The sequence below is a fragment of the Cupriavidus consociatus genome (assembly GCF_017814975.1).
GTDB classification, from domain to species: domain Bacteria; phylum Pseudomonadota; class Gammaproteobacteria; order Burkholderiales; family Burkholderiaceae; genus Cupriavidus; species Cupriavidus consociatus.
In genome coordinates this window covers 171,350-358,672 of the sequence record NZ_JAGIQA010000003.1, presented here as the reverse complement: position 1 = coordinate 358,672, position 187,323 = coordinate 171,350, and the positions used below count along the sequence as shown (strand labels likewise).

General features: G+C 67.2%; 158 protein-coding genes, 2 tRNA genes and 5 pseudogenes (1 of these 165 running past the window's edge). 80 read left to right on the top strand and 85 right to left on the bottom strand.

What is annotated here, in order from left to right; translation table 11 throughout:
* Positions 1-85: 85 nt before the first annotated feature.
* From J8I82_RS06720 to J8I82_RS06695, 6 genes are all read right to left on the bottom strand, one after another.
* Positions 86-1,015, bottom strand: coding sequence for a formyltransferase (locus J8I82_RS06720; protein WP_209755595.1), 930 nt, complete (start codon positions 1,013-1,015; stop codon positions 86-88).
* Complete coding sequence (locus tag J8I82_RS06715; RefSeq protein WP_209755558.1) at positions 1,015-2,004, bottom strand: glycosyltransferase; 990 nt, start codon at positions 2,002-2,004, stop codon at positions 1,015-1,017. Before J8I82_RS06715 ends, J8I82_RS06720 begins: the two co-directional genes overlap by 1 nt.
* Positions 1,983-3,155 (bottom strand): DegT/DnrJ/EryC1/StrS family aminotransferase, encoded by a 1,173-nt coding sequence (locus tag J8I82_RS06710; RefSeq protein ID WP_209755556.1) that lies wholly within the window; start codon positions 3,153-3,155, stop codon positions 1,983-1,985. The genes J8I82_RS06715 and J8I82_RS06710 overlap by 22 nt, the downstream gene beginning before the upstream one ends.
* A gap of 95 nt (positions 3,156-3,250) precedes the next feature.
* Positions 3,251-3,622: an EamA family transporter gene (locus J8I82_RS06705; RefSeq protein WP_029049238.1), complete on the bottom strand. Its 372-nt coding sequence runs from the start codon at positions 3,620-3,622 to the stop codon at positions 3,251-3,253.
* Positions 3,623-3,641: 19 nt separating this feature from the next.
* Entirely contained in the window at positions 3,642-5,381 is a 1,740-nt protein-coding gene (locus J8I82_RS06700; RefSeq protein WP_209755554.1) for a glycosyltransferase family 39 protein, read from the bottom strand.
* Between the two features lie 300 nt (positions 5,382-5,681).
* Positions 5,682-6,245, bottom strand: a complete 564-nt coding sequence (locus tag J8I82_RS06695; protein ID WP_209755552.1) for an HdeD family acid-resistance protein — start codon at positions 6,243-6,245, stop codon at positions 5,682-5,684.
* Positions 6,246-6,438: 193 nt separating this feature from the next.
* Between J8I82_RS06695 and J8I82_RS06690 the strand changes: the two genes are divergently transcribed.
* Positions 6,439-7,341, top strand: coding sequence for a hypothetical protein (locus tag J8I82_RS06690; protein WP_209755550.1), 903 nt, complete (start codon positions 6,439-6,441; stop codon positions 7,339-7,341).
* A 90-nt stretch (positions 7,342-7,431) separates the two neighbouring features.
* Here the strand turns inward: J8I82_RS06690 and J8I82_RS06685 are convergent, their stop codons facing one another.
* Both J8I82_RS06685 and J8I82_RS06680 read right to left on the bottom strand, forming a co-directional pair.
* Complete coding sequence (locus J8I82_RS06685; protein WP_209755548.1) at positions 7,432-7,740, bottom strand: amino acid ABC transporter permease; 309 nt, start codon at positions 7,738-7,740, stop codon at positions 7,432-7,434.
* Between the two features lie 192 nt (positions 7,741-7,932).
* On the bottom strand, positions 7,933-8,874 hold the full coding sequence (locus tag J8I82_RS06680) for an amino acid ABC transporter substrate-binding protein (RefSeq protein WP_209755546.1): 942 nt from the start codon (positions 8,872-8,874) through the stop codon (positions 7,933-7,935).
* A 251-nt stretch (positions 8,875-9,125) separates the two neighbouring features.
* Between J8I82_RS06680 and J8I82_RS06675 the strand changes: the two genes are divergently transcribed.
* The 7 genes from J8I82_RS06675 to J8I82_RS06645 all read left to right on the top strand — a co-directional run bounded on the left by J8I82_RS06675 (position 9,126) and on the right by J8I82_RS06645 (position 16,180).
* Positions 9,126-10,235 carry an acyltransferase family protein gene (locus tag J8I82_RS06675; RefSeq protein WP_209755544.1) on the top strand — a complete coding sequence of 370 codons (1,110 nt, stop codon included), beginning with the start codon at positions 9,126-9,128 and terminating at the stop codon, positions 10,233-10,235.
* A 233-nt stretch (positions 10,236-10,468) separates the two neighbouring features.
* The gene (locus J8I82_RS06670; RefSeq protein WP_209755542.1) at positions 10,469-11,707 is read left to right on the top strand and encodes a GTP cyclohydrolase II; all 1,239 of its coding nucleotides are present in this window, start codon (positions 10,469-10,471) and stop codon (positions 11,705-11,707) included.
* Positions 11,704-13,026: a URC4/urg3 family protein gene (locus tag J8I82_RS06665; RefSeq protein ID WP_209755540.1), complete on the top strand. Its 1,323-nt coding sequence runs from the start codon at positions 11,704-11,706 to the stop codon at positions 13,024-13,026. The genes J8I82_RS06670 and J8I82_RS06665 overlap by 4 nt, the downstream gene beginning before the upstream one ends.
* Positions 13,027-13,124: 98 nt before the next feature.
* The gene (gene upp / locus J8I82_RS06660; RefSeq protein WP_431831530.1) at positions 13,125-13,847 is read left to right on the top strand and encodes a uracil phosphoribosyltransferase; all 723 of its coding nucleotides are present in this window, start codon (positions 13,125-13,127) and stop codon (positions 13,845-13,847) included.
* Entirely contained in the window at positions 13,847-14,569 is a 723-nt protein-coding gene (locus J8I82_RS06655; protein ID WP_209755537.1) for a TetR/AcrR family transcriptional regulator, read from the top strand. The genes upp and J8I82_RS06655 overlap by 1 nt, the downstream gene beginning before the upstream one ends.
* 104 nt (positions 14,570-14,673) lie before the next feature.
* Positions 14,674-15,960 carry an amidohydrolase family protein gene (locus J8I82_RS06650; RefSeq protein ID WP_209755535.1) on the top strand — a complete coding sequence of 429 codons (1,287 nt, stop codon included), beginning with the start codon at positions 14,674-14,676 and terminating at the stop codon, positions 15,958-15,960.
* A 133-nt stretch (positions 15,961-16,093) separates the two neighbouring features.
* Positions 16,094-16,180: transfer RNA gene (locus J8I82_RS06645), tRNA-Leu, on the top strand.
* A 95-nt stretch (positions 16,181-16,275) separates the two neighbouring features.
* On the opposite strand, the gene J8I82_RS06640 is transcribed toward J8I82_RS06645, so the two are convergent.
* The gene (locus tag J8I82_RS06640; protein ID WP_245179475.1) at positions 16,276-16,455 is read right to left on the bottom strand and encodes a diguanylate cyclase domain-containing protein; all 180 of its coding nucleotides are present in this window, start codon (positions 16,453-16,455) and stop codon (positions 16,276-16,278) included.
* A 338-nt stretch (positions 16,456-16,793) separates the two neighbouring features.
* On the opposite strand from J8I82_RS06640, the gene J8I82_RS06635 reads away from it, so the two are divergent.
* Together J8I82_RS06635 and J8I82_RS06630 are read left to right on the top strand one after the other, a co-directional pair.
* Complete coding sequence (locus J8I82_RS06635; RefSeq protein WP_209755530.1) at positions 16,794-16,940, top strand: hypothetical protein; 147 nt, start codon at positions 16,794-16,796, stop codon at positions 16,938-16,940.
* A 170-nt stretch (positions 16,941-17,110) separates the two neighbouring features.
* Positions 17,111-18,034 (top strand): hydrolase, encoded by a 924-nt coding sequence (locus J8I82_RS06630; protein WP_209755528.1) that lies wholly within the window; start codon positions 17,111-17,113, stop codon positions 18,032-18,034.
* A 108-nt stretch (positions 18,035-18,142) separates the two neighbouring features.
* Here J8I82_RS06630 and J8I82_RS06625 read toward each other — a convergent pair.
* Both J8I82_RS06625 and J8I82_RS06620 read right to left on the bottom strand, forming a co-directional pair.
* Positions 18,143-18,219, bottom strand: a tRNA-Arg gene (locus tag J8I82_RS06625).
* Between the two features lie 73 nt (positions 18,220-18,292).
* Positions 18,293-20,002 carry an MBL fold metallo-hydrolase gene (locus J8I82_RS06620; protein ID WP_209755526.1) on the bottom strand — a complete coding sequence of 570 codons (1,710 nt, stop codon included), beginning with the start codon at positions 20,000-20,002 and terminating at the stop codon, positions 18,293-18,295.
* Positions 20,003-20,228: 226 nt separating this feature from the next.
* Here J8I82_RS06620 and J8I82_RS06615 point away from each other — a divergent pair, with 226 nt between their 5' ends.
* On the top strand, positions 20,229-20,606 hold the full coding sequence (locus J8I82_RS06615) for a short-chain fatty acid transporter (RefSeq protein WP_209755523.1): 378 nt from the start codon (positions 20,229-20,231) through the stop codon (positions 20,604-20,606).
* Between the two features lie 265 nt (positions 20,607-20,871).
* Positions 20,872-22,290 (top strand): DUF1254 domain-containing protein, encoded by a 1,419-nt coding sequence (locus J8I82_RS06610; protein WP_209755521.1) that lies wholly within the window; start codon positions 20,872-20,874, stop codon positions 22,288-22,290.
* Between the two features lie 89 nt (positions 22,291-22,379).
* On the opposite strand, the gene metE is transcribed toward J8I82_RS06610, so the two are convergent.
* Positions 22,380-24,755, bottom strand: a complete 2,376-nt coding sequence (gene metE / locus J8I82_RS06605; protein ID WP_209755519.1) for a 5-methyltetrahydropteroyltriglutamate--homocysteine S-methyltransferase — start codon at positions 24,753-24,755, stop codon at positions 22,380-22,382.
* Positions 24,756-24,890: 135 nt separating this feature from the next.
* Between metE and J8I82_RS06600 the strand changes: the two genes are divergently transcribed.
* A complete protein-coding gene (locus tag J8I82_RS06600; RefSeq protein ID WP_209755517.1) occupies positions 24,891-25,808 on the top strand; it encodes a LysR family transcriptional regulator in 918 nt (305 codons plus the stop codon).
* 9 nt (positions 25,809-25,817) lie between these two features.
* On the opposite strand, the gene J8I82_RS06595 is transcribed toward J8I82_RS06600, so the two are convergent.
* Positions 25,818-26,180 carry an AsnC family transcriptional regulator gene (locus tag J8I82_RS06595; protein WP_209755515.1) on the bottom strand — a complete coding sequence of 121 codons (363 nt, stop codon included), beginning with the start codon at positions 26,178-26,180 and terminating at the stop codon, positions 25,818-25,820.
* 149 nt (positions 26,181-26,329) lie between these two features.
* Here J8I82_RS06595 and J8I82_RS06590 point away from each other — a divergent pair, with 149 nt between their 5' ends.
* A complete protein-coding gene (locus J8I82_RS06590) occupies positions 26,330-26,800 on the top strand; it encodes an Lrp/AsnC family transcriptional regulator (RefSeq protein WP_133094482.1) in 471 nt (156 codons plus the stop codon).
* A 24-nt stretch (positions 26,801-26,824) separates the two neighbouring features.
* Here the strand turns inward: J8I82_RS06590 and J8I82_RS06585 are convergent, their stop codons facing one another.
* Entirely contained in the window at positions 26,825-27,355 is a 531-nt protein-coding gene (locus tag J8I82_RS06585) for a riboflavin biosynthesis protein RibA (protein WP_209755513.1), read from the bottom strand.
* Positions 27,356-27,602: 247 nt separating this feature from the next.
* Between J8I82_RS06585 and ribA the strand changes: the two genes are divergently transcribed.
* The 3 genes from ribA (at position 27,603) to J8I82_RS06570 (ending at position 30,285) form a co-directional block, all read left to right on the top strand.
* A complete protein-coding gene (gene ribA, locus J8I82_RS06580) occupies positions 27,603-28,199 on the top strand; it encodes a GTP cyclohydrolase II (RefSeq protein ID WP_116321501.1) in 597 nt (198 codons plus the stop codon).
* A 203-nt stretch (positions 28,200-28,402) separates the two neighbouring features.
* Positions 28,403-28,885, top strand: a complete 483-nt coding sequence (locus tag J8I82_RS06575; protein WP_209755592.1) for a MarR family winged helix-turn-helix transcriptional regulator — start codon at positions 28,403-28,405, stop codon at positions 28,883-28,885.
* Positions 28,886-28,935: 50 nt separating this feature from the next.
* Complete coding sequence (locus J8I82_RS06570) at positions 28,936-30,285, top strand: serine hydrolase domain-containing protein (RefSeq protein ID WP_209755512.1); 1,350 nt, start codon at positions 28,936-28,938, stop codon at positions 30,283-30,285.
* On the opposite strand, the gene J8I82_RS39580 is transcribed toward J8I82_RS06570, so the two are convergent.
* Both J8I82_RS39580 and J8I82_RS06565 read right to left on the bottom strand, forming a co-directional pair.
* Positions 30,239-30,493 carry a DUF7706 family protein gene (locus J8I82_RS39580; RefSeq protein ID WP_431831529.1) on the bottom strand — a complete coding sequence of 85 codons (255 nt, stop codon included), beginning with the start codon at positions 30,491-30,493 and terminating at the stop codon, positions 30,239-30,241. The two genes, J8I82_RS06570 and J8I82_RS39580, sit on opposite strands and share 47 nt — an antisense overlap.
* Positions 30,494-30,545: 52 nt before the next feature.
* Entirely contained in the window at positions 30,546-31,319 is a 774-nt protein-coding gene (locus J8I82_RS06565) for an SDR family NAD(P)-dependent oxidoreductase (protein ID WP_209755510.1), read from the bottom strand.
* Between the two features lie 176 nt (positions 31,320-31,495).
* On the opposite strand from J8I82_RS06565, the gene gcvA reads away from it, so the two are divergent.
* The 5 genes and pseudogenes from gcvA (at position 31,496) to J8I82_RS06540 (ending at position 37,799) form a co-directional block, all read left to right on the top strand.
* Positions 31,496-32,431, top strand: a complete 936-nt coding sequence (gcvA, locus tag J8I82_RS06560; protein ID WP_209755591.1) for a transcriptional regulator GcvA — start codon at positions 31,496-31,498, stop codon at positions 32,429-32,431.
* 556 nt (positions 32,432-32,987) lie between these two features.
* Positions 32,988-33,351, top strand: a pseudogene (locus tag J8I82_RS06555) (cysteine dioxygenase family protein); the annotation flags it as partial.
* A 231-nt stretch (positions 33,352-33,582) separates the two neighbouring features.
* On the top strand, positions 33,583-34,854 hold the full coding sequence (locus J8I82_RS06550; RefSeq protein WP_209755508.1) for a Zn-dependent hydrolase: 1,272 nt from the start codon (positions 33,583-33,585) through the stop codon (positions 34,852-34,854).
* 24 nt (positions 34,855-34,878) lie between these two features.
* Entirely contained in the window at positions 34,879-36,102 is a 1,224-nt protein-coding gene (locus J8I82_RS06545; RefSeq protein ID WP_209755506.1) for a diaminopropionate ammonia-lyase, read from the top strand.
* Positions 36,103-36,209: 107 nt separating this feature from the next.
* A complete protein-coding gene (locus J8I82_RS06540) occupies positions 36,210-37,799 on the top strand; it encodes an APC family permease (protein ID WP_209755504.1) in 1,590 nt (529 codons plus the stop codon).
* Between the two features lie 25 nt (positions 37,800-37,824).
* Here the strand turns inward: J8I82_RS06540 and J8I82_RS06535 are convergent, their stop codons facing one another.
* The gene (locus J8I82_RS06535; RefSeq protein ID WP_209755503.1) at positions 37,825-38,295 is read right to left on the bottom strand and encodes an Lrp/AsnC family transcriptional regulator; all 471 of its coding nucleotides are present in this window, start codon (positions 38,293-38,295) and stop codon (positions 37,825-37,827) included.
* A 178-nt stretch (positions 38,296-38,473) separates the two neighbouring features.
* On the opposite strand from J8I82_RS06535, the gene J8I82_RS06530 reads away from it, so the two are divergent.
* Together J8I82_RS06530 and J8I82_RS06525 are read left to right on the top strand one after the other, a co-directional pair.
* Complete coding sequence (locus tag J8I82_RS06530; protein ID WP_209755501.1) at positions 38,474-39,640, top strand: M20 aminoacylase family protein; 1,167 nt, start codon at positions 38,474-38,476, stop codon at positions 39,638-39,640.
* Positions 39,641-39,782: 142 nt separating this feature from the next.
* Positions 39,783-40,634, top strand: coding sequence for a helix-turn-helix transcriptional regulator (locus tag J8I82_RS06525; protein ID WP_209755499.1), 852 nt, complete (start codon positions 39,783-39,785; stop codon positions 40,632-40,634).
* 21 nt (positions 40,635-40,655) lie between these two features.
* On the opposite strand, the gene J8I82_RS06520 is transcribed toward J8I82_RS06525, so the two are convergent.
* Positions 40,656-41,879: a LamG-like jellyroll fold domain-containing protein gene (locus J8I82_RS06520; RefSeq protein WP_209755497.1), complete on the bottom strand. Its 1,224-nt coding sequence runs from the start codon at positions 41,877-41,879 to the stop codon at positions 40,656-40,658.
* 1,185 nt (positions 41,880-43,064) lie between these two features.
* Here J8I82_RS06520 and J8I82_RS06515 point away from each other — a divergent pair.
* The 8 genes from J8I82_RS06515 (at position 43,065) to J8I82_RS06480 (ending at position 55,461) form a co-directional block, all read left to right on the top strand.
* A complete protein-coding gene (locus J8I82_RS06515; RefSeq protein ID WP_209755494.1) occupies positions 43,065-43,760 on the top strand; it encodes a haloacid dehalogenase type II in 696 nt (231 codons plus the stop codon).
* Positions 43,730-44,824: a phosphotransferase gene (locus tag J8I82_RS06510; RefSeq protein WP_231942403.1), complete on the top strand. Its 1,095-nt coding sequence runs from the start codon at positions 43,730-43,732 to the stop codon at positions 44,822-44,824. Before J8I82_RS06515 ends, J8I82_RS06510 begins: the two co-directional genes overlap by 31 nt.
* 4 nt (positions 44,825-44,828) lie before the next feature.
* Positions 44,829-46,181, top strand: coding sequence for an aspartate aminotransferase family protein (locus J8I82_RS06505; protein ID WP_209755492.1), 1,353 nt, complete (start codon positions 44,829-44,831; stop codon positions 46,179-46,181).
* Between the two features lie 31 nt (positions 46,182-46,212).
* Complete coding sequence (locus tag J8I82_RS06500) at positions 46,213-46,716, top strand: Lrp/AsnC family transcriptional regulator (protein WP_209755490.1); 504 nt, start codon at positions 46,213-46,215, stop codon at positions 46,714-46,716.
* 588 nt (positions 46,717-47,304) lie between these two features.
* On the top strand, positions 47,305-53,202 hold the full coding sequence (gene uvrA / locus J8I82_RS06495) for an excinuclease ABC subunit UvrA (RefSeq protein ID WP_209755488.1): 5,898 nt from the start codon (positions 47,305-47,307) through the stop codon (positions 53,200-53,202).
* A 107-nt stretch (positions 53,203-53,309) separates the two neighbouring features.
* Positions 53,310-53,663, top strand: coding sequence for an endonuclease (locus J8I82_RS06490; protein ID WP_209755486.1), 354 nt, complete (start codon positions 53,310-53,312; stop codon positions 53,661-53,663).
* Positions 53,664-53,786: 123 nt separating this feature from the next.
* The gene (locus J8I82_RS06485; protein WP_209755484.1) at positions 53,787-54,701 is read left to right on the top strand and encodes an endonuclease/exonuclease/phosphatase family protein; all 915 of its coding nucleotides are present in this window, start codon (positions 53,787-53,789) and stop codon (positions 54,699-54,701) included.
* A gap of 7 nt (positions 54,702-54,708) precedes the next feature.
* Complete coding sequence (locus tag J8I82_RS06480; RefSeq protein WP_245179473.1) at positions 54,709-55,461, top strand: BON domain-containing protein; 753 nt, start codon at positions 54,709-54,711, stop codon at positions 55,459-55,461.
* A 101-nt stretch (positions 55,462-55,562) separates the two neighbouring features.
* Here the strand turns inward: J8I82_RS06480 and J8I82_RS06475 are convergent, their stop codons facing one another.
* The 3 genes from J8I82_RS06475 to J8I82_RS06465 are packed head-to-tail and all read right to left on the bottom strand — an operon-like array spanning position 55,563 to position 56,644.
* A complete protein-coding gene (locus tag J8I82_RS06475; protein WP_209755483.1) occupies positions 55,563-55,952 on the bottom strand; it encodes a hypothetical protein in 390 nt (129 codons plus the stop codon).
* Between the two features lie 52 nt (positions 55,953-56,004).
* Positions 56,005-56,238 carry a hypothetical protein gene (locus tag J8I82_RS06470; RefSeq protein ID WP_029049949.1) on the bottom strand — a complete coding sequence of 78 codons (234 nt, stop codon included), beginning with the start codon at positions 56,236-56,238 and terminating at the stop codon, positions 56,005-56,007.
* 34 nt (positions 56,239-56,272) lie between these two features.
* Entirely contained in the window at positions 56,273-56,644 is a 372-nt protein-coding gene (locus J8I82_RS06465) for a BON domain-containing protein (protein WP_209755481.1), read from the bottom strand.
* 490 nt (positions 56,645-57,134) lie between these two features.
* Between J8I82_RS06465 and J8I82_RS06460 the strand changes: the two genes are divergently transcribed.
* Positions 57,135-57,833 carry a malto-oligosyltrehalose synthase gene (locus tag J8I82_RS06460; RefSeq protein WP_431831528.1) on the top strand — a complete coding sequence of 233 codons (699 nt, stop codon included), beginning with the start codon at positions 57,135-57,137 and terminating at the stop codon, positions 57,831-57,833.
* 8 nt (positions 57,834-57,841) lie between these two features.
* Here the strand turns inward: J8I82_RS06460 and treY are convergent, their stop codons facing one another.
* The 8 genes from treY to J8I82_RS06420 form a co-directional block, all read right to left on the bottom strand.
* Positions 57,842-60,529 carry a malto-oligosyltrehalose synthase gene (gene treY, locus J8I82_RS06455; RefSeq protein ID WP_209755478.1) on the bottom strand — a complete coding sequence of 896 codons (2,688 nt, stop codon included), beginning with the start codon at positions 60,527-60,529 and terminating at the stop codon, positions 57,842-57,844.
* Positions 60,529-62,532, bottom strand: coding sequence for a malto-oligosyltrehalose trehalohydrolase (gene treZ / locus J8I82_RS06450; protein WP_209755476.1), 2,004 nt, complete (start codon positions 62,530-62,532; stop codon positions 60,529-60,531). The genes treY and treZ overlap by 1 nt, the downstream gene beginning before the upstream one ends.
* 250 nt (positions 62,533-62,782) lie before the next feature.
* Positions 62,783-65,326, bottom strand: coding sequence for a glycogen/starch/alpha-glucan phosphorylase (locus tag J8I82_RS06445; protein WP_209755474.1), 2,544 nt, complete (start codon positions 65,324-65,326; stop codon positions 62,783-62,785).
* 103 nt (positions 65,327-65,429) lie between these two features.
* Positions 65,430-67,685: a 4-alpha-glucanotransferase gene (malQ, locus tag J8I82_RS06440; RefSeq protein WP_209755472.1), complete on the bottom strand. Its 2,256-nt coding sequence runs from the start codon at positions 67,683-67,685 to the stop codon at positions 65,430-65,432.
* The gene (glgX, locus tag J8I82_RS06435) at positions 67,682-69,922 is read right to left on the bottom strand and encodes a glycogen debranching protein GlgX (RefSeq protein WP_209755470.1); all 2,241 of its coding nucleotides are present in this window, start codon (positions 69,920-69,922) and stop codon (positions 67,682-67,684) included. Before glgX ends, malQ begins: the two co-directional genes overlap by 4 nt.
* A gap of 11 nt (positions 69,923-69,933) precedes the next feature.
* Positions 69,934-72,210, bottom strand: a complete 2,277-nt coding sequence (gene glgB / locus J8I82_RS06430) for a 1,4-alpha-glucan branching protein GlgB (protein ID WP_209755468.1) — start codon at positions 72,208-72,210, stop codon at positions 69,934-69,936.
* Positions 72,207-75,569, bottom strand: coding sequence for a maltose alpha-D-glucosyltransferase (treS, locus tag J8I82_RS06425; RefSeq protein WP_209755466.1), 3,363 nt, complete (start codon positions 75,567-75,569; stop codon positions 72,207-72,209). The genes glgB and treS overlap by 4 nt, the downstream gene beginning before the upstream one ends.
* Before the next feature lie 20 nt (positions 75,570-75,589).
* Positions 75,590-78,997, bottom strand: a complete 3,408-nt coding sequence (locus tag J8I82_RS06420) for a maltotransferase domain-containing protein (RefSeq protein ID WP_209755464.1) — start codon at positions 78,995-78,997, stop codon at positions 75,590-75,592.
* Between the two features lie 315 nt (positions 78,998-79,312).
* Between J8I82_RS06420 and J8I82_RS06415 the strand changes: the two genes are divergently transcribed.
* The 3 genes from J8I82_RS06415 to J8I82_RS06405 are packed head-to-tail and all read left to right on the top strand — an operon-like array spanning position 79,313 to position 80,841.
* A complete protein-coding gene (locus J8I82_RS06415; protein WP_209755462.1) occupies positions 79,313-79,696 on the top strand; it encodes a hypothetical protein in 384 nt (127 codons plus the stop codon).
* Positions 79,697-79,732: 36 nt separating this feature from the next.
* On the top strand, positions 79,733-80,170 hold the full coding sequence (locus tag J8I82_RS06410; RefSeq protein ID WP_209755460.1) for a PA2169 family four-helix-bundle protein: 438 nt from the start codon (positions 79,733-79,735) through the stop codon (positions 80,168-80,170).
* Positions 80,171-80,211: 41 nt separating this feature from the next.
* On the top strand, positions 80,212-80,841 hold the full coding sequence (locus J8I82_RS06405) for a diguanylate cyclase (protein ID WP_209755458.1): 630 nt from the start codon (positions 80,212-80,214) through the stop codon (positions 80,839-80,841).
* Between the two features lie 83 nt (positions 80,842-80,924).
* Here the strand turns inward: J8I82_RS06405 and J8I82_RS06400 are convergent, their stop codons facing one another.
* From J8I82_RS06400 to J8I82_RS06390, 3 genes are all read right to left on the bottom strand, one after another.
* A complete protein-coding gene (locus J8I82_RS06400; RefSeq protein ID WP_209755456.1) occupies positions 80,925-81,266 on the bottom strand; it encodes a hypothetical protein in 342 nt (113 codons plus the stop codon).
* 81 nt (positions 81,267-81,347) lie between these two features.
* Positions 81,348-81,926 (bottom strand): CinA family protein, encoded by a 579-nt coding sequence (locus J8I82_RS06395; RefSeq protein ID WP_209755453.1) that lies wholly within the window; start codon positions 81,924-81,926, stop codon positions 81,348-81,350.
* Positions 81,923-82,540, bottom strand: a complete 618-nt coding sequence (locus J8I82_RS06390; RefSeq protein ID WP_209755451.1) for a DUF421 domain-containing protein — start codon at positions 82,538-82,540, stop codon at positions 81,923-81,925. The genes J8I82_RS06395 and J8I82_RS06390 overlap by 4 nt, the downstream gene beginning before the upstream one ends.
* Positions 82,541-82,801: 261 nt before the next feature.
* Here J8I82_RS06390 and J8I82_RS06385 point away from each other — a divergent pair, with 261 nt between their 5' ends.
* The 4 genes from J8I82_RS06385 to J8I82_RS06370 all read left to right on the top strand — a co-directional run bounded on the left by J8I82_RS06385 (position 82,802) and on the right by J8I82_RS06370 (position 85,293).
* Positions 82,802-83,944: a flavodoxin family protein gene (locus tag J8I82_RS06385; protein ID WP_209755449.1), complete on the top strand. Its 1,143-nt coding sequence runs from the start codon at positions 82,802-82,804 to the stop codon at positions 83,942-83,944.
* A gap of 56 nt (positions 83,945-84,000) precedes the next feature.
* On the top strand, positions 84,001-84,564 hold the full coding sequence (locus tag J8I82_RS06380; RefSeq protein WP_209755447.1) for a BON domain-containing protein: 564 nt from the start codon (positions 84,001-84,003) through the stop codon (positions 84,562-84,564).
* 15 nt (positions 84,565-84,579) lie between these two features.
* Entirely contained in the window at positions 84,580-84,855 is a 276-nt protein-coding gene (locus J8I82_RS06375) for a BON domain-containing protein (protein ID WP_209755445.1), read from the top strand.
* A gap of 111 nt (positions 84,856-84,966) precedes the next feature.
* The gene (locus J8I82_RS06370) at positions 84,967-85,293 is read left to right on the top strand and encodes a hypothetical protein (RefSeq protein ID WP_209755443.1); all 327 of its coding nucleotides are present in this window, start codon (positions 84,967-84,969) and stop codon (positions 85,291-85,293) included.
* Here J8I82_RS06370 and J8I82_RS06365 read toward each other — a convergent pair.
* Positions 85,288-86,655 (bottom strand): erythromycin esterase family protein, encoded by a 1,368-nt coding sequence (locus tag J8I82_RS06365; RefSeq protein ID WP_209755441.1) that lies wholly within the window; start codon positions 86,653-86,655, stop codon positions 85,288-85,290. The two genes, J8I82_RS06370 and J8I82_RS06365, sit on opposite strands and share 6 nt — an antisense overlap.
* 53 nt (positions 86,656-86,708) lie before the next feature.
* Positions 86,709-86,930, bottom strand: a complete 222-nt coding sequence (locus tag J8I82_RS06360; RefSeq protein WP_209755439.1) for a DUF2188 domain-containing protein — start codon at positions 86,928-86,930, stop codon at positions 86,709-86,711.
* A gap of 184 nt (positions 86,931-87,114) precedes the next feature.
* On the opposite strand from J8I82_RS06360, the gene J8I82_RS06355 reads away from it, so the two are divergent.
* Positions 87,115-87,423 (top strand): hypothetical protein, encoded by a 309-nt coding sequence (locus J8I82_RS06355; protein ID WP_209755437.1) that lies wholly within the window; start codon positions 87,115-87,117, stop codon positions 87,421-87,423.
* A gap of 66 nt (positions 87,424-87,489) precedes the next feature.
* On the opposite strand, the gene J8I82_RS06350 is transcribed toward J8I82_RS06355, so the two are convergent.
* The 4 genes from J8I82_RS06350 to J8I82_RS06335 form a co-directional block, all read right to left on the bottom strand.
* Positions 87,490-88,884, bottom strand: coding sequence for an MFS transporter (locus J8I82_RS06350; RefSeq protein WP_209755435.1), 1,395 nt, complete (start codon positions 88,882-88,884; stop codon positions 87,490-87,492).
* A gap of 173 nt (positions 88,885-89,057) precedes the next feature.
* Complete coding sequence (locus tag J8I82_RS06345; protein WP_209755434.1) at positions 89,058-89,288, bottom strand: DUF2783 domain-containing protein; 231 nt, start codon at positions 89,286-89,288, stop codon at positions 89,058-89,060.
* Between the two features lie 48 nt (positions 89,289-89,336).
* Positions 89,337-91,055: an FAD-dependent oxidoreductase gene (locus J8I82_RS06340; RefSeq protein ID WP_209755432.1), complete on the bottom strand. Its 1,719-nt coding sequence runs from the start codon at positions 91,053-91,055 to the stop codon at positions 89,337-89,339.
* A gap of 78 nt (positions 91,056-91,133) precedes the next feature.
* Positions 91,134-92,093, bottom strand: coding sequence for an MBL fold metallo-hydrolase (locus J8I82_RS06335; RefSeq protein WP_209755429.1), 960 nt, complete (start codon positions 92,091-92,093; stop codon positions 91,134-91,136).
* Between the two features lie 324 nt (positions 92,094-92,417).
* Here J8I82_RS06335 and J8I82_RS06330 point away from each other — a divergent pair, with 324 nt between their 5' ends.
* Positions 92,418-93,269 carry an IclR family transcriptional regulator gene (locus tag J8I82_RS06330; RefSeq protein WP_209755426.1) on the top strand — a complete coding sequence of 284 codons (852 nt, stop codon included), beginning with the start codon at positions 92,418-92,420 and terminating at the stop codon, positions 93,267-93,269.
* On the top strand, positions 93,266-94,126 hold the full coding sequence (locus J8I82_RS06325; protein ID WP_209755424.1) for an IclR family transcriptional regulator: 861 nt from the start codon (positions 93,266-93,268) through the stop codon (positions 94,124-94,126). Before J8I82_RS06330 ends, J8I82_RS06325 begins: the two co-directional genes overlap by 4 nt.
* Positions 94,127-94,135: 9 nt before the next feature.
* On the opposite strand, the gene J8I82_RS06320 is transcribed toward J8I82_RS06325, so the two are convergent.
* Together J8I82_RS06320 and J8I82_RS06315 are read right to left on the bottom strand one after the other, a co-directional pair.
* On the bottom strand, positions 94,136-95,116 hold the full coding sequence (locus J8I82_RS06320) for a Bug family tripartite tricarboxylate transporter substrate binding protein (RefSeq protein ID WP_209755423.1): 981 nt from the start codon (positions 95,114-95,116) through the stop codon (positions 94,136-94,138).
* 134 nt (positions 95,117-95,250) lie between these two features.
* Positions 95,251-97,230: a PAS domain-containing hybrid sensor histidine kinase/response regulator gene (locus tag J8I82_RS06315; RefSeq protein ID WP_209755420.1), complete on the bottom strand. Its 1,980-nt coding sequence runs from the start codon at positions 97,228-97,230 to the stop codon at positions 95,251-95,253.
* 241 nt (positions 97,231-97,471) lie between these two features.
* Between J8I82_RS06315 and J8I82_RS06310 the strand changes: the two genes are divergently transcribed.
* The 3 genes from J8I82_RS06310 to J8I82_RS06300 all read left to right on the top strand — a co-directional run bounded on the left by J8I82_RS06310 (position 97,472) and on the right by J8I82_RS06300 (position 99,527).
* Positions 97,472-98,278 (top strand): Crp/Fnr family transcriptional regulator, encoded by an 807-nt coding sequence (locus J8I82_RS06310; protein WP_245179472.1) that lies wholly within the window; start codon positions 97,472-97,474, stop codon positions 98,276-98,278.
* Complete coding sequence (flhD, locus tag J8I82_RS06305; RefSeq protein WP_209755416.1) at positions 98,275-98,667, top strand: flagellar transcriptional regulator FlhD; 393 nt, start codon at positions 98,275-98,277, stop codon at positions 98,665-98,667. The genes J8I82_RS06310 and flhD overlap by 4 nt, the downstream gene beginning before the upstream one ends.
* Positions 98,668-98,735: 68 nt before the next feature.
* The gene (locus J8I82_RS06300) at positions 98,736-99,527 is read left to right on the top strand and encodes a hypothetical protein (protein WP_209755414.1); all 792 of its coding nucleotides are present in this window, start codon (positions 98,736-98,738) and stop codon (positions 99,525-99,527) included.
* A 129-nt stretch (positions 99,528-99,656) separates the two neighbouring features.
* Here the strand turns inward: J8I82_RS06300 and gabD are convergent, their stop codons facing one another.
* Positions 99,657-101,105, bottom strand: a complete 1,449-nt coding sequence (gabD, locus tag J8I82_RS06295) for an NADP-dependent succinate-semialdehyde dehydrogenase (protein WP_209755412.1) — start codon at positions 101,103-101,105, stop codon at positions 99,657-99,659.
* Between the two features lie 251 nt (positions 101,106-101,356).
* On the opposite strand from gabD, the pseudogene J8I82_RS39575 reads away from it, so the two are divergent.
* Together J8I82_RS39575 and J8I82_RS06285 are read left to right on the top strand one after the other, a co-directional pair.
* Positions 101,357-101,484, top strand: a pseudogene (locus J8I82_RS39575) (glutathione-dependent formaldehyde dehydrogenase); the annotation flags it as partial.
* Positions 101,479-101,709: pseudogene (locus tag J8I82_RS06285) on the top strand (glutathione-dependent formaldehyde dehydrogenase); the annotation flags it as partial. The pseudogenes J8I82_RS39575 and J8I82_RS06285, both read left to right, overlap by 6 nt.
* Here the strand turns inward: J8I82_RS06285 and J8I82_RS06280 are convergent.
* The 5 genes from J8I82_RS06280 to J8I82_RS06260 form a co-directional block, all read right to left on the bottom strand.
* On the bottom strand, positions 101,706-101,915 hold the full coding sequence (locus J8I82_RS06280; protein WP_209755410.1) for a DUF3079 domain-containing protein: 210 nt from the start codon (positions 101,913-101,915) through the stop codon (positions 101,706-101,708). The pseudogene J8I82_RS06285 and the gene J8I82_RS06280 overlap by 4 nt on opposite strands.
* 132 nt (positions 101,916-102,047) lie before the next feature.
* Entirely contained in the window at positions 102,048-102,263 is a 216-nt protein-coding gene (locus J8I82_RS06275; protein ID WP_209755408.1) for a hypothetical protein, read from the bottom strand.
* A 119-nt stretch (positions 102,264-102,382) separates the two neighbouring features.
* Positions 102,383-103,582: an AI-2E family transporter gene (locus tag J8I82_RS06270; protein WP_209755406.1), complete on the bottom strand. Its 1,200-nt coding sequence runs from the start codon at positions 103,580-103,582 to the stop codon at positions 102,383-102,385.
* 328 nt (positions 103,583-103,910) lie between these two features.
* The gene (locus tag J8I82_RS06265) at positions 103,911-105,332 is read right to left on the bottom strand and encodes an aldehyde dehydrogenase family protein (RefSeq protein WP_209755404.1); all 1,422 of its coding nucleotides are present in this window, start codon (positions 105,330-105,332) and stop codon (positions 103,911-103,913) included.
* A 46-nt stretch (positions 105,333-105,378) separates the two neighbouring features.
* Positions 105,379-106,287, bottom strand: a complete 909-nt coding sequence (locus J8I82_RS06260; RefSeq protein WP_209755402.1) for a TauD/TfdA dioxygenase family protein — start codon at positions 106,285-106,287, stop codon at positions 105,379-105,381.
* 191 nt (positions 106,288-106,478) lie between these two features.
* Between J8I82_RS06260 and J8I82_RS06255 the strand changes: the two genes are divergently transcribed.
* Both J8I82_RS06255 and J8I82_RS06250 read left to right on the top strand, forming a co-directional pair.
* Positions 106,479-107,189 carry a GntR family transcriptional regulator gene (locus J8I82_RS06255; RefSeq protein ID WP_209755399.1) on the top strand — a complete coding sequence of 237 codons (711 nt, stop codon included), beginning with the start codon at positions 106,479-106,481 and terminating at the stop codon, positions 107,187-107,189.
* Between the two features lie 268 nt (positions 107,190-107,457).
* Entirely contained in the window at positions 107,458-107,721 is a 264-nt protein-coding gene (locus tag J8I82_RS06250; RefSeq protein ID WP_209755397.1) for a hypothetical protein, read from the top strand.
* 81 nt (positions 107,722-107,802) lie between these two features.
* Here J8I82_RS06250 and J8I82_RS39035 read toward each other — a convergent pair whose 3' ends face one another.
* The 5 genes from J8I82_RS39035 to J8I82_RS06230 form a co-directional block, all read right to left on the bottom strand.
* Entirely contained in the window at positions 107,803-107,997 is a 195-nt protein-coding gene (locus J8I82_RS39035; RefSeq protein WP_284182998.1) for a host attachment protein, read from the bottom strand.
* The gene (locus tag J8I82_RS39030) at positions 107,991-108,326 is read right to left on the bottom strand and encodes a host attachment protein (RefSeq protein ID WP_280906066.1); all 336 of its coding nucleotides are present in this window, start codon (positions 108,324-108,326) and stop codon (positions 107,991-107,993) included. The genes J8I82_RS39035 and J8I82_RS39030 overlap by 7 nt, the downstream gene beginning before the upstream one ends.
* Before the next feature lie 166 nt (positions 108,327-108,492).
* Positions 108,493-109,413, bottom strand: coding sequence for an arginase (rocF, locus tag J8I82_RS06240; protein ID WP_209755395.1), 921 nt, complete (start codon positions 109,411-109,413; stop codon positions 108,493-108,495).
* A gap of 58 nt (positions 109,414-109,471) precedes the next feature.
* Entirely contained in the window at positions 109,472-111,031 is a 1,560-nt protein-coding gene (locus J8I82_RS06235; RefSeq protein ID WP_209755393.1) for a sulfatase-like hydrolase/transferase, read from the bottom strand.
* Positions 111,032-111,050: 19 nt separating this feature from the next.
* Complete coding sequence (locus tag J8I82_RS06230; RefSeq protein WP_209755392.1) at positions 111,051-112,037, bottom strand: Bug family tripartite tricarboxylate transporter substrate binding protein; 987 nt, start codon at positions 112,035-112,037, stop codon at positions 111,051-111,053.
* Positions 112,038-112,131: 94 nt separating this feature from the next.
* Here J8I82_RS06230 and J8I82_RS06225 point away from each other — a divergent pair, with 94 nt between their 5' ends.
* Together J8I82_RS06225 and J8I82_RS06220 are read left to right on the top strand one after the other, a co-directional pair.
* Positions 112,132-112,683: a MarR family winged helix-turn-helix transcriptional regulator gene (locus tag J8I82_RS06225; protein WP_209755390.1), complete on the top strand. Its 552-nt coding sequence runs from the start codon at positions 112,132-112,134 to the stop codon at positions 112,681-112,683.
* Between the two features lie 72 nt (positions 112,684-112,755).
* A complete protein-coding gene (locus J8I82_RS06220; protein ID WP_209755388.1) occupies positions 112,756-114,243 on the top strand; it encodes a PQQ-dependent sugar dehydrogenase in 1,488 nt (495 codons plus the stop codon).
* 145 nt (positions 114,244-114,388) lie between these two features.
* Here J8I82_RS06220 and J8I82_RS06215 read toward each other — a convergent pair.
* Positions 114,389-115,081, bottom strand: a pseudogene (locus J8I82_RS06215) (LysR substrate-binding domain-containing protein); the annotation flags it as partial.
* A gap of 175 nt (positions 115,082-115,256) precedes the next feature.
* Between J8I82_RS06215 and argH the strand changes: the two are divergent.
* Together argH and J8I82_RS06205 are read left to right on the top strand one after the other, a co-directional pair.
* Positions 115,257-116,756: an argininosuccinate lyase gene (argH, locus tag J8I82_RS06210; protein ID WP_209755386.1), complete on the top strand. Its 1,500-nt coding sequence runs from the start codon at positions 115,257-115,259 to the stop codon at positions 116,754-116,756.
* A gap of 30 nt (positions 116,757-116,786) precedes the next feature.
* The gene (locus tag J8I82_RS06205; protein WP_209755384.1) at positions 116,787-117,764 is read left to right on the top strand and encodes a Bug family tripartite tricarboxylate transporter substrate binding protein; all 978 of its coding nucleotides are present in this window, start codon (positions 116,787-116,789) and stop codon (positions 117,762-117,764) included.
* A gap of 78 nt (positions 117,765-117,842) precedes the next feature.
* Here J8I82_RS06205 and J8I82_RS06200 read toward each other — a convergent pair whose 3' ends face one another.
* Both J8I82_RS06200 and J8I82_RS06195 read right to left on the bottom strand, forming a co-directional pair.
* Positions 117,843-119,186 (bottom strand): nucleobase:cation symporter-2 family protein, encoded by a 1,344-nt coding sequence (locus tag J8I82_RS06200; protein ID WP_209755382.1) that lies wholly within the window; start codon positions 119,184-119,186, stop codon positions 117,843-117,845.
* Positions 119,187-119,767: 581 nt separating this feature from the next.
* Positions 119,768-121,771, bottom strand: a complete 2,004-nt coding sequence (locus tag J8I82_RS06195; protein ID WP_209755380.1) for a cytochrome-c peroxidase — start codon at positions 121,769-121,771, stop codon at positions 119,768-119,770.
* A gap of 560 nt (positions 121,772-122,331) precedes the next feature.
* Between J8I82_RS06195 and J8I82_RS06190 the strand changes: the two genes are divergently transcribed.
* Together J8I82_RS06190 and J8I82_RS06185 are read left to right on the top strand one after the other, a co-directional pair.
* Positions 122,332-123,303: a Bug family tripartite tricarboxylate transporter substrate binding protein gene (locus tag J8I82_RS06190; RefSeq protein WP_209755378.1), complete on the top strand. Its 972-nt coding sequence runs from the start codon at positions 122,332-122,334 to the stop codon at positions 123,301-123,303.
* A gap of 347 nt (positions 123,304-123,650) precedes the next feature.
* Positions 123,651-124,364 carry a PA4824 family protein gene (locus tag J8I82_RS06185; protein WP_209755376.1) on the top strand — a complete coding sequence of 238 codons (714 nt, stop codon included), beginning with the start codon at positions 123,651-123,653 and terminating at the stop codon, positions 124,362-124,364.
* On the opposite strand, the gene J8I82_RS06180 is transcribed toward J8I82_RS06185, so the two are convergent.
* From J8I82_RS06180 to J8I82_RS06150, 7 genes are all read right to left on the bottom strand, one after another.
* Positions 124,321-125,277 carry a carbohydrate kinase family protein gene (locus tag J8I82_RS06180; protein WP_209755375.1) on the bottom strand — a complete coding sequence of 319 codons (957 nt, stop codon included), beginning with the start codon at positions 125,275-125,277 and terminating at the stop codon, positions 124,321-124,323. The two genes, J8I82_RS06185 and J8I82_RS06180, sit on opposite strands and share 44 nt — an antisense overlap.
* Positions 125,278-125,298: 21 nt before the next feature.
* Positions 125,299-126,948 (bottom strand): glucose-6-phosphate isomerase, encoded by a 1,650-nt coding sequence (gene pgi, locus J8I82_RS06175; protein ID WP_209755373.1) that lies wholly within the window; start codon positions 126,946-126,948, stop codon positions 125,299-125,301.
* 11 nt (positions 126,949-126,959) lie between these two features.
* Positions 126,960-128,450 carry a glucose-6-phosphate dehydrogenase gene (gene zwf / locus J8I82_RS06170; RefSeq protein ID WP_431831527.1) on the bottom strand — a complete coding sequence of 497 codons (1,491 nt, stop codon included), beginning with the start codon at positions 128,448-128,450 and terminating at the stop codon, positions 126,960-126,962.
* Between the two features lie 56 nt (positions 128,451-128,506).
* Positions 128,507-129,487 (bottom strand): ABC transporter substrate-binding protein, encoded by a 981-nt coding sequence (locus J8I82_RS06165; RefSeq protein WP_209755371.1) that lies wholly within the window; start codon positions 129,485-129,487, stop codon positions 128,507-128,509.
* A 26-nt stretch (positions 129,488-129,513) separates the two neighbouring features.
* Positions 129,514-130,545 (bottom strand): ABC transporter permease subunit, encoded by a 1,032-nt coding sequence (locus J8I82_RS06160; RefSeq protein ID WP_209755370.1) that lies wholly within the window; start codon positions 130,543-130,545, stop codon positions 129,514-129,516.
* Between the two features lie 150 nt (positions 130,546-130,695).
* Positions 130,696-132,291: a sugar ABC transporter ATP-binding protein gene (locus J8I82_RS06155; RefSeq protein ID WP_245179470.1), complete on the bottom strand. Its 1,596-nt coding sequence runs from the start codon at positions 132,289-132,291 to the stop codon at positions 130,696-130,698.
* Entirely contained in the window at positions 132,278-133,540 is a 1,263-nt protein-coding gene (locus tag J8I82_RS06150) for an ROK family protein (protein WP_209755369.1), read from the bottom strand. The genes J8I82_RS06155 and J8I82_RS06150 overlap by 14 nt, the downstream gene beginning before the upstream one ends.
* A 214-nt stretch (positions 133,541-133,754) precedes the next feature.
* Here J8I82_RS06150 and J8I82_RS06145 point away from each other — a divergent pair, with 214 nt between their 5' ends.
* Positions 133,755-134,096, top strand: coding sequence for a hypothetical protein (locus tag J8I82_RS06145; protein ID WP_209755368.1), 342 nt, complete (start codon positions 133,755-133,757; stop codon positions 134,094-134,096).
* Between the two features lie 15 nt (positions 134,097-134,111).
* Here J8I82_RS06145 and blaOXA read toward each other — a convergent pair whose 3' ends face one another.
* A complete protein-coding gene (blaOXA, locus tag J8I82_RS06140) occupies positions 134,112-134,951 on the bottom strand; it encodes an OXA-1206 family carbapenem-hydrolyzing class D beta-lactamase (RefSeq protein ID WP_209755367.1) in 840 nt (279 codons plus the stop codon).
* Positions 134,952-135,121: 170 nt separating this feature from the next.
* Between blaOXA and J8I82_RS06135 the strand changes: the two genes are divergently transcribed.
* A complete protein-coding gene (locus tag J8I82_RS06135; RefSeq protein ID WP_209755366.1) occupies positions 135,122-136,756 on the top strand; it encodes a hypothetical protein in 1,635 nt (544 codons plus the stop codon).
* A 71-nt stretch (positions 136,757-136,827) separates the two neighbouring features.
* Here J8I82_RS06135 and J8I82_RS06130 read toward each other — a convergent pair whose 3' ends face one another.
* Positions 136,828-137,151, bottom strand: coding sequence for a TFIIB-type zinc ribbon-containing protein (locus J8I82_RS06130; RefSeq protein ID WP_209755365.1), 324 nt, complete (start codon positions 137,149-137,151; stop codon positions 136,828-136,830).
* Between the two features lie 301 nt (positions 137,152-137,452).
* Between J8I82_RS06130 and J8I82_RS06125 the strand changes: the two genes are divergently transcribed.
* Positions 137,453-137,959 (top strand): M23 family metallopeptidase, encoded by a 507-nt coding sequence (locus tag J8I82_RS06125; RefSeq protein WP_284183024.1) that lies wholly within the window; start codon positions 137,453-137,455, stop codon positions 137,957-137,959.
* A gap of 88 nt (positions 137,960-138,047) precedes the next feature.
* Here J8I82_RS06125 and J8I82_RS06120 read toward each other — a convergent pair whose 3' ends face one another.
* Together J8I82_RS06120 and J8I82_RS06115 are read right to left on the bottom strand one after the other, a co-directional pair.
* Entirely contained in the window at positions 138,048-138,578 is a 531-nt protein-coding gene (locus J8I82_RS06120; protein WP_209755361.1) for a thioredoxin family protein, read from the bottom strand.
* Positions 138,579-138,638: 60 nt separating this feature from the next.
* Positions 138,639-139,331, bottom strand: coding sequence for a cytochrome c biogenesis CcdA family protein (locus tag J8I82_RS06115; RefSeq protein ID WP_209755360.1), 693 nt, complete (start codon positions 139,329-139,331; stop codon positions 138,639-138,641).
* A 277-nt stretch (positions 139,332-139,608) separates the two neighbouring features.
* Between J8I82_RS06115 and J8I82_RS39570 the strand changes: the two genes are divergently transcribed.
* From J8I82_RS39570 to J8I82_RS06090, 6 genes and pseudogenes are all read left to right on the top strand, one after another.
* Complete coding sequence (locus tag J8I82_RS39570) at positions 139,609-139,926, top strand: hypothetical protein (RefSeq protein WP_431831526.1); 318 nt, start codon at positions 139,609-139,611, stop codon at positions 139,924-139,926.
* Positions 139,826-140,107 (top strand): hypothetical protein, encoded by a 282-nt coding sequence (locus J8I82_RS39565; RefSeq protein ID WP_431831532.1) that lies wholly within the window; start codon positions 139,826-139,828, stop codon positions 140,105-140,107. Before J8I82_RS39570 ends, J8I82_RS39565 begins: the two co-directional genes overlap by 101 nt.
* Positions 139,995-140,455, top strand: a pseudogene (locus tag J8I82_RS39560) (hypothetical protein). The gene J8I82_RS39565 and the pseudogene J8I82_RS39560 overlap by 113 nt, the downstream one beginning before the upstream one ends.
* A gap of 78 nt (positions 140,456-140,533) precedes the next feature.
* Positions 140,534-140,968: a hypothetical protein gene (locus tag J8I82_RS06100; RefSeq protein ID WP_336620892.1), complete on the top strand. Its 435-nt coding sequence runs from the start codon at positions 140,534-140,536 to the stop codon at positions 140,966-140,968.
* An 824-nt stretch (positions 140,969-141,792) separates the two neighbouring features.
* Positions 141,793-143,112 (top strand): oxalate/formate MFS antiporter, encoded by a 1,320-nt coding sequence (gene oxlT, locus J8I82_RS06095; RefSeq protein WP_209755354.1) that lies wholly within the window; start codon positions 141,793-141,795, stop codon positions 143,110-143,112.
* 120 nt (positions 143,113-143,232) lie between these two features.
* Complete coding sequence (locus J8I82_RS06090) at positions 143,233-144,876, top strand: c-type cytochrome (RefSeq protein ID WP_209755352.1); 1,644 nt, start codon at positions 143,233-143,235, stop codon at positions 144,874-144,876.
* Here the strand turns inward: J8I82_RS06090 and J8I82_RS06085 are convergent.
* From J8I82_RS06085 to J8I82_RS06065, 5 genes are read right to left on the bottom strand one after another with little or no spacing between them, the layout of a single operon-like run.
* A complete protein-coding gene (locus J8I82_RS06085) occupies positions 144,873-145,898 on the bottom strand; it encodes a hypothetical protein (RefSeq protein WP_209755350.1) in 1,026 nt (341 codons plus the stop codon). The genes J8I82_RS06090 and J8I82_RS06085 overlap by 4 nt on opposite strands.
* A 2-nt stretch (positions 145,899-145,900) precedes the next feature.
* Positions 145,901-147,052 (bottom strand): GNAT family N-acetyltransferase, encoded by a 1,152-nt coding sequence (locus J8I82_RS06080; protein WP_245179469.1) that lies wholly within the window; start codon positions 147,050-147,052, stop codon positions 145,901-145,903.
* The gene (locus J8I82_RS06075; RefSeq protein WP_209755348.1) at positions 147,049-148,326 is read right to left on the bottom strand and encodes a hypothetical protein; all 1,278 of its coding nucleotides are present in this window, start codon (positions 148,324-148,326) and stop codon (positions 147,049-147,051) included. The genes J8I82_RS06080 and J8I82_RS06075 overlap by 4 nt, the downstream gene beginning before the upstream one ends.
* Positions 148,319-149,203: a HesA/MoeB/ThiF family protein gene (locus J8I82_RS06070; RefSeq protein ID WP_209755346.1), complete on the bottom strand. Its 885-nt coding sequence runs from the start codon at positions 149,201-149,203 to the stop codon at positions 148,319-148,321. The genes J8I82_RS06075 and J8I82_RS06070 overlap by 8 nt, the downstream gene beginning before the upstream one ends.
* Positions 149,200-150,174 carry a hypothetical protein gene (locus J8I82_RS06065; protein WP_209755344.1) on the bottom strand — a complete coding sequence of 325 codons (975 nt, stop codon included), beginning with the start codon at positions 150,172-150,174 and terminating at the stop codon, positions 149,200-149,202. The genes J8I82_RS06070 and J8I82_RS06065 overlap by 4 nt, the downstream gene beginning before the upstream one ends.
* 253 nt (positions 150,175-150,427) lie before the next feature.
* Between J8I82_RS06065 and J8I82_RS06060 the strand changes: the two genes are divergently transcribed.
* Positions 150,428-152,341, top strand: a complete 1,914-nt coding sequence (locus tag J8I82_RS06060; RefSeq protein WP_209755342.1) for a feruloyl-CoA synthase — start codon at positions 150,428-150,430, stop codon at positions 152,339-152,341.
* A 121-nt stretch (positions 152,342-152,462) separates the two neighbouring features.
* Here J8I82_RS06060 and J8I82_RS06055 read toward each other — a convergent pair whose 3' ends face one another.
* Together J8I82_RS06055 and J8I82_RS06050 are read right to left on the bottom strand one after the other, a co-directional pair.
* Entirely contained in the window at positions 152,463-152,804 is a 342-nt protein-coding gene (locus tag J8I82_RS06055) for a YciI family protein (RefSeq protein WP_026201369.1), read from the bottom strand.
* Positions 152,801-155,572 carry a UPF0182 family membrane protein gene (locus J8I82_RS06050; RefSeq protein ID WP_209755340.1) on the bottom strand — a complete coding sequence of 924 codons (2,772 nt, stop codon included), beginning with the start codon at positions 155,570-155,572 and terminating at the stop codon, positions 152,801-152,803. The genes J8I82_RS06055 and J8I82_RS06050 overlap by 4 nt, the downstream gene beginning before the upstream one ends.
* 354 nt (positions 155,573-155,926) lie before the next feature.
* Here J8I82_RS06050 and J8I82_RS06045 point away from each other — a divergent pair, with 354 nt between their 5' ends.
* The gene (locus tag J8I82_RS06045; RefSeq protein WP_209755338.1) at positions 155,927-156,949 is read left to right on the top strand and encodes a class I fructose-bisphosphate aldolase; all 1,023 of its coding nucleotides are present in this window, start codon (positions 155,927-155,929) and stop codon (positions 156,947-156,949) included.
* A 320-nt stretch (positions 156,950-157,269) separates the two neighbouring features.
* Positions 157,270-158,997, top strand: coding sequence for a tannase/feruloyl esterase family alpha/beta hydrolase (locus tag J8I82_RS06040; RefSeq protein WP_431831525.1), 1,728 nt, complete (start codon positions 157,270-157,272; stop codon positions 158,995-158,997).
* A 60-nt stretch (positions 158,998-159,057) separates the two neighbouring features.
* Here the strand turns inward: J8I82_RS06040 and J8I82_RS06035 are convergent, their stop codons facing one another.
* Positions 159,058-159,681, bottom strand: a complete 624-nt coding sequence (locus J8I82_RS06035) for an FMN-binding negative transcriptional regulator (RefSeq protein WP_209755334.1) — start codon at positions 159,679-159,681, stop codon at positions 159,058-159,060.
* 86 nt (positions 159,682-159,767) lie between these two features.
* Between J8I82_RS06035 and pdxR the strand changes: the two genes are divergently transcribed.
* Entirely contained in the window at positions 159,768-161,252 is a 1,485-nt protein-coding gene (gene pdxR, locus J8I82_RS06030) for a MocR-like pyridoxine biosynthesis transcription factor PdxR (protein WP_209755332.1), read from the top strand.
* A gap of 108 nt (positions 161,253-161,360) precedes the next feature.
* The gene (locus J8I82_RS06025) at positions 161,361-162,077 is read left to right on the top strand and encodes a DUF899 family protein (protein ID WP_209755329.1); all 717 of its coding nucleotides are present in this window, start codon (positions 161,361-161,363) and stop codon (positions 162,075-162,077) included.
* Between the two features lie 73 nt (positions 162,078-162,150).
* Here the strand turns inward: J8I82_RS06025 and J8I82_RS06020 are convergent, their stop codons facing one another.
* Positions 162,151-163,101, bottom strand: coding sequence for a Bug family tripartite tricarboxylate transporter substrate binding protein (locus J8I82_RS06020; RefSeq protein WP_245179494.1), 951 nt, complete (start codon positions 163,099-163,101; stop codon positions 162,151-162,153).
* 181 nt (positions 163,102-163,282) lie between these two features.
* The gene (locus tag J8I82_RS06015) at positions 163,283-163,915 is read right to left on the bottom strand and encodes a TVP38/TMEM64 family protein (RefSeq protein WP_284182968.1); all 633 of its coding nucleotides are present in this window, start codon (positions 163,913-163,915) and stop codon (positions 163,283-163,285) included.
* A gap of 396 nt (positions 163,916-164,311) precedes the next feature.
* Here J8I82_RS06015 and J8I82_RS06010 point away from each other — a divergent pair, with 396 nt between their 5' ends.
* Positions 164,312-164,776 carry a RidA family protein gene (locus J8I82_RS06010; RefSeq protein ID WP_209755586.1) on the top strand — a complete coding sequence of 155 codons (465 nt, stop codon included), beginning with the start codon at positions 164,312-164,314 and terminating at the stop codon, positions 164,774-164,776.
* Between the two features lie 15 nt (positions 164,777-164,791).
* Here the strand turns inward: J8I82_RS06010 and J8I82_RS06005 are convergent, their stop codons facing one another.
* Positions 164,792-165,703 (bottom strand): LysR family transcriptional regulator, encoded by a 912-nt coding sequence (locus tag J8I82_RS06005; protein ID WP_209755323.1) that lies wholly within the window; start codon positions 165,701-165,703, stop codon positions 164,792-164,794.
* Positions 165,704-165,988: 285 nt separating this feature from the next.
* On the opposite strand from J8I82_RS06005, the gene J8I82_RS06000 reads away from it, so the two are divergent.
* Positions 165,989-166,699 (top strand): SDR family NAD(P)-dependent oxidoreductase, encoded by a 711-nt coding sequence (locus J8I82_RS06000; RefSeq protein ID WP_209755321.1) that lies wholly within the window; start codon positions 165,989-165,991, stop codon positions 166,697-166,699.
* Between the two features lie 75 nt (positions 166,700-166,774).
* On the opposite strand, the gene J8I82_RS05995 is transcribed toward J8I82_RS06000, so the two are convergent.
* The 5 genes from J8I82_RS05995 to J8I82_RS05975 all read right to left on the bottom strand — a co-directional run bounded on the left by J8I82_RS05995 (position 166,775) and on the right by J8I82_RS05975 (position 174,830).
* Entirely contained in the window at positions 166,775-168,013 is a 1,239-nt protein-coding gene (locus tag J8I82_RS05995) for a polysaccharide pyruvyl transferase family protein (protein WP_209755319.1), read from the bottom strand.
* A gap of 4 nt (positions 168,014-168,017) precedes the next feature.
* Positions 168,018-171,446, bottom strand: a complete 3,429-nt coding sequence (locus J8I82_RS05990) for an adenylate/guanylate cyclase domain-containing protein (RefSeq protein WP_209755317.1) — start codon at positions 171,444-171,446, stop codon at positions 168,018-168,020.
* Positions 171,447-171,551: 105 nt separating this feature from the next.
* A complete protein-coding gene (locus J8I82_RS05985; RefSeq protein WP_209755583.1) occupies positions 171,552-172,136 on the bottom strand; it encodes a hydrolase in 585 nt (194 codons plus the stop codon).
* Between the two features lie 32 nt (positions 172,137-172,168).
* Positions 172,169-173,566 carry a hypothetical protein gene (locus tag J8I82_RS05980; protein ID WP_209755314.1) on the bottom strand — a complete coding sequence of 466 codons (1,398 nt, stop codon included), beginning with the start codon at positions 173,564-173,566 and terminating at the stop codon, positions 172,169-172,171.
* Positions 173,567-173,864: 298 nt separating this feature from the next.
* On the bottom strand, positions 173,865-174,830 hold the full coding sequence (locus J8I82_RS05975) for a LysR family transcriptional regulator (RefSeq protein ID WP_209755312.1): 966 nt from the start codon (positions 174,828-174,830) through the stop codon (positions 173,865-173,867).
* A gap of 145 nt (positions 174,831-174,975) precedes the next feature.
* Between J8I82_RS05975 and J8I82_RS05970 the strand changes: the two genes are divergently transcribed.
* Genes J8I82_RS05970 through J8I82_RS05960 form a run of 3 tightly spaced genes read left to right on the top strand, consistent with a single transcriptional unit; the run spans position 174,976 to position 177,979 of the window.
* Positions 174,976-175,950 carry a Bug family tripartite tricarboxylate transporter substrate binding protein gene (locus tag J8I82_RS05970; RefSeq protein ID WP_209755310.1) on the top strand — a complete coding sequence of 325 codons (975 nt, stop codon included), beginning with the start codon at positions 174,976-174,978 and terminating at the stop codon, positions 175,948-175,950.
* A 17-nt stretch (positions 175,951-175,967) separates the two neighbouring features.
* Positions 175,968-177,179, top strand: coding sequence for a CaiB/BaiF CoA transferase family protein (locus J8I82_RS05965; protein ID WP_209755307.1), 1,212 nt, complete (start codon positions 175,968-175,970; stop codon positions 177,177-177,179).
* Between the two features lie 29 nt (positions 177,180-177,208).
* The gene (locus J8I82_RS05960; protein ID WP_209755305.1) at positions 177,209-177,979 is read left to right on the top strand and encodes an enoyl-CoA hydratase/isomerase family protein; all 771 of its coding nucleotides are present in this window, start codon (positions 177,209-177,211) and stop codon (positions 177,977-177,979) included.
* A 40-nt stretch (positions 177,980-178,019) separates the two neighbouring features.
* Here J8I82_RS05960 and J8I82_RS05955 read toward each other — a convergent pair whose 3' ends face one another.
* Positions 178,020-178,919, bottom strand: a complete 900-nt coding sequence (locus J8I82_RS05955; protein WP_245179468.1) for a LysR substrate-binding domain-containing protein — start codon at positions 178,917-178,919, stop codon at positions 178,020-178,022.
* Positions 178,920-179,096: 177 nt separating this feature from the next.
* Here J8I82_RS05955 and J8I82_RS05950 point away from each other — a divergent pair, with 177 nt between their 5' ends.
* Genes J8I82_RS05950 through J8I82_RS05940 form a run of 3 tightly spaced genes read left to right on the top strand, consistent with a single transcriptional unit; the run spans position 179,097 to position 182,667 of the window.
* A complete protein-coding gene (locus tag J8I82_RS05950) occupies positions 179,097-180,080 on the top strand; it encodes a Bug family tripartite tricarboxylate transporter substrate binding protein (RefSeq protein ID WP_336620891.1) in 984 nt (327 codons plus the stop codon).
* A gap of 29 nt (positions 180,081-180,109) precedes the next feature.
* The gene (locus J8I82_RS05945) at positions 180,110-181,192 is read left to right on the top strand and encodes an asparaginase (protein WP_209755301.1); all 1,083 of its coding nucleotides are present in this window, start codon (positions 180,110-180,112) and stop codon (positions 181,190-181,192) included.
* 26 nt (positions 181,193-181,218) lie between these two features.
* Positions 181,219-182,667, top strand: a complete 1,449-nt coding sequence (locus J8I82_RS05940; RefSeq protein WP_209755299.1) for an N-acyl-D-amino-acid deacylase family protein — start codon at positions 181,219-181,221, stop codon at positions 182,665-182,667.
* Between the two features lie 12 nt (positions 182,668-182,679).
* Here the strand turns inward: J8I82_RS05940 and J8I82_RS05935 are convergent, their stop codons facing one another.
* Positions 182,680-183,537 carry a LysR family transcriptional regulator gene (locus tag J8I82_RS05935; RefSeq protein WP_209755297.1) on the bottom strand — a complete coding sequence of 286 codons (858 nt, stop codon included), beginning with the start codon at positions 183,535-183,537 and terminating at the stop codon, positions 182,680-182,682.
* A 129-nt stretch (positions 183,538-183,666) separates the two neighbouring features.
* Here J8I82_RS05935 and mdtD point away from each other — a divergent pair, with 129 nt between their 5' ends.
* On the top strand, positions 183,667-185,079 hold the full coding sequence (mdtD, locus tag J8I82_RS05930) for a multidrug transporter subunit MdtD (RefSeq protein ID WP_209755294.1): 1,413 nt from the start codon (positions 183,667-183,669) through the stop codon (positions 185,077-185,079).
* 155 nt (positions 185,080-185,234) lie between these two features.
* A complete protein-coding gene (locus tag J8I82_RS05925) occupies positions 185,235-185,717 on the top strand; it encodes a VOC family protein (protein WP_209755292.1) in 483 nt (160 codons plus the stop codon).
* Between the two features lie 20 nt (positions 185,718-185,737).
* Here J8I82_RS05925 and J8I82_RS05920 read toward each other — a convergent pair whose 3' ends face one another.
* On the bottom strand, positions 185,738-186,745 hold the full coding sequence (locus J8I82_RS05920; protein ID WP_209755290.1) for an AraC family transcriptional regulator: 1,008 nt from the start codon (positions 186,743-186,745) through the stop codon (positions 185,738-185,740).
* Between the two features lie 60 nt (positions 186,746-186,805).
* A protein-coding gene (locus J8I82_RS05915) for an AraC family transcriptional regulator (RefSeq protein WP_209755289.1) crosses the window boundary here: on the bottom strand, positions 186,806-187,323 show its 3' portion. Its footprint extends 517 nt past the window's final position; only the last 518 of its 1,035 coding nucleotides appear in the window; its start codon lies beyond the right edge, outside the window; it ends in the stop codon at positions 186,806-186,808.

Below are 187,323 nucleotides of genomic sequence, written 5' to 3'. Positions count from 1 at the left end.
TAGACCTCCCACGGCGTGGTTTCCAGGATGCGGCGCGTCAGGTGATGGCCGATGAAGCCGTTGACGCCGAGAATCAGGACCTTTTTCATCGGTGTTCCTCGTTGCTTTGTTTTATGAGAATCTGGGAAAAGGTATCGGGCGTGACCGGCGCCCCGTCATGCGCCAGCAATTCGGTCACGAGCACCGCGCCGCCATCTCCGCATACGCCAACAAGCCTGCCGTCATGCACATGCAGGCCGGGCGGCAACCCGTCTGCGGCGCTGCCGGCCTGGAGGCGGCGCGCGCGCGCCACGATAAAGCGCTGGCCGGCGACCTCGGTGAACGCGCCGGGGTAGGGCGGCGCGACCGCGCGGATCAGATTGTAGACGCTGGCAGCCGGCTGGCTCCAGTCGATGCGGCCATCTTCCGGCTTGCGCCCCGAGAAATAGCTGCCTTCCGCAAGCCGGTTGGGCCGCCGCGGCGTCTGTCCGGCGATCATCGCCGGCAACACACGCCACAGGGTCTGCTCGGCGGCCACTGTGACCTTTTCAAAGACTTCGCCGGCGGTGTCGTCCGGCAGGATCGGCACGGCGCTCTGGTCGACGATATAGCCGGCGTCGGGCCTGGCCTCCATCGCATGCAGCGTGGCGCCGGTTTCGGTCTCTCCGTGCAGCACGGCCCAGTTCACCGGCACGCGGCCACGGTACTTCGGCAGCAGCGAGCCGTGCATGTTGAAGGCGCCGCCAGGGGCCAGCGCCAGCACTGCCGCCGGAATCATCGCGCGGTAGTAAAAGGAAAAGATCACGTCCGGGCGCGCATCGCGCACTGCCTGCGCGATCGCGGGATCGGCAGGATCCTCGCCGTAGACAAAGGGAAGGCCCAGTTCCGCGGCGGTATCCGCGACCCGGCGGAACCAGATGTTCTCGTCGGGACGGTCGCGGTGCGTGATGACCAGCGCCACTTCCACGCCGCGCGCATGCAGCACGCGCAGGCAGCGGTCGCCGACATTGTGGTACCCGAAGACGACGGCGCGCATCATGGCTCCAGGTTCGTGCGGATGGCGTGCGCCGGGTCAGCCTTTTCCAGCACCGCCTGGATGCGGTAGCGCGGGCGGCCGCGCACTTCCTGGTAGATGCGGCCGACGTACTCGCCCAGCAGGCCCACGCCGAACAGCAGGATGCCGATCAGGAAGAAGTTCATGGCGAACAGCGTGAACACACCCTGCACTTCCGAGCCCAGCACAAAGCGGCGCAGCACCAGCATCACGAACAGCACCCCGGAGAACAGCGACAGGATCGTGCCGATTGCCGAGAACCACTGCAGCGGGACGATCGAGAAGCCGGTCACCAGGTCGAAATTCAGGCGGATCAGCTGGTACAGCGAATACTTCGATTCACCCGCATGGCGCTGCTCGTGGCCGACCTCGATCTCGATGGGATTCGACGCGAAGGTGTAAGCCAGCGCGGGGATAAAGGTGTTGACCTCGCGGCAGGCGTTGATGGTGTCGATCACGTTGCGGTCGTAGGCGCGCAGCATGCAGCCCTGGTCCGTCATGCGGATCTTGGTGATGCGCTCGCGCAGCCGGTTCATCGCGCGCGACGCGTAGCGGCGGAACGCGGTGTCGTTGCGCTGGCGGCGGATGGTGCCGACGTAGTCGTGGCCGGCGCGCATCGCTTCGACCAGGCGCGGGATTTCTTCCGGCGGGTTCTGCAGGTCGGCGTCGAGGGTGATCACGATCTTGCCGCGGGTATGCTCGAAGCCCGCCAGGATCGCCATATGCTGGCCGAAGTTGCCGTTGAACAGCACCACCCGGGTCACGTCCGGGCGCTTGTGGAACTGCGCGGCCAGCAGGGCCGCCGAGCGGTCGGTGCTGCCGTCGTTGATGAAGATGACCTCGTAAGAGTCGCCGAGACCATCCAGCGCCGGATAGAGGCGGTCGAACAGGGCTTGCAGCCCGTCTTCTTCGTTGTAGACCGGAATGACTACCGAAACTTCGACCGGGCTTATTTGGAGAGACGTTTGCATGTTTCGCTGAGGGTTTCGCAGACCCGCTCGACGTCGGCGGCTTGCATCGCGGGGAACAGCGGCAGCGTGACGATGCCGCGCCCGATGCGTTCGGCATGCGGCAGCATGCCTTCGCGCCAGCCGAGCGAGCGGTAGTAGGAAAAAAGGTGGATGGGCGGGTAGTGCACGCCGGTGCCGATGCCACGCTCGCGCAGGGCTTCCATGACCCGCTGGCGCGCCTGCGCCGGACCGCCCTGCAGGCGCCCGGTCGGCAGCACCACCTGGAACATGTGCCAGTTGGTGGTGGCGGCCTGGGCATCGAGCGGCTGCGGCAACTCGATGCCCAGGCCGGCGAGGCCGTGATCGGCGGCGCAGCGGAAGTAGGCCTCGGCCAGTTCGGCGCGGCGCGCGGTAATGGTGTCGAGGCTGCCGAGCTGGGCCAGGCCGACGGCGGCATTGACGTCGGTGAGGTTGAACTTGCCGCCGGGTTCTTCCACGTCCATGCCGTCCATGCCGGTGCGGATCACGCCCTGCAAGCGCAGGCGTTCGGCGCGCACCGCTTCTTCCGGCGTGTTCATCACCAGGCAGCCGCCCTCGATGGTGGTGATGTTCTTGTTGGCCTGGAAGCTGAAGCTGACCAGGTCGCCGAAGGCGCCGATGCGCCGGCCCTGCCAGCGCGAGTCGATCGCCTGCGCGGCGTCTTCGATCACGCGCAGGCCATGTTTCGAAGCCATGGCGTAGAGCCGGTCCATGTCGACCGGCAGGCCCGACAGGTACACCGGCATGATCGCGCGCGTGCGCGGGGTGATCGCCGCCTCGACCGCGTCCAGGTCCAGGTTGCGCGTGCGCGGGTCGATGTCGACGAACACCGGGCGCGCGCCGACCGCGATCACCACGTTGGCGGTGGCGACCCAGGTGATCGGCGTGGTGATGACTTCATCGCCGGGGCCGATATCCGCAATGCGCAGCGCGATTTCCATCGTCGCCGAGCCGTTGGCGAAGGTGCGCACCGGGCGTCCGCCGAACAGGTCCGACAGCGCGGCTTCGAAGGCATGCATTTTCGGCCCGGAGGTGATCCACCCGGACGCCAGCACCTTGCCCACGTCGGCAATGGCGGCAGCATCGATTTCAGGCCGGACAAAGGGCAGGAAGTCGGAGGCAGGAGTGGTCATGGGCTAAAAAACGAAAATCGACGAAGAATCGGCGAAAAATCCACGAAGTATCGGTCCCGGTCGGCAAGGTAGGGCAGGCAGCCAGGGCGGTGCGCTCAGGAACGTGCGATCAGGAAGACGCCAGCCAGTATCAGCAGGATGCCGGCTACGCGCAAGGGCCCGATCATCTCGCCGAACAGCCACCAGGCGGCGAGCGCGTTGACCACGTAGCCGAGCGACAGCATCGGGTAGGCGACCGACACGTCCACGCGCGACAGTCCCACGATCCACACGCCGACGCTGACCACGTACAGCGTCAGGCCGGCCAGCACCGGCCATTGCGTCAGCACGCGCAGTGCCGTGACGAGCAGCGTGCCGCGATCCAGCGTGATCGCGCCGATGGCGTTGACGCCGGCCTTGAGCAGCAATTGGGCGGCTGCATTGAGCAGCACGCCGGTAACGATAAACAGGAAAGTCGAAAGCGTCATGGCGCCGGGTCGTGCAGGGTTACTGTCCTTGGGATGGCGCGTGCGGGCCCTCGCCCGGCAGTGCAAAGTTGGCGACCACCACGCGCCGGCGATCGCCGGCGATCCGGTGCATCGGCACGCCGCGCGCCGCCAGCATCTTGTAGGTTTCGGGCATCATGATCGCCACGGCGCGCTGGCCGTCCTGCCAGCGCGAGACAAAGCCGTCGATGGTGGGGATCCACTTCCGCGGCTCCTGCCCGATGCCGAACGCCAGTTCGTCCCGGTGCGCGACCATGATGGCGGTGCGGCGCAGGTAGAACGGCAGCGTATGGTCGAGCATGCCGACGCTGTACAGCGGCATCTGCGGCGTCAGCACCGCATTGATCGCCGGCACCAGGTCTGCGCCGGAACTGGGCCGTCCCATCGCCTCGTGGCCACGCAGCGCCACCGTGCAGCAGGCGAACATCGCCAGTGCGTACACCACGATGCTGGGAAACACGCCGCGCGTTCGCAGCAGCCGCCGGGCAGCCACGGCCCCGGCCAGCATGATGGCAAAGGCAATGGCGATCCAGAAGGTGAATTCGCGGTATACGGCATTGGGCGTGCCCGGCTTGTCCAGCATGGCAACGAAGGGGCACGCCAGCAGCCCGATCACGCCCAGTGCAATCACGGCATTGACCTGCCAGCGCCACGCGCGTTCCGTGACCGTATCCAGCGCCACGCCAGCCAGCAGCGCCAGCGCCGGGAAGATCGGCACGATATAGCCCGGCAGCTTGGAACCCGACAGGCTGAAGAACACGAAGATCGCCACGGCCCATAGCGCCGCCAGCAGCGCAGGCTGGAAAGGCCGCGGCGAGGTGCCGCGCGCGACGCCGGCGCGCTCGCGCACCGCCTGCCACATCTGTGGCGCCAGCCCAAGCCAGGGCAGGAATCCGGCCAGCAGCAGCGGCACGAAGAACCAGATCGCGCCTTCGCGCTGGTGGACATGCGAGGTATAGCGCTGCCAGTGCTCGTGGATAAAGAAGAAATGCGGGAATTCAGGGTTGCGCACCGACACCAGCCAGAACCACGGCACGGTGACCGCGAGCAGAACCGCCGTGCCGGCCAGCAGATGGAGCCTGCGCCACAGGCCCAGATCGCGCGTGGCGAGGGTATAGACCACCAGCACCAGTCCGGGCAGTGCCAGCCCGACCAGGCCCTTGACCAGCACCGCCACGCCCATGGCAGCCCAGCACGCCAGCATCCAGTTGCGGCGCGCTGCGGGCGTGGCGTCCGGGTGCTGCGCGATCAGCATGCAGCCCAGCACGCACGCCATGGCGCCGGCCAGGGTCATGTCAAGCGAATTGAAATGCCCGGCGACATTCCACATCGGCGCCGCCAGCAGCGCCAGCCCGGCCAGCAGCGCCACGCGCTGCCCGTACCACCGTGCCGTGGCCAGCATGGTCACGCCCAGGCCAAGCAGGCCGGACAATGCCACGCACAGGCGCGCCTGCCAGTCGCCGACGCCAAACAGCGTATAGGCCAGCGTGGTCACCCACAGGTGGAAGGGCGGCTTCTCGAAGTACTTGAGTTCGTGATAGCGGATCGTCACCCAGTCGCCGGTGACAAACATCTCGCGCGCGATTTCGGCGTAGCGGCCCTCGTCGGAGCGCAGCAGGTGGCGCATGTCGAGCGTGCCGAACCAGACCAGCAGGATGGCAAGGCTGACCAGCAAGACAGCACTGGTGGTGGCGGCACCAACGGACAGCCCGGCATACCGCGAGGTCGATGAACTACGCATAGAACTCCTGGAAAAACGACGGATTGGGATGGTCTTGCGTGGGTGCGCGACGACGGGAAGCCATCACAACGCATCGTGCCGTCATTTGGTGGACAGCCAGCCGGCGGCCTGGCCAAGGCAAGCCGAACACCATGCGGGATGGCCACGCCGATGGCCGTTGCCGGGCGTCCGGGACGCCACAGCCGCGGCAGGGCCACGCGCGGCGGGCAATGGTAGCACGGCGGCGGAGTGCACCTCGAGTCGCCGCGATCTGACGGCGGGCGGTCGCTGGTGGGCCGCAGGGTGGCCCCAGGGTCGAGTTCAGGCGGCCTGGATGCCTGCTGCGGCAGGACGCGCGCGGCGCAGGCGGAACGCGACGCCGATCAGCAGGATGCCGCACACGATGGCCCACGCGCCGATCATCCACAGCACCGCCAGCGCCCCAGCGAGCGGCTGCCACAGCACCAGGAAGGCAAAGGCGATGCTGACCAGCCCGGTCAGGATCAGCCACCACTCGTTGGGAATCTCCTTGCGCAGCCGGATCGCGGCGACGATCTGCAGCACGCCGGTGGCCAGCGACCATACCGCGATATAGACCAGCAGCGACAGCGCGGTGATGGCCGGGCTGAACCAAGTCAGCGCGCCCACGCCGAGACCCAGCAGGCCCTGCAGCGCAAGGATCCAGCGATCGCTGGTCTCGCGATCCTTGCCGGAGATGGCCATGACCAGCGCCATCAGCCCGTCGGCCGCGGCAAACGCGCCGAACACGATCACCAGCGCGGCCAGCGTGGCGATCGGCGCGAAGAACGCGCAGACGCCGAATACCAGCGCAAACAGGCCGCGCAGGGCGACCACCCACCACAGTTTCGCGTAGTACTGAAGCATGGGACCTCCTGTGGGCCCGCGCGCGGGCCGGTACACGGGAACAGCCCGGCGGTCGCAGACGGTGGCGCAAGCCGCCGCTTAGGGTCAGCGAGATAGCCACTTGCACGAAAAACACGAATAATCTGAATGGCCAGGGGACGTCTGGCAGGCCGGGCGCGATCGGGGCGCCAAGACATTCTAGACAGGGATTCATGTGAAGACAAAGGCGCAGCAAAAACGGCTTGCAAACCTTGCCACGCTGGCAGGCATGGTGCTGGCCATGCCGGCGGCGGCGCAGCCGGCCCCGTCTACTGGTGCTGCGGCGACCGCGGTCAGCGCCGCCGCGCAGGTGGCGGCCACGCAGATGGCCGCGTCGGCAGCGGCGGTGCTCTGCAACGCACCGTGGTTCCGCTCCGGCTCGCATGTGCAGATGGAGGGCGACGGCGCCCTGCCGATGTCGATCCGCATGACTCTGCGCGACGTCGGCCGCAGCGCATCCGGTTGCCGCGCGCAACTGACGGTCAGTTCCAAGTCCGCGATGTCGGCGCTGATGGGGCCGCCAGTCATCATGGAGCAGGTGCACGAGGTCGTGATCGACCGGCGCACGCCGAATGACCAGACCAGCATCGAAAGCCAGCATGCCATCATCAATGCCCGCGCGCGCTATGCGCGCATGTATGGTGAAGCCTCGTTCCGGGGCAAGGGCGTTTTCAACTACGCCGGCATGGACCTGCGCGAAGGCAGCACGCTCGACGGCGAGATGTTCCAGTCCAGCGTGTCGCTGAAGGTCTATCCCCTGGGCTCCGACGAAGTGGTCAGCTCCATGCGCGCCTTGCATGCATCGATCCATATCGGTTCGCGCCAGGTTGGCCGCCGCCAGATGATAGAGACCGTCATGGGGCGCAAGGAGTGCCTGCCGATCACCTATGAGAAGCGCACGTCGCTGGGGCCGGTGATCGTGGGCGAGGAAGTCGTGCAGGTCGAACCCTCGGTGATGCACGTGACCGACTGGTATTGCCCGTCCGATGCCTTCGTGCTGCGCACCGAGGTGCGGCAGGATGGCAATGTGCAGCGCATCGACGTCACGGCGCTGGAGCGTGACACGCAGGCGCCTTGAACAGACGTTGTACAGCCCTGAGCAGGCTTTGGCCGGCGCAGGGCGCAAAAAAACCCGCCGAGGCGGGTTTTTCGCTTTAGCCGTTGCCGTTCAGCTGGCGGCCTGCGCCGGAGCGGCCTTCTTCTTGGCCTTCTGCTTGGACGACTTCTTGGCCGGTTTCGGCTCGGTGGCCGGTGCGGCGGGGTTCAGGTCGCTGCGCGTGCTCTTGTTTGCGCCCTGGCTGTACGGATCGAACTTGTCGCCGGACTTCGCACCCTGCGAGTACGGGTCGAACTTCTCGCCCGACTTGGCACCCTGGGAATACGGATCGAACTGCTTCTTGCCGGTACCCTGCGCGTGAACGGCCAGCGAGGCAGCGCCAAGGCAGAGCGCGATCGCGGTCGCGACAAACTTGTTCATGGTTTCTCCTGAGAAATGCCGCCGTCGGGCGGTCGAGTATGTGGCCTGTCCCACGCGGGGATGGCTCGGGCCAGTGTCGCCAACATCGTTTGTCGCTGTCAACTTGGGGCTTGCCCGGCGCGGCACTCTCATGGAAACCCTGAATTGCGGCCCCGGACCGTTTGCGGTGGGGCCCTCCCGGTGTGACCGGGGTTACTCGGTGACGGCGTCCGACGGGTGCTTCCACGCCGCGCGCACCTCGCCCGACGGCGCCAGCGCCAGGTTGATGCCGCGGCTGCCGATGGGCTGCTGGAACCAGCGCTTCTGCAGCGCGATCACGTCCGGGCCGGTGAAGGCCGTGGCCAGTGCCTGGTCGACCAGGCGCTTCCATTCCGGGTCGGCCTTGGACAGCATCAGCGCGTTCTGCTCGATCGACAGGGACGGGCCCACGATCACGAACTGCGACGGATCCTTGGCGCGCGCACGCAGCCCGGCGAGCAGCACGTCGTCCATCACGAAGGCCTGGGCGCGGCCGGATTCCAGCAGCAGGAACGACTCGCCGTGGTCCTTGGCGTAAACGTCGCGGTAGCCATACTGGTCCTTCAGGCGGCGCACGTGACGGTCGCCGGTCGAGCCCGCGCTGGTGACCACGGTCTTGCCGCGCAGGTCGCCGAAGGTGCGGATGCCGGAGTCCGCGCGAACCAGCATGCGCACGGTCGAGACATAGTGCGAAACGCTGAAGGCCACCTGCTTCTGGCGCTCGAGCGAGTTGGTGTTGGGGGCGCAATCGAGATCGACCAGGCCGTTGACCACGGCGGGAATGCGGTTCTGCGGCGTCAGCGGCATCCAGCGCACTTTCAGTTCTTTCAGGCCGAGCTTCTGGCGCGCCGCTTCGGCAGCACGCAGGCACAGCTCGACCGCGTAGCCGGCCGGCTGGCCCTTGTCATCCGCAAAGGAAAAAGGCAGCGCCGATTCGCGATAGCCCAGCACGATGGTGCCGGAATCACGGATCTTGTCGAGCACGGGGGTTTGCGACTGGGCATTGGCCACAGACGGTGTCAGCGCGGAGGCCATGACGCCGAAGGCGAGCGCCGCCAGGGGGCGGCGCGCGTCGGACAAGCGGGCAAGCAGGGAAGACAGGACAGAGACGGACATTCGGGAAACCGGGTAGCTGGCCGGCGGCGCGGCAAAGACGCTAGGGTATACCCCAGACTTCGCTTGGCGAAGGATAAAGTCGTCATAAGCAAATGCCTCTCTGGTGAGACATGGAAACCCAAAGCAGGCAAAGGGCAACAATCGCTGCCAGTGTGTAACCATTCCGCAATTTGTGGATACAGCGCCACATGTCAATCAGGGTAAGCAGGTAGAATCGCGCCTTTCGTGCGCTTTGTCAGATTCCAAGAACAATGAGCCCCCGTCCGTCACGCCTGCCCTGCATCGACGCGCTCAAGGCGGTCAGTTCCCAGCTGATCGTGCTGCATCACCTCGCCTTCTACGGCCCGATGTCGGACACCGCATACCGCCTTGCCCCGGGGCTGGTGGACTGGCTGTACGACTACGCCCGCATCGCGGTCCAGGTGTTCCTGGTGATCAGCGGCTTCCTCGCGGCGCGCAGCCTGGCGCCGCACGGCCGACTGGAAATCCTCGAGCATCCGCTGGCAATGCTGTGGCGCCGTTACCTGAAGCTGGTGGTACCTTTCGCCGCCGCGCTGCTGCTGAGCATTGCGGGCGCCGCGCTGGCGCGGCAGTGGATGATCCATGAATCGATCCCGGCGCCTCCGCAGCTGACGCAGTTCGTGGCGCACCTCACGCTGCTGCATAACGTGCTGGACGTCGATGCGCTCTCGGCCGGTGTCTGGTACGTCGCGATCGACCTCCAGCTGTTCGGCCTGCTGCTGCTGGCGCTATGGGCCGCACGCGCGCTGGCGCCGCGCCAGGCGCAGGCGGGCGCGGCTGCCGGCATCGGCGTGGTCGCGCTGCTGGCGGCCGCATCGTTGTTCTGGTTCAACCGCGATGCCGCCTGGGATATCTGGGCGGTGTACTTCTTCGGCGCCTATGGCATGGGCACGCTGGCATGGTGGGCCTCGAACCCGGGCCGGTCGGCCATGCCGCTGCTGGTGCTCGGCGCGGTAGCGCTGGCGGCGCTGATCGTCGATTTCCGCCTGCGTATCGCCGTGGCGCTGGCCACCGCGCTCTTGCTGGCGGCGGCCCGCCGCGGCGGCTGGATGGAGCGCTGGCCGCGCGGCCATGTGGTCGGCTTCCTCGGGCGCATTTCCTATTCGGTTTTCCTGGTGCACTTCCCGGTATGCCTGCTGGTCAATGCGCTGGTGTCGAATCTTGCGCCGGGGCAGCCGGTGCTGAACGCGCTGGGCATGGCGGCTGCGTGGGCGCTGAGCAACGTTGCCGGTGCGCTGTTCCATCGTTACGTGGAAAGCGCAAGCCCGCTGGCGGCGCTGCGCGCGGCGTGGGCATGGCTGTCCGACTCGCGCGGCTCGGCGAGCCGTCCTACCGTGTAAGGCTTGCAACCCCTGCGCGCGCGGCAGATGCCTCCTGCTGGTGCGCGCGCACTGGCGGTGTCATGCTGCCGGCACGTCCTGCGTGCATGGATGCCGCCCCGGTTGCGTACGGCGCCAAACAGAGTGCGGCAAAACTCGCGTAAACCGGCATTGGGCGATGGCATGGACGTTGCCTAGTATGGAAGTGTAAACCTGACCATTTGGTCAGGATTCCATCGGGAACCGAGGGTGCCATGTCCGATCATATCGTCCTCACTTCGCACGCGCGCCGCGACAAGCCGGCCGAGCCGATCCACTGGGGTGCGCCCACCGCCGCCGAACGCGGACCAGTGATCGCCAGCCTGGCGAATCCCGCGCAGCGCAACGTGATCGGCACCCATGCCGGCGCCTATGCCATCTACCGCGCGCTGGCGGTGGCCTCCGGTTCGCTGCAGCGCGACCATCGTCCCGACCTCACCGATACCGCCCCCGCCGAGTCGATCGGCCCGCACCCGCAATGGGCCGATCCGGAAAAGATCGTCTCGCTCGATCCCTGGGGCCATCTCGTTTCCTCCGTCTTCGCCGACCGCATCGCTGCGGGCGTGGATATCCGCCCGACCATCGCGATCACGCGCGCGCATATCAACATGCCCGAACTGATCTCGGCGATGGCTGCCGGCCGACTGACGCCGGACGGCAGCATCCTCTATGCCAATGGCGACGTGCGCGTGACCAAGGCGGCGGTCGATCCGGTCTGGTACCTGCCGGGGCTGGCGGCGCGCTTCGGCATCAAGGAGAGCGCGTTGCGGCGGGGCCTGTTCGAGCAGACCGGCGGCATGTTCCCGGAACTGGTCACGCGGCCCGACCTGAAAGTGTTCCTGCCGCCCATCGGCGGCATGACGCTGTACTTCTTTGGCGACGTCAGTCAACTCGGCAAGCCCGAGACAAAAGTGGCCTGCCGCGTGCACGATGAATGCAACGGATCCGACGTGTTCGGGTCAGACATCTGTACCTGCCGGCCGTACCTGGCACATGGCATCGAGGTGTGCATCGAGATGGCGCAGCAGGGTGGTGTCGGGTTGGTGGTCTACAACCGCAAGGAAGGCCGCGCGCTGGGCGAGGTGACCAAGTTCCTGGTCTACAACGCCCGCAAGCGGCAGGCCGGCGGCGACCGGGCCGAGACTTACTTTGCCCGCACCGAATGCGTGGCAGGCGTGCAGGACATGCGTTTCCAGGAACTGATGCCGGATGTGTTCCACTGGCTGGGCATCCGCCGCATCGACCGCTGGGCGTCGATGAGCAACATGAAGCATGGCGCGCTGGTGGCGCAGGGGATCGAGGTGGTCGAGCAGGTGGCGATCCCCGAAACCCTGATCCCCGCCGACGCCCGTGTCGAGATCGACGCCAAGGTGGCGGCCGGCTACTTTACGCGCTACACGCCGCCGGATGCCGATGAACTGGCCCTGGCAAAGGGCAGGGGGTTGAACGAATGACAATGTATCCCGAAGAGGATCGTGGCGGCATGGACCGTCGGGGAGCAGGCGAGGAAATGCGTCCGGGCGGGGGCTGGCTCAGCCCGGTGCCGGAAGGGCATCCCGCTTCCGCGCTGCTGTGCGCGGAAGCGGTGCGCACGCATTGCGCGGCGGTCACCGAGCATGTGGCCAGCGGCGCGTCCGAGTTGTTTACCTGGCATCCCGACCGTGTCCACGCGATCGCAGACTACGTGGCCAGCACCATCCGGCAGCGTTATCCGGACCTCCAGGTGCCTTACCACAGCCGCTGGCGCCACTTCGAGAGCGGCGGCGTCGACCAGCGCGTCGACCGCTGGCAGGTGCTGTGCGAGCGCGCCGGCCTGAGCGGGCCTGAGCACCGCGAAGAGCGCGCGCGCATCGGCATCGACCTGGTGATCCCGAGCGTACTGCTCGACGCCGGCGCTGGCCCCGACTGGCGCTACCGCGATCCGGCCAGCGACCTGGTGCTGACCCGCTCCGAGGGGCTGGGCGTGGCCAGCTTCGTCCTGTTCGCGCGCGGCGGCTTCTCCGCGGCGCCCGGCGATCCGCTGCGCGCGGATGCCGAGCGGCTGCAGCGCATCGATGCAGACAGTATCGCCCACGCCTTCCAGGTCGCGCAGCACAACCCGCTGGTAGGGCTCGAAGGGCGCGCCGGGCTGTTGCGCCGGCTGGGCGAGGTAATGGAAGCGACGCCCGCCCTGTTCGGGCGGCCCGCGCGGCTGGGCAACCTGTTCGACTACCTCAAGGCGCATGCGGTCAACGACCGGCTCGATGCCAGCTTCCTGCTGCGCACGCTGCTGGTGGGGCTGGGACCGGTATGGCCGGGGCGCATCGTGATCGAGGGTGTGTCGCTGGGCGATTGCTGGCGCCATCCGGCCGCGCCCGGCGGGCTGGTGCCATTCCACAAGCTCACGCAGTGGCTGACTTATTCGCTGCTGGAACCGCTGGAGGACGCGGGCCTGACGGTCACCGGGCTGGATGCGCTGACCGGGCTGCCCGAATACCGCAACGGCGGCCTTCTGTTCGACTTCGAACTGATGGTGCCGCGCGATGCGTCCTTTGCCGCCGAGCCGCATGCGGTGGACGAGCCCGTGATCGTCGAATGGCGCGCGCTGACGGTGACCGGCCTGGACCTGGTGGCCGATGGCGTGCGCCAGGCGCTGGGGCTGGCGGAAGCCGACTTCCCGCTGGCGCGCGTGCTGGAGGGCGGCACCTGGGCCGCGGGCCGGCGCATTGCCGCCAAGCGGCGCGCGGGCGGTGCGCCGCCGTTCAGCATCATCAGCGACGGCACCGTGTTCTGAGCACGGCGGGCGCCTTCGCGCGCCCGCCGCGATTGTCCGCAATCGGCAAGGTTTGCGTTGGAAAACGTGGCACCAAACATGGCATCAGGAGCGTCCCCATGAACGACATGTCCGCTGTTCCCGCCGCTGTTCCCGCCGCTGTTTCCGCCGCTGTTTCCGCGGTAGTCACCCGCGACGACGACGCCGAAGGCATGCCCGGCGTGCTGGTCGTCAACCATCCGCTCGTGCAGCACAAGGTCACGCTGGTGCGCAGCGAGGAAACCACCACCGACAATTTCCGGCGCCTGGTGCGCGAGATCAGCCAGTTGCTGACCTACGAAGCCACGCGCGATCTGGCGATGGAGACCATCGCCATCCGCACCCCGATCGCGCCGACGCAGTCGCGCGTGCTGTCGGGCAAGAAGCTGTGCCTGGTGTCGATCCTGCGTGCCGGCAATGGCTTCATCGACGGCATGCTGGAGCTGCTGCCGGCGGCGCGCGTCGGCCATATCGGGCTGTACCGCGACCCCGAGACGCTCGAGCCGATCGAGTACTACTTCAAGATGCCGGAGGATATCCAGGAGCGCATGGTCATCGTGGTCGATCCGATGCTGGCCACCGGCAACTCGGCCATTGCTGCGTTGAACCGGCTGAAGGAGGCGGGCGTCACCACCATGAAATACGTGTGCCTGATCGCCTCGCGTCCGGGCTTGCGCGCGCTGCGTGCCGCGCATCCCGAAGTGGGGATCGTCACCGCCGCGATCGACGAGACGCTCAACGAGCACGGCTATATCGTGCCCGGCCTGGGCGATGCCGGCGACCGCCTCTACGGCACACGGTGATGGACCCGCGCGCCAGCGCCCCATCGCCCCGGCCGCTGCCGATGCACGGCGCGCAGCTTGCGCACGAAAGTCCCGCCGGCCGCATCCGGCAGGAGAACCAGGCGATGATCATGCGCGCGGCCGAGTACGTGTTCGCGCGCGCCGGGTTTGCCGGCGCCACCATGGCCGAGATTGCGACGCGCGCCGGCGTGCCCAAGTCGAACCTGCACTACTACTTCCGCACCAAGCAGGCGCTGTACCGCGCGGTGCTGGCCCACACGCTGCAGCTCTGGCTGTCCGAGACCGATATCATTCGCGCCGAACTTCCGCCGCAGGTGGCGCTGGAGCAGTACATCCGCGCCAAGATGCGCTTGTCTGCCAGCCATCCCGATGCCTCGCGCGTGTTCGCCAACGAGCTGCTGCACGGCGCGCCGGAGATCGGCGAGATCCTGCGCCATGCGTTGCGCGAACTGGTGGCGCGCAAGGCCGCGGTGGTGCAGCATTGGATCGACAGCGGCCAGATGGCGCCGGTGGACCCGCAGCACCTGTTCTTCACCATCTGGGCCGCAACGCAGACCTATGCCGATTTCGAGTCGCAGGTCTGCGCCGTGCTCGGCGTGAGCCGGCTGGGTCGGCAGGACTATGCGCAGGCGACCGAACATCTGGTGGCGCTGCTGCTGCGCGGCTGCGGCCTCGCACCCGAGGCCATGACCATGCAGGTGCTGGCCGACGGGCAGGGATGAGCGCCTCGTCCGCACGCGCGCTGCCTGCGCCTCGCGCGGCCATGCGATCATGCGCCGTGCTTACCGTCAGAACCTTGTCCGGACCGTTCCCGTAAAGACACCCCATGCTCGACCTGATCCTGCGGCACTGCAACCTGCCCGACGGGCGCACCGGCATCGATATCGGCATTGCCAATGGCCGCATCGCCGCGGTGGAACCCGCACTGGCCGCGCGGGCCGCCGAGGAAATCGATGCCGCCGGCCAGCTGGTGACGCCACCGTTCGTCGACGCGCATTTCCATATGGACTCGACGCTGTCGTACGGGCTGCCGCGCGTGAACCAGTCCGGCACTCTGCTCGAAGGCATTTCGCTGTGGGGCGAACTCAAGCCGATGCTGACGCAGGAAGCGCTGGTCGAACGCGCACTGGCCTACTGCGACTGGGCCGTGGCGCGCGGGCTGCTGGCGATCCGCTCGCATGTCGACGTCTGCGACGCGCGCCTGCTCGCGGTGGAAGCGCTGCTGCACGTGCGCGAGCGCGTGCGTCCTTACCTCGACCTGCAACTGGTGGCGTTCCCGCAGGACGGCGTCCTGCGCGCGCCCGGCGCGATGCAGAACCTGACGCGCGCGCTCGATATGGGCGTCGACGTGGTCGGCGGCATCCCGCATTTCGAGCGCACCATGGCGCAGGGTGCGGAATCGGTGCGGCTGCTGTGCGAGCTGGCGGCCGAGCGCGGGCTGCGCGTCGACATGCATTGCGACGAAAGCGACGACCCGTTGTCGCGCCATATCGAGACGCTGGCGAGCGAGACGGTGCGGCTCGGCCTGCATGGCCGCGTGGCCGGCTCGCACCTGACCTCGATGCACTCGATGGACAACTACTACGTGTCCAAGCTGATCCCGCTGATGCGCGAGGCCGGCGTCGCGGCGATCGCCAACCCGCTGATCAACATCACGCTGCAGGGCAGGCACGACAGCTACCCCAGGCGCCGCGGCATGACGCGCGTGCCCGAACTGCTGGCGGCGGGCGTGCCGGTCGCGTTCGGCCACGACTGCGTGATGGACCCGTGGTACGGCCTGGGCTCGGGCGACATGCTCGAGGTCGCGCACATGGGCCTGCACGTGGCGCAGATGACGGGGCAGGAGGCGGTGCGTGCCTGCTTTGCCGCGGTGACCGCGACGCCGGCGCAAATCCTTGGCCTGGACGGCTACGGCATCGCGCCGGGCTGCCGGGCCGACCTGGTGCTGTTGCAGGCGCGCGACCCGGTCGAGGCGATCCGGCTGCGTGCCACGCGCCTGCGCGTGCTGCGTGCCGGCAAGACCATCGCCGGCACGCCGCCGGCGACGGCGGCTTTGCAATTGCCCGGACGGCCGGCGCAGGTGGATTTCATGCGCGGGAGTGGTGCTCAATAATTGGCTTGCACCCGGTTCACGCCAGATCCATGCCGCATGCCTGCACAGATTTTTGCTTGAGGGTGTTGACAGCGTCGGGTACGGGCGGCATAATCTTTTTCTTCGCATCGCAGCAGCAATGCAGCGAAACGAAGCCCAGATGGCGGAATTGGTAGACGCACTAGGTTCAGGTCCTAGCGGTGGCAACACTGTGGAGGTTCGAGTCCTCTTCTGGGCACCAATTTTCGGAAAGGCTCGCGCAAGCGAGCCTTTCGTCGTTTACGGCCTCGGATCCTGGTCGCAGAGGTCCCGTCGATCGAAATCCCGGTGGCGAGCTCAGGCCGCAGGGCCCCCTTCTTCGCCCTGCGCTTCGCGCACGCAATTGCGCCCCTCTGCCTTGGCCCGGTACATCGCCGCATCGGCCGCGGCGAACAGCTGTTGCCAATGACGTGGCCCGCCGTGCCCGATCGCGACGCCGAAACGGGCCGTCACCTGGAGGGGCCTGTCGCCGGGCATGCGCACCGGACTGATTGCGAGCGCCGCACATCCTGTCCGAAAAACCGATGATTCGTGTCGGCGTAGGCGTGTTCCAGCGCGGGCGAGTTGCCGGACATGTCGTACGCAGGCCCGGCCAGCTGCCACAGTTCGAGCAGCCGCCCGCGAGCGCCGTGGCATCGCCCAGGCTCTGCACCGGCATCGGCTGCTGTGCCGCGACGGGTGCCATGATCTGCGTGGCAATGCGTCCGCCATACTCGCGCAGCTCGCCCGGCATCTTGCCGGGCAGCGCGGGAGCGGCGAGGCCCTCGTGACACGCGGACAGCTCGCGCGCTTGCCAGGCGATGGCGGGCTGCAGCATGTCGACCACGTCGAACCTGCTTTCGATGGCCTGGCGGATTGCTTCCATGTCGCGTTCCGCAAGTGGGCGATCGGCCAGCCGGTCGATCTCGGCGCGCGCCGTGCTGCAGCCGCTCGCGCACGCGCGCGATTCCACCGCGCCTTGATCCGCGCCGGCGGCGCCGTCTGGTGCCGATGTGTGCCGCGCGCGCCGCTGTCATCCGCGCGCGCCATTGCCATCGCGCGCTCACCAACATTCCCGGCTTACGCAAGCGGTCGGATTGACCTATGCTCAAGCTCATCGGGCAGGCAGATATAACGTCCGAAGGTGGTTGCCATGACTATGGTCTTGTCATCATCGAGAGAGAGGGAGGCGGGGTCTTGCTCCGGTTGGCACCCGTGTGCCGCGCATCCGGGTCCGATCCTGCATCACCTGCAATGCTGCAGCATCCTGGCCGTGCTGATGTGTGCGCTGGCCCACGCGGATGATGCGGTTCCCGAAAGGGTTGCGGACAGCCAGGGCGTCTTCGGCTGGGACCAGCCGCTGCAGGCGCAGGCCGCGCCAGCGCCGGTCGCCGAGGCACCCGAGACGCTGGTGGCCGGCGCCGACATGCCGGCCGGCGCGCCCGCATTCTTCAGCAGTGCCCCCGAACCCGTCACCATCGAGTACGCGACGCGAGCGCCGGAGCCCTCGTCGTCATTGCCGCTGGCAAGGGGAGCGGGGCCGGACGACGACGCGCCGGGTCTGGCCGCCGTGGACCGCGATCTCGTCGCCGTGGCCGATCGCCCGCGCCGCCTGACGCTGCACATGGACGATGTCACCAGCGCCGGCGGCTTTGTCGACAGCCGCGTGCGCACCATGGCGCTGGCGGTCGATGCAGTGGTGCCGCGCGCCGGCGGCCTGACGATCCAGCCGCGACTGCAGCTGGCCTACCAGCCCGGCATGTCGCCGGTCAGCGGCGTGCAGGCGCAGGGCATGCCCGGCGATTCCAGTGCCACCGGCATCGGCATACGGCTCTATGGCGCGCAGCCGACACGCCTGGCCGGCATCTATCCGTTCGTTGAAGCCGACTGGTGGCAGGACAGCCGCAAGCAAAGCATCAACATCAACGGCACGAAGATCGATGCCGACCTGCTGCGCGGGCTGTTCTCGTTCAATATTGGCGCGCACGGCAACACGGCAACCGGCGTGAAGCTGTGGTTCAAGGTGAAGGCGGGGCGCAATCCGGGAGGTACGGTCGGCGCGAGGTACCGGTGGTAGTTTCAGAGTGGCGGCGAGCGCTTGCGCACAGTGGTGCGCGTCCTTCGCGCAGAGGCGCCATGAAAAAAGGGCTTCCGTTTCCGGAAGCCCTTTTCCTTTCTGCATAGGTGGCGCGGCTGGCAGGATTCGAACCCACGACCCCTTGGTTCGTAGCCAAGTACTCTATCCAACTGAGCTACAGCCGCACACGAGAGGCCGAATTGTAGCGGAATTTCGGGATTGCGCAAGGGGTCCGCGAAAAAAACTTTTGCGGACCGCTTACGCCATCATCTCCGACCAATCCCCGTCCGATTCGCGTGCCTTGCCTTCATCGCGCAGCTTGAGCAGGTGCGCCAGCAGCGAGCGCTGCGCGACCGGGTGCATGCGCGGCGGCACGTCGTCATAGACACGCAGCACCAGCGCTTCGATCGGCGCGGGCCCAAGTTCGCGCAGCGCGGCCGCGACCTTGGCTTCACGCTGCAGCCGGTGGCGGACCAGCAGGCGGATCGCGTCCTGTGGACGTGCGATCAGGAAGCCGTGCCCGGGGGCGAGCCATTCCAGGTCTTCTTCCTGCAAGGCGGCCAGCGAATCAAGATAGGCGCGCATGTCTCCGTCGGGCGGTCCGATCACGACCGTCGAGCCCTGCATCACGTGGTCGCCGGTGAACAGCGTCTTTTCTTCTTCGAGCAGGTAGCACAGGTGGTTCGACGCGTGGCCCGGCGTATGGCAGACACGCAGCATGCAGCCATCGCCGATGGCGATGCGCTCGCCGTGCGCGAGTTCGCGCTGCGGCGCGAAGCTCGCGTCCTGCCACTGGCCTGCCGGCGCGCCACGACCCAGCACGGTTGCGCCGGTCGCAGCCTGCAGCGCTGCCGCCGCGGGCGAATGGTCGAGGTGCGTATGCGTGGCGAAGATCCAGCGGATCGGACCCGGCGCCGCGGCCAGGATGGCGCGCACATGCTCGGCATCGTCGGGGCCGGGATCGATCACGGCCCATTCGTTGCGCGCGCCGCCGCCGACCAGGTAGGTGTTGGTGCCGGGGCCGGTCATCACGCTGCCGTTGTTCGCAGTTAAGCGCCAGACGCGCTCGGACAGTTGCACCGGCAAGCCGGGGCACAGTTCGTAACGGCCATGGTGCCGGCCTTCGGGGTCGATGCGGCCGATCTCGGCATAGCACGCCTCGTTGGGCATCACCGGCCGCACGCCTGCGGCGCCGGTGGCCAGGCGCGGCATGATGCAGGCGATGCCGCGCAGTTGCGCCGCATACGCAAAGCAGGCCTCGGCGTTGTCGAATTGCGCGATCGCTGCCAGCGTGCGGCGCGTGACGTGCATCATCGGCAGGCCGCTGGCCGGATCGGCGGCTTCGGCAGGGCGGATCCAGCGGTGTTCGACGATCTCGTTGCCATCGGCGATTACCTCCTGGCCTTCCGGCGCGATGGCGACGAAGAAACGCGTATCGAAGCGCTTGGGCAGGCCCGGCGGCGTGAGCCAGTAGCTGTGGTAGGCCAGCCGGTCGGCCGCCAGCCGCAGCCCGAGTTGCGCGCATGCATGCGCCAGGCCGGGTCCGCCGCGCTGCACGGCGGCGCGCAGCAGCGCCTGTTGTCCGGCGTCGAGGGCATCGGCAGGCAGCAGGCGTCCGTCGCTGCCATAGGCGAACAGCAGGCCGGCTTCTTCGAAGCATTCGCGTACCGCGGCAACATAGAAGTCCAGGCCGCCAGCAGGCAGCCCCAGGCGCTCGCTCGCGGCGATGTCGTCGAGGCCGTGGGCATGCGCATGCAGCGCCTTGTCGTGCAGTGCGTCGAGCGTGCCGCCGGGGAACACATAGGCACCGCTGCTGCGGTCGTTGGCGCGCTCGACGCGGCGGACCAGCAGGACTTCCATGCCGGCGGGCGCGTCGCGCACGACCAGCAGGCTGGCGGCATTGCGCAGCAATGGCGCGGGAATGGCGGTGGTGGCAGGGCGTGCGCCGCTTGTCTCTGTGGTTGTCATTGTGTCGGCATCGTGGTGTCTTGCGGCGCCGCGCGCTGCGCGCCGGCGCCGGGAGCCGATAGTGTAGCCGCGTTGACAGATTCGCAATCGCGGGCAAATCCGGGGGGCGACTGGGGCTGCCCGGCGTGGCCGGCTTTGGCTTTTCCGCTCGAAGGCATTAATCTGATAGCTCCGCTTCACTTTTTGGGAGGGCGCCAGTGCGCGCTTCCGTTGGGAGGAGGTCCGCGTGATCCGAGCTTCAATGCTGTGCCTGCCGCTGGCGTGCCTGCTGGCCGCCTGCGAGACGCCGCCGCAAACCGCGCCGCGCCGCGTCCCGCCCGCCACCACGCGCATCACGGTCGATGCCCAGACGGTGAGCAGGGCGGCCTCTGTCGCCTGCGAGCCGGCCGTCGCCGAAGCGCTGAAGCGCCGCTATCCGCAACCGGGCAGCGTCATGCTGATGTCCGATCGCGAGCAGTATTACCAGCGTCCTAACGCGCAGACGTCGGTCAACGGCGAAGGTGTGTTCGAGCCCGACGACAGTTCGTCGGCGATCGGTTTCCACTATGCCTGCCTGTACAACGCGCGCACGGGCAAGGTCGACGATGTGCAGATGCGCTATTGAGCGGTCGGTACCGAGGCTTGGTATCGCGCCCGGATCCTGGCTTCCGATCGGGTGATTCCCTCCCGCTGTGGCGGTGCCTTATCATCCATGTTTCGCTCCAGCAACCACCTTTAGTGTGATCGCCCTCGCTCACCTGCGTGCAAGGAATTGACACGGCGCAAGGGGAGGCACAAGATGCGGGAGCAAACACATGCGCCTCCGGGACGACATGCCGGCAGTCATAGCCGCAATCCCAGGACAGGTCGCAAGAATCGGGAACGGGGTCATGAAGCCTTCATTTCGTCTTATGGCGAGCGCGGTCACGCTCGCCGTCATGCTGTCCGGCTGCGCCAGCGCGCCGGATACAGCCACAGTCCAGGCCGTCGCCGCCGAACAGCCGCCGTCCGACCAGGCCATGAAGGCCCTGTCGGCCGAGGTCTTCACCTATGCCTATCCGCTGGTGCTGATGGACGTGACGCGCGAGCTGATGACGCTGCGCACGCCGGTCAACACCTTCGCCCACAAGCGCACGTTCCCGGACGCCAGCTTCACCGACGTGGTCAGCCCCAATGCCGATACGCTGTATTCGTCGGCGTGGCTGGACCTGTCGCGCGAGCCGGTGATCCTGTCCGTGCCCGACACGCAAGGGCGCTATTACCTGATGCCGCTGATGGATGCGTGGACCAATGTGTTTGCCTCGCCGGGCAAGCGCACCACCGGTACCCGTCGCGGCAATTTCGCCATTACCGGACCCGACTGGCGCGGCACGCTGCCCAAGGGCGTGCAGGAAATCCGCTCGCCGACGTCGATGGTCTGGCTGATCGGCCGTACCCAGGTCAACGGCAAGAAAGATCTCCCCGCCGTGCACCGGCTGCAGGACCAGTACCGGCTGACGCCGCTGTCCGCATGGGGCGGTGGCCGCCGCGTGCCTGACCGGCCCGCGCCGCGCGCCGCTGCGGTCGACACGCAGAGTTCGCCGGTGGAGCAGGTCGCGGCGATGGACGCTCAGGCCTTTTTCACGCGTTTCGCCGCGCTGCTGCCGGCTAATCCGCCTGCGGCGGCCGACAGCGCCATGGTGGAGAAAGTGCGCCGCATGGGCATCAGCCCCGGCGTGCCGTTCAAGACCACAGTGATGGAACCGTCGACCGCGCGCGCGGTGCAGGAAGGCGCGACCGCGGCGCTGGCAACGATCGCGCAGGGCGCGCGCAAGGGCAATGCCGATGCGGGCAACGGCTGGGTCATGCACCGCGATCTCGGCAACTATGGCACCAACTACGCCCGCCGCGCCGTGACCGCGTGGGTGGGGCTGGGCGCCAACCTGCCGGAGGATGCGATCTACGCGTCGACACGCACCGATGCCGACGGCACGCCGCTGCAGGGCGGCGCGCGCTACGTGCTGCATTTCGACAAGGACCAGCTGCCGCCGGCGCGGGCGTTCTGGTCGCTGACGCTTTACAACGACCGCCAGGCATTTATCCCCAACCCGATCCAGCGCTACGCCATCGGCAGCCGCGACCGGCTGCGCTACAACCGCGACGGCTCGCTCGACATCTATATCCAGCACGAGCGCCCGGCCGGTTCCCGGGCCGCCAACTGGCTGCCGGCGCCGCCCGATGGACTGAACATGATGCTGCGCGCGTACTGGCCGGAGCAGGCCTTGCTTGACGGCAGCTGGATGCCGCCGGCGGTGATGCGGACGAACTGACGCGGCGCTGCCCGGGCAAGAAATAAAGGCCGCATGCCTGGTGGCATGCGGCCTTTATTGTCTGATTGCGCGGAAGTTGCGCGGTTTGCTCAGTGCGAGTGCGTCGCGCACGCGGTGCAGGCAGTGCCGCCTGCCGGCGCCGCGGCGACATGGCCGGCCGGCTTGCCGACCCGCTTCCACGCCATCCTGCCGGGGCTGGACCAGCGCTCGCGCAGCGCACGCGCCGCACTGACCATGTTGGCCAGCGCCGCCTCGGTTTCTTCCCAGCCGCGCGTCTTCAGGCCGCAGTCAGGATTGACCCACAGTCGCTGCGGCGGCACCACCTCGCAGGCTCGGTCAAGCAGCCGCTCCATCGCCTGCACCGACGGCACGCGCGGCGAGTGGATGTCGTAGACACCGGGCCCGATCTCGTTCGGGTAGTCGAAGTCGCCGAAGCCTTCCAGCAGTTCCATTGCCGAGCGCGAAGTCTCGATGGTGATCACGTCGGCGTCCAGCGCCGCGATCGACGGCAGGATGTCATTGAACTCGGCGTAGCACATATGCGTGTGGATCTGGGTCTGGTCCCTGACGCCGCTTGCCGACAGGCGGAAAGCGGTGACCGCCCAGTCCAGGTACGCATCCCAGTCGCCGCGGCGCAGCGGCAGGCCTTCGCGCAGCGCGGGTTCATCGATCTGGATCACGCGGATGCCGGCCTGTTCCAGGTCGCACACCTCGTCGCGGATGGCCAGCGCGAGCTGGCGTGCGGTGGTGGCGCGCGGCTGGTCGTCGCGCACGAACGACCATTGCAGCATGGTGATGGGACCGGTGAGCATGCCCTTCATCGGCCGCTCGGTCAGCGACTGCGCGTAGCGGGTGGTGTCTACCGTCATCGGCTCCGGACGGTACACGTCGCCGTAGATCACCGGCGGCTTGACGCAGCGCGAGCCATAGCTCTGCACCCAGCCATTCCCGGTAAAGCCGTAGCCGCACAGCTGCTCGCCGAAATACTCGACCATGTCGTTGCGCTCGGCCTCGCCATGGACCAGCACGTCGAGGCCCAGCTCCTCCTGCTTGCGCACGGCCAGCGCGATTTCGGCGCGGATGCGCTCCAGGTATTCCAGGGCGCCGATGTCGCCGCGCTTGAAGGCCGCACGGGTCTGGCGGATGGCCGCGGTCTGCGGGAACGAACCGATAGTGGTGGTCGGCAACAGCGGCAGCTGCAGCGCCTCGCGCTGGCGCTCGATGCGCTCTGCGAACGGGCTGGCGCGGCGAGCCATGTCGGCGGTCACGGCGGCCAGGCGTTGCTGCACGCGCGGGTTGACCACGCGGAGCGATTGCCGGCGCGAGACCTGCACGGCGTCGGACGCTGCCAGCTGCCCGGCGACGGCGGCATCGCCCTCGTCGAGCGCGCGCGCCAGCACCTGCACCTCGTCGAGCTTCTCGGTGGCGAAGGCCAGCCACGACTTCAATTCGGCATCGAGGCGTACTTCATGCGCCAGCGACACCGGTACATGCAGCAGCGAGCAGGACGGCGCCAGCCACAGGCGATCGCCGAGCGCCGCCTGCACGGGGCGCAGCGTGTCGAGCGCGCGGCGCAGGTCGGTGCGCCAGATATTGCGGCCGTCGATCACGCCGGCGGACAGCACGGCATGCGCCGGCAGTATGGCCTGCCATGCGGCCAGCTGGCCCGGTGCGCGCACCAGGTCGATATGGAAGCCGTCGACCGGCAGTGCGGCGGCGCGCGCGGCATGGTCGGCGGCGGTGTCGAAGTACGTCGCCAGCAGCAGCTTCGGGCCCGCGTCGCGCAGGCCTTCGTAGGCGCTGTCGAAGGCGTCGAGCCATGCGGGCTCCAGGTCCAGGCAGAGCGCGGGCTCGTCGATCTGCACCCACTCGATGCCACGCGCCTTCAGCTGGCCGAGGATGCGGCGGTAGGCCTGCACCAGCTTCGGCAGCAGCGAGAGGCGATCGAAGCCGGCCACGTGGCTCTTGGAGAGCCACAGGTAGGTGACCGGACCCACCAGCACCGGGCGCGCGCGCAGGCCTTGCGCGAGCGCTTCGTCGGTTTCCTCGAAGAACCACGCCGGGCCGCCGTCAAAGGTGGTATCGGCATCCAGCTCGGGGACCAGGTAGTGGTAGTTGGTGTCGAACCACTTGGTCATTTCCATTGCCGGCTGCTCGCGGTTGCCGCGCGCCAGCTCGAAATACTGCGTCAGCGTCAGCTGCGCCGGCTCGAAGCCGAAGCGGCGCGGCAAGGCACCCAGCAGGGCCGTGAGGCTGAGCATCTGGTCGTAGTAGGCGAAGTCGCCGGTGGCCACGGTGTCCAGGCCGCGTTCGGCCTGCAGTTGCCAGTGGCGGCGGCGCAGTTGCGCGGCCGTTTCGCGCAGCGCGGCTTCGCTGCTTTCGCCGCGCCAGAACGCCTCCTGGGCGAATTTCAGTTCGCGGCGTTCGCCGATGCGGGGAAAGCCGAGGATATGGGTGCGTGCCATGGGGAACTTGCTCCGGAAGATGATGACTGGCGCACAGTGTCGGTTTCCCCATAAAATGAATCAAGCGACAAGTTCTAAACAACATATGAATATATTTCATACGGCGGCGGGGCAGACCCGCGTGCCGGACCGCGCATGATCGAGGTCCGCCATTTCCGCTCGCTGATTGCCATTGCCGAATCCGGCAAGCTCGCCACCGCGGCCGAGCGTGTGCATGTCAGCCAGTCGGCGCTGTCACACCAGATCAAGGCGATCGAGGCGCACTACGGCCTGCCGCTGTTCGACCGGACCCGGCAGGGGCTGCGTTTCACGCCGGCGGGCGAACGCCTGCTGGCACTCGCGCGCGAGGTGCTGGCCGCGGTCAGCGCGGCCGACCGCGATATCGAACGGCTCAAGGGCGACACCCGCGGCGAACTGCGCGTGGTGCTCGAGTGCCATACCTGCTTCGACTGGCTGATGCCGGTGATGGATGAATTCCGCCGCCGCTGGCCCGAGGTGGAGGTGGACCTGGTGGCTGGCTTCCATGCCGACCCGATTTCGCTGCTCAGTGAAGGCCGCGCCGACATGGTGATCGGCTCGCAGCCGTCGGTGCGGCGCGGGCTCGACGTGGCGCCGCTGTTCCGCTTCGAGATCCTGGCGGTCATCGCCAACGAGCATCGGCTGCGCAACAAGCGCCGCATCGAAGCGGCCGACCTGGCCGGCGAGACGCTGATCACCTACCCGGTGCCGGAGCAGCGCATCGACCTGATCCGCGAGGTGCTGGAACCCGCCGGCATCCGGCTGCAGCGTCGCACCGCGGAGCTGACGGTGGCCGTGCTGCAACTGGTGGCGAGCCGGCGCGGCGTGGCCGCATTGCCAAACTGGGGCGTGAAGAACTATGTCGACCACGATTACGTGCTGGCCAAGCGGATCGGCGCCCGGGGGCTCTGGAGCGAGCTCTATGCCACCGTGCCGGCGCCGCTGGCGCGCCGGCCTTATGTGGCGGACTTTGTCGCAATCGTGCGGGATACGTGCGCCGCGCAACTCGATGGCATCGAACTGCTGCCGGCATAGCGCGGCCGGCTAGGCCGGCAGCGCCAATCCTGCGTCACTGCGGACCTGCGGGGTAACGGTGCGCGGAGCGGGAGTCGGCTCGCATGGCGCCTCGCTGTCCGGATCGTCGACGTCTGCGCCCAGCACCGCCATGTCGATGCCGCTTTCCAGCCGGCGCAGGAAGAGCCACAGCAGGCTGGCATCGGCCGCGGTCAAGGTTGCATGGAGCACTGGCTGACTCGCCGATTTGACGCGGGCCTGGTCGAAGCGTAATTGTGCGGGCGCCAGCCCGGTACGGCGGGCGCTGGCAAACACCCACTCCATCGCACCAAATGGGTCGGTGCCCTCGAGTTGAAGGGAGAGGCGCAGTGTTGGAACGCGGGTGGCGGGCATGTGGTGTTTCCGGCTGATTTTCTGTAGTTAATTTACCAGCCGGGGTGCAAAATGAGCTTTTTAATTTTCTTCGATACTTGGGCAAATGGAAAAGGATCATCTGTATATGGCATAATTCTTAGATCATTCTTCCAAAAACGCCGCAGACCATGGTGCAACCTCCCAAGCTTGATGACACGGACCGCCGCATCCTGCGCGAACTCCGCCGCGACGGCCGCCTGTCCAACGCGAAACTGGCCGAGCAGGTCGGCCTCTCCGCCACTCCCTGCTGGAACCGGGTGCGCGCACTCGAGGAAAGCGGGGTCATCGAAGGCTACGCTGCGCTGCTGAACCAGAAGGCGCTGGGATTGCCGGATACGGTCCTGATCGAGGTCACCCTGGAGCGCCACGACGACGACATGCTGTACCGCTTCGGCCAGGCGCTGGCAGAACTGCCGGAAGTGATGGAGGCCTACCTGCTCACCGGCGACTACGACTACCTGATCAAAGTCGCCGTGGCCGGCACGCAAGGCTATGAGGAGTTCCTGCGGCACAAGCTGTACAAGCTGCCCGGCCTGCGCCACAGCCGCTCGACCTTCGTGCTGCGCACACTGAAGCGCGAACCCTCCGTCGAACCCTGAGCCGCCAGCCGGCGCAGCAGGGGATTATGCCGTCCGCATCACTTCGGTCGTGGTGTGGCGCAGCGCGCGCATGGCATCGTCGCATTGTCGGGAGGAGGTTGGATTGACCAGCAGTGCCCAGCGGCCGTGCTGCACCGCCTCGCGCACCGGCGTGATGACCAGGCGATGGTCGGGGCGGGGGGTCACCAGGCCGGCTAGCAACATGCCAAGCACGATGCCGATGAAAATCGCCGCGCCGGCGGCAGGGCCGGCGTTCTGGACTACGGCATCGATTTCCTGCCGGTGCAGGATGCCGACCACCGCGAGGCCGATCACTGCCCCCAGGGCACCCAACATCAGATGCGAACGCACCGCGGTGCGCACGATGACGTCGTTGTCGGGCTCCGGCTTGCGCCCGAAGTGTGCTTCGTAAGGATGAACCAGCCGGACCTGGCCGCGCTTCAGGTGCGCCTCGTAGCACACCCGCTCGGCGGCGCTGTTCGCTGCCGATCTGGTATCGAACAACGCGGCAATCCCGGTGCTGGCTTCTTCCCCGATCAGTGGATTCCGGGTCATGGCGAACTCCTGAGGAGGTGACGCCGGGTACTCGCCATGTCGTGGCAGGCGCCTGGCTTACATCTCTGTAAACCAGTCTAGGGACTCCTCTGAAGTGGCTGCATAAGTCTGTTGCGCGCCCTGCTGTAGGAATATGCCGACGACCCGCAACGGTGCGTTCCATGTCCGAATCAAGCGCGAACGCGCAATTCCGCTCATAATGTCGCCGGTGCCGGGCCGCCCCGCGCCCATTGAAAAGAATTCCGGTATGAACGACACAGAAATTGAGCTGATCGATTCGGCACGCCTGCCGACGCGATTTGGCGACTTCACGGCACACGCCTTCAAGGGCGCCCATTCGGGCATCGAGCATCTGGCCCTCAGCGTGGGCGAGGTGGCAGGCGACGACGTGCTGATCCGCATGCACTCCGAATGCCTGACCGGGGATGTCTTCGGTTCTTGCCGCTGCGATTGCGGCCCGCAGCTGGAACTGGCGATGGAGAAAATCGCTGCCGAAGGCCGCGGCATCCTGCTGTACCTGCGCGGCCACGAAGGCCGGGGCATTGGCCTGGCGGAGAAGATTCGCGCCTACCGCCTGCAGGACGGTGGGCTCGACACCGTCGACGCCAACCTCGCGCTGGGCCAGGCCATCGACGCGCGCAACTACGCCTTTGCGGCCGACCTGCTGCACCAGTGGGGCGTCACGTCGGTGCGGCTGATGAGCAATAACCCGCTCAAGGCCGCCGCGCTGGAAAAGGCCGGCATCAGGGTCAACGAGCAATTGCGGCACATCGTGCCATCCAACGCCGAGAACGAAAAATACCTGGCGACCAAGCGCACGCGCATGGGGCACCTGCTCGACTGATGGCGGCTGGCCCGGGGCTCGCCGGGTAGCCGCCCGGCTCTCCTCGGGGGCCTGTCACGACTGAGCAGACGGGCTTTTTTCCTCACATGATTCCGGGTTGATCCGCCACCGGGCACTGCGCGGGACATGCTGCGCTGAATTTGTTGCTGATGGCAACTATTGCCATTAGAATCTGTTTGCCGTCCGCAAGCTTTTTGCCCTTGATGCCCCACGCCGCCAACACCCCCACCGGTTCGATCCTGGAATACCTGACGTTCCGGCTGAACCGCCTTTGCGAAATGACCAAGGATTCTGCCTCCGGCTTCTACGAGCGGGAATTCGGCATCGGCCTGAGGGAGTTGCGCGTGCTGCGTTTTGCCGGGCTGGAGCCCGGCCTGACGCTGACGCGCCTGATCGAGCTGGTGCTGTTGGAGAAGACGGTGACTTCCAAGCTCGTCACCGCGCTGGCGAAGCGGGGCTTGCTGCGCCGTGAGGTAGGCGCGGCCGATGCCCGGCAACTGAATCTGTTCCTGACCCAGGCCGGCGCGGCTCTGGTCGCGCAGACCTACCAGCGCGGCGATGTCCTGGAAAAGATGTTCCTGTCGATCCTGACCGAAGCCGAAGTGCAGACGCTGGACCGGTGCATCGGCAAGCTGACCACGGCGCTCGAGGCGCATCAGCGGGGTATCGGGCCGCCGGCGGGATAGCGGGGCGGCGAGCGCAAAACGGCATCAACACACAACAACGAGGAGACGATATGCTGCCCAACCAAACCCCGACGCGCCGCCGATGGCGCGCCATTGCATGCGGCGCCCTGTGCGCCGCCGCCTTGCCGGCCTGGAGCCAGGACGCGAGCCGCGGGGCTGCGCCCGCGGCGCCTGCCCTGGTTGCCGCGCTGGAAAGCGACCCGGTGCGGCTCGGCTGGATGCAAGGCTTTCCGCCGCCGCCCGAGAAGCAGATCACCCACGCGCCGGGCGCCGAGAAATTCCCGCGCAATCGCTGGCTGTTCTCGCATATCCGCGAACTGGTGCCGACCGCGTCGGTCTGGCGCGGCAGCGGCCCGCCCAGCCCGCTGCCGCGCGCGGAGCGCGATATCGGCCCGGTGCCGTTCACCGATGCGGACGGCACGCAGCGCACCTTCGAAGAGATGCTGGCGCTGACCTATACCGACGGCATCCTGGTCATGCACAAGGGCAAGGTCGTCTATGAGCGCTACTTCGGCGTACTGGAGGGCCACACGCCCCATATCGCCATGTCGGTGACGAAGTCCTTCGTCGGCACGCTGGCGGCGATGCTGGCCGCCGACGGCAAGCTCGATCCGGCGGCGCCCGTCACGCGCTACCTGCCGGAAATGGCCGGCACCGCCTACGGCGATGCCACGGTGCGCCAGGTCATGGACATGACCATCGGCGTCCGTTACTCGGAGGACTATGCCAATCCAAAGGCCGAGGTCTGGGACTATGCGCGCGCCGGTGGCATGCTCGCCAGGCCTGCCGGATACAACGGCCCGGGAACGTTCTACGACTTCCTGAAGACGCTGCAGAAGGAAGGCGGACACGACGATGTCTTTGCCTACAAGACGGTGAATGCCGAGGTGCTCGCGTGGATCGTGCGCCGTGCTTCGGGCCAGTCGCTGGCCAGGCTGCTGTCGGAACGGATCTGGCAGCCGATGGGCGCCGAGCAGGATGCCTACTTCACGGTCGACAGCATCGGCACGGAATCGGGTGGCGGAGGCCTTAACACCACGCTGCGCGACCTCGCGCGCTTTGGTGAGACCATCCGCGGCAACGGGCGCTTCAACGGCAAGCAGATCATCCCGGCATCGGTCGTGGCCGATATCCGCCGCGGCGGCGACCGCGGGCAGTTTGCGCGCTCGGGCAGCGGCACCGTGCTGCCGGGCTGGAGCTACCGCGACATGTGGTGGGTGTCCCATGACAGCCACGGCATGTTCCAGGCTGCCGGCATCCATGGGCAGCGCATCTACATCGATCCCAAGGCCGAGCTGACCATCGTCCGCTATGCGTCGCACCCGGTGGCGGGGAACGCTGCCAACAACCCGATCACGTTCCGCGCGTTCCGGGCGCTGGCGGAGATGTTGTCGCAGTAGCGCAATTCCGGGGTGGCAAAGCGATACGCCCAAGGACGAGAGCCTTCCCAATCGCATCAACTGCCTCGCCTACGAGGAAGGCTTCTTCGTCGCTCGTTGCGCAGGCGCGGATAACCGGCCAGGTGAGACGCTGTATGGAACCGGATGCCCCGCAGGCCGAGAGCGGACGCGGCAGCAACGGCGGCGGAAGCCAGATACGTCGCCGCATAGGTGCGGCGTGATGATGGCACGTTGCGAGAAATCCGCGTTGACAAGCATGGTCAGTTGCGGCCAGCCATGACGCCGCCATCGACGTCCCAGATGGCGCCGGTGACCCAGCTTGCTTTTTCAGACAGCAGGAACGTGACTGCTTCGGCCACGTCCCACGGCGTGCCGACGCGGCCTATCGGATGGAAGCTGTTGAAGCCCTCCAGCGCGCTGGCAACCTCGGCTTTCGGAATAAAGCCTTCATAGATCGGCGTTTGCACGACTGCCGGCGATACGGCATTGACGCGGATGCCCTTCGGTGCCAGTTCCATCGCCAGGTGCTGGGTCAGCGAATGCAGGCCCGCCTTGGCCATGGAGTACGCCGAAGACGGCGTCGCTGCGATGGCCTGCCTCGCCCACATCGAGCCGATGTTGACGATCGCACCCGGACGGCTGGTGGCGACCAGGTTGGCGGCGACTCTCTGCGTCATGAAGAAGAGCGCCTTGTTCAGCAACATGTATTGATCGTAGTCGGCGTCCTGGTGCTCGAGGAAGGGCTTCGGGAAGAACACGCCGGCTGCATTGACCAGCAGGTCGATGTCCGCGTGCTGTTCGTCGATGACCCGAAGCAGGGCAGCGAGCGCTTCACCGCTGGACAAGTCCGCGGTCAGCGCCGTGACCTCGCCCAGACCGGCCAGTTCCTTGCGGGCTTGTTCGGCCTTGTCCGGCCGGTTTCCAACGATTACCGCACTCCCGCCTTCAGCCAGCACATTGCGGGCCGTCTGCAGGCCGATACCGCTCGTGCCTCCGACGACCAGCAGCTTCCTGTCCTTGAATTGGTTGTTCATCTACATTCCTCTGTCGACGGCTAAGAGACAAGAAAATCTGTTACGTGATCATCCTGTCCCTAGCCATGGTTGTCCGCTTGCCAGTGCAGGCGTTCGTTACCGCAGTGATTCTTGGGTTTCCATGCCGGTCTGGCAAACGAGATAAACTCTGCCAGATTGAAAGAGAATCTTTAGTGATGAAGTCACCTGTCCACCTGAACGCGCTGCGTGCATTCGAAGCCAGCGCCAGGCACCAGAGCTTTTCCGCTGCGGCATCCGAGCTTCATGTCACGCCGGCCGCCGTCGGCCAGCTCGTTCGTACGCTCGAGGAATGGCTGGGGGTGCCGCTGTTCCATCGGGCCTCCAGTGGACGAATTCGGCTGATTCCTACCGAAGCGGCGGAACGCGCCTTGCCGGACATCCGGGCGGGCTTTGACCGGCTTGCGCTGGGACTGGAGCGACTGAAGGAAGGCGCGACAAGTGGGGTGCTCACGGTGACCGTCAGTCCAGCCTTTGCCGCCAAATGGCTATTGCCGCGCATCGACAGGTTCCAGGCCGCATGGCCGGATATGGATGTGCGCCTGGAGACCAGCCTCAAGCCCGTGGATTTCATCACCCAGAGCATCGACATCGGCGTGCGCTACGGCAAGGGAAACTGGCCTGGCCTGACAGCCGAGAAACTCATGGACGAGGAGATCTATCCGGTGTGCTCGCCCAGATTGCTGCGCCAGCGCCCCTTGAAACGGCCACAGGATCTGGCCAGGCAGGTACTGATCCACGACCTGTCCATGGAGGGTCATGCGGGTTTTCCATCGTGGGACGCGTGGCTGCGCAAGGCGGGTATCACGGGCGCTGTGACGACTCGTGGCATGCAGATCAACAACTCTGCGGCTGTCTTGCAGGCCGCTGCGGAAGGGCACGGCATCGCGCTCGCCCGCAGCGTCATGGCGCGCGACGACCTCGCGGGCGGGCATCTGGTGCGATTGTGCCCGGAGATCCGCTTTGCTTCGCCGCTTGCGTATTTCATCGTCTACAGAGGCGAGCGTTCGAATCTCCCGAGATTGGCGGCCTTTCGGGACTGGTTGTTTGAGGAAGCGGCTGGCGTACGCCCCATCCCGGACAACGCGTCGTAGCTGGAAAGTCCGACGTCGGGCTACGCGCAGGCATTCGAACAGGTGGAAATCGGCGACGGTGAGTGTCAAGGCACAACGAGTGACCGGACGCGACCACGGCTGCTGCGGTCAGCGCATTCCCTTCTGCCGATTGAGTTTTATTTCAATTGATCATGGGTTTCCCGGCGCGATAGCCTTTCCCCGAGGATATAACCATGAGAGCGAAGGAGAGAGACTATGGCTGCTGCCGTAAGCGTCAAGGACATCGTGTCCAGGATAAATGACGATATAGGTTGTGCATTGACCTGCCGGAATTCGAGGAGTTCTGGGAGAGGGGGTCTGCTCCGGTGCCGACGCGAACCATGTTCATCTATCTTGACGAATTCCGACGTGATCCGGCCGGACATCGCCTCAATACGGAAAGCGGAAGGATCGTGTTGGGTAGCGACAAGCTCGCTTACCTTGGCATCGAGGACTGTCCGCCGTTTCCATCCTGGATTCCGCCCGCTGAGTGGCTTGGCTGCGCGCAGCCGGAGGAGTTCCACCTGATTTCCAGGCAGCCCATCAGGCAAGCTTCAACTGGTTGCCAGAGGAGTTCGCGCAGCCGCATCCCCAATACTACGGTCAGTATCTGCTCTATGCCGACCCGCGCGACCGGGTCTTCGGTTGTCACCACACCGTCTGGGCACTTATCGGCATGCTAAGAGCCTGGAAAGCCGATGTGTTCCGTCGGTAAGGAACGTCTTGAGCCCGGCCACATTGATCGGGTGTCCCCGTCGATTGGAGATATTCACCGCGTCGCGAATGCCTACGACGACAGAGTGTCGATCAGCATTCACGTTTATGGTGGCAACATCGGCAAGATCTCTCGTCATGGGTACGACGAGCAGACGGGCGCCCAAAAACCGTTTATCTCTGGCTACACGAACGTCCAGGCCTGACGCCGAGCCGACGGGCGCACCGGGCGGCCTGGGCCCTAAAAGTGGCGTACTAAAGGCGAGGAACGATCGGTATTATCCGCTCAGGACGACAACGCATGGATGTTGCATCTCTACGGGCCAAATCGGGTGCCCGTTGCGCTGCCACACCTTAGCATTCCAGATATCCACCCGCATGCAACAACTACGAGCCGAGATGTCGGCCGCGGGGTCCATGGATGAATGGAGATGCTAATGTCAAATACCCCACCAAGCGAGCGCCGCCCCCGGCTGGACGGCGCCACCTTGCTGCGCCAGCTCAAGGAGCTTGGCGAAATCGGCGCTGATACCGAAGCTGGCGGCCGCACCCGCATCGCGCTCACCGACGATGAGAAGGCCGGGCGCGACCTGGTTGTCCGGTGGATGCGCGAACTGGAACTCGAAGTCATCGTCGACCGCATCGGCAACGTGTTCGGTGTGTGTCGCTCGGACAGCGACGACGGCACCCAGGCGCCGTTCATGATGGGCTCGCACATCGATACCGTCACCAATGCCGGCGCGCTGGACGGCTGCTATGGCGTGCTGGCTGGACTGGCTGTAGCGCGGGCATATCGCGAAGCCGGCGTCGTACCGACGCGCACGATCATGATCGGCGCCTTCACAAACGAGGAGGGCATCCGCTACCAGCCCGACATGATGGGCTCGCTGGTCTACGCGGGCGGGCTCTCCGTCGAGGCAGCGCTGGACACAACCGGTACGGATGGAACGCGGCTCGGCGACGAACTGGCGCGCATTGGCTACGCGGGAGTTCTTGAGCCAGGCGCAATCGTCCCGCATGAGTATGTCGAGCTCCATATCGAGCAGGGCCCGATCCTGGAAGCGGAGGGCATCCAGATTGGTGTGGTCGAGAACCTGCAAGGCATCTCGTGGCAGCAGGTCACCATCCAGGGCAATGCGAACCACGCCGGTACGACGCCGACCCACCTGCGGCACGACGCCGGGCTGGTGGCGGCATCCATCGTGACATTCCTGCGCGAGCTGGCGCTGGACTCCGGCGGGACAACACTGGCGACGGCAGGGTGCCTGAGTGTGCAGCCAAACGTCATCAACGTCATCCCGCGCCGCGCCACCCTGACCATCGACCTCCGCGACCCGGATGAGGCAAAGCTGAAGCAAGCCGAGCAGCGCCTTTCCGGATTCCTGGAACAAGCCGCGCAGCGCGAAGGCGCGAAGCTAACCACCGAGTGCCTCGCGCGCTTCGAGCCGGTCGTGTTCGACGCGGATTTGGTGGCCTCCATTGAGTCATCGGCAAGGCGGTTCGGCCTGACTCACCGGCGCATGACATCCGGCGCCGGGCACGACGCTCAGATGATTGCCCGCATGGCCCCAGCGGCAATGATTTTCGTCCCGAGCAAGGGAGGCATCAGCCACAACCCGCGTGAGCACACCGATGACGACCAACTCGTCCTGGGCGCGGAACTGTTGCTTGACGTCGTGCTCAACCGCCTCGGCCAATCGCAGGCCTGACATACCATCGACACGGACTTACCCATGCTGACAAAGAACCCTCGCGCCCGCCGGGCATCGTATCCCGCCGAGCTTCAGTCAATCATGAGCATCGAGCAAGCCGAGCGCAGCCGGACATGGCTGTCTCATTGGGACCAGCTGGCCAACGGACCAACGCCGTTGCGCGAGCTTCCCGCGCTGGCTGCGCACCTGGAAATCGCGCAACTGAGCGTGAAGGACGAATCGGTCCGTTCTCCGCTCGGCAGCTTCAAAGCCCTTGGCGCGCCAATTGCACTGGTTCGCCTGATTCTCCGGATCTTCCCCGGTCGCAAGCTGGATGCACTGGCGCTGATCGACGGGAAGTATGCGGACCTGCTGAAGGATTTCACGGTCATCAGCGCGACCGACGGCAACCATGGCCGGGCGCTGGCCGCGGCAGCAAGATCGTTTGGCTGCCAATGCGTGATTGTGCTGCACGCCAATGTGAGCCAGGAACGCGAGGATGCCATCGCTGCCTATGGCGCAAGGATTGTGCGCATCGCGGGCAACTATGACGAATCCGTCGAGGAAGCGGCGCGTCTGGCCGCGGCCAATGGCTGGACGGTGGTCTCGGATACCTCTTACGAGGGCTACCAGGACATCCCGCGCGACGTGATGCAAGGCTATGGCGCCATTGCGGCGGAAATCGTCGCGCAGGCGGCGATTGCTCCCGGCCAGCCCTCCCCATATACGCATGTCCTCCTGCAAGGCGGCGTGGGTGGGCTCGCAGCCGGCATCGCCAGCTATTTCTGGGAGTATTCTGGCGAGCATCGGCCAACGTTCATCGTGGTAGAGCCGGTGCAGGCGGATTGCCTGTATCAAAGCGCGCTGCAAGGCCGCGCAGCCACCGCGACAGGTTCGGTCGATTCCGTCATGGCGGGACTCGCTTGCGGGGAGACCTCACCCCTGGCCTGGCGTTTTCTTGAGAACAGCGTTGACGTCTTCATGACGATTTCCGATGACGACGCCGTAACGGCCATGCACCACCTGGCTGGCAAGCAGACTGACGATATTCCCGTCGTTGCCGGCGAATCCGGCGCAGCGGGTATGGCTGGCCTGGCCGTGCTTCGCGCGAATGAAGCGCTTTCGGCAGAGGTGGAACTCGACGCCAACTCGCGCGTATTGGTCATCAACACCGAAGGCGCAACGGCGCCGTCGGTCTACCGGCAACTGGTCGGCGAGTCGCACGATTCCGTGCTGGCGCGCCAGGCGGCCTGGCTCGCACGCTGATTCGCCCCACACCCATCCTTATACCAATCAAGAAGCGCGCCACCACGACGATGAGGGCTTCCTTGTCGTCGGGGAGACGTGCGCCCCGAGGAAATGGAGAGACAACAATGAATCCGACGCAAAAACGCAGTATCGGGCCGATTTCCCTGATGTTTACAGGTCTAGGCTCGATCATTGGCTCCGGTTGGCTGTTCGGGGCATGGCACACCGCGAAGATTGCCGGTCCCGCGGCCATCCTCGCATGGGTGATCGGCGCGGTGGTCATCCTGGCCATTGCACTGACCTACGCGGAACTGGGCGCCATGTTCCCGGAATCCGGCGGCATGGTTCGGTACGCCCGTTACTCCCACGGTTCGCTAGTTGGTTTTGTCAGTGCATGGGCCAACTGGATTTCGATTGTCTCGGTCATCCCGATCGAAGCCATTGCGTCGGTGCAGTACATGGCGTCGTGGCCGTACCCCTGGGCGCAAGGGCTCATGACCAACGGCGAGCTGACCATGCCGGGCCTCGTTGCAAGCGCCGCGCTCGTCGTCGTGTACTTCCTCCTGAACTACTGGGGCGTAAAGCTCTTCGTGAAGACGAACTCGGCCATCACGGTCTTCAAGATAGCGGTGCCTGCGCTGACCGTCATCGGTCTGATGTGGGGCGGGTTCCATGCCGAGAACTTTGCGATTGGCACGACCTCGGCGTTTGCTCCCTATGGCTGGTCGGCAGTCCTGACGGCAGTGGCCACCAGCGGCATCGTATTCAGCTTCAACGGTTTCCAGAGTCCGGTAAGCCTGGCCGGCGAGGCACGGAATCCGGCGCGAAGCATCCCGTTCGCGGTCGTGGGTTCCATCCTTGTCGCGCTGGTCATCTACGCGCTGCTGCAGGTCGCCTTTATTGGCGCGGTGAGTCCGGCCAGCATTCGCGAGGGCTGGTCCCATCTGGACTTCACGTCCCCGTTCGCTGAACTGGCGCTGGCTTTGAACCTGAACTGGCTGGCCATGATGCTGTACGTGGATGCGTTCATCAGCCCGTCCGGCACGGGCGCCATCTACACGGCAACGACCGCGCGCATGATTCACGCCATGGAGCGCAATGACACCATGCCCCGGCTCTTCGGCAATACGCATCCCCTCTACGGCGTGCCGCGGGAAGCCATGTGGTTCAACCTGGCCGTATCGTTCGTCTTCCTGTTTTTCTTCCGCGGGTGGGGCGCCCTGGCTACCGTCATTTCGGTTGCCGTCGTGATTTCGTTCCTGGCTGGCCCTGTCAGCCTGATGGCGCTGCGCGAGCACGCAAAGGACATCGAGCGGCCGCTGCATATCCGCGGGATGTCGTTGATCGCGCCCTTCGCCTTTGTCTGTGCGACGCTCGTGCTCTACTGGGCCAGGTGGCCGCTGACCGGACAGGTCATCGTGCTGATGGTGGCTGCCTTGCCGCTCTACCTGTACTACCAGGCCAGGGCAGGATGGCGCGGCTTCGGCGCAGAACTCCGGTCGGCCTGGTGGTTCATCCTGTACCTGCCCGCCGTCGCACTGCTGTCATGTCTCGGCGGGGAGGAGTTTGGCGGCATTGGCGTCATCCCGCCGGGCTGGGATCTTGCCTCGGTTGCGGTGGCCGGCCTGGTGTTCTACCGCTGGGGCGTGCGAAGCGGCCGCAGGACATCGTACCTGGCCGAGAGTGGCGCGACGGGGATGAGGGAGTTTGCCTGATCCCGCTTGCCCCTCATCGTGGCAGTCAGGGCGTGATGGCGACGCCCAGGCTCACCTTCGAGCGCTGCATGGCCACGTGAGTCTTGAAGTTCTTGACGTTGCCCGACACGAAGAAGAGTTCCCGCGTCAGGCGCTCGTACTCGGTCATGTCCGCGACCGCAAGGACCAGCAGGAAATCATAGTCGCCAGTGACGTAATAGACCTGCTGGACCTGGGGACACTCGACAAAGCGCTTTTTCACCTCATCGAGCAGGTCGAGCCTTTCATTCTCGAGCGTAACCTCGACCAGCACGGTGATGAGCTTGCCAACCTTTGCAGGGTCGACCACCGCGGTGTTCGCCATGATGATGCCCTCGCACTCGAGCGATGCGATACGGCGGTTCACGGCCGAGGGCGACAAATTGACGGCGTCTGCGAGATCCCGCTGAGAGAGCTTGTTGTTGTTCTGAAGCAGTTGCAGAAGCTTCTTGTCGTATGCATCCAGTTGCAGTGGCATGGGCCTGGCTCTAAAGAAATGCGCAGCGCGCAAGTTTGACCCGAGTGTTGCGGGTGCTTCGCGGAATTTTAGGCACATCAACGCAACGATGTTTCATTTTGGAGCGCCAGTACGCCCGAATTTTGCAGCGGGCCGCTCGTAAGATCCGGGCTGCGCCCCTGCTATTCCAAGGATTCACATGAACGCTGACATCGAACTTCGCGACCTGCTCAGTTCCTGGCGTCACGAACTGCATCGCCACCCGGAAACCGGCTTCGAAGAAGTGAGGACGTCGGATTTCGTGGCGAAGCTGCTGTCCGGCATGGGGATGGAGGTTCATCGCGGCATCGGCGGTACCGGCCTGGTAGCGAGCCTGCGCGTCGGGGACGGACGGGGCGTCATCGGCCTGCGTGCCGACATGGATGCCCTGGCGATCCACGAGAAAGCGCCGGACCGGTCTCATGCCTCGCAGACCGAAGGGAAGATGCACGCATGCGGGCACGACGGCCATATGGCGATGATTCTTGGGGCCGCCAAGCTGCTCGCGGATCGACGGGACTTCAATGGCACGGTGCGCTTCATCTTCCAGCCGGCGGAGGAGCATGGCCGCGGCGCCAAGGCGATGATGCAGGATGGCCTGTTCGAGCGATTCCCGATCGACGCCATTTATGGGGCGCACAATATGCCGGGGCTCCCGGCCGGCAACATCGCAACCCGGGCGGGCGGCATCATGGCCAGCGAAGACAATTTCGTCATTCATGTGAAGGGGCAGGGCACGCATGCGGCCAGGCCGCATATGGGTATCGATCCCATCATGATTGGCGCGGAAATCGTCCTGGCGCTGCAGACTATTGTTTCTCGGAATCTGGATCCCAGCCTTCCGGCGGTGATTTCCTGCACCGAGTTCATCACCGACGGCATTCGCAACGCGATTCCAACGAACGTCATCATCAAGGGTGACACGCGCAGCTACACGCCGGCGGTGCAGTCATTGCTCGAAACGCGGATGCGGGAAATCAGTGAAGGCATCTGCCGCATGCACGGAGCAGCCTGCACCTTCGCGTACACGCACGAGTTCGCGCCGACGGTGAACTGGGAGCAATGCGTGCCGGTCGCGCTTGAAGCGGCGCGGAATATTGTCGGTGAAGATCGCGTCAACGGTTCCGTCGACCCGATGATGATTTCCGAAGACTTCGGCGCATTCCTGCAAGCCGTGCCGGGCGCCTTTGTCTTCATCGGTAACGGCGAATCGGGGACGCCGGGCGGCGTGCCGCTGCACAACAATCGATATGATTTCAACGACGACGTGCTGACCATCGGTGCAAGGTATTTCGCCGAAATTGCGCGCCTGTCGTTGCCGGTCTGACTTTATTGGAGTCGGGCGTCCGCTCTTCGGCCGAACACCGGACGTTGAGCGCCATATACGCAAAGCGGCTTCGCAACGCTACAATCGACATCGCCGTTTCCTTCCATTGCCATGACCTGCTCCGCGCAGGCGAAAGGCCAGGATGCGTCCCCCACCTAGCGCCCTGAAGTCCGAGGACCACAAGCAGCAGGCATTCCGGGATGAAGTGATCCGGTTATACGAGCACGAGCCCGACCTGCATGAACTGCCGGCGCTTCTGTTCGAAAGCGTAGCGGCGCTGACCGGCTGCGACCTGTCTGGCTATACCGAACTGCACCAGGCCAGCGGGGAGTGCCGCGCGCTGTTGTCAGAGCAAGGCGACCCCGGCATGCGCGCCGCATGGGCGCAGGCTTTCGCCGGCAGGCGCGTGCAGGGCCATCCATTTTGGGAATACGACCCGGCGTTCTTTGGCGAACGCGCGCTGCGCGAATCCGATGTGTTCAGCCATGACGAGTTCATGGCGCTACCGGTCGCGCGCGAGGTCTGGTTGCCGTCACGGCTGCACCGGGTGATGGCGGTGGTGATGCAGCACGATGGGTATGTGGTCACGGTGGCCGGCCTGCGCGTAGCGGGCAGCCCGCCGTTCAGCGACGGCGATCGGGAGCGCCTGCAGGCGCTGCGTCCCCATGTGTTGCGCTGCTACCGCCAAGCGCAGCAGCGCACCGTCGCCCGTCTCGGGCCCGCGCAGCGGCTGCGGCTCGCGTTTCCGGCGCTGACGCCGCGCCAGCTTGAGGTCTGCGGCTGGCTGGCGCAGGGCAAGTCGAACGAAGACATCGCGGCCATCCTTGGCGTCAGCGTCGAAACCGTAAAAGTCCATGCGCGCGTCATCTACGACAAGACCGGTGTGGAAGGGCGGCACGCGGTGAGCGCAATCGCCCACACCGTGCCGCCGGTCGGGCAACTGCCGCCGCTATGGACGCTGCGGGAGGCGGCCGCTGAACGGCCAGCCGCCTGACCGCGTGGTGCGCTACGTGCGCTACGTGCGCAACGATGGCTGCTCGGGTGTCTTGCCGGTCAGCGGAGCGCCCAGCGTCTTCAGCGTGCCCTGGCTCGACGGCGGATACACGGTGGCGGCGATATCCGGCAGCGGATCGGTGACGCTGGCGCCAAGTGTGTTCGCGTTATTGACCACCTGGAACGTGGTCAGCGTCGGCACCGCCTGCCACCAAACGCCAGTGGTGGTCTGGACCGGGTTGTCGATCTCGAAGTGCTTGCCGATCGTAGTCTGCTCAGTGATCGACAGTTCCTCGGTGAACGAATCGGAGTATGACAGCGTCAGGTTCACCTTGGCGCTGAACAGCCCGATATCGAACCCCGATTCCAATCCCAGGCTCACGCCCAGCGTTTGCGTTTCACTGTCGGACACACTGACGCCGGTGGTCACGTCGACTTCATAGCCGGTATTGACGCCGGGCTGACCGGTGAGCTCGCATAGCTGCACCCATGCCTGGTTGACGGTGAGGATGGTATAGGTGCTGCTGTCACCGGGAACGACCATGCTGAACGGCGCGTTGGCGGCCACGCTGCCAGGCATCGGCTCATTGACGTAGGTAGGCGAAGGGGGCTGGCTGGAAGCCGCGTAAGGGGTCGACGGCGGCAAATCGAGCGCGACGACGCTGGCGCCGCCGATCAGCACGGCGCCGCTGGGGCCCCAGTTGCTGATGGCTTGAGGCGGCTGCACGGCAAAGCCCTGCGTGGCGGTGTAGTCGGCGCCGTTGGTCAGCAGCACGGACTGCACCATGCCTGAGAACGGGAACGACTCGCCGTCCCAGAACGCGCCGATGTAGGAGGTACCGTTGCCATTGGGTGCCTGCAGCGGATTGCCGGATACCGGCACCGACTGGACCTGTACGCCGTTGACACAGCCGGCCAGGCTCTGCCCTTGCGTCCAGATCATTTCAACCAGGCTCCACTGGTCAGTCGGGATCTCTCCGGCCACGAAGGTGTAGTGGTTGCCGGCGTTGTCCCACACCTCTGGATAGAGCAGCGGCGCGTCGTTGCCCGCGGTGCCGATGCCAAGAACCAGCGACTGGCCCAGCGAGAACACCTTCTGGTTATCGGGCAGACCTGTGCTGTTCACATAGACCCAGGCCAGCACGTGGACCGTGCTGGCGCCCAGGATGATGCCCGGGGCGCCGGCATTGACCTGCACAGCGCCGGGCGAGGAAAAGTCGTATGCACTGACGGTTGGAGCATTCATGGTGTTACCCCTCGGATTTGGACATTCAGGAAGGTCATGAAGCAACGGGAACTCACCCCTGCAACACTCAGCCGCCGTTGTGCTTGTTTGACGGATTTGACGGATGGGAGGAACGTGGCGGCGCGCGATGAGGTCTCCCGCCATCCGTGCAACGGTGCCGCGGCAGGCCAGCGCGCCGCGCACCCGGGGCCAATATAGGATCGCGTCGCGCGCATCGCCATTACTCTTCCGGGGTAGGAAAAAAGCGCCCGGCACGCCGGCCAGGCGCGCAGCGGAAACCCACGAAATTCGTCCCGATCTTGCGCCGCCAAGCGAACGTGATGATGCGCGGCGATCCCGAGGGGAACGAATAGGATTTTTTGCGCCATGGACGCCAGTTCAGCGACTTCCGGATTTCTCGTCCGGCTAGACGGTACGTAGTCCAGCCAATTCGGGTTTGCTGCACAACTGTGAAGAACCGGAATTGGCTGCACTGCGTTTTCCGAAAAATCAATAACTTAACAGTTAATTCCGTCACCGCTCGGCCACGCTCGGCCGTCTTGGAATCAAATTAACTGGACTGCAGTGCAAAGAAGCGCGAATTAGCTGGACTGCTCCGCAGGCGCCATTTTAAGCACATTTCTTCGCTTTCCAACCCATCCCTCGCGAAATCGCTGGCCTACCTCTACCAGAGCGTGTCCCGATAGTCTGGGAGAATCTCAAAGTAGTCTGCGCCGGATGACATAAGTATCTGGCTCACTAATAGGGCGATGCCACGGCGACGTACTGGGGAGAGTCGCCCTACGTTCACTACGTCCATTACGCCCGAGTCTCTTGTGGCTAAAGTGTGCTCTGTATTACTTTTTGTTGCCGGCTGGACCGTGATGACCGTCGCGATGATGCTGCCCACCAGCGTCCCGCTGAAGTAGAAACGTGCTGTCGCCTTCATTACAGATCGGGGACGCAATCCCTAGAGAGTCACATCCCATACACCACGCCTGGGGACACAATCCTAGGCTATCGCCACAACAGGGAGTCGGACGATCATGCCCCGACAAAGTTCGACCTCAACGGACGACGCAGGAAATGCCAGGCATGCTTCAGATTCAAGTGGAAACTGCTTGAGTCTCGCGGCAATAAAGCATCTCCATAGCACTGATATCCATAAAATTGTTTGTATTCGTCCACCTGTAGGAAATTAACCAAATGATATGCAAACCGAAATTCATCAGCTTCGATTGTTACGGAACGCTCATTAACTTCGAAATGGGCCCGACAGCAAAAAAGATTTTCGAAGATCGCGTTCCGACTGATCGGATGAAGGCATTTCTTGACAGCTTTCGATTTTACCGCCTCGACGAAGTATTAGGTGAGTGGAAACCTTTCTTTGACGTTGTTGAAAACTCCATTCAACGGGCGTGCAAGGCACACGGCGTTGAATATCGTTCATCTGATGCGGTCGCATTGTACGACGCGGTCCCGACCTGGCAGCCCCATCCGAACGTCGTTGAGGTGCTTGAGGCAATCGCTCCACACATCCCGCTGGTGATCCTCTCAAACTCGATGGTCGATTTGATTCCACATAGCGTCGCGCACCTCAAGGCACCCTTCCACGCTGTTTACACCGCCGAGGAAGCACGCGCCTACAAACCGCGGGCTCAAGTGTTCGAATATATGTTCGATCAGCTCGGCTGCGGACCAGACCAGATGATGCACGTCTCGTCGAGCTTTCGTTATGACCTGATGACGGCGTCCGATCTGGGATTCATGGCCAAGGCGTTCATCGATCGAGGTCACGAGCCCACCTCCGACAGCTATGGTGTCAACAGGTTGACCGATGTTCGCCAACTTCCCGGTTTACTTGGACTTGAATGCCTGCTTCCGACCGCGACGATGAAATGAGACGCATGATGCCGGAGAATCGTCCGATTGCGGCAGCGGCGTTGAGCACAGCGGCGCCCAGCCTTGTTCTAGACGAAGTGGGAGCCTTGGTCAGCCGTCTCTACGGTATCGATGGCAGCGTCAAATCACTGGCAGGTGAACGAGACCAGAATTGTTGCATAGAGACGGCGGACGGCGCTCGGTACGTTGTCAAGATCAGCAATCCATCGGAGCCAGTTTCGGTGGTCGACTTCCAGATCGCTGCGCTCAACCACATCGCCCGCGTCTCGCCCGACCAGCCAGTGCCGCGAGTCGTGCGGACGCTTAGCGGACGTACGCGCGACACTGTGGCATTAGCCGGCGGGCTTCAAACCACCGTGCGGATGCTTACCTATCTCGACGGCGTCCAGATCCGGGAGACCCCCCGGACCGCCGCGCAGCGTCGGGCAATGGGGACAGTGCTCGCCAATTTAAACCTCGCGTTGCGCGATTTCACGCATCCTTCCGCGATGCACAATCTGCTCTGGAATGTTTCCGCAGCGCACCGGCTGACAGCCAAGCTAGATGGCATCGTGGACGCCCCGCGTCGCGCGCTCGCTGAGTCGTTCATGACGCGCTTCACCGACCATGTCCTGCCGCGTCTCGCCGCGGTGAGGGCGCAGGTAATCCACAACGACTACCACTTCTACAACGTTCTGGTCGCACCCGACGATCATGAACGCATTCTGGGGATTATCGACTTCGGCGACATGCTGTATGCGCCGCTGGTCGGCGAGGTGGCTACAGCGGCGGCCTTTCATATGACTGGCAACGCCGATCCGTTCGACGGGCCAGCGCAGTTCGTCGGAGCCTATCACGCGACGCTGCCGCTTAGCGAAATCGAGCAGGACATCGTCACCGATCTCATGGCGACGCGCCACCTGATCACAGCGCTGATTTCGGAATGGCGCGCTGCCCGCTACCCCGAGAACCGGGCCTACATCATGCGCCACAATCCCGCAGCATGGGAAGCGCTGTCTCAGATGGCCGATCTCTCCCGCAATGAGGCCCGCGACCGACTACTAACCGAAGTACGAAAAGGATAAGTGAATGAAAAGTACCACTGACCTCAACATGGTCAACGCCTATATCCCCGGACGTGCCAACGTGGGACCTGTCACTGCGGCGATGATCGATCGGCGCGATGCATTGCTCGGCCCGGCATATCGGCTGATGTACGAACATCCGCTTCACATCGTGCGCGGCGAAGGCGTGTGGCTGATCGATCCGGAAGGTCGCCGTTACCTCGACGTTTACAGCAACGTCGCGTCACTTGGGCATTGTCACCCGGCGGTGACCGAGGCGATATGCAGGCAAGTGCAGACCCTCGCGACCAACACCCGCTATCTGCACGACACGATTCTTGAACTGGCCGAACGCCTGCTCGCGAGCGTGCCTGAGACCAACCTTGCACATCTCATGTTGACCTGCACGGGCAGCGAGGCAAACGACCTTGCCTATCGCATCGCCAAGGTCCGCACCGGTGGCAGGGGCGTGATCGTGACCGAAACTGCCTATCATGGCTTCACCGACGCAGTGTCGCAATTCTCGCCATCACTCGGCGTGACAGTCGATCTCGGCGCCCACGTTCGCCTGGTCCCGGCACCGCGTCTCTATCATGCTGAGGGTGCTGACCTCTCCGAGCGCTTCACGCGCGATGTCGAGGCGGCGATCGCCGATCTTCGGCGTCACGGCATCAAGCCTGCGGCACTGCTTGTCGATTCCCTGTTCACCAGCGACGGCATCCTTCCTGGACCAGCGGGCTTTTTGAAAGGCGCGGTCGACGCGATCAAGCGGGCTGGCGGCCTTTTCATCGCCGACGAGGTCCAGCCCGGCTTCGGCCGGACGGGCGAGCATATGTGGGGTTTTCAGCGTCACGGTGTCATCCCCGACATCGTCACCCTCGGCAAGCCGATGGGCAATGGACAACCTGTCGCGGGACTGCTGGCCACCGCTGACGCGCTGGCAGAATTCGGCAAAAACTCAAGATACTTCAACACGTTCGCCGGCAATACCGTATCGTGCGCGGCTGCGCTGGCGGTATTGGATACGATCGAGAAAGAAGGCCTGGTGCAGCATGCCGCCAGGGTCGGGAATATCCTGCGCAACGGCATCGCCGATCTTGCCACCCGGCACGAGGCCATTGGTGACGTGCGTGGCGTGGGCCTGTTCGTCGGCGTGGAACTTGTCTCGGACCGCGCATCGCGAACGCCCGATCGCGAGCTCACCACCCGGGTAGTCAATCGAATGCGTGACAAGGGCGTCTTGCTCAGCGCCTGTGCGATGGGGCACAACGTGCTCAAGATTCGACCGCCACTGGTGCTGTCAGCGGAACAAGCCGGCATCGTGATCGAAACGCTCGACGAAGCGCTAACCGCAGTGCAATCGGCAAAACCGAGGTAACCGGGACCGACACTGATGGTAGTATCGACTCATGCGATCTTCAGCTTCCCTCGACCAGTTTGACATCAAGATTCTTGTGCATCTTCAGCGCGAGGGACGCTGTTCGAATGTCGATCTGGCCGGTGCCATTGGCCTCAGTGAGAGCCCATGTCTCCTCCGTACGAAACGGCTTCAGGAAATCGGCGTGATCCGTGGCTACCGCGCGGAGGTCGCACTGGAGAAGCTGGGCAGCCACGTAATCGTGTTTTCCGAGGTGACTATCAGCAGCCATCGGCCTCACGATTTCCGTAAATTCGAAGCAGGGGCTGGCAAGTACCAAGAAATCGTCGAATGCTACAACGTCAGTGGCGGTTACGATTACCTTCTGAAAGTCGTGGCGCCTAATATCGCCTATTTTCAGGCGCTCATGGAGCGGCTGTTGAAAGATGATATCGGGATCGAGAACTTTTCCAGCCGGATCGTATTGCGCAAGCCACTTGACCAACGCGGATATCCAGTGAGTATTATCGCAACCGGAAAGCCAGATTGGGAGTGATGAGGTGACGCACTGGCGCATGAAATTTGGCGCCGTGCGTCACTATGGAGTCCGTGCTGAAACTCAACGTCCGTCAGGCTGTGACCCACACCTTGCGCACGGTCTCAAGGTTGCGCCAGGTGCCGACGTAGCCCGGCTTCATGATGAAGCTTCGCCTGCCTCGTAGATTAAGAGTGAGGCCTGACCGGGGACGCGGCTGCTAAGCACGTCGACTTCAGCCCTCGCTCCGCGCAAACCGCAACAAATTCACATTCATCCGAAACACAGACGGGGTCGAAAATGACCCTCACCTTGGAGAGCCTCGCCCACATCGGGCTGCGCGGCAATCCAGCCAATTCCGGATTTCTGATCCAACAAAAGCGCACGTAGTCCGGTTAATTCCGGTTTCCTACACAACGGCGTCATCCAGACCGATACGAATCCTTTTCGAAACTGTTACACTGTATGGATGTACAGTGTATGGGCCAGGCCTTCGCGGACCTGCGCAGGCGCTGTGCTATGGTGGTTTGCTCCAGGCCCGCCTGACCCATCGCCACCCGCCGTCCACGCCTGTCCCTCCCTTAACGCATTGATCCGAAAGAAAAAATCGTGTCGAGCAAGCAGCTGATTCGCATTCGCGGCGCCCGCCAGCACAACCTCAAGGATGTCGACCTCGACCTGCGCCCCGGCGAGATGACCGTGGTGACCGGGCCGTCCGGCTCGGGCAAGTCGAGCCTGGTGTTCGACACGCTCTATGCCGAGGGCCAGCGCCGCTACGTCGAGACCTTCAGCGCCTACGCGCGCCAGTTCCTGGACCGGATGGATCGCCCGCAGGTCGAGCGCGTCGACGGCGTGCCGCCAGCGATCGCCATCGACCAGACCAACCCGGTGCGCAGTTCGCGCTCGACGGTTGGCACGATGACCGAGCTGAACGACCACCTGAAGCTGCTGTATGCGCGCGCGGCGGAGCTGTTCGACAAGCAGACCGCGCTGCCGGTGCGCCATGATTCGCCGGAGACGATCTACGGCGAACTGCTGGCGCGCACGGCGCAAGGGCAGCCGCACCACGATGCGCGGCTGGTGGTGACGTTCCCGGTGGAACTGCCGGAATCGACGACCGAGGAAGAGGTACAGCAGTGGCTCTCCGTCAGCGGCTACACGCGCGTGCAGGCGCAGCGCGTGATGCAGTCGCCCAGCGGGGCGCGCAAGCTGCTGGACGTGGTGGCCGACCGTTTCCGCATCGGCAATGCCGAAAAGGTGCGCGTGGTGGAGGCGATCGAAGCCTCGCTCAAGCGCGGCGGCGGACGCGTCAACATCTACGTGCTGGCCGATGGCGACGAAGGCCCCGTGTGGCGCTTCTCCACCGGCCTGCATAGCCCGGAGAGCGACCTGCGCTATGCCGATCCCCAACCCGCGCTGTTCTCGTTCAACTCCGCCTACGGCGCCTGCGAAACCTGCCGGGGCTTTGGCCGCGTGATCGGGGTCGACCTCGGGCTGGTCATTCCCGACGCGCGCAAGTCGCTGCGCGAAGGCGCGATCAAGCCGATGCAGACCCCGGCCTGGAAAGAGTGCCAGGACGACCTGATGCGCTACGCCGGCAAGGCCGGCATCCCGCGCGACACGCCCTGGGCCGACATGACCGAGGCCGAGCGCCACTGGGTCGTCCATGGCTCGCCCGACTGGAACGGCCAGTGGAACAAGCAGTGGTACGGCGTGATGCGGTTCTTCAGCTACCTGGAGTCGAAGGCGTACAAGATGCACATCCGGGTGCTGCTGTCCAAGTACCGCAGCTACACCCCGTGCGAAACCTGCGGCGGCGCGCGCCTGAAGACCGAATCGCTGCTGTGGCGCCTGGGCTCGAAGGACAATGCCGACGTCGTGCTGGCAGCCGGACGCCGTTTCCTGCCGCGCGGGGTGGACTGGAACCGCACCCAGCTCGAAGCGTTGCCGGGCCTGACCTTACACGACCTGATGCTTTTGCCGATCGATCGCATCCGCCGCTTCTTCGATGCGCTGACGTTGCCCAGCGCGATGCTGGACGACGCCCTCAAGCTGCTGCTGGCCGAAGTGCGCACGCGGCTCAAGTACCTGTGCGACGTCGGTCTTGGCTACCTGACGCTGGACCGCCAGAGCCGCACGCTCTCCGGCGGCGAAGTGCAGCGGATCAACCTGACCACTGCGTTAGGCACCTCGCTGGTCAACACGCTGTTCGTGCTGGACGAGCCCAGCATCGGCCTGCACCCGCGCGACCTCAACCGCATCGTCGAGGCCATGCACCGGCTGCGCGACGCGGGCAACACGCTGGTGGTGGTCGAGCACGACCCTTCGGTGATGCTTGCCGCGGACCGCCTGATCGACATGGGCCCCGGCCCCGGCGAGCGCGGCGGCAATATCATGTTCGACGGCACGCCATCCGATATCCGCAATGCCGACACGCTGACCGGCGCTTACCTCGGCGGGCGCCGCCGCGTGGCCGATGCCTCGCACTGGCAACGCCGCCCCGTCGACGACGCGCTGCCGCGCATCGTGCTGGAAGGCGCGACCGAACACAACCTGCAGGACGTCACCGTCGAGATCCCGCTGCAGCGGCTGGTGTGCGTGACCGGCGTGTCCGGCTCGGGCAAGTCCACGCTGCTGCAGGACGTGCTGTATCCGGCGATGGCGCGGCATTTCGGCAAGGCGACGGAATCGCCGGGGGCGTACCGCAAGCTGGCCGGCGCGGAACGGGTCGATGACGTGGTATTCGTCGACCAGTCGCCGATCGGCAAGACCGCGCGCTCCAACCCGGCCAGCTATGTGGGCGCATTCGACGAGATCCGCAAGATCTTTGCCAAGGCGCCGATGGCGCTGCAGCGCAGCTATACCGCGGGCACGTTCAGCTTCAATTCCGGCGACGGGCGCTGCCCGACCTGCGGCGGCTCGGGCTTCGAGCACGTCGAAATGCAGTTCCTCAGCGACGTCTACCTGCGCTGCCCGGATTGCGACGGCACCCGCTATCGCCCCGAAGTGCTGGAGGTGAAGATCGAGCGCGCCATCGCCGGGCAGCCGCCGCGCGCGCTCAGCATTGCCGACGTGCTGGAACTGACCGTCAGCGAAGCGGCGTCGTATTTCGCCGGCGATGCCGCGGTGCTGCGCGTGCTCCAGCCCATTGTCGATGTCGGCCTCGAATACATGAAGCTGGGCCAGCCCGTGCCGACGCTGTCGGGCGGCGAGGCGCAGCGCCTGAAGCTGGCGGGTTTCCTTGCCGAAGCCGCGCAGGCCACGCCGTCGCGCACGCGCGCCAGCACGCTGCCGCGCCGCCTGTTCATGTTCGACGAGCCGACCACGGGTTTGCACTTCGACGATATCGCCAAGCTGATGCTGGCCTTCGGCAAGCTGCTCGACAGCGGCCATTCGCTGATCGTGATCGAGCACAACCTCGACGTGATCCGCGCCGCCGACTGGCTGATCGACCTGGGCCCCGAAGGCGGCGATGCCGGCGGCCGTGTGGTCTGCACCGGCACGCCCGAAGACGTGAAGGGCTGCGCCGGCTCGCATACCGGCCAGGCGCTGAAACACTATGACGCCGCGCTTGGCGAAGCCGGCGCGCTTGCCGCGGAACGTGCCGCCGGCGCCGAGTCCGAGGGCGTGCCGCTGCAGGCGGTTTTGCAGGCGCGCCGCGCGCGCCGCGAGGTCGAGGGCGAGGACGTGGTGCGCATCGTCAACGCGCACGAGCACAACCTGAAGTCGCTCAACGTCGATATCCCGCACGGCAAGTTCAACGTGGTCACCGGGGTGTCCGGCTCGGGCAAGTCGACGCTGGCGTTCGACATCCTGTTCCACGAAGGCCAGCGGCGCTACCTGGAATCGCTCAACGCCTATGCGCGCTCGATCGTGCAGCCGGCGGGCCGACCCGAGGTCGATGCGGTCTACGGCATCCCGCCCACCGTCGCGATCGAGCAGCGCCTGTCGCGCGGCGGCCGCAAGAGCACGGTGGCGACCACCTCGGAAGTCTGGCACTTCCTGCGCCTGCTATACGTCAAGCTGGGCATCCAGCACTGCGTGCATGACGGCGCGCCGGTGACGTCGCAGAGCCCGGAATCGATCGCCGCGCAGCTGCTGCGCGACCATCGCGGCCAGCACGTCGGTTTCCTGGCGCCGCTGGTGGTCAACCGCAAGGGCGTCTATACCGACCTGGCCAAATGGGCCAAGGCGCGCGGCAATACGCACCTGCGTGTCGATGGCGAGTTCCTGCCGGTCGATCCGTGGCCGCGCCTGGACCGGTTCCGCGAGCACACCATCGAACTGCCGGTCGGCGACCTGGTCATCACGCCCGAGAACGAGCAGCCGCTGCGCGCACTGCTGGCGCAGGCCCTGGAAGCGGGCAAGGGCGTGATGCACCTGCTGGCGCCGCTCGATGGGCTGGACCATGCCATGACCAACGGCGGCACCGCGCACGTGGGCGAGGTCAAGGTGTTCTCGACCAAGCGCGCCTGCCCTGAGTGCGGCACCAGCTATCCGGAACTCGATCCGCGCATGTTCTCGTACAACAGCAAGCACGGCTGGTGCGGCAGCTGCGTCGGCACCGGCCTGGCGCTGACGCGCGAGCAGCGCGCGGCGTTCGACGATACCGTGCTGGCCGACGACAACCGCGGCCGCGAGCAGAGCCTGCCGTCGGAGGAGCTGGAACCGGAAGGCGTGGGCGAAGCGCCATGCCCCGACTGCCACGGCACGCGTCTGAACCCGGTGGCGCGCGCGGTCACGTTCGACACGCAGGCTATCGTCGACGTGGCGCAATGGACCGTGTCCGATACCCGCCGCTGGGTCGACGGCCTGCGCCTGGCCGGCCGCGACGCCGAGATCGCGCGCGACGTGGTCAGCGAGATCGGCAGCCGGCTGCAGTTCCTGGAAGAAGTGGGCCTGGGTTACCTGAGCCTGGACCGCGCCGCGCCGAGCCTGTCCGGCGGCGAAGCCCAGCGCATCCGCCTCGCGGCGCAGCTCGGCAGCAATCTGCAGGGCGTGTGCTACGTGCTGGACGAGCCCACCATCGGCCTGCACCCGCGCGACAACCAGATCCTGCTCGACGCGCTGCGCAAGCTGGGCGACAAGGGCAACACGCTGGTGGTGGTCGAGCATGACGAAGACACCATCCGCCGCGCCGACCACATCATCGACATCGGGCCCGGCGCGGGCAAGCGCGGCGGCACGCTGGTGGCCCAGGGCGGCGTGGCCGAGCTTGCCGCGGCGCCGGCTTCCACCACCGGCCAGTTCCTGGCGCAGCCGATCATCCACCCGCTGCAGGCGCGCCGCCCGGTGCAGCCGGGCGCGGCCGGCAAGCCGGCTGATCCGGCTGAATGGCTGTCCGTGCACGGCGCTTCGCTGCATAACCTGCGCAACGTCACCGCGCGCATCCCGCTGTCGCGGCTGGTGGCGATCACCGGCGTGTCGGGCTCGGGCAAGTCGACGCTGGCGCGCGACGTGCTGATGACCAACCTGCTCGACGCGGTGGGCCGTTCGGTGCTGTCGTCGCCGGCCACGCGCCGCGCGCGCAATGCGGCGAAGGAAGAGGCCAAGGAGGCTAAGGCGGGCAAGTCGGTGGCAAGGAAGCCGCTCAAGGTCGATCACGACTGGTATGGCTGCGACGCCATCACCGGCTGGGAACCGATCGACCGCGTGCTCGAAGTCGACCAGACCCCCATCGGCAAGACCCCGCGTTCGTGCCCGGCCACGTATATCGGCGTATGGGACACGATCCGCCGGTTGTTCGCCGATACGCTGGAGGCGCGTGCGCGCGGCTATACCGCGTCGCGCTTCTCGTTCAACACCGGCGATGGCCGCTGCCCCGCGTGCGAAGGGCAGGGCGTGCGCACCATCGGCATGAGCTTCTTGCCGGACGTGAAAGTGCCATGCGACGTCTGCCACGGTCAGCGCTTCAATCCCGAGACGCTTGCTGTCACCTGGCGCGGCAAGAACATCGGCGACGTGCTGACCATGGAGATCGACGAAGCGGTGGAATTTTTTGCGTCGATGTCCAATATTGCGCACCCGCTGCAGCTGATGAAGGACGTGGGGCTGGGCTACCTGACGCTGGGCCAGCCGTCGCCGACGCTGTCCGGCGGCGAGGCGCAGCGCATCAAGCTGGTCACCGAGCTGAGCAAGGTGCGCGACGACATCACGCGCCGCGGCCAGAAGGCCCCGCATACGCTGTACGTGCTGGACGAGCCGACTGTCGGCCTGCACATGGCCGATGTGGCGCGCCTGATCCGCGTGCTGCACCGCCTGACCGACGGCGGCCACAGCGTGGTGGTGATCGAGCATGACCTCGACGTGATCGCCGAGGCCGACTGGATCATCGACCTGGGACCGGAAGGCGGCGCGGGCGGCGGCACCATCGTCGGCGCAGCCGATCCGGAGTCGCTGGCGCGGATCCAGGCCAGCCATACCGGCGCGGCCCTGGTGCCGGTGCTGGCGCGTGGCAAGGCCGGCACGCAGCAGGCCGGCGCGCGGGGCAAGCTCAGCATGGCCTGAGCCGCTTGCCGCAAGCGAAGGGCGTAGCGCGGGCCACACGGCACGGGCACGGCTTTCGCTTGCTCATGGTTACTGGCGCGCACATCGCGCCCTGAACGGAGGTAACCATGAAGCATATCCGACCCAGCCGACTCCTCGCCGCCGTCGCGCTCGCCGCCGCCGCGATTCCCGCCATGGCGCAGATGACGCCCGGCACGCCGCGCGGCAGCTATGACCCTTATTCGCAGGGCGCGCGCAGCACAGACAAGTTCGATCCCTACACGCAGGGCGCCAACGCTCCTACGCGCCAGGACCTCGCGCCCGCGCCCGAGGCCCAGCCCTCTACCGTGCCGGCGCAGCCTGGCATGGTCAGCCAGCCCATGCAGCGCACGCCTGATCCATACATGGAAGGGACGCGCTGGGTCAGCCCGGAACTGGGCCGCCGTCTTGGCCCGCGCAGCCAGTTCCTGGACGGTGCCTGATGTCGAGCGCCTGACAAGGCAATTTTCGCAACGGCCGCTTGCCACGTGCGCGGCATCATGCCGGCGCACGGGCAACGGCCTTTCCAGCCTTTCCAGCCTTTCCAGTCGGGAGGCCGCGGCAAAATGCGAATGCAACCGGACTTACCGCCTCTTGTAATTCCTGCGCAAGCGCGCGGACTTCACAGCGCGCAAGCGGCCAACGACCAGCTGAGCGTGCCGGATGCCAGTCAGGCCCTGCACTGCGGCCCCGTGCACTCTGCCGGCCTCGCGCGCATGACGGTGGTCAGCTACAACATCCATCGTGCCGTCGGCACCGATCGCCGCTACCGGCCCGACCGGATCGCCGCCGTGCTGGAAGAACTCGGCGCCGATATCGTCGCGCTGCAGGAAGTCGAGTCGGGCAGCAGCAACGACCACACGCTCGAATACCTGGCGGGGCACACCGGCATGCACGTGGTGTCGGGCTTTACCCGCGTGCGCGGCAATGCGGATTTTGGCAATGCGTTGCTGACGCGTTTCGCGCCGCAGGCGGTCAACCAGCTCGACCTCACGGTGAAGGGCTGCGAGGCGCGTGGCGCGATCGACGTTACGCTTGCCTGTACCGCATCGGGGCACGCCAGCGCGCTGCGCGTCATTGCCACGCACCTGGGCCTGCGCCCCGGCGAACGGCGCCATCAGGTGCAGCAACTGCTGAACTACGTGGCCGCGGCGCCGCCATTGCCCACCATCCTGCTGGGCGACGTCAACGAGTGGTTCTTGTGGGGACGTCCGCTGCGCTGGCTGCACGCATATTTCGAACACACCCCGCACACGGCGACGTTTCCCTCGCGCATGCCGATATTCGCGCTGGACCGGATCTGGGTTTCGCCGCGCGCGCAACTGGTGTCGGTGGCCAGCCACCGCTCGCCGCTGGCGCGCGTTGCCTCGGACCACCTGCCGTTGCTGGCCTGCTTCGAGGTGCCGCTGGCAGAAGCCTCATCCGCCGCCGCGGACCCGGAAATCCGTACCGAAGCATCGGCAAACACAGGGAAAACATAGGAGCACGATGATGAGACAGAGCGACGACAACTACTTGCGCAGGCGCCCCGACAAGCAGTATGGGGGCAACGAGCAGGGCTACAGCGGCATTCCGGCTCAGTCGCGCAACCGGCGCCAGCGGGAACTCAGCGGTGGTCGCTACGGCAATGCCGCAGAGCGGCTGCCGCGCGACCAGACCCAGGACGTGACGCCAGGGGACGAAGAGTGGTATGGGCTGTACGTCGAAGAATGGCGCTGGCCGGCCGAGCGCACTTATGCCGGCAGCGGGGGTGACGACGGCCGCTACGAGGACGAATGGTCGCGGCGCAGCCCAGCGGGCGCGGGCCGCGGCCGCTACGCGCGCGATGACCGCGGTGGAGGCTATCGCGGCTATGGTGGCGGCTATGACGAGCCGGAACGCTATGGCTACCGCTGGCAGGACGAGCGCTATGAGCGCGAGGCACGCGGGTATGGCGACTACGGCGACATCGGCGACGAGTGGGACGCCAGCTTGCAACGCCGTCGCGCCGGCCCACGCAACTACCGGCGCGATGACGACCGCATCCACGATGAGGTCTGCAACCGGCTGGCGCGCGATGACGAGCTCGATGTCAGCGACGTTGAAGTCCGCGTGCAGGAAGGCGTGGTGACGCTGGAGGGCAAGGTCAACGATCGCCACACCAAGTACGATATCGAGGAAATTGCGGAGCGCGTGTTTGGCGTGCAGGACGTGATCAACCACATCCGCGTGCAGCGCTACGGGTTGCTGGCTTCGGAATAAGGACGGGAGAACGCGCGAGAGCGCGGGAGAGGGTCGAGGGCCGCGGGGAAGGGCGGCGACGCAGCGAACCTGCGCCGCCGCCCTTTTTGTTGGCCTGCGCTTCAGTCCTCGTTGCGCCGGGACGGGTGCGGCGGGTGCTCGTCGCGATCGTCGGTGCGGTCGGCCTTGTCGACCGGCACCTCGGCCGGAAGTCCTTCGGCCGCGCGTACCACTTCGTCGGCAATCTCTTCTTCCGGGATTTCGTCTTCCGGCGGCATGTGCGCGTCTTCGTCGCGCTGCTCGATCTCGCTCTCGATATCGTTGGTCTCTTGCTCGAGATCCGGATCCAGCGTGCTGGGGATATTGCCGGCCTGCGAGCGCGCGGCGCCTGTCGCGGTCTTGTCGCGCGGGCGGCCGCCGCCGGCGGAAGCTTGCGCGCCGTCGCGCCGCGTGCCGCTGGTGCTGCCGACACGGTCCCCGTCGCGGGCGCCGGTACGTACGGTCTTGCTCATGCTCTCTCCTTGGGTCTTTCCCGCGCGATCCGGTGTGACCTCGCGGCAGCGCTCAGGTGTTCTCCACCGGGGGTTCGCTTTCCTCCGGGTTGCCGCCGCGGCGCCTGACCGAAGGCGGCTCGCCGTTCTCGTCGGGAATGTCGTGCTCGCGCTCGACGTCGTGGCGGCGGTCGCGTCCCGGCTTGCCGCGCTCGTGTTCGGTGTCGGGTCCGCCCTTGTGCGGGTCAGGCCGCGGCTCGCTGCGGCGCCGGGTGGTGTCATGGTCGGGTTGGCGATGGGTACTCATGGTGTCTCCAGGGCAATTCATGGCGGTATCAGCGTTAATCCGTACCGGCACGCAGTTCGTCGGATACCGCGGTCACGCCGCGTACCGAGCGCGCCAGCTCCATGGCCATGACGCGCTGCTTGTCGTCTCGCACCGAGCCTTCGAGCTTGACGACGCCGTCCATGGTCGACACGCGGATCTTCGCCGGGTCGAGCGTGCGGGCGTTCGCCAGGCGTGCACGGACTTCCGAGGTAATGGCGCGGTCGTTGGCGATCTCGGTGTCGCGCGGCGCGGCGGTGCGGCCCGTCGAGGATGGGGCCGCCGGGGCATCGGCGGGACCGGCGGACACTCCCGGCGCAACTACCATGGCCAGTACCGCCAGCGGCAGCGCCAGGCGGCGAATGCGGGAGCGAGTACGTAAATTCATGGCGATCCTCCTGTCCTACTGTAGGGCGCACCGTACTGCATGAGCGACGGGCTGCGCAACGTTGCCCGCACCCGCTCCCAGACCTGCAAGCTCCGTTCCCGCCGTCCCCAAGTGCACGTTGTAGCCGTTGTGCGCCTTGCGCCGCAGCGTGGCGGACCTTCCGGCGGCGCTTCGCCCACGGTGGGCGCCGTACTTTTTACAGTAGCTGCAGAAAGTGCATGCGTCTCGCGGCGAGCGTGAATGGTGTCGCCGGGGCCGCCCGCCGCGCAGGCACACGGACCAGTGGCGCGCCGCTTGCGTACCGTCGTGTGCTTGCGTGCGGACCTGTCTATAGTGAAAGCAATGCTGGCCAAAACTGGCGTACGGCATGTGCCGCCGAGCACAACCCGCCACGCCGGCCCCACGCCGCGGCGGCCCCGTTTGCCGCGTGCCGACGGGCCCTCAGCGCAGCCGGCCGGGGGGAGCGGCACATCCTGTTGCGAGGGTAGAAATGAATTTCGCCAGCATCCTGTCCACCGTCATCCTGGCTTCGTCAGTGTCGGTTTCTTCGGCGCCGGTCGAACGCCAGCTGCTCGCGATCACCCCACTGGACTTCGCCCAGCGCTTTAATACAGTCGCGCAGGACACGGGCTCGGGTTTGACGCTGCCCAGTTTCAAGATCAAGCCTGGCTGGCACCGCGCCGCGCCGAGTTCCGGCGTTTCGGTGCTGGTGCGTGCGAGCCGTTCCGGCTATGCGCTCGATGAAGTGGTGGTGGTCTGCCGCGAAGTCGAGCGCTGCTTCCTGACGATCTGCACTGCTGCGCTTGCGATCGACGACAGCGTCAACCCAATGCTGCTGCAGCGCTTTATCGTGGCGCGCATTGCCACCGAACTCGGCGAAGTGGGTCTGGTCATGTCCGGGCTGGCCTATATCGTGGTGACGCCGAAGGAAGACGACTACGTCGCCGTCGTGATCCGGCCCTACCTGCCGCAGGACCGCAGCGCCTCGCCCAGCCAGGCGCAGCGCGACCCGCCTGCCGGAGCCGAGCCATTCCATCATGGACAGGCGGACCCGCATGATCCGCACGGTCTGCAGGGTCCGCATGGACCGCATGGGCGGCCTGGGCCGTATGCGGCGCCGGGCGCCCCGCGCCCGCCGCTGACCCCGATCGCCTCGCGAGCCCCGCTTCCGCACATGCCCCGCTTGTAACGCGCGCTTCAAGGCTCGCGCAGCAGCAGTGCCACCGGCAGACCGCCCAGCACATCGCGCAGCCGCAGGCGCCCGGCGGGCGCTTCGAGCCGGTGGCCTGTCAGTGCGTCGATCCAGCGGCCGGGCTGCGGCGCGCCAAGGTTCAGCGTGGTGTCGCCCCAGCACGCCGGCGGAATGCGCGGCACCGCCGGGTCGACCCGCGCCGCCGACAGCCGCGTGACCACGGTGATGGCCTGGCGCGAGGCGGTGCTGCGCGCAAACGCCAGCACCTGCTGCGCCAGCGCGCCCTGTGCAGCCAGCATGCTGTACTGGCCGTCGGCAAACAGCGCCGGGTCGGCGCCGCGCGCCGCGAGCACATGGCGCACCAGTTGCTGCTTGAGCCGGCCGTCGCGCCAGTGCGCCAGCCAGTGCGCCCAGCCCGCGCCGCACGCCAGCCGTGCCTGCAGCCGGGCGTAGTCCGGCGCGCGGCGGTTGTCCGGATCGACCAGGCTCAGGTCCCAGCCTTCGGTGCCCTGGTAACGGTCAGGAATGCCGGGAGCGGTCAGCTGCACCAGCACCTGCGCCAGGCTGTTGACGGCACCGGCGGTGGCAATGCGCTGGGCGAAGCGGCCGATCTGCGCCAGCACGCCTTGCGGCCACGCCGCTGCGATGCCGCGCAGGAAGGCCTCGCATGCGGCTTCGTATTCGGCATCGGGGCAGGTCCAGTTGCCATGGCGCTTGGCTTCGCGGATCGCCTTGACCTGCCACGCGGAAATCCGCGCCAGCAGGGCTTCAGGTAGCGGCGCCGCTTCGCCGGAATGGTCGATCGCGTCCATCAGCTCCATCGGCCATGCCCCCACCAGCGCCTGGTACAGCATCAGCCGGTCGGCCGCGTCGGGCGCGCGCGGCAGCGTGGCCACCAGTGAGGCGCAGTCGCGCTCCCATGCGGCGACCGCGTCGGCGAAAGTGCCCGGCAGCTCGCTCAGCACCGCCAGCCGCATGCGCGCATCCTCGCCGCGCTTGTGGTCATGCGTGGCAGTGGAAAGCATCGCATGCGGTTCGGCCAGCCGGCGCGCCGCCATGCGGGCGTGGAACTGCGCCGGCGGCATGGCCACTTGCGCCGGGTCGCTGCCCACCTCGTTGCGCGACAGCAGCCGGCCATAGCGGTAGAAGGCGGTGTCCTCGCCGGCCTTGGCCGCCAGCGCCGGCATCAGCTGCTGCAGGCGGCGGCGCAGCACGCCGGTGTCGCTGTCCGGCACTGCCTGCGTGCGCAGGCAGCCGGCGATGAATGCCAGTGCCACGGCCTCGTCCGGGGCCAGGCTGCCGCGCGCGGACTGCAGCGCCTGATCGACCATGGCGTCATCGGCATGCGCGGCGGCGGCGTCGCGCGCCGACGGCTGCGCGTCGTAGTAGCTGCGGTAGACCGGCACGGCCGCCATCAGCGCCATCAGCGCATGCCGCAGTGCCGCCGGCGTGAGGTCGCGCGTGCCCGGCTCCTGCTGTGCACTGGCGTGCAGGCGGGCGGTCACGCTGTCGCATTCGGTGACGAGGTGCCGCCGCAGCACCAGGCAACGGGCCGCGCGCAGATGCTCGGCGTACGGGCGCGCGTCGCCGCTGGTCATGGCCCACAGCGCGGTCAGCGCGGCTTCGCCAGCCTCGTCGTGCAGCACCGCGGCCACGTCGTCCATGAAGTCGTAGCCGGTGGTGCCGTCGACCTGCCAGTCCGGTGGCAGCCGTTCGCCGCTGCCGAGGATTTTCTCGACCACGAGCCACGGGCGTTGCAGCGGCAGCAGCGGCGGCCGCGCGGCGGCGTGACGGTCGAGCTCGGCACGCAGGCGTCGGCAGTAGCCGGCGGGATCGGCCAGCCCGTCGACGTGATCCACGCGCACGCCGTCGATCCAGCCTTCGCGCAGAAGGCGGAAGACCAGCGCATGGACTGCGTCGAAGACCTGCGGGTCTTCCTCGCGCACGCCGACCAGGTCGCTGATCTCGAAAAAGCGGCGCCAGTTCAGCGAGGCGGCCGCGGTGCGCCACCAGGCCAGCCGGTAGTGCTGGCGTTCCAGCAGCGCGTGCAGCCGGGTGCGTCCGGCGGGCTGGGTGGTGTCATACCAGCCGGCGTTGGCGGTCGCCTCTGCCTCTGCGTCGGAGCTGTCCGGCGCCAGCGGCAGCACATGGTCGAAGTAGCTTACGTGGGCCGGCTGGTCGCCGCTGGCCGGCACCCACCGCAGCTCGCCGGCGACAACCGCATCCCAGTACGATTGCCCAAGGATCGGCAGCAGGACCTTGCCTTGCAGCGCCGGGTCGCATGGCGTCCAGTCGATATCGAAGCAGCCGGCATGGAGGCTGGCGCGTCCGTGGGCCAGCACGTCGCGCCACCAGCCGTTGTGGGTGCAGTCCGCCGCCATGTGGTTGGGCACGATATCGACGATCAGCCCGAGGCCGGCGCTGCGCGCGCGCGCAGCCAGCGCCTTCAGGCCCGCCTCGCCGCCCAGTTCCGCGCGCACGCGGGTGAAGTCGGTGACGTCGTAGCCGTGCGTGGACCCCGGCCTGGCCTCGCAGACCGGCGACAGGTACAGATGGCTGACCCCAAGCGCGGCGTAGTAGTCGACCACGCCGGCGGCATCGGCGAAGGTGAAGCCAGGATGCAGCTGCAGCCGGGCGGTGGCGTGCGGCAGGCCGCGCGCGGCTGCCGGCGCGGTGGCTGCCGTGGCCGGCATTACCTGGGGCGCGCCGCGGCGGGCTCGCACAGTGTGGCGACGCAGGCCAGCGGCGGCAGCATGCCGGATGACAGTTCGGCGGCAGCGCCGGGAGCGCTCTCGTGCAGCGCCGTGCGCTGGTCGCGGCAGGAGTGGGTGGCGGGTGCCGCTTCGTCGCCCAGGTTCAGCCACAGGCTCAGTTCCATGCCGTCCACCAGGCGCCAGCGCGCGCACAGCGCCGCGGGGCCGAGGATATCGACGCCGGCAGACTGGCATCCCGGCAGCCGGTGCAGCAGTTCGCGCCGCCGGATCGACAGCAGCTCGCGGTAGTAAGGGGCCCAGTCGGCGTCGTCCGCGAGCGACGGCCGCGACGCTTCGAAGGTGGCCGGGTCGTTAGGGTCGGGGATCGCGGCGGCACGCGCATCGTCGCCGAAGGCCAAACTGGCGGCGAATTCGCGGCGGCGGCCGTCGCGCACAGCCCTGGCCAGTTCCGGCGGATGGCTGGTGAAGTAGAGGAAGGGTTCCCGCGCGCCGGTCTCTTCGCCCATGAACACCAACGGCACCTGCGGGCACAGCAGCTGCAGCGCCACCGCGGCACGCAGCGCACGCGGGTCGGCCAGGCCCGCCAGCCGTTCGCCGAAGGCACGGTTGCCGGTCTGGTCGTGGTTCTGCAAAAAGCTGACGAAGGCGACAGGCGGCAAATGCGAGCTAGGCTGGCCGCGGCATACGGTGGCGGCGGTGGCGGCGGTGGCGGCGGTGGCGCCGCCTGAACGGTGCAGCGACGGCTCGCCCTGGTAGGCGAAGCCTTCGGCCAGCACGCGCGCGAGGTGGCGCAGCGCGGGCCGGCCTCGCTCACCCGCATCGACCGCGGCGCCCGCGCCGGCCGGCCTGGCATAGTCGCGGTAGTAGCCGTCGTCCTCGCCGGTCAGCAGCACATGCAGCGCATGGTGGGCATCATCGTTCCATTGCGCGTCGAAGCCCTGCGCCAGCAGCGCGGCGTCATTGTCGTCGTTCTCCAGCACCAGGTGCAGGTGGCGGTCGGCGCCAGCGCCATCGGCCAGCATGGTGCGCAATTCGGCAGGCAGCGCCGCGAGCCAGCCTTCGTCCTCGATGGCGTGGACCGCGTCGAGCCGCAGTCCGTCGAAGCGGAACTGTTCCAGCCAGTAGCGCGCGTTCTCGGTAAAGAAGCGCCGCACCTGCGGGCGCCGGAAATCGATGGCCGGGCCCCACGGGGTCTGTCGGTCCGAGCGGAAAAAGGCGCTGGCGTAGCGGTGCAGGTAGTTGCCCTCTGGCCCGAAGTGGTTGTAGACCACGTCCAGCAGCACCATCAGCCCGAGCGCGTGCGCCCGGTCGACCAGCGCACGCAGTTCGTCCGGGGTGCCATAGCTGGACTCCGGCGCGAACGGCAGCACGCCGTCATAGCCCCAGTTGCGTCCGCCGGGAAACTCCGCCACCGGCATCAGCTCGATGGCGGTGAAGCCCAGCGCGGCCAGCCGCGGCAATTGCTGCGCGGCGCCCGCAAAGCCGCCGCACAGGCCCGCGTGCATTTCATAGATGATGGCTTCATGCCACGGCCGGCCGCGCCAGTCGGGGCAGGTCCACGCAAACGACGCAGCGGCGTCGCGCGCCGGCACCATGCTCGGGCCGTGCACGTCGTCGGCCTGCCAGCGCGAGGCCGGGTCGGGCACGGTGGTGCCGTCGTCGAGCCGGAACCAGTAGCGTGCCCCTTCGCAGCACGGCACGATGGCCTCGAACCAGCCATTCGGCCCCGCTGCCATATGGACCGGCCCCAGGCCTGCGATCTCCAGCCGCACGGCGTGGCCTTGCGCGGCTGCATCGGGTGCCCACAGGCGGAAGCGCACGCGCCCGTCGGGCAGCCAGGCCGGCCCGAACAGGTAGTCCTGCGCATGTTCGTCATTGGAGGAAAAGGCTCGCGATGAAGGCGCGGCAAAGCAATCGAGCGGGCTCAGGCTTGGCAGGGCGGACCTGGCACCCGGGGCGAGCAGAAACGGGTTCGCGTTCAAATTCGGCTCCTGCCATCGGCTGGCGTCTGAGTCTGCTGACTGGAAATTGCCTTACGGCGGCCCTAGCGCAATGCGAACTCCGTGCCAGCAGAACGGCGCTTTTGCGGCGCGGCGCGCGGGCAGGCGGGCGGCCGGGCCGAAAGCTTTGTTACATGGGCGATTGTAGAAAGTACTGTCCGTCATGCGGGGCCCCGCGCATGCGATACCGCACACTGCGCGCCGGACTTTGAGTGTGCTTGCGCGTGCATGGCTATGCCGCGCGCGGACCTCGCGCGCCCGGGTCGACCTGCCATGGCGCGCCGCTGGCACGGTGCAGCAAACGCACCGGCACCGCCTCGACATTCCAGATGCGCTCGCAGTATTCGCGGATCGCGCGGTCCGACGAAAAACGGCCGGAACGCGCGCACGACAGCACCGACATGCGTTGCCAGCGATCCGGGTCGGCATAGGCGTCGGAGACGATCTGCTGGCATTCGATATAGGAAGCGAAGTCCGCCAGCAGCAGGTAGGGATCGTGCCCAGCCTGCGGATCGAACAGCGGCCGGAACAGCGCCGGATCGCCGCGCGAGAAGAACCCCTGCTGCACCAGGTCGATCACCGCGCGCAATTGCGGGTTGCCGTGATAGTAGGCGGCCGGATCGTAGCCGCTCGCGCGCAACGCATAGACCTCGGCCGCGGTCAGGCCGAACGGGAAGAAGTTGTCGTTGCCGACGGCCTCGCGCAATTCGATATTGGCGCCATCCATGGTGCCGATGTTGAGCACGCCGTTCATGGCGAACTTCATGTTGCCAGTGCCGGAGGCTTCCTTGCCCGCCAGCGAGATCTGCTCGGACAGGTCCGCCGCCGGGTAGATGCGCTGGCCGAAGGTGACGTTGAAGTTGGGCAGGAACACCACCTTGAGCCGGTCGCGCACCTGCGGGTCGCGGTTGATCACGTCGGCGACCGAGGTGATGAAGCGGATCATCAGCTTGGCGTATTCGTAGCCCGGCGCGGCCTTGCCGCCGAACAGGAAAGTGCGCGGCTGGATCTCGGCGCCGGGGTCGGACTTGATGCGGTGGTACAGCGCGATCACGTGCAGCACGGCCAGGTGCTGGCGCTTGTATTCGTGGATGCGCTTGACCATCACATCGAACATCGACGACGGGTCCACCACCACGCCGGTGGTGTCCCGGATCAGCTGCGCCAGGTCTTCCTTGTTGGCGCGCCGCATCGCCTGCCATTGCTGGCGGAAGCCGGCATCGTCGGCATAGGGCTCGAGCACGCAGATGCGCTCCAGGTCGGAGATCCAGCCATCGCCGATCGCATTCGTCACCAGCCGCGTCAGCCTCGGATTGGACAGCGCCAGCCAGCGCCGCGGCGTGACGCCGTTGGTGATGCTGGTGAATTTGTCCGGCCACATCGCGTAGAAGTCCTTGAGCACGTCCTCGCGCATCAGGCGCGAGTGCAACTCGGCCACGCCGTTGATGGCGTGGCTGCCGACGCACGCCAGGTTGGCCATGCGCACATGGCGCTCGCCGTGCTCGTCGATCAGCGACAGCCTCGACAGCCTCGATTCGTCGCCGTAGAAGCGGATGCGCACCTCGTCCAGGAAGCGCGCGTTGATCTCAAGGATGATTTCCAGGTGACGCGGCAGCACGCGGCGGAACAGCGGCAGCGGCCAGCGCTCCAGCGCCTCGGGCAGCAGCGTGTGGTTGGTGTAGGCGAAGGCGCGCTGGGTGATGTTCCAGGCCTCGTTCCAGGGCAGGTCGTTCTCGTCGACCAGCAGCCGCATCAGTTCGGCGATGCCTACGGCCGGGTGCGTGTCATTCAGCTGCACCGCGAACTTCTCGTGGAAGCGCGTCACCGGGATGCCATCGACAGCCAGCAGCCGCAGCATGTCCTGCAGCGAACAGGCGACGAAAAAGTACTGCTGCTCGAGCCGCAGTTCCTTGCCCTGCGCGGTCTCGTCGTTGGGGTAGAGCACCTTGGTCAGGTTCTCCGACGTCACCTTCTTGCTCACGGCGCCGAGGTAGTCGCCGCGGTTGAAGGTATGGAAGTCGAAGGCCTCGGTGGCGTCGGCGCGCCACAGCCGCAGCGTGTTCACGGTGTTGACGCGGTAGCCCAGGATCGGCGAGTCGAACGGCACGCCGGCCACCGTCTTGGCCGGCACCCAGCGCACGCGGTAGTGGCCGCGGTCGTCGGTGTAATGCTCGGTGTGGCCGCCCAGCCGCACCTGCACCGCCCACTCGGAGCGCTGGATTTCCCACGGGTTGCCGTTGCGCAGCCAGGTATCGGTCTTCTCCACCTGCATGCCGTCCATGATGGTCTGCTGGAAGATGCCGTACTCGTAGCGGATGCCGTAGCCGAGCGCCGGGATCTCCAGTGTCGCCAGCGAATCCATGAAGCATGCCGCCAGCCGGCCCAGGCCGCCGTTGCCGAGTCCCGGCTCGACTTCCTGCTCCAGGATGCGGTCGAGGTCGAGTCCGGCCGCGGCCATGGCCTCGTGCACTTCGTCGAAGATGCCCAGGTTGATCAGGTTGTTGCCCAGGTGCGGGCCCATCAGGAATTCTGCCGACAGGTAGGCCACCGTGCGCGACGGCTGGCCCAGGTAGGCTTCCGCGGTGCTGATCCAGCGCTGCACCAGGCGGTCGCGCACGGTATGCGCAGCGGCCTGGTAGAGGTCGTTCTGGCTGGCGTGGCCGGGCAGCTTGCCCTGGGTGTGGAACACGTGGTCCAGGAACGCCCGGCGCAGGCTGGCGCCGGACAGGGCGGTACGGGTGTCGTCGGCGTGCTCGGGCCGGATCACTTCCTTCATGGCGGAACCTCCTGCGCATGCTGGTGGGTCAAGCTTAGCGGATGAGGGAACAGTGCGCGCCCGGATCGCGGCGCGGGTGGGGTAGGCGCCACCTTGATGGCGGCTAGCCGCGCGGCGGCGGATGCAGGGTGCCGGGGCGGCCACTGCGAACGGCTTGCGCGCGGGCGCGCAGCGCCGGCGTTTCGGCCAGCGCGCGTACGTCGGGGTCGAGGCGGCGCTGCCAGTTGGGATGGACGCTGGTGGTGCCGGGCAGGTTGGGCTGCTCGGCCTCGCCCAGCAAGTCTTCCAGCGGCACCACGCGCAGTGCCGTGCGCGCGCTGCCCAGCCAGGCCAGCACGGCATCCAGCGGCGCGTGCGCCGGACCGGGCTCCGGGCCGTGGCACAGCCCTGCGTCAATCAGCGCCTGCCATAGCGCGCTGCGCTCGCGGGCGCGGCCTGCCTGGGCACGCGCCAGGGTTTCGCCGGGCGCGAGCAGCTTGAGCCGGTCGCGCCAGTCGAGGTCGCGTCCGGCCCACCAGCCGGCGACGGTGGGCAGGTCGTGCGTGGAAGTGGTGGCGATGGCTTCGGGGGGCCACTGCGCGGGTGGCTGGAACGGCGCCGGATCGGCCTCGATGTCCGGATCGGCCGCTGCCTCTGCTTCGGCCGTGCTCACCGTGCTCGCTTCTTCGCGCTGGAACCACAGCACGTCGATGCCGAGCACGCCGCGCGCGGCCAGCGCCGCGTTCAGCTCGGGGGGGACGGTGCCGAGGTTCTCGCCGATGATGATGGCGCGGTGCCGCCAGGATTCCAGCGCCACCAGCCGCAGCAGGTCACCGAGCGGGTAGCGCAGGTAGGCGCCGTCGCTGGCGGATGCGCCCGCGGGCACCAGCCACATCCGCGCAAGGCCCAGCACGTGGTCGATGCGCAGCCCGCCGCAATGCGAGAGGTTGGCGCGCAGCATTTCCAGGAAGGCGGCATAGCCTTGCCGGCGCAGGCCGCGCGGGGAGAACACCGCCACGCCCCAGTCCTGCCCGAGCGGGTTGTACAGGTCCGGCGGCGCGCCGGCATGGAAGCCGGCCAGGATTTCCTGCTGGCGGGTCCACGCCTGGCTGCCGCCCGGGTCGGCGCCGACCGCCAGGTCGCAGACCACGCCCACCGCCATGCCGGCGTCGCACGCGGCGCGCTGCGCACGCGCCATGCCATCGGCGGCGAGCCATTGCAGGAAGGCGTGGTAGGCCACGTCGTCGGCGTGGTCGCGGGCAAATGCTGCCACCGCGGCGTCGGCGGGCGAACGCAGCGTGACCGGCCAGCAGCGCCAGTCCGGCGCCGACGCCTGGTTCATGCCGTTGGTGGCGCTGGCGAGCCGCTGGGCCTGGATCGCCTCGTAGCAGGCGTGCGCATGCAGCGCGGTGCCGCCGCGTGCGCGGAAAGCGGCGCAGTCCTCCAGCGCGGCACGCGGCAGCAGGGTCTCGCGCCGCTGCCAGAGCCAGTCCAGCACTGCATAGCGCAGCGGCGCCAGCGCGATCCAGTCGATCTCCGTGAGCGCTTCGAGCGCCGCCAGCCGCTCGCCGATGCCGAGCGCGGCGATGGCCGCGCCCAGCGCTTGCTGGCCGAACACCGCGGCGGGATCGGCGTACAGCGGGTTCAGGAACAGCCGGCTGGAGGGCGCGTAGGGGCTGTAGCGCTGCGGCAGCGCGGCAAAGCCGGCATGCAGCGGGTTGATCGCGACTGCGTCGGCGTGCAGGGCGGCGGCGCTGGTGCAGCACCGGGCCAGCGCGGTCAGGTCGCCCATGCCGCAGTCGGCGCCGCGGCGCAGGCTGTAGAGCTGCACCGCCAGCCCCCAAGGGCGCGCGCCTGCGCCAACGGCAGCGCGGCCGGCGTGGCGTAGCGCGTCCGCTACGCCATAGCAACGCGCAGGAGCCACCGCCAGCACCGTTTGCGCATCGCCCAGTTCGAGCCGGTGGTAGCCGCAGACGTCGAGCGGCGGCAGCAGCATGGTGCCGGCCGGGTTGCCGTCCGCGTGCGCGCGCACGGCGGTGCCGGTCACGATGGCGCCATCTTCCAGCGTCAGCCGGTACGCGCGCTGCGGCAGCGTGTGCGGCCACGGCACCGCCACCGGCTGGCCGCGTTCGGCAGTGACCAGCGGCGGCAGCGTGTGGGCGGCATCATCGGCCGCGAGCCAGGCGCGCGAGGCCTCGCACTGGGCGGGGGTGGAGCAGGGCAGGCCAAGGCCGTCCAGCACGCGCCGCAGCGCGCCGTCGGACACGGTCCGGGGCTGGTCCCAGGCATCCGTCCAATGCGGCTGCAGGTCCGCGCGCAGCGCCAGCTTCTGCAGTGGCGTTGGAGGCGGCGCGGCGCTGCGGTGCATGCGTCGGGTCATTCCTGTGTCTCCTGCGGCGCCCCCAGCGGCGGGCTTTCCTGGTGCGGGCTCTCGCGGCTGCGCGCGGGCGCAGCCAGCAGCACCAGCGAATGGCCCGGCACCACCTGGCTTTCGGACACCGGATCGCCGGCAAGCTCGGCTTCGGTGGCTTCCGGCCGGCTGCTGTCGAACAGCAGGGTCCAGGCCAGCCTGGGCTCCGGCAGCAGGAACGACGCGTCGGCCTCGCCGGCGTTGAGCAGCAGCAGCGTCACTTGCACGGCCCGTGCCTCGTCCCCCTCTACCTCTTCTTCCGGCAGCGAGCCCAGTTGCGGGCGCTCGGGTTGCGGCGGCGGGGCAGCGCGGCGCAGCGCCAGCGTGCGGATTTCGGGGTCGGCCCATTCCTCGGGCGTGGGCGGATTGCCGTCGGTATCGAACCAGGCAATATCGGCGATGCCGCGCGCCGGCTCGTGCCGCCCATGGGCGAAGCGGTCGCCGGTGAGCGCGTGCAGCCGCCGGCGCAGCGCAAGCAGGCGCCGGACCATATGTTGCAGCGGCTGCGCACCGGGCGTCTGGGCCTGCTTCCAGTCCGGCCACGAGATCTCGTTGTCCTGGCAGTAGGCGTTGTTGTTGCCATGCTGGGTGCGGCCCCATTCATCGCCGGCGGTCAGCATCGGCGTGCCTTGCGCGAGCAGCAGCGTGGCCATCAGCGCCTGCGCCACGCGGCTGCGGCGCTCCAGGATTTCCGGATCGTCGGTGGGGCCTTCAATGCTGCCATCCGGGCTCCAGTTGGCGCTGGCGTTGTCGTCCGTGCCGTCGCGGTTGTCTTCGCCGTTGGCCTCGTTATGCTTGCTGCCGTAGCTGACCAGGTCGGCCAGCGTAAAGCCGTCGTGCGCGGTGATGAAGTTGACGCTGGCCCACGGGCGCCTGTGGCGCCTGTCGAACAGGTCGGCCGAGGCGGCCAGCCGCGCGGCCAGTTCGCCGCGCTTGCCGGCATCGCCGCGCCAGAAGCGGCGCACCGTGTCGCGGAACTTGTCGTTCCACTCGGCAAAGCCGGGCGGGTGGTTGCCGAGCTGATAGCCGCCGGGGCCCAGGTCCCACGGTTCGGAGATCAGCTTGACGCGGCTCAGCGCCGGGTCCTGCATCAGCGCATCGAAGAAGCCCGAGCCCTGGTCGAAGCCGTTGCCCTCGCGCCCCAGCGTGCTGCCCAGGTCGAAACGGAAGCCATCGACGTGGTAGCACTCCACCCAGTAGCGCAGCGAGTCCATCACCATCTGCAGCACGCGCGGGTGCGACAGGTTGAGCGTGTTGCCGCAGCCAGTGTCGTTGATGTAGTGGCGCCCGTCGTGCGGCATCAGGCGGTAGTAGCTGGCGTTGTCCAGTCCCCGCCAGGATACCGTCGGCCCCAGCTCGTTGCCCTCGCAGGTGTGGTTGTAGACCACGTCAAGGATCACTTCGATGCCGGCCGCATGCAGGCGCCGTATTGCCACCTTGCATTCCTGCAGCTGCCCGGTGCCCAGGTAGGCCGGTTCCGGGGCGAAGTACGCCATGGTGTTGTAGCCCCAGTAATTGCGCAGGCCGCGCTCCAGCAGGAAGCGGTCCTGCAGGATGGCATGCACCGGCAGCAGCTCGACCGTGGTGATGCCCATCTGCACCAGGTGGTCGATAAAGCGCGGGTCGCACAGCGAGGCGAAAGAGCCGCGCAGGTTGGGCAGCAGGTCGTCGCGCAGCATCGACAGGCCACGCACATGCGCTTCATAGATGACGGTGGCAGGCCACGGCACCCCGGGCGGACGGTCGTCGCCCCAGTGGAAGCTTTCGTCGATCACCACCGCCTTGGGCATGCTCTGGGCACTATCGCGGCGGTCCGGTGTCAGGTCTCCGCGCGCGCTCTGCAGGCGGTAGCCGAACAGCACGTCGGCCCAGCGCACCGGGCCGCTCAACTGGCGCGCGTACGGATCCAGCAGCAGCTTGTGCGGATTGAAGCGGTGCCCGTGCGAGGGATCGTAGGGGCCGTGCGCGCGGTAGCCGTACAGCGTGCCGAGCGCGGCGTTGGGCAGGTAGCCGTGCCAGATCTCGTCGGTGCATTCCGGCAGCGGCAGGCGTGTCAGTTCCTTGCGGCCGTTCTCGGAGAACAGGCACAGGTCGATGCGCGAAGCATGCGCAGAGAACACCGCGAAGTTGACCCCCAGCCCGTCCCAGTGGGCGCCCAGGGGGTACGGCTTGCCCGGCAGCAGCCGGTCCGCAAAGGGTCGGGTCATGTCGTTGCGCCTTATTCACCCTCGGCTTGGTCGAGCCGCAGCACGAGCGTGGCCAGCGGCGGCAGTGTCAGCGCCAGCGAGGCCGGCTGCCCGTGTGAGGGCACGTCCACCGCCGTCACCGTGCCGCCGTTGCCGACATTGGTGCCCCCATAGCACTCGGCATCGGTGTTCAGGCATTCCCGCCAGGTGCCGGCAAAGGGGACGCCGACCCGGTAGCCCTGGCGCGGCACCGGCGTCATGTTGACCACGACCAGCACGACTTCGCGGCTGCCCGGCGCGGCGCGCCGCAGCCACGCGAATACGCTGTTGTGGTTGTCGTCGCCGACCACCCACTGGAAGCCCTCGGGGCTGTGGTCGAGCGCGTGCAGCGCCGGCAGCTCGCGGTAGAGCCGGTTCAGGTCGCGCACCAGCGCATGCATGCCGCGGTGCATGGGGTGGTCCAGCAGCGCCCAGTCGAGCTCGGCGTCGTGGTTCCATTCCTGCCACTGCGCCAGCTCGCCGCCCATGAACAGCAGCTTCTTGCCCGGATGGGTCCACATGAAGCCGTAGTAGGCGCGCAGGCCGGCGAAGCGCTGCCAGTGGTCGCCGGGCACCTTGCCGAGCATCGAGCCCTTGCCGTGCACGACCTCGTCGTGCGACAGCGGCAGCACGAAGGCCTCGGACCATGCATAGACCAGCCCGAAGGTCATGTCCTGGTGGTGCCAGGCGCGGTGCACCGGCTCATGCCCGAGGTAGCGCAGCGTGTCGTGCATCCAGCCCATGTTCCATTTGAAGTCGAAGCCCAGCCCGCCGCTGGCCACGCTGGCGGTGACGCCGGGCCAGGCGGTGGATTCCTCGGCGATGGTGAGCGCACCGGGACAGCGGTCATGGACCACGCTGTTGAGTTCGCGCAGGAACGCGACCGCCTCCAGGTTTTCGCGGCCGCCGTAGCGGTTCGGCACCCATTGCCCCGGCTCGCGGCTGTAGTCGCGGTAGAGCATGGAAGCGACTGCGTCGACGCGCAGCCCGTCGGCATGGAAGTGTTCCAGCCAGTGCAGCGCGCCGGCCAGCAGGAAGCCGCGCACCTCGTTGCGGCCCAGGTTGTAGATCAGCGTGTTCCAGTCCTGGTGGAAGCCTTCGCGCGGATCCATGTGCTCGTAGAGCGATGTCCCGTCGAAGCGTGCGAGCCCGTGCGGGTCGGTCGGGAAGTGCGCCGGCACCCAGTCCAGGATCACGCCGATGCCGGCCTGGTGGCAGCGGTCGACAAAGGCGGCGAAGGCCTGCGGCGGCCCCAGCCGCGCGGTTGGCGCATACAGCGACAGCGGCTGGTAGCCCCACGAGCCGCCAAAGGGGTGTTCGGTAATGGGCAGCAGTTCGATATGCGTGAAGCCGAGCTCCTGCACGTACGGCACCAGGCGCTCGGCCAGGATGTCCCAGCCGTGGCGGCTGTCGTTGGCCGCGCGCAGCCAGGAGCCGACATGGACTTCATAGACCGACATCGGCAGGGCGTAGGGATCGGCGGCCTTGCGGCGCGCCATCCAGTCGTCGTCGTGCCATTCGAATGGCGGCGCGCCCTTGCCCGGCGCGGTGACGACCGAGGCGGTCTCCGGCGGCGCTTCGGTGGCGAGCGCGAGCGGGTCGGCCTTGTCGGGCAGCTCGGTGCCGTCCGGGTCGAGCAGGTCGTATTTGTAGCGGCGGCCGGGCTCGGCGCCCAGCGCGGCCGGCACGAACAGCTCCCAGATGCCGCTGGGATGGCGCAGCCGCATCGGATGGCGCGCCTGGTGCCAGCCGTTGAATTCGCCGATCACGGACACGCGCCGCGCGTTCGGCGCCCACACCGCGAAACGCACGCCGTCAATGCCGTCCACGCGCTGCCATTGCGCGCCCAGGCACTCGCCCAGCTCGAAGTGGCGGCCCTCGGCGATCAGGTGCAGGTCCAGTTCGCCCAGCAACAGGTCGAAGGCGTAGGGATCGGCGCTGCACTGCTCGGTGCCGTCCGGCCAGGTCACGCGGATGCGGTAGTCCGTTGCCGTGGCGCGGTGCGCGTTGCCGGGCAGGCGCGCGGCAAAAATGCCGCCGGGATGCAGCCGTTCCATCTCGGCCAGCGTGACGCCGTCGGCGCCGGCCAGCTGCGCCGCCACGGCGCCGGGCAGGCAGGCACGCACCAGCAGCAGTCCCTCGTCGTCACGGTGCGGGCCCAGCACCGCGAACGGGTCGTGGTGGCGCGCGCCCAGCAGTGCATCGAGCTCATGTCCCGGCAGCATGCCGGTGCGCGGCGCGCCGCGGGTTGCGGTGGTTGGGGCGCTCATGGCTGGCCTCCCGGCTGCCCCAGCAGCTTGCGCAGCAGGCGCGCCAGCCCGCTGACCGGCAAATCGATCCACGCCACGCGGTTGGCGGCTTCGTAGTCGACCTCGTAGGCGGCGCGTTCGAGCAGGAACAGATCAAGCAGCGGCTGCAGCTGGCCCGGGTCGGCCCAGGGGGCGGGCGAAGCTTCCATATGCTGGCGGTAGCAATGCAGGAAGGCCTCGTCGGCGGTGGTGCGGAAGCCCTCCAGCAGCAGCGCGCGGCGTTCGGCCAGTTGCGGCGGCAGCTCGGTATGGGTGCGTTCCTGGCGGTCGGTGCCGACCGTGGCGGCGGCATAGTCGAGCGAACGCAACAGGCCGGCCACGTCGCGCAGCGGCGAGGTCTTGCGCCGGCGCCAGTCCAGCGGCATGCCCGGTTCGCCTTCGAAATCGACCAGGTAGGTGTCGCTCTGCGCGATCAGCACCTGGCCCAGGTGGAAGTCGCCGTGGAAGCGCGTCTGCAGGCTGCCGGGCGCCGCCGCGGCCAGTTGCTCGACCAGCGCGGGCAGCGCGCCGCGCGCGGCCGTCAAGGTCTGCACGTCGGCTTCGAACGCCTGCCGTACCGCGCCCTGGACGCTGTCGGCACGCTTGTCGACCAGCGCCAGCGCGCGTTCCAGCGCCTGCAGCGCCTGCGCGGCCCAGTCGCGCGCGTCGGCCTCGGTGGCAGGCACCGGCGCGAAAGCCTGGTCGTCGGTCGGGCGCGCCAGCACCGCATGCAGCTCGGCCAGGCGCCGCCCCAGCGTGCCCGCCAGCGCGGCGTAGCCGTTCATGGCCTCGGCGAACTCGTCCTCGCTTTCCTTGGCCGGCAGCGCATCGTCGATGGCGCGGCCCAGGTAGTCCAGCGTCCAGTCCCAGCCGTTGCCCTGGTTCAGGATGTAGCCCTGCAGCAGCATCAGCGTATGCGGGACGCCGTCGGCGCCGGTGCGCACGACCTCGCCGAGCAGCGGCGCCGCGTGCGCATAGCCCTGCGCGGTCAGGTATCGCGTCATTTCGGCCTCGGGATGGATGCCGCCGGAGAGGCGCCGCACCAGCTTGAGCACCGCGGTATTGTTGTACGACAGCGAACTGTTCGACTGCTCGGCCGACATCCACTCGATCGGGTCGCGTTCCAGTTCCAGCTCGGCCAGTCCCGGTTCGGCGCGAAAGCGGATCCGGTCCTGGCCGGCCTGCAGCTCCACGCCTTTGCGCAGCGCCTGCACCACCTCGCGCGCGAACGGTTCGACCACGAAGCCGTCGGTGGCCAGCCCTACGCGGCTGCCCTGGCGCACGCGCGCCATCGACAGCCCGTGCGCCAGCTGCGACACGCCATCGGCGCTCTCGCGGTCCCACAGGATGCCCACCGGCAACTGGTAGCGCTCGGTGCGCCCGGACAGCGCCACCTCGACTTCGCCGAGGTAGACGTCCTCGCCATTGGTGCCACGCGTGAAGGGCAGCAGGTACGCCATGCCGACGCGCTCGATGCGCTCGTGCTTGCCGCCGAACCAGCGGCGCCGGCTGATGTAGTGGGGCAGTACCTCGGTGGCCAGGGCGCGGCGCGACGCATCGGTCAGCTCGGGGCGGCCGATGTTCTGCATCACAAGGGTGATCTGGTCTGGCATCTGCTCAGGCGCCTCCACATGCCATGACGGCGGCTGTGCCTCCTCGCTCAGTACGAACCAGTAGAAGCCATACGGCGGCAGCGTCAGCAGGTAGGTCAGCGTGCCGATTGCGGGGAAGGGCGTGGCGCCCATCATCTCGACCGGCACGCGCCCGTTGAAGGCAGACAGGTCGAGCTCCACCGCCTGCGGCGCGCGCGACAGGTTGGCGACGCACAGGATGTGTTCGCCCTCGAACTCGCGCAGGTACGCGAGGATCTTGCGGTTGCCGGGAAACAGGAAGCGCAGCGTGCCGCGCCCGAAGGCGCGATGCTTGCGCCGCAACGCCAGCATGCGGCGCATCCAGTTGAGCAGCGAGTGGGGGTCGCGCGCCTGCGCCTCCACGTTGACGGCCTCGTAGCCGTACAGGGGCCCCTGCAGCGGCGGCAGCACCAGCCGCTCGGGGTCGGCGTGCGAGAAACCGCCATTGCGGTCGGGCGACCACTGCATCGGCGTGCGCACGCCGTCACGGTCGCCGAGGTGGATGTTGTCGCCCATCCCGATTTCGTCGCCGTAATAGATCACGGGAGTGCCGGGCATCGAGAACAGCAGGCTGTTCATCAACTCGATGCGGCGGCGGTCGCGCTCCATCAGCGGCGCCAGGCGGCGGCGGATGCCCAGGTTGATGCGCGCGCGCCGGTCAGTGGCGTAGACCTCCCACAGGTAGTCGCGCTCGCTGCTGGTCACCATCTCGAGCGTCAGCTCGTCGTGGTTGCGCAGGAAGATGGCCCACTGGCAGTTGGGCGGCACCTCCGGCGTCTGCCGCATGATGTCGGTGATCGGGAAGCGGTCTTCGCGCGCGATGGCCATGTACATGCGCGGCATCAGCGGAAAGTGGAAGCACATGTGGCATTCGTCGCCTTCCGCTTCGGGGCCGGTCAGGCCGAAGTACTGCTGCGCATCCTCCGGCCACATATTGGCCTCGGCCAGCAGCATCCGGCCGCGAAAATGCTGGTCCAGGTGCGCGCGGATGTTGCGGATGACGGCATGCGTCTCGGGCAGGTTCTCGTTGCTGGTGCCTTCGCGCTCGACCAGGTACGGCACCGCGTCCAGCCGCAGCCCGTCGATGCCCATGTCGAGCCAGAAGCGCATCACCGACAGCACTTCGTTGAGTACCTGCGGGTTGTCGAAGTTCAGGTCCGGCTGGTGCGAATAAAAGCGGTGCCAGAAGTACGCGCCGGCGACGGGGTCCCAGCTCCAGTTGGATTTCTCGGTGTCGCAGAAGATGATGCGCGTGCCGGCGTAGGACTGGTCATGGTCGGACCAGACGTAGTACTTGCGCGCGGCCGAGCCGGGCTTGGCCTTGCGTGCGCGCTGGAACCACGGATGCTGGTCGGAAGTGTGGTTGATGACCAGCTCCGTGATCACGCGCAGCCCGCGCGCATGGGCCGCGGTGACAAAGCGGCGCGCCTCGGCCAGCGTGCCGTAGTCGGGATGGACGTTGCGGTAGTCGGCGATGTCGTAGCCATCGTCGCGGCGCGGCGACGGGTAGAACGGCAGCAGCCAGATGGTGTCGACGCCCAGGTTGACCAGGTAGTCGAGCTTGGCCAGCAACCCGGCGAAATCGCCCACGCCGTCGCCGTTGGCATCGAAGAACGACTTGATGTGCAGCTGGTAGATGACCGCGTCCTTGTACCAGAGCGGATCGGCATTGAGCAGCGCGGCGCTGGCGGTTTCGGTGAGGCGTTTCATCGTGTCTCCACGTATGCCGGTCAGGCGCCATGCGGGTCGGTCGATGCCGGCGCGGCGGCGGGGCGCGGCGCCGGCCGGTCCAGCGGGCGCACGTGCCACACCGCGAAGGGCAGCTGCGCCGGGTCCAGGCGGATGCGCTGGTACTTGCCCTGCAGCTCGAAGCGCTGGCCGCGCATCAGTTCATGCACGGCCACGCGCGCATGGTCGGGCAGGCCCCATTCCCACAGCGGCATTTCGATATCGGCTTCGTGCGCGTTGCGCGGGTCCAGGTTGATCGCGGCCAGCAGCACGTCGTCGCCGAACAGGTAGTCGGTACCGGGAACGAAGCGCGCGAACCACAGCACGGCATCGCTGCCGGCATGGTAGAAGCGCAATCCCAGGTGGCTTTGCAGTGCCGGATGACCGGCGCGGATCTCGTTAAGACGCGAGATCTCCGCGACGATGTTGCCGCGCTGATGCCAGTCGCGGGCGCGCAGCTGGTATTTCTCGGAATCCAGGTATTCCTCGCGCACCTTGCCGTCGAGCACGAAGGGCGCGCTCTCGCACAGCTCGAAGCCGTTGTACATGCCCCATAGCCCGGACAGCAACGTGGCAAGCGCGGCGCGGATCAGGAACGCGGGCCGGCCGCCGTGGTGCAGGAAATAGGGATTGATGTCTGGCGTATTGACGAAGAAATGCGGCCGGAAGAATTCGCGCAGCGGGGTCTGCGTCAGTTCGGTCAGGTACTCGGTCAGTTCCCACTTGGTATTGCGCCAGGTGAAGTAGGTGTACGACTGGCTGAAGCCCAGCTTGGCGAGCCTCGCCATCATCTTCGGCCGCGTGAAGGCCTCGGCCAGGAAAATGGTGTCGGGGTGGTGCGCGCGCACGTCGGCGATCATCCATTCCCAGAACGGCAGCGGCTTGGTGTGGGGATTGTCGACGCGGAAGATGCGCACGCCGTGGTCGGCCCAGAACATCACCACGTCGCGCAGCGCCTGCCACAGGGCGGCGCCGGCGGGCGGCGCTGCGTAGAAGTCGACGTTGACGATGTCCTCGTATTTCTTGGGCGGGTTCTCGGCGTAGCGCAGCGAGCCGTCGGGGCGGTGCGCGAACCATTCGGGATGGTCTTTCAGCCACGGGTGGTCGGGCGAGCACTGGATCGCGAAGTCGAGCGCGATCTCGAGTCCGTTCGCGGCGGCGGCGCTGCACAGCCGGCGGAAGTCGTCGAACGTGCCCAGCTCGGGATGCAACGCATCGTGCCCGCCTTCCTCGCCGCCGATGGCATAGGGGCTGCCCGGCTCGCCGGGCTGGGCGCGCAGGCTGTTGTTGCGGCCCTTGCGGTGCGTGCGGCCGATGGGGTGGATGGGCGTGAAGTAGAGCACGTCGAAGCCCATCGCGCGGATGGCGGGCAGCCGCGCGATGACATCGTCGAAGGTGCCGTGGCGCAGTTCGTCGTTGCTTTGCGAGCGCGGGAACAACTCGTACCAGCTGGCATAGCGGGCGGCGAGGCGGTCGGCTTCCACCGGCAGCGCCACCGGGTGGCGCGAGGCGAACTGCCTGCCGGCCGGCGTGGCCATGTGGGCCTGCATGGCGGCCGCGGTGCGTGGGGACAGCAGGAGTTCCAGGCGCCGTTCGTCGTCGCCCGCGGCGGCGGTCAGCTCATCGACGATGGCGGACAGTTCGCTGTCCGGGGGCGAGGCCTGGCCATTTTTCCGGCCATTGCCTTTGCTTCCTTTCTTGCCGTTCTTGCCTGCAGGCGGCAGCAGCGCGTCGGCGATAAGCCGGGCCCCTTCCTCGGTCTCCAGGCTGACATTGAGGCCTGCCGTGCGCTTCTTGCCGATTTCATCGAGCCAGCTGGCATAGGGATCACGCCAGGCTTCGACCGTGAATTCATGCCGGCCCAGTGCCACCAGCGGGAAGCTGCCCTGCCAGCGGTCGTTGATCACATGCCGCATGGGCGCTTCGTGCCAGTCCGTCTCGCCAGGCGCACGCCACAGCACCGCGGCCGCGAGCTTGTCGTGACCGTCCATCCAGATATCGGCGCTGACTTCCACCCGCTCGCCCACTATGCGCCGCACGGCGAAGCGGCCGTCGTCGCACGCGGGTTCGACACGCTCGATGGCGACGCGCGGCGCTTCCATGGCGGCGACCACGCTGCCCAGCCCGGTGGCGGCCAGGGTCTCGTGCCCGTGCGGTGCGCGCGCGTCGGCGCGCGGCATGCTGGGCCGGGTCAGCGGCACTGGCGGCGCTTCAAACAGGCGGATGTCGGCGGGGGCAAGCGTGATCGATCCCAACGCATCGAGCCGGTGGCTGGCGTCGAGCGTGCCGCCGGGTCCGCCGGGCGTGGCTTCGAGGTGGGCGCTGGCATGCGGCAGTGCGCTCAGCATGCGATCGGCGCCAAGCGTACCGGGCTCTGACGGGTCGGGATTGACCACCACCATCAACGCCGCCGCATCATCGGGCGCGGCAAAGCCGTTGCCTGTGGCGGGTTCCGCGCACAGGCCGTTCGGAGCGGGCAACCGCGCCAGCACTGTCAACGGTGCCTCGGGCCCGCTCAGCAGCCGCACCGCCAGCGCCGGCGCGGGATCGCGCGAGGCGAGCCAGGTGGTCGCTTCGAGCAGTTCATGCGTGATGTCGTAAGGTGCCCCGTCCTGGCCATTGCCATCCGGAGCGAGCGGGTCGCGCGCCAGCGTCCCGCCGGTTTCGAAGCCGGCGGGCACCAGGATGCCGTCGCCGATGGCGGCGGCGGTCCACAGCGCGCGGCGTGCGCTCAGCGCATCCTGGCTGGCGGGAGTCAGCGCCGGCGCTGCCAGCACGCGGCCGAAGCGGCGCAGCCGCGCGATTTCCTCGGTCAGCCAGGCGCTGCGGAAGTCCCACCACGGCAGCGAGCAGAAGGCGCCATCAAAGCCGGCTGGGGCAAGGTCGTCCAGTTGTGCGGGGGTCAGGCCGGGCGTCCATGCCAGCAGCAGCGGCGTGCCGCGAGCTTCGCGCGGTGCGGCGTCGTTGCGCAGGGTGTCGGCCAGCGTTGCCCAATGCCTGCCCGGCACGCGTGCCGGCGCGCGGCAACAGAAGCCGGCTGCGCCCGACGCCCATGCCAGCCGCAGCCGCGCGGCCCACCATTGCACCAGTGCCCTGGCGACTTGCGGGTCATGCCAGCGCAGGCGTGCGCCGGGCAGATGGTTGTCGGTTTCGTGGGGGGCGAAGGCGGGGGCCGCGGCGTCGATCCAGTCGGGATCGGGAGCGCCTTCCCCATCGGCGCTGTAGCGGTCCAGTGAGATGTCGAGCAGCGGCGCGAGCCCATGCCGGGCGCACGCCGCCAGCGTGTCAGTCCCGGACAGGTGCGGCCAGCCGCCGATCAGTACGTGGTCGAAGCCCAGCGCCGCCACGCGTTGCAAGGCGTGTTCGTCGGCGTCCGGGGTCCCGGTCAGGTCGATCTGGCAGATCCGCACAAAATCCTCCCGGTTTCAGCTCCGGCGGAGCAACAATGACCCGCCCGGCGCCCGAAGGCCAGCCGGCGGGAATGGCACACCCATGCGAAGTGCGTGCCAGCGCGCCCGTTCGATAGAAGATATGCGGCGGAGCCGCGCCCTGCCAGAGGATTTCCGGCGAAAGACAATGTGCCCCTGACGCTACCGGTTGTAAAAAGTACCGGGTACGCCATGGCCCCTGGCAAGAAGCGGCCCTTCGCCGGCCATGCGGCGCGCAGGCGCGTGGCCCGGTACGCTTCTTGCCCCAAATCTCGATGGACAACCGGGGAAACGTGCATGGACTGGTGGCTGGAGGCCGCGCAATGGCCGGCGATGGTGGTGACGGTGCTGGCCACCTGGCTGGTGGGGTCGCGCTCCAGTGGACGGCGCCGCGCGGGCTTCTGGGTGTTCCTGGCCAGCAACGTGCTGTGGATTGCGTGGGGATGGCACGGCGATGCGTATGCGCTGATCGTGCTGCAGCTGGCGCTGGTCGTCATGAACCTGCGCGGCATGCGCGAAGCACGCAAGGCCTGGCAAGCGTCATCGCGCCGGGCCTCCGGTACGGCGCGCGACAGCACTGGCAGCGCAGGCGCGGAGCCACTATCCTTGTCCCGCACCGACATGCGCCATGTCCGGGGCACCCGCCAGCAACCGCCGGCCTCGGCCGGCCCCGATCGTTGACTTTACGGGTCCGGCCGCGGACCAGGCAGGTGTGCGATGCCAAAGAAAAAAATCCTGGTGCTTAACGCGCTGATCGCGATCTCGCGCGAGGGCGAGCACGATTGCCGGCGCGCGGCACACGCCGCCGCCAATCCGCATCTCAAGTCGCTGCTGACCAGCCGCGCCAATGCCTTCGCGCTGGCGGCGCAGGAACTGCAGGCGTGCCTGCTGGAACTCGGGCAGGTGCCCGAGGCCATGCCGGTGGCGGCATGTCGCGTCGGGGTCGGCAAGCAGCGCTCGGACCGCGCCATCCTGCACGCCGTCAGCAAGGGCGAGCAGGCGGTGCAACGGCGCTATGCGCGCGCATTGCGTGCGCATGTGCTGGGCTCGCGCCTGCGGGCGGTAGTGCGGCGCCAGTATCGCGGCGTACAGGTCAGCCATGAGCTGTTCCGCGTGCTGCGCGAGCAATACCGTGCGCAGGCGGCGCGCGCGTAACCGGTCGCTATCGGAACATCGCCGGGACACCTCTGCCCACCATGCCCACCGCCGCCTCTGCCGACCTGCAATTCTTCGAGCATGCCGCGCGCCTGGTGCTGATGTACGGCCTGGTGCCGCTGTGGCTGCTGGCCGGCGCTGGCGACTGGCTGTGCCACCGCCTCACGCACATCGAGCGCAACGCGGGCGTGCGCGAATCCTTGCTGCACATGCTGATGCTGGCCGAGGTCGGCCTGCCGCTGCTGATGGTGCTGTTCCTGGAGGTCAATGCGCTGGTGATTGCCGTCGTACTGGTGGCGCTCGTGATCCACGAGGCCACGGCGTGGTGGGACGTGCAGTACGCCAGCAAGCGCCGCCATATCGCGCCGGTCGAGCAGCATATGCACAGCCTGCTCGAAGTCCTGCCGATGGCAGCCGCCTCATACGTGGTGGTGATGCACTGGGGCCAGTTCCTGGCGCTGTTCGGCGCGGGCAGCGAACCGGCGCGCCTGGCGCTGGCGTGGAAGCCCGTCGCGCTGCCGCCGGGCTATCTGGGCGGACTGCTCATCGCGGTCGCCTTGCTCGCCGGCCTGCCCTACCTGGAGGAGCTGTGGCGCTGCCAGCGCTGGCGCAAGCGCGAGCGTGACGCGGCGCTGGCGCAGGCGACCCGGGCGCTGCGCGGGGATACCTGAGCAGCGCCGGGCGGGCGGGAGCCCGTCCGCTGAAGTCCCGCCACGATCGCGATCATTGTGCGCGCAAGCGCAACGGCATGCGCCTACTGCTTGGCCGCCGGGTCCGGCGTGTCGCCCTTGGGGCCGCTCGGAGCATCGGCAGTCGGTGCCGGCGGCGCGCCTTGCTCGCGCGGCTTCTTGCTGCGGGCGGTGTTGGCCTGCTTGCCGGATGTCGACTTTGGCTTCTTGGCGGTGTCTTTGGTGGTATTGGTCGGCGCCGTGGTCATGTCGGTGGCGGCCGGCTGGTTGCGCGAGGCACCGGCGCCTTCAATCGGCGGCGCGCTCGGGTTCGGCGCGGTAGGCGAGGCCGGAGCCTGTTGGGCGAAGGCCGGCAGGCAGAGCGCGGTGCCGACGACCAGTGCCGTGGTAGCGAGGGTGCGTTTCATGATGGTCTCCATTGCAAGACTACGTCGGTCGGGCCCAGAGCCCTCGGTTATGCCGTTGCGCCCGAGGGCGTGTCCGGCAATTCAGTCGTGCGCCGCGTTGCGGTTGCCTTCGCCGCGGCGCGCCAGTTCGTGGTAATGGCAGATCCGGGCCAGCGCCCAGTCCGCCGCGGCCTCCCGTACGGCATTGCGTTCACCGGGGAAGCGCCGGGTTTCCGTGAACAGCGCCACGCCCGCCGGCGCGGCCAGAGGGGAGCGGCCGGCATGGCCGGGGCGGCGGAAGACCCAGGCAAAGCATTGCGTGCCGGCCGGGATGTCACCGTCGCCGCCGTCGTCGGCCACGCCGGTGTTCGCCAGCGCCAGGTCGACGCCGGTGAGCTGCATCGCGCCCAGCGCCATTGCGAGCGACACTTCTTCGCTGGTCAGCCCGTAGCGGCGGATGGTTTCCGGCGGCACGCGCAGCAACTGCTCCTTCGCCGACGGTGAATACGCGACGATGGAGCAATACAGGACATCGCCGCAGCCTGGCACTTCCGCGATGCGCGAGGCAATGAGGCCCGCGGTACAGGATTCCGCGGTCACCACGTGGATGCCGTGGCGTCTGAGGTAACGGGCGATGCTGCGGTTATGGCCCGAGGCTGCGCTTGCGTCGCGTTGGGTCATTGGCGCGAACTCCGCGACCGGACCGGCACGCCGTTGCTCCGCGATACGGCCGGCGCCGCCGGCGCGGACGGTGTGGCAGGATTGTTCTTCGCCGGCACGTCTTCGCTGGACCGGCGCACGAACGTGACCTTGCCGTCGCGCTCCAGCACGACGCGCGCCAGGCCGGAAAAGCTGTCGCTCTGCAGGGAGGCGCGCAGGCTGGCCTTCAGGTCTTCCTCGGTAAGCATGGCACGGCTGATCCGCTCGCGATCCAGCTCGCCCCGGCTCAGCAGGTCCAGCGCATGCCCGCCAATGGCGCAGTCGAACGGCGGGAAGCGGCCCGAGAGCCAGCCCACTGCGCGGTGCAGCAACACCAGCACGAGCGCAGCTGTGAATGCCACCGTGAGCGAGGTAGCACCCACTACCGCGCGCGACAGCACTGCGCCCAGCAGCAGCACGATGCACAGGTCGAACGCGCTCTTCTGCGCGAAGGCACGGCGTCCCGCCAGCCGGAGCATGGCCCACGTGCCGACGAAGATCACGGCGGCGCGCACCGCGCCTTGCCACCACTGCAGGTCATCGCCTTCGCCCACGGCGCGGCGCATCACATCGACCAGAATTTCCATGACGTCCATGACGGCATCCGGAATGGAATTGATGGCAGCGGCGGCAGTTTCCGTGCCAGCGCCGCGGCACCCGCGACGCGCCGCGCAGCGGTCGTCACAGCGTCGCGCCAGCCTTTCAAGCGAGGAAAAATGTACATGCAGCGCCGGCGGCGGCCTTGTAAAAGCTGCGTGGCCGCGGGCGCCGCACACGGCGGTGAACGATGGCGCCTATCTTGCATGTCCTGCTCCAGCACACACATCGCAGCGTTCGCGGCGACCACGGAGACACCTATGCCAGACCCGACGCACAAGCCGAACCAGCCGGGGCCGGATGCACCCCGCAAGCAGCGCTATCCCGGTGATCCCGGCGATGTCCGCAAGGGCCAGGTGAGCGAGCCGCTGCCGCGCGAAACCTTCCGGCAGCGCTTCATGGCGCGCTTCACCGACCCCGCCTACCGGGATGAGGACGAAGCCCTGGCGCGGCTTGAGCGCATTGCGTGGGCGGCTTATCACGAGGGCCGCAAGGCGCCGCTGAAGCACAAGGCCGGGCCCGGCTACGCCGATCCGGACTATGAGCTGTCCGACGAATGGCGCGCGGCCAGCGAGGCGGTTCGCGTGGCGCAGCAACGCCAGGCCAACCCCGCCACGCCGTCGCGCGTGCTGCTGGTCTGTGCCGCCGCGCGCAACGACTACACCTGTCCAGGCGAGATGTCCAAGTCCTGGCGGCTGGCGCAGCGCGCGCGGGCAACGCTGGAAGCGGAGGGCATTGAGGTCGATGTGCTCGACCTGAGCCTCCTTACCTCCGATGCCGACCTGCGCATCCATCCGTGCAAGGGCTGCGTCTCGACGTCGATGCCGCTATGCCACTGGCCCTGCAGCTGCTACCCAAACCACGCGCTCGGCCAGGTCAACGACTGGATGAACGACATCTATCCGCGCTGGGCCGGTTGCCATGGCGTGCTGATCGTCACGCCGGTCTACTGGTACCAGGCCAGCAGCCCGCTGAAGCTGATGATGGACCGGCTGGTCTGCGCCGACGGCGGCAACCCGGATCCGACCAGCACGCAGGGCAAGGACGTGGTGCGTGCCAAGTCCATCGAACTGGCGGGGTGGGACTACCCCAAACACCTGGCAGGCCGCACCTACGGGCTGGTGGTCCACGGCGACGTGGCCGGCATTGAAGGCGTGCGCCGCGCACTGTCCGACTGGCTCGACTGGATGGGCCTGATCGATGCCGGCGCGCAGGCGCGGCTGGACCGGTTCATCGGCTACTACAAGCCCTATGCCACCAGCCATGTGGAACTCGACCAGGATGACGGCGTCCTCGGCGAGGTAGACAACGTGGCGCGCGCATTGGCTTGCGCGGTGCGGCAGTTGCGCGCCGGCAAGCTCAGCGAGCCCGACCGCGGCCTGGTGCCGCCGCGGCAGAAGTAGCGGCGCTGCAGATGGCGGCGCTGCTGCAATGACCGGCACGGAAAGCGGAGACGACAATGGACCGTAGAGACAACCGGCGCGGACCACCCTGGCACGAAAGCGCCGTGCCCGAAACCGACATGCGCAGCCATTACGTTGGCGCCTATGGCGTCTACGACTATGACCAGCCGGTGGACCCCGGCGAGTTCGGCGGCTCGCGCGGTTGGCAATCCGGCAACGCCTCGGACGCACGCGCCCGGCAAGCGCCGAGGGGTCGCGACCCTTACCGGCAATTTACCGGCTACAACGAGCGCATGGACCTGTATCGCGGCGGGCCGTACCAGGCGCGCCCGGTACGTCCGGTCGGCCCGCGCAATTACCAGCGCAGCGATGCGCGCATCCTGGAGGACCTGTGCGAGCAGCTCGCACGCAGCGCCCGGCTGGAGGTGGAGGATGTCGAGGTGCGGGTGGAGCAAGGCGTGGTCACGCTGGAGGGCTGCGTGCCCCATCGCCAGCAGAAGTACCGGATCGAAGATATCGCGGACGAGATCTATGGCGTCACGGAGGTGGTGAACCACCTGCGCGTGGCGCGGGGCGAGGCTACGGCTGCGCATCCGGGCCATGGCATGCGCATGTACTGACGCCGGGGGCCACGCATGCAGGATTCTTCCAATACGCCGCCAGCCAATCCGCGCGGCACTGCTGTCACCGCTGCTGACGTCGAACTGCAGGCAGCGTTGTGCGCGCGGCTGTGGGACAGCGGCCTCGATGTCAGCGAGATCGCGCTGAATGTCACAGACGGGCGCGTCACCATCGAAGGCGCGGTCGGCACGCAAGCGGATCGCGCGGCGATCGAGGCGAACATTCGCGCGGCCGGCGTGCGAGAGGTCATCAACCACGCCAGCGTGGCGCCGGACCGTACCGGCGGGTGAGGCGCAGGGGAGCGCTGCATGGCACGACTTTCGCATCGGCCACGGACTCGCGGCCGATGCGAACGTGCTGGCCGGCTATCCGCGCAGACAAGGCGCAGACAAGGAGATCCCATGAAGCCTCTTGCAAGTTTTGCACTGGCCGCGCTGCTGAGCGTTCCGGCCTGGGCCCAGACCACCACTACGCGGCCAGGCGCCGACACCCGTGCGCCGGGGACGTCCGCCTCCGACGTCATGCCCGGGCAGGGCGATACGCGCCGCGCCACGCCCGCTACGCCGGCCACGCCTGCCTCGCCTTCCACCAGCGGCGGCCGCGCGACACCAGCCACGCCGGCCACGCCGGCATCGCCAGCGGTGAACGAGGGACCGCAATCGGCGCAGCGCTATGACTATCCTGCGTCGGAGCCGAAGGCGCCGAAATCCCGCAAGCAGCCGCTATAGTCCGGACGGCCAGGTCTCCGGCGCGCCCGGCGCCGGACTGGCCGGCAAGGCCGGGACCGCACGCGTGTGGTCGAACCACAGCATTGCATCGAACTGCCGCGGCAATTCCGCACGCGCATAGTGGCTCTGCAATTCCGTTTCGGGCCGGTAGATGACCCCGATGAAACGCTCCTGCCGCGGCGGCAGCAAGGCGGTGCGGACATCGTCGAGCGCGCCGCCGCGCGCGCCCCGCAGGTCCAGCCAGCATTGCGCGTGGCCGGCCTGGTGGAACAGGTGCTCGTAGCTGTCGGGCCGTCCCGGGCGTACGGTCTTGATTTCCATCTGGCCATCCCACCAGCTCGCCGCCGCCACCGTTCCCGCATAGGTGCTGAAGCCGACCAGCGCCGCGTCATCGCCGAAGCTCTCGCGGCACAGTTGTCCGATATTGAGCTGGCCGTGCACGGTTCCCATTTCAGTGTGCGAGGCATCGCCGATGTGTGAGTTGTGCGCCCATACCACGGCGCGCGAATCGGGTCCGTGGGCGTGCAGCAGTTGCACCAGCGTCTCGAACATGTGCGTGTCGCGCAGGTTCCAGCTGTCGTCGCTGCCGTGGTACATCACGCGGTAATAACGTTCCGCCGATGCCACCAGCCGCGCGTTCTGCGCGGCATCCAGGTAGTCTTCATGGCCGGCACGGGCATAGGCGAGGCGCTTGTCGAGCAGCTCCTGCAATTGCCCGATGACGGCGTCTTCGCAGTCTTCATGGGTGCCTTGCAGTACTGCGCGGCCATAGCGCGCCGGGTCCCGTCCCCAGGGTTCCAGGCAGGCGTAGCGCTCGCGCGCCGTACGCGCGGCCTCAGGGTCGATGCTGTCCAGGTAAGCCAGCACCGCCGCAATGGAGGCGCGCAGGCTGTAGATGTCGAGCCCGAAGAAGCCGGCGCGCTGCGCCGGGGCCAGGGCCGCGTTGTGCGCGTGCAGCCAGCGGATAAAGCGTGCCACTTCAAGATTGCGCCACATCCATACCGGGAAACGCGTGAACGCTTCGCCCGGCGTTTCCGCGGGCTGAGCGGGCCGGCCGCGGACATGGCGGTCGACCGCAGCGGCATCGGGCCAGTCCGCTTCCACCGCGACAATGCGGAAACCGTGGCGCGCCACCAGTTGCGCGGTCAGCGCGGCGCGCGCATGGTAGAACTCGGCGGTCCCGTGCGTGCTTTCGCCGAGCAGCACCACCCGATGCGCGGCCAGCGCTTCGGCCTGCATCGCCAGTGCATTGGGGAAGGGTCCGGAGAAGGGGCTCTGCGCGGGGTCGTCCACCTGCGGCAGCGGCACCGCGGCGGCGGCGATCGCGGCAGCTGCCTGCAGTTCGTCCCGGTGCGGTGGCATGGATGCACCTGCGCAGGATCTGGCGCCGGAAGCGTTATCCGGTGAGGCCGGGTTTAGCCCGGTATGGTGCGCGGATCGTGGCCGAAGCTGTTGCGCGAGCGGATCTGGCCATCGCGGCCATGGACCAGCAGTTCCACATGTTCGCGCTGCGCCTGCGTCGTCGCGGCAGCGATGGCTTCTTCCTGGGTGGCATGGTGGGATTCCGCGTAGCGGGCGCCTTCATGGATGACATCCCAGCCATCCCGATGCGGCACGACGTGTATGCTGGTGCCCATTTTGCTGTCTCCTTGGCTGTCTATGCTCTTAATTGTCGGCGATGTACGGCGGCTGTCTATCCGGCAGCGTCTGACAGCCCGGACCGCACGCGGAGGGCAGCAAGCCCGACTTTTGCATGGAAATTTCTGGTTATTTGGCGCCCCTCTTGTAAGCTGGACTTGGATCGCATTAGAGGAGCGGACCATGCGTGCAAGATTTGCCAGGGGACTGACGCAGTCGCCGGTGACCGTAGTGGCCCGGGCGTTCGACGGAGAAGCGGTGCAGGCCCCCCAGATTGGCGACCTGGTAACGGTCTACAGCCAGGACCAGGACACCGAATTCAATATCCGCCTGTGCGAGGCCGTCGAGCCCGGCCGCTGGAGCGGCGTGGTCTACGCGATCGGCCGCGGACAGGACGTGCTGGTCACGGCCGAAGGGCTGGAGATCGACGATGTGGTCGAGGTGCTGCGCGAGGAGATCGCGCAGGTCATTCCCTGCGGCCGGTCCCACTGAATGCCGCACCCGCGCGGGTGCGGACCTTCCGGTTTGACGAACCCCGCTGCAGGCCCTTCCCGCAGGTTAATCCTGCCGGGCCTGGCGGGATCCTTGCGCGGGCTGGCGCGGCACGCCCAGCCACATCGCGAGCCCGCTGGCGAGCAGCAGCGCGGCCAGCAGCAACAGCGCATGGTCGAGGCTGCCGGTCCGGGTCTTGATCTGCCCGATCACCCACGGGCTGACGATGCCGCTGGTGATGCCGACGCTGCTGATCATCGCAATGCCGGCCGCGGCCCCCGCACCGGGCAGGTAGCTGGGCGGCAGCGACCAGAACACCGGCAGCGCGGCGAAGATCAGCACGGCGGCAACCGAGAGGATCGCCAGCATCACGGCCAGGCTGGACGGGTGCAGCGTGAGCGCGGCCAGCGCCAGCGCGCCGCCGGCGGTGCACAGCAGGAAGTGCCGGTGGCGCTCGCCGGTGCGGTCGGAATGGCGCGCGATCAGGATCAGCCCGACCGCGCCGACCGCATTGGGCACCACCGAATACAGGCTGACCGACATCACATCGGTGATGCCGAAGTCGCGGATGATCAGCGGCATCCAGAAGCTCAGCGCGAGCGAACCGCAAGTCAGCGAAAAATAGATAAAGGCGAACAGGTACACGCGCGGGCTGCGCAGCACCCGTCGCAGCGCCTGCAGCGAATGGCCGTTCTTCCCGGCATCGGCGGCGCTGGCCGTCTCGCCTGCCGCGGCGCGGATCACGTAAGCGCGTTCGCCGGCGCCGAGCCAGCGGGCCTGTTCCGGACCGTCCACCAGGCAGCGGGCGGCAATCACCCCGAGGAAGACCGCAGGCGCACCTTCGATGGCGAACATCCACTTCCAGCCTTGCAGGCCGAGTACGCCGGCCATGTCGCGCATGATCCAGCCTGAGACCAGGCCGCCGAGCACGCCCGCCACTGCCACGCCGGCAAAGAAGATCGCCATCACCGCGGCGCGACGCCGCGCCGGGAACCAGTAGGTCAGGTAGAGCACGATGCCGGGGAAGAAGCCCGCCTCGAACACGCCCAGCAGGAAGCGCAGCGTGTAGAACTGCGCCGGCGTCGACACGGCCATCATGCCCACCGAAGCCAGGCCCCACAGCACCATGATGCGCGTGAAGGTGCGGCGCGCGCCGAAGCGCGCCAGCAGCATGTTGCTCGGCACCTCGCACAGCACGTAGCCGACGTAGAAGATCGCGGCGCCCAGCCCGTACATGGCGTCGCTGAAGCCAAGGTCCTGCTTCATCTGCAACTGGGCGAAGCCGATGTTGATGCGGTCCAGGAACGAGACCACGTAGCAGATGAACAGGAACGGGATGATGCGCAGCCACACCTTGCGGTAGAGCGCGTCTTCCTCGCGCGCCGCTAGCGCTGGCAGGGCAGTGGTGTTGGCGGGCGTCAGATGCAGGGACGCGAGATCCCCTGAGACCGGATGGCTCATGCTGTTTGTCTCCGTATTGTTGGTAGCTGCGGTGGTGGCTGCGTGGGTTGCGCCGGGGTGGTTGCAGCCGGGGATGGCGCCGCCGGGCGCGTCTGATGCGCGCTGCCTGGCGGTGCTGGGTCAGGCCAGGGAAAGAGCGGAGTGGGGCGCGGCCTGGCCGCGCCCGTGCCGTGTCAGGCTGCCGGCGCTGCCGCGCCCGGCATGTCGGCCACGCCTTCGCGCGCGGCCTGCAGCGCGGCCAGCAGCACGTCGTGGTCGCCGATATGGTTGGCCAGCAGCAGGATCAGCTGCGCGTTGGCGGCCTGGCTCTGGGCGTCGTCGAGATCGCGGTGCATCTCGATCAGCGCTTCGTAGAAATCGTCGGGCCGGGTGAGGTTGGGTTGCGTATTGAGGGTGGCGGGCATGTTGTCGGCTCCTGTTCGTGGGCGTTGCGGCATGCTGTCCGGCTTGCTTCAGGCGGCGATCCGGCCAGGGGCCGGCGCGGCCAGGCCGGCACCGGTGGCACGCGCCAGCGCGGCGCGGATTGCGGCGGGGTCGGCACGGCGCCAGCGCGCGCACACATGCTGGTCGGGCCGCACCAGGTAGCAGGTGCCGGGCGTGGCGCCATAGCGCGCGGCGGCGAGGCCCTGGTCGTCGCGCAGTACGGTGGCGTTGGAGCAGGTCATCGCCGGCAGCGCCGCGTCCGTGACGTAGACCAGCCGCAGCGGTACATTGCCCAGGCTGAGCGCGGACAGGTCGGCCAGCGTGGCGGCGTCGATGGCATCGGGATTGCCGAACAGCAGCACGGTGAAATCCTGCCCCAGGTGCGACAGCAGCCAGCCGGCACCCTGCGGCCCGGACACCGGCGCGTCGGCGCAGACCGCGCCCGGTACCATGTTGCCGGCATAGTCCTCATCGGCGTCGCCGGTGTTCAGCGGCGAGCCGTGCAGCACGGCCGGCACCGACAGGCGGCCGCTGTTGACCAGGCCGCGGGCAAAGGCATGCCGCTTCGACAGCGTCAGCACCGCGTCGCGGAAGAGCCGGCTGACGGCGCTCTTGGGCGTGATGAAGTCAGTGGCGCGGGTCGAGTTCAGGAGGTTCTCCTCCGCGGCGTATTCGCGTTCGCTGGCGTAGGTGTCGAGCAGGCTGTCGGCAGCGTGGCCGTGCAGCACGTAGGCCAGCTTCCACGCCAGGTTCTCGGCATCCTGCACGCCGCTGTTGGCACCGCGCGCCCCGAACGGCGATACGCCGTGCGCCGAGTCTCCGGCGAACAGGATATTGCCGTGGCGGAAGCTGTCCATGCGCAGGCACGAGAAGGTGTACACGCTGACCCATTCCAGCTCGAACTTGACGTCCTTGCCGAGCAGTGCCTGCACGCGCGGGATCACGCGTTCGGGGGATTTCTCCAGCACCGGGTCGGCGTCCCAGCCGAGCTGGAAGTCGATGCGCCAGACATTGTCGGGCTGGCGGTGCAGCAGCACCGACTGGTTGGGGTGGAAGGGCGGGTCGAACCAGAACCAGCGCTCGCTGGGAAAGTCGGCCTCCATCTTTACGTCGGCGATCAGGAAGCGGTCGCGGAAGGTGCGGCCCTTGCTGTCCAGGCCGAGCAGCTTGCGCATCGGGCTGCGCGAGCCATCGGCGGCCACCACGTAGCGCGCTGCCAGCGGGTAGCAGCCTTCGGGCGTCTCGATGGTCAGCACCGCGCCATCCGCGCGCTGCTCCAGTCCGACCACCTTGTTGTGCCAGCGGATCTCGATATCGGGCAGCGCCTGCGCGCGTTCCAGCAGGAAGCCTTCGACGTAGTACTGCTGCAGGTTGATAAACGCCGGCCGGCGATGGCCGCTCTCAGGCAGCAGGTCGAAGCTGTAGACCTGCTGGTCGCGCAGGAACACCTTGCCGACGTTCCAGCTCACGCCCTTGCCCACCATGCGCTCGCCGCAGCCCAGCCGGTCGAAGATGTCCAGCGTGCGCTTGGCGAAGCAGATGGCGCGCGAACCGGTGGACAGCGTGCAGTCGTCGTCGACCAGCACCACGCGCACGCCGCGCTGCGCCAGATCGATGGCGGTGGCCAGCCCGATCGGGCCGGCGCCCACCACCACCACAGGATGGACCGGGCCATCCGCCTGCGCGCCACGCTGTTCCGCGCAGGGCTGGTACTCAAACGACATCCGCTGGTAGTCGATGCTGCTCATGCCTGTCTCTCCATCCAACTCTTTGTTGCTTCGTTGCCCGACTTGTTATGGGTCTTCGGCCTATGGGTCGTCAGTCGCTCAGTCCTGCAGCGCGGCCCACATTTCCTTGTCGCGCTGCGCGGTCCAGATGCGCGGGTGGCGGATGCCGCTGGCCTCGTCATAGGCGCGCGACACGTCGAACGGCAGGCAGTGCTCGTAGATGAAGACATGGCCGAACTTGGGATCCATGGCCTGGCGCGTATGCGCCATCGCGGCCTTCAGGTCGAGCTTTTCGGCCACCGCTTCCTTGCCCGACTGGAACAGCGTGGTGACGAAGTCCTTGGTATAGGCGAGGCCCTTCTTCACCTCTTCCGGCGTGGTCAGCGCGGGGCCGCGGCCGGGAACCAGCTTCTCGGGGTTGAGTGCCTGCAGCGCGTCGAGCGTGGCAGGCCATTCTTCCAGCTGGGCATCGCCGCAATAGCAGGCGGCGTCGTACTCGACCAGGTCGCCGGAGAACAGCACCTTCTGCTGTGGCAGCCAGACCACGGTGTCGCCCTTGGTGTGGCCCGAGCCCAGGTGGGCGATGCGGACTTCCAGCTTGCCGAGGAACAGCGTGATTTCCTTCTCGAACACCAGCGTCGGCCAGGTCAGCCCCGGCACGGTCTCGACGCCGGCGAACAGGCGCGGGAAGCGCTCGATCTCGGACTTCATGTCCGCCTCGCCGCGCTCGACGATCATTTCCCAGGTACCGCGGCTGGCGATGATCTGCTGCGCGCCTTCGGCGAAATAGGCCGATGCGCCCAGCACGCGCACCGCGTGATAGTGCGACAGCACCACGTACTTGATGGGCTTGTCGGTGATGGTGCGGATGCGCGCGATCAGGTCTTGCGCCATCGCCGGCGTGGCGGTGGTGTCGACGATCAGCACGCCGTCGTCGCCGATCACGACGCCGGAATTGGGGTCGCCCTCGGCGGTGTAGGCCCAGGCGTTCTCGGACAGCTGGGTAAAGGTGACTTGCTTGGCTTCGAGGTCGGCCTGGGATGCAAATGCCTTGGACATGGCGTCTTCCTTTGTGTGTGGGGAGGCAAGACGGCACGTGCGCATGGCGGGTTAGGCCGCAGCGCAGGTCTGGTGGCACAGGCTGTCTCGCCCCCGTTTCTATGGTCTTTCACGCGGCGGTGCCTGCGTGTTGCGACGGGGTAGTGCAATCTTAGGAAAGACCGTTGAATTAATCAATAGCTAATTCGTTCGTCTAAAACAAATTGTCGTGTCCCTGAGACCAAGGTGAGCGAGGTTCCTGAGCAGTTGCGGGTTTACCCGGATTCGACGGCGCGTGGATGGCGTTCGATTAATATCCGGGGTTTCCGATCACACAAGGTGGCGATGGCCAGGGGCAAGGCAACCGGCGCGGCCGGCAAGGCTGAAAGGGAAGGCAAGCCGGAGAAGGCTGACAAGGCCCAGCGCGGCATCCAGAGCGTGGAAGTGGGCGGCCGGCTGCTGGCCGCGCTGGCGGCGGCACGCGTACCGATGCCGCTGGCCGCGCTGGCCGAGGCCGCGCAGCTGGCGCCGGCGCAGGCGCACGCCTACCTGGTCAGCCTGACGCGCCTGGGCCTGCTCAAGCGCGACCATGTCTCCGGGCGCTACGAGCCTGGCCCGCTATCGCTGCAGCTGGGCATGCTGCATCTGGAGCAGGATCCGGCCTACCGCGCCGCGCTGCCGCGCGTCGACGCGCTGGCACAGTCGTCGGGCTTCAGCGTGGCGATCAGCGTCGCCGGGCCGCAGGGGCCGACCATCGTGCGCTACGTGCCCGCCAGCGCGCCGCTGCACGTGAACCTGCACGTGGGCACGGTGATGGCGCTGGCGGCTACCGCCACCGGCCGCGTCTACTGCGCATTCCGGCCGCCGGCGTTGTGGCAGCCGCTGTGGCGCGCGCAGCAGCCAGATGCCACGGATGCGCAGCTGGCTGACTTCGGCTCCGCCCTGCAGGCTATCCGCGAGCGCGGCATCGAGCGCAGCATTGACACGCCCAGCCCCGCGGTCAGCAGCCTCAGTGTGCCGGTACTGGACGCTGTCGGGGCACTGCGGCTGGTGCTGACGCTGGTTGGCTCGACCGGCGCCATCGACGTCGACTGGAACGGCACCGCCGCAAGAGCGCTGATGGCAGCAGCGGGCGATATCGCAGCGGCCCTGCGTGCGGAAGGCCCTGAAGGCATGGAAGAGGAAAAGCCGGCATGACCCCGAACCGCATACCCGATCCGGCCGGCATCACCAGCCCGGATGCGGACGCCGAAGGCGGCAAGCCGCAGCGCGGCATCCAGTCCCTCGACAGCACCGGCCGGCTGCTGGGCGCGCTGGTCGCTGCTGGCCGTCCGCTGGCCTTGCGCGACCTCGCGCTGGCTGCCGGCATGCCCGCCGCCAAGGCATTTCCGCACCTGGTCAGCCTGCAGAAGACCGGGCTGCTCGCGCGCGACGCCGCCGGCAACTACCTGTGTGGCCCGCTGGGGCTGGAACTCGGGCTGGTCGCGCTGCAGCGGCTGTCGCCGACGCGCGAGGCCGAGCCCGAAGTGATCGAACTTGCCGGCAGCACCGGCCTGAGCGTGGCCATGGCCGTGCTGGGCCCGATGGGTCCGACCGTGGTCAGGCTTGAGGAATCGGCGCGGCCGCAGCATGTCAGCCTGCGCGTGGGCACGGTGCTGTCGCTGGTCCACACCGCGATCGGCCGCACTGTGGCCGCGCACCTGCCGGGCAACGTGCTCGCCGGGCTGCTGCAAACCGACTACCTGCGCATGGCCGGTGCTGCCGTCGGACAGGTGCTGGGGGAAGACGGACAGCCTGCGCCCGACTACGCCGCCCGCCTGGCTAAGGTGCGCGCGGCGCAGATCGACAATGCGCTGAGCCACCCGGTGCCGGGCATCGATACACTGGCGGCGCCGGTGTTTGACCACACCGGCAGCCTGGCGCTGGTGATCGCGGTGATGGGATCGAGCGGCAGCTTCGACAGCGGCACTGAAGGCGCGCCCGCCGCGCTGGTGCGGCAGGCGGCACGGCGCTTGTCGTGGCGCTTCGGCGCGTTGCGCGGCGCGGCCGGCTGACCCGGGCGCTTACTGGTCCAGCCGGATATTGGCGGACTTGATCAGGCCGTCCCACTTGTCGTACTGGGCGCGGATATAGCTGCCGAACTGCGCGGGCGTGGCCGGGAACGGCACCGTGCCCTGGCTCGCGAGCCTGGCCGATAACTCCGGCTGCTTCAGCGCGGCAACAATCTCGCCGTTGAGCCGGTCGATGACTGCCTTGGGCGTGCCGGCCGGCGCCGCGACGCCGAACCATGCCGTCAGTTCATAGTTGGGCACGCCCGCTGCGGCCAGTGTGGGCACGCCCGGCAGCTGTTCCGAGGGCTTCTGCGTGGTCACCGCCAGCGCGCGCACGCGGTGGTCGCGGATATACGGCAGCGCGGTGGAAACGCTGTCGAACATCATCGTGATGCGCCCGCCGATCAGGTCGGTCATCGACGCGGCGCTGCCCTTGTACGGAATGTGCGCGATATCGACACCGGCAAGATGGGTGAACAGCTCACCCGCCAGGTGCGACGACGAGCCGTTGCCGAACGAACCATAGGTCAGCTTGCCCGGCTCCTTGCGCGCCAGCGCCAGCAGTTCCTGCACGTTGCGAGCCGGCACCGAGGGATGCACCACCAGCACGTTGGGCAGGTAGGCCACGGATGCGACCGGGGCGAAATCCTTGAGCGGGTCGTAGCCGGGCCTGGCATAGAGGCTCTTGTTGACCGCCAGCGAGCCGAAGGTGCCGAACAGCAGCGTGTAGCCGTCGGCCGGCGCGCGCGCCACGGCGATGGCAGCCAGGTTGCCGCCGGCGCCGGGCCGGTTGTCGATCACCACCGGCTGTTGCAGCCGCGCCGACAGGGCATTGCCGATTTCGCGCGCCAGCAGGTCGGTCGCGCCGCCGGGCGGGAAGGGCACCACCAGCCGGACTGGCTTTTCCGGGTAGTCCGCCAGTGCCGTGCCTGCCGCCGTGGCGGCCAATGCGAACAGCAGCCCGCTGGCTGCACGCCTGATCCAACCCTGCATCGCTGTCTCCTCCATGTGTTTTTTTGCGATGGAAAGGGCCTCAGTGTGTCGCAGTGCGCGGCGGCGCGGGTTTGGCTTTGGCGAAGGTGGCCTTCCGCCGCTTGCACGGAATGCAGTGGGCGTTCGCGGGAAGCTTATTCGGTCCGCTGCAGGCGCGCGATGGTGCCGAACAGCGTCTCAAGCTCCACCGGCTTGACCAGGTGCGCATCGAACCCCGCGCGCTCGCTTTGCTGCCGGTCGGCAGGCTGGCCGAAACCGGTCAGTGCGACATAGCGGGTCTGATCGGTGCCGGCCACGCCGCGCATGGCGCGCACCACCTCGAAGCCGTCCATGCCCGGCATGGCAAGGTCGATCAGCGCGATATGCGGGCGGCAGCGCGGCGCCACGTGCAGCGCTTCGGCGCCGTCGTAGGCAATGGTCACGTCGTGGCCGCACATTTCCAGAAGCATTGCCAGGCTGTCGGCGGCATCGCGGTTGTCGTCGACCAGCAGGATGCGCCGTGCCTGTTGCACGATGTTGGCATGGCCGCCGGCTGCGGCGTGCCCCCGGGGCTGCATCGTGGCGGTCTCCTGCGCCACCGGCAGCGGCAGGCGCAAAGTGAAGGTGCTGCCCATGCCCGGTCCGGCGCTGGCCGCGGCAATGGCGCCGCCATGGAGTTCCACCAGCGCGCGGCACAGCGACAGGCCGATGCCCAGGCCGCCATGTGCATCGGTGCCGGGGCGGCTTTCCTGCACGAACATGTTGAAGATGTCTTCCAGCGATTGCGGCGCGATGCCGCGGCCCTGGTCGATCACCTGTACCAGAAGGGTACGTTTTTGTACGGCGGTGACGATGCTGATGGTGGTCTGCGCCGGCGAGAACTTCGACGCATTCAGGATCAGGTTCTGCATCACCTGCACCAGCCGGATCTTGTCGGCGTGCATCGCGATCGACGCGGCGTGGGTCTGCACCGCGACGTGCTGCGACTTGGCCTCGAGCGATGGCCGTGCTGCCTCGGTGGCGAGCGCAATCACTTCGTTGAACTCAAGCGGCGCGGTGCGCAGCTCGATGCGCCCGGAGTTGATGCGGCCGATGTCGAGCAGGTCGTCGACCAGCCGGCTCAGGTGCGTGACCTGGCGTTCGATCAGGCTCAGGCTCCTGTTGGCGAGCGCCGGGTCGCCGGGTGCCAGCCGCATCGCCGCCAGCGCGCTGTGCACCGGCGCCAGCGGATTGCGCAGCTCGTGCGACAGCGTCGCCAGGAATTCGCTCATGCGCTGGCTGGAGCGCTCCAGCTCCTGGTGACGGCGGCGCTCGCTCATGTCGCGGGTGACCTTGGCAAAGCCTCGCAGCGCGCGCGATTCGTCGTAGACGGCGGTCAGCGTGACATTGGCCCAGAACAGGGAACCGTCCTTGCGCACGCGCCAGCCTTCATCCTCGACGCGGCCGGCGCGCCGGGCCTTGTCCAGCAGCCGCGCGGGCTTGCCGGCGGCAATCTCCTCGGGCGGATAGAACACCGAGAAATGCCGGCCCAGGATCTCGTCGCGGCGGTAGCCCTTGATGTACGAGGCGCCGGAATTCCAGCTGACAATATTGCCTGCGGGATCGAGCATGAAGACCGCGTAGTCCTTCACGCCCTCTACCAGCAGCCGCAGCGTTTCCTCGCTCTGGCGCAGCGCTTCGGCGGTGCGGCGCTGCGCGGTCATGTCGCGCGTCACCTTGCCGAAGCCGATCAGGTTGCCGTCCGGATCCTTGAGAGCCGTGATCACCACATTGGCCCAGAAGCGGCTGCCATCCTTGCGCACGCGCCAGCCTTCGTCCTCGAAGCGCCCGAACTCGGCGGCGGCCTTGAGCTCGGCATCCGGCCAGCGCCGTGCCACGGCGTCGGGCGTGTAGAAGGTCGAGAAGTGCTTGCCCAGGATTTCTTCGCGGGTATAGCCCTTGATGCGCGCCGCGCCCTTGTTCCAGCTCGACACATGCCCGTTCACGTCGAGCGTGAAGATGGCGTAGTCCTGCACGGACTCGACCAGCGTCCGGTAGGGTGCGTCGGGAGCCGCGTCGCTGGGCGGGTCGCCTTGCGATTTGCGAAGTGACGCGTGTGCGGCCGGCACGTCGGCGCCGGCGGGGGCTTTCTTCATGGCGAAGTCTGGGTTCGCTGCTGCCGGCTTGCCGGCGATGTCCGGAAGCGAGCGCCGCCGCGCGGCGCTGCGCATGACATAAGGATACCGCGCCCCGCGCCTGAACAGGCGGCCGCGGTGCCCGAGTGGTCCGAAGCTTCGCGACGTTGATTCGGAAGATACAGATTGTTACGCGGTGCACGATCCATAAAATCGGTCACAGGATTTATACGCCGTCAATCTTTGTCACGAAACGATGCAGTTGCCACCGACCAGAGGCTGGTCCGCGCCGCCCGACACGCTGCCTTGCTGCGACAGTTGCCCCCACGCGCATGGCTGCCACGGGGCCGGCCTGGTACGGCATGCGCATCCCGCGGCCGGTCCGCAGCCGCAGCGCAGCATCCGGCTGCGCAAGGGGCAGCCGCTGTACCTGATCGGCGATCCGGTTACCGCGCTCTATGCGATCCGCGTCGGCACGGTCAAGACCCATGTCACCACCGCAGACGGCCGCACACAGGTGGTTGGCTTCCATTTTCCGGGTGAACTGGTCGGGCTCGACAGCCTCGTGCGCGCTCGCTACGCGTCGTATGCCACGGCGCTGGAAGATACCAAGCTGTGCATGATCGCGGTCGATCTGGACAGTGCCACCACGGCCGCAGCGCCCGCGCTGGCCATCCGGCTGTTCCTGTCGCTCGACTGCCTGTCCCAGCGCGCGCGGGCCATGCAGACCATGCTGGCGCTGATGACCGCCGAGGAGCGGCTGGTGACGTTCCTGCTGTGGATGGCCGACGGTTTCGCGGCGCGTGGCTTTTCATCGTCGGCCTTCATCCTGCGCATGAGCCGCGAAGAAATCGGCAGCTATGTCGGCCTGACGCTGGAGACGGTCAGCCGCCAGTTCTCGCGGCTGGCCGGGATCGGGCTGATCCGTGTACGGCGCCGTTGCGTCGAGTTGCTGGACAAGCCCGCGTTGCGCGCCATCGCACAGCGCCCGGCGATCTCGGCGCGCACCGCTCCGGACAGCGTCGCCGGCTCCGACGGGACCGCCATTGGGACGGTACCCATCCAATGAAGCGCAAACCAGAGCACGCCGACGCCGCGGACGCGAGCGCAGGCACGGCGCCCGGCGCGGCAGACCGCGGCGTTGCCGGAGCTGACATCCTGCGCGAGATACAGCAGCTGAACCTGTCATACCTGATGCTCGCGCAGCGCCTGCTGCGCGAGCACGAAGCCGAGGGGCTGTTCCGGCTTGGCATGGGGCAGGAGCTGGGGCGCGCGCTGGCCGAGCTGGCCCCGGCGCAGATGGTGGCCCTGGCGCGCTCGAACCAGCTGCTGTGCCGCTTCCGGCTGGATGACTGCAAGGTGCTGGCATCGCTGACGGCGGCCGAGGCGCGGCATCCGCTGCGGGGCATGCATGCGGCGATCGTGCTGGCCTCGGAGCCTGCCGGCGGGACGCGCTGATACCAGCCTGGCACGTCCACGCCTTGCCACCGCCCGCACGGGCATAGCAACCAACCATGGAGTTATTGATGACGGGTACTGCCCCGAGCTACGTCGAGACCTGCCTGCAACTGTCCGGCAACCCGGGCCAGCCGGGCGCATTCCTGCCGACCCGCACGGAAATCACCGGCATGCCTCACGTGCACGCGCTGTGCCGCGCGTTGCCGGGCGACGGCATCGCGCAGCGCTGCATCGAAGCCGCGCTTCGCATGCTGGTTCAGGCTGGACACCGGCCGGTGCGCACGGTGGTGTACAGCGGACAGGGCCGGCAGGCGTCGCTGGACTTCTACATCGAGGCCGACGTGGTGGCCTGCTGCGAGCTCGATGGGGCGCTGCAGCGCCAGCTGGCCAGCCTGTGCACCAGCGTGCTGCCACCGGGGCTGGCGTTGTCGGTGCGGCCGCTCGGCACGTATGTGGCCGACGGCCCAGCGGCGGGCGGGCACGGCGCGGCGGAGCGATTGCGCAAATGCGCCGGCGAGCTGCTGTACCGCGGCGGCGAGATGAACCAGCGGCTATCGGCCGTATGTGCCTACCTGGCGGCGCTTCATGATGCGCAAGCCACCGCCGACCGGCTTGGCCATCTTGACCAGAGCCTGTTCGGCCAGGGCCAGGAAGCGCTGTCGTGGCGCCTGCGGCGGCATCGCAGCGTGGAAGGGCGGGCGCTGGCACAGGCGCTCGAAGCGCTGTCGCGGGCCGCCGACTGTGCGCTGCATGAGCTAGGCAAGCCGTACGGCGCCGACCATGCGCGCTACCAGCTGGAGCAGATGCAGCGCTTCCGCGAGCAGATCGAGCGCTTCCGCCTGGCGTGCTCGCCGGAATAGCCCTGGGGCCCCGGCTGCGCGAGCAGCACGGCTGGGGCGCCGGGGGGGCAAGCGCGACTAGCTAACCAGCGCGACCAGCGCGTTGAGCGCGTTCAGGGTGCGCTAGTCGCGCCAGGGGCCGCCACGGGTTCAGATCCCGGCCATGCAGGTGTACTTGATGACCAGGTAATCCTCGATGCCGTAGTGCGAACCCTCGCGGCCGACGCCCGACTGCTTGACGCCGCCGAATGGTGCCACCTCGTTCGAGATCAGCCCGGTATTGACGCCCACCATGCCGTACTCCAGCCGTTCCGACACGCGCCAGACGCGGCCCAGGTCGCGCGCGTAGAAGTAGCTGGCCAGGCCGAACTCGGTATCGTTGGCCATTGCCACGACCTCGTCCTCGGTTTCGAAGCGGAACAGCGGCGCCAGCGGCCCGAAGGTTTCCTCGCGCGCGACCAGCATGCCGGTCGCGACGTCGGCCAGCACCGTTGGCTGGAAGAACGAATGGCCGAGCGCATGGCGCTGGCCGCCATGCAGCACGCGCGCACCCTTGCCGACGGCGTCGGCGATATGTTCCTCTACCTTGGCCACGGCCTTGTCGTCGATCAGCGGCCCGATGCGCACGCCGTCATCCATGCCGTTGCCGACCTTGAGCGCGGCGACCGCCGCCACCAGCTTCTGCGCGAAGGCTTCGTACACGCCCGCCTGCACATAGATGCGGTTGGCGCAAACGCAGGTCTGGCCGGCGTTGCGGTACTTCGACACGATTGCGCCTTCCACCGCGGCATCGAGGTCGGCATCGTCGAACACGATGAAGGGGGCGTTGCCGCCGAGCTCCATCGACACCTTCTTGATGGTCGACGCGGTCTGCGCCATCAGCACGCGGCCCACCTCGGTCGAGCCGGTGAAGGTCAGCTTGCGCACCAGTGGGTTGCTGCTCATTTCGCCGCCGATCGCACTCGCCGAGCCCGTCACCACCGACAGCACGCCGGCCGGAATGCCGGCACGCTCGGCCAGCGCCGCCAGCGCCAGCGCGGTCAGCGGCGTCTGCGACGCGGGCTTGAGCACCATGGTGCAGCCGACCGCCAGCGCAGGGCCGGCCTTGCGCGTGATCATCGCCGCCGGGAAGTTCCACGGTGTAATCGCCGCGCACACGCCGACAGGCTCCTTGGTGACGACGATGCGCTGGTTGGTGGCCGGTGCGGGGATGGTGTCGCCATAGACCCGCTTGCCTTCTTCGGCGAACCATTCGATGAACGAGGCCGCATAGGCGATCTCGCCGCGTGCCTCGGCGATCGGCTTGCCCTGTTCCGCGGTCATGATCCGCGCCAGGTCTTCCTGGTTGGCCAGGATCAGCTCGAACCATTTGCGCAGCAGCGCTGAACGTTCCTTGGCTGTGCGCGTGCGCCAGGCGGGCAGGGCCCGGTTGGCGGCTTCAATGGCCAGGCGCGTTTCATCGGCGCCCAGCTGCGGCACCTGGCCGACGCGCTCGCCGGTGGCGGGATTGGTCACGTCGATGCGGCGCTCGCCATCGATCCAGCGGCCGTCGACATAGCACTGCTGCCGCAGCAGCGAAGAATCCTGAAGGTTCAGCATGATGGTTCCGTGGGGTGGCTGTAGGGCTGTAGAAACTGTAGGGGCAAGGCCGGATAGCCTTGAAGGCGATTGTAATCCCGCCCATGTTGTAGTTCTTGCCGCCGCCGCGTGTAAAACGTCCGGCGCCTGCCGCGCGTGCCCGCAGTGACCGCGGCGGCAATTGCCGCCAGGCGTTGGAACAGAGCTCGCATCGGCCCGCGCCATTGGCGCGTCCGTCGGCTGCGAGCCCGGATCTACGCAAGGATTTCCCGATGAAAGCACTCTGCTGGCTGGCAAGCATGACATCCGCTGCGATACGGTGCCCGATCCCGTGATCGAGCATCCGCGCGACGCCATCGTCAAGGTGTCGAGCTGTGCGATCTGCGGCTCGGACCTGCACAAGATCCCGATGGGCGCGCTGATGAACAAGGGTCTGACCGTCCGCACCGGGTAGACGCACGTCAACCGATGGACAGACGATTTGCTGCGCCGCATCCATCAAGGCGAATTTGATCCCTCATTCGTGATCAGCCACCGCGTCACGCTGGAGGAAGGCCCGGGGATGTACCAGACGTTCCGTGAGAAGCAGGATGGGTGCGTGACGGTGGTGATGTGCGTCGGCTAGGCCGGGGCGCGTCCGCGCGCAGCAGTGTCCGGGGCCTCGATGCCCCAGTCGCCGTGGTCGAGCCAGTCGTCGCCGAGCAGTTCGATGGGATGCTGCGTCCGGCTGGAGCCGTTGCCGCATCCCATGGCGTCGGTCGGGCAGTACTTGTCGCAACCCCAGCAGACGCGCTCGGGATGGCTGGGATGCAAGGGAAATTTCTTGGCCATGGCGTGGTGGGCGGGCGGAAAGGGCCCGCTTGAACAGGATTATCCCGGCACCGATCCAAAGTAGATTTGCCCCAAATCAAGGCAGCCCGAAGGACAACGGCTGACTTGCCGGTTGGGCCACCTCTGCTTTCTTCAGCGCCAGCCATCGGCATCCAGTCTTGTCCACTGGTCCGGCGCCTCGCAGTCGGCCGAGGCCAGCAGCAGGTTTTCGCCGCAATCGCCGCAGCGATACACGAAAGCGTTCTGGCCGCTGGTGGTGCGCAGCGTCGCCGACTTCAGCAGGCTGGCATGGGGCGGGAAATGGCCCGGCCGGTCCAGTTGCGACAGGCAAGGATCGCACAAAGGCATGTTGGTTCCTCCAGCACGAATTCGGCAGCAGGAAAATGCTGTGGCGCAGCATTCGCAGGTTGAGTATAGATGCACGAGTGATGCAGGGTGCCGCGCCGGAGCGTGGGAAAGCGAACTGACTATTCGCCAAGGAACTCCGCCACCACTTCCAGTCCTTCGATGTGGTCGGCCACGACCTTGGCAATGGTGATCAGCGGGATCGCGAGCAACATTCCCCACACGCCCCACAGCCACGTGAACAGCAGCAGCGCCACGAACACCGCGACGGCGTTCATCCTGGCCATGCGCCCGGTCATCCAGGTGGTGACGAGCGAGCCGATCAGCGTGGCGATCAACAGCGAGCCGCCCGCGGCTGCCGCGGCCATGCCCAGCGTGCCGAACTGCATGAACGTCACCATGCCCAGGCACACCGCGATCGCCATGGCGCCAAAGTAGGGCACCAGGTGCAGCGCCCCCGCGGCAATCGACCAGCTGCCGGCGTTATTGACGCCCAGCCATTTCAGCAACATCCAGGTGCAGATGCCCAGCGCCGCATTGGTCACCAGCAGCATGGCCATGTAACGCTGGATCGAGCGGTTGACCTCGTCCAGCATGTGCACGCTGATTTTCTTTTCGGAGATGGTATTGCCGACCATCTTGATGAACTTGCGCTTGAAGGTGTCGCCCGCCAGCAGCAGGAAATACAACAGGAACACCACCACCACCGCCTGGCCGACCATGGTGAAGATGCTCACCGAACCGGCCAGCAGCATGGTGTTGATCTGATCCCCCGAGTGGTCCACCACCACATGCGGCACGCGCGGCGGCGGCGGCTGCCCGGCCCCGCTGAGCACGGTCGCGGCGCGCCGGACCTTCTGCCACATCGAATCGTCGCCGCTCAGCAGCGCGCCGACCGAGCGCGACAGCTTGCTGGCAACTTCGGGCAGGCTGTTGACGATGGACTCCACCTGGCCTTGCAGCAGGTAGGCGCCGCTGAGCAGCGCGCACAGCAATGCCAGCAGCACCACCGTGCCGGCCGCCACGCGCGGCATGCCCAGCCGCTGCAGCGCGGATACCGGCGGGTCGAGCAGGTAGGCGAGCACGATGGCGATCACCACCGGCACGAGGAAATCGCGGGCGAGATGCACGGCGTAGAGCGAGAACAGCACGGCGAGCACGACCAGTGCCGTGCTGGCACGCTGCAGCGCAGCGGAGACCGTGGCAGGCGCGACCGCCACCATCGGGGCGTCGGCCGGCGCTGCCGGACCGGCTACTTCGGCGGGGACAGGCGGATCGGCATGCGGCGTCGGAGAAGGCGTGGGGTCGGGTACAGGCGACATAGCCGGGCGCTTCGGCAAAAAGGGACTGTCTTTGAAAGATAGCTGCCTGGTGGCGCGCGGCTGTCGGACGCCGCCGACTGCTGGTGTCAGACAAGGGCGGCAGGCCGGGGCGTGGAATGCGCGGTATTTGCGGCCAGCCTGGACAGGTGGGGCGGGCACCGCATCCGGCGGGCGCTGTCCGTGCTGGTGAGGGAAGGCCTGGTGAAGCGGCGCGGACAGGACCTGGCGTCCTTGACTCCCAGGCAAAAAGTGACGAGCCCGTCCGCTGCTCACCCGCAGTCGGGCCGGGCTCTTGTGACAGGCTCTCGCGCGCAGGCGATTGCCGCGGTCAGCCGGTAATGGTCTTGGTTTCGAGATACTCGGCAATGCCTTCCGGGCCGAACTCGCGACCGTTGCCCGAGGCCTTGTAGCCGCCGAACGGCACCGAGATGTCCATCGACGCGCCATTGACGCGCACGCTGCCGGCCCGCAGGCGCGCGGCCACCCTGCGGGTGCGCTCGGGATTGGACGACGCGATGTACGCCGCCAGGCCGAACTCCGTATCGTTGGCGATGGCCACGGCATCGGCCTCGGTGTCGTAAGGCAGGATGCACACAACCGGCCCGAAAATCTCCTCGCGTGCAATGGTCATGTCGTTGCGCACGTCGGCGAAGACGGTCGGGCGGGCATAGAAGCCTTGCGCCAGCCCGTCGGGACGGCCCGGACCGCCGGCGGCAACGCGCGCGCCTTCCTCGATACCGATACCGATCAGCCGCTGCACTTTCTCGTACTGCGCGCGGTTCGAGATCGGCCCCATTTTGGTCCGCGCATCGGTGGGGTCGCCGACCGTGACCGCGTTGGCCACCGCGGCGGCAATCTGCACCGCCTGTTCATACTGCGCGCGCGGCACCAGCATGCGTGTCGGGGCGATGCAGGTCTGTCCGGAATTCAGCATCACCTGGGCGACGCCGCTGGTCACGGCGGCCTGCAGGTCGGCGTCATCCAGGATCACCAGCGGCGACTTGCCGCCCAGTTCCTGCGTCACGCGCTTGACCGTCGGCGCGGCGCTGACCGCCACCTCGACGCCGGCGCGGGTCGAGCCGGTGATCGACACCATGTCGACATCGCGGTGCGACGACAGCGCCGTGCCCACCACGCGGCCTTCGCCGAAGACCATGTTGAATACACCCGGCGGCGTGCCGGCGGCATCCATGATCTCGGCAAAGATCTGCGCATCGAGCGGCGCGATTTCCGATGGCTTGAGCACCACGGTACAGCCCGCCGCCAGTGCCGGAGCGACCTTGGCGGCGATCTGGTTCAGCGGCCAGTTCCAGGGCGTGATCAGCGCCGCCACGCCGATGGCTTCGCGCAGCAGATAGCTCTTGCCGCGCTGGCTTTCGAATTCGAACTCGCGCAGCGCCTGCACCGTTGCCTGCAGTTGCGCCAGGCCGATCGCGGCCTGCAGGTTGGTGGCGACGGTGATCGGCGCGCCGATCTCCTGCCGCACCGCCTGCGCCAGGTCGCCCAGGCGCGCCTGGTACGCGGCCATGATGCGCTCGAGCAGGGCGATGCGGTCCTCGCGGGTGGACGCCGACCACGCCGGGAAGGCGGCGCGCGCGGCGGCTACCGCATGGTCAACGTCGGCAGCCGTGCCCATGGCGATCCTGCCCGCCACCGACTCGGTGGCGGGATCGATGAGGTCGGCCTGGGTCGCGCCCGGCGCGGGTTGTACCCACTGGCCGTTGATATAGAACTTGTCGACGAGTTTCATCGGGTTTGCCTCGGAGGCGATCGAAAAATCGATGGGGAAGGGCCGCTCATACCGGACGGTCGCCGATGATGGTGGCGCGGTTCATGTGGCGCACCGCGGGGAAGTAGTCCTGCACCGCGTAGTGCTGCGTCGAGCGGTTGTCCCAAAGGGCGATGGTGTCGGGCTCCCAGCGCAGACGCACCTGGTATTCGGGCGCCGCCGCCTGGCGGTACAGGTATTGCAGCAGATCCAGTTCGGCCGGGCGATAGTCCGAGCCGATGCGGTAGGCCTGTTCCTTGACGAAGTTGGCGAAGTGCGTGGTGAAGGCCTCGTTGACGAAGAGAATTTTCTCGCCGGTCTCCGGATGGGTGCGCACCACCGGGTGCACCATCGGCGGGTACTTGGCGCGCATGTCTTCATACTTCTCCTCGGACAGCGCGGCGCCAAAGGTGGGCATCGCGTCATGGACCGCCTTCAGGTTGGCAATGCGCGCCTTCACGTCCTCGGGCAGCTTTTCATATGCCGCGGCCATGTTGATCCAGATGGTGTCGCCGCCCACTTCAGGGCAGGTAATACAGCGCAGCATCGAGCCCATCGAGGGAATCTCGCGCCAGGACACATCGGAGTGGTACAGGTTCTCGCGCCCGCGTTTTTCGCCGTCGCGGCCGAACACCACCAGTTCCGGATGCTCGGGGTGGTTCGTGAACATCGGATGTACTTCGAGTTCACCGAAGCGGCGCGCGATGGCCACGTGCTGCGCCGGCGTGATCGCCTGCTTGCGGAAGAACAGTACCTTGTGCGCCAGCAGCGCGGCGCGCAGCGCGAGGCAGGTGGCGTCATCCAGGGCTTCACGGAAATCGATGCCCTCGACTTCGGCGCCAATGACAGGCGTGGAGCGCCGCACGGTGAACGGCCAGGAGGCCGGGTCTTGCGCGCGGAACGCTTCCGGGCTGAGGGTCAGGGCGGTGGCTTGCATACGTTGTCTCCTTTGTGGTGGCTATTGCGGATGCAACTCGGTCAGGGAAAGTCGGAGGAGCTGTCATGCGCTGGCGATGCGATACTGCCATTACCTGTTATAACAGGTCAACAGTGTTTGCGACCTGACCTGTCATGATAGGTATAATCCCTGATCCCCCGCATCGGAGCCGCCGCCAGGCGGAACACAACGTGGCGCTGCCAAGATTCAAGGAAATCGAGAACGAGATCCGGGAGCGGATCGTCCGCAACCAGCTGGGTCCGGGCGCGAAGCTGCCGTCGGAGGCCGAGCTGATGACCGAATTCGCCGTGAGCCGGATCACCGTGCGCCAGGCGTTGTCAGGCCTGCACAATGCCGGGCTGATCGAGAAGGTCAACGGCAAGGGCAGCTTCGTCACGCGCCCGACCGACACGCCGAGCCTTGGTGCGCTGACCGGTTTCTACGAGACCGCCCGTGCGCGCGGCCAGTTGGCGTACGGCAAGCTCGCCTCGGTCAAGCTGGTCCGCGCGCCGGCGTTCGTGACGAAGGTGCTCGACCTGGAGCCCGCGGAGAAGGTGCTGAGCGTGTCGACGGTGCGCTTCTGGGACGATGCGCCGGTGGCGCATTTCACGCTGCTTGGGCGCGAGCCGCTGATGCGCCGGCTGGTGCAGGAAGACCTGGAGACCAATGACGCAATGTCGGTGCTGGAGAGCCGGCTCGGCTACCGCTTCAAGGAATCGACGATGGAGGCAAGCGCCGTGGCCGCGCCGGCCGATGTGGCCAGGCGCCTGGGCGTTGCCGAGGGCGAGCCGCTGCTGCGGCTGCGTTCCACCCCGTACGACATCGACGGCACGCCGCTGCTCTGCGCCGAGCTGCTGTTCCGCCCGGACCGCTACGCCTACAAATGGACGCTCAGGCGCTAGCGTCGTTTTCTGTAAGCGCCGCACTACACAACACGCGGGAGCCGCGCGGTAAGTTTTACGCGCGCCGCGCACTTCTTACTGCAGCAAGCCCGCAGGCAGGTCCTTTCCCGGCACCGTTTTGGCAGCAGTAGCCCCTTGTTGGCTTTGCCGGCCGGCTACTGGTACGTCAGTTGCGTGATAACAGGGCGGAGCGACGATTCCAGCGCGCTCGCCGGCCGGTCCTGCATCGCTGCAAGGCCCGGTCGCAACCTGCAAGACGGAGGATCAGATGAAAACGACGCTACGCATCAGCACTGCATTGCTCGCCTCGCTCGGCATCCTGGCTGGCTGCTCAGCCACCGGCAGCACCAGCGGATCGGGATCGCTGTCGGGTTCCGGCTCGGTGTCTGAACAGCAACGCAGCCGCAGCGGCTATGGCTCACCGAGCTCCAGCACTTCGACCGGCACGTCCGGTGCGACCAGCACCACCAGCCCTGGCGGCACGTCCAGCGGCTCCAGCGGCTCGACCAGCGGTTCGGGCACCGCGCGCTGAACGCGCGTACGCTCGCGCGGCCGCCCGCACGCGCGTGCGGCGGCCGCTTCCGTGGCGCGCTTGCAGTCCTGAGCGCCCCATCTAGCGGTCCCTTCCCGTATTCACTCGCTCGTCACGGCGCGCAGGCACCACGCCCTCGTCCGCCAGCCGTTGCTGCAGGTCGTTGTTGGGCACGTGGATAAAGTCCTTGTCGATCTCGCGCGACACCACGTCGGTGACGGAAGCAGGCAAGGTCTTGCGCAGCAGCCCCAGGAAGCGCGGCGCCGCGATCAGCACGAGTTCTTCATAGCGCTGCTTGTTGCGGGCGTCCGCCGGAAATCCGCCACGCGGTGCGCGAACAGCTCCGCTTCCTGGTGCAGTTCGTCCTCGCCCGCGGACGATGTAACCGTGGACGGGCCGACCTGGTGCGCGCCGGGATGACCGGCATCGCCCTGCGAGGCGGCGTGGCCACGGCGGCCATAGGCGTCGCGGCGCAGGTCGGCGCGGTCGGCGTGCGCTGCGGCATCGGTAATTTCTTCGACTACCGCCAGCGGGGCGGCGTCTGCATGCGAGGCAAAGACGCGGGCGACGGATTCGTCCGCCACCAGGATCCAGATGTTCTTCATGATCGCTCCGGTTGCCGGCCCGAACGGTGGGCCTGACTACCGGTGTTGCAAGGGGTACGCCACCGGCCGCCGGCCCGCGGCAGCGCAGGTTCGCGCGCCTGGCGGGTCTCCGGGTGCCGCATGCGGCATGGCGTTGCAGTATCGACAGGCACGCCGTGCAACTTTTTCAGGCTGGCGGCGGACGCCACAGCGTCGATTTTCCGAACAGGCTTTCCACCAGGTCCACGGCCAGCTGCCCGGTCTGGTTGCGCACGTCGCAGGCCGGATTCAGCTCCATCACGTCGAGCGATGCCAGCCGGCCGGTATCGGCGATCATTTCCATGCAGAGCTGGGTCTCGCGGTAGGTCGGCCCGCCCGGCACGGTGGTGCCCACGCCCGGCGCAATCGCGCAGTCGAGAAAATCCACGTCGAAACTGACGTGCAGGTGCGTGTGCGCGTCGATGCCGGCCAGCGCCTGTTGCATGGTGTAGCGCATGCCGTTCTCGTCGATGTAGCGCATGTCGTATACCGCCAGCTGCAGTTCATGCAGGCGGCGCTTTTCCTCGGCATCGACGCTGCGGATGCCGATCTGCCGGATCGCGCTGCGCTCCACCGCCGGCGCCGGGCCCGCCAGCGTGGTCAGCGGCGCGGGGCCGTGCCCGCACAGGCAGGCCACCGGCATGCCATGCATGTTGCCGGTGGGCGTGGTGGTGCCGATATTGGCGTCGGCGTGCGCATCGAGCCATAGCACCATCAGGGTCTTGCCGGTATCGCGGCAATGGCGCGCCGCGGCGCTGATCGAGCCGATCGCCAGGCAATGGTCGCCGCCCATCAGCATTGGCAGCCGGCCCGCCTGCAGCGTGCCGAGGCACGCATCATAGACGGCGCGGTTCCACGCCACGACTTCGTCGAGGTGGCGCATGCCGTCCCGCGGCGGTTGCCACGGATTGGCGGGGCCGGCCAGGTTGCCGGCGTCTTCGACCGCCAGGTTGTTGCGCGCCAGCGCCTGCGCCAGGCCGGCGACGCGCAGTGCCTCGGGGCCCATCGAGGAACCGCGCGTGCCGGCCCCGACGTCGGTTGGGGCACCAATCAGCGTGACAGGTTTCATGGCGAGGTGCGGTGAGTGTGTGGACGCCATGCGTTTGCAGGTTCCGTACCCGGCGCGTTCACCACACGCCGAAGAACACGCCAGCCTGCTTGTACACGTTGGTCTTGGCCGCGACCTCCTCGTTGGTCACGGTCACACGCGGCTTGAGCGTGCAGAACCAGTCCAGCAGCCGCAGCCGCATGGCGTTGCGCACGGTTTCATGGCCCGGGTCGTCGCCCAGGTCGAAGTACTCGTCCGGATCGTTTTCCAGGTCGAACAGCTGTGGCCGGAAGCCCTGCCAGTGGACGTATTTCCAGCGTGCGTCACGCACCATCCAGGCCCGGCATTCGCCCGGGTGGCGGCCGAGCGCGATCCGGGCGCCGCGGTAGGCGTAGTCGAGTTCGGAAACGACAAAATCGCGCCACTGCGCGGCATCGCGCGAGCGGGTCAGGTCCAGCAGCGAGCGGCCTTCGATGCGATGGCCGGCCGGCGGCAGGCCCAGCGCATCGAGCACCGTCGGCACCACGTCGACCGCCGACACCATGTTCTGCTGCGCGCTGCCGCGAGTGGCATCGGCCTCGAGCGAGGGGTCGTAGACGATCAGCGGCACGTTCTGCACCGTGTCGTAGAACTGCTCCTTCTCGCCCAGCCAGTGGTCGCCGAGGAAGTCGCCATGGTCGGCGGTAAAGACAATGAGCGTGTCCTGCCAGCGGCCAAGGCGTTCCAGCTGGTCCCACAGCAGGCCCAGGCGGTCGTCGATCTGCTGGATAAGCCCCTGGTAGGCGGGGCGCACCGTATCCGACACTTCCTGGCGCATGAAGCTGGCGCATTCTTCCTGGGTGCGGTACGCCGAGAGCACCGGATGCGGGCCTTCCAGTTCGGCGGCGTGGCGGCGCAGCGGCAGGCAGTCGTCGAGCTTGTAGGCGGCGTGATAGGGCGCGGGCGCGAGGTAGGGCCAGTGCGGCTTGACCAGCGACAGGTGCAGCACCCACGGCTCGTCGCCGCGCGCGCCGATGTACTGCATGGCCTGGTCGACGGTGTACGCCGTCTCGGAATGGGGCTCGGCCACGCGCGCGGGCAGGCCGGCATTGCGCATGTGCCAGCCGGAGACGATTTCGCCTTGTGCGTTCTCCGCGCTGATGACGTAGTCGGTCCATGGGTCGGCGCTGTCGTAGCCTTGCCGGCGCAGCCAATCCGCATAGGCACCCCGCGGCTCGGCGTGATGGCCATCGTGGCGGTCGACCTCGGTGAAATGGCCGCTGCGCAGCAACGTCTCCAGCTCGGTGCCGCCGTCGAGGTGCAGGCGCCTGAGGTTGGCGTTGTCGGGCATCACGTGGGTCTTGCCCGCCAGCGCCAGCTCGCGGCCGCTGTCCTTCAGGTACTCGCCCAGCGTGACTTCGCCGACCGACAGCGGTACGCGGTTCCAGGTGGCGCCGTGGCTGCTGACGTAGCGGCCGGTGTAGAAGCTCATGCGGCTGGGGCCGCAGACGCCGGAGGTGACGAAGGCGCGGTCGAAGCGCACACCGCGCGCGGCCAGCGCGTCGATATTGCGCGTGCGCAGCGTGGGGTGCCCGTAGCAGCCCAGGTGGTCGCGGCGCAGCTGGTCGCACATGATGAACAGGGTATTGCGGATCGGCATGGTGGCTCGCTGCGGCTTGTCAGTCGCCGGTATAGCCGGAGGCTTTCACTACCGGCGCCCACCTGGCGGTGTCCGCCTTCAGCAGGCCGGCAAACGCGTCGGCCGTGCCGGTGGCCGGTTCCAGCCCCAGCTTCAGGAATTTGTCGCGCACGTCGGGTGACTGCACGGCCTTGACGATGGCGGCGTTGAGCTTGTCCAGCACCGGCCGCGGCGTGCCGGCGGGCGCCAGCACGCCGTAGCGGCCTTCGCCTTCGATGCCTTTGTAGCCCAGTTCGGTGAAGGTCGGCACATCGGGCAGTGCCACCGAGCGCTGCGTGCCGGACGTGGCCAGCACACGCACCTTGCCGGCGCGATGCATCTCGGTCAGGTCGGCCAGCGTATCGACCGAGGCCGGCACCTGCCCGCCCACCAGCGCGCTCATCAGCGGCGCCGAGCCATTGAACGGCACATGCAGCATCTCCACGCCGACCTGCTTGCCGATCATCAGCCCGAAGAAATGCGGGATGCTGCCCAGCGCCGGCGAGGCGTAGGAGTTGTTCTGCGGACCCGCCTTGAGCCACGCCACGTAATCCTTGAGCGAGCGCGCCGGGCTGCCCGGGCCGGTGGCCAGTGCCAACTGGAAATTGGCTGCCTGCGCCACCGGGACAAAGTCGCGCTGGATGTCGTAGTTGAGCTTGCGGTAGACCAGCGGCGCGATCGTCATCACGGCCGAGTTGGCCACCACCAGCGTATGGCCGTCGGCGGGCTGCATGCGGGCATAGTCCATCACCAGCCGGCCGCCGGCACCGGGCTTGTTCTCCACCACCACGTTCTGGTTCAGCGTCTCGCGCAGCTTGTCTCCGACCAGGCGCGCGGCAAGGTCGGCGGTGCCGCCGGCGGGGTAGCCGACCAGGATGCGCAGCGGGCGCTCCGACTGCGCGCCGGCGGGCAGCGCCCAGGCGGTGAAAGCGGTAGCAGTGGCCGCCAGGCAGGCGGCAAGGCGGGGAAGGCAGTTGCGGGGGCTCACGGTGTCTCCTCGGTTCCGGGTTGTCGTTTGGTATGGGTGGCACGCTAACACCCGTCGATATAATTGACAAAGTCAACTAATTAGCGGGTAGGGCATGGCATACGACGACGGCGGCAGCCGGCTGCAGCGGCCCAGGCGGCTGGGCGATTTCATCAACTACCGGGTCTACCACCTGAACCGCGTGGCGCTGGGGGCCGCGGGGCTTCATCTGCGCGCCACCGCTGGCGTGACGAGGCGCGAATGGCGCATGATTGCCTTCCTGGGCGAGCAGCCGGGTACCCGGCTGACCGAGCTGGCGCAAAGTGCTGGCCTTGACAAGGTGCTTGCCAGCCGCGCCGTGCATGCGCTGGTCGAGCGCGGCCTGGTGCGACGCGAGGCGCGTGCGCAGGACCGGCGCGCCGCCGCGTTCACGCTGACGGAAGAGGGCGAAGCGGTCTACCACCGCGCCTTTGCGCAGGCGCGCGCCTTCAACCGCGAGCTGGCGGCATGCCTGAGCGCCGAAGAAGCGCGCGTGCTGTCGCGCTGCCTGGACAAGCTGCAGGCGCGGGCCGAGGCCATGATGGCAGAAGCGCAGGCTCTGCCGCAGCCGGAAGGCGCCGCGCCGCCGTGGGATCCGCTGCAGGTCTGGCGGGGTGGCAAGGGGTAAGACAGACAACCCTTGCCACGGCATGGAGCGGTTCTTGCGTGGCAGCAGGCGCCGGGGTGGCAGGAGTGCATCATGTCAGTCTCACTACGATCTTCGCTGTGCCAATGGTTTGTTGCCTGCTGCCTGGGCCTGGCGGCGTGCGGCGGTGGCGGTGGCGGCGATGGGGGCGGTTCCGGCAATACCGGCGGTAGCGGCGATAGCGGCGGCGGCCCGGGAACCTTGTCGTTGACAGTCACCGGCCTGCCGTCCGGCACTCCGGCGGCGGTCACGGTGACTGGCCCGGGGCAATACCGCCAGGCCGTCGCCCAGTCGACAACCCTGTCCAACCTTGCCACCGGCACCTACACGGTCAGCGCGGCCGACGTGCTCGCCGGCACCAGCCAATACCAGCCGCAGCCACCGGCCCAGTCGGTGACTGTTGGCGCTGGCGCGGGCGCCACGGCTAACGTCGTCTATGGCTCGCCACAGCCGGTGCGGCTGGCGCTGAAGCAGGTGGCTGGTGGACTGGCCGAACCGATCTATCTCACCGCGCCCGCGGGCGACGCGCGCTTGTTCATCGTGGAGCGCGCCGGGCGCATCCGCGTCGTGCGCAACGGCGCGCTGCTGGGCACGCCCTTCCTCGATATCGATGCGCTGACTACCACCGACGGCGAGCGCGGCCTGCTGTCGATGGCATTCGATCCCGGCTATGCCAGCAACGGCCGCTTCTATGTCTACTACACCGATAACAACGGCGCCATCACCATCGCGCGCTACCAGGTGTCGGCGGGTAATCCCGACGTTGCCGACGCCACGGGCACGGTGTTGCTGTCGATCCCGCACAGCAACTTCCAGAACCATAACGGCGGCCAGCTGGCGTTCGGCACGGACGGCATGCTCTACGTCGGCACCGGCGATGGCGGTGGTGGTGGCGATCCGTCCGGCAATGCGCAGAACCTCGGCGTGCTGCTCGGCAAAGTGCTGCGCATCGACGTCAGCGGCGCATCGGGGCAGCCTTATGGCGTTCCCTCCGGCAATCCGTTTGCCGGCCAGAGCGGCAGGCGGGGCGAGATCTGGGCATTCGGACTGCGCAATCCGTGGCGGTTTTCATTTGATGCCGGACGGCTGTATATCGCGGACGTTGGCCAGGACCAGCGCGAGGAGGTCGACGTCGCCGAGGCCACCGCCGCCGGGCTGAACTACGGATGGGACCGCATGGAAGGCACCGCATGCGTGGGCGCCGCCACCTGCGATACGGCCGGGCTGACGCTGCCGGTATTCGAGTACGGCCACGATGCCGGCCGCTGCGCCATCGTCGGCGGCTATGTGTACCGGGGCAATGCGCTGGTTGCGCTGCAAGGCCGCTATTTCTATTCGGACTTGTGCACCGGCAGGCTGTCGAGCTTCGTGTTCCGCGACGGTGGCGCGGCCGAGCAGGTCGACTGGAACGTCACGATCCCCGGCAACGTGTATTCGTTCGGGGTGGATGCCGCGCAGGCGCTTTATGTACTGGCGGACGGCGGGACATCGGCGGCCAGTGGTGCGGTGTATCGCATCGATGCGACCGTCGGCGGGCAGTAAGCCGCCGTCGGTCACACGGCGTCGAAGGCGGCTCGCATGCAGGCAACGAAATGGTTGACGTGCGTGTCGCGTGGCGCCAGCTGCGCGCGCAGCATATAGCTCCGGACGGGATATCGGGCTTGAACGGGATCGCTGCCACGCCCGGGAACTTCATGGTCCGGCTCACGATGGGGTTCACCAGGCTCACGCCGAGCCCTTCGCCGACCATCCTGCAGATCGTCGCGGCGAAGGGCGTTTCGAGCGCCATGATGCGGTCGCCGTCGCCGAACACGGCGTCGATTGCATGCCGTGACGAACTGCCCGCGGGCAAGGAAATAAAGCGTTCGCCGGCGAGGTCTTCCGGGACGAGCCGCCTCTTCTTCGCCAGCCGGTGACGCGCCGGCACCACGCACACCGCGCTTTCGGTATGGATGACGGATGCCACCACCCCCGGCTTGTCGGAGATGTTCGACACAAAGCCGATGTCGCAGTGCTGCGTGGCGATCCAGTTGGCGATCACGTAGGACTCGCTGGTGTCGCAGACGATGCGCACCTGCGGGTACTTTTCGCTGAACCGCCGCACCGCCAGCGGCAGCACGCTCAGCGATATCGATGCTGCGGCCGCCACGCGCAGCGTCCCGACGCCGGCGTTGCGGATCGCGCGCGCCGAGTCGCTCAGGCTGTCCAGTCCGACGAAGGCGCGTTCGACCTCCCTGAACAGCGCTTCGGCGCCTTTGGTCGCCACCACGCGCCCCGGCAGCCGGTCGAACAGCTCGAAGCCCAGCTCCGCCTCGAGCTTGCCGATAACGCGGCTCACGTTCGGTTGCGAGGTATGCAACTGCTTCGCCGCGACGGTCATGGAGCCGGTCAGCATGACGGTGCGGAAGGTTTCAATCTGCTTGAAGTTCATGCCGGCATGGTACAGGCATTGCCGGATGCCCATATCAAAAATGCATGCACCCCCTTGAAACTGTCATTTGACCGGTATGCGGCTGGCTTCGATACTGGGTTCATCACACAACGCACCACGAACCATGGAATCCAAAGTCAGCCGCCGGCTCAACGAGCCGCTTGCCCGAGAAATCTGCGAGCACATTTACGGTCCGCGCCTTGCGCGTGACTTCACCAGGCAATTCCCGTACCTCACCGAGGTGAACCAGGCGCACCTGCTGATGCTGCACAAGACCGGCCTGGTGTCGCCCGAGGTCGCGCGCAGGCTGGCCGGCGGCCTGCGGCAGATGGAAACCGAAGGTCCTGACGCAGTGATGCTGGATCCCGCCCGCGAGGATCCCTACTTCAACTATGAAGCGCGGCTGATGGAAGTGAGCGGCCGCGACATCGGCGGACGCCTGCACATGGCGCGCAGCCGCAACGACATCGCGGCCACGATCGACCGGATGCGCGCCCGCGGCATCGTGCTCGACACCATCGAGGCGCTGGGCAGTGTCCGCAGGGTGGCGCTGCAGCGGGCCGGTGAATTTGCCGATGCGGTCATGCCAGGCTACACGCACCTGCAGCCCGCGCAGCCGATCACCTTCGGCTTTTACCTGAGCGCCGTGGCCGAGGCGCTGGGGCGGGACATGGACCGCCTGCATGCGACGCTGGCGCGGATCGACGCCATGCCGCTGGGCGCAGGCGCGCTGGCCGGCACGCGTTTTCCGATCGACAGGTGCGTCTCGGCGGCCGGGCTCGGCTTCGGTTCGCTGGTGCACAACACGCTGGATGCAGTGGCATCGCGCGACTTTGCGTGGGAGGCAATGTCCGCCATGGCCATCGTCGCGCTGACATGGGGCAGGGTGGCGCAGGACTTCTACGTGTGGTCCACGCCGGAATTCGGCCTGCTGTCCTTCCCCGACCGCGTAGCGAGTACCTCGAGCATCATGCCGCAGAAGAAGAACCCCGCCGTGCTCGAGTACCTGCGCGGCAAGAGTGCCCACGTGGTCGGCCTGCTGACTACCGCGCTGATGACGGTCAAGGGAACGCACTTCACGCACACCGGCGACAGCAGCCGCGAGAGCATCCGCAGCTTCTGGGAGTGCTGCGAGGAAACTTCGCGCTGCCTGTCGCTGTTCAGGCTGGTGGTCGGCAGCGTGGAGCCGAAGCGGCAATCCATGCTGCAGCGGGTCAGGTTCGACTTCTCAGTGGCAACGGACCTGGCCGACGGGCTCGTCGCCGACGCGGGACTGTCGTTCCGCGACGCTCACCATGTCGTGGGCGGCCTGGTGCGCCTTGCCCTCGATGCCGGCCAGTCCGCAGCCGAAGTGACCAGCACCATGCTCGACCGCGCCGCAGTGGACGTGATCGGCCGCGCCATCGAATGGCCCGACCACAAGCTGCGCCAGTACCTGGACCCTGTCGAGAGCGTCAACGCACGCCGCAACGGCGGCCCTGCGCCGTCCGAGGTGGCACTTGCCATCGAGCGTCAACAGGCTCATCTTGAGACTGTGCTGGCCTCCGTGATGTCGATACGGCAGCGCCTCGATGCGGCGCGCGACCAGATGAAGCACGACATCGCCGCCCTGGCAGCGGCCTGACCCATCCATCCTTCCTACTGCCCAAGCACCATGAAGCTCATCGCCAGGTTACTGATTGCGGCTGTTAGCGCTGCCTGCGTTGCCACTCCCGCTTCCGCGGCCTCCGCCGCGTATCCGGACAAGCCGATCCGCCTCGTCGTTCCGTTCCCCGCCGGCGGCACCGTCAACCTTATTGGCCGCGTGCTGGCGCAGCGCCTGTCTGAGACGCTAGGGCAGCAGGTCATCGTGGAGAACAAGCCCGGCGCGGGCGGCACGCTGGGGGCGGACCTGGTCGCCAAGTCCCCGCCTGACGGCTATACGCTGCTGCTTGCTTCGTCGGGGCACCAGTCCATCCACCCGCTGATCTACAAGAAGCTGCCCTACGACGCAAACAAGGACTTTGTCCAGGTGGCGCTGTTCGCCGCTGTGCCGAACGTGCTGGTGGTCTCGAACAAGGTGCCGGCGAAGACGGTCAAGGAACTCGTGGCCTATGCAAAATCGGGGGGCAAGCCGCTGTTCATGGGCTCCGCAGGCAACGGCAGCGTCAACCAGATGGTCGGCGAGCTGTTCCAGCACAAGACTGGCACCAGCTTCGAACACGTGCCGTTCAAGGGTGCGGGCCCGGCGGCGGTTGACCTCATGTCGGGGCAGATCGACCTGATGTTCGTCAACCTGCCGAACGTCTTGCCACACATCCAGGGCGGGAAGATGCGCGCGCTTGCGGTTGCGAGCGCGAAGCGGGTAGCCTCGCTGCCCGAGGTGCCGACCATGGTCGAGGCCGGCATTGCCGACTTCGCGGTCGATTCGTGGTCAGGCGTGCTGGTCCCGGCGGGAACGCCCAAGGCGATCGTCGACCGGCTCTCGCTCGAGATCAACAAGATCGCGAAAGAGAAGAAGACTGCGGAGAGCCTTGCGGCGCAGGGCGCCATCCCGATGCCCGGCACCAGCGCCGAATATGCCGCCCTGGTGCGCGTCGAGACCCAGCGCTGGGGCGAGGTGATCAGGAAGGCGAACATCACGCTGGACTGAAGCCGCGGCGAGGCGCAATGGCCAAAAAACGGACGCTCGCGGGCCAGGCCGGCAGCGTCCGCTCGTCAAGCTTGCAAGTCAGGCCAGTTCGCCAGAGGCCTGCGCCACCTCGTTGTTCTGCTCGTCTTCGGCATGCTCGGCCTCGGCGCCCGGCAGCACCAGGTTCAGCGCGACTGCCACCAGCGACCCCACCGAGATACCCGAGCCGAACACCTCCTGCACGAACAGCGGCAGCTTGGACAGCAGTTCCGGGCGGAAGGTCACTGCCAGCCCGCAGCCGATCGACACCGCCACGATCAGCGTATTGCGCTGCGTGAATTCGATCCGGCTCAGCATGTTGATGCCGCCCGAGACGATCATCGCGAACATCATCAGGCCGGCGCCGCCGAGCACCGGCTGGGGAATCGTCACCACCAGCGCGCCCAGCACCGGGAACAGTCCCGCGAGCAGCAGCATCACGCCGGTCAGCGCCACCACGTGGCGGCTGGCCACGCCGGTCAGCGACACCACGCCGACGTTCTGCGCGAAGGTCGACAGCGGCGGGCTCGATACCAGCGCTGCAAAGGCCGAGCCGAAGCCGTCGCACAGGATGCCGCGCGACAGCTTGTTGCCGGTGATGGGCGTCTGCGTGGCCGAACCGAGCGCCATGAAGGTGCCGGTGGATTCCACCGTCGTCACGAGGTAGGCAATCGCCATTGCAACGATGCCCGACACCGGGAACGACAAGCCGAAATGCAGCGGCTGCGGCAGCGCCAGCACCGGCGCATTGCGCATCTGCGTGAAATCGACGAGCCCCAGCGCCAGGCAAAGCAGGTAGCCACCGAGGATGCCGATCACGATCGCCGAGGCCGAGATCATGCCCTTGCCCCACTGCACCAACGCGACCACCAGCGCCAGCACGAAAGCCGCGATCGCCAGGTTGCCGACCGCGCCATACTGCGGGCTGCCGCGGCCACCGGCGGCCCAGTCCACCGCGACCGGTATCAGCGACAGGCCGATCATGGTGACGACCACGCTGGTGACGGTATGGGGGAAGAGCTTGCGGATGGTCGGCATGAAATGGCTGCCGACGATCATCAGCAGCGAGCCAACCAGCGCCGAGCCCAGGATGCCGGCGACGCCGTGCTCGGCGCCAACGCTGATGGCAGCGCCGACGAAGGAAAAGCTGGTGCCCATCACGCACGGCAGGCGAATGCCGACCGGCCCGACGCCCTTGCATTGAATAATGGTCACCACCCCCGAGCCGATCAGCGCGGCATTCACCAGCGCAATGATTTCAGCGGTCGGCAGCTTTAATGCCCCGCCGATCACCAGCGGCACCGCAATAATGCCGCCGAGGGCGGCAAGCAAATGCTGAAGCGCCAGCAGCACGGTAGTGATGCGCGGCGGACGGTCTTCCACCTTGAACAGCAAGGGTGCCATTAACGTCTCCTGTTTGTGCGGGTGGATGTTTCCACCTTTGTCTTTCTTCCGGGCCGGCCGGCATTTGCCGCCGGGAGGGGCAATGCGTGAGCGCGGTAGCATCGAAGCGGCTGCCGCGGCGCGCCCGGCATGCTATCCGGAAAGTAAATGAAAAATCAATCCGTTTGATTATTCCGGCGCTGTGATGCTATTGGATTGCGAAATGGTGTATATAGGCATCGTCCGGAAATATTTTGTCGGCCGATAATATCGGGAGCGGGCTCTTGTTGATAGGAGACGGTAATCGCAAGTGAACGCGGCGGGCGATTCCGGCAGTCTTCCCTGTAGAATGAATAATCGTGGCAGATAATCGGGGGCGACATATATCTCCAGTGACAATGTCGGCGCCGCGTTGCCCGCTTCACGGCATTGCAGATCCCGCCCCGACAATCTGCGTCGACAATGGTCCGGCCCGGATTGTCAAGGCTTGCTTGCCGCTGTTGTCGCGCTCAGGCGGCACTGATAGCCGCGTCGGCGTCCGTCTGACAGCAGTCCGTCCCGCCCCGACCCCACGGGATGGACCCCGCCATCAGCGCTCGCCGCTAGCGTTGGAACGGATCGAGATTGAGGAACGGCTTGAGGCCGCTACTCGCGCCGCCCGCACCGACCGCGCCTATACATTCCGTTTTGTCCACGCCGTTCCCGGTGGTTCCGTCTTGCTCCAAGCCTCCGGTACCGTTGACCTTATGCCCTTGGGGGAAGCACAGCGAGGGGTGGTCGAACGGCGCTTTGCGATAGCGCACGCGGTCATCACCCAGGGCAAGCAGGAAAGCCACCAGGTCTAACTTTTGCTGCTCCGTCAGGCCGAGCGGTGCGATGCCACGATCCAGATTAGCCCTGTTCACGTCCGCGAAATCCCCGCCGCGGTTGTAGAAGTCGACCACCTGCAACAGGGTAGATTTGCCGCCATTATGGAAATATGGGCCGGTAAACTCCAGATTGCGCAGACCTGGTGCCTTGAAGGCACCGTCAACAGCCACACGCTGGGTTGGGTCGACTGCCGTCTCCTTAGCGGTATCGAAGCCGTTGCCCAGCAAATGGGTCTTGCCCTGCTGCGCCATCCGCGTTTCAGAGAGCGGATTGCCGAACGGATCTGTGCCGCCTACACCGAGATCTTCTGTGGTCGGTTGCACGCCAATGTTGTAGAAGCCGTTGTCATAGACAGCTTCCAGCCCATCCCCCATCGGCATCCGCCTGAGCCGCTGCCTGGTCACGCTGGAGAATGAGGCGGCAGTGAATTCAGGACCCGAGTGACAGAAGCCGCAACGCCCGGCCCCGGTGAAGACTCTGGCGCCGCGCAACTGCTGCTCATTCAGGGCTGTGGTCTGGCCCTCGAGGTAGCGGTCCACCGGCGTGTCGTTGGCAATCAGGGTGGATTCGTAAAGATGAACGGCGAGGCCGAAGAAGAGCGCGAAGTTGGCTTCCATCTGGCTTACCTCGAATTTCCCGGTACTGCGCTTGAACTGGCGCGGAGGCAACAGATCCATCGAGGCGAACTTCGCCTCATCCGCAGCCGACATCTTCAACAGCGTCGGCGAGTTCCAGTACTGGGAGCGGAACGCCTTCTTGATCATCTCGGAGTAGGTCGGTACCTGATCCTTGCTGCGCAGTAACACCAGCGGGCCAAGTACGCTGTCGTCAGCCGCGATGACCTGGCCGGACAACGGCCGCTGGCCAAGCAGCTTCTTGCCGAGCTTCATGAATGACCGTCCATTGCAACTCATTTCGACCGAACTCAGGGGAGGGCCGTCACTTTGCGACGCCAGGGAGGCGCCTGGAATGGCCAGCTTGGCTTGCTTCACCACGCCGCCCTCATTCTTCCACACCAGGGCTTCCGGATTGCGCATGCCAAACGGGTCGCCGCCGTTGTACATGTTGTTGGCGCGCCCGTCCCAGAAGTTGCGGAAATTGAATACCGCATTGATGACGGAAGGGGTATTGCGCCCGGTCACCTGGCGCGTGTTGATGCCGTTGATGTTGAAGCCCGTACCGCCGTGGAAGATGTCGTCGGAAACATTGGCGCAGACATCGCCCGTGCTGCCTGTGCCGAATTCAACGAAGTTCGCCGTGAATACCCCCTGCGAGCCGGAAACCTCATTGACGTTCGAGAGTTGCGGCTGCGACTGGTTCACCTCCACATGCTTGGTGAACCCGAAGTCTTCCGGCTTGAAAGTGTAGTTTGGCCCGCCCAGCTGGAAGGTTTTATCGCCGCCCAGCAGGCCTGGAGAGAGCTGGTTCGTGATGCGGTTATCGACACCGGCATGGAAGTGGCAGCTGGCGCAAGAGGTCTTGTTGTCGCTGCCCACCTTCATGTCCCAGAACAGCGCCTTGCCGAGCTGAATGGCGGCCGCCTTGTCCTTGACGAACTCGTCCAGGACTTCGGCAGGGGGACCCGGAACCGTAACGGTCTTGAGCGAACGCAGACCCGCCAATGGATCTACCACCTGGGCGTGCGGTGTCCGCGACGTCAGGCTCAGTGCGGCAGCCAGGATGGCAGCCATTAGCATTGGCCTGGCTGGGCCATTGCTGTTTTCGTTGTTGAACATATCTCTCTCCTCACCGTAGGCAATTGCACCCCATGAATTCGAGCGGCGTTGTCATGGTTCCCTTCGTCAACTGGCCGCCTCTCGCCAGCATTGCTGTCGGTCCCCATTGGCATGCAGCCTCACAAGGGGCCGCCGGGATCCATCGCCATTAATTTCTAGGGGCCGCAGGGTGTCCCGTGGATTGCGCTATGTGCGGTACCGCACATAGCCCTGATCGCCAGTCATGGCGCTCGCCAGTTCGCTGGCGCGGCACGGTCCTGCGCTGGAAAGCGTTGTCGCAAAAGGCTAGACGGGGAGTTGCCTGGCGCTGCGAGATCGTTGCGATGGCCAGCTCGATCGGATTCAAACTGGGAGTGGTAAGAGACACCCAGCTTGAATCAGGCACGCATGGCCGGGTTTTTGCTTTGTCTGTGGCTTGCTTCCGCTGTGGGGCCGTCAACGTCGTCCGTACATACCCTCAGTTGACGATGAAATTCATGGGAATAAAATCTGATTTACTATTGTGAATAACAGCAGGGCGTGCGATTTGCCGGCACAGCCCGCAAACCGGAGACAACCTCATGACCGTCAAGCTGCGCCGCCGCGTGCTGCTGTGCGCCGCCGTGCTGGGCACCCTGCCCACGCTGGCCTGGAGCGACACCTATCCCAGCAAGCCGATCCGCATGGTGGTACCGTTTTCGCCCGGTGGCGCCACGGATGTGGTGGCGCGGCTGATTTCGCAGAAGCTGGGCGAGGCGCTGAAGCAGTCGGTGGTGGTGGAGAACCGGCCCGGCGCCAACGGCATCATCGGCACGGATATCGTTGCGCGCGCGGCGCCGGACGGCTACACGCTGCTGCTCAACACGGCCGGCGCGCAGACGCTCAGCCCGCTGTTGTACAAGGCCGGATACGAGCCGCTGAAGAGCTTTGCGCCGATCTCGCTGATCAGCAATATCGGCTTCGTGATGGTGGTGCACCCGTCGGTGCCGGCCAGGACGGTGCAGGAGTTCGTGGCGCTGGCCAAGTCCAAGACCCGGCCGCTGAGCCTGTCGGCAGGCAGCAGCATGATCGAGTTGATCGGCGCGAGCTTCAAGGCGAACGCGGGCATCCCCGATGTCGTCAGCGTCTCGTACAAGGGCACCGGGCCGCAGATGCAGGCGGTGGTGTCGGGCGAGGTGGACATGACGATCGATCCGTTCAACTCGATGGCGATGATCAAGGCGGGCAAGCTGCGTCCGCTGGCGGTGTTCGCCTCCAGACGATCGCCGGCACTGCCGCAGGTGCCGACCATGCAGGAGGCGGGCTTCGACGGCATGGCGTTCAACTCGTGGGCCGGCCTGCTGGCGCCGGCGGGGACGCCCAAGGAGATCGTCAACCGGCTGAACCAGGAGGTGACGCGCATCGTCGCGCTGCCGGAGATCAAGGAGAAACTGGCGGCGATCGACTACGAGGCGGTCGGCAGCACGCCGGAGCAGTTCGCCACCACCATCGCCGAAGATACGGCCCGCTGGGCCCGCATCGTCAAGGAAACCAACTACAAGGCGGGTTCCTGAGCGGCCATGCAATCCATGGCGCAGATGGGTTGACCCGCTTCCAACGCAGGCATTACACTGCGCCCCCTTCTGATAAACGGAGTTATCCGTGGACAGTTGTTCCAGTCATTCTCGCGGAAGGGGATCGCCCCGGGCCGCCATGGGGCGCTGAGCAACTGCAGTCTTGTGGCTGCAGGCGCGGCAACGCCGCCTGCAGTGGTTTCCATTGGCGTCAATCGCGGTGAGCGCGTGCAGCCCGCGCGCGCCGTCGCCGAGCCGGCGGCGTCCCTTTCCTGTTCATCGAAATCGTGTCACGGCCCGTCGTGTATCGTCGTCGGCCGTGTCCCTGCGTGTCCAGGAGGGTTGCCATGGCATGGCCCCAAGTCTTTGTCCGTCTCGCCGCGGTGGCCTTGCTGGCCGCCGCCTGCCGCCCTGCGCTCGCCGCGCGGCCGCTGATTACCGATGATGCCCGCATCGTCGATCCCAAGTCGTGCCAGCTCGAATCGTGGATGCAGGTCCAGTCCGGCGGCAATGAGTTCTGGGCGTTGCCGGGCTGCAACCCGACGGGAAATCTCGAACTGACACTGGGCGGGTCGCTGCAGCGCGTGGACGGCGGCACGGATTTCACCAACGTGCAGTTCCAGGGCAAGACGCTGCTGCGGCCGCTGGAAACCGGCGGCTACGGCGTCGCCTTTACCGCTGGCGTGATCCATCATCCGAGCGCGGAACAGCGCAAGCTGTTTGGCAACGTCTATGTCAACCTGCCGGTGTCGTTCTCGTTTGCCGAAGACCGCTTCCTCGCGCACCTCAACCTCGGCGCCAATCGCGATACCGAAGCGGGACAGACGCGCATGACATGGGGTGTCGGCACCGAGACCCAGGTACATCCACGCGTGGCCATCGTGGCCGAGACCTTCGGCGAAAATCGCGGCAAGCCATCGTTCCAGGCGGGTCTGCGCTTCTGGGTCGTGCGGGACCGGGTTCAGGTCGACACCACCTATGGCAATGTGTTCGGCGGCGGGACCGGCGAGCGGTTTTTTACGATCGGGCTGCGGTTGTTGTCGCCGGCGTTCCTGCCGTAGCGCTCTGCAACGCCTCGACTTCCTCGCGCGACGGCGGATACGCCCCGGCCCGCGTCGCGGCGACCGCCGCGGCAGCCGCAGCAAGCCGCGCCTGCGCCGCCAGATCGTGCGCGGCGCCCGACAACACACCGGCCATCCACCCACCCATCGCGGCATCGCCGCAGCCGACCGTGTCGGCGACCTCCACACGCAGCGCGGGCTGTTCGATGCTGGCGCTGCCCTTGAACAGCGTCATGCCCTGGGCACCGCGCGTCAGCATCACGGTAGCGTCGGGCGCCATGGCGCGTACCTGCGCGAGTGCAGTGGAGGTGTCGAGGCTTGGAAACAGTCCTGCCAGGTCTTCGTCGGAAATCTTGACGTAGCTGGCCAGGCGCAGCATATGCGCCAGCACCGCGGCGTACCCTTGCGTGCGCATCAGCTCGCGGAAATTGGGGTCGAAGGCGATGCGCTTGCCGGCCTGAGCGGCCTGGGTGGCCTCTTCGCACAGCCGTGTGGCCAGCGGCTGGCGCACCAGGCTGATCGAGCCGAAATGCACCACTTCCGCAGCCTGGCGCCAGCCGGCAGGCAGCGCGGCGGGATCGAAGTGCAGGTCGGCGCTGTCGTCGCCGACAAAGAAATACTGCGGCGGATGGCGCGAGGCGACGAAGGCAAGGAAGGGCGAGCGCGGCACGCGCTGCAGGAAACGCGCATCGAGCCCGGCCGTGGCGCTGGCGCGCGCGAGGTCGTCGCCGAACAGGTCCTGGCTGACGGCGCCGGCGAACGCGGTGGCAATGCCCAGCCGCGCGCCGGTGCGCGCTACGTTCCAGCATGAGCCGCCAGGCAGGCCCAGCCAGCTGCCGTCGGGCTGGCGCACCATGTCGGTCAGCGCTTCGCCAAAGACCACATAGCGGGGCAGGGAGGTAGGCGTGGACATCGGGTATCTCCGGCGAAAAGCTCAGGCCGCGGTGCCTTGCGGGGCCTGGGCGGCCTGCGCGCGGCGGATCAGTGCGGCGGTGGAGGCATCGTGCGGGGCCGCCGCCGCCGTGCCTTCGAGCTCGCGCTGGATCGGTGCGGCCAGCTTCTTGCCCAGTTCCACGCCCCACTGGTCGAATGAATTGATCTGCCACAGCGCACCCTGCACGAAGGTCCGGTGCTCGGCCAAGGCGAGCAGCGCACCAAGGTGCCACGGATCCAGCCGCCGCAGCAGCAACGTATTGCTGGGCCGGTTGCCTTCGAATACCAGGTGCGGCACCAGCGCTTCATCGCTGACGCCTTCTGACCGCACTTCTTCCGCGGTGCGGCCGCGCAGCAGCGCCTCGCCCTGGGCGAAGCAGTTGGCCAGCAGCTTGGTATGGTGCCCGGGCAGGTCGCTGACCGGCTCCAGCGTGGCAATGAAGTCCACCGGAACCAGCTGCGAGCCCTGGTGCATCATCTGGAAATAGGCGTGCTGGCCGTTGGTGCCGGTCGTGCCCCACACCACCGGGGCCGAGCCTGCCTGGATGCTGCCGCCGTCGAGCCGCACCGACTTGCCATTGCTTTCCATCTCCAGCTGCTGCAGGAAAGCGGGCAACAGTTCCAGCGGTTCGCAGTAGGGGGCCACGCAGCGGCTGCCGGCGCCGAGGAAGCTGCGATACCAGACATCGAGCAGCCCCAGCAGCATCGGCAGGTTCTGCGCTGCCGGTGCGCTGGCGAAATGCAGGTCCATCGCGCGCGCGCCGTCGAGCAGTTCGCGGAAGCGCGCGAAGCCCACTGCCACCGCGATCGACAGGCCCACCGCCGACCACAGCGAAAAGCGACCCCCCACCCAGTCCCAGAACGGGAACATATTGGCGGGATCGATGCCGAACGCGGCCACCGCGTCGCGGTTGGTCGAGACCGCCACGAAATGGCGCGCCAGGTCCGCGCGCGACGCACCCTGCTGCACGAACCAGTCGCGCGCGGTGCCGGCGTTGGCCATGGTTTCCAGCGTGGTGAAGGTCTTGGAGCAGACGATCACCAGCGTGGTGGCGGCGTCCAGCGGCGCCAGCGTGCGCGCCAGGTCGCTGCCGTCGACATTGGCGACGAAATGCATGCGCGGCCCGGCGTTGTCGGCACTGTCGGCACCCGCCAGCGCACGGCACACCATGCGCGGCCCCAGGTCAGAGCCGCCGATGCCGATGTTGACCACGTCGGTGATCGCGCGGCCGTCAAAGCCGGTCCACGCACCGCTGCGCACGGCATCGGCAAATCGTTCCATCTGGCCCAGCACCGCGGCGACGTCACCGCCAACCGGCACGCCAAGCGCGCGGTAGCCGTCCTCCGGGTAAGCGCGCAGCGCGACATGCAGCGCGGCGCGGCGCTCGGTGGTATTGACCGGCTCGCCGGCAAACATGGCATCGCGCCGCTCGCACACGCGTGCCTGTGCCGCCAGGTCGAGCAGCAGTTGCAGCGTCTCGCCGGTGATCCGGTTCTTGGCGTAGTCGAGCGTCAGGCCGCAGGCCTCGGCGATGAAGCGGTCGGCACGCGCCAGGCCATGCGGGCCGTCGAACCAGTCGCGCATATGGGCGTGGTGCATCGTTTCGGCATGGGCGCGCAGCGCTTGCCAGGCGGGAAGGGTGGTGGTCATGTCGATGGCTCCTACATTTCTTCGTGCCAGGCCTGGCCGTCGCGCGACAGCAGGGCGCTGGAGGCCGCCGGTCCCCAGGTGCCGGCGGTGTATGGCTTGGGCGGCGCGGTGGTGTTCTCCCACGCCTTCAGGATCGTCGCGACCCAGCGCCAGGCCTGCACCTGCTCATCGCGGCGCACAAACAGGCCCAGCCGGCCGCGGATCACGTCGAGCAGCAGCCGCTCATAGGCCCCCACGCGCCGCACGCGCGGCGCCGCGCTGGTCAGCTGCAGGTCGAGCGAGGCGGGCAGCAGCGCCTGCGTGTCGCCCGGCTGCTTGGTCAGGAAGTAGAGGCGGATGCTTTCTTCCGGCTGCAGGGTGATCACCAGCCGGTTGCCCGCCATCGTGCCCAGCGGATGCGGGAACAGCGGGTATGGCACGTCGTGGAAATGGATCACGATCTCCGCCACGCGCGACTGCATGCGCTTGCCGGTGCGCAGGTAGAACGGCACGCCGGCCCAGCGCCAGTTGGCGATCTCGGCGCGGATGGCGACGAAAGTTTCGGTGCGGCTGTCGGGGGCGATGCCGGGCTCGCTGGCGTAGCCGGGCACCGGGTTGCCGCCCGCGGCGCCACGGCAATACTGGCCGCGCACCACTTTCTCGGCCACGTCCTCGGTGCGGATCGGACGCAGCGCCTTCAGGATCTTGAGCTTCTCGTCGCGGATGGCGTCTTCCGACAGGCTGGTGGGCGGCTCCATCGCCACCATGCACAGCAGCTGCAGCAGGTGGTTCTGCACCATGTCGCGCAGCGCGCCGATGCCGTCGTAGAAGCCGCCGCGGCGCTCCACGCCCAGCTCCTCGGCAATGGTGATCTGTACCTGCCGCACCCATTCGCGCCGCCACAGCGGCTCGAACAGCACGTTGCCGAAGCGCATCGCCATCAGGTTCTGCACCGACTCCTTGCCGAGGTAGTGGTCGATGCGGTAGATCCGGTCTTCGGCGAAATGCCGCGCCACTTCGGCATTGATGGCTTCGGACGAGGCCAGGTCATGGCCGAGCGGCTTTTCCAGTACCACCCGGCTGCGCTCGCCGGCCAGCCCCACGCGCGCCAGTTGCGCGCAGATGGTGGCGAACAGATGCGGCGCGGTCGCCAGGTAGCACACCACCACCGGTGCGGCGCGGGCGTTGATCAGTTCGGCCAGCGCGTCGAAGCCGGCATCGGCGTTGGCATCGACCTGCAGATAGACGATGCGCTCCAGGAAGCCTTGCCACGCTGACGCATTGCCGGCCAGCGCCGGCAGCACCTCGTCGTTCAGCATGGCCACGTAGGCGTCGTGCGACAGCGGCTGGCTGCCCAGCGCCAGGATGCGCCCGCGCGGGTGCAGCGCGCCGGCGGCGTGCGCGTCGAACAGCGCCGGCAGCAGCTTGCGCCGCGCCAGGTCGCCGGTGGCGCCGAACAGGACGAAGTCGAATTCGGGCGCGTGGGCAGCGGCCGGAGCCGCGGCGGAAAGGCTGTCCATCATGTCGTGAAGTAACGGTACGTTCGGCTAAGGGGTTGGAAAGGTGGCGGGCCTGCCGCTTATCGCGGCGTGGCCCAGCCCTTGTACTGGCCGACGTTGGCGCGCGTCACCAGCGTCGACGGCAGCAGCACGGTCGGGGGGGCGGGACGCTGGCCATTCATCATGCCGACGCCCAACTGCACCGCGGTACGGGCGATTGCCCACGGGTCCTGGCTGGCCGAAGCCTGCACCAGCGTATCGGCCTTCAGCGCGGCTTCGATATCGGGCGCGCCGTCGACCGAAGCGATCAGGATGCCCCGGCGGTTGAGCTGGCGCGCGGCCAGGTCTGCGCCCACGGCCTGCGGGTCGTTGATGGTGAAGACCGCGTCGACCTTGGGAAAGCGCGTCAGGTACAGCTGCATCACGTTCAGCCCGCCTTCGCGCGAGCCCTTGGCGTCCTGGTCGTCGGACAGGATGCGGATGTCAGGGTGCCGCGCCAGCACGGCCTTGCAGCCCTTGACGCGATCGAGCACGGCCGACACCGGCGGCCCGTTCTGGATGATCACGTTGCCGCGCCCCTTGAGCCGCTCGGCGATAAAGCCGCACGCCAGCTCGCCCGCCTGGGTGTTGTCGGTCTGCACCGTGGCATCGGCGCCGGCGGCGGCCACGTCGACGGCGACCACCACGATGCCGGCCTTGCGCGCCTTGCGCACCGCTGGCTCGATGGCGCGCGCGTCCGCCGCGTTGATCAGGATCAGGTCGACCTTGGCGACGATAAAGCTGTCGATATGGGTGAACTGCTTGTTCAGGTCATAGTCCGCCGACAGCACGGTGACCTTGACCTCGGGGTTGACCTGACGGGCCGCGGCTTCGGCGCCGCGCGCCAGCGCGACAAAGTACGGGTTGCCGAGCGAGCCCAGCGTTACGCCGACCTTTTTGAGCTGGCGCTGCGGGGCTGGTGCGCCGGGCTGCGAGGGTGCCTGCGCGGCGGCCGGCAGTGTGCAGAGCGCGGCCAATGCGATCGCCGCCAGCGCACGGAGCAAGGGAAAGGGCTTGATCATCGATCTGTCTCCTGTCAGTGCGTGGCTCAGGTCCGCGCCGAGCCCTTCTGCCGGTAGCGGTCCAGCGCCACCGCGCCGATGATGACCAGCCCCTTGATGATGTATTGCCAGATATCCGACACACCCAGCAGGATCAGCCCGTTGGACAGCACCGCGATAATCAGCGCGCCCACCAGCGTGCCGGCGATCGAACCGACCCCGCCGACGAAGCTGGTGCCGCCCAGGATCACCGCGGCGATGGCATCGAGCTCATAGGACTGGCCCAGCTGCAGGCCGTTGGCCGCGTACAGCCGCGACGCCGACATGACGCCGCCCAGTCCCGACAGCAGCCCGGACACGGCATAGACGAACAGCAGCACCACCCAGACCTTGATTCCTGACAGCCGCGCCGCCTCGGCATTGCCGCCGACTGCGTAGATCTGCAGGCCCAGCACCGTGCGGCGCAGCACCAGCCACGACACCGCCACCACCGCCGCCGCGATCACCACCAGCCAGGGCACGCCCAGCAGGTCGCCGTTGCCGATGAAGGCAAAGGAGATGTCGGGGTTGTAGACGGTGCTGTCATTGCCCACCAGCCGGGCCAGGCCGCGCACCGCGGTCAGGCTGCCCAGCGTGACGATGAACGGGGGCAGCTTCATGAATGCGATCAGCGCGCCGTTGACCAGGCCGAACAGCAGCCCGCACAGCAGCGCCGCCGGCACGCTCAGCGCCGCCAGCTGCGGTATCAGCGATACCAGCATCGCCACCACCGCGGACACCGACAGGATCGAGCCCACCGACAGGTCGATGCCGCCGGTCAGGATCACAAAGGTCATGCCCGCCGCCAGCACCAGGTTGATCGACGCCTGCTGCGCGATGATCGACAGGTTCTGCAGGCTGGCGAAGTTGTCGGTCAGCAGCGTGAAGCCGAAGCAGAGCAGCACCAGCACCGGCAGCATGCCGAGCGCGCGCAGGCGTTCCTGCGTGGTCGCGCGGCCGGCCGCGCCGGGCAGGGCGGGGCCGGTGGATGGGGCGGCCGCGGCAGTGGCGTGGGCGGTGGGGTGGAAGGGGTTGCGCATGGTGTCTCCTTTTCGGAATGTCGTGCCTGCGTGGGCCGACTTGCGTACTGCGTTTTATTTGCTGGCGGTGGCGGTGGCGGTGGCGATGTCAAGCTGATTGCTTGCGCCCCTCTCCCGCTTGCGGGAGCGGGGCGCAAGCCGCATGCATCATCAATGCAGTGTGGTGTGTTGAATGTCCCCACCCGCGCCCGTCGCCAGCGCGATGATCCGCTCCTGCATTCCTGCCGCATCGGCACAGCCGGCCACTTCGCCGACCAGCTCGCCTTCTCGCATCACCAGCACTCGGTCGCACAGGCCGACCACCTCCGGCAACTCGCTGGAAATCAGCAGCACCGCGACGCCAGAACGGGCCAGCTCGTCCACCAGCCGGTAGATTTCCGCCTTGGCGCCGATATCTACGCCGCGCGTCGGCTCATCCAGGATCAGCACGCGCGGCCGCGTTTCCAGCAGCCGCGACAGCATCACCTTCTGCTGGTTGCCCCCCGATAGCGCGCCCACGTTGACCTGCGGGTGTGCCACGCGGATTGCGAGCGAGCGGATCGCCTGCGTGGTGCGCTGGCGGGCGCTGGCGCGGTTGAGCCGGCCGCCGCGCAGCGCGTCGCGGGCCGCCACGATCAGATTGATGTTCTCGTGCACGCTCTGGTCCAGGAACAGTCCCTGCAGCTTGCGGTCCTCGGTCAGGTAGGCGATGCCGGCGTCGATGGCCTGGCGCGGGCTCGAAATTGCCAGCGGCGTGCCGGCGACGAACACCGCACCGCCGCTGCGCGCATCGGCGCCGAAGATCAGCCGCGCCAGCTCGGTACGGCCGGCGCCGACCAGGCCGGCCAGCCCCAGTACTTCGCCGGCGCGCAGGTCGAAGCTGCACGGCAGCACGCGCCGGCCATCTGACATATTGCGCACCGACAGCATGATCTCGCCCTGGCGAGCCTCGCCATGGGTCTTGGTGTAGAAACCGGACAGGTCGCGGCCCACCATCATTTTGACCAGCGCGGCCTGGGTCAGGTTGTCGCGCTCCAGCGTGCCGACGAAGCAGCCGTCGCGCAGCACCGTGACGCGATCGGCCAGCTCGTCGATCTCGGCCATGCGATGGCTGATATAGATGATCGCCATGCCTTCGGCACGCAACTGGCGGATCAGCGCGAACAGCCGGTCGGTCTCGCGCGTGGACAGCGGCGTGGTGGGCTCGTCCATCACCAGGATGCGCGTCTCGAAATGCACCGCGCGCGCAATCTCGACCAGCTGGCGCTGCGCGATCGACAGCGTGTGCACCGGCGTGACCGCCGTGAAGTCGGCGCCGAGCCGTGCCAGCGTGGCTTCGCACGCGCTGGCCATCGCGGCGCGGTCGACCATGCCATGGCGGTGCAGATGCCGGCCGAGGTAGATGTTCTCGGCCACGCTCAGGTTCGGCGCCAGGCTCAGCTCCTGGTAGATCACCGCGATGCCATGCTCGCGTGCGGCGGCCGGGCCGCCGAAAGCGACCGGCTCGCCGGCGATGCGGCACTCGGCGCCGGGATCGGCGGTGTAGGCGCCGGACAGGATCTTCATCAATGTCGACTTGCCGGCGCCGTTCTCGCCCATCAGCGCATGGACTTCGCCCGCGTAGACGGTCAGCTGCACATTGCTGAGCGCCTTCACGCCGGGAAACGTCTTGGAGATATTGCGCAGCGCCAGCAGCGGCGCGGCAGCGGCGGCGGCATGGGGGTGCTGCGGCGTGGACTGGGTGCGCGATGGTTCAGACCATGGCATGGCTGGCCTCCGGGACGATGGCCGAAGCGCCCTTGAGCAGTTCGGCACGCGGCGAGAAGTTCATGAACATCGGCAGCGACGCAGCGCCGACCGCACCGGCGTTGGCGCCAAAGCAGCCACGCACCACGTTGGCGGGGATGCGCGCTTCAGGGGCGCTGTCGTTCAGGGCCTGCTGCAGCCGCTCGATCAGGGCCGGCACCAGCCCGCCGTCGATGTCTGCGTCGAAGATCACCAGCGGCACGTCCAGCACCGCCAGCGCCGATTGCAGCGCCGGCGCCAGCGCGTCGACGCAGTCGTCGATCCATTGCGCCACCGCCGGGTGGCCCAGCTCGGCCTGGCGCTGCAGGTCGGCATGGCCGTCGACCGCCACGCCGTGATAGCGCAGGTGGCGCGTCAGCGCATTGAGCGAGGCGCGCGACAACAGCAGGTCGCGCCGCCTGCCGGCGGGTGCGGGCGCCGACGGCAGGGTGCTGGGCGGCACCGGCATCATGGCGATATCGCCGGCATTGCCGGAAACGCCGCGCACGCAGTCGCCGTTGAGCACCACGCCGCCGCCGATGGCCGGGCCGAGGAACACATAGAGGAAATGCTGCGCGTGGTGGCGCCCGTAGAACAGCTCGGCTACCGCGGCCGCGGTGCCGTCGTTCTCGCCGAACACCGGCAGGCCGGTGACGGCGTTGAGCATCGCGGCGAAGTCGGCTTCGTCCCAGGCGCGGAAAATCGCCTGGAAATCCTCGCCCTGCACGTCGAGCTCGCGCAGCCAGGCGCCGAGGTTATACGGCTGCGCCACGCCGATTCCCAGCAGCCGCTTCTGCTCGCCAGGGCTGAGCCGGGCGCGCATCGCTTCGATATCGCGTCGCACCAGGTCCAGCGCCTGCTCGGGATGGGGCAGGACCAGCTGATGCGCATGGCTGGCGAGCAGTTCGCCGGCAAAGTCCACCATCACGGTCTCGATGCTGCCGCGGTCGAGCCTCACGCCAATGCCGAAGGCGCCTTTGGCCTTGAGCCGGATCAGGCTGGCGGGCTGCCCGCGCTGGCCCTCCGTGCGGCGCCCGGCCTGCTCGACCAGGCCTTCGTCGGCCAGGGTCTGCACGATGCTGCCCACCGCGGTGTTGGTCAGCTGCGCCATCCGCGCCAGATCGGCCTTGGACGCCTCGCCGGCGCGGCGCAATGCCAACAGCAGCGCACGTTCGTTGTACAGGCGCAAGCTGGCGGAATTCACGCCACGGCCTGCCTTGGATGCGGTCATGTTGTCTCCGTCCTCTGGCCGACGCGCGGTGGGCGTCGGCGTATTAATTAATTCATGTTGAATTAAAGAATACTCGGCGTCAGAACTCAACTGCGGGAAAACCCGCAGGACGAAACGTTGTCGCAGCAGTGAGGCTGCTCAAGGAGCACTTCGCTTGCGCGCTCGCGCATGGCTGGCTAGCGTAGAGACGGGACCACCGAATGTGGGGGGAAAGATGAAGGCCCGCACTGAAACTGGCCACTGGAGCCGCTACTTTGTGCTGGACCTGAAGAACCGGCCGGTGGAGGCGGCACGTGAGGAATGGGAACGCTGGATGGCCGAAAACGATCCGGTGTTCCGCCGCACGCTGCTGCAGGACAGCGGCGGCGTGGTGACCACGCGCTTTCGCGGACTGGCACAGGCATCAGGCGACGCGCCGCTGTTCGTGACCCGCGTGACTGGCATGGGCGAGGAGGACAACGAAAGCTACGGCGCGCCGACGCTTGCTGCCGCGCTGGCGCTACACGATGAAATCGTGAAAAAGCTATTGCGGCAGCTCGGCGGGACGGTGCCGTAGCGCGTCAGGTGCCCATCAATCCGGCAGCGCTCCCGCCTGCCGCAGCGCCGCGCGCGCGATCTCCATCCGCGCCCTGGCGTGCTCGGGTCTGAGCAGGTCGAGATTGAGCGCAAACAGGTAGTTGTCGCCGCCGCGCTCGACCCATCCCACCAGCCATCCCACCGCTGGCTGCGCGGAATCGGCCCAGCCGGTCTTGCCGTGCAGCGTATAGCCTGCGGTGCGTTCCATTACCGTCAGCCGGTCCACGCCATCGAAGGCGGCCGGCGAGAACGGCAGCGTGCGCTGCACCAGCCCCTTGAGGAAATCGACCTGCTGGTAGGCGGAGATCTGCAGGTTGCCATTGAGCCAGAAGCGGTCGACCGGTCCCGAGCTGTCGGCATTGCCGTAATGCGAGGCGGTCAGGTAGCGCTGGTAGGCCGAGCTGCCGACCCGTCGCGCCAGCGCCTGGTAGGCGGGCACGCATGAGTTGGGGAAGGCCACGCGCAGCGGCACGTCGGCATTGCAGGCTTCGGGCAGGACAGCCTTGCCGCCGACCAGCCAGACCTTGCCGTCCCACGGCAGCTTGTCGTGCTCGATGTCGGCCACGGCGCCGCTGTCCAGGCCGATCAGCGAGTTCATGATCTTGAAGGTCGACGCGGGCGAGTACGGCGTGGCCGCGCGCGCAGCGTTGTAGGTCAGCACGCGATCGCGGCGCAGGTCGTGGATGACGATGGTGCCAGTGGTGCCGGCCTGGCGGAACAGCGCGTCCGCATCGAGCGGTGCCGCTTGTGGTGCGGCGGTGGCGGGCAGGACGGAAGCGAGCAGGGCAAGTCCGACGGCCATCGGGGACAGCAAGCGTGAGATTCGGATAGGCATGGCAATAGCGTGTTGGGTTGGACAGAGATCTTCTGGTGGCAATCCGGGCCCGGACCGTGGTGCGCAGCATAGGAGAGCGCCCCAAACACGCCAACCGCGCAAGCTGTAACTTGCGTAACATGACGGCGCTGCACACACCTCCTGCCCCCGGCCCGCTACTGCTTCAACCCATGTCCGCTGCCTTGCTTTGCGTCGACGTCTGCGCCCCCTATCGCGTCAATGGCGAGCCCGCCCGCTTCCAGTCGGTCTGGCTGCTGGCGCGCGCCTGGCATGCGCAGCGCAGCGGCGGTGATGTGACAGCGGCGGCCGTGCGCAGCGCCTTCCCGGCCGCCGCCAACCTGCGCATGCTGGTATCGCGCGCCTTCGCGGACTTCGCCCGGTGGGGCGTGACGCTGGGCTGGGGCGTGGACCGGCAACGCGATCCGGCGACGGCCAACCCCGCGCAGCGCAGCCGCGGACCGTTCTGGATGACGGCGGCGCAGGGTCGGCGGCTGCGCTTCGTCGCGCACGGCCGCACGCTGGGGCCGGCGGCGCTGGCGCGGCAGCTGGGCTTTGGCGACGCGGCGGCGCCAGTGTCCGGCATGCCGGACGGCGCGGCCTACGTGATGCGCGACATGGCCTTCTGGAGCGAACTGACGCAGGCCATGCGCAGCGCGCAGGACGGCTATGCCGGCGCGCACGGCACCGCCGTGGCCGAAGCGTTCCGCGCGGCGCAGCGCAGCGCCGGCGATCCGTTCCAGCAGGCGTTGTCACTGCTGAAGGAAAGCCTGGCCTGGCGCCGCTGCGGCAGCCTCGAGCAGAGCCGCGCCGCGTTGGCCCGCTTTGACCGGCTGTCCCGGGCAGGCAGCCCCGGTGCCGCCATGCCGACCTTCGCGGCGATGGCGCACGTGGTGCGCGCCTGGGCCCGCTATACGCGCGGCGACCACGATGGCGCCGGCGCCGGGCTGGCCGTGCTGCGTGCGGACCCGGAGCTATCCCTGGCGGTGCGCTACAACCCCCGCCTGCGCTTCGAGGTGCTGAACCTGGAGGGGCTGCTGTACAAGGCCGGTGCGATGGGCAAGGACAGCGCCGGCAGCGTGGCGCCGGCGCTGTCGGCGCAGCGTGCCCTCGATGCCTTCGCGGCAGCGTTGCAAGCCGGTTACGAAGCCGATTCCGTCGACGCCGTGCAGCATGCCGCGGCCAATATCGGCCTGTGCCTGTGGCTGTTCTGGCGCCATGGGCTGGTCGATCCCGGCCGCGCGCGCGAGGCCGGCGCGGTGCAGCGGCAGGCGATGCGCTGGCTGGGGTTGTCGGAATGGATCTGCGACCGCTTCGGGGTGGGCGGGGGCACCGCGTGGAACGCGATCTTCCTGTTGCGCATCGCGCGCGGCAGTTGCGGGCCGGATGCGCCTGGCGATGCCGGCGAGGGCAGGGGAGGGGAAAGCGTGGCGGCCTTTCGCCGCCAGCGCCCGATGTCCGTAGCCGATGCCATTGATGCGCTACGTCCCTTCCACGCGCCGTTTGCTCCGGCCAAGGGTTTCGTGCGCTGGTCTGTGGTGGCCGCCTTTGCGCTTGAGGACCACGACGCAGGGCATGTCAGCCTGGGGCCGTTGCAGCTGGCCAACCTGTTGCTGGAGTCGGCCTGGTACCTGACACACGAGCAAGGCGCAACGGCAAAAGCCTGCGCGGCGGTGGAGCGGCTGGCAGCGCAGTTACCCGCGCTGCGCGCGGCCGAGCGGGCGTTCTTTGCGGCGGAGATCCGCGCGCTGCCGCCGGAACTGCGCGACGCGGCGGCGGAGATTGCGCGCCGGCGGCGCAAGGGATAGCGGGATCGCCGGTGTATTCGGGGCAATGCGCGGCGATCGTGGTGATGCGCGGCATTGCGCGCAGCCGCCGTTCAGTCGAACAGCTCGTGCCAGATGCTCTTCTTGCGATAGTGCTTCTGCTGGCGTTCGTCGTAGTAGCGGTCCCGGTCATGGTCTCGAGGGCGGCCCCATTCATGGCCACGGTCCCGGTCGCCGTAGCCCTGCTGGGGCTGCGCTGCCGGGGCCACGGGCTGAGGTGAGGGTGCCGCGGGCGCCGCGGCGATGGAACGCTCCAGGATCTTGTCGAGTTCGCCGCGATCCAGCCAGACGCCGCGGCATTTCGGGCAATAGTCGATTTCGATGCCTTGTCTTTCGGACATCACCAGTTGCGTTTGCGGGCAGACCGGACAATCCATGCCTTCTCCTCGTTGCTGTCGATAAGGTGAGGTATGACCGGCCCGCCCTGCAATGGTTCGCCAGTGTGCATCAGCCAAACTGCACAGCGACGCGCGCGCCACATGGCGGCATGCGGAATTTGTCAGCCGCGCCGCCGTCGAAGCGGATATGCCTCAATTCGATCCCCATCGCGGAGCGGCTCCGGACCCGTCCACATCGCCCGCATCGCCCGCATCGGAGCGGTACGGCGATGCGCCGCGCCGCCGCCCGCTGTTCGCTGGTGTGTTCGGTCGCCTGGTCGGGCCGGCGGTGGCGGCGGCAATCCTGTGGGCCGCCTGGCCATGGCTGCAGCCCAAGCTGGAACGAGCCATCTACGCTGCGCGGCTGGCGGCCCGTCCGGCGCCAACCGCGCTGCCGGTCCCGGTGCAAGGCGTCGCCGCGCGCGCGTTGCGCGACACGTGGCATGGCGCGCGCTCCGGCGGGCGCAAGCACGAGGGCATCGACGTCTTCGCGCCGCGCGGCCGGCCGGTGCTGTCGGCCACCGAAGGCATCGTCTCGCGCGTCGGCACCAATTCGCTCGGCGGCAAGGTGGTCTGGGTGATGGGACCGGGTCGGCAGATGCATTACTACGCGCACCTTGACGGCTACGCGGCGATACGCGCGGGCGATATCGTGGCGCCGGGCACGGTGCTTGGCTACGTCGGCACCACCGGCAACGCCCGCGGCACGCCCCCGCACCTGCACTACGGCATCTATGCCGCCGGGGGTGCGATCAACCCGTATCCGCTGCTGAAGTTGCCCCCGACGGCGGGCGCGCAGCGGCGCTAGCCGGGCACGGTGCCGCGCGCAGCGGCAGCCGGCAATGAGCGCCCCGAGGGGCGATTCTCAACAGGCGCGCGAGCGCGCGCCGCCGGGGTCAGGGCCTGGCGTCGGCCAAGGCCTTCTGGATGGCCGCTTCGGTCTGGGCATAGTTGCCTTCGCCGAAGTGCTTGTAGATGACATTGCCGTTGGCATCGACGAGATACAGCGCCGGCCAGTACTGGTTGCGCCAGGCATTCCAGGTGGCGTACATGTTGTCCTGCGCCACCGGGTAGCGGATATCGAAGCGCTTGATCGCGGCCTGGACATTGGCAGTGGACTTTTCGTAGCCGAACTCGGGCGTATGCACGCCGACCACCACCAGCCCCTTGTCGCGGTATTTGTCGTACCACTGGCGCACATGGGGCAGGGTGCGGATGCAGTTGATGCAGTCGAAGGTCCAGAAATCGACCAGCACGACCTTGCCGCGCAATCCGGCAAGGGTCAGCGGCTCGGAGTTGAGCCATTTCTCGATGCCGGTGAATTCCGGCGCCTTGCCGAAATCCGCCGCCGCGGCGGCAGCGGGAGCGCCGTGGGTGGCGGCGAAGATGGTGGTGGCGGCAAGCAGGGTGCGCAGGATGCGGTGCATGGTGCAGTCTCCGTGTCAGACAGTCAGGGAAAGATTCAGCGGAAGGATTCGGCCAGTGGATCAGGTCAGCGGAACCAGCGACGTCAGCCACGCGATGGCGAGGGTGTCGTACTGGAAGTACATGGCGACGGCCGTGACCACAACCAGCGCACCGAAGCCTTGCTGCAGCCGCTCGGTATGGCGCGCCAGCCGGCGCACATGGGTAGTGGCGAACTGGCCGCCGTAGGCGATCAGGAGCATCGGGATGGCCGCGCCGGCCGCATACATGCCCAGCAGTGCGGCGGCGCGTTGCAGGTCCTGGGCTTTGGCAACCAGCGCCAGGATCGAGGCCAGCACCGGCCCGGCGCATGGGGTCCAGACTACCCCCAGCGACATGCCCAGCACAAAGCCGCCGGCCATGCCGCTGCCGCCCACGCTGCCGAGCCGGTCCGCGAGACGCTCGGCGATGCCGCCGAACGGACCCGCCAGCCGCGCGAACCCGGCGGGCCACAGCCGTGCCAGTCCGGTCACCAGCAGGAACAGGATGGCGGCGTTGCGCACCCACCCGTGGGCATCGGCAAAGGCGCTGGACAGCGCGCCGAAGGCGATGCCAAAAGCCGAGAACGCGGTGACGAACCCCAGCGCGATAGCCAGGGGGCGCAGGCGGTCCGACTTGCCCAGGGAAGCGCCGAGCAGCATCGGCAGCACCGGCAGTACGCACGGCGAGGCGATCGTCAGCACGCCGGCGAGGAAGGCAAGCAGTGCGTCGATCATGGGTGGCTCCGGCGGGCGCGCGGCGCGGCGCACAGCGGGGCAAGGGCAGGCAGGGCAAGGCAGGCGGGCATCGTCGGGCTCCGGTTGGATCGATGACTGCATTGGAGCGCCCGTGCGTATCCCGCTTGTTTCCATGCAGCGGCCGGAATGCAATATTTCATGTCGGGTGCCGCGCCAGATACAGTGCGATACAAAGTGGCGGGTTGGCCGCAGCAGAATCTGACTGCGTTCCGGGGCCTGGGAATGGGCGCCGACGCTACGTGTTCAGTACGAGCCAGTGGTTTACCGCCGGCACAACAAGGCCGAGCTGCGCATCGAAGGCTATCGCGGCCTGGCCAACGACAGCCCGGTGGTGGGCGACGCCAATTTCGGCATCGAGTCGGTGCTCTACACGCCGCCGATCCACTACGACTGGCGCCGCCTTCGGCGGCGTGGGCTATGCCACCGGGCGTTTCGACGAAGGGCGTGTCGACTACCGCTGGGCCCGCGCCGGCGTGCAGCGGCGCGTGCGCGACCTGACCCTCGAAGCCGAACTGTCCATGCACGGGTATGGCTATGGCGCGCGCCAGGGCGGCCGGGTGGCGCTGGACTATGACCTGGATGACCCGCTGGCGCATCGGCGCCTCGGCCGCGATGCGCTCGACCGCCACGCCGCTGCAGGCACTGCTCAACGGCGTCTATGCCAACAACGTGCGGGTCTACGGACGCTGGCGCGCCAGCGAGGCCGGCGAGTGGATGCTGACGGTGGCGCCATCGCACTTCAGCGATGGCAATGACCGGCTCGAAGGCGGCATCTCCGGCGTGCAGCGCGTCTACACCGCGCCGCACCTGAAGGCCGACCTGCTGGTGGACCTGTGGAGTTCGCGAACAGCCGCACCGACGTGTCGTACTACAGCCCGAGCGCCGACCTGACGGTGCTGCCGTCGGCCCGGCTCACGCACACGCTGTACCGCCGCTACGAGACCGCCTGGGAGCAGCAGTTCCTGGCCGGTGCCGGTACATACAGCCAGCAAGGCTTCGGCACCGGCGCGATCCTGCTGCTCGGCTACGGCCAGCGCTACCGCACCAGCGACGTGTTCGACGTGGGCGCCACCGTCACCGCCACCAGCCGGCCCTCCCTATGACGGCCAACGCGAGCGCGAGCTGCGCGTCGTGTTCGACCTGACCTGTCGATTCTGACCGATTCTGACCCTGAACCCGCCATGACGCGATACCCGCAACACGCCCGGCGACGCCTGCCCTGGCCACTGCTGGTCGCATGCCTTCTGGCCGCATGCCTGCTGGCCGGCTGCGCCAAGGACATCCCGGTGTTCACGCCGCCGGCGCAGCGCCCGCTCGCCGCGGCCGGACAGCCCTGGCCGGACAACAACCACCTGGTGGTGCTGGCCTACCACGACGTCGAAGACAAGGACCCCGATCAGGCTTACCTGAACGTGCATACCGACCACCTGATCGGCCAGCTGGCGTGGCTGCGCGAGAACGGCTACCAGGCGGTCTCGGTACTGCAGCAGGCCAAGGTGGCGGTGATTGATCACGAACACGACGGTGGCATCGCCGGCGTGCGGCTGGGCTACGAATGGCAGCTCCGGCCGGTCAAGCCTGCAGTGGCCGCTTCGGCAGAAGCTTGTCCGGCGTGATCGGATAGCTGGCAGCGCTTGCCAGGCCACCGAACCCCAGCACATCTCGGCTGACAGGCTGCTTCGGGGCCCTGGCGGCGCCGCTTGCCAGTGGCACGCCGCGCCCGGCGCGCGACCCTGGCTTCGCGGCAGCGGGGAGGCCTTCGTGCCATCGGGCACAGACAACGGGTAATCCACTAGGCGCGGCCTTGTTTATTTGCTCCGGATAATCGCTTATAAATACGGGACATGTTGCGGCTGATGTCCCGCATCATGACTCCGCCCGCCGGGACGCCTGCGGGCTTTTTTTATTCTCAATTATTCGCGGTCGATATTAATCGGGAATCTTATTTTCCCGCTTTCTGATTCGGTCTGGTGAAAACCCTGATTTTTCCCGAAACATTACAAAATCGCAATGTTTCGCGCTTGGTCAGCATTTGACATGCATTTGGCCAAGTCGTCAACACTTCCCTCAAAGCCGCTCCAGCATTGGCTTTTCGGGAGTTCAGCGCACTTATTCATGCGGCTTTCTCACTGATGCGTAAATAGCCTGAATCCGGCTTTGCAGCCATATCTCTCATTAATCCGCGGGCTAGTGAAAACCCTGTTGCTGGTCGTCTTGTACTTCCTTGATATATCACATACTGTGTATCCCATCGCATCTCGTAGTTTGAAAACAGGTGAGTGCGGGAGACGTCGATATGGCGTCGCGATAAAAGGCAGTTAATGCCCACGACACAGGAGACTGAAAATGCCAGGAGCCACCTGCAAGTTGACGCGCATGGCGTCCCCACCTTCGTCCATCCCCACGGATTTCCCGAAACACACGGTTCAAGGAGCGCGCTATGAGTAACGCAACGGCAGGGGCCCTGCACCCCAATCAGTCTTCGGAGTCCACGCGCTGGATCCAGTTGATGGTCGGCGTGGTCTGCATGATCGCCACTGCGAACATCCAGTACGCCTGGACGCTGTTCGTGCCTGAGATCCAGGAGACCTACGGCTGGTCACGCGCCAGCATCCAGATCGCCTTTACCGTGTTCGTGCTGGTGCAGACCTGGCTGGCGCCGATCGAAGGCTACTTCATCGACAAGTTCGGGCCGCGCATGATGGTGGCCCTCGGCGCGCTATTTATCGGCACGGCGTGGGTCATCAACTCGCAAGCGACCACGCTGATGGGCTTCTATGTCGGCGCCGCGGTCGGCGGCCTGGGCGTGGGCTCCATCTACGCGACCTGCATCAACAACGCGCTCAAGTGGTTCCCGGACCGCCGCGGCCTCGCGGTCGGCCTGACCGCCGGCGGCTATGGCGCGGGCTCGGCGGCGACCATCCTGCCGATCGCGGCGATGATCGAGTCGCAGGGCTTCCAGCACACCTTCCTGTTCTTCGGCCTGCTGCAAGGGTCGCTGGCCTTTGTCGCGGCGTGGTTCCTGCGCTCGCCCAAGACCGGCGAGGTGCGTGGCTCGAAGAAGCTGGCCCAGGCCACGCGCGACTACACCCTCAAGGAAGCGCTGTGCACCAAGCTGTTCTGGCTGATGCTGGTGATGTTCGTGCTGGTGGTTACCGGCGGCATGATGGCCGTGGCCCAGCTCGGCGTCATCGCCAAGGACCTTGGCGTGAAGGAATTCAAGGTCGACCTGCACTTCTTCGTGATGGCTGCATTGCCGCTCGCCCTGATGCTTGACCGCATCATGAACGGTATCTCGCGTCCGCTGTTCGGCTGGATCTCGGACAACATCGGCCGCGAGAAGACGATGGTGATCGCCTTCACCCTGGAAGGGCTGGGCATCATCGCGCTGGGTTACTTCGGCAGCAACCCCTATGCCTTCCTGATCCTGTCCGGCGTGGTGTTCCTGGCCTGGGGCGAAGTCTACTCGCTGTTCTCGGCACTGGCGGGCGATGCCTTCGGCACCAAGCACATCGGCAAGATCTACGGCGTGCTGTACACCGCCAAGGGCATCGGCGCACTGTTCGTGCCGATCGGCAACCTGCTGATGGAAGCGACCGGCACGTGGTCGACGGTGCTCTACACGGTGGCGGTGATGGACCTGACCGCGGCGTGCCTGGCAATCGCGGTGCTGCGGCCGGTGCTGGCCTCGCACGTTGCGACCTCGAGGCAGCAGTTCGCGAAGGAATCTGCCGCAGCCGGCGCGCAGGTGGCAGCCTAATCCGTGCAGCGAATCAGATAGATCGATCCACTGGTAGCAAGCTGGGCGGGCTTCTTCGGAGGTCCGCTTTTTTTTATTCCGACGGACTAGAATGCGAAGCTCGATCCTCGGGCAACAACCATGCCTCTCGCACGCGCATTCACCATAGGGCTGCTGCTGTCGACGCTCGCTGGCTGCGATTTCCTGCGCGGCTATGCCGATGGCGAATCCGCGGCCATGCGGGAGTTTGCCGGCAGTGGCACGCCGGCGCAGCTCGGCGCGGCCCGCTTTGTGTTCGACGACTTCGGCGGCCTGAGCACCGATACGCTGGAAACCAACGCGCTGCCATGGAAGCTGGCCACGACCGCGCTGGTGCTGGCCAACGCGCCGGATGCGGCCCCCGCGCCGGAGACATTGCGCCGCGCGCTGCTGGAGTTCGGGTTTATCTATCCCGACGGCATCCTGAACTGGCCGCTTGCGCAGCAGCCGCGCTTCGACAAGCCGCTCGGCATCGTCAGCGGCACCGTCGGCCGCGACCTGCCCAGGATCCGGCTGGAAGTCTCGAACCTGGGGTGCGCGGCGTGCCATGCTGGGATGACCTATGGCAAGGACGGCCAGCCCAGCGGCAAGGTGTGGCTGGGTCTGCCGAATACCTCGCTCAATCTCGATGGTTTCGTCAACGCGGTGTACCACGCAGTCAAGCGGGTCAAGTCCGACCCCGACAAGCTGCTGGCCGCCATTCCGCGGCTGTATCCCGATACCTCGTCGGACGAACTGGCGACCATCCGCAAGTTCGTCTGGCCACGGCTGGTCAGGCGGATCGACGAACTCGCGGCCAGCGGCGATGCGCCGCTGCCGTTCAGCAATGGCGCCGCCGGCAGCACCAATGGCGTGGCGGCGCTGAAGTTCCAGTTCCATCTGCTCTCTGCGGATGCGGGCGCGAGCGGCTCGACCTCGATCCCGGAACTGGGCGACCGGCGCCTGCGTTCGTCGCTGCTCTATGACGGGGTCTATACCAGCAAGGGGGCGGCGCGCTTTGCACCGCATGCCTCGGATGCCGTCAATGATCCCGGGCGTCTCGCGCATATCGTGGCCTTCTTTACCGTGCCCACCATGGGCATGCCGCCGGATCGCGCCAGCCGAGCCATCCCGCAGGTGGAGGACGTGATGCGGTTCATGGCGGGCTACACGCCGCCGCCGTTTCCCGGTCCGGTCGACCGGGTCCGCGCGGCACGCGGCGCCGGCGTCTACGCGGCGCAGTGCGCGCAATGCCATGGCAACTACAGCCAGGACACCGCCCGGCCCCGGCTGGTCAGCTATCCCAACCGGCTGGTGGCGCAGGGGGAACTCGGCACCGATGCCACGCGCTGGCAGGCGATCGATGCGAGCCTGCTGCAGGCCATCGGGCGTTCTGCGCTGGGCAAGCATATCGATGCGGCCAACACCGGCGGCTACGTTGCGCCCGTCCTGTCTGGCCTATGGGCGACGGCGCCTTACCTGCACAACGGCTCTGTGCCCACGCTGTGGCACCTGATGCATCCGGAGGCGCGGCCGCGCCGGTTCTGGGTGGGCGGCCATGCACTGGACTACGCCAGGGTGGGGATCGCCGGGCGGCCGGATGCGCAAGGCGCGTGGGCCTACGCGCCGGACTACCGGCCGTGGTCGAGCCCGGTGCTCTATGACACCGCGACCCCGGGGCGGGACAACCGGGGCCATGAGCGGGAGTTCACCGCCTTGACGGAAGGCGACAGGGATGCGCTGCTGGAATTCCTGAAGCGGCTCTAGCGCCGGGCGTCCGCCTGCAGCAGCTCCGCCGCCGGCAGCCTCGCGCTGCGGGGAATCGCTGCGCCCGGCACCGGGCCGAAACGCATCACGTTGAGCAGCCGGTGGCCCGCTGGAAGCGGCTGGCGGCCCGTCAGCAATGCGGCGTGGCGGGGCGAGTCGGACAGGGCCGACATCGGCACGCCGGCGAAGCCGCGGGCGGCCATGTCCAGCCAGAACCGGTACCAGCGGCGCCCGGCCTCGAAGTCGGTCACGTCGTGCGCGGCGTGGATCAGCACGATCCGGGCGGCGCTGTTGACCTTGGCGGCTTCCGCGGCCAGCAGGCCGGTCAGCGACAGCGATGCCAGCATGCGCACCACCGTCGGACGCAGGGCGACCGACGCTGCCATCGCTTCCCAGCGCGACAGCGCCATGCACTCGGCCGACAATCCGTCGCGGGTCCAGCCAGTGGCGCGCGGGGACAGGCGCATCCAGTGGTAAAGCTCGCGCGCGAAGGCCGGATCGTGGAAGGCGGCTGCGGCCGCATCGTCATGCCAGCTGGCGATCTGCGCCGTGCTGGCGGGCTCCGTCGCCACGGCAACGGGAGCATGCGCGGCGATGCACTGCTCCATGGCCGCGAGCTGCGCGGCGTCGGCAGGTGCAAAGAGGCCGCGCCAGGCGCGGCGTTGCTCGCAGGCGGCAGCCAGAGGATCCACGCTGGCAACGCTGGCACCTGGCCGGAGCTGGCCTGTGGCCGCAACCCGCGAGCCGGCGGCCGCGGGCGGGTAGGGCAGTACCTCGACTTCCGGCGGCGAAAGCGAAAAACCGAGGGTCGACAAGGCCAGCGCCATGCCCTCCCACGCCATGCCCAGCGCGATCCGGTTATCCCGGCCGGTCGGGTCGCCCACGGACAGCCAGCGCGCGGGATCCTCCAGCAGCAGGATGCGCTCGCCGGCAAAGTGCCAGCGGGCAGGCTGGATATTGTGGGCACTCGGGGCGCGCGCGGCCTGCGCGACCATGGCCAGTTGCTGTTCCGGTGTCAGCATCGTCAGTTGCCGCTTTCCGGCGCAAGCGCCCTGCGGAACAGGTGCAGACGGTGCAGTTCGGTGGCGCCGAGCTTTTCCATCTGCCGCAGGCTTGCGCCATTCGTATCGGACACCCAGCTGATGCCCAGGTGCGAATAGCCGGCAGCGCGCATCGCCGTCAGCAGGCGATGCAGCAGCACGCCGTTGACGCCCTGGCCGTGGAACGCCTGGCGTACCGAGAAAAAGATGACCGCCGCGCGCTTGCGGCTGGCGCGGAACCGCAGCAAGTGCCACAGCGTCGACCATTTCAGCCGGAAGCCGGTGGCGCGCAGGAAGGGGTTGAGGTCCGGCACGCACAGCAGCACGCCGGCCGGCTCGCCGCGGTAATACGCGGTGTACGACAGGCGCTCGTCGATGATCCACATCATGCCGGCGCAGGGGTAGAGGAATTCCGCTTCCGTCAGCGGCACGAACATCGGGTTGGCGGCAAAGCCATCGTTCAGCACGGCGCACGCCTCGCGCAGGCGTCCTTCAAAGCCGCGGCGGCGGATTGGCCTGAATTGCCAGTCCGGATCGCTGGCCAGCGCGCGCTGCCGGTCGCCGAGGAGCTGGTCGGGATCGTAGCCGCGCACGTCCATCTCGAAGGTGCGCATCGGGAAGCAGCGCTCGAAGCCGCAGGCTTCGAGCAGCCGGGCAATGTGCGGCGGCGTGTATTCCTGGTAGGTGTACGGCGCGTGCCCGAAGCCATCGGTGACGATGCCGATCATCTGCGTGATGGTCAGGTTAAAGCTGCCTGCCAGCTCGTCGCAGCCTTGCCGGCTGGCCCAAGCGGCAGCGGCATCGAGCAGCGCGCGGGCGACGGCGACGTCGTCGACGCAGTCGAACAGGCCGAAATACCCGCGCTTCTGCCCATACAGCCGGTTCGAGGCATCGTGCACATGGGCCAGGATGCGTCCCACGATTTGCCCGTCGCGGTGCGCGGTGTACCAGGTGCGGCGCGCAAACTGCCTGAACAAGGGATTCTTCGACGCGTCCAGTGCGCGCGCGAGATCGCCCTTCATCGGCGAGACAAAATGGGTAGCGTCGCCATAGCAGGCGAACGGCGCGGCGAAAAAGGCATCGAAATCGCCTTCGCGCAATTCCAGGGTCATGTCCACGCTCATGCCCACAGTCATGCGGGCTCCTGCCGGCGCAGGTGCCGCGCCAGCCGCAGGATGACGGCGGCGCGCAGCTCGCCGATGGCGGCATTGGCGCCCTGCGGCAGGTTCAGCAGCACCACCATGGCGGGCTGCCGTGCGATCAGCAGGGCGTGGGTCATTTCGTGGCGCTCCATCAGGTCGACCAGTTGCTCCGCGGCTTCGATGCCGTTGCCGCTGCCATTGTCGCTGCCGCTGCCGCTGCCGCTGCCGCTGCCTTTGCCGATCCCCTGCGGCTGCCGGGCCCACGCCCTGGCATCGCCGATCGACACCGGCTCGCGCCGCTTGCCGGCCAGCGCGAACAGCTCGCCCAGCGCATAGCCCGCCAGTTCGGCGTCGCCCAGCACCACGTGGTCGGCCGTCTGCGGCAGGCGCCGCAGCGAGTGGAGGAAGCCGTCCGGCGTATCCAGGCGGGCATGGAGCAGCCAGCGCAGGAAGGCGTTACCGTCGCCCGCCAGGGACACGGCGCGGATGCGGACAAAGATGGCGGTCAGCAACACCCACGCCAGCGCCACCGGCATGCCGCGCAGGCAGGCTTGCATGAACCCCTGGCCCGGGCCGTGCGAAGCCAGCGCCATGGCCGCGGCAAGGACCACCGCAAAGACCAGTGCCGCGGCAATATGCGCCAGCAATCCGCGCACGACGCGCTGCGAGTCCGACAGGCTCAGCAGCACGTAGACAAAGGCCAGCGCCCCGAGCGCGCCCAGCCGGACCGGCACATGCCCGAGTTCCTCGCGGAAATCCGTCGCCGCCAGCGGCACGGCCAGCGCTACCACGACGACCACCGCGCGCGCCAGCCGCTCTTCGTTGCTGGACAGGTCGGCATCGCGCAGCCAGAGCAGGAACCAGCCGTTGCTCGCCGTCACCATCGCATAGCAGGCCAGGAAGGCCAGCAGCAGCGGCACGTTAGCGGACAGGTCGGCAACGAGGTTGATGGCGAAGAACAGCATCGACACACCGAGCGCCAGCAGTTTCAGCCACAGCGGAAGATGGCGCCGCAGCAGCTGTTCGGCGAACAGCGTGGTTGCGATCGGCAGGATAGTGGCCGCGGCGAACACCAGCCGGCCGAGCAGCGGTCCGCCGAGCAGCCAGGCAAAGCCCCGCACCGCCAGCAATGCCGTCAGCGCGCCGAACAGGAACAGCCCGGTCCCGGTGCCAGCTTCGCGGCGCGTCCACAGGAAATGCAGGTAGAGGCCGCAGCCCAGCGCGCCCAGCCAGGTTACGGTGACATCGCTGGCCAGCGCGTTAATCACGGAGCAGCCTCGCGATGAAGCGCCGCACCGCGGCGCGCATCAGCCACGCCGCCAGCGCGTTGCGCGGCGTTTCGACGCGCATGCTCCACGGATTGAAGAAATAGCCGCGCGCGTCCGCCAGCCGCGGCCGGTCCAGCAACAGCTTGGCTGCCTCGAAGGCCATCAGGTTGCCGGTGGTGATCACCATCGGCGCGAACGACATGCGCTTGCGCTTGCCCGAAAGCAGATCCTTCGCGACCGAAAGATCGACGTGACGGACCGAGCTGGAATGGACCATGACGTACTCCAGCTCCTTGCCCAGGCAGGCCTGCCGGATCTCCGGCGTCAGCGCCTGCCAGTCCATGCCGGCGGTGGGGTAGCCCAGGCGCGACTCGGGCCGCGGGTCGTGCGGCCGCACCACGGTGACCGAGGGCAGCGGCGCGGTATAGGCATCGATGACGGTGGCGCCATGCTCGCGCGCCTTGCGGTAGAGCGCGATGCCCGCGGCCATGTCGTCCATGCCGTTGACCACGATGGGGTAGCGCGCCAGCAGGTCGTCGAGCCGCCCCGGCCAGTCCTGGCCCAGCGTCTCGAGCTGCAGCGCCGGGTTGACCTGGCGCAGCTGCGCGACGGTGGCCTCGACCTTGCCTACGCCGACGGTGGCCAGGCTGGCAAACACCTGCCGGTTCATGTTGGACACTTCGAACACGTCGAAGTCGGCCAGCGCGAAGCCGCCGACGCCCATGCGCGCCAGCGCCTGCAGGCAGGCGCCGCCCATGCCGCCGACGCCGCAGACCAGGATGCGCGCGTCGCGCAGCCGCTGCTGCTCGGCCTCGGTCACGAAGCCGATATTGCGGGTGGTGAATTCTTCGTAGGAAAAGGCAGGGGATGCGGTCATGCGTGGTTCCTTGCGCGCAGGTCTCCCATCGGCTCGCGCAGGTCTCCCATCGGCTCGCGCGGATTCAGCCAGTGCACCAGCGGCAGCACGATCCGGCCGAGCGCGAGGAACGCCACCTGCGCCAGGATCGCCGGCAGCGAGTCGCGCGGGACTTCGCGCAGCAGGTACTTGCGCGCGCTGGCCAGGTCCAGCCGCGCGACCTGCAGGAAGTCGTCGCCGCGCTGGTAGTCGAGTTCGCGCTGGCACAGCGCATTGACGCGCTCGTCACGGTGCTTGGGCGCTGCGTCGAAGGTCTTCTTGAGGTTGTCCGAGCCGCCGCGGTAGGCATCGGTGATGACAAAGCGGGCCTCGTCGAAGCCGGCACCCTCGTCGACGCCGAAGACGTGGCGGTGCGATTTCATGATCTCGCGCGCCACGCTCAGGTGCTCGAAGCTGCGCCGCGACGGCGCGAACGGATTGGGATACGCCGTGACGAAGACTTCGGCCACCTTGCCGATGATCGCCGGCACCTGGGTCACGTTGCTGATCCAGATCGGGCGCAAGCCGCGGCGGAAGAACAGCAGGATGCAGGTCAGCCCGTACAGCACCCATGAAAGCCCCTGCGTGCGATAGCCCGGGTCGACCATCACCAGGCCGAGGTGGATGGCCTCGACCGGCCGCCCCCTGACCTCGATCGGCATGATCGACAGCGCATTGAAGGCGATGGGATGGCCGCTGTCCCGGTCGTAGAGCAGCGTGACCACGGCGCGGCGCAGCCGCTCGGGATCGCCGGACAGCACGCCATATTCGAGCTCCTTGCCGATGCCCCGCTGCACCACGCCACGCATTTCGGCCAGCATCGCGTCGAGCCGGGCGCTGTCCATCCACAGCCCGGGCCGCTCGACGACGCGGATGCGCACGCTGCGGCTGGCGTTCAGGGTCAGGTCCAGGTAGCGCAGCCGCTGGCGGATTCGACGGATGACCTGGAACATGCAGCTCTGCCCGATGCCTTGTGCTGTTGTAAGCGGTCCAGGAATTTCCGGGAAACGGAGGTGCAGGGCGCAGCATATACAAGATCGGGGCCGGTACGCAATTCGCCGGCGGGCCGCACTGCCACCTGAGGCGGGTGGTATGGCCCGGGCGCGATGTCGCCTACGCTGGCAGCAAAGCCGGTCCGCATCCCGCCCGACCGGCGCCGGACAGAACCCCGGCGCATCAGCCGAGGCCATAAAGGAGACACCCGCGATGACCATTTCCGCTGCCGTTCGCAAGCCCGAAGCGAATCCAGATTCCAGGCCACAAGCCAGGTACAGGGCGACCGTGTTTGTCGAGCGTCCCACGCTGGTTGAGCACCGTCCGGACGGCACCATCCTGCTGCGCAGCGCGATTCCCGCGCCTGACCCCGCCCGGCGTGGGCTGGGCGATTACGTCTGCTGCTGGGCCGAACGGCGGCCGGACGCACGCGCGTTCTGCGAGCGCGACGGCGAGGGCGCCTGGCGCTCCATCAACTGGGGCGAGCTGTGGCAGCAAATGCAGTCCGTCGGCGCGCGCCTGCTGGAACTTGGCCTGGGTCCGAAGCGCCCGCTGATGCTGCTGTCCGGCAACTCGATCGAACAGGCGGTGGTGTTGCTGGCGGCGGAGTATGTGGGTGTGCCGACCGCGCCGGTGTCGCCGGCGTACTCGCTGCTCAGCAAGGATTTCGCGCGCCTGAAAGGCGTGGCCGAACTGGTGCCGCCGGCGGCGCTGTTCGTGCAGGACGGCGCGGCGTACGCGCGGGCAGTGGATGCGCTGGCCATGCCGCAAGTGCCGGTCATCGCCGTCGACAAGGCCGCCCCCGGGCAATTGCCCTGGGCCGCGCTGGCGGGCGCCGAAGTCACGGCGCAGCGCAGCGCGGCGGTACGCGCCGCCCATGCCGCAATCCATGACGAAGAGACGGGGCGGATCCTGTTCACTTCGGGCTCGACCGGCGTTCCAAAGGGCGTGCCGCTGTCACACGGCAACCTGCGGGCCGTGGGCGCCTATTTCTACCGCCTCTACCAGTCGCTGATCGAGCGCCAGCCGGTATTTCTTGACTGGTTGCCCTGGCATCACGGCCTCGGCGGCGTCCTCAACCTGAGCCGCGCCGTGGTGCTCGGCGCGACCCACTATATCGACGACGGCCGCCCGTTGCCGGGACAGTTCGCGCGCACGGTAAGGAACCTGCGCGAGGTGTCGCCCACGGTCTTTAGCAGCGTGCCTTCGGCGTGGGCCATGCTGGCAACCGAACTCGAACGCGATCCCGAGCTGGCGCGCAGCCTGTTCGCCAACGCCGTCAATTTTTCCTATGGCGGAGCCAGCCTGCCGCGCGACGTCTGGGACCGCATCCACCGCGCCGCCGAAGCCACCATTGGCGAGCGTATCGTGTTCTGCTCGGGACTGGCCTGCACCGAAACCAGCGGCATGGGCATCTACTGCAGCTGGCCGACCGAGGATACCGGCAATGTCGGGGTGCCGATGCCGGGCGCCGAAGTCAAGCTGGTGCCGCTGGAAGGCGAGGACGGCGCGGGCCGCCGCTATGAAATCCGCATGCGCGGCCCGTTTTTGTTCAGCGGCTATGTCAAGCGGTCCGACCTGACCGCCGCCGCATTCGACGACGAAGGCTACTTCTGCCTCGGCGATGCCGTGCGGCTCGCCGATCCCGCCGATCCGGGCAAAGGCGTGCGCTATGCCGGACGCGTGGTGGAGGACTTCAAGCTGGTCAACGGCACCTGGGTGCGGGTCGGCGCGGTCAGGCTGGGACTGGTCGAGCAATGCGCGCCGCTGCTGACCGATGCCGTGATCTGCGGCCATGACCAGCACTACGTGGCCGCGCTGGCGTGGCCCAACGTCGCCGCCTGCCGGGCGCTGCATCCCGAGCTGGCCGGGCTGGAAGCAGAGGCGCTGGTGCGCGATCCCCGTGTCGTCGATGCCATCCGCGAGCGGCTGGGCGCCGGCACTGGCACAGGCGCCAGCCTCAGCGTAAAGCGCGTGCTGCTGATGGCCGAGCCCCCTTCGATCGACGCCAACGAGATCGCGGACAAGGCCTACGTCAACCAGGCCGCTACGCGTGCGCGCCGCGCCGGGCTGGTCGAAGCATTGTTCCAGGCGGAGCCCGCCGCGCACGTCGCCTGCGCGGGGTAGGCACGGCGGCCGGCACGGACGCTCGTTGCCTGCCGGCCAGTAGTTTCATGCCATGGCATGGAACGGCCGCCGGCACCCCACCGGCGCATCGTCCTGCAATGGCTGGGTACGGCTCTGCCCGTCAGCTCTCGGGGTCATACCCAAACTCGCGGAGTTCCTGCGAGCAGCGGCAAGCTTTGGCGATCTTTGCAGCCCACAGGATGGCGGCTTCGCGCGACGGGAGCTGCAGGACACAGAAGCCGCCGTCGAACTCCTTCGTCTGGGGATAGGTTTCGTTTGTGACCGTGCCGTCTGAGGCGACCATGAGTGGTGCGACATCCTCGTTGATACCACCACCGAACACGTACACGCCTGCCGCCTTCGCCTCGCGTATGACCTCGTGCGCAGCTTCGCCCACGGCGGCAAAGTCCTCGGCGGGGACTTCCATCGCCCTTCCAGGAAAGGAGATAAGGTATTTCGTCATCGTTCGGTCCTTCGGTTGAGGTCGGTGCTGTTTGTGCCAAGCTCCTCGAGCAGCGGTCTGAGCGCATCGAGTTCCGAGCCGAAGCCGCTCCAGTCACCTGCCTTCAGGCGCTCGATGGCGCGGCCATAGTGTGCGAGAGCGTCTCGGGCGCGCGCGTCCGCCGAACCACCGGCAGGTGACGCCATGGGGCCGGCCTCCTTGAAGAGCGCCGCGATGGTTTCGTCCAGCGTATTCTCCATCACCACACGGTCACCATAGGCACCGATTACCCGTTTCAGTTCGGGCAACTGGCCGGAAGCCGCGCGCAGGTAGAGTGGAGACAAATACAGGATTGAGTTCCCGATCGGCACCACCAGAAGGTGGCCGCGGATGACGCGGGAACCCATTTGGTTCCACAGCGAGATCTGTTGCGAGATCTCGGTGTTCTGCTGGATGCGCGCCTCGATCTGGAAGGGACCGTAGACCAGTTTTTCCTTGGGGAAAGCGTAGACGACAAGCTTGCCATACGCAGGCGGATCACAACGTGCCGCCAGCCAGGCGATCATATTGTCGCGTTGACTGGGCACCATTGGCAGCATCAGCACGAACTCGGCGTGAGGTTCACCGGGGAGCCGCATGATCATGTAGTAAGGCGCCATGAGCGACATTGGCGCGCCGGGGGCGTTTCCGCTGTCGATGCCGGCCAACGCCCGCGGGAACTGCCAAAGATCCTCGCGGTTGTAGAACACTTCGGGCGCATCCATATGGTAGGCGCCGTAGAGCTTCGCCTGGATCCGGAACAGGTCCTCGGGATAGCGGATATGCTGCTGCAGGTCCGGCGGCATGGCCGCCAGAGGCTTGAACAAGCCCGGGAAGATGCGCTGGTATGTGCGCAGGATCGGGTCGGCTGGATCACTGGCATAGAGATCGACGGTGCCGTCATACGCACCGATCACCACCTTGACCGCATTGCGGATGTAGTTGGAATCGGCGCCGAAACCTGGCTGGGCGTAGGGGAACCAGCGGCTGGTGGTATAGGCATCCTGCATCCAGTAAAGTCGCCCGCCGCTCGCGACGATATATGGATCCTGGTCCAGGCTCAGAAATGGCGCGACTGTGTGCACCCGGTCCTGGATGTTACGGTGGATCAGGATCCGGCTTTTGTCCGTGACGTATCCGGTAAGCAGGATGTTCGGATCGCCGAACTGCCAGGCGAAGAGGGTGCGCTGCGCAATGCCGCCGATGGCAATGCCGTCGCGCCCGTTGTAGACCGTGTAGGTATTGTTTTTTCCGGTCGGGTAGTCGAATTCCGGCACACTGCCATTCACGACGACATAGTCGTGACGGCCTTCACCGAAGTAGATGCGCGGCTCCTGGATGACCGGGCCGCCACTGGCGATCGGTGGAATATCGCGCAGATAGAGGGAAGGCAGGCCTTCCGTCGATTTCTCGTTGACCGGCGACATCACGATGCCGCTGCCGTGGGTGAACAGCAGGTGCAGGTTCACCCAGGTCCTGGCATTCGCCGGAAGCTTCGCTTGCTCCAGCTCACGGGCGGACAGCATCACCTGTCGGTAGCCGTTATCAAGCCGGTAGCGGTCGATGTCCAGCGAGAGGAATTTGTAGTAGGTCCTGATCTCCTGCAACTGTGCATAGGTATCCAGCAGCGGCCCCACATCCCACAGGCGGACATTATCGATGGTCGCGCGATTGGACCGGATCGAGGCGAGATTCAGCCCCTGTTCGACCGGGAACGACTTGACCGTGATTTGTTCAAGGCCGTAGGCCTTCCGGGTCAGTGCGATATTGTGGGCGATATACGGGGCTTCCAGTTCCAACTCGCTTGGCTTGACATAGAAGCGCTGGAAAAGCGCCGGGTAGATCAGGACAAGCAGAAATGAGCCGCCAAACACCAGGAGGGCCGCGACGGCGGGGATTCGATAGTCGCGCAGGCGTACATTGGCCAACGATCCGAAGGCTGCGGCAATGGCAAGGCCCATAAGCAGCCACAGGACCGGCAGCTCGACGTGTATGTCGGTATAGCTGGCGCCAATCACGACGCCGTTATCGCCGTAAAGCAGCAGATAGCGATCGAGCCAGTAGGACCACGCCTTCAGCACGAAGAACAGGCCAAGGAGTACAGATCCATGAACCGCAGCGGCGGGAGAGAGCCGCGGGGTCGGCGGCGCGAGCGCGATATCGCCGCGCACCCCATAGATCACGCCTGAAATGGCCGCGCTGCAGAGCAGCAGTAGTTGCAGCCAGTTCTTCAGCGCAATATAGACGGGCAACGAGAAGAGATAGAAGCCGATGTCCTTGCCGAAGATCGGGTCCCGCTCGCCAAAGGGTACTTGATGCAGGAACCGAAGCGCCATGTCCCACTGCGGGACTTTGCTCCCGGCGATGACCAGTCCGAGGAGCACAGCGGCGCCGGCAATGCTGGCGCCCCAGGGAATGCGCGCCATGAGGTCGCCGGGCTCGCCAATGAATTGCGGCCTTCCGGAAGGAAAGCCGTGCGATGCCAGGACGCGAGGGCTGCCCGCATACTGATGCGCCAGCAACCCTGCCAACCATATGGTGCCCGCCGAGATCGCAAACACGGCGATAAACACCAGCACCTGAGCGGAAAGGACGATCCGAAAAACGCTGGCGTAGCCGATCGAGGAAAACCACAGCCATTCGACCACAATGTCTGCCAGGAGCCCGAAGATGATCAGGCCGACGACGACTACTGCAGCCGCAATTGCATAGCGTCCAAGGCGCATGCCGGATGTCCCTGCCGACCGCATCGCTCCCCCTGGATGCTACGTGACGACCCATCATGCATGGCCGATCGGACAGGCGTGTGATGATGTCTCATCAGCAATTCTAGACCGGAGATCCAGGGAGGGGCCAAGCTGCCAACACCTGTGAGGGGCGAAGTTGGCGGAGAGTGCACCAAGACGGCGGAAATCCACAACACCTCTGCAGAGTGGTATTAAGTAACCTGAAATGCGTGTGGGTCCGGATTCCTCGGCAAGCGCTCGTCCCGTGCAAGGCGCGTCGCCGCCCTCTGCCTGATTCGATGCGCCAGCGCCCGGCGCTTGCACATTGGCGCCTGGGGGCTAATGCTTGTTGCTATAGCCACCTCGCGGAGCAACGTCATGGACACACGAAGCGAACTGCAAGCCACTGTCGACGCCATGGTGCAGGGCGCCAAAGGCCTGCTGGCCGCCGACGAAAGCGGGCCGACCATCGCCAAGCGGTTCGACCGCATCGGCGTGGCCTCCAGCGAGGAGAGCCGCCGGGCGTGGCGCAGCCTGCTCCTGTCCGCGCCGGGCCTTGGCGAGTTCATCAGCGGCGTGATCCTGTACGAGGAAACACTGGGCCAGCGGGCCGACGATGGCACGCCGCTGCCGGAGCTGGCCGCACGCCAGGGCATCGTGCCCGGCATCAAGGTGGACAAGGGCAAGCTCGCGCTGGCGCACGCTCCCGGGGATGAAATCACAGAGGGCCTCGACGGGCTGGCAAAACGGCTTGCCGGCTATCGCCAGCAGGGCGCGCGCTTTGCCAAATGGCGCGCCGTCTACAACGTGACTGACAAGCTGCCGGGCCGGCTTGCCATTCACGCCAATGCCGAAGCGCTGGCGCGCTATGCCGCGATCTGCCAGGAGGCAGCGATCGTGCCCATCGTCGAACCCGAGGTGCTGATGGACGGCGCGCACACCATGGCGCGCTGCGCGGAGGTCACCGAAGCCGTTATGCATGAGGTGTTCGACGCCTTGCAGCGGCATGCGGTGGTGTTCGAGCACATGCTGCTGAAACCCAGCATGGTGCTTCCCGGCAAGGATGCAGGGCAGGCGGCCCCCGCAGAGGTTGCCATGCAGACCGTACAGGTGCTCAGGCGCACCGTGCCCGCGGCGGTGCCAGGTATTTTTTTCCTGTCCGGCGGCCAGACGCCTGCCGAGGCCACCGCCAATCTCGACGCGATGAACCGGCTGGGCCCGTTGCCGTGGCGGCTCAGTTTTTCCTACGGACGCGCCTTGCAGGAGCCGCCATTGCTGGCGTGGCGCGGCGAGCCAGCCAATGCCGCGCTGGCGCAACGGGCGCTGCTGCAGCGCTCGCGGCTCAACGCCATGGCGTGCCTGGGGCAATACGAAGCGGCGATGGAGAACGCCACGGCCTGATCTCTGCGCGTGGCGCGGGCAGTTCGTTCTTCAGTCGCCGAATCGCCTGCGGCCTTTGGGGGCCGTTTGCAGGTCCTTCCCGATTCGATTGAAAGAACTTCCCGTCGCCGGCCGGGTGCGCGTGTGACGCTCGCACTCAAGAACCACCCGGCTCTCCGTATCGGCGATGCGGAACCTATTTTGCGCTCCACCTCCGTCTCGTCACCTGCTTGCTGGCATGCCGAATGCAGACGCAGGCACCGAGGATAGCCCGCCGGGCCGGTCCCGGCGGCGCTATCCCGTCCCAAGAGACACCGTGGAGAAGACAAATGTCAACCGACATGCAAAGCAGAGTTTTGCCAGTGACCTTCAAACTGGCACCCGTCCTTGTTGCGGCCGCGGCCGGCCTTGTGCTGAGTGCATGCGGCGGCGGAGATGACGACGACAATCACCCGCCGGTAAAGACGCCGGTATCGTGCCAGAACTTGCCGGGCAAGACTGTCGCCGCGAGCAGCATCGGCCTGCCGACCAAGGGCGCAACCGTTGCCGATGCAGAGATGGTGCCGGCTACCGGCGGCGGCCAGCTTGGCACTGGCGCATATTGCAAGGTGACCGGGACGATCGCGCCCGTCGATCCGACGGCGCCATCCATCCGTTTCGAGGTTGACATGCCGGCCAGCTGGAACCAGAAGGTGGTGATGTTCGGCGGCGGCGGCTATGACGGCACCATCCCCAACACGGCAGGCAACGTGCCGGCCGGCCCGACCGACCAGCCCTCGCCGCTGGCGCGCGGCTATGCCACCTTCGCCAGCGATTCCGGCCACCAGGCGGGCTCGCTCGGCAGCCGCGACGGCTCGTTCGGCACCAATGACGAGGCGCTGCGCAACTACGCCAGCGACGCGCTGAAGAAGACGCGCGACGTCGCGATCGCGCTGATCCAGATGCACTACCAGGCCGATGGCCCGAAGAAGGCCTACTTTGCCGGCGGATCGACCGGTGGGCGCGAGGCGCTGGCAGTGGTGCAGCGCTGGCCGCAGGACTGGGACGGCGCGATCGTGCTCTATCCCGCCTGGAATGCCGCCAGCCTTGACCTGCAGTTCGGCCGCATCACCCGCGCGCTGGCCGCGCCGGGGGCCTACCCGAACCAGCCCAAGCGCAAGGTGCTGTACGACGCCGCCATTGCCGCGTGCGACGACCTGGATGGTGTCAAGGACGGCCTGATCAGCAACGTGGCTGCCTGCAATGCCGGCTTCGACCCGTCCACTGCCATGCTCAACGGCCAGCCGGTCCGCTGCGCCAACGGTGCCGACACCGGCGACACCTGCCTGTCCGACGCGCAGATCAGCGCGCTGAACGTGTACAACTCGCAGATCGTGTTCGGCTATGCGCTGGGCAGCGGCGAGACACAGTATCCGGGCTTCAACGTCTGGGGCGCCGACCTCGGCATGACTGGCAACGCGTCCGTCCAGCCGACAGTCATTGCGCTGGCGCTCAACCTCGATGCCCCGGTCAATCCGATGCCGGCTACCGCACCGTACCTGAGCGTGTTCTGGGACCAGTGGGTGCGCTACTTTGTCACGCGCGATCCGACCTTCAACTCGCTGACGCTCGACCCGCAGAACCCTGGGCCGTGGCAGGACCGCATCAGCCAGCTTGCCGGGCTGCAGGACATCAACAAGACCGACCTGTCCGCGTTCATGAACAAGGGCGGCAAGATCCTGATGGCGCACGGCAAGTCCGACGTGCTGGTCAGCACGCGGGCGACGCAGGACTACTTCACGCGGGTACAGGGCGCGATGGGCGCGGGCAATGTCAGCAACTTCATGCGCTACTACGAAATCCCGGGCTACGGCCACTCGGTGAGCTCCGTGTTCAACGCTTCGTGGGACTCGCTGACGGCGCTGGAGAAGTGGGTCGAGCAGGGCACCGCGCCGGCTTCGCTGACGGTGACCGACACGGTCGGCGTGCCGGGCCGCACGCGGCCGCTGTGCGAATACCCGAGCTGGCCGAAGTACAACGGCGCCGGCGATGTGAACCTGGCATCGAGCTTTACCTGCGCGACGCAGTAATGCGAAGGCAGGTGTAAGAGAAAGGGGCGAGCCCGCACGGCTCGCCTTTTTATGCTTGCCTTACCCGGCCCGACGCATGGATTGCGCGAGTTTTCCGTGTCCCCGCGCTTCGAGCGATTCCGCGGCACCCAGCCGGTCGCGCGCTTCCCGGTTCTGGCTCAGCTTGACCTTGCCCTGCAGCGAAGTGACGGCGATCTCGATGCCGACGATATTGCGCAGCATGCTGTCGATGAATTCGGGCGCGGAATCGCCCATCTTCCACGGCCGGGATTCGTCCGCTTCGTGCCGGCGCGTCAGGCGTGCGACGATGCGCCGGACGAAGCGTTCGTCATCATGCACGGTCAGCGTGCCGTGCGCATGTACCACCTCGTAGTTCCAGGTCGGCACCTGGCGGTGCGTCTCATGCTTGCTCGGGTACCAGTTTGGCGAGATGTAGGCCTCGGCGCCGCGAAAGACGACCATGACCGGCGTGCCGGCCGGGCAACGCTGCCAGACCGGGTTGGCGCGCGCCACGTGGGCGCAGAGCACGCCGTGTGGTCCCGCGTCGGCGTCGAACTCGAACGGAATGTGGTCGGCGTCCAGCGTGCCGTTTGCCTGGCTGACCAGCATGCCGAGCGGGTGCGCGCGGATGATGCGCGCAAGTTCTTCGGAGCGGGTTTCGGCGAAGTGAGCGGGGATGTACATGGGAATGGGGCGAAAGGGGGCTTGGCGTCGTAGATACTGTCGCCTGTAACTGGCACAATCGGAAGGTCCAGTTTCCAGGATTCTTTATGGGCCAGTTTCGGCCGCCGGGCGGCACGCGACCGGGCGCGACCGGCGCGGGGCGCCGCATCTACGACCTGCTGCGTGCTCAGATCGCGGACGGCTCTCTGCCGCCTGGCGCGCCGGCACCGTCCACGCGGGCGCTGGCGGCGGAGCTGGCCGTTTCCCGCACCACGGTCACCGCCGCCTACGAGCAGCTGGCGGCCGAAGGCTTTCTCGTCACGTCGGCGGGGCGCGCGGCGCGGGTTGCCAGCGCGCTGGCGGCGCCGGCGCTTCCCGCTTCGGCCGGGACGCCGCGCCTTGCTTCCCATTTGCCGCTGTCCCGGTTTGGACGCCGGCTGGCAGACATCGGCATGCCGGCGCTCCCCGACGCGGAACCGCTGCGTTTCGATTTCCGCTATGGCGCGGTGGCGTCCCGGGATTTCCCCACGCTGGCATGGCGGCGCGCCTACCAGGCCGAACTGCTGCGCCAGCAGGACGGCCTCTACTATGCGGCGCCGGAAGGCGATCCTGCGCTGCGCCGCGCTCTCCAGGGCTATCTGCGACGGGCTCGCGGGCTTGCCTGCGAGCCTGGGCAGATCGTGGTGGTGAATGGCTCGCAACAGGCCATCGACCTGTGCGCGCGGCTGCTGCTCGATGCCGGCGATGCCTTCGCCTTTGAAGATCCCGGCTACCTGATGGCCCGGTGCTGCTTCGCGGCGACCGGCGCCACGTGCCTGCCCACGCCCGTGGACGAACACGGCCTGGATACCGCCAGCCTGCCGCAGGACGAGCGTGTCCGCCTGGCATACGTGACGCCATCGCACCAGTTCCCGCTGGGCGGGGTGCTGCCCGTCGGCCGGCGCATGGAATTGCTGCAATGGGCACGGCGCCACGATGCCTGGATCGTCGAAGACGACTACGACGGCGAGTTCCGTTATGGCCAGCGCCCGATCGACACGCTGCAGTCGATCGACACCGACGCCCGCGTGATCTACGTTGGCACCCTCTCCAAGGCCCTGTCGCCACAGCTGCGGCTCGGTTACATGGTGCTTCCTGCCGAACTGGTGCCGGTGTTCCGGCAGGCCAAGCGGCTGGCCGACCGCCATGCGCCGGTGCTGGAGCAGCGCGTGCTGGCCGCGCTGATCGAGAGCGGCGCCTACGAACGCCATGTGCGGCGCATGCGCCGGGAGAACGAGCGCCGCCGTGCGGCGTTGCTGGATGGCATTGCCCGCTTCCTTCCGGCGGATGCGCAGGTCAGCGGCACGGCGGCCGGCCTCCATGTGGTGCTGTGGCTGCCGTCGTTGCGCCCGCGGGACGAAGCGGCGCTGGCGGCTGCCGCGCGGAAGAAGGAGGTGGGCATTTATCCGTTATCGCCGCTGTTTGCCATGCCGCGGTCGCAGGTCCGCACGCGACCGCCGGGACTGGTGCTGGGTTATGCGAGCCTGACGACCGCGCAGATCCTGCAAGGCATGCGCATCCTGGGCACGATCATTGCGGCGATGGCCACGTGAATCCCGCGGCACCGGCGGCGCACTGGTGGTGAGTTCTCCCGAACGGGCAAAGCGCGAACCGATCCGGGCGTTTGCTGACTAACTGGCAGCAAACCGCAGGAGACGGGCATGTCGCACATCACTTATCCCAACGAAAGCGCCGAATACCGCAAGGCCCGCAACGCGCTGGTTGACGAGGAAATTGCGTTGCGCAGGCATATCGAGGCTGTCGCAGCGCAGCGCCGCGCGCTGCCGCCGGGCGGCGAAGTGCCGCAGGACTACGTGTTCGAGCGGATCGGCCCGAACGGCATGCCCGAACAGGTCGCAATGTCCGGCCTGTTCGGCCCGCATCGCACCCTGATCCTGTACAGCTTCATGTACGGCCCGGACCGCGACACGCCGTGCCCGATGTGCACGTTGTTGCTCGACTCCGTCAACGGCGCGGCCAGGCATGTCGGCCAGCGCGCCGCGCTCTATATCGTCGCCAAGTCGCCGATCGCGCGGCTGGTCGCGTGGGCGCGCGAACGGGGATGGGCGCATCTTCAGTTCCTCTCGACCGCAGGCAACAGCTTCGACGCCGACTATTTCGGAGACTCGACGAAACTGCCGGCGGAGATTCGGGCGTTGCGCGGCGGCAAGCCCGGCGAGGAATGGGACGATACCGCGTTCAACGTATTTCGTCTCGACAATGGCAAGGTCCGCCATTTCTGGGGCAGCGATCTTACCTGGGCGCCATCGGAACCTGGCATCGACCACCGCTCCGGCGATGCTGTCAGTGCGCTCTGGGGCCTGCTCGACATGACGCCCGAGGGGCGTGAGCAGTTCATGCCGAAGCTGGCCTATTAGCGCCCCACGCGCGAAGCGTTCTTCGTCCGCCGATGCCTGATGGTGCAGGCCATGGCGATGGCCTGCGCAGCCATCACTTCTCCTGCATCCTGGCCGCCTTGACGATCTCGCCCAGTCGCTTCCGTTCCGCGCTGACGAACTTCACAAAGTCCGCGCGGGTGCCGCCGATGGGTTCGATGCCCACGGCCTTGAGCTTTGCCGAGGCATCCGGATCTTTCATGGCCTTGTCGACGGCCGCGGCGACCTTGTCGAGGATGGCGTTGGGCGTTCCCTTCGGCGCGTGGATACCGGCCCAGTGGGCGATCTGCAAGTCCGGAAAGCCTTGCTCGACGGCGGTTGAGAGCTGGGGGTAGGCCGATATGCGTTGCGTCCACGTGGTCGCCAGTGCCTTGAACTTGCCTTCGTGCAGGATATGCGGGAGCGCGATGATACTGGCCTCGGACGTGCCTTCCACCTGTCCGCCCAGCACTGCCGTGGTGCTCTCCGACCCGCTCTTGTACGGCACCGGCTGCAGCTTCGCGCCGTACTTTACGTTGAGGATCTCGGCGACGAAGTGGGGCGTGCTGCCAGTCCCCGCGGTGGCGAAGTTGAAGCCGTTCCCTTTCTTCGAGGCCTCGACAAAGTCGCGCAGGTCCTTGTAGGGCGCGTTCTTCGGCACGACGATCACTGATGGCGCGAGGCCTATCATGGCGACGGGCACCAGGTCGTCGTCCTTGAACGGGATCGACTTCTTGATCATGCTGTTGGAAATGACACCGGCGGCGCTGATCAGGAAGGTGTAGCCATCGGGCTTGCTCTTGGCCACCATGTCCGCGCCGACGGTGCCACCGGCGCCCGGCCGGTTCTCAACCAGTACGGTCTGGCCCAGTTCCTTGGAAGCGCCCTCGGCCGCGGCGCGCGCCATCAGGTCATTGGCGCCGCCCGCTGCGAAAGGCACGACAAAGCGGATGGGTTTGTTCGGCCATTGCCCTTGTGCACAGGCCGGCGTAGCGGCGATCAGGCTTGCCGTGGCCAGCAGGCCCAAGGCGAATCGATATTTCGTGGTCAAGGCGTGTCTCCGTGTGTGGGTCAGGGAATCGGCTCGTCAGCGTACGTCTTTTGTGCCGGTAATCCTATCGTCACCCGGGGACTGTCCGCAACGACCCGTAGACCTGACCCGACCCAACCCAACGGGAACGCCCCTTCAGACCGCGCAACAGGCGGCCTCAGCGCCTGCGCAGGCCACCAGACTTGTGCTTCCTGGCCGTACGCAGCGCCAGGCCCGCGAGCACCGCGACGATCGCCAGGATGCCGACGGCGATGAGGAAGGGCAGGGGCCGGTCGACTGCCAGGCTCTCGCCCGCGACGACGATGCCGATCGCATAGCCCGCTTCGGCGATGCCGATAGCCCCCAGGAACTTCGGAAAGGGGTAGCGCATCGTGCCGAAGAGATAGCCGGGAATTTCCGACGGCACCGCGATGCAGAACAACAGCACTGCCCAGAATTTCATGCGCTGCGACACGTAGTCCTGGTACTTCGCCAGCTTGTCCGCGTAACCGCTGCGGGCAAGAAATGGGTAGGCGAGCCGGCCGATGCCATAGGCAGCAACAGCGCCCAGCACCCAGCCACCCCAGAGCAGAAGGACTGTGAGGGGCTTGCCCCATACTGCGCTGGCCGGCGGCACCAGGACCACGCTCGAGGCGAAGGCGAGCATGGCGGATACGGCCGAGAACAGGAAGAAGACCAGGGCGCCCGCCCCGGGGTGCTGTTCTATCGTCGCCTGGGCCCAGTCGATGGCCTGGTCGGCGAAGTCCTTGAAGGGCGGCGACAGGACGACCAATGCGACCAGCACCGCCACGGTGCCGACTGCAGCCCAGAACCAGAGGGTGCGCCGATTGGCAGACAATTTGCTTAGCATACAAAAATTAGAACCGCGGGCATGGCCGAAGTTTCGATGCGGCCGAGACATTGGCAGTTGCAGGCCACCGGACCCGTTCGGCCCCTTCGTTAGCGAAGCGGCCGAACGGGCCCGGCTGCGCTCGAACAAGTCCATGAAACCTGACGTGCCCGGGCAGGGCCGGCGGACTTGTTCCGTGACGTTTCTATTCCTGTTCCCGCCAGTGCCTGTATTTCCAGCCAACGCGCACCTAAAGTGAGCCTGAAAGGAGGAGGCCGAAGACTGCTGCCGCCACCGAGGCCAGCCGTGCGGCACCCCTGCCCGTTGACAGCACCCCCGACCTGACTGGAATACATGATGTCCGTACATGAACGACTTGCGGCGCGCGGCCTCGTGCTGCCGCGCCCCCCGCAACCGCTGGGAAGCTATACCGCCGTCAGCCAGGCGGGGGACCTGCTCTTCATCTCCGGCCAGTTGCCGTTGCAGGACGGCAAGGTAGCCTGGCAAGGCCAGATCGGCAAGGACTTGACGGTCGAGCAGGGCAAGCTTGCCGCCGAACTCGCGGCGCTCAACGTGCTGGCGCAGATCGATGCCTACCTGGGTGGCTTCGAGCGCCTGGACCATATCGTTCGCGTCGACGGCCATATTGCCGGTGCGCCGGGCTGGTTCGACCAGCCGGCGGTCCTCGACGGCGCTTCCGACCTGTTCCGCGACGTGCTGGGAGACAAGGCCGGCCATGCACGGACCATTGCCTCGCACTTCCAGCAGCCCGCCAATGCAGCGGTGATCCTCGTGGTCATCGCGCAGGTCAAGCCTGCATGAGCGCGGCGCGCCCGTCTATGCGGAAAATTTCTCGACCAGGAAATCGACGAAGACCCGCACGCGGCGCGTCACGTGCCGGGCCGATGGGTAAAGCAGCACGAAGGGACGCGTGCTGCCGCTGAATTCCTGCAACACTTCCACCAGCGTGCCGTCGCGCAGGTCCTGTTCCACGACGAAGCGGTAGGTCTGGAACAGGCCCGCCCCGGCGCGCACCAGCGTGGCCCCGCCAAGGATGTCTTCGGTCGCCGCATAGCCGCCGGTGGTGGCGATATCGGTGTCTTCGCCATTGATGCGAAAGGTCCAGGGAATGCGCCGGCCGCTGCTGGGGCGTTCGAACTGGATGCATTCATGCCTGAGCAGGTCTTCCAGTGACCTGGGCGTGCCGGCGCGCTGCAGGTAGGCGGGCGTGGCCACGACCACCAGCTCGGCATCTTCCAGCTTGCGCGCGATCAGGTTCGAGTCGTCCGGTGCGCGGCCGCGCACCGACAGGTCATAGGTGTCGTCCGCGAAATCGACGTTGCGGTTACTGATATGCACGTCGACCTCGACTTCCGGGTATTGCGCCCGGAACGCCGGCAGGATCGGCAGCACGCGGTAGTGGGCATAAGGCGTCGGCAAGCTGATCCGCAGCCGGCCCGCGGGCGCCGCGCGCTGGCCGCTGATTTGCCGCTCCGCGTCCAGCAGCTGCGCCAGTGCGCCCCGGCTTTGCTCGAAATACAGCCGTCCTTCGTCGGTCAGGCGGATCTGCCGCGTGGTGCGCACGAACAGGCGTACCCCCAGCCGTTCCTCCAGCCGCTGCACGGTACGGCTGACCGCTGGCGGCGTCACGCCGGCCGCGACCGCGGCGGCGGTAAAGCTGCCCAGCTCGGCAGCCAGGCAGAACAGCTCGATGCTGCCGAGCTGGAGGTCATCGAATTGCCTTTTCATCGGATCGGATCAGGCGGTGCATGGGGGGGCGGGAAGCGGTGTCGCCATCATATGTGGGCCTTTGCCAGAAGTCGATGGCGGCAATCTACCGGGCGGAAAAGCGGCCGGGAGTCGACGTCTCGCCGATTCGGCACGGTGTTCCCGGCGCCATTTGTTCCGCGCGTGCATAACTGTTTGTTCCGTGGAGGTCTTCGAATCGCGGGACGGTTCTCCTAGATTTGAGCCCATCGGAGCCGTCGGCCCGATCGGCCCGAAAGCCGAGTCAACAGACATCGAGGTTACAAAATGAGTGCAGCACAGAAGGTTGTCGTCATCACCGGCGCATCGCAAGGCATCGGCGCGGAACTGGTCAAGGCATTCCGCGAACGCGGCCACCGCGTGGTCGCCACGGCCCGCAGCATCAAGCCGTCCGACGACCAGGATATCCTGACGGTCGCCGGCGATATCGCCGATCCGTCCACCGCGCGCCGCGTCATCGCGGAGGCCGTGGCTAAGTTCGGCCGCGTGGATACGCTGGTCAACAACGCCGGAATCTTCGTTGCCAAGCCGTTCACCAGCTATACCGACGAGGACTATGCCGACGTCACAGGTATCAACCTGACGGGCTTCTTCCATATCACGCAGCTGGCCATTGCCGAAATGGAGAAGCAGCGCAGCGGCCATGTGGTCAGCATCACGACCAGCCTGGTTGACCATGCGATCAGCGGCGTGCCGTCGGTGCTGGCCTCGCTGACCAAGGGCGGGCTGAACGCGGCGACGAAATCGCTGGCGATCGAGTATGCGAAGTCCGGCATCCGCGCCAACGCGGTGTCGCCCGGCATCATCAAGTCGCCGATGCATGCGCCGGAAACGCATGAGGCGCTGGGCGCGCTGCATCCGGTGGGGCATATGGGGGAAATGCGCGATATCGCCGATGCCGTGCTGTATCTTGACGGTGCGCCGTTCGTGACGGGAGAGATCCTGCATGTCGACGGCGGCCAGAGCGCCGGGCACTGAGCCTGCTGCCCGCAAGGGTCGACGGCGCGATGGGGCAACTGCCCTGTCGCGCCGTTTTGCGTTGGGCCGGCCCTGTCAGCACCCCTGAACCAGCCTGAATGCCGCCCGGCATGCGGCGGCCCATTCGCGTGCCAGGTCCCTGCGCTGTGCGGACGGGATTGCCAACACCGTGTCCATGCCCGCGGCAAGCGTCTCTACGGGGACGGCCGCTGGCGCGCCGGCCGCGCCCCAGGCCGCGGCGAACGCAACCTGCTTGCTGGCTCCCGGCAATTGCGCGGGCCGCAGCAGGCCCAGCCTCGGCAGGGCAAAGGCGCCCGCGACAATGGCGCCGTGCAGGCTGCTGCCGATGAAGCCCTGGCTGTGCGCGATCAACGCGCAGATGTCCCACAGGTCGAGCGAGCCAAAGATCGCGACGGGCGCGCCGCGCAAGCGCGCGGCAAGGCGTTGGTAGCAAGCCAGGTCGTCATGCCATGGCGCGGCACCGGCGCGGAACAGCACCACGCCCAGGTGCCTGTCGCGGGCGACGCATTCGAGTTGGGAGGCCAGTTGCGACAGCGTTGCGTCGTCGCCAAAATCGGCGCTGCACTGCACCGCCAGGTATCCGCCCGGGAAAGCCGGCCCGATGCGCGCGCATTCGCCGTGGCCGGCGCGCCGGCGGATGCGATCGCCGAACAGCTCGGCCACCAGCACCGCCGGATCCGGCTCCAGGCGGCAATCGATGCCGTTTGCGGCGAGCACGGATCGGGTTTGCCGGTCTCTTACGCCGACGCTGGTAGCGGCGCCGAGCTTGGCCACCACCTCGGCCCGCATGCCGGGCTCGACCGATCCAAGATCAATGCCGCCGGCTGCGTGGACAATCACGCGCCTGAGGTTGGCAAACAGGCTGGCGGGCAACAGGTAGGGAACAAGGTCCGGCACGCCCAGTTGCTGCCGCGCCCATGCCGTGCGCTCGCGCGGCCGGCTATCGAGCCGCGCTACCACTGCACCGGCCTGCGCGGGAGGCAGCAGCATCACGGCGGCTTCCCACGGCGAGCACGTCAGGATCTCGCCGCCCACGTGGATGACGTCGACGGCGGCGTCGCCCACGGTGGCGGTCAGTCGCGCCAGCGCGTGGACCCGATGGCCGCCAAGGCGCCTCAGGTCGCGCTCGGCAAGGCCTGCGTAACAGAGCCTGTCACCGGGGCCGCGCTGGCCGACCATGCGCCGCACCACATGCGCGAGCAGCAGGTCGCCGAAGTTGTGGCGGTCGAAGGCGCCCAACAGGATCGTGAAGGTCGCGGCGCCTGCCTGCTCCCGCAATCGGGACGTTTGCATGGCATCAACGATACGCAGACATGGCCTGCAAGTCCGTGCTGTCGAAGCCTTCCGTCAAGCCGTTCCGGATGCCCGCCAGCAACTGGATGGCGGCTTGCTCCTTCCCTTGCTGTCGCCATAGCTGCGCCAGATCCAGGGCGGCGCGCAATTCCAGCGACCTGGCATGCTGGTGGCGAGCCACTTCGATCGCCTTGTGGAAGCACGCTTCCGCTTCCGCCTCGCCTTCAGGCCGCTCCCCGGCAGCGGAACGTTGCCGTGCCAATACGCCGTTGAGACGGTGCCATTCCGCCTCGCAATAGTGCTCCCCGGTCTGATCCACCGCGGATTTCGCCACTGCAAGCGCGTCCAGCCCCGCCTGCCATTGTCCCTGGCGTCCGTAGGCGTGTGCCAGCAGGCACTGGAAATGCGAATTCCCCAGCACTGCACCCGTCGCGTGATAGGCGTCCAGCCCTTCATGCATCAGCGCGATGCCTGCCTGTTGCTGCCCCTGTTCCGCCAGCGCCCAGCCGCGAAGGATGGTCGTCCATGCGCGCCAGAGCGGGAAACCCTGCTCGGTCGACAGCGTGATGGTGGCGTCGGCGTATTCCTGCGTGAGTTCGGGCTCGCGGCGGAACTGGTGCAGTTCCGCGGCCTGGCACAGGGCATGCGCCAGGCTGAAGGGATGGGATAGCTGCCGCGCCAGCGCCAGGCCGTCCTGCGCGCACTGGATGCCCTGGTCCGGGTAGCCAAGCGCCCAGAGCACAAGCGCTGACATCGACAGGGCGCGCACTTCGGGATCCACGCCATGGACATTCAGATGGGTGAGATGCGGTCCTGCGCCATAGAGTGCGAGGGCATCGCCCAGATGGGTTCGCGCGATGCCGAACCTTCCCAGGTAATACGCGGTCATCCCGAGCGCGACATGCGCTTCTCCCGACAGCTCCGGATCGTTCGTGTGCCCGGCCAGCCGCAGCAGCTGCTTGCCCAGCCGGTAAGCCTTCGCATGTTCCGCACGCAGCGAAAAATAGGTACGCAGCCCGACCAGCGTCGGGAACAGCTGCGGCGTGTCGCCGCCCTGGCCGCACAGGGCAAGCGCGCGGCTGTAGGTGGTCTCGACCTCGGCTGCGGCAAAGCCCCGGGCGGCGGTCAGCGCCGGCCCGATGGCCAGCCGCAGCGCGAGCTCCTGGTGTGCGCGTTCCGGCGTATCCGGCTGGCGGGCGAGCAATTCCAGCGCGGCATTCAGGTGGCTGATCGCCTCGTGGTAGGCCGAGCGCTGGACCGCCTGCTGTCCGGTGTACTGCAGGTATTCCACTGCTTTCGGGTCATTGCCGCTGAGGCTGTAGTGCCGGGCCAGTTCGCCGTAGTGGTCCTTCAGCTGGTTCTGGAACAGCGCCTCGATCGCCTGGGCCGTGCGCTGGTGCAGCGCGGTGCGCTGCTCCGTGAGCAGGCTGTTGCCGGCCACTTCCTGGGTCAGCGCGTGCTTGAAGGTGTATTCGGTGTCGGGGAACGCCGGCCGTTCGTAGATGAATTCCCCGGCCTCCAGCTGGGCTAGCAGCGGGCGCAACTGCTCATCGGGTTGCGCGACCACCCGCTGGATCAGGCTGAGCGAAAACTCTTTGCCGATCACGGCGAGGGTTTGCAGCAAGTCCTTCTCGGCACGGGACAGCCGGTCGATGCGGGCGGCAAGCACCCCCTGTACCGTCGTCGGGATATGCAGCGCCGTGGGTGTCTTCTCGATGCGGTAGTGGCCGGGCTCGCCAAGCAGCGCCTTCTCCTCGCACAAGGTCTGCACCACTTCTTCCATGAAGAAGGGGTTGCCCTCGGTCTTCGCCAGGATCAGGCGCTTGAGGTCCGCCAGCGCCGGATCGTCGCCAAGCAGCGCGGTGAGCAGTTGCCCGGCTTCCGCAAGGCCCAGCGGGTCGAGCCGCAGCGGCGTGTAGCAGTCCATGTGGCTCCAGCCATGCTGGTATTCGGGCCGGTAGTTCAGCAACAGCAGGATCCTGGCGTCGGCAAGCCGGTCGACGAGAACATCCAGGAAGGCTTCGGTCTCGCTGTCCAGCCATTGCAGGTCCTCGAACAACAGCACCAGCGGCTGGTTGCGGCTCTCGCGCGCCAGCAGGCTGGTGATTGCCTCGAACGTGCGCTGGCGCCGGATCAGCGGATCCATGTTCGGCAACGCCGAGCCGGGCTCGCTGATGCCGAGCAGGTGTAACAGGTACGGCAGCACGTCTTCCAGTCCCCGGTCGAGCATCACCACGCGGCCCGCTACCTTTTCGCGGGCCTTTCGTTCGTCATCGTGGGTTTCGATCTGGAAATAGTTCTTCACCAGCTCGATCAGCGGGAGGTAGGCAAAGGCCTTGCCATGGGACACCGAGAACGTCTCCAGCTTCAGGCAGCTGCCGGGCGAACGCGCCTTGAATTCATGGAACAGCCGCGACTTGCCGACCCCGGCCTCGCCGACCACCGCAACGATCTGCCCGTGTCCCGCCGCGGACCGCTGCAGCGCCTGCTGCAGCGTCTCCAGTTCCCGGTCGCGCCCGACGAAGCACGCCAGGCCCCGATGCGCCGCCACCTGCAAGCGCGTACGCAGCGGCCCGATGCCGGTCAGCTCGTAGACGGCCAGCGGCATGGGAATGCCCTTGACCTGCGCAACGCCCAGCGGCTTGAAGGCGAAATAGCCTTCGGCAAGCCGTTGTGTCGATTCGCTGACGAAGATCGACGAGAGCGCCGCCATGGTCTCCATCCGCGACGCGATGTGGATGGTGTGGCCGACCGGATCGTAGTCGGTGTGCAGATCGTCCTTGCGGATCGAGCGCACCACCACTTCGCCGGTGTGGATGCCGACCCGGATCTGCAGCGAGATGCCTTGCTCCAGCCTGAGCCGGTCGCTGTGCCGCTGCATTGCCTTCTGCATGCGCAGCGCGGCGTAGAGCGCACGCTGTGGGTGGTCTTCGTGGGCGATCGGTGCGCCGAACAGCGCCAGGATGCCGTCGCCCAGTGACTTGGCAACGTAGCCCTCGTAGTAGTGCACCGCCTCCATCATCAGGTCGATCACCGGCGTGATCAGCCGGTGGGCGTCCTCGGGGTCAAGGTCGTGGATCAGGGCGGTCGACCCGGCCATGTCAGCGAACAGGACGGTGATGGTCTTGCGCTCGCCGGCGGGCTCGCCGCGAGCTTCCAGCGCTGCCTGCTCGCTGCGGATGCGCTCTGCCAGGTGGGGCGGCGTATAAGACACGGGCGAGACCGCAGAGCCCGGCATTCCGGGCATGCCGGTCGCGCCGGGCGCAGCGGACGCCACGTCGCCGCAAGGTTCGCCGCATGCACTGCAGAAGCGCGCCGCCGGCGCCAGGGCATGGCCGCAGCGGCGGCATTGGCGGGCGAGGGGGCTGCCGCACTGCTGGCAAAAGTTGGCGCCCGCGGGGTTATCGCATCCGCACTTTGTGCACTGCGCCATGGGGCCTCCTTGGGGACGCTTCCTTCATAGGATTAGTGCCCAAAGCCGTCCATCGCAAGAGGCGTCGCCAGGAGGCGTTGCCGTCGGCCGCAACCGGCGGCCAGGTCAGGTCGGCAGCGCGGCGATGACTTCGTCGGTGGTCCGCAGGCGGCCGATCCGGGGGAAGGTGTATTTCAGCGTATTGGCGTGCGCTTCCGCGGACGGCGAGCCCATCGCGTCGGTCACGAATACCTGGTCATAGCCTCGTTCGAAGGCGTCGCGGGCGGTCGACTCCACCCCAATGTTGGTGGAAATTCCGGCCAGCACGAGGCTGCGGATGCCCCGGCGGCGCAACTGCAGGTCCAGGTCGGTGCCATAGAAGGCTCCCCACTGGCGCTTCATGACACGCAGGTCGGTCGGCTGGGCGTCCAGCTCGGCAACCAGGGTCGACCAGTCGGGGCCGCGGCGGCCCGCGGGAATGGGTGTGTCGAGCGCAGGCGCAAGCGCATCCTTGCCGTCGGGGGCATTGCCAACGGTGACAAGCACGACGGGTGCCTGCACGCGGCGGAATGCCGCCGCGAGTTGCCGCGCCCTGGCGACGATCTCACTGCCCGGCTGCGGCTGCACGTCCATGGCGACGATGCCGTATTGCAGGTCGATCAGGACGAGCGCCGCCGTTGCAGGATCGAGTTTCAGCTCAGCGGAGGCCATATCGTGCTTCAGCAAGTCAATGCGTTACTGCGTTATGCGATGTCTTCCAGGTTGTCCTGTTGCGAGCGGATATCCTCCGGACTGAACACGATATACCCGAGCGCCTTCAGCAGCTGCACCGCTTCCAGCTCGGCATCGAGGTAAACCGGCCGGTCCGGTCGACGCATGCGCGGAACGGGCTGCCATAGCGGCAGCGCGCTGGCATGAAAGACCGCCGCGCCCGGGGCATCCGGTTGCCGCGCGGTCACGATGCGGCAATGCTCCACGCTGGGCCGCCATGCCACGTCGACGGCGACATTGAAACGCGCCGCGCACAGCCGCAAGCGCTTCATCGCCTGCAGCCAGCCAATGAAGGCGTCGCGCTCCGATGGCGCGTAGCCCTTCAGCAGCGTATTGAGCTGGTCGTGGGCAGCCGGGTTGGCCGAGGCCGGGTCGTCGTCAAGCAAGGCAAGCTCCAGCGCGACCTGCTGGCACTTGTCCTGGTCGTAGATCGTGCACTGGCAGTCAAGCACGCCTTCCTGCAGCAGCTCGCACAGCAGTGCCCACACCCGCGGGTTCTTGTCGAGCCGGCCTTCGAGCGTGGGATCGATCTGGCAAAGGATGTCAGGCAGGGGGCGTTCGCCGTCCGCCTGCACGGCATGCGCGAACGCCATCGCGTTGTCCGAGGGCGCGTCGCCGCGTGCCAGCCGCTGCAAGGCGGCTTCCTTCAGTTCGTGGATCTCCGCGACGGTATCGACGGCATGCTTCCAGGCAAACGCTTCCAGCCCGCCCGCCAGCTTGCGCGCGGGCCTGGCAAGCTGGCCTGCCAGGGTCTGGATAAAGCCGGTGCAGATGCTGCAGTGACACTCCAGCCGGCCGGCGTGCAGGAAGCCGGCATACAGGCGCTCCCGATGCCCGCAATGGGGGCATTCCACCGAGAAGCCACCCTGCCGTGCCGCGCGTTGCGACGCGAGCAGTCCGTCGACCTGGTAGTGCGCCTGGCCATCGCAGCATGGACAGATCCATTCCAGCTTGTGCGCACCGTCGCGGGGCGCGACCGCGCGGTCGAACTGGCGCTCGATCGCGCTGCGCGGAATGCCTTGCGAACGTCCGAGCACGTCAGCGGAATAGCGCCAGTAGCAATACGAGTGGGCGGCAGCGGCCGCTTCCGGGCCAAGGCGCTGCAGGGCGGGGATGAGGTGCGTGCTGCGCCGGATCTCGTCGGCCTTCGCGTCGACCAGCGCGGCGCCGCCGGGCATCACAGCCTCGAGCGCGGCACGGCTCTGCGCGAGGAAGTCCGGCACGTGGACGTGCCGGATGAAGTCCTCGTTCTCGAGCCAGAACATATGTCCGGGCAGGGATTCAAGTGCATCCACGCCGGCCCTGACTTCCGACATGCCGGGACAGGCGAGAAACGTGAAGGGCTTGCTGAACAGGAAAGCATCGGCCATGTTTTGTCAACGGAATATCCCGCTCACGGCCGGTACGGCACCGCGTGCGATGGTTTCACCCCGTGATTCCAGTCAGGCCGATCGCGCGGACAGCGCATGCTTGTCGCATCAGCCCGCATTTGGGGAATTTCCCCTTGTTATTGTTCAGTCTTGTTCGGCTATGTCTTGTTCCGCACAGTTTGCCGTGTCGGTTAGGACAGGATAGGCGACGGTGATGGCTCCCCGCAATGGCGATCAAGCGACGCTTTCACGATGAGAAATGCGCGGCGAGATCATGGCCCGAACGGGGCAGGTTTGCTCAGGCGCCCGACGTGTGGACTGAACGCGCTGGCCAGGCACCGTTGTCGACCAGCCCCGCGGTGATGTCCACCAGTTGCGTCCACACCGTGCTCGCGGCGAGCGAAACCGGCATCGTCGCCGACCGGCAGATCCAGACCTGCCGGCTCATGGCCGGCTGCACGATGCGTGCGCATGACACCTGCCCGGCGCGCCATTCCTCTTGCACTGCCGCGTGTGACAGGATGGTGAAGCCGACATCCGCCGCGGCCAGCGCGATCAGTTCCGGGATCGCGTTGACCTCGGCGATCACGTTCAGCGCGGTCCGGTGCATGGCGCTGTGGTGGTCGATCAGGCTGCGCAAGCCGTGCAGGCCTGCGGGCAAGACCAGCGGGAAGCCGGGCAGCTCGGCGAATGTCACCACCATCGCCTGCGCGATGCGGCCTTCGCCGAAGCCCGAGAGCAGGCCCGGCGCGGCAACCAGCAGCAAGTCTTCCTCCAGCAGCACCTCGCTGCGCAGCCCCGGCTCCGGCGCGGCGCCGAAGGTCATGCCGATATCGATATGGCCGGTGAGCAGGTTCTGCGGGATATAGCCCGTGCTCTGCTCGATGATCTGCAAGTCGATCCCGGGCCAGCGTGCGACCACCTGCCGCACCAGCGGCACCGTCACCAGCTTGGCCAGCGACTGGGGCAGGCCGACCGCCACCCGTCCCTGCGGCGCTTTCACCGCGGTGCGGATGTCTTCGCAGGCCACGTCGACACGGCGCAGGATGTCGGACGCATGCGCCAGCAGCATGTTGCCGGCGGCGGTGGGCGTGACGCCGCGGGGCGTGCGCTCGAACAGCGCGGTACCCAGCTCTTCTTCCAGGTTCTTAATCTGCAGGCTCAGCGCCGGCTGCGCGATGTGGATGCGCTCGGCGGCCCGCGAGATGGAACCGGCGGAAGCGACAGCCATGAAGGCACGCAGGGCGCGCAGGTCCATTGCCATGGGTTGGATTCCGGAAATAGCGGGGGGCGTCCCCGGGGTATCGTGAAATCTTATATCAGGCATCCAGTATCTGTCTTGGACTTATGGCTGGCGCGCTGCCATGATCGGCTCACGAATTCGCTCATATCCGCTCAGGAGACACCGGATGAATCCAAGACGACGCACTTTGCTGCTGGGCGCCGCCGCTGCCGCGCTGGCACGGCCTGCCCTTGCCAGCGACTGGCCCAGCCGGCCGATCCGGCTGGTGGTGCCCTTCGCCGCGGGCGGGCCCACCGATTTCATCGCCCGGCTGCTGGCGACGCCGCTGTCCCAGGCGCTGGGCCAGCCCGTGGTGATCGAGAACCGCCCCGGCGCCAGCGGCAACCTTGGCGCGCAGAATGTGCTGGATGGCGAGGCCGATGGCTACACGCTGCTGCACAACACCGTGGGCATGCAGGCGGTCAATCCGCTGATGTACCCGCAGGCCCGTTTCCAGCCTGCGCGCGACTTCGTCCCCATCGCGACCACGGCCGCGATGCCCAATGTGCTGGTGGTGCATCCGGCCAGACTGCCGGTGAAGTCGCTCGCCGACCTGGTCCGGCTTGGCAAGAACAGCGCGAACGGGCTCACCTATGCCACGTTTGGCGCCGGCACCTCGCCGCATATCTACGGGGCGCTGCTGCAGAAGGCCGCCGGCTTCCGCGCGGTGGCGGTGCCGTACAAGGGCAGCTCACCCGCGCTGACCGACGTGATGGCGGGGCAGGTGGATTTCGTCTTCGACTCATTTACCACCTGCATCGGCCAGATCCAGGGCGGCAAGCTGCGCCCGCTGGCAATCACTGCCTCGCAGCGCTCGCCGCTGCTGCCCGACGTGCCGACGCTGAAAGAGGCCGGCTACCCCGACGTGGACCTGAAATACTGGTTCTCGCTGCAGGCACCGGCGCAGACGCCCAAGGCAGTGGTCGAACGGCTGCGCGCCGCGGCCGCCAGCGCAGTCAACGATCCCGGCTACATCGCGGCCCTGCGCGCGCGCGGCGCCGAGCCGATGGCCACCCGGCCCGCCGAGCTGGTCGCCTTCGTGCGCAATGACGCGCAGCGCTGGACCTCCGTGGCCCGCGGCCTCGGCATCCGGCCTGAATGACACCGGAGGACCTGACAATGCAACCACTGAAAGGCATTCGCGTGCTGGACCTGAGCAAGGTCCTGGCCGGGCCGCTTTGCGGCCAGTATCTCGGCGAGCTGGGTGCCGATGTCATCAAGGTAGAACCCCCGGGCCAGGGCGACGACACCCGCGCCTGGCTGCCGCAGGAGGCGGGCCAGTCGGCGGTGTTCCTGTCCGTCAACCACAACAAGCGCAGCATCGCGGTCGACCTGAAGACCAGTGCCGGGCAGCAGGTCGTGCAGCGCCTCGCGGCGCAGGCGGATGTCGTGCTGCAGGGCTTCGGCGGCGGCACCGCGGCCAGGCTTGGCGTGGACTACGACACGCTGCATGCGCTCAACCCGCGGCTCATCTACTGCGAGATCTCGGGCTACGGCCGCGATGGTCCGCTCGGGCAGGAGCCGGGCTACGACGTCATGCTGCAGGCCTTCAGCGGCATGATCAGCACCATGGGCGAGCCCGGCGGCAGCTTTGCACGGGCGAGCTTCTCGCCGGTCGACCTGGGCACCGGCATGCATGCTTTCAGCGGCATCCTGGCCGCGCTGATCGAGCGCCAGTCGACCGGCAAAGGCGTCTACCTTGAAGTGGCGCTGATGGAAACGGCGCTCGGCTTCATGGGCTATATGGCGCAAAACTACTGGCGCACGGGGCAGGTGCCGCAGAAAATGGGAACGGCCCATCCGTCGATGTCGCCATACCAGGCCTTCGAGGCCGCCGATGGCCCGCTGATGCTCGGCGTCGGCAACGACGCGCAGTGGCGGCGCTTTTGTGCCGTGGCAGGACTCGACCAGTGGGTGGACCATCCGGACTTTGCCACCAACGCCAGCCGGGTCAGGCACTTCACGCGCACGGTGGCACTGGTGCAGGACCGCATCGGCAGGGATACGACAGCCTTCTGGCTGGACCGGTTGCGCCAGGCCGGCGTGCCATGCTCGCCGATCCAGACGCTGGACCAGGCGTTGGCCCATCCGCAGGTGCAGGCGCGGCAACTGATCGTCGAGTCCGACCACCCGGTGCTGGGGATGGTCAGCAACGTCGGGCTGCCGGTACGCTTCCGGCAAGGGCCGCGTGCGGCGCACCGGCCCGCGCCGCTGCTGGGCGAACATAGCGGTGAAATCCTGCATGAAGCAGGCTTCTCGGCCGAACAAGTCCGTCGCCTCGCCGACGATGGCACGATCGGCATCGGCGTGGCGCAAGCCCGCGCCGCCTGAATCGGCTGTTCACTCTCACCAACTTCACCATGTCACTCGTCACCTACACCGTAAGCGACCACGTCGCCGAAATCCTGCTGGACAACGCCCCCGTCAATGCCCTGACCATCCCGATGGTCGATGCCTTGATCCAGGCATTGCAGCGCGCCGCCGCTGACGATTCCGCGCGTGCCGTCATCATCGCCAGCAAGGCGCCGGGCCGCTTCTGCGCCGGGCTCGATATCAGCGCGCTGCAGGGCGCCTGCGCGGCCGACATCCATGCGTTGCTCGACAAGCTCTATGTGCGGCTGAGCGATGCGCAATACCAGCTGGGCAAGCCCTCGATCGCGGCGGTGGCCGGCGCGGCGCGGGGGGGCGGCATGACCGTGGCCATATCCTGCGACCTGATCGTTGCCGCAGGGAGCGCGAGCTTCGGCTATCCGGAGATCGATGTCGGCATGCTGCCCGCCATTCACTTCACCCATCTGCCGCGCATTGTCGGCCGGCATGTTGCGTTCGACCTGCTGTTCACGGGGCGCACTTTCGATGCCGCCGAGGCGCAGGCGCTGCACCTGGTCAACCGCCTGGTGCCCGACGACGAGGTCCTGGCCGAGGCGCGCCGCCTGGCAAGGACGCTCGCGTCGAAGTCACGCTCGGCGATGACGATCGGCCGCGCGGCGTTCCACCGTGCCGCGGACAGCGATTACCGCCGCGGGGTCTCGTACGCCGTGGATACGTTCTGCCAGGTGGCCGCGACCGACGACGCAAAGGAGGGGATTGCGGCGTTCGTGGAAAAGCGTCGGCCACAGTGGCGGGAATAGACCGGGCATTTCAAAGGCGGCAACGCCGCGGAACGGGCAGCTACGCGCTCTCCGATGCCTGTTCCTGCAGCCACTCCCTGAACACCTGCAGCGCTTGCAGCGCCGCGGACTCTTCCGGATAGACCAGGTAATAGCCCTTGGCATAGCGCCATTTGCGGCGCGACAGGCGCCTCAGCCGCCCCAGTGCCACCATGTCGTCCGCCATATACGGCGGCAGCAGCGCCACGCCCATGCCGGCTACGGCAGCATTCAGCGCCATCGACATGATTTCATAGCGGGGGCCTTCCCGGCCGGCTTCGCCGGCGATGCCATCCAGCCGGAACCATTCGTCCCATGCGTCGGGCAAGGTCTGATGGTGGATCAGGGACGCGCGGGGCGTATCGGCGTCGACCGCCTTCCCGTTGCTGGCGATCCACGCCGGCGCGGCATAGGGCGAAAGCATCAGCGGCAATACAAACTCGTTGTGCAGGCCCGCGCGCTGGCCATCGCCGAATTCCAGGGATGCGTCGACAGCCGTGGTGCGGAAATCGACAGGGCCCACGCGCGTGCCGAGGTTGAGCGTGATTTCGCCATGCGCGCGTGTAAAGGCGGGCAAACGCGGAATCAGCCAATACGTGCCCACCGAGGCCCCGACCGACAACGAAAGCGCACCCCCCCGGCCCTTGAGCGCCATCACGCTGGCAGTGGCACGCTCGAGCTTCTGCAGCAGCGGCCCGATCTCTCCCAGGTAGTAGCGCCCGGCATCCGTCAGGACCAGCGCTTCGCGCGTGCGCGTAAAGAGCCTCACGCCGAGCCGGTCTTCCAGCGTCTGGATCTGCCGGCTCACGGCTCCCTGCGTCAGCTGCAGCTCCTTCGCGGCTGCCGTGAAGGAATGCAGGCGCGCACTGGCTTCCAGGCACAGCAACGACATCGTCGATGGGGCGCGTACGTGAAGGTTCATGAGAAAAGCGGGGGCAAGCCCGTGATGAAGGCTCAGGATACAGGGGAATTACCTGCCCGGTCATGAGGATTCCTCATGCCAGCCGCAGTAAATGTGGTTTGTCCAACCCCGACACCCCTTCTACCATCCGGCTGAACACACCCAGTGATTCCAACGAGGAGAAGTGAGTCGATGCCCATGAAACAACTAACCCGCCGCGAGGTGCTGAAGCTCGGCATCGCGGCGGCGTCCCTTGGCATTTCCGGGCTGCCGCGTGCCGCCGGCTGGCCCGGCCGCCCGGTCAGGCTGGTGGTGCCGTCGGCCGCGGGCGGATCGCCCGATGCCATCTGTCGTCTGCTGACGGAAGAACTGTCCGTTTCACTGGGCCAGTCTTTCATCGTGGACAACAAACCTGGCGGCGCGGGCAACGTGGGCATGGTCGACCTGGTCAATGCCGCGCCGGACGGCTACACCATCGGCTATGGCAACGTGGGCACGCTGGCCATCAACAAGGCCCTGTTCAGGAAGCTGCCCTATGACCCGGACCGGCAGCTCGTGCCGGTCGCGCTGCTCGGCTATGTCCAGAACGCGCTGGTGGTGCGCAAGGATCTTGGCGTGAGCAATGTCAAGGGACTCATCGCACTGGCGAAGTCGAAGCCTGGCATGCTCACCATGGGCTCCGCCGGTAACGGCACGACCGGACACCTGAGCGGGGAACTGTTCAAGGCCATGACCGGCAGCTCGATGACGCATGTGCCGTATCGCGGCAGCCCGCAAGCCATCCAGGACCTGATGGGCGGGCAGGTGGACCTGATGTTCGACAACCTCAGTTCAATCTCGCCGCATATCAAGGCTGGGCGGCTCACGGTGCTGGCCGTGACTGGCGCGCAACGCAGCCGCCTGTTTCCGGAGACGCCGACGATCGCCGAATCGGGCGTGCCGGGCTACGACATCGTGGCCTGGGGCGGCATTGTCGCACCCGCCCAGACGCCAAGGGCCATCGTCGCGCAGCTGAACAGCGTCATCAACACCGTGCTGGCGAAGCCGTCTGTCCGTGAAAGGTATGCCGCCATCGGCTTCGAGACACTGACCGGCGCGCCCGAGCGGCTGACCGAACGCGTCGCGCGCGAAACCCCGCTCTGGGCCAGCGTAGTGCAGCGCTCCGGTGCGCAAGTGGACTGAGCACCGACCCTCCCAACCGACTGGAAATCATGAAGACCTCATTTCGCGCACTGCTGGCGTGGTTCGCCGTGACAAACATGTTCATTCTTCCCGCCGCCGCCCAGCCGGCAAAGGAATCGCAGCAGCCGGCCGGCGCCGCGCCCAGGCCAGGCGTGGTCATCCTTGCCACCGGCGGCACCATTGTGAGTTCGACACGCTCGCCGACCGACATGGCCAACTACAGCGGCCAGCTGGCTGGCGTCGACAGCCTGCTGAAGGCGGTGCCCCAGATCCACAACTACGCCAACGTGCGGGCCGAGCAGATCGTCAATGTCGGCAGCAACGTCATCACCAGCGAGAACATCCTCAACCTCGCGAAGCGGGTCAATGCGGTGCTGGCGGAGCCGGACGTCGCCGGTGTCGTGGTCACGCACGGCACGGACACGATGGAGGAAACAGCCTATTTCCTGAGCCTGGCCACGCGGTCCAGCAAGCCCGTCGTCGTGACGGGTTCGATGCGCCCCGCAACGTCGCTCAGCGCGGACGGACCGGTGAACCTTCTCGATGCCGTCATGGTGGCCGCCGACCGGGATTCGCGCGACCGTGGCGTCATGGTGGTGATGAACGACCGCATCAGTGCGGCGCGGTACGTCACCAAGATGAACACGCTCAATGTTGATGCCATGGGCTCCGTCGAGCAAGGCTACCTCGGTGCCGTGGCAGGGGAGCGGGTGATCTACTACTACGAGCCGGCGCGCGCCAAGGGCGAGCTGTACTTCGACGTCTCGGGCGTCACCAGGCTGCCGCGTGTCGAGCTGGTGTACCGCTACCAGGGGCAGGAAATGCAACTGGTGCGCGATGCGGTGAACGAGGGCGCGCAGGGCGTGGTCATCGGCTTCACCGGCAACGGCAATGCCAGCCCGGATCACGAAGCGCTGATCCGTGAGTTCGGCGGCAAAGGCATCCCGATCGTGCGCGGCTCGCGCGTGGTAAGCGGCATCGTGACGCCGAAGGTCTCGGGGAGCATGGCGGCCGGCGCGCTGACGGCGGCCAAGGCGCGGATCCTGCTGATGCTGGCGTTGACCAGGACCAGGGATATCCGGCAGATCTCCGACTTCTTCGCGCAGCAATGAAAGCCAATGACGAGCGGGGCGACTGAATGAAAACCATGCTGGATCTCATCATCGAAGGCGGCACGGTGATCGACGGGACTGGCGCACCGCGCCGGCAGGCGGATGTCGGCATCGTCCAGGGCCGCATCGCCGGGCTCGGAGATCTTTCGGGTGTGCCTGCCAAAGAGCGCTTCGATGCGCGGGGCCGCATCGTTGCCCCCGGCTTCATCGATGTCCACACGCACGACGACCGGCTGCTGCTCGATGCCCCCGCAGGCCCGCATCCCAAGCTGTCGCAAGGCGTGACGACGGTCATCACAGGCAATTGCGGCATCAGCCTGGCTCCGCTGCATGCCGTGGCCGCGCCGCCGGCGCCCCTTGATCTGCTGGGAGCCGACGCCTGGCGCTACGGCCGCTTCGGCGATTACCTGGATGCGCTGGAGCAGTCCGGCCCGGCGGTGAATGCCGCCTGCCTGGTGGGCCACACCACGCTGCGCGTGCGGCGCATGGACCGTCTGGACCGCGCCGCGAGCGCGGATGAAGCGCGGCTGATGGCACTGGACCTGTCCATGGCGCTGGAGGCCGGCGCCATTGGCATGTCTACCGGGCTCTATTACCCGCCGGCACAGGCCGCCAGCACTGACGAGGTCATCGCGGTGGGCGCGCCGCTGACGAACGCCCGGGGCATCATCACCATGCATATCCGCGACGAGGGCGATGCCATCGACAGCGCCCTGCGCGAGGCGCTGCTGATCGGACGCGCCCTTGGCATCGACACCGTGCTGTCGCACCACAAGCTGGTCGGCAAGGCCAACCATGGACGTTCGGTGGAGACGCTGGCGCTGATCGAAAACGCGTCGCGCAGCCAGCCGGTGTGCCTGGACTGCTATCCCTACAATGCCTCGTCCACCATGCTGCTGCCCGGCCGCGTGGCGCAGTCGGACGATGTGCGGGTAACCTGGTCGAAGGCGGATCCAGCCGCCGCAGGACGCTCGTTGTTTGCCCTCGCACGCGAGCGCGGCGTGACGCCTGAAGAACTGGCGCAGACGCTGCAGCCGGCCGGCGCGATCTACTTCGCGATGAGCGAGGACGACGTCAGCCGCATCCTGCAGCATCCGCTGACCATGGTCGGGTCCGATGGGCTGGCGCATGACGTGAGCCCGCACCCGCGTCTGTGGGGCACGTTTCCGAGGGTGCTGGGGCACTATGTGCGCGAAAGGCGCATCCTTGCGCTGGAACTGGCGGTCCACAAGATGACCGGATTGAGTGCAGGGCGTTTTGGCCTGGCAGGGCGGGGGGTGCTCGCGGAGAACGCGCACGCCGACGTCGTCGTATTCGATGAAGAGACCGTCAGCGGAGCGGCGACTTACGAGAACCCGACTGCAGTCAGTACCGGCATTCTTGCGGTGTTCGTCAATGGCAGGCTTGCCTGCCGGAACGGCGGGACGGTCGATGCGCACGCCGGCAGGGTGCTGCGGCATGGTCGCTCGGACTGAACGCCATGGCGTTCAGTCCACCCGCCCCGCGCGCAGGTCGCTCTTGCGGATCAGCTGCTGCAGCGTCTCGGCAGGGCGCGTCAGCCGCCGCGCCGCCAGCGTGATGAATTCGATGCCGGGCAGCGGCGGCAGGGCATCGACGTTGACCGGGGGCACCAGCCCGCCGCCGGTCAGGTTCTGCGCCCGTACCGTAATCCCGAGTCCGCCGCGCGCCGCCGCTATGCAGCCCGAATGACTGCTGCTGGTGCAGGCCACCCGCCAGCGCCAGCCGGCCTTGGCCAGCGTGTCCAGCACTACCGAGCGGGTCACGCTGGGCTCGTTGACGAGGATCAGCGGCAGGGGCTGGCCCACGTCGACCACGGTGCCGGGCCGCGCCAGCCATTCAAGCTGGCCCAGGAACAGCGGCACGCCCCGGCGCTCGCCTTCGCGGCGCTTGCCGACGATCAGGTCGAGCGTGCCGGCCTCGATGCCCTCGTACAGCTTGCTGGTCATGGCGATCGTGATCTCGAGCTCGACATCCGGGTGCGTGGCCCGGAACGCCGCCAGCAGGTTGGGAAGCGGCCCCTGCGCCAGGTCTTCGGAGGTACCCAGCCGGACCCGGCCCTGCAGCCGCGGACCGCTGAACTGCGCCTCGGCGCGCGCCAGCGATTCGAGGATCAGCCGCGCATGAACCAGCAGCGCCTCGCCGTCGGGCGTCAGCGACAGGGAGTGCGTGTCGCGCACGAACAGCCGCCGGTTCACGCTCTGTTCCAGCCGGCGGATGTGATCGCTGACCGATGACTGCGACAGGCCGAGCAGGCGTCCGGCGTCCGTGAAGCTGCGCGCCGTGGCAACCGTGGCGAAGGTCTGGATCCATACGGGATTGAGCATCGCGGCATTGTCATCGGATTTTCCGATGACAGTCAATAAGACCAGACGGGTTCCCGATGAGGCGGCCCCTGCGTAGCATCCAGGCAGCTGTCCGGAGTTCTCCGGCCACGCCTCACCGAAGACCCCCTCATGCATACCGTCTCAGCCCCCGCCGCCGGCCAGGATTTTTCCCGCAAGGCCATGCTATGGATCGTCTTTGCCGGTTTCTTCATGCAGACGCTGGACACCACGATCGTCAATACCGCGCTGCCCTCGATGGCGCACAGTCTCGGCGAGAGTCCGCTCGACCTGAAACCGGTGGTAGTGGCCTATACCCTGACCATGGCGATGCTGACGCCGGCCTCGGGCTGGCTGGCGGACAAGTTTGGCACGCGGCGCGTCTATTTCAGCGCCATCCTGATCTTCGTGCTCGGCTCGGTGTTCTGTGCCGCCGCCTCGACGCTCTCGCAATTGGTGATCGCGCGCGTGCTGCAGGGCATCGGCGGATCGATGCTGCTGCCGATCGGCCGCCTGGCCGTGTTGCGCAATGTCCCGGGCGAGCAGTACATCGCGGCGCTGGCCTTCGTCTCCATTGCCGGCCAGGTCGGGCCGATCTTCGGGCCGGTCCTGGGTGGATGGCTGGTGCAGGGCGCCTCGTGGCACTGGATCTTCCTGATCAACGTGCCGGTGGGGATGGTGGGCCTGTTCGCGGTGCGCCGCTATCTGCCGCGGGGTGAGGCGGGCACGGCGCCGCCATTCGACTGGATCGGCTGCGGGCTGCTGTCGCTGTGCATGGTCACGTTCTCGCTGGCGCTCGAGAACGGCGCGCATAGCCCGTGGAGCGCGTTGCTGGCCGCTGTCAGCATTGGCAGCGGACTGCTCTATATTCCGCATGCCAGGCGGCACGCCGAGCCGCTGTTCCGGCTGGCGCTGTTCCGCGAACCGAACTTCAGCGTCGGCCTGATCGGCAACCTGGTGTGCCGGATCGGCTCGGGCGCCGTTCCGTTCCTGCTGCCGTTGCTGTTCCAGTTGCAGCTCGGCTATTCGCCATTTCATTCGGGCCTGATGCTGCTGCCGATCGCCATCGCGGGCACGATTTCCAAGCGCTGGATCGTGCCGCTGGTGAACCGGTTCGGGTACGACATGTTCCTGCTGGTCAACACGTGGATCGTCGGCGTGTCCATTGCATCGTTCGCGGCCATGTCGCCGGGCTGGCCGCTGGCGCTGTCGATGCTGCAACTGTCGGTCTTCGGCTGCGCCAATTCGATGCAGTTCGCCGCGATGAACAGTGTCACGCTGAAGGGCCTGTCGCGCGAGGACGCCGGCAGCGGCAACAGCCTGTTCTCGATGGTGCAGATGCTGGCGATCGGACTGGGCGTGACGATCGGCGGCGGACTCGTCAGCGTGTTCTCGGCCAAGCTGGGCACGGCGGCGCCGGCCTACCGGCTCGCCTTCCTCGGCATGGGCCTGGTTACGGTACTGTCGGGACTGGTTTTCCGCCGCCTCGATGCCAGGCAGATCAATCCGAAGTGCGTGAAGCGCGAGGCGGTGCAGGGACGCTAGGGCCTGCTTGTGGCGTTCACGGCATGTTGGGGATGCGGCGAGATAGGTCTAATATCGACGCCTGAGGCGGACGACCGGCATACCGTGTCCGGCCGGCGCTCTTGAGTGTTCGATGACCACGGATGCCCCGTGCTCACCCTTCCAGGAGACACAACATGCCGAGCAAGAATACGATCTGTTTGTGGTACAACCGCGACGCCCTTGACGCCGCGAACTTCTATGCCGAGACCTTTCCCGACAGCGCTGTCACGGCCGTGCATCGCGCCCCCGGCGATTATCCCGATGGCAAGGAGGGCGATGTCCTGACAGTCGAGTTCACCGTCGCCGGCATTCCCTGCATTGGCCTGAACGGCGGTCCCCATTTCAAGCACAGCGAGGCCTTCTCATTTCAGATCGCGACGGATGACCAGGCCGAGACCGACCGCTTGTGGAATGCGATCGTCGGCAATGGCGGCCAGGAAAGCGAGTGCGGCTGGTGCAAGGACCGCTGGGGAGTGTCGTGGCAGATCACCCCGCGCGCGCTCACCGCGGCGTACACCGATCCCGATCGCGCGGCCGCCAAGCGCGCGTTCGACGCCATGATGACGATGCGGAAAATCGATATCGCAAAAATCGAGGCGGCCCGGCGTGGTGCATGATCCGGTTGCCGGTCCCGCGCCTACGCCCGCTGGGCCTGTTGCGACCGCCACTTCGACACGCTGCAGCCAAACTCGCCGCTGAACCAGCGCGAAAACGTGCTCAGTGAAGTAAATCCCAGCAGCGTCGCCACCTCCGACAACGGCCTGTCGGGGTTCTCGATATAGCCCACCACCAGCCCCGCACGTACCTGGTTCAGGATCTCGGAATAGCTGGTCTGGTCGCGCGCCAGGCGGCGGTGGATGGTGCGCCGGTCCACCCCCAGGTGCTGGGCCACCCGGTCGACCGAGCACATGCCGGTTGGCAGCAGCACGTAGACCAGCTTGCGCACCTTGTCCGGCGCGGTCGCATTGGCCTGGGCCAGCAGGCTGCCGAGGTAGCGCTTGACCTGGCCGGCCATCGCCGGGTCGTAGGAGGGCAGCGGGGCCTCGAGGTCGGCGGCGACGCAGACGATGCCGTCGAAGTCCTGGTTGAACAGCGGGTCGATGCCGAACACGCGCATGCAGGTCGCCGCGCTCGCGGGTGCCGCGTGGGTAAAGCAGATGCTGCGCGGGCGCCACGAGGTGCCCAGGAACAGGCTCAGCATGCGGAACATCACGCCCACGGCGAGGTCGGTGGCCTGGCGCAGCACGCCGGACTCCTCGCTCAGGACCTGGAGCCGGATGATGACCAGTCCTTCGGATTCCTCCAGGCGCATGGCCAGTGATTCGTTCTGCAGGCCCATGTATCGCACCATGGACTCCAGCGCGCGGCGCAGTGTGGGCTGCTCGCGCACCACGAAGGCCAGCGGCCCGAGGTTCGAGAACTGGCGCAGCTCCGCCATGCGCAGGCCGAAATCGTCCACCTGCGCGGCACGTGCGGAGGAATCCAGCAGGCGTCCCACCAGCGCGGCGGGAATGCGGATATCGGGATCGAGCAGCACGTCGCGGCTGATCTTGGCCGCGCGCATCTGCTGGTGTGGATCGAGGCCAACGGCACGAGCCACTTCGACATAGTTGGTAAGGCTGGCGCTGCGCAGGTAGTAAGACATCGCGTTACGTTATCCAAGTGTCGCGAAATGCAAGCCGAGGGCCTTCTAAGGGCTGGCCGCTCATCGTTGCACGGCTTCAGCGCCAGCAGCGCTTGTGTTGCCGTTTGCGTGCCGCCGGCGCCATGCCAGCGGCGGTTCACCGAACTGGATCGAGAACCAGCGCGTGAACGTGCTGGCCGAGCTGTAGCCCAGCAGTTCCGCCACCCGCAACATCGCGTAATGCGGGTTCTCCACATAGCGCAGCGCCAGTTCGCGCCGTACCTCGTTGAGGATGTCGGTGAAGGTTTCACCGGCTTCATCGAGCTGGCGCTGCATGGTGCGCAGGCTGAGTCCCAGTCCCTGGGCCACGCCTTCAGAGGTGGCGCGGCCCATCGGCAGCATCAGGTAGACGGCATTGCGTACGTCCCGGCCGATGCTCGGCGCGTTGAAGCGCGGCAGCGTGTCGACAAACTGCTGGGCATAGCGCGCCATGGCCGGATCGCCAGTCGGGTTGGGCGCGTCGAGGTCGGCTGCCCGGCACACGATGCCGTTGAATTCGCTGTCGAACTCAAGCGGGCAGCCGAAGATGCGCCGGTGGA

Coding starts and splice junctions, on each gene's coding strand:
- J8I82_RS05960 (WP_209755305.1), top strand. CDS start 177,209: ATGTCACTCGTCACCTACACCGTAAGCGACCACGTCGCCGAAATCCTG.
- J8I82_RS05985 (WP_209755583.1), bottom strand. CDS start 172,136: ATGGCCTCCGCTGAGCTGAAACTCGATCCTGCAACGGCGGCGCTCGTC.
- J8I82_RS06485 (WP_209755484.1), top strand. CDS start 53,787: ATGCGAATGCAACCGGACTTACCGCCTCTTGTAATTCCTGCGCAAGCG.
- J8I82_RS06695 (WP_209755552.1), bottom strand. CDS start 6,245: ATGCTTCAGTACTACGCGAAACTGTGGTGGGTGGTCGCCCTGCGCGGC.
- J8I82_RS06195 (WP_209755380.1), bottom strand. CDS start 121,771: ATGTTCAACAACGAAAACAGCAATGGCCCAGCCAGGCCAATGCTAATG.
- J8I82_RS06595 (WP_209755515.1), bottom strand. CDS start 26,180: ATGCCCGCCACCCGCGTTCCAACACTGCGCCTCTCCCTTCAACTCGAG.
- zwf (WP_431831527.1), bottom strand. CDS start 128,450: ATGATGGACAGCCTTTCCGCCGCGGCTCCGGCCGCTGCCCACGCGCCC.
- J8I82_RS06115 (WP_209755360.1), bottom strand. CDS start 139,331: ATGATCGACGCACTGCTTGCCTTCCTCGCCGGCGTGCTGACGATCGCC.
- J8I82_RS06650 (WP_209755535.1), top strand. CDS start 14,674: ATGCTCGACCTGATCCTGCGGCACTGCAACCTGCCCGACGGGCGCACC.
- J8I82_RS06600 (WP_209755517.1), top strand. CDS start 24,891: ATGATCGAGGTCCGCCATTTCCGCTCGCTGATTGCCATTGCCGAATCC.
- J8I82_RS06515 (WP_209755494.1), top strand. CDS start 43,065: ATGATATGCAAACCGAAATTCATCAGCTTCGATTGTTACGGAACGCTC.
- J8I82_RS06575 (WP_209755592.1), top strand. CDS start 28,403: ATGCCCCACGCCGCCAACACCCCCACCGGTTCGATCCTGGAATACCTG.
- J8I82_RS06050 (WP_209755340.1), bottom strand. CDS start 155,572: ATGCGGTCGGCAGGGACATCCGGCATGCGCCTTGGACGCTATGCAATT.
- J8I82_RS06490 (WP_209755486.1), top strand. CDS start 53,310: ATGAAGCATATCCGACCCAGCCGACTCCTCGCCGCCGTCGCGCTCGCC.
- J8I82_RS06655 (WP_209755537.1), top strand. CDS start 13,847: ATGGACCCGCGCGCCAGCGCCCCATCGCCCCGGCCGCTGCCGATGCAC.
- J8I82_RS06185 (WP_209755376.1), top strand. CDS start 123,651: ATGGCATGGCCCCAAGTCTTTGTCCGTCTCGCCGCGGTGGCCTTGCTG.
- J8I82_RS06100 (WP_336620892.1), top strand. CDS start 140,534: ATGACGCGATACCCGCAACACGCCCGGCGACGCCTGCCCTGGCCACTG.
- J8I82_RS06080 (WP_245179469.1), bottom strand. CDS start 147,052: ATGACTGTGGGCATGAGCGTGGACATGACCCTGGAATTGCGCGAAGGC.
- J8I82_RS05935 (WP_209755297.1), bottom strand. CDS start 183,537: ATGCTCAATCCCGTATGGATCCAGACCTTCGCCACGGTTGCCACGGCG.
- J8I82_RS05925 (WP_209755292.1), top strand. CDS start 185,235: ATGCCGAGCAAGAATACGATCTGTTTGTGGTACAACCGCGACGCCCTT.
- blaOXA (WP_209755367.1), bottom strand. CDS start 134,951: ATGCCTATCCGAATCTCACGCTTGCTGTCCCCGATGGCCGTCGGACTT.
- flhD (WP_209755416.1), top strand. CDS start 98,275: ATGAAGCGCAAACCAGAGCACGCCGACGCCGCGGACGCGAGCGCAGGC.
- J8I82_RS05970 (WP_209755310.1), top strand. CDS start 174,976: ATGAATCCAAGACGACGCACTTTGCTGCTGGGCGCCGCCGCTGCCGCG.
- J8I82_RS06665 (WP_209755540.1), top strand. CDS start 11,704: ATGACAATGTATCCCGAAGAGGATCGTGGCGGCATGGACCGTCGGGGA.
- J8I82_RS06260 (WP_209755402.1), bottom strand. CDS start 106,287: ATGCAAGCCACCGCCCTGACCCTCAGCCCGGAAGCGTTCCGCGCGCAA.
- J8I82_RS06535 (WP_209755503.1), bottom strand. CDS start 38,295: ATGCCACTGCAACTGGATGCATACGACAAGAAGCTTCTGCAACTGCTT.
- J8I82_RS06540 (WP_209755504.1), top strand. CDS start 36,210: ATGAATCCGACGCAAAAACGCAGTATCGGGCCGATTTCCCTGATGTTT.
- gabD (WP_209755412.1), bottom strand. CDS start 101,105: ATGCTGAACCTTCAGGATTCTTCGCTGCTGCGGCAGCAGTGCTATGTC.
- J8I82_RS06355 (WP_209755437.1), top strand. CDS start 87,115: ATGCGTGCAAGATTTGCCAGGGGACTGACGCAGTCGCCGGTGACCGTA.
- glgX (WP_209755470.1), bottom strand. CDS start 69,922: ATGACCCGACCCTTTGCGGACCGGCTGCTGCCGGGCAAGCCGTACCCC.
- J8I82_RS06200 (WP_209755382.1), bottom strand. CDS start 119,186: ATGGCACCCTTGCTGTTCAAGGTGGAAGACCGTCCGCCGCGCATCACT.
- J8I82_RS06375 (WP_209755445.1), top strand. CDS start 84,580: ATGCAGGATTCTTCCAATACGCCGCCAGCCAATCCGCGCGGCACTGCT.
- J8I82_RS06630 (WP_209755528.1), top strand. CDS start 17,111: ATGACTATGGTCTTGTCATCATCGAGAGAGAGGGAGGCGGGGTCTTGC.
- J8I82_RS06220 (WP_209755388.1), top strand. CDS start 112,756: ATGTCAGTCTCACTACGATCTTCGCTGTGCCAATGGTTTGTTGCCTGC.
- J8I82_RS06270 (WP_209755406.1), bottom strand. CDS start 103,582: ATGTCGCCTGTACCCGACCCCACGCCTTCTCCGACGCCGCATGCCGAT.
- J8I82_RS06715 (WP_209755558.1), bottom strand. CDS start 2,004: ATGCAAACGTCTCTCCAAATAAGCCCGGTCGAAGTTTCGGTAGTCATT.
- J8I82_RS06180 (WP_209755375.1), bottom strand. CDS start 125,277: ATGTCCACGCCTACCTCCCTGCCCCGCTATGTGGTCTTTGGCGAAGCG.
- J8I82_RS06325 (WP_209755424.1), top strand. CDS start 93,266: ATGACCCCGAACCGCATACCCGATCCGGCCGGCATCACCAGCCCGGAT.
- J8I82_RS06320 (WP_209755423.1), bottom strand. CDS start 95,116: ATGCAGGGTTGGATCAGGCGTGCAGCCAGCGGGCTGCTGTTCGCATTG.
- J8I82_RS06335 (WP_209755429.1), bottom strand. CDS start 92,093: ATGTCCAAGGCATTTGCATCCCAGGCCGACCTCGAAGCCAAGCAAGTC.
- J8I82_RS06520 (WP_209755497.1), bottom strand. CDS start 41,879: ATGAATGCTCCAACCGTCAGTGCATACGACTTTTCCTCGCCCGGCGCT.
- oxlT (WP_209755354.1), top strand. CDS start 141,793: ATGAGTAACGCAACGGCAGGGGCCCTGCACCCCAATCAGTCTTCGGAG.
- glgB (WP_209755468.1), bottom strand. CDS start 72,210: ATGAGCGCCCCAACCACCGCAACCCGCGGCGCGCCGCGCACCGGCATG.
- J8I82_RS06340 (WP_209755432.1), bottom strand. CDS start 91,055: ATGAGCAGCATCGACTACCAGCGGATGTCGTTTGAGTACCAGCCCTGC.
- J8I82_RS06060 (WP_209755342.1), top strand. CDS start 150,428: ATGACCATTTCCGCTGCCGTTCGCAAGCCCGAAGCGAATCCAGATTCC.
- J8I82_RS06545 (WP_209755506.1), top strand. CDS start 34,879: ATGCTGACAAAGAACCCTCGCGCCCGCCGGGCATCGTATCCCGCCGAG.
- J8I82_RS06055 (WP_026201369.1), bottom strand. CDS start 152,804: ATGACGAAATACCTTATCTCCTTTCCTGGAAGGGCGATGGAAGTCCCC.
- J8I82_RS06565 (WP_209755510.1), bottom strand. CDS start 31,319: ATGAACAACCAATTCAAGGACAGGAAGCTGCTGGTCGTCGGAGGCACG.
- J8I82_RS06500 (WP_209755490.1), top strand. CDS start 46,213: ATGCGATCTTCAGCTTCCCTCGACCAGTTTGACATCAAGATTCTTGTG.
- J8I82_RS05995 (WP_209755319.1), bottom strand. CDS start 168,013: ATGCAAACGTCCCGATTGCGGGAGCAGGCAGGCGCCGCGACCTTCACG.
- J8I82_RS06510 (WP_231942403.1), top strand. CDS start 43,730: ATGCCTGCTTCCGACCGCGACGATGAAATGAGACGCATGATGCCGGAG.
- J8I82_RS06505 (WP_209755492.1), top strand. CDS start 44,829: ATGAAAAGTACCACTGACCTCAACATGGTCAACGCCTATATCCCCGGA.
- J8I82_RS06010 (WP_209755586.1), top strand. CDS start 164,312: ATGTCCGTACATGAACGACTTGCGGCGCGCGGCCTCGTGCTGCCGCGC.
- J8I82_RS06085 (WP_209755350.1), bottom strand. CDS start 145,898: ATGCTGACACCGGAACAGCAACTGGCCATGGTCGCGCAGGCCGCGCGC.
- treS (WP_209755466.1), bottom strand. CDS start 75,569: ATGAAACGCCTCACCGAAACCGCCAGCGCCGCGCTGCTCAATGCCGAT.
- J8I82_RS06675 (WP_209755544.1), top strand. CDS start 9,126: ATGAGCCCCCGTCCGTCACGCCTGCCCTGCATCGACGCGCTCAAGGCG.
- J8I82_RS06400 (WP_209755456.1), bottom strand. CDS start 81,266: ATGAAACGCACCCTCGCTACCACGGCACTGGTCGTCGGCACCGCGCTC.
- J8I82_RS05950 (WP_336620891.1), top strand. CDS start 179,097: ATGAAACAACTAACCCGCCGCGAGGTGCTGAAGCTCGGCATCGCGGCG.
- J8I82_RS06620 (WP_209755526.1), bottom strand. CDS start 20,002: ATGACAACCACAGAGACAAGCGGCGCACGCCCTGCCACCACCGCCATT.
- J8I82_RS06040 (WP_431831525.1), top strand. CDS start 157,270: ATGCAAAGCAGAGTTTTGCCAGTGACCTTCAAACTGGCACCCGTCCTT.
- J8I82_RS39580 (WP_431831529.1), bottom strand. CDS start 30,493: ATGCGGCGACGTATCTGGCTTCCGCCGCCGTTGCTGCCGCGTCCGCTC.
- J8I82_RS06120 (WP_209755361.1), bottom strand. CDS start 138,578: ATGCACCGCATCCTGCGCACCCTGCTTGCCGCCACCACCATCTTCGCC.
- J8I82_RS06235 (WP_209755393.1), bottom strand. CDS start 111,031: ATGCCGATCCGCAATACCCTGTTCATCATGTGCGACCAGCTGCGCCGC.
- J8I82_RS06410 (WP_209755460.1), top strand. CDS start 79,733: ATGCCAAAGAAAAAAATCCTGGTGCTTAACGCGCTGATCGCGATCTCG.
- J8I82_RS06395 (WP_209755453.1), bottom strand. CDS start 81,926: ATGACCCAACGCGACGCAAGCGCAGCCTCGGGCCATAACCGCAGCATC.
- J8I82_RS06465 (WP_209755481.1), bottom strand. CDS start 56,644: ATGAATTTACGTACTCGCTCCCGCATTCGCCGCCTGGCGCTGCCGCTG.
- pgi (WP_209755373.1), bottom strand. CDS start 126,948: ATGACCACCACCCTTCCCGCCTGGCAAGCGCTGCGCGCCCATGCCGAA.
- J8I82_RS06065 (WP_209755344.1), bottom strand. CDS start 150,174: ATGTTCCAGGTCATCCGTCGAATCCGCCAGCGGCTGCGCTACCTGGAC.
- pdxR (WP_209755332.1), top strand. CDS start 159,768: ATGGGCCAGTTTCGGCCGCCGGGCGGCACGCGACCGGGCGCGACCGGC.
- J8I82_RS06130 (WP_209755365.1), bottom strand. CDS start 137,151: ATGGATTGTCCGGTCTGCCCGCAAACGCAACTGGTGATGTCCGAAAGA.
- J8I82_RS06685 (WP_209755548.1), bottom strand. CDS start 7,740: ATGAACAAGTTTGTCGCGACCGCGATCGCGCTCTGCCTTGGCGCTGCC.
- rocF (WP_209755395.1), bottom strand. CDS start 109,413: ATGAAACCTGTCACGCTGATTGGTGCCCCAACCGACGTCGGGGCCGGC.
- J8I82_RS06315 (WP_209755420.1), bottom strand. CDS start 97,230: ATGAAGAAAGCCCCCGCCGGCGCCGACGTGCCGGCCGCACACGCGTCA.
- J8I82_RS06190 (WP_209755378.1), top strand. CDS start 122,332: ATGACCGTCAAGCTGCGCCGCCGCGTGCTGCTGTGCGCCGCCGTGCTG.
- J8I82_RS06390 (WP_209755451.1), bottom strand. CDS start 82,540: ATGGACGTCATGGAAATTCTGGTCGATGTGATGCGCCGCGCCGTGGGC.
- J8I82_RS06350 (WP_209755435.1), bottom strand. CDS start 88,884: ATGAGCCATCCGGTCTCAGGGGATCTCGCGTCCCTGCATCTGACGCCC.
- J8I82_RS06035 (WP_209755334.1), bottom strand. CDS start 159,681: ATGTACATCCCCGCTCACTTCGCCGAAACCCGCTCCGAAGAACTTGCG.
- J8I82_RS06370 (WP_209755443.1), top strand. CDS start 84,967: ATGAAGCCTCTTGCAAGTTTTGCACTGGCCGCGCTGCTGAGCGTTCCG.
- treY (WP_209755478.1), bottom strand. CDS start 60,529: ATGCCGGCCACGGCAGCCACCGCGCCGGCAGCCGCGCGCGGCCTGCCG.
- metE (WP_209755519.1), bottom strand. CDS start 24,755: ATGGCACGCACCCATATCCTCGGCTTTCCCCGCATCGGCGAACGCCGC.
- J8I82_RS06225 (WP_209755390.1), top strand. CDS start 112,132: ATGGCATACGACGACGGCGGCAGCCGGCTGCAGCGGCCCAGGCGGCTG.
- J8I82_RS06380 (WP_209755447.1), top strand. CDS start 84,001: ATGGACCGTAGAGACAACCGGCGCGGACCACCCTGGCACGAAAGCGCC.
- ribA (WP_116321501.1), top strand. CDS start 27,603: ATGAACGACACAGAAATTGAGCTGATCGATTCGGCACGCCTGCCGACG.
- J8I82_RS06525 (WP_209755499.1), top strand. CDS start 39,783: ATGCGTCCCCCACCTAGCGCCCTGAAGTCCGAGGACCACAAGCAGCAG.
- J8I82_RS05975 (WP_209755312.1), bottom strand. CDS start 174,830: ATGGCAATGGACCTGCGCGCCCTGCGTGCCTTCATGGCTGTCGCTTCC.
- J8I82_RS06275 (WP_209755408.1), bottom strand. CDS start 102,263: ATGCCTTTGTGCGATCCTTGCCTGTCGCAACTGGACCGGCCGGGCCAT.
- J8I82_RS06680 (WP_209755546.1), bottom strand. CDS start 8,874: ATGTCCGTCTCTGTCCTGTCTTCCCTGCTTGCCCGCTTGTCCGACGCG.
- J8I82_RS06045 (WP_209755338.1), top strand. CDS start 155,927: ATGGACACACGAAGCGAACTGCAAGCCACTGTCGACGCCATGGTGCAG.
- J8I82_RS06640 (WP_245179475.1), bottom strand. CDS start 16,455: ATGCCCGGCGACAGGCCCCTCCAGGTGACGGCCCGTTTCGGCGTCGCG.
- J8I82_RS05920 (WP_209755290.1), bottom strand. CDS start 186,745: ATGTCTTACTACCTGCGCAGCGCCAGCCTTACCAACTATGTCGAAGTG.
- J8I82_RS06590 (WP_133094482.1), top strand. CDS start 26,330: ATGGTGCAACCTCCCAAGCTTGATGACACGGACCGCCGCATCCTGCGC.
- J8I82_RS05965 (WP_209755307.1), top strand. CDS start 175,968: ATGCAACCACTGAAAGGCATTCGCGTGCTGGACCTGAGCAAGGTCCTG.
- J8I82_RS06360 (WP_209755439.1), bottom strand. CDS start 86,930: ATGGGCACCAGCATACACGTCGTGCCGCATCGGGATGGCTGGGATGTC.
- J8I82_RS05990 (WP_209755317.1), bottom strand. CDS start 171,446: ATGGCGCAGTGCACAAAGTGCGGATGCGATAACCCCGCGGGCGCCAAC.
- J8I82_RS06090 (WP_209755352.1), top strand. CDS start 143,233: ATGCCTCTCGCACGCGCATTCACCATAGGGCTGCTGCTGTCGACGCTC.
- J8I82_RS06720 (WP_209755595.1), bottom strand. CDS start 1,015: ATGCGCGCCGTCGTCTTCGGGTACCACAATGTCGGCGACCGCTGCCTG.
- J8I82_RS06530 (WP_209755501.1), top strand. CDS start 38,474: ATGAACGCTGACATCGAACTTCGCGACCTGCTCAGTTCCTGGCGTCAC.
- J8I82_RS06470 (WP_029049949.1), bottom strand. CDS start 56,238: ATGAGTACCCATCGCCAACCCGACCATGACACCACCCGGCGCCGCAGC.
- J8I82_RS06025 (WP_209755329.1), top strand. CDS start 161,361: ATGTCGCACATCACTTATCCCAACGAAAGCGCCGAATACCGCAAGGCC.
- J8I82_RS06365 (WP_209755441.1), bottom strand. CDS start 86,655: ATGCCACCGCACCGGGACGAACTGCAGGCAGCTGCCGCGATCGCCGCC.
- J8I82_RS06445 (WP_209755474.1), bottom strand. CDS start 65,326: ATGAAGGAAGTGATCCGGCCCGAGCACGCCGACGACACCCGTACCGCC.
- J8I82_RS06155 (WP_245179470.1), bottom strand. CDS start 132,291: ATGCCATGGTCTGAACCATCGCGCACCCAGTCCACGCCGCAGCACCCC.
- J8I82_RS06670 (WP_209755542.1), top strand. CDS start 10,469: ATGTCCGATCATATCGTCCTCACTTCGCACGCGCGCCGCGACAAGCCG.
- J8I82_RS06385 (WP_209755449.1), top strand. CDS start 82,802: ATGCCAGACCCGACGCACAAGCCGAACCAGCCGGGGCCGGATGCACCC.
- J8I82_RS06265 (WP_209755404.1), bottom strand. CDS start 105,332: ATGAAACTCGTCGACAAGTTCTATATCAACGGCCAGTGGGTACAACCC.
- J8I82_RS06570 (WP_209755512.1), top strand. CDS start 28,936: ATGCTGCCCAACCAAACCCCGACGCGCCGCCGATGGCGCGCCATTGCA.
- J8I82_RS06135 (WP_209755366.1), top strand. CDS start 135,122: ATGTCCGCTGCCTTGCTTTGCGTCGACGTCTGCGCCCCCTATCGCGTC.
- J8I82_RS06405 (WP_209755458.1), top strand. CDS start 80,212: ATGCCCACCGCCGCCTCTGCCGACCTGCAATTCTTCGAGCATGCCGCG.
- J8I82_RS06710 (WP_209755556.1), bottom strand. CDS start 3,155: ATGACCACTCCTGCCTCCGACTTCCTGCCCTTTGTCCGGCCTGAAATC.
- J8I82_RS06000 (WP_209755321.1), top strand. CDS start 165,989: ATGAGTGCAGCACAGAAGGTTGTCGTCATCACCGGCGCATCGCAAGGC.
- J8I82_RS06705 (WP_029049238.1), bottom strand. CDS start 3,622: ATGACGCTTTCGACTTTCCTGTTTATCGTTACCGGCGTGCTGCTCAAT.
- J8I82_RS06160 (WP_209755370.1), bottom strand. CDS start 130,545: ATGCGCAACCCCTTCCACCCCACCGCCCACGCCACTGCCGCGGCCGCC.
- gcvA (WP_209755591.1), top strand. CDS start 31,496: ATGAAGTCACCTGTCCACCTGAACGCGCTGCGTGCATTCGAAGCCAGC.
- J8I82_RS06280 (WP_209755410.1), bottom strand. CDS start 101,915: ATGGCCAAGAAATTTCCCTTGCATCCCAGCCATCCCGAGCGCGTCTGC.
- J8I82_RS06700 (WP_209755554.1), bottom strand. CDS start 5,381: ATGCGTAGTTCATCGACCTCGCGGTATGCCGGGCTGTCCGTTGGTGCC.
- J8I82_RS06550 (WP_209755508.1), top strand. CDS start 33,583: ATGTCAAATACCCCACCAAGCGAGCGCCGCCCCCGGCTGGACGGCGCC.
- J8I82_RS06480 (WP_245179473.1), top strand. CDS start 54,709: ATGATGAGACAGAGCGACGACAACTACTTGCGCAGGCGCCCCGACAAG.
- mdtD (WP_209755294.1), top strand. CDS start 183,667: ATGCATACCGTCTCAGCCCCCGCCGCCGGCCAGGATTTTTCCCGCAAG.
- J8I82_RS06300 (WP_209755414.1), top strand. CDS start 98,736: ATGACGGGTACTGCCCCGAGCTACGTCGAGACCTGCCTGCAACTGTCC.
- J8I82_RS06005 (WP_209755323.1), bottom strand. CDS start 165,703: ATGAAAAGGCAATTCGATGACCTCCAGCTCGGCAGCATCGAGCTGTTC.
- J8I82_RS06610 (WP_209755521.1), top strand. CDS start 20,872: ATGAAGCCTTCATTTCGTCTTATGGCGAGCGCGGTCACGCTCGCCGTC.
- J8I82_RS06150 (WP_209755369.1), bottom strand. CDS start 133,540: ATGACCGCATCCAAGGCAGGCCGTGGCGTGAATTCCGCCAGCTTGCGC.
- J8I82_RS05945 (WP_209755301.1), top strand. CDS start 180,110: ATGAAGACCTCATTTCGCGCACTGCTGGCGTGGTTCGCCGTGACAAAC.
- J8I82_RS39030 (WP_280906066.1), bottom strand. CDS start 108,326: ATGAAGAACATCTGGATCCTGGTGGCGGACGAATCCGTCGCCCGCGTC.
- J8I82_RS06415 (WP_209755462.1), top strand. CDS start 79,313: ATGGACTGGTGGCTGGAGGCCGCGCAATGGCCGGCGATGGTGGTGACG.
- J8I82_RS06475 (WP_209755483.1), bottom strand. CDS start 55,952: ATGAGCAAGACCGTACGTACCGGCGCCCGCGACGGGGACCGTGTCGGC.
- J8I82_RS06070 (WP_209755346.1), bottom strand. CDS start 149,203: ATGACCGCATCCCCTGCCTTTTCCTACGAAGAATTCACCACCCGCAAT.
- J8I82_RS06145 (WP_209755368.1), top strand. CDS start 133,755: ATGAAGGCCCGCACTGAAACTGGCCACTGGAGCCGCTACTTTGTGCTG.
- J8I82_RS06205 (WP_209755384.1), top strand. CDS start 116,787: ATGAAGCTCATCGCCAGGTTACTGATTGCGGCTGTTAGCGCTGCCTGC.
- J8I82_RS05955 (WP_245179468.1), bottom strand. CDS start 178,919: ATGAACCTTCACGTACGCGCCCCATCGACGATGTCGTTGCTGTGCCTG.
- J8I82_RS06250 (WP_209755397.1), top strand. CDS start 107,458: ATGAAAACGACGCTACGCATCAGCACTGCATTGCTCGCCTCGCTCGGC.
- argH (WP_209755386.1), top strand. CDS start 115,257: ATGGAATCCAAAGTCAGCCGCCGGCTCAACGAGCCGCTTGCCCGAGAA.
- J8I82_RS06345 (WP_209755434.1), bottom strand. CDS start 89,288: ATGCCCGCCACCCTCAATACGCAACCCAACCTCACCCGGCCCGACGAT.
- J8I82_RS06460 (WP_431831528.1), top strand. CDS start 57,135: ATGAATTTCGCCAGCATCCTGTCCACCGTCATCCTGGCTTCGTCAGTG.
- J8I82_RS05980 (WP_209755314.1), bottom strand. CDS start 173,566: ATGGCCGATGCTTTCCTGTTCAGCAAGCCCTTCACGTTTCTCGCCTGT.
- J8I82_RS05940 (WP_209755299.1), top strand. CDS start 181,219: ATGAAAACCATGCTGGATCTCATCATCGAAGGCGGCACGGTGATCGAC.
- upp (WP_431831530.1), top strand. CDS start 13,125: ATGAACGACATGTCCGCTGTTCCCGCCGCTGTTCCCGCCGCTGTTTCC.
- J8I82_RS06585 (WP_209755513.1), bottom strand. CDS start 27,355: ATGACCCGGAATCCACTGATCGGGGAAGAAGCCAGCACCGGGATTGCC.
- J8I82_RS06165 (WP_209755371.1), bottom strand. CDS start 129,487: ATGATCAAGCCCTTTCCCTTGCTCCGTGCGCTGGCGGCGATCGCATTG.
- J8I82_RS06635 (WP_209755530.1), top strand. CDS start 16,794: ATGTCGACCACGTCGAACCTGCTTTCGATGGCCTGGCGGATTGCTTCC.
- malQ (WP_209755472.1), bottom strand. CDS start 67,685: ATGACCCGACGCATGCACCGCAGCGCCGCGCCGCCTCCAACGCCACTG.
- J8I82_RS06330 (WP_209755426.1), top strand. CDS start 92,418: ATGGCCAGGGGCAAGGCAACCGGCGCGGCCGGCAAGGCTGAAAGGGAA.